213 protein-coding genes, 1 tRNA gene, 1 other RNA gene and 1 pseudogene (2 of these 216 only partly in view) are annotated in these 228,557 nt (G+C 66.7%); 96 read left to right on the top strand and 120 right to left on the bottom strand.

Annotation, left to right across the window (positions count from 1 at the left end; translation table 11 throughout):
• Positions 1–202, bottom strand: the 5' portion of a protein-coding gene (locus L2D01_08015) for a YerC/YecD family TrpR-related protein (GenBank protein WBQ08848.1). Its footprint begins 116 nt before the window's first position; only the first 202 of its 318 coding nucleotides appear in the window; the start codon lies at positions 200–202; its stop codon lies beyond the left edge, outside the window.
• Between the two features lie 140 nt (positions 203–342).
• Between L2D01_08015 and L2D01_08010 the strand changes: the two genes are divergently transcribed.
• Both L2D01_08010 and L2D01_08005 read left to right on the top strand, forming a co-directional pair.
• The gene (locus L2D01_08010) at positions 343–531 is read left to right on the top strand and encodes a hypothetical protein (GenBank protein WBQ08847.1); all 189 of its coding nucleotides are present in this window, start codon (positions 343–345) and stop codon (positions 529–531) included.
• Positions 532–609: 78 nt separating this feature from the next.
• Positions 610–1,116, top strand: coding sequence for an EAL domain-containing protein (locus L2D01_08005; protein WBQ11628.1), 507 nt, complete (start codon positions 610–612; stop codon positions 1,114–1,116).
• On the opposite strand, the gene L2D01_08000 is transcribed toward L2D01_08005, so the two are convergent.
• Genes L2D01_08000 through L2D01_07990 form a run of 3 tightly spaced genes read right to left on the bottom strand, consistent with a single transcriptional unit; the run spans position 1,113 to position 5,862 of the window.
• Positions 1,113–2,285, bottom strand: coding sequence for an osmoprotectant NAGGN system M42 family peptidase (locus L2D01_08000; GenBank protein WBQ08846.1), 1,173 nt, complete (start codon positions 2,283–2,285; stop codon positions 1,113–1,115). The two genes, L2D01_08005 and L2D01_08000, sit on opposite strands and share 4 nt — an antisense overlap.
• Positions 2,286–2,297: 12 nt before the next feature.
• Complete coding sequence (gene ngg / locus L2D01_07995) at positions 2,298–4,067, bottom strand: N-acetylglutaminylglutamine synthetase (protein ID WBQ08845.1); 1,770 nt, start codon at positions 4,065–4,067, stop codon at positions 2,298–2,300.
• A 19-nt stretch (positions 4,068–4,086) separates the two neighbouring features.
• The gene (locus L2D01_07990; protein WBQ08844.1) at positions 4,087–5,862 is read right to left on the bottom strand and encodes an N-acetylglutaminylglutamine amidotransferase; all 1,776 of its coding nucleotides are present in this window, start codon (positions 5,860–5,862) and stop codon (positions 4,087–4,089) included.
• Between the two features lie 266 nt (positions 5,863–6,128).
• Here L2D01_07990 and L2D01_07985 point away from each other — a divergent pair, with 266 nt between their 5' ends.
• Entirely contained in the window at positions 6,129–6,674 is a 546-nt protein-coding gene (locus L2D01_07985) for a DJ-1/PfpI family protein (GenBank protein ID WBQ08843.1), read from the top strand.
• A 98-nt stretch (positions 6,675–6,772) separates the two neighbouring features.
• Here the strand turns inward: L2D01_07985 and L2D01_07980 are convergent, their stop codons facing one another.
• Together L2D01_07980 and L2D01_07975 are read right to left on the bottom strand one after the other, a co-directional pair.
• Positions 6,773–8,605: an MFS transporter gene (locus tag L2D01_07980; GenBank protein WBQ08842.1), complete on the bottom strand. Its 1,833-nt coding sequence runs from the start codon at positions 8,603–8,605 to the stop codon at positions 6,773–6,775.
• 138 nt (positions 8,606–8,743) lie between these two features.
• Positions 8,744–11,029, bottom strand: a complete 2,286-nt coding sequence (locus tag L2D01_07975) for a TonB-dependent receptor (GenBank protein ID WBQ08841.1) — start codon at positions 11,027–11,029, stop codon at positions 8,744–8,746.
• A gap of 200 nt (positions 11,030–11,229) precedes the next feature.
• Here L2D01_07975 and L2D01_07970 point away from each other — a divergent pair, with 200 nt between their 5' ends.
• The 3 genes from L2D01_07970 to L2D01_07960 are packed head-to-tail and all read left to right on the top strand — an operon-like array spanning position 11,230 to position 13,769.
• Complete coding sequence (locus L2D01_07970) at positions 11,230–11,940, top strand: TetR family transcriptional regulator (protein WBQ08840.1); 711 nt, start codon at positions 11,230–11,232, stop codon at positions 11,938–11,940.
• Positions 11,937–12,800 (top strand): alpha/beta hydrolase, encoded by an 864-nt coding sequence (locus L2D01_07965; protein ID WBQ08839.1) that lies wholly within the window; start codon positions 11,937–11,939, stop codon positions 12,798–12,800. Before L2D01_07970 ends, L2D01_07965 begins: the two co-directional genes overlap by 4 nt.
• Before the next feature lie 24 nt (positions 12,801–12,824).
• Positions 12,825–13,769, top strand: a complete 945-nt coding sequence (locus L2D01_07960) for an alpha/beta fold hydrolase (GenBank protein ID WBQ08838.1) — start codon at positions 12,825–12,827, stop codon at positions 13,767–13,769.
• On the opposite strand, the gene L2D01_07955 is transcribed toward L2D01_07960, so the two are convergent.
• Positions 13,766–15,148: a mechanosensitive ion channel gene (locus L2D01_07955; protein WBQ08837.1), complete on the bottom strand. Its 1,383-nt coding sequence runs from the start codon at positions 15,146–15,148 to the stop codon at positions 13,766–13,768. The two genes, L2D01_07960 and L2D01_07955, sit on opposite strands and share 4 nt — an antisense overlap.
• Positions 15,149–15,329: 181 nt before the next feature.
• On the opposite strand from L2D01_07955, the gene metG reads away from it, so the two are divergent.
• Positions 15,330–17,066: a methionine--tRNA ligase gene (gene metG / locus L2D01_07950; GenBank protein ID WBQ08836.1), complete on the top strand. Its 1,737-nt coding sequence runs from the start codon at positions 15,330–15,332 to the stop codon at positions 17,064–17,066.
• On the opposite strand, the gene L2D01_07945 is transcribed toward metG, so the two are convergent.
• The 6 genes from L2D01_07945 to L2D01_07920 form a co-directional block, all read right to left on the bottom strand.
• Entirely contained in the window at positions 17,063–17,431 is a 369-nt protein-coding gene (locus L2D01_07945; GenBank protein ID WBQ08835.1) for an Mth938-like domain-containing protein, read from the bottom strand. The genes metG and L2D01_07945 overlap by 4 nt on opposite strands.
• Entirely contained in the window at positions 17,421–18,404 is a 984-nt protein-coding gene (gene secF / locus L2D01_07940) for a protein translocase subunit SecF (protein ID WBQ08834.1), read from the bottom strand. Before secF ends, L2D01_07945 begins: the two co-directional genes overlap by 11 nt.
• Positions 18,405–18,416: 12 nt before the next feature.
• The gene (gene secD / locus L2D01_07935; GenBank protein WBQ08833.1) at positions 18,417–20,048 is read right to left on the bottom strand and encodes a protein translocase subunit SecD; all 1,632 of its coding nucleotides are present in this window, start codon (positions 20,046–20,048) and stop codon (positions 18,417–18,419) included.
• A 54-nt stretch (positions 20,049–20,102) separates the two neighbouring features.
• Entirely contained in the window at positions 20,103–20,552 is a 450-nt protein-coding gene (yajC, locus tag L2D01_07930) for a preprotein translocase subunit YajC (protein ID WBQ08832.1), read from the bottom strand.
• 86 nt (positions 20,553–20,638) lie between these two features.
• Positions 20,639–21,556, bottom strand: coding sequence for a M23 family metallopeptidase (locus L2D01_07925; protein WBQ08831.1), 918 nt, complete (start codon positions 21,554–21,556; stop codon positions 20,639–20,641).
• A gap of 70 nt (positions 21,557–21,626) precedes the next feature.
• Complete coding sequence (locus tag L2D01_07920) at positions 21,627–22,043, bottom strand: DUF6491 family protein (protein ID WBQ08830.1); 417 nt, start codon at positions 22,041–22,043, stop codon at positions 21,627–21,629.
• 202 nt (positions 22,044–22,245) lie between these two features.
• Here L2D01_07920 and L2D01_07915 point away from each other — a divergent pair, with 202 nt between their 5' ends.
• Positions 22,246–22,758 (top strand): pentapeptide repeat-containing protein, encoded by a 513-nt coding sequence (locus tag L2D01_07915; GenBank protein ID WBQ08829.1) that lies wholly within the window; start codon positions 22,246–22,248, stop codon positions 22,756–22,758.
• Between the two features lie 36 nt (positions 22,759–22,794).
• The gene (locus tag L2D01_07910) at positions 22,795–23,973 is read left to right on the top strand and encodes a pentapeptide repeat-containing protein (protein WBQ08828.1); all 1,179 of its coding nucleotides are present in this window, start codon (positions 22,795–22,797) and stop codon (positions 23,971–23,973) included.
• A gap of 16 nt (positions 23,974–23,989) precedes the next feature.
• Here L2D01_07910 and aspS read toward each other — a convergent pair whose 3' ends face one another.
• Positions 23,990–25,909, bottom strand: coding sequence for an aspartate--tRNA ligase (aspS, locus tag L2D01_07905; protein ID WBQ08827.1), 1,920 nt, complete (start codon positions 25,907–25,909; stop codon positions 23,990–23,992).
• 138 nt (positions 25,910–26,047) lie between these two features.
• Between aspS and L2D01_07900 the strand changes: the two genes are divergently transcribed.
• The 6 genes from L2D01_07900 to L2D01_07875 all read left to right on the top strand — a co-directional run bounded on the left by L2D01_07900 (position 26,048) and on the right by L2D01_07875 (position 31,317).
• Positions 26,048–26,770 (top strand): 1-acyl-sn-glycerol-3-phosphate acyltransferase, encoded by a 723-nt coding sequence (locus L2D01_07900; GenBank protein WBQ08826.1) that lies wholly within the window; start codon positions 26,048–26,050, stop codon positions 26,768–26,770.
• Positions 26,771–26,861: 91 nt separating this feature from the next.
• On the top strand, positions 26,862–27,500 hold the full coding sequence (locus L2D01_07895; protein ID WBQ08825.1) for a TetR/AcrR family transcriptional regulator: 639 nt from the start codon (positions 26,862–26,864) through the stop codon (positions 27,498–27,500).
• A 60-nt stretch (positions 27,501–27,560) separates the two neighbouring features.
• Positions 27,561–28,274: a 1-acyl-sn-glycerol-3-phosphate acyltransferase gene (locus L2D01_07890; protein WBQ08824.1), complete on the top strand. Its 714-nt coding sequence runs from the start codon at positions 27,561–27,563 to the stop codon at positions 28,272–28,274.
• Positions 28,271–29,572 (top strand): MFS transporter, encoded by a 1,302-nt coding sequence (locus L2D01_07885; protein WBQ08823.1) that lies wholly within the window; start codon positions 28,271–28,273, stop codon positions 29,570–29,572. Before L2D01_07890 ends, L2D01_07885 begins: the two co-directional genes overlap by 4 nt.
• A gap of 45 nt (positions 29,573–29,617) precedes the next feature.
• A complete protein-coding gene (gene rnd, locus L2D01_07880) occupies positions 29,618–30,772 on the top strand; it encodes a ribonuclease D (protein ID WBQ08822.1) in 1,155 nt (384 codons plus the stop codon).
• Between the two features lie 32 nt (positions 30,773–30,804).
• Positions 30,805–31,317 carry a paraquat-inducible protein A gene (locus L2D01_07875; protein WBQ08821.1) on the top strand — a complete coding sequence of 171 codons (513 nt, stop codon included), beginning with the start codon at positions 30,805–30,807 and terminating at the stop codon, positions 31,315–31,317.
• 37 nt (positions 31,318–31,354) lie between these two features.
• Here L2D01_07875 and L2D01_07870 read toward each other — a convergent pair.
• From L2D01_07870 to L2D01_07845, 6 genes are all read right to left on the bottom strand, one after another.
• A tRNA-Pro gene (locus L2D01_07870) sits at positions 31,355–31,432 on the bottom strand.
• Positions 31,433–31,557: 125 nt separating this feature from the next.
• A complete protein-coding gene (locus tag L2D01_07865) occupies positions 31,558–32,106 on the bottom strand; it encodes a MerR family transcriptional regulator (GenBank protein ID WBQ08820.1) in 549 nt (182 codons plus the stop codon).
• A 9-nt stretch (positions 32,107–32,115) separates the two neighbouring features.
• Complete coding sequence (locus L2D01_07860; protein ID WBQ08819.1) at positions 32,116–32,418, bottom strand: integration host factor subunit alpha; 303 nt, start codon at positions 32,416–32,418, stop codon at positions 32,116–32,118.
• An 81-nt stretch (positions 32,419–32,499) separates the two neighbouring features.
• Positions 32,500–33,474 (bottom strand): ketoacyl-ACP synthase III, encoded by a 975-nt coding sequence (locus L2D01_07855; protein WBQ08818.1) that lies wholly within the window; start codon positions 33,472–33,474, stop codon positions 32,500–32,502.
• Entirely contained in the window at positions 33,471–34,544 is a 1,074-nt protein-coding gene (gene plsX / locus L2D01_07850; GenBank protein WBQ08817.1) for a phosphate acyltransferase PlsX, read from the bottom strand. Before plsX ends, L2D01_07855 begins: the two co-directional genes overlap by 4 nt.
• Positions 34,545–34,637: 93 nt before the next feature.
• On the bottom strand, positions 34,638–35,180 hold the full coding sequence (locus tag L2D01_07845) for a ubiquinol-cytochrome C chaperone family protein (protein WBQ08816.1): 543 nt from the start codon (positions 35,178–35,180) through the stop codon (positions 34,638–34,640).
• Between the two features lie 114 nt (positions 35,181–35,294).
• Here L2D01_07845 and bamE point away from each other — a divergent pair, with 114 nt between their 5' ends.
• The 4 genes from bamE to L2D01_07825 are packed head-to-tail and all read left to right on the top strand — an operon-like array spanning position 35,295 to position 38,790.
• Positions 35,295–35,789 carry an outer membrane protein assembly factor BamE gene (gene bamE, locus L2D01_07840; GenBank protein WBQ08815.1) on the top strand — a complete coding sequence of 165 codons (495 nt, stop codon included), beginning with the start codon at positions 35,295–35,297 and terminating at the stop codon, positions 35,787–35,789.
• A gap of 12 nt (positions 35,790–35,801) precedes the next feature.
• A complete protein-coding gene (locus L2D01_07835; GenBank protein WBQ08814.1) occupies positions 35,802–36,482 on the top strand; it encodes a fumarylacetoacetate hydrolase family protein in 681 nt (226 codons plus the stop codon).
• 59 nt (positions 36,483–36,541) lie between these two features.
• The gene (locus L2D01_07830; protein ID WBQ08813.1) at positions 36,542–37,390 is read left to right on the top strand and encodes a tryptophan 2,3-dioxygenase family protein; all 849 of its coding nucleotides are present in this window, start codon (positions 36,542–36,544) and stop codon (positions 37,388–37,390) included.
• 17 nt (positions 37,391–37,407) lie between these two features.
• Positions 37,408–38,790, top strand: coding sequence for an L-serine ammonia-lyase (locus L2D01_07825; protein WBQ08812.1), 1,383 nt, complete (start codon positions 37,408–37,410; stop codon positions 38,788–38,790).
• Positions 38,791–38,802: 12 nt separating this feature from the next.
• On the opposite strand, the gene L2D01_07820 is transcribed toward L2D01_07825, so the two are convergent.
• The 5 genes from L2D01_07820 to L2D01_07800 form a co-directional block, all read right to left on the bottom strand.
• A complete protein-coding gene (locus L2D01_07820; GenBank protein ID WBQ08811.1) occupies positions 38,803–39,735 on the bottom strand; it encodes a CPBP family intramembrane metalloprotease in 933 nt (310 codons plus the stop codon).
• Positions 39,732–40,715: a hypothetical protein gene (locus L2D01_07815; protein WBQ08810.1), complete on the bottom strand. Its 984-nt coding sequence runs from the start codon at positions 40,713–40,715 to the stop codon at positions 39,732–39,734. The genes L2D01_07820 and L2D01_07815 overlap by 4 nt, the downstream gene beginning before the upstream one ends.
• Before the next feature lie 75 nt (positions 40,716–40,790).
• The gene (locus L2D01_07810) at positions 40,791–41,636 is read right to left on the bottom strand and encodes a hypothetical protein (protein ID WBQ08809.1); all 846 of its coding nucleotides are present in this window, start codon (positions 41,634–41,636) and stop codon (positions 40,791–40,793) included.
• Between the two features lie 48 nt (positions 41,637–41,684).
• Positions 41,685–42,392, bottom strand: coding sequence for a hypothetical protein (locus L2D01_07805; protein WBQ08808.1), 708 nt, complete (start codon positions 42,390–42,392; stop codon positions 41,685–41,687).
• Positions 42,393–42,397: 5 nt separating this feature from the next.
• Positions 42,398–43,579: an energy transducer TonB gene (locus L2D01_07800; protein WBQ08807.1), complete on the bottom strand. Its 1,182-nt coding sequence runs from the start codon at positions 43,577–43,579 to the stop codon at positions 42,398–42,400.
• A 156-nt stretch (positions 43,580–43,735) separates the two neighbouring features.
• On the opposite strand from L2D01_07800, the gene trmFO reads away from it, so the two are divergent.
• Entirely contained in the window at positions 43,736–45,103 is a 1,368-nt protein-coding gene (gene trmFO, locus L2D01_07795) for a methylenetetrahydrofolate--tRNA-(uracil(54)-C(5))-methyltransferase (FADH(2)-oxidizing) TrmFO (protein WBQ08806.1), read from the top strand.
• 10 nt (positions 45,104–45,113) lie between these two features.
• Here the strand turns inward: trmFO and L2D01_07790 are convergent, their stop codons facing one another.
• Positions 45,114–45,548 (bottom strand): helix-turn-helix domain-containing protein, encoded by a 435-nt coding sequence (locus tag L2D01_07790; GenBank protein ID WBQ08805.1) that lies wholly within the window; start codon positions 45,546–45,548, stop codon positions 45,114–45,116.
• 96 nt (positions 45,549–45,644) lie between these two features.
• Between L2D01_07790 and L2D01_07785 the strand changes: the two genes are divergently transcribed.
• Complete coding sequence (locus tag L2D01_07785; protein ID WBQ08804.1) at positions 45,645–47,660, top strand: TonB-dependent receptor; 2,016 nt, start codon at positions 45,645–45,647, stop codon at positions 47,658–47,660.
• 25 nt (positions 47,661–47,685) lie between these two features.
• On the opposite strand, the gene L2D01_07780 is transcribed toward L2D01_07785, so the two are convergent.
• The 4 genes from L2D01_07780 to L2D01_07765 form a co-directional block, all read right to left on the bottom strand.
• Positions 47,686–48,333, bottom strand: a complete 648-nt coding sequence (locus tag L2D01_07780) for a CoA transferase subunit B (protein WBQ08803.1) — start codon at positions 48,331–48,333, stop codon at positions 47,686–47,688.
• Positions 48,334–48,401: 68 nt separating this feature from the next.
• Positions 48,402–48,884 carry a hypothetical protein gene (locus tag L2D01_07775; protein WBQ08802.1) on the bottom strand — a complete coding sequence of 161 codons (483 nt, stop codon included), beginning with the start codon at positions 48,882–48,884 and terminating at the stop codon, positions 48,402–48,404.
• Positions 48,885–48,999: 115 nt separating this feature from the next.
• On the bottom strand, positions 49,000–49,695 hold the full coding sequence (locus L2D01_07770) for a CoA transferase subunit A (GenBank protein ID WBQ08801.1): 696 nt from the start codon (positions 49,693–49,695) through the stop codon (positions 49,000–49,002).
• An 86-nt stretch (positions 49,696–49,781) separates the two neighbouring features.
• Positions 49,782–50,885, bottom strand: coding sequence for a CoA transferase (locus tag L2D01_07765; protein ID WBQ08800.1), 1,104 nt, complete (start codon positions 50,883–50,885; stop codon positions 49,782–49,784).
• Positions 50,886–51,021: 136 nt separating this feature from the next.
• On the opposite strand from L2D01_07765, the gene L2D01_07760 reads away from it, so the two are divergent.
• Positions 51,022–52,275 (top strand): hypothetical protein, encoded by a 1,254-nt coding sequence (locus L2D01_07760; protein ID WBQ08799.1) that lies wholly within the window; start codon positions 51,022–51,024, stop codon positions 52,273–52,275.
• Here L2D01_07760 and mfd read toward each other — a convergent pair.
• The 3 genes from mfd to L2D01_07745 all read right to left on the bottom strand — a co-directional run bounded on the left by mfd (position 52,272) and on the right by L2D01_07745 (position 56,755).
• Positions 52,272–55,757 (bottom strand): transcription-repair coupling factor, encoded by a 3,486-nt coding sequence (gene mfd / locus L2D01_07755; GenBank protein ID WBQ08798.1) that lies wholly within the window; start codon positions 55,755–55,757, stop codon positions 52,272–52,274. The two genes, L2D01_07760 and mfd, sit on opposite strands and share 4 nt — an antisense overlap.
• A gap of 110 nt (positions 55,758–55,867) precedes the next feature.
• Positions 55,868–56,110 (bottom strand): hypothetical protein, encoded by a 243-nt coding sequence (locus L2D01_07750; protein ID WBQ08797.1) that lies wholly within the window; start codon positions 56,108–56,110, stop codon positions 55,868–55,870.
• 132 nt (positions 56,111–56,242) lie between these two features.
• Entirely contained in the window at positions 56,243–56,755 is a 513-nt protein-coding gene (locus L2D01_07745) for a porin family protein (GenBank protein WBQ08796.1), read from the bottom strand.
• A 213-nt stretch (positions 56,756–56,968) separates the two neighbouring features.
• Here L2D01_07745 and nudC point away from each other — a divergent pair, with 213 nt between their 5' ends.
• The gene (gene nudC, locus L2D01_07740) at positions 56,969–57,922 is read left to right on the top strand and encodes an NAD(+) diphosphatase (protein WBQ08795.1); all 954 of its coding nucleotides are present in this window, start codon (positions 56,969–56,971) and stop codon (positions 57,920–57,922) included.
• Positions 57,923–58,039: 117 nt separating this feature from the next.
• On the top strand, positions 58,040–58,783 hold the full coding sequence (locus L2D01_07735; GenBank protein WBQ08794.1) for a cytochrome c family protein: 744 nt from the start codon (positions 58,040–58,042) through the stop codon (positions 58,781–58,783).
• 72 nt (positions 58,784–58,855) lie between these two features.
• Here the strand turns inward: L2D01_07735 and L2D01_07730 are convergent, their stop codons facing one another.
• The 3 genes from L2D01_07730 to L2D01_07720 form a co-directional block, all read right to left on the bottom strand.
• A complete protein-coding gene (locus L2D01_07730) occupies positions 58,856–59,689 on the bottom strand; it encodes a 50S ribosomal protein L11 methyltransferase (protein ID WBQ08793.1) in 834 nt (277 codons plus the stop codon).
• Between the two features lie 32 nt (positions 59,690–59,721).
• Positions 59,722–60,660 (bottom strand): alpha/beta hydrolase, encoded by a 939-nt coding sequence (locus L2D01_07725; protein WBQ08792.1) that lies wholly within the window; start codon positions 60,658–60,660, stop codon positions 59,722–59,724.
• A gap of 79 nt (positions 60,661–60,739) precedes the next feature.
• Entirely contained in the window at positions 60,740–61,072 is a 333-nt protein-coding gene (locus L2D01_07720) for a hypothetical protein (protein ID WBQ08791.1), read from the bottom strand.
• 300 nt (positions 61,073–61,372) lie between these two features.
• Between L2D01_07720 and ffs the strand changes: the two genes are divergently transcribed.
• From ffs to L2D01_07700, 4 genes are all read left to right on the top strand, one after another.
• Positions 61,373–61,471: signal recognition particle sRNA small type (gene ffs, locus L2D01_07715), an RNA gene on the top strand.
• Positions 61,472–61,532: 61 nt separating this feature from the next.
• A complete protein-coding gene (locus tag L2D01_07710) occupies positions 61,533–63,356 on the top strand; it encodes a DNA polymerase III subunit gamma/tau (protein WBQ08790.1) in 1,824 nt (607 codons plus the stop codon).
• Positions 63,353–63,688, top strand: a complete 336-nt coding sequence (locus L2D01_07705; GenBank protein ID WBQ08789.1) for a YbaB/EbfC family nucleoid-associated protein — start codon at positions 63,353–63,355, stop codon at positions 63,686–63,688. The genes L2D01_07710 and L2D01_07705 overlap by 4 nt, the downstream gene beginning before the upstream one ends.
• Positions 63,689–63,766: 78 nt before the next feature.
• Complete coding sequence (locus L2D01_07700) at positions 63,767–64,183, top strand: hypothetical protein (protein WBQ08788.1); 417 nt, start codon at positions 63,767–63,769, stop codon at positions 64,181–64,183.
• A gap of 3 nt (positions 64,184–64,186) precedes the next feature.
• Here the strand turns inward: L2D01_07700 and L2D01_07695 are convergent, their stop codons facing one another.
• From L2D01_07695 to L2D01_07670, 6 genes are all read right to left on the bottom strand, one after another.
• Positions 64,187–65,245 carry a phosphotransferase family protein gene (locus tag L2D01_07695; GenBank protein WBQ08787.1) on the bottom strand — a complete coding sequence of 353 codons (1,059 nt, stop codon included), beginning with the start codon at positions 65,243–65,245 and terminating at the stop codon, positions 64,187–64,189.
• Positions 65,246–65,332: 87 nt separating this feature from the next.
• Positions 65,333–67,021, bottom strand: a complete 1,689-nt coding sequence (locus L2D01_07690) for an amidohydrolase (GenBank protein WBQ08786.1) — start codon at positions 67,019–67,021, stop codon at positions 65,333–65,335.
• Positions 67,022–67,086: 65 nt separating this feature from the next.
• On the bottom strand, positions 67,087–69,132 hold the full coding sequence (locus tag L2D01_07685) for a hypothetical protein (protein WBQ08785.1): 2,046 nt from the start codon (positions 69,130–69,132) through the stop codon (positions 67,087–67,089).
• Positions 69,132–71,852, bottom strand: coding sequence for a DUF4159 domain-containing protein (locus tag L2D01_07680; GenBank protein ID WBQ08784.1), 2,721 nt, complete (start codon positions 71,850–71,852; stop codon positions 69,132–69,134). Before L2D01_07680 ends, L2D01_07685 begins: the two co-directional genes overlap by 1 nt.
• Positions 71,852–72,736: a DUF58 domain-containing protein gene (locus L2D01_07675; protein WBQ08783.1), complete on the bottom strand. Its 885-nt coding sequence runs from the start codon at positions 72,734–72,736 to the stop codon at positions 71,852–71,854. Before L2D01_07675 ends, L2D01_07680 begins: the two co-directional genes overlap by 1 nt.
• 26 nt (positions 72,737–72,762) lie before the next feature.
• Positions 72,763–73,761 (bottom strand): MoxR family ATPase, encoded by a 999-nt coding sequence (locus L2D01_07670; GenBank protein ID WBQ08782.1) that lies wholly within the window; start codon positions 73,759–73,761, stop codon positions 72,763–72,765.
• 94 nt (positions 73,762–73,855) lie between these two features.
• Between L2D01_07670 and L2D01_07665 the strand changes: the two genes are divergently transcribed.
• From L2D01_07665 to L2D01_07645, 5 genes are read left to right on the top strand one after another with little or no spacing between them, the layout of a single operon-like run.
• Entirely contained in the window at positions 73,856–74,410 is a 555-nt protein-coding gene (locus L2D01_07665; GenBank protein WBQ08781.1) for a DUF1285 domain-containing protein, read from the top strand.
• Positions 74,407–75,084 (top strand): CoA pyrophosphatase, encoded by a 678-nt coding sequence (locus tag L2D01_07660; GenBank protein WBQ08780.1) that lies wholly within the window; start codon positions 74,407–74,409, stop codon positions 75,082–75,084. Before L2D01_07665 ends, L2D01_07660 begins: the two co-directional genes overlap by 4 nt.
• A gap of 5 nt (positions 75,085–75,089) precedes the next feature.
• Positions 75,090–75,455 carry a hypothetical protein gene (locus tag L2D01_07655; GenBank protein ID WBQ08779.1) on the top strand — a complete coding sequence of 122 codons (366 nt, stop codon included), beginning with the start codon at positions 75,090–75,092 and terminating at the stop codon, positions 75,453–75,455.
• 8 nt (positions 75,456–75,463) lie between these two features.
• Positions 75,464–76,693, top strand: coding sequence for a CCA tRNA nucleotidyltransferase (locus tag L2D01_07650; GenBank protein ID WBQ08778.1), 1,230 nt, complete (start codon positions 75,464–75,466; stop codon positions 76,691–76,693).
• Positions 76,690–78,159 (top strand): hypothetical protein, encoded by a 1,470-nt coding sequence (locus tag L2D01_07645; protein WBQ08777.1) that lies wholly within the window; start codon positions 76,690–76,692, stop codon positions 78,157–78,159. The genes L2D01_07650 and L2D01_07645 overlap by 4 nt, the downstream gene beginning before the upstream one ends.
• A 3-nt stretch (positions 78,160–78,162) precedes the next feature.
• Here L2D01_07645 and L2D01_07640 read toward each other — a convergent pair whose 3' ends face one another.
• Entirely contained in the window at positions 78,163–78,939 is a 777-nt protein-coding gene (locus L2D01_07640; GenBank protein ID WBQ08776.1) for an enoyl-CoA hydratase, read from the bottom strand.
• 27 nt (positions 78,940–78,966) lie between these two features.
• Positions 78,967–80,019, bottom strand: a complete 1,053-nt coding sequence (locus L2D01_07635) for a hypothetical protein (GenBank protein ID WBQ08775.1) — start codon at positions 80,017–80,019, stop codon at positions 78,967–78,969.
• A gap of 218 nt (positions 80,020–80,237) precedes the next feature.
• On the opposite strand from L2D01_07635, the gene L2D01_07630 reads away from it, so the two are divergent.
• Positions 80,238–80,429, top strand: a complete 192-nt coding sequence (locus L2D01_07630; GenBank protein ID WBQ08774.1) for a (2Fe-2S)-binding protein — start codon at positions 80,238–80,240, stop codon at positions 80,427–80,429.
• Between the two features lie 2 nt (positions 80,430–80,431).
• On the opposite strand, the gene L2D01_07625 is transcribed toward L2D01_07630, so the two are convergent.
• The 3 genes from L2D01_07625 to L2D01_07615 all read right to left on the bottom strand — a co-directional run bounded on the left by L2D01_07625 (position 80,432) and on the right by L2D01_07615 (position 83,241).
• The gene (locus L2D01_07625) at positions 80,432–81,445 is read right to left on the bottom strand and encodes a fumarylacetoacetate hydrolase family protein (protein ID WBQ08773.1); all 1,014 of its coding nucleotides are present in this window, start codon (positions 81,443–81,445) and stop codon (positions 80,432–80,434) included.
• A complete protein-coding gene (locus L2D01_07620; protein WBQ08772.1) occupies positions 81,442–82,017 on the bottom strand; it encodes a carbonic anhydrase in 576 nt (191 codons plus the stop codon). Before L2D01_07620 ends, L2D01_07625 begins: the two co-directional genes overlap by 4 nt.
• 93 nt (positions 82,018–82,110) lie before the next feature.
• Positions 82,111–83,241 carry a homogentisate 1,2-dioxygenase gene (locus tag L2D01_07615; protein ID WBQ08771.1) on the bottom strand — a complete coding sequence of 377 codons (1,131 nt, stop codon included), beginning with the start codon at positions 83,239–83,241 and terminating at the stop codon, positions 82,111–82,113.
• Positions 83,242–83,372: 131 nt separating this feature from the next.
• Here L2D01_07615 and L2D01_07610 point away from each other — a divergent pair, with 131 nt between their 5' ends.
• The 6 genes from L2D01_07610 to L2D01_07585 all read left to right on the top strand — a co-directional run bounded on the left by L2D01_07610 (position 83,373) and on the right by L2D01_07585 (position 90,625).
• Complete coding sequence (locus L2D01_07610; GenBank protein WBQ08770.1) at positions 83,373–84,362, top strand: aspartate carbamoyltransferase catalytic subunit; 990 nt, start codon at positions 83,373–83,375, stop codon at positions 84,360–84,362.
• Positions 84,359–85,627 carry a dihydroorotase family protein gene (locus tag L2D01_07605; GenBank protein ID WBQ08769.1) on the top strand — a complete coding sequence of 423 codons (1,269 nt, stop codon included), beginning with the start codon at positions 84,359–84,361 and terminating at the stop codon, positions 85,625–85,627. The genes L2D01_07610 and L2D01_07605 overlap by 4 nt, the downstream gene beginning before the upstream one ends.
• Positions 85,628–85,630: 3 nt before the next feature.
• Positions 85,631–86,230, top strand: a complete 600-nt coding sequence (gene plsY / locus L2D01_07600; GenBank protein WBQ08768.1) for a glycerol-3-phosphate 1-O-acyltransferase PlsY — start codon at positions 85,631–85,633, stop codon at positions 86,228–86,230.
• Positions 86,227–87,357, top strand: a complete 1,131-nt coding sequence (gene dprA / locus L2D01_07595) for a DNA-processing protein DprA (GenBank protein WBQ08767.1) — start codon at positions 86,227–86,229, stop codon at positions 87,355–87,357. Before plsY ends, dprA begins: the two co-directional genes overlap by 4 nt.
• Positions 87,358–87,429: 72 nt before the next feature.
• Positions 87,430–87,978 carry a hypothetical protein gene (locus tag L2D01_07590; GenBank protein WBQ08766.1) on the top strand — a complete coding sequence of 183 codons (549 nt, stop codon included), beginning with the start codon at positions 87,430–87,432 and terminating at the stop codon, positions 87,976–87,978.
• A 133-nt stretch (positions 87,979–88,111) separates the two neighbouring features.
• Positions 88,112–90,625 carry an ATP-binding protein gene (locus tag L2D01_07585; protein ID WBQ08765.1) on the top strand — a complete coding sequence of 838 codons (2,514 nt, stop codon included), beginning with the start codon at positions 88,112–88,114 and terminating at the stop codon, positions 90,623–90,625.
• Here the strand turns inward: L2D01_07585 and hspQ are convergent.
• Positions 90,622–90,951, bottom strand: coding sequence for a heat shock protein HspQ (hspQ, locus tag L2D01_07580; GenBank protein WBQ11627.1), 330 nt, complete (start codon positions 90,949–90,951; stop codon positions 90,622–90,624). The two genes, L2D01_07585 and hspQ, sit on opposite strands and share 4 nt — an antisense overlap.
• Before the next feature lie 222 nt (positions 90,952–91,173).
• Here hspQ and L2D01_07575 point away from each other — a divergent pair, with 222 nt between their 5' ends.
• Together L2D01_07575 and L2D01_07570 are read left to right on the top strand one after the other, a co-directional pair.
• The gene (locus tag L2D01_07575) at positions 91,174–92,286 is read left to right on the top strand and encodes a Ppx/GppA family phosphatase (protein ID WBQ08764.1); all 1,113 of its coding nucleotides are present in this window, start codon (positions 91,174–91,176) and stop codon (positions 92,284–92,286) included.
• Positions 92,283–93,011 carry an RlmE family RNA methyltransferase gene (locus tag L2D01_07570; protein WBQ08763.1) on the top strand — a complete coding sequence of 243 codons (729 nt, stop codon included), beginning with the start codon at positions 92,283–92,285 and terminating at the stop codon, positions 93,009–93,011. Before L2D01_07575 ends, L2D01_07570 begins: the two co-directional genes overlap by 4 nt.
• On the opposite strand, the gene der is transcribed toward L2D01_07570, so the two are convergent.
• The 7 genes from der to tpiA all read right to left on the bottom strand — a co-directional run bounded on the left by der (position 93,008) and on the right by tpiA (position 99,989).
• A complete protein-coding gene (der, locus tag L2D01_07565; GenBank protein ID WBQ08762.1) occupies positions 93,008–94,426 on the bottom strand; it encodes a ribosome biogenesis GTPase Der in 1,419 nt (472 codons plus the stop codon). The genes L2D01_07570 and der overlap by 4 nt on opposite strands.
• Positions 94,427–94,461: 35 nt before the next feature.
• The gene (locus tag L2D01_07560; protein WBQ08761.1) at positions 94,462–95,865 is read right to left on the bottom strand and encodes a PQQ-like beta-propeller repeat protein; all 1,404 of its coding nucleotides are present in this window, start codon (positions 95,863–95,865) and stop codon (positions 94,462–94,464) included.
• Entirely contained in the window at positions 95,862–96,737 is an 876-nt protein-coding gene (locus L2D01_07555; GenBank protein WBQ08760.1) for a tetratricopeptide repeat protein, read from the bottom strand. Before L2D01_07555 ends, L2D01_07560 begins: the two co-directional genes overlap by 4 nt.
• 92 nt (positions 96,738–96,829) lie before the next feature.
• A complete protein-coding gene (gene panB / locus L2D01_07550) occupies positions 96,830–97,657 on the bottom strand; it encodes a 3-methyl-2-oxobutanoate hydroxymethyltransferase (GenBank protein WBQ08759.1) in 828 nt (275 codons plus the stop codon).
• Between the two features lie 45 nt (positions 97,658–97,702).
• Positions 97,703–98,128 (bottom strand): preprotein translocase subunit SecG, encoded by a 426-nt coding sequence (gene secG / locus L2D01_07545; protein ID WBQ08758.1) that lies wholly within the window; start codon positions 98,126–98,128, stop codon positions 97,703–97,705.
• Between the two features lie 48 nt (positions 98,129–98,176).
• Complete coding sequence (locus L2D01_07540; GenBank protein ID WBQ08757.1) at positions 98,177–99,181, bottom strand: hypothetical protein; 1,005 nt, start codon at positions 99,179–99,181, stop codon at positions 98,177–98,179.
• Between the two features lie 76 nt (positions 99,182–99,257).
• On the bottom strand, positions 99,258–99,989 hold the full coding sequence (tpiA, locus tag L2D01_07535; protein ID WBQ08756.1) for a triose-phosphate isomerase: 732 nt from the start codon (positions 99,987–99,989) through the stop codon (positions 99,258–99,260).
• Positions 99,990–100,166: 177 nt separating this feature from the next.
• On the opposite strand from tpiA, the gene L2D01_07530 reads away from it, so the two are divergent.
• From L2D01_07530 to L2D01_07495, 8 genes are all read left to right on the top strand, one after another.
• Positions 100,167–102,080: a SurA N-terminal domain-containing protein gene (locus tag L2D01_07530; GenBank protein WBQ08755.1), complete on the top strand. Its 1,914-nt coding sequence runs from the start codon at positions 100,167–100,169 to the stop codon at positions 102,078–102,080.
• A 10-nt stretch (positions 102,081–102,090) separates the two neighbouring features.
• Positions 102,091–103,599 carry an anthranilate synthase component I gene (gene trpE / locus L2D01_07525; GenBank protein ID WBQ08754.1) on the top strand — a complete coding sequence of 503 codons (1,509 nt, stop codon included), beginning with the start codon at positions 102,091–102,093 and terminating at the stop codon, positions 103,597–103,599.
• Positions 103,600–103,692: 93 nt separating this feature from the next.
• On the top strand, positions 103,693–105,498 hold the full coding sequence (locus L2D01_07520; protein ID WBQ08753.1) for an SLC13 family permease: 1,806 nt from the start codon (positions 103,693–103,695) through the stop codon (positions 105,496–105,498).
• Positions 105,499–105,580: 82 nt separating this feature from the next.
• Positions 105,581–106,345 (top strand): arginyltransferase, encoded by a 765-nt coding sequence (locus L2D01_07515; protein WBQ08752.1) that lies wholly within the window; start codon positions 105,581–105,583, stop codon positions 106,343–106,345.
• Between the two features lie 61 nt (positions 106,346–106,406).
• Complete coding sequence (locus tag L2D01_07510) at positions 106,407–107,528, top strand: TRAP transporter substrate-binding protein (protein WBQ08751.1); 1,122 nt, start codon at positions 106,407–106,409, stop codon at positions 107,526–107,528.
• 4 nt (positions 107,529–107,532) lie between these two features.
• On the top strand, positions 107,533–108,315 hold the full coding sequence (locus L2D01_07505; GenBank protein ID WBQ08750.1) for a TRAP transporter small permease subunit: 783 nt from the start codon (positions 107,533–107,535) through the stop codon (positions 108,313–108,315).
• Between the two features lie 3 nt (positions 108,316–108,318).
• Positions 108,319–109,896 (top strand): TRAP transporter large permease subunit, encoded by a 1,578-nt coding sequence (locus L2D01_07500; GenBank protein WBQ08749.1) that lies wholly within the window; start codon positions 108,319–108,321, stop codon positions 109,894–109,896.
• Complete coding sequence (locus tag L2D01_07495; protein ID WBQ08748.1) at positions 109,886–111,001, top strand: AI-2E family transporter; 1,116 nt, start codon at positions 109,886–109,888, stop codon at positions 110,999–111,001. Before L2D01_07500 ends, L2D01_07495 begins: the two co-directional genes overlap by 11 nt.
• Here the strand turns inward: L2D01_07495 and L2D01_07490 are convergent.
• A complete protein-coding gene (locus L2D01_07490) occupies positions 110,965–111,945 on the bottom strand; it encodes a M48 family metallopeptidase (GenBank protein ID WBQ08747.1) in 981 nt (326 codons plus the stop codon). The genes L2D01_07495 and L2D01_07490 overlap by 37 nt on opposite strands.
• Positions 111,946–112,161: 216 nt before the next feature.
• On the opposite strand from L2D01_07490, the gene L2D01_07485 reads away from it, so the two are divergent.
• From L2D01_07485 to L2D01_07475, 3 genes are read left to right on the top strand one after another with little or no spacing between them, the layout of a single operon-like run.
• The gene (locus tag L2D01_07485; GenBank protein ID WBQ08746.1) at positions 112,162–112,854 is read left to right on the top strand and encodes a hypothetical protein; all 693 of its coding nucleotides are present in this window, start codon (positions 112,162–112,164) and stop codon (positions 112,852–112,854) included.
• Between the two features lie 12 nt (positions 112,855–112,866).
• Positions 112,867–113,493, top strand: a complete 627-nt coding sequence (locus tag L2D01_07480) for a hypothetical protein (protein ID WBQ08745.1) — start codon at positions 112,867–112,869, stop codon at positions 113,491–113,493.
• Positions 113,483–114,181: a Fic family protein gene (locus L2D01_07475; protein WBQ08744.1), complete on the top strand. Its 699-nt coding sequence runs from the start codon at positions 113,483–113,485 to the stop codon at positions 114,179–114,181. Before L2D01_07480 ends, L2D01_07475 begins: the two co-directional genes overlap by 11 nt.
• Here the strand turns inward: L2D01_07475 and L2D01_07470 are convergent.
• Positions 114,178–114,726: a LemA family protein gene (locus L2D01_07470; protein WBQ08743.1), complete on the bottom strand. Its 549-nt coding sequence runs from the start codon at positions 114,724–114,726 to the stop codon at positions 114,178–114,180. The two genes, L2D01_07475 and L2D01_07470, sit on opposite strands and share 4 nt — an antisense overlap.
• A 738-nt stretch (positions 114,727–115,464) precedes the next feature.
• On the opposite strand from L2D01_07470, the gene L2D01_07465 reads away from it, so the two are divergent.
• Positions 115,465–115,896: a CRISPR-associated endonuclease Cas1 gene (locus tag L2D01_07465; protein ID WBQ08742.1), complete on the top strand. Its 432-nt coding sequence runs from the start codon at positions 115,465–115,467 to the stop codon at positions 115,894–115,896.
• A gap of 1 nt (position 115,897) precedes the next feature.
• Here L2D01_07465 and L2D01_07460 read toward each other — a convergent pair whose 3' ends face one another.
• From L2D01_07460 to L2D01_07425, 8 genes are all read right to left on the bottom strand, one after another.
• A complete protein-coding gene (locus L2D01_07460; protein ID WBQ08741.1) occupies positions 115,898–116,098 on the bottom strand; it encodes a hypothetical protein in 201 nt (66 codons plus the stop codon).
• Between the two features lie 777 nt (positions 116,099–116,875).
• A complete protein-coding gene (gene parC, locus L2D01_07455) occupies positions 116,876–119,119 on the bottom strand; it encodes a DNA topoisomerase IV subunit A (GenBank protein ID WBQ11612.1) in 2,244 nt (747 codons plus the stop codon).
• An 86-nt stretch (positions 119,120–119,205) separates the two neighbouring features.
• Positions 119,206–121,308, bottom strand: coding sequence for a ComEC family competence protein (locus tag L2D01_07450; protein WBQ11611.1), 2,103 nt, complete (start codon positions 121,306–121,308; stop codon positions 119,206–119,208).
• 64 nt (positions 121,309–121,372) lie between these two features.
• Positions 121,373–122,563, bottom strand: coding sequence for an LL-diaminopimelate aminotransferase (locus L2D01_07445; GenBank protein WBQ11610.1), 1,191 nt, complete (start codon positions 122,561–122,563; stop codon positions 121,373–121,375).
• 90 nt (positions 122,564–122,653) lie between these two features.
• Positions 122,654–122,965 (bottom strand): HigA family addiction module antitoxin, encoded by a 312-nt coding sequence (locus tag L2D01_07440; protein ID WBQ11609.1) that lies wholly within the window; start codon positions 122,963–122,965, stop codon positions 122,654–122,656.
• Entirely contained in the window at positions 122,949–123,236 is a 288-nt protein-coding gene (locus L2D01_07435; protein ID WBQ11608.1) for a type II toxin-antitoxin system RelE/ParE family toxin, read from the bottom strand. The genes L2D01_07440 and L2D01_07435 overlap by 17 nt, the downstream gene beginning before the upstream one ends.
• Positions 123,237–123,275: 39 nt before the next feature.
• Positions 123,276–124,046, bottom strand: a complete 771-nt coding sequence (locus L2D01_07430) for a C40 family peptidase (protein WBQ11607.1) — start codon at positions 124,044–124,046, stop codon at positions 123,276–123,278.
• Positions 124,047–124,049: 3 nt separating this feature from the next.
• A complete protein-coding gene (locus L2D01_07425; protein ID WBQ11606.1) occupies positions 124,050–125,426 on the bottom strand; it encodes a leucyl aminopeptidase family protein in 1,377 nt (458 codons plus the stop codon).
• Positions 125,427–125,527: 101 nt separating this feature from the next.
• Between L2D01_07425 and L2D01_07420 the strand changes: the two genes are divergently transcribed.
• Positions 125,528–126,349, top strand: coding sequence for a tetratricopeptide repeat protein (locus L2D01_07420; GenBank protein ID WBQ11605.1), 822 nt, complete (start codon positions 125,528–125,530; stop codon positions 126,347–126,349).
• Positions 126,350–126,526: 177 nt separating this feature from the next.
• Here the strand turns inward: L2D01_07420 and L2D01_07415 are convergent.
• Positions 126,527–126,742, bottom strand: a pseudogene (locus tag L2D01_07415) (hypothetical protein).
• A 26-nt stretch (positions 126,743–126,768) separates the two neighbouring features.
• Complete coding sequence (locus tag L2D01_07410) at positions 126,769–127,461, bottom strand: DUF502 domain-containing protein (GenBank protein WBQ11604.1); 693 nt, start codon at positions 127,459–127,461, stop codon at positions 126,769–126,771.
• A 112-nt stretch (positions 127,462–127,573) separates the two neighbouring features.
• Between L2D01_07410 and L2D01_07405 the strand changes: the two genes are divergently transcribed.
• On the top strand, positions 127,574–128,791 hold the full coding sequence (locus L2D01_07405; protein WBQ11603.1) for a DUF3089 domain-containing protein: 1,218 nt from the start codon (positions 127,574–127,576) through the stop codon (positions 128,789–128,791).
• Positions 128,792–128,850: 59 nt separating this feature from the next.
• Here the strand turns inward: L2D01_07405 and L2D01_07400 are convergent, their stop codons facing one another.
• The 4 genes from L2D01_07400 to lpdA form a co-directional block, all read right to left on the bottom strand.
• Positions 128,851–129,363: a type II toxin-antitoxin system RatA family toxin gene (locus L2D01_07400; protein WBQ11602.1), complete on the bottom strand. Its 513-nt coding sequence runs from the start codon at positions 129,361–129,363 to the stop codon at positions 128,851–128,853.
• A gap of 2 nt (positions 129,364–129,365) precedes the next feature.
• Positions 129,366–130,334 (bottom strand): lipoyl synthase, encoded by a 969-nt coding sequence (gene lipA, locus L2D01_07395; GenBank protein ID WBQ11601.1) that lies wholly within the window; start codon positions 130,332–130,334, stop codon positions 129,366–129,368.
• A gap of 103 nt (positions 130,335–130,437) precedes the next feature.
• Positions 130,438–131,673 (bottom strand): hypothetical protein, encoded by a 1,236-nt coding sequence (locus L2D01_07390; protein ID WBQ11600.1) that lies wholly within the window; start codon positions 131,671–131,673, stop codon positions 130,438–130,440.
• Between the two features lie 205 nt (positions 131,674–131,878).
• Positions 131,879–133,294 (bottom strand): dihydrolipoyl dehydrogenase, encoded by a 1,416-nt coding sequence (gene lpdA, locus L2D01_07385; GenBank protein ID WBQ11599.1) that lies wholly within the window; start codon positions 133,292–133,294, stop codon positions 131,879–131,881.
• A gap of 172 nt (positions 133,295–133,466) precedes the next feature.
• On the opposite strand from lpdA, the gene L2D01_07380 reads away from it, so the two are divergent.
• Genes L2D01_07380 through L2D01_07370 form a run of 3 tightly spaced genes read left to right on the top strand, consistent with a single transcriptional unit; the run spans position 133,467 to position 135,296 of the window.
• Complete coding sequence (locus tag L2D01_07380; GenBank protein ID WBQ11598.1) at positions 133,467–134,060, top strand: tail fiber protein; 594 nt, start codon at positions 133,467–133,469, stop codon at positions 134,058–134,060.
• 25 nt (positions 134,061–134,085) lie between these two features.
• Positions 134,086–134,691, top strand: a complete 606-nt coding sequence (locus L2D01_07375; protein WBQ11597.1) for a tail fiber protein — start codon at positions 134,086–134,088, stop codon at positions 134,689–134,691.
• A 17-nt stretch (positions 134,692–134,708) separates the two neighbouring features.
• Positions 134,709–135,296, top strand: a complete 588-nt coding sequence (locus tag L2D01_07370) for a tail fiber protein (protein ID WBQ11596.1) — start codon at positions 134,709–134,711, stop codon at positions 135,294–135,296.
• A gap of 90 nt (positions 135,297–135,386) precedes the next feature.
• Here the strand turns inward: L2D01_07370 and L2D01_07365 are convergent, their stop codons facing one another.
• Positions 135,387–137,654 (bottom strand): NADP-dependent malic enzyme, encoded by a 2,268-nt coding sequence (locus tag L2D01_07365; GenBank protein WBQ11595.1) that lies wholly within the window; start codon positions 137,652–137,654, stop codon positions 135,387–135,389.
• A 68-nt stretch (positions 137,655–137,722) separates the two neighbouring features.
• Positions 137,723–139,234 carry an NAD(P)H-hydrate dehydratase gene (locus L2D01_07360; protein WBQ11594.1) on the bottom strand — a complete coding sequence of 504 codons (1,512 nt, stop codon included), beginning with the start codon at positions 139,232–139,234 and terminating at the stop codon, positions 137,723–137,725.
• A 137-nt stretch (positions 139,235–139,371) separates the two neighbouring features.
• Between L2D01_07360 and L2D01_07355 the strand changes: the two genes are divergently transcribed.
• From L2D01_07355 to parE, 5 genes are all read left to right on the top strand, one after another.
• Complete coding sequence (locus L2D01_07355; GenBank protein WBQ11593.1) at positions 139,372–139,710, top strand: P-II family nitrogen regulator; 339 nt, start codon at positions 139,372–139,374, stop codon at positions 139,708–139,710.
• Positions 139,711–139,757: 47 nt separating this feature from the next.
• Positions 139,758–141,161, top strand: a complete 1,404-nt coding sequence (gene glnA / locus L2D01_07350) for a type I glutamate--ammonia ligase (protein WBQ11592.1) — start codon at positions 139,758–139,760, stop codon at positions 141,159–141,161.
• Positions 141,162–141,372: 211 nt separating this feature from the next.
• Positions 141,373–144,615, top strand: coding sequence for an autotransporter outer membrane beta-barrel domain-containing protein (locus tag L2D01_07345; GenBank protein WBQ11591.1), 3,243 nt, complete (start codon positions 141,373–141,375; stop codon positions 144,613–144,615).
• A gap of 212 nt (positions 144,616–144,827) precedes the next feature.
• Positions 144,828–145,430 (top strand): hypothetical protein, encoded by a 603-nt coding sequence (locus L2D01_07340; GenBank protein ID WBQ11590.1) that lies wholly within the window; start codon positions 144,828–144,830, stop codon positions 145,428–145,430.
• A gap of 66 nt (positions 145,431–145,496) precedes the next feature.
• Complete coding sequence (gene parE, locus L2D01_07335) at positions 145,497–147,581, top strand: DNA topoisomerase IV subunit B (GenBank protein WBQ11589.1); 2,085 nt, start codon at positions 145,497–145,499, stop codon at positions 147,579–147,581.
• A gap of 8 nt (positions 147,582–147,589) precedes the next feature.
• Here parE and L2D01_07330 read toward each other — a convergent pair whose 3' ends face one another.
• From L2D01_07330 to L2D01_07310, 5 genes are all read right to left on the bottom strand, one after another.
• Positions 147,590–148,252, bottom strand: a complete 663-nt coding sequence (locus tag L2D01_07330) for an RES family NAD+ phosphorylase (protein ID WBQ11588.1) — start codon at positions 148,250–148,252, stop codon at positions 147,590–147,592.
• Between the two features lie 26 nt (positions 148,253–148,278).
• Positions 148,279–148,668, bottom strand: a complete 390-nt coding sequence (locus L2D01_07325) for an MbcA/ParS/Xre antitoxin family protein (protein ID WBQ11587.1) — start codon at positions 148,666–148,668, stop codon at positions 148,279–148,281.
• Between the two features lie 54 nt (positions 148,669–148,722).
• Entirely contained in the window at positions 148,723–149,058 is a 336-nt protein-coding gene (locus L2D01_07320; protein ID WBQ11586.1) for a type II toxin-antitoxin system RelE/ParE family toxin, read from the bottom strand.
• Positions 149,058–149,321, bottom strand: a complete 264-nt coding sequence (locus tag L2D01_07315) for a type II toxin-antitoxin system ParD family antitoxin (GenBank protein WBQ11585.1) — start codon at positions 149,319–149,321, stop codon at positions 149,058–149,060. The genes L2D01_07320 and L2D01_07315 overlap by 1 nt, the downstream gene beginning before the upstream one ends.
• A 69-nt stretch (positions 149,322–149,390) precedes the next feature.
• Positions 149,391–151,415, bottom strand: a complete 2,025-nt coding sequence (locus L2D01_07310) for a TonB-dependent receptor (GenBank protein ID WBQ11584.1) — start codon at positions 151,413–151,415, stop codon at positions 149,391–149,393.
• A 171-nt stretch (positions 151,416–151,586) separates the two neighbouring features.
• On the opposite strand from L2D01_07310, the gene L2D01_07305 reads away from it, so the two are divergent.
• The 4 genes from L2D01_07305 (at position 151,587) to L2D01_07290 (ending at position 157,917) form a co-directional block, all read left to right on the top strand.
• Complete coding sequence (locus L2D01_07305; GenBank protein WBQ11583.1) at positions 151,587–154,217, top strand: M14 family metallopeptidase; 2,631 nt, start codon at positions 151,587–151,589, stop codon at positions 154,215–154,217.
• Positions 154,218–154,395: 178 nt separating this feature from the next.
• Complete coding sequence (locus L2D01_07300; GenBank protein ID WBQ11582.1) at positions 154,396–155,967, top strand: DEAD/DEAH box helicase; 1,572 nt, start codon at positions 154,396–154,398, stop codon at positions 155,965–155,967.
• A gap of 98 nt (positions 155,968–156,065) precedes the next feature.
• Positions 156,066–157,118, top strand: coding sequence for a GGDEF domain-containing protein (locus L2D01_07295; protein ID WBQ11581.1), 1,053 nt, complete (start codon positions 156,066–156,068; stop codon positions 157,116–157,118).
• A 73-nt stretch (positions 157,119–157,191) separates the two neighbouring features.
• Positions 157,192–157,917: a DUF1211 domain-containing protein gene (locus tag L2D01_07290; protein WBQ11580.1), complete on the top strand. Its 726-nt coding sequence runs from the start codon at positions 157,192–157,194 to the stop codon at positions 157,915–157,917.
• Here the strand turns inward: L2D01_07290 and L2D01_07285 are convergent.
• The 9 genes from L2D01_07285 to L2D01_07245 all read right to left on the bottom strand — a co-directional run bounded on the left by L2D01_07285 (position 157,914) and on the right by L2D01_07245 (position 165,816).
• Positions 157,914–158,519, bottom strand: a complete 606-nt coding sequence (locus L2D01_07285) for a glutathione S-transferase (protein WBQ11579.1) — start codon at positions 158,517–158,519, stop codon at positions 157,914–157,916. The two genes, L2D01_07290 and L2D01_07285, sit on opposite strands and share 4 nt — an antisense overlap.
• 73 nt (positions 158,520–158,592) lie before the next feature.
• Positions 158,593–158,952, bottom strand: a complete 360-nt coding sequence (locus L2D01_07280) for an iron-sulfur cluster assembly accessory protein (protein ID WBQ11578.1) — start codon at positions 158,950–158,952, stop codon at positions 158,593–158,595.
• Positions 158,953–158,966: 14 nt separating this feature from the next.
• Positions 158,967–159,404: a DUF59 domain-containing protein gene (locus L2D01_07275; protein ID WBQ11577.1), complete on the bottom strand. Its 438-nt coding sequence runs from the start codon at positions 159,402–159,404 to the stop codon at positions 158,967–158,969.
• 11 nt (positions 159,405–159,415) lie between these two features.
• Positions 159,416–160,657, bottom strand: coding sequence for a cysteine desulfurase (locus L2D01_07270; protein WBQ11576.1), 1,242 nt, complete (start codon positions 160,655–160,657; stop codon positions 159,416–159,418).
• Positions 160,654–161,751, bottom strand: coding sequence for a SufD family Fe-S cluster assembly protein (locus L2D01_07265; protein ID WBQ11575.1), 1,098 nt, complete (start codon positions 161,749–161,751; stop codon positions 160,654–160,656). Before L2D01_07265 ends, L2D01_07270 begins: the two co-directional genes overlap by 4 nt.
• Positions 161,751–162,521, bottom strand: coding sequence for a Fe-S cluster assembly ATPase SufC (gene sufC / locus L2D01_07260; GenBank protein WBQ11626.1), 771 nt, complete (start codon positions 162,519–162,521; stop codon positions 161,751–161,753). Before sufC ends, L2D01_07265 begins: the two co-directional genes overlap by 1 nt.
• A gap of 174 nt (positions 162,522–162,695) precedes the next feature.
• Complete coding sequence (sufB, locus tag L2D01_07255) at positions 162,696–164,201, bottom strand: Fe-S cluster assembly protein SufB (GenBank protein WBQ11574.1); 1,506 nt, start codon at positions 164,199–164,201, stop codon at positions 162,696–162,698.
• Positions 164,202–164,224: 23 nt separating this feature from the next.
• Positions 164,225–165,364 carry a cysteine desulfurase gene (locus L2D01_07250; protein ID WBQ11573.1) on the bottom strand — a complete coding sequence of 380 codons (1,140 nt, stop codon included), beginning with the start codon at positions 165,362–165,364 and terminating at the stop codon, positions 164,225–164,227.
• Positions 165,361–165,816 carry an Rrf2 family transcriptional regulator gene (locus L2D01_07245; protein ID WBQ11572.1) on the bottom strand — a complete coding sequence of 152 codons (456 nt, stop codon included), beginning with the start codon at positions 165,814–165,816 and terminating at the stop codon, positions 165,361–165,363. Before L2D01_07245 ends, L2D01_07250 begins: the two co-directional genes overlap by 4 nt.
• 232 nt (positions 165,817–166,048) lie before the next feature.
• On the opposite strand from L2D01_07245, the gene L2D01_07240 reads away from it, so the two are divergent.
• Positions 166,049–166,732 (top strand): alpha/beta hydrolase, encoded by a 684-nt coding sequence (locus L2D01_07240; GenBank protein ID WBQ11571.1) that lies wholly within the window; start codon positions 166,049–166,051, stop codon positions 166,730–166,732.
• Positions 166,733–166,755: 23 nt separating this feature from the next.
• Here L2D01_07240 and L2D01_07235 read toward each other — a convergent pair whose 3' ends face one another.
• On the bottom strand, positions 166,756–168,294 hold the full coding sequence (locus L2D01_07235; GenBank protein ID WBQ11570.1) for a LamG domain-containing protein: 1,539 nt from the start codon (positions 168,292–168,294) through the stop codon (positions 166,756–166,758).
• Positions 168,295–168,642: 348 nt separating this feature from the next.
• Here L2D01_07235 and L2D01_07230 point away from each other — a divergent pair, with 348 nt between their 5' ends.
• Complete coding sequence (locus L2D01_07230) at positions 168,643–170,040, top strand: hypothetical protein (GenBank protein ID WBQ11569.1); 1,398 nt, start codon at positions 168,643–168,645, stop codon at positions 170,038–170,040.
• A gap of 386 nt (positions 170,041–170,426) precedes the next feature.
• On the opposite strand, the gene L2D01_07225 is transcribed toward L2D01_07230, so the two are convergent.
• Positions 170,427–171,602 carry an anhydro-N-acetylmuramic acid kinase gene (locus L2D01_07225; protein ID WBQ11568.1) on the bottom strand — a complete coding sequence of 392 codons (1,176 nt, stop codon included), beginning with the start codon at positions 171,600–171,602 and terminating at the stop codon, positions 170,427–170,429.
• Positions 171,599–175,141: a hypothetical protein gene (locus tag L2D01_07220; GenBank protein ID WBQ11567.1), complete on the bottom strand. Its 3,543-nt coding sequence runs from the start codon at positions 175,139–175,141 to the stop codon at positions 171,599–171,601. Before L2D01_07220 ends, L2D01_07225 begins: the two co-directional genes overlap by 4 nt.
• A gap of 119 nt (positions 175,142–175,260) precedes the next feature.
• Here L2D01_07220 and bcp point away from each other — a divergent pair, with 119 nt between their 5' ends.
• Complete coding sequence (gene bcp / locus L2D01_07215; protein ID WBQ11566.1) at positions 175,261–175,728, top strand: thioredoxin-dependent thiol peroxidase; 468 nt, start codon at positions 175,261–175,263, stop codon at positions 175,726–175,728.
• Between the two features lie 12 nt (positions 175,729–175,740).
• Here bcp and xth read toward each other — a convergent pair whose 3' ends face one another.
• A complete protein-coding gene (gene xth / locus L2D01_07210; GenBank protein WBQ11565.1) occupies positions 175,741–176,532 on the bottom strand; it encodes an exodeoxyribonuclease III in 792 nt (263 codons plus the stop codon).
• A gap of 24 nt (positions 176,533–176,556) precedes the next feature.
• Between xth and L2D01_07205 the strand changes: the two genes are divergently transcribed.
• Positions 176,557–176,940, top strand: a complete 384-nt coding sequence (locus tag L2D01_07205) for a hypothetical protein (protein WBQ11564.1) — start codon at positions 176,557–176,559, stop codon at positions 176,938–176,940.
• Positions 176,941–176,949: 9 nt separating this feature from the next.
• Here the strand turns inward: L2D01_07205 and L2D01_07200 are convergent, their stop codons facing one another.
• Positions 176,950–177,930, bottom strand: a complete 981-nt coding sequence (locus L2D01_07200; protein WBQ11563.1) for a threonine/serine dehydratase — start codon at positions 177,928–177,930, stop codon at positions 176,950–176,952.
• 158 nt (positions 177,931–178,088) lie between these two features.
• On the opposite strand from L2D01_07200, the gene L2D01_07195 reads away from it, so the two are divergent.
• The 3 genes from L2D01_07195 to L2D01_07185 all read left to right on the top strand — a co-directional run bounded on the left by L2D01_07195 (position 178,089) and on the right by L2D01_07185 (position 180,691).
• Positions 178,089–179,723, top strand: a complete 1,635-nt coding sequence (locus L2D01_07195) for a long-chain-fatty-acid--CoA ligase (protein ID WBQ11562.1) — start codon at positions 178,089–178,091, stop codon at positions 179,721–179,723.
• Between the two features lie 107 nt (positions 179,724–179,830).
• Positions 179,831–180,445, top strand: a complete 615-nt coding sequence (locus L2D01_07190) for a helix-turn-helix domain-containing protein (protein WBQ11561.1) — start codon at positions 179,831–179,833, stop codon at positions 180,443–180,445.
• A gap of 63 nt (positions 180,446–180,508) precedes the next feature.
• Complete coding sequence (locus L2D01_07185) at positions 180,509–180,691, top strand: superinfection immunity protein (GenBank protein WBQ11560.1); 183 nt, start codon at positions 180,509–180,511, stop codon at positions 180,689–180,691.
• Here the strand turns inward: L2D01_07185 and L2D01_07180 are convergent.
• Genes L2D01_07180 through tdh form a run of 3 tightly spaced genes read right to left on the bottom strand, consistent with a single transcriptional unit; the run spans position 180,688 to position 182,853 of the window.
• On the bottom strand, positions 180,688–181,137 hold the full coding sequence (locus tag L2D01_07180; protein WBQ11559.1) for a hypothetical protein: 450 nt from the start codon (positions 181,135–181,137) through the stop codon (positions 180,688–180,690). The genes L2D01_07185 and L2D01_07180 overlap by 4 nt on opposite strands.
• Positions 181,134–181,805, bottom strand: a complete 672-nt coding sequence (locus tag L2D01_07175; protein WBQ11558.1) for a nitroreductase family protein — start codon at positions 181,803–181,805, stop codon at positions 181,134–181,136. Before L2D01_07175 ends, L2D01_07180 begins: the two co-directional genes overlap by 4 nt.
• A 1-nt stretch (position 181,806) precedes the next feature.
• A complete protein-coding gene (gene tdh / locus L2D01_07170) occupies positions 181,807–182,853 on the bottom strand; it encodes an L-threonine 3-dehydrogenase (GenBank protein ID WBQ11557.1) in 1,047 nt (348 codons plus the stop codon).
• 258 nt (positions 182,854–183,111) lie between these two features.
• Here tdh and L2D01_07165 point away from each other — a divergent pair, with 258 nt between their 5' ends.
• From L2D01_07165 to meaB, 6 genes are all read left to right on the top strand, one after another.
• Positions 183,112–183,567, top strand: coding sequence for a hypothetical protein (locus L2D01_07165; GenBank protein WBQ11556.1), 456 nt, complete (start codon positions 183,112–183,114; stop codon positions 183,565–183,567).
• Entirely contained in the window at positions 183,564–184,076 is a 513-nt protein-coding gene (locus L2D01_07160; protein WBQ11555.1) for a hypothetical protein, read from the top strand. Before L2D01_07165 ends, L2D01_07160 begins: the two co-directional genes overlap by 4 nt.
• A 62-nt stretch (positions 184,077–184,138) precedes the next feature.
• A complete protein-coding gene (locus L2D01_07155; GenBank protein WBQ11554.1) occupies positions 184,139–184,633 on the top strand; it encodes a hypothetical protein in 495 nt (164 codons plus the stop codon).
• Between the two features lie 56 nt (positions 184,634–184,689).
• Positions 184,690–185,187 carry a hypothetical protein gene (locus L2D01_07150; GenBank protein ID WBQ11553.1) on the top strand — a complete coding sequence of 166 codons (498 nt, stop codon included), beginning with the start codon at positions 184,690–184,692 and terminating at the stop codon, positions 185,185–185,187.
• A gap of 161 nt (positions 185,188–185,348) precedes the next feature.
• Positions 185,349–185,870 carry a hypothetical protein gene (locus L2D01_07145; GenBank protein WBQ11552.1) on the top strand — a complete coding sequence of 174 codons (522 nt, stop codon included), beginning with the start codon at positions 185,349–185,351 and terminating at the stop codon, positions 185,868–185,870.
• Between the two features lie 57 nt (positions 185,871–185,927).
• Complete coding sequence (gene meaB / locus L2D01_07140; GenBank protein ID WBQ11551.1) at positions 185,928–186,908, top strand: methylmalonyl Co-A mutase-associated GTPase MeaB; 981 nt, start codon at positions 185,928–185,930, stop codon at positions 186,906–186,908.
• 15 nt (positions 186,909–186,923) lie between these two features.
• Here meaB and L2D01_07135 read toward each other — a convergent pair whose 3' ends face one another.
• The 4 genes from L2D01_07135 to kdsA all read right to left on the bottom strand — a co-directional run bounded on the left by L2D01_07135 (position 186,924) and on the right by kdsA (position 191,790).
• Positions 186,924–188,144 carry a hypothetical protein gene (locus L2D01_07135; GenBank protein ID WBQ11550.1) on the bottom strand — a complete coding sequence of 407 codons (1,221 nt, stop codon included), beginning with the start codon at positions 188,142–188,144 and terminating at the stop codon, positions 186,924–186,926.
• A gap of 84 nt (positions 188,145–188,228) precedes the next feature.
• Positions 188,229–189,431 (bottom strand): glycine C-acetyltransferase, encoded by a 1,203-nt coding sequence (locus L2D01_07130; GenBank protein WBQ11549.1) that lies wholly within the window; start codon positions 189,429–189,431, stop codon positions 188,229–188,231.
• A complete protein-coding gene (gene rfaE2 / locus L2D01_07125) occupies positions 189,428–190,909 on the bottom strand; it encodes a D-glycero-beta-D-manno-heptose 1-phosphate adenylyltransferase (protein WBQ11548.1) in 1,482 nt (493 codons plus the stop codon). The genes L2D01_07130 and rfaE2 overlap by 4 nt, the downstream gene beginning before the upstream one ends.
• A 14-nt stretch (positions 190,910–190,923) precedes the next feature.
• On the bottom strand, positions 190,924–191,790 hold the full coding sequence (kdsA, locus tag L2D01_07120; GenBank protein WBQ11547.1) for a 3-deoxy-8-phosphooctulonate synthase: 867 nt from the start codon (positions 191,788–191,790) through the stop codon (positions 190,924–190,926).
• Between the two features lie 134 nt (positions 191,791–191,924).
• On the opposite strand from kdsA, the gene L2D01_07115 reads away from it, so the two are divergent.
• The 4 genes from L2D01_07115 to L2D01_07100 are packed head-to-tail and all read left to right on the top strand — an operon-like array spanning position 191,925 to position 196,849.
• Positions 191,925–193,367, top strand: a complete 1,443-nt coding sequence (locus tag L2D01_07115) for a DNA photolyase family protein (GenBank protein ID WBQ11546.1) — start codon at positions 191,925–191,927, stop codon at positions 193,365–193,367.
• Positions 193,364–194,740, top strand: a complete 1,377-nt coding sequence (locus tag L2D01_07110; GenBank protein ID WBQ11545.1) for an FAD-dependent oxidoreductase — start codon at positions 193,364–193,366, stop codon at positions 194,738–194,740. Before L2D01_07115 ends, L2D01_07110 begins: the two co-directional genes overlap by 4 nt.
• Complete coding sequence (locus tag L2D01_07105; GenBank protein ID WBQ11544.1) at positions 194,737–195,558, top strand: DUF1365 domain-containing protein; 822 nt, start codon at positions 194,737–194,739, stop codon at positions 195,556–195,558. The genes L2D01_07110 and L2D01_07105 overlap by 4 nt, the downstream gene beginning before the upstream one ends.
• 34 nt (positions 195,559–195,592) lie before the next feature.
• A complete protein-coding gene (locus L2D01_07100) occupies positions 195,593–196,849 on the top strand; it encodes a cyclopropane-fatty-acyl-phospholipid synthase family protein (protein ID WBQ11543.1) in 1,257 nt (418 codons plus the stop codon).
• A gap of 220 nt (positions 196,850–197,069) precedes the next feature.
• Here L2D01_07100 and L2D01_07095 read toward each other — a convergent pair whose 3' ends face one another.
• The 3 genes from L2D01_07095 to L2D01_07085 all read right to left on the bottom strand — a co-directional run bounded on the left by L2D01_07095 (position 197,070) and on the right by L2D01_07085 (position 199,370).
• Positions 197,070–197,378 carry a hypothetical protein gene (locus tag L2D01_07095; GenBank protein ID WBQ11542.1) on the bottom strand — a complete coding sequence of 103 codons (309 nt, stop codon included), beginning with the start codon at positions 197,376–197,378 and terminating at the stop codon, positions 197,070–197,072.
• The gene (locus tag L2D01_07090) at positions 197,375–197,824 is read right to left on the bottom strand and encodes a DNA polymerase III subunit chi (protein ID WBQ11541.1); all 450 of its coding nucleotides are present in this window, start codon (positions 197,822–197,824) and stop codon (positions 197,375–197,377) included. The genes L2D01_07095 and L2D01_07090 overlap by 4 nt, the downstream gene beginning before the upstream one ends.
• A gap of 70 nt (positions 197,825–197,894) precedes the next feature.
• Positions 197,895–199,370, bottom strand: a complete 1,476-nt coding sequence (locus L2D01_07085) for a leucyl aminopeptidase (GenBank protein WBQ11540.1) — start codon at positions 199,368–199,370, stop codon at positions 197,895–197,897.
• 156 nt (positions 199,371–199,526) lie between these two features.
• Between L2D01_07085 and L2D01_07080 the strand changes: the two genes are divergently transcribed.
• From L2D01_07080 to L2D01_07040, 9 genes are all read left to right on the top strand, one after another.
• Entirely contained in the window at positions 199,527–200,645 is a 1,119-nt protein-coding gene (locus L2D01_07080) for an LptF/LptG family permease (GenBank protein WBQ11539.1), read from the top strand.
• On the top strand, positions 200,642–201,742 hold the full coding sequence (locus tag L2D01_07075; protein ID WBQ11538.1) for an LptF/LptG family permease: 1,101 nt from the start codon (positions 200,642–200,644) through the stop codon (positions 201,740–201,742). Before L2D01_07080 ends, L2D01_07075 begins: the two co-directional genes overlap by 4 nt.
• A gap of 76 nt (positions 201,743–201,818) precedes the next feature.
• Entirely contained in the window at positions 201,819–203,072 is a 1,254-nt protein-coding gene (locus tag L2D01_07070) for a peptidylprolyl isomerase (GenBank protein WBQ11537.1), read from the top strand.
• On the top strand, positions 203,069–204,058 hold the full coding sequence (gene pdxA / locus L2D01_07065; protein WBQ11536.1) for a 4-hydroxythreonine-4-phosphate dehydrogenase PdxA: 990 nt from the start codon (positions 203,069–203,071) through the stop codon (positions 204,056–204,058). The genes L2D01_07070 and pdxA overlap by 4 nt, the downstream gene beginning before the upstream one ends.
• A complete protein-coding gene (gene rsmA / locus L2D01_07060) occupies positions 204,055–204,912 on the top strand; it encodes a 16S rRNA (adenine(1518)-N(6)/adenine(1519)-N(6))-dimethyltransferase RsmA (GenBank protein ID WBQ11535.1) in 858 nt (285 codons plus the stop codon). The genes pdxA and rsmA overlap by 4 nt, the downstream gene beginning before the upstream one ends.
• Before the next feature lie 65 nt (positions 204,913–204,977).
• Complete coding sequence (gene radA, locus L2D01_07055) at positions 204,978–206,351, top strand: DNA repair protein RadA (protein WBQ11534.1); 1,374 nt, start codon at positions 204,978–204,980, stop codon at positions 206,349–206,351.
• Positions 206,352–206,370: 19 nt separating this feature from the next.
• On the top strand, positions 206,371–206,955 hold the full coding sequence (locus L2D01_07050; protein ID WBQ11533.1) for a CvpA family protein: 585 nt from the start codon (positions 206,371–206,373) through the stop codon (positions 206,953–206,955).
• Between the two features lies 1 nt (position 206,956).
• A complete protein-coding gene (gene purF / locus L2D01_07045) occupies positions 206,957–208,423 on the top strand; it encodes an amidophosphoribosyltransferase (protein ID WBQ11532.1) in 1,467 nt (488 codons plus the stop codon).
• Positions 208,420–209,145 carry an SDR family NAD(P)-dependent oxidoreductase gene (locus L2D01_07040; protein WBQ11531.1) on the top strand — a complete coding sequence of 242 codons (726 nt, stop codon included), beginning with the start codon at positions 208,420–208,422 and terminating at the stop codon, positions 209,143–209,145. The genes purF and L2D01_07040 overlap by 4 nt, the downstream gene beginning before the upstream one ends.
• On the opposite strand, the gene L2D01_07035 is transcribed toward L2D01_07040, so the two are convergent.
• The 5 genes from L2D01_07035 to L2D01_07015 form a co-directional block, all read right to left on the bottom strand.
• On the bottom strand, positions 209,142–209,636 hold the full coding sequence (locus tag L2D01_07035) for a periplasmic heavy metal sensor (GenBank protein ID WBQ11530.1): 495 nt from the start codon (positions 209,634–209,636) through the stop codon (positions 209,142–209,144). The genes L2D01_07040 and L2D01_07035 overlap by 4 nt on opposite strands.
• Complete coding sequence (locus L2D01_07030) at positions 209,633–210,040, bottom strand: hypothetical protein (GenBank protein WBQ11529.1); 408 nt, start codon at positions 210,038–210,040, stop codon at positions 209,633–209,635. Before L2D01_07030 ends, L2D01_07035 begins: the two co-directional genes overlap by 4 nt.
• Positions 210,037–210,690, bottom strand: coding sequence for an RNA polymerase sigma factor (locus L2D01_07025; GenBank protein WBQ11528.1), 654 nt, complete (start codon positions 210,688–210,690; stop codon positions 210,037–210,039). The genes L2D01_07030 and L2D01_07025 overlap by 4 nt, the downstream gene beginning before the upstream one ends.
• Positions 210,691–210,707: 17 nt before the next feature.
• Positions 210,708–211,271, bottom strand: a complete 564-nt coding sequence (locus tag L2D01_07020; GenBank protein ID WBQ11527.1) for a hypothetical protein — start codon at positions 211,269–211,271, stop codon at positions 210,708–210,710.
• A 109-nt stretch (positions 211,272–211,380) separates the two neighbouring features.
• Entirely contained in the window at positions 211,381–214,251 is a 2,871-nt protein-coding gene (locus tag L2D01_07015) for a bifunctional [glutamine synthetase] adenylyltransferase/[glutamine synthetase]-adenylyl-L-tyrosine phosphorylase (protein ID WBQ11526.1), read from the bottom strand.
• A 266-nt stretch (positions 214,252–214,517) separates the two neighbouring features.
• Between L2D01_07015 and L2D01_07010 the strand changes: the two genes are divergently transcribed.
• Positions 214,518–214,868, top strand: coding sequence for a hypothetical protein (locus tag L2D01_07010; GenBank protein WBQ11525.1), 351 nt, complete (start codon positions 214,518–214,520; stop codon positions 214,866–214,868).
• A 60-nt stretch (positions 214,869–214,928) separates the two neighbouring features.
• On the opposite strand, the gene L2D01_07005 is transcribed toward L2D01_07010, so the two are convergent.
• Positions 214,929–215,540: a TetR/AcrR family transcriptional regulator gene (locus L2D01_07005; protein WBQ11524.1), complete on the bottom strand. Its 612-nt coding sequence runs from the start codon at positions 215,538–215,540 to the stop codon at positions 214,929–214,931.
• The gene (locus tag L2D01_07000) at positions 215,518–216,330 is read right to left on the bottom strand and encodes an SDR family NAD(P)-dependent oxidoreductase (protein WBQ11523.1); all 813 of its coding nucleotides are present in this window, start codon (positions 216,328–216,330) and stop codon (positions 215,518–215,520) included. The genes L2D01_07005 and L2D01_07000 overlap by 23 nt, the downstream gene beginning before the upstream one ends.
• Positions 216,331–216,409: 79 nt before the next feature.
• Between L2D01_07000 and L2D01_06995 the strand changes: the two genes are divergently transcribed.
• Positions 216,410–216,763 carry a hypothetical protein gene (locus L2D01_06995; protein ID WBQ11522.1) on the top strand — a complete coding sequence of 118 codons (354 nt, stop codon included), beginning with the start codon at positions 216,410–216,412 and terminating at the stop codon, positions 216,761–216,763.
• Between the two features lie 50 nt (positions 216,764–216,813).
• Here L2D01_06995 and L2D01_06990 read toward each other — a convergent pair whose 3' ends face one another.
• From L2D01_06990 to L2D01_06940, 11 genes are all read right to left on the bottom strand, one after another.
• Positions 216,814–218,250, bottom strand: coding sequence for an ATP-binding protein (locus tag L2D01_06990; protein WBQ11521.1), 1,437 nt, complete (start codon positions 218,248–218,250; stop codon positions 216,814–216,816).
• A 40-nt stretch (positions 218,251–218,290) separates the two neighbouring features.
• A complete protein-coding gene (locus L2D01_06985) occupies positions 218,291–218,962 on the bottom strand; it encodes a response regulator transcription factor (GenBank protein WBQ11520.1) in 672 nt (223 codons plus the stop codon).
• Between the two features lie 59 nt (positions 218,963–219,021).
• Entirely contained in the window at positions 219,022–220,503 is a 1,482-nt protein-coding gene (locus L2D01_06980; protein ID WBQ11519.1) for a Do family serine endopeptidase, read from the bottom strand.
• Between the two features lie 120 nt (positions 220,504–220,623).
• Positions 220,624–221,832: an alpha/beta fold hydrolase gene (locus L2D01_06975; protein WBQ11518.1), complete on the bottom strand. Its 1,209-nt coding sequence runs from the start codon at positions 221,830–221,832 to the stop codon at positions 220,624–220,626.
• A gap of 69 nt (positions 221,833–221,901) precedes the next feature.
• A complete protein-coding gene (locus L2D01_06970; GenBank protein WBQ11517.1) occupies positions 221,902–222,273 on the bottom strand; it encodes a cytochrome c-type biogenesis protein CcmH in 372 nt (123 codons plus the stop codon).
• The gene (locus tag L2D01_06965; protein WBQ11516.1) at positions 222,270–224,255 is read right to left on the bottom strand and encodes a heme lyase CcmF/NrfE family subunit; all 1,986 of its coding nucleotides are present in this window, start codon (positions 224,253–224,255) and stop codon (positions 222,270–222,272) included. The genes L2D01_06970 and L2D01_06965 overlap by 4 nt, the downstream gene beginning before the upstream one ends.
• A complete protein-coding gene (ccmE, locus tag L2D01_06960) occupies positions 224,252–224,734 on the bottom strand; it encodes a cytochrome c maturation protein CcmE (protein ID WBQ11515.1) in 483 nt (160 codons plus the stop codon). Before ccmE ends, L2D01_06965 begins: the two co-directional genes overlap by 4 nt.
• The gene (locus L2D01_06955) at positions 224,731–225,672 is read right to left on the bottom strand and encodes a hypothetical protein (GenBank protein WBQ11514.1); all 942 of its coding nucleotides are present in this window, start codon (positions 225,670–225,672) and stop codon (positions 224,731–224,733) included. Before L2D01_06955 ends, ccmE begins: the two co-directional genes overlap by 4 nt.
• Positions 225,669–226,313, bottom strand: a complete 645-nt coding sequence (locus L2D01_06950; GenBank protein WBQ11513.1) for a class I SAM-dependent methyltransferase — start codon at positions 226,311–226,313, stop codon at positions 225,669–225,671. Before L2D01_06950 ends, L2D01_06955 begins: the two co-directional genes overlap by 4 nt.
• Positions 226,314–226,354: 41 nt before the next feature.
• Entirely contained in the window at positions 226,355–227,686 is a 1,332-nt protein-coding gene (locus tag L2D01_06945; protein WBQ11512.1) for a hypothetical protein, read from the bottom strand.
• A gap of 56 nt (positions 227,687–227,742) precedes the next feature.
• Positions 227,743–228,557 carry the 3' portion of an ATP-binding protein gene (locus L2D01_06940; GenBank protein WBQ11511.1) on the bottom strand. It continues 604 nt past the right edge of the window, so only the last 815 of its 1,419 coding nucleotides appear in the window; the start codon falls outside the window, past its right edge — the gene reads right to left on this strand; its stop codon occupies positions 227,743–227,745.

Below are 228,557 nucleotides of genomic sequence, written 5' to 3'. Positions count from 1 at the left end.
TGATATCGCGGTAGGATTTGGCGCCCTCATCCAGCATGCGCGCGACGCGCCAGCGCTCGGCCAGGGCCTGCATCTCGCCCGGCGTTGTGAGATCGCGCAGAAAGCGGCGCATTTCGGCTTCAGTGCGCAGCGTCAGCAGCGCGCGGCACAGCGCGCCGGCGTCGTCGGCTGTGTCCGTTCTGACATCGTCTGGCCGGTTCATCACGCAAGGCTCCGCATCCGCTCGAGGGCGTTCTAGCGTGACATCGTGATAACACAAGCGCGCAGCGCAGCTTGATCAGTTGATTAATCCTAACTTTACGCGAAACGGCAATATTCTTCGCAACTTACAAGGATATCGTCATGAAATGCTCCGCTTGCCGCGACGGCGTGACGGCCCCGTTCGAGTTCACCATGGCGTTTCAGCCCATCGTGAGCGTGTCGCAACGCAAGGCCTGGGCCTATGAGGCGCTGGTGCGCGGGCCTGAAGGCCAGGGCGCGCTGTGGGTGCTCGACCAAGTCACCGATGACAACAAATACGCGTTTGACTAGGCCTGCCGGGTCAAAGCCATTGAACTAGCGGCTGAGCTGTTCAACGCTCCCGATGGCCCGATCCTGTCCATCAACTTCCTGCCCAACGCGGTCTATGTCCCTGCGGCTTGCATCCGCACGACCATGGAAGCGGCTGACCGCACTGGCTTCGCCGCCGACCGGATCATGCTGGAATTCACCGAAGGCGAGCGCATCACCGATGTGGCGCACGTCAAGGCCATCATCACTGAATACAAGGCGCGCAATCTGATCACCGCCATTGATGACTTTGGCGCGGGCTTCTCCGGCCTCGGCCTGCTGGCCGATTTCCGGCCGGATGTGATCAAGCTCGACATGGGGCTGATCCGCGGCATTGACCAGGATTCCGGACGCCAGGCGATAGTCAGCGGGATTGTTTCGACCTGCAAATTGCTGGGCGTCAATGTCATCGCCGAAGGCATTGAAACCGTGCAGGAGATGCAGACCCTCGAAGGCTTCGGCATTGACCTGATGCAGGGCTATCTGTTCGCCCGCCCGGCCGTGCAGTCCGTGCCCGCAATCAACTGGCCGGTGGCAGTCACGGCCCGGACTGCGCTGCGCGCCTAGGGCTTCCCCGACGGCGTTTCCGGCGCTTCATCGCGGCCATCCCATTCGGCTTCATCGGCCGGCTCCATGGGCAGCTTGGTGAAGCCCGACAGATCGGAGAGCTCAAAGCTGTCGCGGCCGATCTCGACGCGGCTCAGCGCATAGGCCCGGATCAGGCGCGCCACCGAATGCAGGGCGTGGATGTGGATGCGCTCATAGCCGTGAGATGCATCGATCCCGAAGGTGACGAGCGCTGTGCGCACATCGGCCCCCGCCTCGATGGCGCTGGCGCTGTCTGAGCGGTAATAGCGGAACACGTCGCGCTGGTGCTCGATCCCTTCGTCCCGGCACAGGCGCAGCAATTTCTGGGTCAGGTGATAGTCAAACGGCCCGGTCTGGTCGGCCATGGAGATGGTCACGCCAAACTCGCGGCTGTTCTGTCCCGGCGCCGTGGTGCCGTTATCGATGGTCACCATGGACGCGATGTCCTGTGACAGGATGGAACTGGCGCCGTGGCCGATCTCCTCGGTGATGGTGAACAGGAAATATGTGTCCACCGCCAGCTTCTCATCACCTTCCACGATCGACTTGAGCGCCGCCAGCATCGCGGCCACACCGGCCTTGTCGTCCAGATGGCGAGAGACGATGAAGCCGTTATCGAGAAATTCCGGCTGCGGATCGATGGCGATGATGTCGCCGATATTGAAGCCCAGGGCTTCGAGGTCGGCCCGGTTGCTTGCCACAACATCAGGCCGCAGCTCCACATGGGTCCAGGCCACGGGCTGGGAATCAATCTCCTTGTTGAACGTATGCCCTGAGGCTTTCAGTGGCAGGATCGACCCGCGGAACGCGCCATGCTCGGCGGTGAAGACCGTGCAGCGCGCGCCTTCGGCAAACCGCGATGACCAGTGACCGATGGGCACGACCTCCATACGGCCATTATCCTTGATGGATTTGATCTGGGCGCCGAGCGTGTCGATATGGCCGACAATGGCGCGCGCCGGCTTGCGCCGTCCGCCCTGGATGCGGGCCCGGATCGCGCCGCGCCGCGTGATCTCATACGGCACGCCCAGCGCGTTGAGCTCCTCGCAGCACACCCGTGTGACCGCATCGGTATAGCCTGACGGGCTCGGCGTATCGAGCAGGCGGGCGAGGCATTCCTTGAGATAGGCGTCGTCGATGACAGGCATGAACAGGCGTCCTCAGGTCTTGCGCGGGGCCGATAGCGGAAACAACAGATCGATGAAGCGTTCAGCTGTCGGCTGGGGTTCGTGATTGGCCAGGCCCGGGCGCTCATTGGCTTCAATGAAGACATGGTCGGGCGCATCGGGCGCGGTGACGATGAAGTCCACGCCGACCACCGGAATCTCGATGGCGCGCGCCGCGGCCAGGGCGCTGCGCTCGATGGCGGGATGGAGCTTGTCGGTGACGTCGTGAAGCGCGCCCCCTGTGTGCAGATTGGCGGTGCGCCGTACGCGGATGACCTCGCCAGCCTTGGGAATATCGTCCAGCTGATAGCCGGCGCGCGCGACATTGCGCTCGGTTTCGGCGTCCAGCGGCACGGTGGATTCGCCCCCTGTAGCGGCGGCGCGGCGGCGCGACAGGCCCTCGATCAGCTGGCGGGCGGTCTTTACCCCATCACCGCGGATTTGAGGCGGCTTGCGCAAGGCGGCCGCCACCACCGCGTCATTGATCACCAGAACGCGCAAATCATCCCCGGCCACGCATTGCTCCACCAGCACCGCGCCGCCATGGGCGCGGGCGTCCTCGAACGCGGCCTTCAGGTCTTCGCGCGTTTCAATGCCAACCGACACGCCCCGCCCCTGTTCGCCGCGCGCTGGTTTCACCACGATGGAGCCGTGCTTTTGCAGAAAGGCTTCGGCCTCTGACAGATCATCCGTCTTGGGCGACAGGCTGAGCTGTTCGGGCGTCGGCACGCCGGCCTCGATCATCAGGCGCCGGGTTACGGATTTATCGTCGCAGCGGCTCATGGCGACGGCGTGGGTCAGTTCGCTCAGCGACTCCCGGCAGACCACCGAGCGTCCGCCATGGGTCAGCTTGAAGAACCCGCCCTCGGCGTCCAGCACGTCCACGCCAATGCCGCGGCGGCGGGCTTCATCCACAATGATGCGCGCATAGGGGTTCAGCCCCTGCTCGGGCGCAGGCGCGATGAAGAGCTTCTCATTGATGGTGTTCTTGCGCTTCAGCGTGAAATACGGCGCGCGCCGGAAGCCGAGCTTTTCATAGAGCGCAATGGCAGACTCATTGTCGTGCAGGACCGACAAATCCATGAACGCGCAGCCGCGCGCAAGGAACAGCTCGGCCAGGCGGCGCACCAGCGCTTCGCCAATGCCGGCATGGGGCGCGCGCGAATCCACCGCCAGGCACCATAGCGAGCTGCCATGCTCGGGATCGGCGAAGGCGCGTCCGTGATCGATGCCTGTGACGGCGCCCAGCACCTCACCCGTTTCAGTGTCTTCGGCGACCAGATAGGTCTGGCTGCGGCTGTCGCGCTGGCGCCAGAAAAAGTCCGGGTCCACCGCCACCATGCCGCGTCCCGCATAGATGACGTTCACGGCGCGCGCGTCGGCTTCGGAGCATAGCCGCCGCACGAAAAAGCCCTTCAGCTGGCGGCGCGAGGCGCGATAGGTGGATAGATCCAGCCGGAAGGTATGGGACGGGTCCAGGAAGACCTCCTGGGGTGCGGCCGCCATCGCCACATGGGGGTCGCGTATATACACGGCGATGTCGCGCTTGCCGCTCTGCTCCTCGCGCAGCGCTTTGATGACCGGTTCGGCGCCGTCAAAGGTCTGGGCGAAGATCAGGCGGCCCCAGCCGGCATCCACCACGGCGTCCCGGTCGGGCTGGCCGCGGTCCTGACCGCTGATCGGCTGCTTCAGGCCATGTTCGCGCATCCGCTTCAGCCGGTGGCTGAGCGCGCTGCGCGGCGTGTCGGCATTGCGTCCGGCCATGCGCCCTCCTTTGAGAGAGTCAGCCAAGATCGTGAGCCTCCAGCCACATCGCCAGCAAGCCGATCTGGTAGAGCTTGGAGGCGCGCAGCGGCGTGATATGGGCTTCCGGGTCCGCCAGCAGGGTATCGACATAGCCGCGCTGCACAATGCCGGCGTCTGAAAAGCGCTGCGACGTCACCGCGTCGCGCACTCGCTCCAGATAGGGCCCGCGCAGATATTTGAGCGCCGGCACCGGGAAATAGCCCTTGGGCCGGTCAATGACCTCGTGGGGGATCACATCACGCCCGACATCTTTCAGGATGCCCTTGCCGCCCTCGGCCGTCTTGAACTCGCCCGGCACCCGCGCGGCAGCTTCAACCACCTCATAGTCCAGAAAGGGCGTACGCGCTTCCAGGCCCCAGGCCATGGTCATGTTGTCGACCCGCTTGACCGGGTCATCGGTCAGCATGATCTGGGTATCGATGCGCAGCGCCTTGTCGATGGGCCGGTCCGCACCGGGACGGGCGAAATGCTCAGCGACGAAATCGCGCGGCGTGTCGCCGTTCAGCCAGCGGTCCTGCAGAAGGTTGCCCATCTCGGCGCGGTCCCGGTCGAAGAAGGCCTTGGCGTAGGTGTCCAGCGGATCATTGGTATCCAGCATGGGCGGGTACCAGTGATAGCCGGCGAAAATCTCGTCAGCGCCCTGCCCCGACTGCACCACTTTGACATGGCGCGAAACTTCCTGGCTGAGCAGGTAGAAGCCCACGCAGTCATGGCTGGTCATCGGCTCGCTCATGGCGGCGATGGCCTCTTCCAGCGCCGGCAGCGCGCGGTCGGTGTCGATGCGGATCTGGTGGTGGTCGGTCTCAAAGCGTTTGGCGATGATGTCGGAATACTGGAACTCGTCGCCCTTCTCCTCGCCCACGCTCTCAAATCCGATGGAGAAAGTGGACAGGCCGGTCTGGCCCGCTTCCGCCAGCAGCCCCACGATCAGCGAGCTGTCGAGCCCGCCCGAGAGCAACACGCCCACCGGCACATCGGCCACCAGGCGGCGCTTGACGGCAACGCGCAAGGAATCGGCAACCACCTCTTTCCAGTCGGCGCGGGTATAGCCGCGCTCGTCATCGCGCGGACCGAAGCTGACATCCCAGTACTGGCGCGTCGTGCGCCGCCCGTCCGGTTCGATGCGCATCAGGGTCGCGGGCGGCAGTTTGCGCACGCCGCGCACCATGGTCCAGGGCGCGGGCACCACGGCGTGGAAGCTGAAATAGAAGTTCAACGCGTCCGAATCGAGCGACCGGTCCACATCCTTGTAGGCCAGCAGCGCCTGCAGGGTGGAGGCAAAGCGTATCGCGCCGGGTGTCTCGGCGTAATAGAGCGGCTTGATCCCCAGCCGGTCGCGCCCGATCAGGACGCGGCCCGTGTCGCGCTCGGCGATCGCGAAGGCGAACATGCCGTTCATGCGGTGGACGAAGTCCTCACCCCAGGCGTGATAGGCCTTGACGATCACTTCGGTGTCGCCCGTGGAGAAGAAGCGATAGCCCTTGTCTTCCAGCTCGGCGCGCAGTTCGCGGTGATTATAGATGCAGCCGTTGAACACCACGGTCAGGCCGAGCTGGGAATCCACCAGCGGCTGCTGGGCCGCGTCGGTGAGGTCAATGATTTTCAGGCGCCGGTGGCCGAACGCGACATGCCCCTGCGCGTGCAGACCGGAAGCGTCCGGCCCGCGCCGGTCCATGGACGCGGTCGCGCGCTCAAGCGCCGCCAGATCCGGCTGCTGGTCATCAAATCGCACTTCACCGGCGATACCGCACATGCACGTCTTCCTTTCCCGGATTTTCCTGCCACGGGCCATACAAATGGCTTGTGAATTTCCGCAGCCCCTCAGGGCTTTGCGCGGGCTCTATGTCGTGAAATTCGAGCGGGATTGCAAGTTTTGCACGGCAATTGCGGGCGTTAACGCCGATTTTCGCCTGATATTACACTGCGCGATGTTGACGTTGCTCAGCTTCTTCCTACGTTCACCCTGTCACGACATTTGTCAAAGTTTGTGGAGCGCCATCAGAGGCGCCAGGAGGAAATGTGGCTTTTACTCGACCGTCCAACCGTCCCGACCGTATCGACCTTGCCCAGATTGGCGAGGCCGGAGACATCGCCGTACTGCTGGCTGACGGATTTGATGCGTCAGACCTGACCGAAGTGGCGACCGCCGCCGAGCGCGGCAGCTACCGCACCGTCATCGTCAGCCCGAACAAGTCGCTGGTGAGCGGACGGTCTGCGGCCAATGAGGAAATGAATTTCGTGGTGGACAGCCATCCCGGCGAACAGCCCGCCAGCGCCTATGCCGGACTGCTGGTTCCCGGCGGCGAACGCGGCATTGCGCGCCTGATCGAGGATCAGGAATCGCGCCTGTTCATCCAGGCTTTCCTGTCGGCGGGCAAGCCTGTGCTGGCGATGGGCGAAGCGGCCGCCTGGGTCACCGAAGCGGCAGGCAAGACGCCCAATGACAGCGGCGACGCCGTGCTGGCGCTGCGTGGCGATCTGTTCGCGGCCAGCGGTGAAGACGGGCGCACCGACGCCATCTCCACCTTCGTCAAGACGCTGAGCATGGTGGAAGCGGCGGCCTGACGCCGGTTCGACGCATCCAGACAGGAAGGGCGGCTGTGCACCCACAGCCGCCCTTTTTGCGTTTGATGTGCCGGCGCGGACGCCGGGCGGTGGGACCGCTACTTTTCCCAGTCGCGCACAATGGTGCGCGAGGCCACCAGGAACAGCACGCCGGCCACCGCGTAGAGCGAGGCGCCGACCATGATCGAATAGCGCAGCGCTTCCTGCTGGAAGACCGGCGTGAGCAGGGTGGAGATCTCGCCCAGCACATAAACGCCGACGCCGATGCCGAGCAGATTGTTGATCAGCAGGAACACCGCCGAGGCCATGGAGCGCATATTCGAAGGCGCCAGATGTTGGAACGCAGACAATGTCGGGCCAAGCCAGGCGAGGCCGAGACCTGTGGGGATGATGAAGATCAAGGCGCCGATCAACGGCGTCGGCGCGAGGGTTCCAGCCACATACATCGGGAAGGCCAGGAAGAAGGCGACCGCAGGCACGATCGCATACATTTTCTTGGAGCCCTTCCCCATCAGGTCCCCGAGCACGCCGCCCAGCAAGATGCCTAGCGTGCCGCCGACGAACAATATGCCGCCAAACAGCCAGCCGGTGGAGATGATGTCGAGCTGGAAACTGCGGGCGAAGAAGCTGGGCACCCAGAAAAACACGCCATATCCCATCATGGACGAACAGGACGCGCCGAGCACCAGAAGCCAGAAGGACCGCTTGGGGATCAGCACCGCCAGAACATCAGGAATGCCCGGGTTAGCGAGCTTGTACAGCCGCTCGAGATAGTCGGCCGGGACCGGTGACGGCCCGTGCGCATTGTCCGGCGCTGACGGCGCGGCCAGGAAACCGACCAGCGTCATGAACCCGGCCAGGCCGAGAAGAACCCCCGCCGGGGCCATGCCGGTGACGAACAGATACTGCCCCGCAGCCTGGACCGCGATCGGCACAACCAGCCATAGCGGCGACCGGCCGCAATCGTTCATGCGGCGCACTGCTGTCGCCAGCAGCAGGGCCGGCAGGCAGGCCGAAACGAGCAGCAAGATGAAGGGGAGCTGCGTGAACAGGTGGACGGTCGTGACGACCAGCTGTGCGAAGAACACAAACAGATACGGCCACCAGAAGATTGACCGCCGGGCGCGTCCGGAGAACGCCGCGATGGATCCGAGGGCCTGGGTGATCGAGGCCATGACGCCTGGCCGCATCGGCGCGCCCACGATCCGCGCGCCCATTTCGCCCGGCACGCCAACGCTCGCCGCCTCACCCGGCTCGGGCTGGAGCTTGGCCGCAGCGGCGCCGGCCTTGACGTCCAGCCCGCCGCGCTTGGGTTCGCGCATGGTGAGTTTGAAAATGGGCGCGATCAGCACGCCGGCCAGACCCACAATGATGAAGGCGGCGCGCCAGTCGAGATCCTCGCCAATGGCTCCGCCCGCAATTTGCGCCCCGGCCACCACGCCGAAGGCGCTGCCGATGGGAATGCCCAGCGAGTATATCGCCAGCGCGCGCGCACGGGCGTCCGGCGGAAAATAGTCTGCGATCAGGGAATAGGACGGGGCGACGCCGCCGGCCTCGCCCACCCCGACGCCGACCCGGGCGGCGAACAGCTGCCAGAAATTCTGAGCAAAGCCGCACACAGCCGTGAAGCCGCTCCAGACAGTAAGCGAAATCGTGATGATCCAGGTTCGATTGGACCGGTCGGCCAACCACGCGATGGGCACGCCCAGCGTGGAATAGAGCGCGGCAAACGCGATGCCGCCCAAAAGGCCGAGCTGGCGGTCATCCAGCCCCAAATCCTCGCGGATCGGAATCGCCAGGATCGAGATGATCTGCCGGTCCAGGAAATTGAACGCGTAAACGATGAAGAGCATGAACAGGACCCACGCGCGATAGCGCGTCGTGGGCGGCGCGGGCTCGGCGGCCCCCGGAGACTGGCTGGCGGTGGTCATGTCGCTCCCCATGGTCTGTCTTTTTGGCGCTCCAGGGCGCAGGCGTCATGATGGAACCGAAGTATCCGTCACTGCAAAGAAAAAGCGCCGCTGGCCCGGTTCCGGGCGCAGCGGCGCTTGTCCCCCTCGCCTGCCCCCCTAGTAGCGGAATGCGATAGTGGCGGTGACGGTGCGCGGATCGCCGTAGAAGGCGGTCAGCGTGCCTTCGAGACCAAGGTTCGGCGTGCCGTTGGCGTTCATGAAGTTATAGCCCGACACCTTGTAGCGCTCGTCGGTCAGGTTGCGGCCATGAACGCCCGCCTGCCAGCGGCCGTCATTGGAGTTCCAGACCGCCGAGGCGTTCCACAGGGTGTAGCCGTCCTGATCCAGCGTCGCATTGGGGATCTCGAACTGGCTGTAGGCGCCGCGATAGGCCAGCGTGTTGATGATCGACAGGGCGCCGTTGGACACCGGCACGGTGTAGTTCAGCGTGCCCGCGGCCATCCATTCGGGGGTGTTCTGGATCACCGCCGTATCGGAAACGTCCACGCCGAAGGCGTTGATGAACTGATCATACTGGCCATTCAGGTAACCCACAGCCCAGTTGAAATCGAGCGTGTCTCCAGTTCTGAAGGCGTCTTCGGCCAGGCCCAGGGCGCCTTCATACTCGAAGCCCCAGATGGTCGCCGCACCGGCATTGGTGGTCACGCCCGAGAAGGTATCGAACACGCCGTCATTATCAGTGTCCACGCCGATGGAGCCGGGCACCTGAACGTCGGTGTAGTCATTGTAAAAGAAGGCCAGCGAGTGACGGTACGGGCCGTCGGCGAACTTCCAGCCCGCCTCGTAGGCGTTCACGGTTTCCGGCTCGAAGCGCATGAACTCGAACACGTCAATGCCGGCGCCGATCGCCACAGAGGTCTGGCCGCGCGGGTCGAAGCTGCCGCCTTTGAAGCCCTGGGAGAAGCTGGCGTAAAAATTGTTCGCGTCGTCAGGACGATAGGAGACCGACAGGCGCGGGCTGAAATCAGTCCAGCTTTCCGAGCCGTTGAAGTCCGAGGTGGTGGCGATCAGGGTCGGATTGCCGCCGAAGAACTCCGAGAAGCCGCCGATATAGGTGCGGCGCAGAACGATGGAGGAGCGCTCGTCATGGGTGTAGCGCGCGCCCAGCGACACCGACCATTCGGGGGTCAGATCGTAGGAGAAGTCGCCAAAGATCGACCAGGTTTCAGTGCTGACGTCGCCGAAGGTCTGGGCGTTCAGGCCCGGCAGGCCGATCAGCGCGCCGGTATTGGCCAGCACCACGTCGAACACCGTTGAGGCTTCCGCGTCGAGATAGTAAGCGCCGATGATGCCATTCAGGCGCTCGCCGGTGTAGACCAGCTGGAATTCCTGGCTGAACTGCTCGTTCTCATAGATCGCCGGCACATCGAGGTCAGCGGCGGGAAGCGAGTCAAAGTCAATCGGGGTGACGGAGCTGTCTTCGCGCCATGCGGTGATGGAGCGGAAGGTCCACTGGTCATTGATCTGGAAATCACCCGACAGCGACAGGCCCTGCGCTTCGATGTTCTGGTCGACGACGTTCAGGCCGGCCCGGGTGTCGAACTCGTTGTCGAGCACGGGCGCGCCGGTCAGGAGCGAGGTGATCAGACGGTGGCCGCCGCGCGGATTGGACGAGTCTTCGGTGCGGTCATAGACCGCGCGGATGAAGATGCGGTCGGTGGGCTCGAACTCGGCGGAGATCCGGCCGGCCCAGACATCCTTGTCGTAATTGTCTTCGCCATTGGTCAGGTTCGTGCCGAAACCGCCACGGTTCAGACGCGCAATTGCGCCGCCGACGCGGAACGTGTCGGTGAGCGGCGCCGAACCGGTCAGGATCAGATCGCGCTGCTCGTAGCTGCCGATATTCAGGCGCGCGGAGAAGGTCGGCGATTCGGCATCGAGACGGCGGGTCACATACTTCACCGCGCCGCCGACCGTGTTGCGGCCATAGAGCGTGCCTTGCGGGCCGCGCAGCACTTCGATGCGCTCGACGTCAAAAATGTCCAGAACGGCGCCCTGGGGACGGTTGAGATACACGTCGTCGATATAGATGCCCACGCCTGCTTCGAAGCCGGCGACCGGGTCCTGCTGGCCGACGCCGCGGATGAAGGCGGACAGCGTCGAGTTGGTGCCGCGCGACACTTCCAGCGTCACGTTCGGCGTGGTCTGGGCGATTCGGGTGATGTCCTGGGCGCCGATGGCTTCCAGCTGGGCGCCGGAATAGGCCGTCACCGAGACCGGGACGTCCTGCAGTGACTCTTCGCGGCGCCGGGCGGTGACCGTTATCACGTCACGGGCCGGAGCGTCGCTGGCGCTGGTTTCCTGAGCGACCGCCGCAGCAGCGAACGGCAGGCACGATGCGCTGGTCAACAGGACAGCAGCCGTCGTAATTTTCTTGAGCATGGTCATTGAGCATCCCTCCCTGGTATTGCCCGTGCGCCCAACTGACGGGGCGCTTCGGCGGCGATAATTTCAACGTTGAATGAAAAGTCAACGGCAATTAGACTTTCCTCAGACGTTGAGACAAATCTGTGAGGCGTGAGCGCCACACTGTCCGGACCCGGAGCGACCGTTCCAACTGCTCCCAAAACAAGCGAGGCCGCATGGCAGTCGCCCGCAAACTCGGCCGCGGTGAAGTCACCCGCGAGAAGCTGCTCGACGCAGCCGAGAAACTGTTCGCCCTCAAGGGCTTCCACGGCGTGACTGTCCGGGAGATCGCGCGCGAAGCCGAGAGTGACCCGGCTCTGGTGACGTATTATTTCGGCGGCAAGCGAGAGCTGTTCGACGACGTTTTGCTGCGCCGCGCCGAACAGCTCAATCAGGTCCGGTTGCAGGAGCTGGAAGCCTGTGAGCGCGAGGCCGGGCCAGGCGGGCCGACCGTCGAGCAGATCATCGCCGCCTTCACCCATCCGCTGCTGGACCGGTCGATCCACGGGGATCCGGGATGGAAAAGCTATTTCGCCCTGATCGGCCAGATCACCAACGCGCCGGACTGGGGCGGCGCTGTGATGTCAAAATATTATGACCCGATCGTGCGCCGCTTCCTTCAGTCCATCCGCAAGGCGTTGCCCGATTGCCCCGAGGAAGAGCTGTTCTGGAGCTATCACTTCCTGTCCGGCGCGCTGGTGCTTACTTTCGCCGAGACGGGCCGGATCGATACCTTGTCCGGTGGCATGTGCAAATCCACAGACATCAAGGCCGTCGCCGACCGGCTGCCAGACTTCATCGCAGCCGGGTTTCGCCGTCTGTGCGCGAAGGACGCCGAAGCGCGCGCCGAACGTGAGAACCAGACCGCAGGAAACCCGAACACATGACAGGCTACACTGCCCGCAACTACACAGCGCCCGATGGCGTGAAGACCTGGCACCGCCACTACGATGCGGGGTCTGACCACCTGCCGGTCCTGTGCATGCACGGGCTGACGCGCAACAGCCGGGACTTTGAAGCGGTGATACCGGCTATTACAGCAGCGGGCCGTTCGGTAATCGCGGTTGACGTGCGCGGACGTGGAAACTCGGACCATGATCCGGTCGCGGAAAACTACAATCCCGGCGTCTACGTTCAGGACATGTTCGGCGTCCTCGCCCAGGCCGGTTGGGACAGGGTGATCACGCTGGGCACCTCTATGGGCGGGCTGATAAGCATGATCATGGCCGCAAGCCGCCCCGGTCTGATCGCCGGCGCCATCATCAATGATATCGGGCCCGAGCTGGACCCAAGGGGGCTGACGCGCATTCAGGGCTATGTGGGCGGGGCTTCAGGGCCTTTCGCCGACTGGTCCGCCGCGGCGGACGCCGTTCGCGCGATCAATGGCGAGGCCTTTCCCAAAGAAACCGGCCAGGCGTTCTGGGAGGCGTTCGCCCGGCGCACCTGCCGCGAGCTGGAAACCGGCGAAGTGGTGTTCGACTATGATCCCGCCATTTCAAAGCTCGCGCGCTCCAGCGCGGTGGCCCCGCCGAATCTCTGGCCGCAATTCGAGGCGTTGGCCGCCTCCCCTCTGCTGCTGGTGCGCGGCGCGATCACGGATCTGCTGGCGGCCTCCTGCGTGGACGATATGCGCGCTCGCGCGCCGCATATGGCCTATGCCGAAGTCCCCGATGTGGGCCATGCTCCGCTGCTGACCGAGCCCGAAGCGGCCCGGGCCATAGATTCGTTTCTCGCCGGGCTCGCCTGAGCCTGCGTTTCAAGGATGAAGACCATGCTGCTGCGCATTCTGGGCGCCCTGATCCTGATTGCGATCCTGGTGATCGCCGTGTTCGTCTTCCTGACGCCCGGCTCGTTCCAGGCGTCCGCTCCGCGCGCTGACCTGCCAACCGGCACCGACCGGTTTGTCGAGGCCGCCGGCCAGACCTGGCGCGTGCGCGAGGAGGGCCCGGCGGGCGCCCCGGCGCTGGTGCTGATCCATGGCTTCAGCCATTCACTGGAGACGTGGGACGCATGGGCGCTGGATTTGTCGCGCGACTACCGCGTGATCCGCTTTGACCTGCCCGGCCATGGCCTCACCGGCGCGCGCGCCGATGGCGCCTACAGCGTGACGGACACGGTGGCGCAAGTCGCAGCCTTGCTCGATGAGGCCGCCCCGGAGCGCTTTGTGCTGGGCGGCTCGTCGCTGGGCGGGTTGGTGGCGTGGCGCTATGCCGCCGACAATCCGGACCGGGTCGAGGGCCTGGTGCTGGTCAGCCCCGGCGGCTACCCGATGCATGGCGTGGGCGATGAACCGGCGCCGATCCCTCTGCCCGTGCGCCTGTACCTGACCACCGCGCCTGAAGTGGCGGTGCGCAGCGCCACCCGGATGCTCTACGCGGATCCCGACAAGGTCACAGACGAACAGGTGACGCGCATCCGCGCCATGATGCAGAGCCCGGGCGTCGCTGAAGCGCTGATCGCGCGGCTTGATCTGTTCACCCTGCCAGACCCGGAGCCGGATCTGGCGCGGGTCGAGGCGCCGGCCCTCGTCCTGTGGGGGGCGACCGACGTGATGATCCCAGTGGAGAACGCCGCGCGCTTTGAAGCGGCGATGCCCAACGCGCGCGCCGTGGTGCTGGAGAATGTGGGGCATATGCCCATGGAGGAAGCGCCGCAGGACAGCGTGATGGTGGTGCGCAATTTCCTCGCCAGCCTTGGCGAAAATCAGCCCGATTAAGCCGGCTCCGGCGGCTCCGGGGCGGCGGCGGGCAGCGCTTTGACGTGCAGGTCCATTTGCGGGAACGGGATTTCGACCCCCGCCTCGTGCAGGGCGTCCCATACCGCCAGATAGACATCACTGCGCACGTTGGAGAGGCCCGCTTCGGGGTCCGCGATCCAGAAACGCAGATCGAAATTGACCGCGCTGTCGCCAAATTCCATGACGTTGCAGACAGGATCCTTGTCGGACACGACCCGGGGGACGGTGGCGGCGGCCTTCTGGGCCAGCTCCTGGACCGCGCGCAGATCGCGGGTCTTGTAGGACACCCCGAACGGCGCATGCAGGCGGACGACCCGGTCGGAGTGGGACCAGTTGATCACCCCGTTCATGATGAAATGCTCATTGGGGATCAGCATTTCGGTGCCGTCACGGGTGCGCACCGACACATAGCGCGACTGCATGCCGGTGACCCAGCCGAACGTGCCGTCCACCTCGATGGCGTCGCCAGGCTTGATGGATTTGTCCGCCAGCAGGGTGAAACCGGCGGCGAAGTTCGACACGGTCTTCTGCAGGCCCAGACCTACCCCGATGCCCACCGCGCCGGAGAAGATCGCCAAAGTGGCCAGGTTGAACCCGGTCATCTGCAACGCGATCAGCAGCGCGGTGACCGGCAGAACCACGCCCAGCACTTTGGAGATGATCGCCTTGAAAGCGGGCGACAGCTCCTCGGTTTTTTCCAGCTGGCCGTTGATCGTGCGCCCTGCCAGCGAGGCGAGCCAGAACAGCGCCGCGAAGTAGATCAGGGTGCGGAAAATATCCAGGAGCGAGAGCTGAACCGGCGAGCCGTCATCAGCCACGCCCAGCGGGACCGCCAGCGTCTGCATCTGCTGGATGACCGGCACCAGCAGGCCGAACACGTCCAGCACGGCGATGGGCCAGGCGATGTAGAAGGCCACTTTGGACCAGAATTTCGACTGGATCACCAGGGACACCGCCCGGATCACGATCCAGGCGGTCATCAGGCTGGTGGACGCATTGACGATGGCAAAGGGCCGGTCCAGCGCCGCCAGCAGGATCTGGATGAGGGTCAGCACCAGGAGGAGCGCCAGCGGCGTCATCAGCATGGATGCCGCGTTGATCAGGCGGCGCGGCAGACCGGTCTTGAGAAAGCCGGACGTGGCCTGCGCCACCAGGCGGCGCAGGCGCGGCCCGAAAATCAGGGCGGGCGCCAGCGCCGCGGCGATCAGCACGATCTGGATGCCGTTATCCAGGTTCAGCACGGTCTGCTCGAACCAGTCGAACGCCTCCATCACCCGCGCCTGGATGTCGCCCAGCGGGACGATGTCCTCCAGAGCAGAATCCGGCTCTGTCTGCGGCGGTTGCGTCGGCGTGGTCATGAGTTGAGGGCCCGGGTCCGGTTTCAGCTCCAGACCGTTACGCGATCAGGCCGATTTGTCGAGAGGCGGGGCGGTGTGCGCCACCGTCTGGCCGGGTAGGCGTGCGCGCACCCTGTTCCTATTTTGAAAGTGCGCCGCTATGCATGCGCGCTCACCCATCCGCCTTCAACGGACATCTGCCATGGCCCGCATTCTCGTCACCAGCGCCCTGCCCTATATCAATGGCGTCAAGCATCTGGGCAATCTGGCCGGCTCCATGCTGCCCGCTGACGTCTATGCGCGTTTCCAGCGTATGCGCGGCCATGAGGTGCTGGCCATCTGCGCCACCGACGAGCACGGCACGCCGGCCGAGCTGGCCGCGGCGGCTGCAGGCCAGGACGTCCGGACCTATTGCGACGAGCAGCACGAGATCCAAAAAGGCCTCGGCGAGAAATTCGCTCTGCAGTGGGACTGGTTCGGACGCACCTCGCGGCCCCAGAACGCGGTGCTGACACAACATTTTGCGGCCGTGCTGGAGGCCAAGGGCCTAATCAGCGAAGTGACCGAGCGCCAGGTGTATTCGGTGGATGATGCGCGCTTCCTGCCCGACCGCTACGTCGAAGGGACCTGTCCCAATTGCGGATATGAGAAGGCGCGCGGCGACCAGTGTGATAATTGCGGCAAGCTTCTCGATCCGATCGATCTGATCAATCCGTATTCGGTGATCTCCGGCTCGCGTAATATCGAGGTGCGCGCCACCCGCCATCTCCAGCTGCGCCAGAGCGTGATGGCCGACCGGCTGCGCGCCTGGGTCGACGCCGCGCAAGGCTGGCCGTCCCTGGCCAAGTCCATCGCCTATAAATGGCTTGATGAAGGCCTGCGCGACCGCACCATCACCCGGGATCTGGCCTGGGGCGTGCCGGTCACCAAGGACGGCGCGCCGCGCCCGGACTTTGAGAACAAGGTGTTCTATGTCTGGTTCGATGCGCCCATCGGCTATATCGCCGCGACGCGCGAATGGGCAGACGCCACGGGCGGCGACTGGGAAAGCTGGTGGCGCACGGACAAGGGCGCGGGCGATGTCAGCTATGTCCAGTTCATGGGCAAGGACAATGTCGCCTTCCACACGGTCAGCTTCCCGGCCACGATCCTGGGCTCTGAAGAGCCCTGGAAGACGGTGGACAAGCTCAAGGCTTTCAACTGGCTGACCTGGTATGGCGGCAAATTCTCCACCAGCTCAAAGCGCGGCGTGTTCATGGACCAGGCCCTCGACCTGCTCCCGGCCGATTACTGGCGCTGGTATCTCACCGCCTACGGACCGGAAGGCGCGGACGCGCAATTCACTTGGGAGCATTTCCAGAGCGTGATCAACACCGATCTGGCCAATGTACTGGGAAATTTCGTCAACCGGATCACAAAGTTCGGGGCGTCACGCTTTGACGCGAAAATCCCCGATGGCGGCGAGCCGGGCGAACACGAAGCCTGGCTGGAAGCCGAGCTTGATGCGCGGCTGAAAGCCATCGCCGCCCATTACGAGGCGATGGAGTTCCGCAAGGCCGGCGCAGAAACCCGCGCTCTGTGGGTGGCTGGCAATGAATATCTCACCCGCGCCGAACCGTGGGTGAAGTTCAAGAGCGACCCGGACGCCGCGGCCCTGGGCGTGCGCACCGGGATCAATCTGGCGGTCATCGCAGCCATCGTGGCGCAGCCGGTCATCCCGGAAGCGGCCGCGAAAATCCTCGATGCGCTGGGCGTTCCGGAAAAGAACCGCACCTGGCCCAGCGGCCCCGCCAAGGACCTGCTGGACGCCCTGCCCCGCGGTCTCCCCTTCACCCCGCCGCCGATTCTGTTTGCCAAGATCGAGGATGAGCAGGTCGCTGAGTGGACCGCCCGGTTCGCAGGCGCTGACGGCGAACCAAACGCCGCGCCGACAGCCTAGACCGGCAGCAGCGCGGCGTAGACGCGCCGCGCCTCTCCCGCCAGAAGGTTATAGGCGCGGCAGGCCGATCCGGTATCCATCACCTCAAGCCCGATTCCGGCATCGCGGAACGCCTTGCGCACAGCGGCGGGCGGATGGATCAGCCGCTCCCCGGCGCCCAGCACCACCATGTCAGGGCGCGCCTGCGCATTCAGCAAATCGGTGAAATGCCCAGGGGTGAGCCCGGCGGCGTCTTCCGGCGCATCGCGCCAGGCGCGGGCTGCACCGTCGAGGATCAGCGTCGCGCCATCCTTGCGCACGCCGCCAATGCGGAAGCCCCCATCGCCATAGGCGTCAATCGCCGGGGCTCGCACGTCAGGGGGCAAGCGCAGCGTCCTCTTCACGGCTCTCGCGCTTGACCCCGGTCAGGGTGAGCAAGGGCGCGGCGACGAAGATGGACGAGAACGTCCCGATGGTGACGCCCCAGATCAGCGCGAACGCAAAGACTTCCAGCGCCGGACCGCCGATCACCGCCATGGCCACGATCGCCACCAGCGTCGTGCCCGACGTCAGCATGGTGCGCGACAGGGTCGCATTGATCGCCATATCCAGCACGTCAGGTGTCGGCTTGCTCTTGAATTTGCGGAACATCTCACGGATGCGGTCATACACCACCACCGTGTCGTTCATCGAATAGCCAACGATGGTGAGGATCGCCGCGATGGTCGGCAGATTGAATTCAAGCTGGGTGACGGCGAAAAAGCCGATTGTCAGGATCACGTCATGGATCAGTGCAACCACCGCGCCGACCGAATACTGCCACTCGAACCGGAACCAGATGTAGAGCAGCATCAGCAAGAGCGCGACGATCACAGCGGTCGCGCCCGCGACGACCAGCTCGCCGGACACCTGGGGGCCCACCACCTCGACGCTGAGATATTCCACCGACGTCAGGCTTTCGTTGAGCGCGGCCTGAACCACACGGCGCACCGCTTGCTGGGCCGCCTCGAAGTCCTCTACCGGCGCGCCGGACACCCGTTCGGCTGTCTCAACATCGACCATGGCGATGCGCACCAGCACATCCGACGCGCTGCCAAATTCCTGCACCTGCACATCGCCCAGACCGAGGTCGGCCAGCGCGCCGCGGATCTGCGCCAGATCAGCCGGCTCCGGGGCGGTGGTCAGCGCGATGGACGTGCCGCCGCGAAAATCAATGCCAAGATTGAGCCCGAGGGTGAAGAAGGCGCCGACCGAGCCCAGCACCATCACCAGAGACAGAGCGAAGGCCGCAACCCGCATCCGGATGAACCGGAATTGCGTTTCCTCGGGAAGCAGGCGCACCAGGGGGAAGAAGTTCATGACTGGCAGCTCCTACATCGCCAATTTCTTGGGCCGCGCAACCCGCAGCCAGATCGAGATCAGCAGGCGCGACAGCACGAACGCGGTAAACACCGACGTGATGATCCCTATGCCCAGCGTCACGGCGAAGCCGCGCACCGGTCCCGCCCCCAGCATGTAGAGGACGGCGGCTGCGATGAAGGTGGTTATATTGGCGTCCAGAATGGCCGAGAGGGCGTGGTTGTAACCATTCTCGATGGAGCTCGCGAGCGTGCGCCCGGCCTGCCATTCCTCGCGTATGCGCTCGTAGATCAGCACGTTGGCGTCCACCGCCATGCCGATGGTCAGCACGATCCCGGCAATGCCCGGCAGGGTCAGCGTCGCCTGAAGGCCTGACAGGGCGCCCAGCAGCAAGAAGATATTGGTGATCAGCGCTGCGGTGGAGACCACGCCGAAATAACCATAGGCCAGCCACATGAACACGATCACCAGACCGAAGCCGATCAGGATCGCAATCTGGCCGCGTTCGATGGAGTCCTGCCCCTGACTGGCCCCAACCGTGCGTTCTTCGATCGGCGCCAGACGGGCCGGCAGCGCGCCCGCGCCGATCATGGTGGCCAGATCGGACGCCGACGCGACGGTGAAATTGCCCTGGATGATGCCCGATCCGCCCAGGATCGCCGAACGGATGACCGGGGCGGTGATGATCACATCATCCAGCACCACGGCGAAGCGCCGGCCGATATTGGTCTGGGTCACCTCGCCAAAGGCCCGCGCCCCGGACTGATTGAACGTGAAAGCCACAACAGGCTGGCCGTTCTCGTCAAAGCTCTGGCCCGTGCGCACGAGCTGCTCGCCGGTCACCAGGGCGCGGCGCTGCACCGCCAGACACGGCTCTGTGGGCTCGTCAGTGGGGTAGACCACCACACCCGGAGGCGTGCGGCCGCGGCAATCTGGACCGACATCAACGCCGGACTCCACCATGTGGAAGGTCATGCGGGCCGTGGTTCCGACCAGCTCGATAATGCGCTGGGGGTCGCTCTCGCCGGGCACCTGGACCAGCACCCGGTCGTCACCCTGCCGGGCGATGACCGGTTCAGTGGTGCCCATGCCGTCAATACGCCGCCGGATGATCTCGATGGATTGCTGCACCGTCCGCTGGCGGATGGAGTCAAGCTCCGCCTGGGTGATCTCCACTGCAATGGTGCGCCCGTCCCCGGCATCCTGAATATTCAGCGTGCGGGCCGTCCCGGCCTGACCGCCTGCGCCGGACACGCGCTCGTTGATCTCGTCCAGGCGCTCAATGGCGCGCTCCATGTCCGCCGGGTCCGACAGTCTGACCACCACCTGATTGTCGATCACCGCAGGCGGGGCCGACAGGATGGGCGGCGCACGGCGAAACAGCGCGCGCACATCTTCCTGCAGATTGCTCAGCCGGTCCTGACGCACCTCGTCAAGATCGACTTGGAAAACCAGATGCGACCCGCCCTGGAGATCAAGCCCCAGATTGATGGTCTGGTTGGGCAGAACAGTCCAGGGCGCATTAGCCCGCCCGTCCGAATCATACCGGACCGATTCCGGCACGAAATTGGGCAGGGTGAACACGAAGCCGATCAGAATGACGGCCAGGATCAGCACCGTCTTCCAGGGAGCGAAATAGAGCATGGGCGTTCCGGTCTGACTGGCGCTGGAACTGACGATCAGCCCCGCGCGGCGCGCTTATTCTGTCGGCGTATCGCCAGCGGGCTTGGCCGGCGCCTTGCGGGCGGCGGGTTTGCGCGCAGCGGGCTTCCTGGCGGCCGGCTTGACGGCCGGCGCAGGCTCACCGTCATCACCATCGCCGGAATCATTGGCCGGCTCGGTGCGGGTGCGCACCTGAGTGATCGTGGCCTTGATGACCTTGACGCGCACACCCTCGGACAATTCCAGCGTGGCCTCGTCATCGGTCAGACGCGCGACCTTGCCGATCAGGCCGCCGCCGCTGACCACTTCGTCGCCGCGGCGCAGATTGGCGATCATCTCGCGATGACGTTTCGCCTGCTGCTGCTGGGGGCGCATGATGAGGAAGTAGAAGATGGCGATGAACGCCACGATCATCAGGAGCGTGCTGAGAAACTGCGAACCGCCGGCGGCGGCGGCAATAAGGAAAGTGTCGGTCGCGACGGTCATAAGCGCTCCACGGTTGAGGGGGATTGAACTGCGCCGCGACTATATCGGGGTGCGCCCGCGTTGCAACAAGGCCTGACGGCTGATTTCTAGCGCCGCGGCAATTGGTCAATCGGATTGACCGGGGTCACGCCGCGGCGAATTTCAAAGTGCAGCACTGGCCCCTCGCCCGGGCCGGCGCCGCCCGCGTCGGCGATATGGTCGCCGGCGTTGACCTGCTGACCCTGCTGGACGCGCAAGACCGAGTTGAGGCCATAGGCCGTCACCCACCGGTCCTCATGGCGGATCAGCACCAGCTCGCCATAGCCCTGCAACTCATTACCCGCGTAGACCACCTCCCCTGCTGCGGCCGCGCGCACCGGTTCGCCGACCCGTGCGGAGATGCGGATGCCATCGAGGCGACGGCCCGACACATTGCCGAACTGAGCCACGACCTGACCTTGCAGCGGCCAGAGGAAAGCGGGCGCAGGCGCGCTGGGCGGCGGAGGTGGTGGTGGGGGGGGCGGGCTGGCCGTGACAGGGGGGCGCGTCGTCGCGCCGCCACCGGTGGTTTGACGCGGCGGCGCTTCGGCGACGATCTGGCGCGGCGATCCTGAGACGCGCAATTCCTGGCCGGGATGAATCGTCGTGTTTTCGCTTATGCCGTTGAGCCGGGCGAGCTCGCGCGTGCTCATGCCGTGATTGAGCGCAATGCGGTACAGATTATCGCCGCGCCGCACGGTATAGACCGATGGCCCGGGCATGCGCAGGCTTTGCCCGGCCCTCAAGGTGTAGGGAGACGACAGGCTGTTCTCGGACGCCAACGCTTCAATCGTGGTCCGGCACCGCAAAGCAATCGCGCTGAGCGTGTCGCCGCGCTGAACTGTAACTGTGCGGCCGCAGGCCGCCGCCGGGGTGCTGGCGGCGCTGCCATGGTCAATGGGCGCTGGCGCGCGCGGCGCAGTTCCGCACGCGCCCAGCGCCAACACCACACTTCCAAGCAACAGGCGCCGGGCGCTCTGACGCATGGCTGGAAACCCTCGCCAATGATCCTTAGTCACACTCGATCATGACGCGGGAGCGTTAACCGCGCGTTGACTAAGCGCCCGTATCGGCCGTCTCGGATGAAACAGGCTCAAGCCGCTGATACTCGCCGAGCCCGCAGGCGCCGCGCACTGTCTGGGCCGACTGATCGACCACGCGGATGATCTCGCCCCGGCACAGCTGGCCGCCGGGCACGCGGTACTCGATATAGCTGAACGGACTGGCGGCGCCGAAGCAGCCGCGGCTGACCTCGTTGAGATAGGTGTCGCCGCCCCGTGTGGTCACCAGCCAACGGCTGTCGTCCAGGGGGGTGATGTTGCGGATGCGGGTTGTCGACAGGCAGCTGCGCGTTTCGCCGGTCTCGGCGAATTGCGCGAGGCGTGCATCGGCCCGCGCCTCATCGGACTGGGCGTGAACAGCCCCGCTCAGGCCCAGAGCGATCACGGCGGCGCCCATGAATTGCTTGATCATGACGGTCTCCTTGTTTGCCCACGCCGATACAAAGGCATCGTCGCGCAAACCGCAGTATAGCATCGTTTCAGCGCTTTGCCCGAGGCGCAGTGTGTCCCCGGGATTAAATTGCGCTCATCGGGCGTTCATCCAGGTCAGCCCGGTCGGCGCGAATCTTGCGCAGGCTGGCGCATCAGCCTGACCAAATGCGGGAATGCGCACCATGATGAAACATCTCATTGGCCTGATCACGCTGACGGTCATCGTCAGTTCAGCCGCCGCCGCGCAAAACCCCGGCCAGATCGCGCGCGCCCAGAACGGCGCCGACTGCCCCGGCTGCAATCTGTTTCAGGCCGATTTGTCATACAGGGCGCTCGACCGGGCCGATTTCTCGCGCGCCCGGCTACGTCAGACGGACTTGAGCCTCTCGACCTTCAACCATGCGCGCTTTGACGGTGCAGACCTGGTCACGGCGAACCTGTTCGCGGCGCGCTTCACCGGCGCGAACTTCGCCCATGCCGATCTCAGCCGCGCCACGCTGGTCGGGGCGCATTTCGGCAGCGCCAATTTTACCGGCGCGCGTCTCGACGGGGCCAATCTGTCGGGCGCCGAAATGGCGGATGCGCGCGGCCTCACCCGGGCTCAACTCGCCAGCGCGTGCGGCGACGCCTCGACCACCCTGCCCCCGGGCCTGACCGCGCCGGCCTGCCGGCCTGCGGGCCTTACTGCGAATTAAGTCGCGTCCCACGCCTGTGCGCGCTAGCGTCGGGGCATGATCGTGCGTGCTTTCACTTTCACCGTATGCGCCCTTTTTCTCGCCTCGGCCCAGGCTGCGGCGCAGGAACCGCATCGCCGGCTGGTGATCAGCGGCGACTGCCTGCAATGCGACTTTGCGGGCAAGAATCTCGCCGGCATTCACATTCTGGGCGGGGATTTTTCCGGCACGCGGCTCAATGGCGCGGAGATGCTGGGCGCGCGCATTCTGGACGTGCGTCTCGACGGCGCCGACATGGGCGGCGTATCCCTCGCCGAAGCCCATCTGGCTGACACCTCGCTTCAAGGCGCCTCGCTGGGCGGCGCACGCTTGGACCGGGCGCGCCTGCACCGCGTCAATCTTCAGAACGCCCGCCTTGACGCGAGCCGTCTGGACGGCGCGGTGATGCTGCTGACCGACATGTCCGGCGCCCAGATGCGCCAGGTCAGCGCGGTTGGCGCCATTCTGCGCCAGAGCAGTCTGGAGCGCGCCGATCTGCGCGACGCCGATCTGACCGGCGCCCATATCGTTTCCGGGCGCCTGGGCGGCGTGGACCTGCGCAGCGCGGTCATGACCGGCATGATTATCGAGAACTCCGACCTCACGGGCGCCGATCTGCGCGGCGCGCATCTGACCGGCGCGCGCTTCATCGCGGCGAATCTGTCCGGCGCCGATTTCCGCGGTGCACAGGGCATAGACGCCGACACCTTCCGCCTGGCGTGCGGGGATGATCGAACCCGCCTGCCCGAAGCGCCGGCCCTGGCCGCGTGCAGCGAGCCCGTCCAGATCGCCCGGTTTGTCGCCGCGCAGCGTTCCGGCCGCATGTCCGCCGATCAGCGCGCCCGCATGAACGATGTTCGCACGGCCCTGGAACAATCGCTGGCTCATTCCGAGCGCGCCTTCATGTCGCGCCACCACGCGCCGTCCGAAGCGTTTGAAGCCGCCCGCCAGGGGCTGCGCGCCGCCGCCGAAGCCATGGCCGCTGCTGAACTGGACGCCGAACAGACCACCTGGCGCTTTGAGATGCGCCGGTCGGAAATCGGCGAGCCGCTGCGCGTGATGATCGAACAGTCAGCCACCCCCCCGCGCGCGCCCCGGCGCACCACGCTGAATGCGGAACCTGTGCGCCCCGCCCAGCCGCCCGAACCGCGCCGGGACAGGCCGAGCGAAAGGCCGCGCGACCGGCCGGACCGCTAGGGCCCAGCCTGTCCCGTCAGGCCTTTTTCGGCTCCGGGGCCACCGTGCGCAGGTGCAGTTCGCGCAGCTGGCGCAGTTCCGGCTCGCCGGGCGCATTCATCATCAGATCGCGCGCCTGCTGATCCTTCGGGAACATCACCACTTCGCGCAGATTCTCCACGCCCGCCAGCAGCATGACGATGCGGTCCACGCCCGGCGCGATGCCGCCGTGGGGCGGCGCGCCGCAACGGAAGGCGTTGAGCATGCCGCCAAACGCCGTCTCGACAGTTTCGGGGCCGTAGCCCGCGAACTCGAACGCTTTCAGCATCACGTCGGGGCGGTGGTTCCGGATGGCGCCGGAAGACAGCTCCACGCCGTTGCACACGATGTCGTACTGCCAGGCGTTCAGGCCCAGCAGGGTCTCGTGATCATCGGCGCTGAGCGCCATGAAGGCGTCGGCGTCCATTTGCGGCATGGAGAACGGGTTGTGAGAGAACTCCACCTTCTTGTTCTCCTCGTCCCACTCATACATTGGGAAATCGATGATCCAGCAGAATTTGAAGATGTTTTCTTCAAACAGGCCCAGCTCGCGCCCGACCACGTCGCGCGCCTTGCCGGCGAAGCTGCAGAACGCTTTGGGATCGCCGGCGGCGAAGAACACCGCATCGCCCGCTTCCAGGCCCAGCTGTGCAGCAATTGCCGCTGTCCGCTCTGGCCCGATGTTCTTGGCAATCGGACCAGAGCCCTCAATTTTCTCAAAGTGCTTCCGGTACGCTTCCAGAACCTCTTCTTCTTGGCCCGTTCCGATCGCATTTCCTAACATGCTGAGCATCAGCTTTTTGTCGATGTCAGTTCGGTTCTCAGACGCCTCACGCCAGAAGATATAGCCCAGACCTGGCTGGCCTTCTTTCTGCGCCCAGGCGTTCATCCGGTCGCAGAAGGCGCGGCTGCCGCCGGACTTGGCCGGGATCGCCCAGACTTCCACTTTAGGGTTCTTCTCGATCATGCCGGCGAACACCTTGAAGCCGGACCCGGCGAAGTGTTCGGTCACCGCCTGCATTTTGATCGGGTTGCGCAGATCGGGCTTGTCCGAGCCATAGGAGCGGATCGCCTCGGCATAGGGAATGCGCGCAAACGCCTCGTCGGGGACGTGGCGGTCACCGGCGAACTCCTTGAACACGCCGTGCAGCACCGGCTCGATGGCGTTGAACACGTCTTCCTGAGTGACGAAGCTCATTTCCATGTCGAGCTGGTAGAACTCGCCCGGCGCCCGGTCGGCGCGCGCGTCCTCGTCACGGAAGCACGGCGCGATCTGGAAATACCGGTCAAAGCCCGACACCATGATCAGCTGTTTGAACTGCTGGGGCGCTTGGGGCAGCGCGTAGAACTTGCCCGGATGCAGGCGCGACGGCACCAGGAAGTCGCGCGCGCCTTCAGGCGAGGACGCGGTCAGGATCGGGGTCTGGTATTCGGTAAAGCCCTGATCGGTCATGCGGCGGCGCAGGGAGTCGATGATCTTGCTACGCAGCACGATGCGCTTGTGCAGGCTCTCGCGGCGCAGATCCACATAGCGGTGCTTCAGGCGCACTTCTTCGGACCAGTCCGGCTCGCCGAACACCGGCAGCGGCAATTCCTCGGCAGCGGACAGGACCTGCACGTCGGTGACGCGCAGCTCGACCTCACCGGTGGGCAGACCGGCGTTCACCGTCTCGCCGGTGCGGGCAATCACCTCGCCCGTGACGCACACCACGCTCTCCACCCGCAGGCGCTCCAGCGTGGCGAAATGCGCATTGTCCGGCTCCAGCACGCACTGGGTCAGGCCGTAATGATCGCGCAAGTCCACGAACAGCAATCCGCCATGGTCGCGCTTGCGATGGATCCAGCCGGACAGGCGCGCGGTCTGGCCGACATCGGCCTTGCGCAGGGCGCCGCAAGTATGGGTGCGATAGGCGTGCATGGCGTGATGATCCGATCCGGAGTGGCGGGAGTGTCGTGCGGGCAGGCGAGCGCGGGTTTTGGCGGCGCCTGCGCGCGCTTGTCAAGGAAGGCGCCGCCGTCTTGTGAAGGAGTGAGAACCTCTCCAGCATGCGCGACCATGCGCGCACACCTCTTCAATGCCGGTTTCTGGGCCCTGTCGGCCCTTGCGGTGCTCCTCTTCTCGCCCGTCCTGCTGCTGCCTGGCCGGGGCGGCGTGGCGTTCGCCATTCATTGGCATGCGCGGGCCTTTCGGCTGTGGCTAAAGGTGTGCGGCGTCAGCGTGGAGTATCGCGGGCTGCACCATGTGCCCGCCATCCCTGCCCCGGTCTTCGCCGCAAAGCACCAGAGTTGGGGCGACGGCCTCCTGCAGGTCGCGCGCGATTCCGAGCTCGCCTATGTCATCGGCGACCACATGCTCGCCTTCCCTCTTGCGGGGCGGTATTTGCAGAAGGCGGGCGCCGTCGTGGTGGACGCCAGCGCCGGCGGGCGCCGTGCGCCGGGCGCGTTTGAAGCCGGCGTGGAGCGATTGGCCCGCGAGGGGCGCGCCGCGCTGATCTTTCCCGAAGGCGGCATCGCCGAGGTCGGGACGCGCCTGCGCTACCGCAAGGGCGTGCACAAGCTCGCGCGCGCCCTGGACCGCGAGGTGATCCCGGTGGCGACCAATCTGGGCTGCTTCTGGCCGCGCAAGGACTGGACGCTCACCCCCGGCAAGGCAGTGGTGGAGTTCATGGCCCCCATGACGCCGGGCTATGACGCCGTCGCCTTCGTCAAACAGCTTGAGGACGTGATCGAGACCCGCACCCGCGCGCTGGAGGCCGAGGCGCGCCGCTCCAGACCCTGAATGAGCGCTCACTCATTTTTCTGTTGACGGGCAGTTTTCGTCTCGGTATTGAATGAGTGAACGCTCACTCATGCGCCCAGCGAGGCTCGATATGTCAACGCCGTCCAAGCCTGCTCCCGAAGCCGACGCCATGCTCGACGCGGACAATCGCGGCGTCATCGCCGCAGACGGCACGCCCATGGCGCGCATCGAGCGCGCGGCGCTGGTCCTGTTCGCGGCCAGCGGGATCGATGCCGTGACCACCCGCGCCATCGCCGCCCGGGCCGGTGTCGCGGAAGGCTCTATCTACCGCCACTACCCGAGCAAGGAAGCCCTCGCCCGCGCGCTGTTCGACGCTATCCACGGACGGCTCTATGAGCTGGTGGAAGACGCCATCACCGGCGCAGGCGACGACTTTGAGGCGGCGGTGGCGCACGTCGTCGCGGTCTATTGCGAGGCAGCGGACCGCGACCGGACGCTGTTTGAATACCACCTCACTCACATGTTCCGCTTTGGCCGGATCGAAAGCCCCGGGCGGCCCGACCCGACGGCGCTGATCGTCAAGCGCATCCACCAGGCCATGGCCGACGGCGACTGCCCGCGCGGCGATCCCGAGCTCAAAGCGGCGGCTGCTTTAGGTGTGGTGCTGCAGCCGGCGGCCCACCGCATGGCGGGCCGGTTCTCCTTCGGCCTGTCGCAGCAGACCGATTCGCTGGCGCGGGCCTCGCTGGCCGCCCTGCGCGCCGCTTAAGGCGATTTTCCCTGACATTCGCCAGTCCTGGCTGGCCCTGATTCACCCTGGAGCGATCCCATGATCCGCAGTCTTGCCCATGTAATCGCCTACTGGCTGATCACCCTGGTGGCGGCCCTCGTGTGCACCCTGCTCGCCCTGTGGCCCTGGCGGGGCCCGCTGTCCTTCGCCATCCGCATCTATGGCGCCGCCCAGGTGCTGGCGCTGCGCTGGATCGCCGGGGTAAAGATCGACGTGCGCGGCCGCGAGCGCCTGCCGGCTGGCCCCAGCGTGATCGCCGCCAAGCACCAGAGCTGGGGCGACGGTTTCGTGATGGTGGCAGAGATTCACGGCCTCGCCTTCGTGGCCGGCGACCACCTTTTGAAATTCCCGCTGATCGGCTGGATCCTGCATCGCCTCGGCGCGATCGTCCTGTCCAATAATGGCGGCGAAGCCGAGCGCGAGCGCATGCAGGCTGGTCTTCTGGGCCTGAAGCGCGAGCGCCGGTCAGTGCTGATCTATCCCGAGGGCCATCTGGCGGCGCCTGGTGAAGCGCACCGCTACCGCAAGGGCGTGTTCCACCTCTATGACGCGCTCCAGCGCCCCTGCACGCCTGTGGCCACCAGCCTGGGACTGGGCTGGGACCGGCAGAGCTTCCGCAAACGGCCGGGGCGCGTCACTGTGGAGTTTCTGGACCCGATCGAGCCCGGTCTGGGCAAGGAGGAATTCATGTCGAGACTTGAGGCTATCATCGAAACGCGCACCAACGCCCTGCTGGCGGAGGCCCGCGCATGAGCCCGCTCGCGACGTTCTCGTTGCTGGGCCAGAAACGCTACTGGCCGATCTGGGCCGGGCAGGTTCTCGGCGCTTTCAATGACAATCTGTTCCGCTATGCGCTGGTGACCATGGCGGCCTTTCAGGGCCTCACGGTTCTGGGCCGGTCTCCCGAAGAGATGGCTCCCATCGCCGCCACGGCCTTCACCCTGCCGCTCTTCCTGTTCTCAGCCGTCGCCGGCCAGATCGCCGACAAGTTCGACCGCATGAAGATCATGAAAATTGCCAAGTTCTGCGAGATTTTCCTGATGGCGCTCGCGGGCGCCGGCTTCCTGCTGGGACAGGCCTGGATTCTGCTGTCGGTGCTGTTTCTCATGGGCGTGCAGACGGCGTTCTTTGTGCCGGCCCGGTCAGCGGCGATGCCCAATGTGCTCGAACGCCACGAGCTTGTGGGCGGCAATGCGCTCCTGTCCGGCGCGATCAATATCATGATCCTGGCCGGCGCCATTGGCGGCACGTTGCTGGTCGGCGAGGCCTGGGGACCCGGCGCGCTGGGCGCAATTCTCATCGGCATTGCGGTGCTGGGCTGGCTGGCCATGCGTGAAGGCGTGCCCGCGCCCGCCAGCAATCCTGCCCTGAAAGTCAGCTGGAATATCGTCTGGCAGACCTGGCGCATTCTCGTCTTCGGGTTGAAAGACCGCCTCGTCGTGGGGCCTCTGCTGGGCGTGGCCTGGTTCTGGCTGCTCGCCGCCGCCGTGATAACGGTTCTGCCGGTGCTGACGGCCAATGTGCTGGGCGGCGCCCCGTCCGTAGTTGCGCTGTTCCAGCTCATGTTCACCGTCGGCGCCGCCCTGGGCGCGGTCTTGTGCGCCGTGCTGGCGCGCGGCGGCGAGGCGCGCTGGCTGTCCATTGTGGGCGCGGTGGGTCTGGTCATCTTTCCCCTGGATCTCACCCTTCAGGCCATGGGCCGCACGCCGGGGCCGGAGCTGATAGGCGCCGCCGAATTTCTCAACGACCCCGGCAATCTGCGCTTCCTGATCGGCCTGACAATGGCGGCAGTCTCCGGCGGACTGTTCCTGGTTCCACGACAAGCCATGATCCAGGGCCGCGCCCTGCCCGAGCGGCGTGGCCGGGTTCTGGCCGCCAGCGGGGTTCTGAACGGCGCGTCGGCGACGCTGGGTCAGCTGGTGCTGCTGGCGCTGGCCTGGATGGGCGCGCCGCTGCCCACCGTGTTCATCCTGATCGCGGCCGGATCAGCCATCATCGTGCTGACTGATATCCTGCGCCCCGGCGGTGCACCGCCGCGCCAGAACGAGTGATCAGGCCTCTCGCCAAAACGCGGCGGCGGGGCTAAGCCGGACGCCATGGAGTGGATTTCCGACACAGCCCGTTTGGCCGACGCGTGCGCCGAGATGCGCAAGGCGGAATTTGTGGCGGTGGACACCGAGTTCATGCGCGAGACGACGTTCTGGCCGCAGCTCTGCCTGATCCAGGCGGCGGGCGGGACGCGTGAGGTGCTGATTGATCCGCTGGCTGAAGGGCTTGATCTCACGCCCTTCCATGAACTGCTCACCGATCCGAATGTGGTGAAGGTCTTTCACGCCTGCCGCCAGGACCTGGAGATTTTCTTCCACTCGGGCGGCGGGCTGATCCCCAAACCGCTGTTCGACACCCAGATCGCTGCCATGGCGGTGGGGCTGGGCGATTCGATTTCCTACGACAATCTGGTGCGCGCCTATCTGGGCCAGGGCGTGGACAAGGGATCACGCTTCACCGACTGGTCGCGCCGGCCGCTGTCGGATGCCCAGAAAATCTACGCGCTGGCGGATGTGACGCTGCTGCGCGACCTGTTTCCTCAATTGCGCGCCCAGCTGGCCGAGACCGGGCGCGAGGGCTGGCTGGCCGAAGAAATGAAGACGCTGACCGATCCGGCCACCTATCAGATGCGGCCTGAAGACGCCTGGAAGCGGCTGAAGCTGCGCAAGACCACGCCCAAATGGCTCGCCGCGCTCAAGGCCGCCGCCGAGTGGCGCGAGATCGAGGCCCAGACCCGCGATATTCCGCGCAGCCGGATCATGAAGGATGACGGGCTCTACGAGCTCGCCCAGGCCGCCCCGCAAAGCGTGGAGGAGCTGGGCGTGCTGCGCGCCGTGCCCAACGGGTTTGAACGCTCCAAGCCGGCCGAGCGCCTGATCGCGCGCATGCAAATGGCCCTGGCCGATCCAAAGGCCTATGCGCCCAAGCTGGACCCCGTCGCGGCGGTGCCCACCAATATCGGGCCGGTGATCGAGCTATTGAAAGTCCTGCTCAAGGCCGTGGCCGAGGACGCCGATGTGGCCCCGCGCCTGATCGCCACCATGCCGGATCTGGAACAGATCGCCGCGTTTGACGACGCCAAGGTCGCCGCCATGAGCGGGTGGCGGCGCAAGGTGTTCGGCGAGAAAGCCCTGCGCCTGAAACGCGGCGAGCTGGCGCTGGTGCTGGAAAACGGCAAGGTCGAAGTCGTCGAACTGGAATAGCGCCGCCGGCTTTGGTCTGGCAGACTGCGTCCATGCCGATCCAACCCTCCCCCGTCGCCGCTGACGCCGCCCGCCCCGCCGGCGGCGCCATGGCGCGCGCCCTGCTGGCGCTCGGCGTGATCTTCTTTCCGCTGGGCATCACCCTGCCGGTGATGGAGACGACGCGGCTGTGGGTGTTCAAGGACAGCTACTCGCTCCTCGGCGCCGTGGGCAAGCTGCTCGAAGCGGGCGAATGGCGGCTCGGACTACTGGTCGCCCTGTTCTCCATGGGCGCGCCGTTGGCCAAGATGGCCATGGTCGCGGCCTTGCACGCCCGTCCCGCCGGAGCGAACGGCGGATCGCTCGCGCGCTGGGTGGAGAGGCTGGGCAAATGGTCCCTCACCGATGTGCTGGTGGTCGCCTTGCTGATCGTGATCTGGTCGGGCGGGGCCATGGTGACCGTCGCCACCCAGCCCGGCCTGTGGTTCTTCACGCTCAGCGCGATTTGCCTGATGCTGGCGTCAGGCCTGATCGTACGCGATCTGACCCCGGCGGCGCGGCCCTAAGGCCTGTCCGCATCACAGCATCATTGCGAGCGGAAAATGGTCGGAGCGGCCGGATTCGAACCGGCGACCCCTGGTCCCCCAGACCAGTGCGCTAACCGGGCTGCGCCACGCTCCGATACCACGTCGTCCGGGCATAGCCCGGGTCCCGGCCCTCGGCGCCGGGAGGCGTCTTATAGGCGGGCCGCGCAGGTCCGGCAACCGGTCGCGGCGCCCGTCTTCAACCCGCGTCCAGGCGGCCCGTTACTGCGCCGGGCCGAGCACCTGATCCAGCCGCGCACGCGCCGCCCGCACCCGGTCCAGCGCCCGCTCTGCGGCAGCCCGCTGTCCGGGCGTCAGGCCGGCGGAAGGAACACCGGCGCGAGCGGCCTGGCGAACCGGCGTCACGTCAAGGGGCCATTCCTCGTCATCACGCACGTCCAGCGACGGGAGGTGCGGCGTCTGCGCAGTTTCAATGGTCGGGGTGACGTCCTCGGCAGGCGTTCTGCCGGGCGGCGCCGATTCTGCGCCGGGGCCCGCGCCTTCAGCCAGCGCGCAGACCCCGGCCACACCGTGGTCCTTGAGGTATTTCTGCGCACCCTTGATCGTATAGCCTTCTTCATAAAGAAGATGCTTCAAGCCTTTGATAAGGCTGATGTCATGGGGGCGATACAGCCGCCGCCCGCCGGCCTTCTTGACCGGCTTGATCTGGGTGAACTTGCTCTCCCAGAAGCGCAGCACATGGGCTGGCAGGCCGGCTTCCTCGCCCGCTTCGGAAATGGTCCGGTAGGCGTCCGCAGACTTGCCGCTCATGCGCGCTTCCTAGCGTGACAGAGCCGTATCGACCCTGTCTTTGAGAACCTGAGAGGGTTTGAACACCAGAACGCGCCGCGGCTCAATCGGCACTTCCTCACCCGTTTTCGGATTGCGTCCGACGCGCCCGTTCTTGTCGCGCAGCACAAACGAGCCGAACGACGAAAGCTTGACCGGCTCGCCTTCGACCAGCGTCTCGGCGACCATATCCAGCACGGCTTCTACCAGTTGCGCGCTTTCCTGCCGGGAGAGCCCAACCTCCCGGTTGACCGCATCGGCCAGATCCGCCCGCGTCAGTGTCTTGGAACCCATATGTCATCCCCTAACCTGTCCTGTACCGCACACGTTAGGGCCAGCACCGAGGCAAGGTCAATGTTAACCATAATCACAGGGTTAGTACCGCGCTAACGCCGCGCCCCAGGTGAAGCCGCCGCCCATGGCTTCCATCAGCACCAGATCGCCGCGCTTGATGCGTCCGTCGCGCACCGCCACGTCAAACGCGAGCGGGATCGAGGCGGCCGATGTGTTGCCGTGCAGGGCGACGGTGGAGATGACGCGCTCGTGCGGAATGTCCAGCCGGTTGGCGACCCCGGCCAGAATGCGCTGATTGGCCTGGTGGGGCACGAACCAGTCGATATCCGCAATCGCGACACCGGCCATCTGCGCCAGTTCGCTCATGGAGCCGGCGATCTTGTTGACCGCGTGGCGGAATACCTGATTGCCCTGCATGCGCAGATGCCCGACCGTCTTGGTGCGCGACGGCCCGCCGTCGACATAGAGCATGTCACAAAACTCGCCATCGGATCGCAAATGGGTGCGGATGACGCCCTTGTGCGCGTCGCGCGAGCCGGCCTCCGCGGTCAACACGGCTGCACCGGCCCCGTCGCCGAACAGGACGCAGGTGGTCCGGTCGGTCCAGTCGAGGATGCGCGAGAACGTCTCTGCGCCGATCACCAGCGCCGTCGTGGCCTGGCCGCAGCGGATGAAATTATCGGCGGTCGCCAGCGCATAGAGGAAACCTGAACACACCGCCTGAATGTCGAAGGCGCAGCCGCGTTTCACGCCGAGCTTTTCCTGAACGATGGTGGCCGTGGCTGGAAAGGTCAGATCGGGCGTGGCGGTGGCCACCACGATCAGATCCACATCACCGGCTGACAGGCCGGCGTGATCGAGCGCCCGGCGCGCCGCTTCCACGCCCAGATCGGACGTGTACTGCCCCTCCGCCACGATATGGCGCTGGGTGATGCCGGTACGCTCTCGAATCCACGCGTCCGTGGTTTCGACGATGGCTTCCATCCCGGCATTGGTCAGCACTTTTTCCGGAAGATAGGACCCGATGCCGGCGATGCGCGAATAGGTCTCTGTCACGCTGATTCCCTTTGCGCCTGATCCGCGCCGTCCTCACCGGGCGCCTCAAGAGCGGCCAGACGCGACAGATTGGTCTCGATCTCGCTCAGGAAAGCGCTGTCGGCCATCTCCAGCGCGATGCGCAGCGAGGTGCCGAAGCCGGCCGCGTCGGTTCCGCCATGGCTTTTGACCACCACGCCGTTGAGGCCCAGAAACACTCCGCCATTGACGTTGCGCGGGTCCATCCGGGCCCGCAACTGATTGAGCGCTCCCAAGGACAGCAACGCGGCGCCAGCCTTCGCCAGCAGCGAGCTGGTCATCGCCTCCCTCATCCAGCCGCCGACAAGCCGGGCGGTGCCTTCAGCGGTCTTCAGCGCGACATTGCCGGTAAATCCGTCGGTCACGACCACATTCGTGGTGCCCGCCGAGATATCGTCGCCTTCGATGAAACCGCGATAGTCCATGTCCAGTCCGGCCGCACGCACCAGCGCGTCGGCGTCGCGGATCACCTGGCTGCCCTTGAGTTCTTCCTGACCAACGTTGAGCAGGCCCACGGTCGGACGCGCCGCGCCGTGCATGGCGCGGTGGAAGGCTTCGCCGAGCACCGCAAACTCGACGAGCTGGGATGGCGTGCAGTCCACATTGGCGCCCACATCCAGCACGGTGGAGAAACCGGTGGGCGCGGGCCAGCTGGCGGCGATGGCCGGACGGTGAACGCCCGGCTTCATGCGCAGAATCACCTTGGAAATCGCCATCAGCGCGCCGGTATTGCCAGCCGACACAGCGACTTGCGCTTCGCCGTCCTTGATCGCGTGAACTGCATTCCACATCGACGACCCGCGCGAGCGGCGAACCGCTTCGGAGGGCTTGGCGGACATGTCCACCTCGGTCTCAGTGTGGCGAATCTCGCTGGCGCCTCCCAGGGCGTCATGGCGCGCGATCAACGGGGCCAGCACGCGTTCATCGCCGTGAAACAGCAGGCGCACCTTGCGGCGGCGCGCTTTGAGAAACAGCGCCGCACCGTCGACCACGCTTTGCGGCGCGTGATCGCCCCCCATGGCGTCAAGCGAGAGAACCAGTCCTGTTGTCATATCAATTCCGGACAAAATGAATGGACATCCCGCCTGCCTGCGGGCGGCGCGCGCACCTTACCTTGCGCCCTTCGTGATGCAAACCGCGCCCGCTCAGCCGATGAGGGTTCGCGCAAAGCGCGGCGCCTCGCCCTCGATCAGGGCGTCAGGCGACTGGTCTGCGAGCTGGCGCGCCGACTTCATGGCATAGCCCGCGAACGCCGCCGCCTTCGGACCGGCCTCTGGATCGGCGTCGAACATGTTGCGTGACATCGCCCCGGCCAATGCGTCCTCGTCCCCGGCGGAGAGGGCGGCCTCATAGGCTTTGGCGCGGCCATAGAACGCCTCGCCCATGGCTTTGATGCGTTTGCCGACAGACAAATCCCCGGTGCCCATCTCGCGCAGGGCCGCATCCATGTCGTCAAACATAATGTCGAACACCAGCTGCGCCAGACGCTTTCCCGGCTCGCCCCCGTCACGCAGCCGCCGCATCAGCAAAATGGCGTGCAGGACGATCAGGTCAAACCGGCCGTCCACCGTGTCCGGCGCCCCGTGCGGGCCATACAGAGCGGGACGGCGCGCCGCCTCCAGCACCGCGTCATAAAGCACGCGGGCGCGGAGCTTGAAGGGGTCTTTTGCGAACAACCGGCCGAACATGCGCGAACATCTCCCAATCAGGCCCGCTTGAAGCTATGGTCAAGGCAAGGTACGTCAATGCGACACGCCGCAAGCCAGCTTGCGGCCTTTTGACAGCGTTTGCAGGAGAGTTCCATGGCCTTTCGCCGCGCCCTTATCGCGTCCGCCATCATTCTGGCGGGCGGGCTCGCCACGGCCTGCAACCCGACCCTGCGCAGTCACGGCTTCCGCTTTCCCGATGGCGAAATGCCGGCGATCACCGCGGGCGAAGACACCCAGGCGACCATTCTGGCCACGCTGGGCAGCCCGTCCACGCGTGGCATGTTTGACGCTGACACCTGGTACTACATTTCCGATACGCGCGAATATCTGGCCTATCTTCGCCCTGAAACCCGCGAGCGCCGGGTCATAGCCGTGCGATTCGACGACGCCGGCGTGGTGAGCGCCGTGGACGAATACGGGATGGAAGACGGCCGCATCGTGGCCTTCGTGGGCCGCGAGACGCCGACGCGCGGACGCGAGCTGTCCGTGCTCGAGCAGCTTCTGGGCAATGTCGGCCGCCCGTCGGCTGATCAGTTCGGCGGCCAGCAGAACCTGCCCGGCGGCGCCGGCGGACCGCGCCGCGAGTAGGATTTAACCGTCATGGATCTGGTGATTCCCGCACCGGCGCTGATTACAGCGCCGGTCGAGGGCGGCGGCTCATTTCCGGTGCGCCGCATCTACTGCGTCGGGCGCAATTACGCCGACCATGCCCGCGAAATGGGCGCCGACCCCACGCGCGAAGCCCCGTTCTTCTTTTCCAAGCCGCGCGATGCGCTGTCGCCGGGCGGCGCCATCCCCTACCCGTCCGCCACCGACGATTTGCACCACGAAGTGGAGCTGGTTCTCGCCTTGGGCCACGGCGGCGTTGATCTGACGCCGGACGCCGCCGCCGCGTGTATCTGGGGCGCTGCGGTGGGGATCGACCTGACCCGGCGTGATTTACAGGCGCAGGCCAAGGCCAAGGGCCGCCCCTGGGACACCGCCAAAGGGTTCGACGCCTCAGCGCCCATGGGCCTGCTCCGCCCCGGCCCGGCGCCAGGGGCCGGCGCCATCACGCTGAGCGTCAATGGCGAGGTCCGTCAGAGCGGCGATCTGGCCGACATGATCTGGTCATCTGCGGAAATTCTCAGCCATCTGTCAGCGCTGTTCGAGCTGGCGCCGGGCGATCTGGTGTTCACCGGCACGCCTGCGGGTGTTGGTCCGGTCAGCATCGGCGACACGCTGGATGCGCGCGCGGGCGCGTTGCCGCCGCTTCAGGTGACCATCGCACGCCGCCCCTGACCTTGCCGCGCCGCTGGCGCAGGTCTAGACCGGCAGACCATCTGCGAGCGGAGCATGTCATGAGCGAGCGCATTCGCACGTCGGTCGATCTTGCGGGCGAGGACATACACTGGGACCCGCGCGACGGCCTGTCCTACAGCAAGTATCTCGGCATCGACGCGCTTCTGGCGGCCCAGACGCCGCTGACCGATGAACATGACGAGATGCTGTTCATCATCATTCACCAGGCCAGCGAGCTGTGGCTGAAGCTGTGCCTGCACGAGCTCAACGGCGCCATCGCCCATGTCCAGCGCGACGAAGTGGGCCCGGCGCTGAAAATGCTGGCGCGTTTCGCGCGCATCCAGGAACAGCTGTCCCAGTCCTGGGCCGTGCTGGCGACCATGACGCCGTCCGATTATCTGCGTTTTCGCGACAAGCTGGGACACTCTTCGGGCTTCCAGAGCTGGCAGTACCGCTGCATGGAATACCGCCTGGGCAACAAGAACCCGGCCATGGCGCGCGTGTTCGCCAACGAGCCTGACGCTCAGGCGCGGGTGAAAGCGGCGTTGGATGCGCCCAGCCTCTATGACGAGACGCTCGCCATGGCGGCCCGCCGCGGCCTGCCGGTCCCTGTCGAGGTTCTGGAGCGCAATTTCGCCACGGCCTATGAGCCCTCGTCCGGGGTCGAGGCGGTCTGGCGCACTGTCTATCACGACACGGCGCGCTGGTGGGAGCTGTACGAGTTCGCCGAGAAGCTGGTGGATGTGGAGCAGAAGTTCGCGCAATGGCGCTTCAATCACATGAAAACCGTTGAACGCATTATCGGTTTTCGCCGCGGCACAGGGGGCAGTTCGGGCGTGTCCTATCTGGTCAAAGCCCTCGATCTGCGCGTCTTCCCAGAACTCTGGACCGTGCGCACCGCTCTCTGACACGACAAGGATAGTCCATGCATTTCGGCGTGTTCGACCTGTTCAAGATCGGCGTCGGTCCGTCGAGCTCCCACACCGTGGGACCGATGAAGGCGGCGCGCAGCTTTCTCGAGCGCGTGGAGTCCGAGCACGGGCTGGAGGCGGTGACGCGAATTGAGGCCGAGGCCTACGGATCGCTCGCGTTGACCGGGTCTGGCCACGCCACCGACCGGGCGATCCTGTGGGGGCTGGAAGGCGTGCGGCCCGAAGAGGCGGACCCGGACGTTCTGCCCGGGATGATCGAGCGCATCCTGGAGCAGAAGGAACTGCGCCTGCTGGGCGGCCACACAATCGCTTTTGATCGCCAGCGCGATCTGCTGATGAAGGGGGATGTGCGCCTGCCCTTCCACTCAAACGCCATGAAATTCATGGCCTTCAACGATGAAGGCGATGTGGTGCGCGAGGAAATCTGGTACTCGATCGGCGGCGGTTTCGTCATCGATGAAGCCGAAGCCGGGCGCAATTCCGCCGGCGAGGCCCATACCGGCGAGCCCTATCCGTTCGACAATTGCAACCAGCTGCTGGCGATCTGTGATCGCGAGGGCCTGTCCATTCCTGACGTAATGATGGCCAATGAAACCGCCTTCCGGCCCGAGGCCGAGGTGCGCACCCATATCGCCGGGATCGCGGCGGCCATGGAAGCCTGTATCGAGCGGGGCACGCGAATCGACGGCGAACTGCCCGGCGGCCTGCGCGTACAGCGCCGCGCGCCCGGCATGCGCCGCAAGCTGATGGCCGCGGCGGCGCGCGCCGAGACTGATCCGCTGGCGTCCATGGAATGGGTCAATCTGTGGGCCATGGCGGTCAATGAAGAAAACGCCGCCGGCGGCAAGGTGGTCACCGCCCCGACGAACGGCGCGGCAGGGATCATCCCGGCGGTTGCGCGATATTACGACCGGCATCACCGGCGCAGCGGCGACCAGAACGCAATGGCGCGCTTCTTCCTGACGGCCGCGGCCATCGGCGCGCTGTACAAGAAGAACGCCTCCATCTCCGGCGCCGAGGCCGGCTGCCAGGGCGAGGTGGGGGTGGCCTGCTCCATGGCGGCGGGCGGGCTGGCCGCCGCGCTCGGTGGTTCAAACCGCCAGATCGAGAACGCCGCCGAGATCGCCATGGAGCATAATCTGGGCCTGACCTGCGATCCGGTAGGCGGGCTGGTGCAGATCCCCTGCATCGAGCGTAACGCCATCGGCGCGATCAAGGCGATCAACGCCGCGCGCCTGGCCCTGATCGGCGACGGCGCCTTCAAGGTGAGCCTCGATCAGGTGATCGAGACCATGCGCCAGACCGCGCTCGACATGTCGGACAAATACAAGGAAACGTCCACCGGCGGCCTGGCCGTCAATGTGCCGGTGTGTTGAGGGGCGCGAGGGTCAGTTAGCTCTCTGGCGGCGTCGCGCCGCCAACACGCCCAGAACGAGCGCCAGAACGGCCATCGCGGCCATCTGGCCGAAGACCTGAGGCGGCAACCCTGTCCCCTCGCCGCCCGTGCCGGTGACCGATGTCAGGACGCGGGCCAAAACGCCGCTGGCGTCCAGATGCGGGTTGGACAGGTAGAGCGCGAGCGCCGGGCCGATGACCGCCAGCGCGTTGAACGCGCCGTGGGCGGCGCAGGCCTCGATAATCGAACCCCGCCACAGACAGAGCATGGCGAACACCAGCCCGGTTAGGCCCAGCGTCACCAGCGCCGCGATGCCGAACACCAGCCCGGACACCAGCACATGGGCGTGCAGCAGCATGAAGGCGATGCTGGTCACGATGACGCCCGTGCGTACGCCCCAGCGCGCGGTCAACGCACTCATCAGCCAGCCGCGGAACACCATTTCTTCGACCGCGCCCTGAATCAGGAAGCCCAGTCCTACCAGCGCCAGGACGCCGATGAAGGCGGGCGGGATGGCGCGCGCCGCCATGGCCGCCATCTCGGGATCATCCGCCGATCCGGCTATCATCATCAAGGCGACGCCTGCTAGGCCAGTCAGCGCAACCATCAGGACGCCCAGACTGAGACCAAGCAAGAAGCGCCCGGCGAAGCCGCGCGCGGTGAAGCCAATGCTCGCGGCGCCACGCCGCTCAACAAGGCCGACCCAGAGGGCTGTCAGCACGCCCCACAGCACAAACTGTCCGAGCAGAAACGGCAGCAGATCAACCACGGACGGCGCACCCGTCTGCAGGGTGAGGATGACCGTTCCGATGATCACCGGCAGGCTGGACAGGGCGTAGGCCGCCACCAGAACCCCAAGGGACGCCAAACCCGGCAGACTGCGGGCGCGCTCAGGCCAGGGCGCGTACAGCGCGGCGCGGATCAAGCGGTTGTCACGGGCGATGCCTCCGGCGCGGGGGCTGGCGCTGCATCAGCCAAATCATGGCGGCGCGCGACATAGGCGCCGACGCCATGCCACAGACCCTCGAACGCGATCTGGAAGATGAACTGGCTGACAACCAGAATCGCGATCATCACAATCCCCATCGGCGAGGTCAGCGTCTCGCCCAGGATGGCGAAGATTTCAGCCGGGTCGGGCTCGCTCGCAGTGTCCAGCGCCATGAAGGCCGCCACAAGGTCGGAGGCCGCGAACAGAACCGCCACCTGCTGGATTATGGACAGGACAATCGCCCCGGCGATGCCCACCCCGACCAGGGTGAGGTAGGACAAGAACATCATTCCGGCGACGCCTTTGGACGCTGACACGGCGCTGAACAGGCGGAAACGCCGCTGAAGCACCGACAGCGCCGGAGCCGCGGCGAAGCGCAGACAGACAATAATTCCCAAGACGACGATGATCAGCACGGCCACCGTCCCGATCAGTGCGCCGACCGCTATGCCGCCCGCGCCGTCCATGAGACCCAGCAACGCGGCGCCGCCCACAAACGCGATCGCGCCGACCAGATAGGCCAACATGCCGGCAGCGATGAAGATGAAATTCACACCGAACAGACGCAGCTCGTCCAGCCCCAGACGGAACGGAATAACCGGACGAATCTCGTCTCGGGTGAGCAGGCGCAGCCACGCCCCCTGGGCGGCCAGCGACAGCAGCAATGCGCCAATGGTCAGCAGGGTGAACCATCCTGACATGCCCAGAACCGTCTCGATGATGAGCGCCTCATCGGTCATGTCCGTTTCGGCCGCCAGCATGAATAGCGGCCAGAAGGCGTAGAAAAACCCGGCGATCAGGGCGCAGATCAGGCCAAACTGCCAAACCCATATCCACAGCGCCGCCATGGGACGGCGGGCAAAGACCTGAAAAAAATGAAAGGTGGCGGCCAGGAAATCATACGGCGGCTTGGTCATCATCTCCCCCCCGGGTCAATCGGCGAAACATCTGGCGGCGAGACTAGCAAGCCCGCGGCGCCCCGTCTTGCCCAATCAGGCCTGTGCAGGGGAATCTGAGGGAAATTTCATGAACAGCGCCCCCATGGCCACAGCGCCTGGCGCAATCACCAGCGCCAACTTGACTGCGCCGTGTGCCGCGCCAAGGACGGTCGCCGCCAGCAGAGAGCCTCCCTCTGCGCCCAGATGGGCTGCGCCGGGCCAGACGCCGAAGGCAGCGTGCGCGGCGGCGTTGAAGACCAGAAGAATGACAAGCCCTGGCGCCGCAGCCAACAGCAGGGTGAGCGTGATCTCGATCCAGCGCCTGGACGACACCGGCCAGATCGAAAGGACCCGCACCCGCGCGCTGGCCAGCGTGGCGGGCAGGCTGACCGCGAGACGCGCCATCAGCCATAATGAGAAACCGGTAAAGGCGATGAGAAGGACCGCCGCGACGATCCATTCCCCCGCACCGAACAGCGCGTAGATGTCCACCATTCCGGCGGGCGGCTCTGCGCTCACATCCACATTGATGACCGCCAGCGCGGTGAGCATGAACATCAGCGCCAGCCCCGCTGTGCCCAGCACGGTGAACAGCAGCACCCAGATCAGCGCCATCACGCCCAGCACCCGGCGCTCATCATCGCCAGCCGCCAGGCGTCCCGGCTGTCCCAGACCGATGCGACCGAACGCGCAGAGCGCGGGAATGGTGGCGGCGAAGCCGATCACCATCGCGGCCACCCACTGCCATAGCGGCCCCGCGCCCGCCGCCAGCCGGAAGGCGGTCAGGGATTCCAGACCATAGGCGAGCGCGTAGATCGCCGCAGCGAGAAGCGCGATGCGGCCATGGCGCAAGACGCTGAAAATACCGGTTCGGGCGGAGGCGATATCAATGAGGGTCATGGCGCGGGAGGTAGACCGAAACGCCCGCCGCGCCAAGCGGGTGCGCGCTCAGGGCGCAGGCGCGCCGTCCAGGCAAATGTCCCGGGACTGCCTGTCCTGGTCATGCACGGTCAGGCAGGGGTCGAACACGAAATAGGTGAGGCCCCGGTAACTCGACGATTGAAGAAAATCGTATGTCCCGGTGATCTCCGGCGCCCACGCCCGGACACTGTCCGGATAGGCGTAAAAGACCTGCAGGGGCGTATAGGGCCCATTGGGATTGCGGGTCCAGGCGATCAGGATGCCGGCCTGCGGCGAGGCTGGGTCCGCGTCCAGAGCCGGCAGGATTTCCGGACAGCCGCGCGCCCGCCTCGGATTCGGCTCGGTGAGAAACGGTGATCTGGCGTACCGGCGATCCAAACGCGGCAATCGCCCCAACTCGATGCCGTACTCGCGCGTTAGCCTGCGTTCGGTCGAGGTCAGGCCCCTGGCGGCCAAGTCCAGCTGCCCGGCGGCCCAGAAGAAATAGGAATGCGGCTCCTCGATCTGGCCGGCCAGCCCCGCCACGCCCGCCATGAAAGCCAGGCGCGCGCCATCCCGGGTAATCAGACACCCCTCGGCCGCCAGCGTATCATAGGCCGCCGCCGCATGCGTCCCGGCTTCACCCAGACGCCCTTCATTCCAGGCATGCGCCGCCGCCTCGGCCAGTGTGCGCGCGTCAGCCTGTTCTTCGGTGGCGGACCCGGCAGCGAGCGCGAGAAACAACAGACCGATCATGAGCCCTAATCCATCATGCGGAAGTCCAGAGTGGTCTGAACGCCTTCATGCGCCGTGGGCACGCCGTCGACCAGCCTGGGTTCATAGCGCCAGCCACGCACTGCCCGCAGAGCGGCTTCGCCGAAGACGGGATGGGGCGCGGAGAACACGACTTCGGCATCCCTGGCGCGGCCATTTTCGTCCACTGTGAACGTGACCAGCGCCACGCCTTCAACGCCGGCAGCCGCCGCCTCAATCGGATAGTCCGGCTCCCGCCGACGGGTGGGCCGCGCAGGCCGGTTGTTGGGATCGGGAGCGGCCGTTTCCCTCTCCTCCTGCTCGGCCTCGGCCAGCTCGGTTTCTGCGGCCTCCTGGGCAAGGGCGCTGAAATAGCCAGCCTCGGCCAGCCGGCCGATCAGTTCGCGCCGCTGGCCTGCCGTAAGCCGCGACCGCGCATAGCGCGACCAGACGTCCGAGACCGTACTCAGATGCCCGCCCTGGCCCTGCTGGCGAAATAGATGGTCAGCCACGGCGAACCACCATGCTGCATCGTGATGGCGGCCTCTGAGCGTAGTGTCCAAGCCCATATAGAACGCCATCAGGCCGGACCAGGTGAAGGTCTCGTAGCCCTGGGGCTCCATGAGGATCAACGCCTCGCCGGCGGTGCGCCCGGCGTCGGACAGTGAATTCAGGCGCCATTGCGACCGGGCGCGCACCACGAGGGCCTCCGCGATCTCGCGGTCCCGGTCCGCATCCACCCCCGAGGGACCTGCCGCCGCCAGCGTCTGGTCCACCTGGTTGAGGGCCTCACGGTAGTTCTCCTCGCTATAATAGGCGTCGGCGACCAGCGCCATGACGCGCACACGGCTGTTGAGTTGGCTCTCATCCATTTGCCCGTACCGGGTGGCCGCGACGCCCAGCATGGCGCGCGCATCGGCAAATTCCCCGCGCACGAACGCATATTGCCCGGCATTGTCAGCCAGAATGGCGCGGGTCAAAGGATCAACGCCGCCCGCCTCGGCGGCGCGATGGGCGTCGCGGGCCGCCTCACCCGCCGCTTCAATGTCGCCCGCCTGCAACGCTTGCTGATCCCGCTCCCAGGCGATCGCCACGGCTTCGGGCAAGGGAGCAGGCTCATCCATGCGGGCGTGCGCGCCGGCAGTGAATGCGAAGGCAGCCGTCAGAACCACACCGATAAGCCAACGCACGATAGTTTCCCCTCATGAATTCTTCGCGCTTCAAGGGAAGCCTGAAACCGCCTAGATCGTCAACCGGCCATAAGCGCAGGCCGGGGCTTTAAGCCGGTCCCGGCGACGCGTATATCTCGCGCCATGACAAACCCGATACACATTATTGGCGGCGGTATGGCTGGCTGCGAGGCGGCATGGCAGGCGGCTGAGGCCGGCGCGCGCGTCGTGCTGCACGAGATGCGCCCGGTGCGGGGCACGGAAGCCCACCAGACCGACGGTCTGGCGGAGCTGGTGTGCTCGAACTCCTTCCGCTCCGATGATCACGAGACCAATGCGGTGGGCCTGCTGCACGAGGAAATGCGCCGCGCAGGTTCGCTGATCATGGCCAAGGCGGCGATTGCGCGCGTGCCCGCCGGCGGCGCGCTGGCGGTTGACCGCGATGTGTTCAGCAAGGCCGTGACGGGTACGCTCGAGGCCCATCCGCGCATCGAGATTGTCCGCGAGGAAGTCGCCGGCCTGCCCCCCGAAGACTGGGACAGCGTGATCATCGCCACCGGCCCCCTCACCTCGCCCGCGCTGGCCGAGGCCGTGCACGGACTGACCGGCGAAGGCGAACTCGCCTTCTTCGACGCCATCGCCCCGATCATCCATGCCGACTCCATCAATATGGACGTAGCCTGGAAGCAGTCGCGCTATGACAAGGGCGACACGGAAGAGGACAAGGCCGCCTATATCAACTGCCCCATGGACCGGGATCAGTACGAAGCCTTCATCGACGCGCTGATCGCGGCGCCCAAGACCGAGTTCAAGGACTGGGAGAAGGATACGCCCTATTTCGACGGCTGCCTGCCGGTCGAGGTGATGGCCGAGCGTGGGCGCGAGACGCTGCGCCATGGTCCCATGAAGCCGCGCGGCCTGACCAATGCTCACAACCCCGAAGAGAAGCCGTACGCCGTGGTCCAGTTGCGCCAGGACAATGCGCTGGGCACGCTGTTCAACATGGTCGGCTTCCAGACCAAGATGAAATACGGCGCGCAAGCCGATGTCTTCCGTATGATCCCGGGTCTGAAGACCGCCAGCTTCGCGCGCCTGGGCGGCATTCACCGCAACACATTCCTGAACTCGCCACGCCTGCTGGACGGCGTGATGCGCCTCAAGGCGCGCCCGTCCTTGCGCTTCGCCGGTCAGATCACCGGGGTAGAGGGCTATGTGGAGAGCGCAGCGATGGGCCTGCTGGCCGGCCGCTTCGCCGCCGCTGAACGCCTGGGCCAGCCGATGACGCCCCCGCCGCCCACCACAGCGCTGGGCGCGCTCCTGACCCACATCACCACCGGCCACGTGCCGGGCAAGAAGGGCGCGTTCCAGCCCATGAATGTGAATTTCGGCCTGTTCCCGGAGATGGATGGCCCCAGCCGCGGCCCCAACGGCGAACGCCTGCGCGGCGCCGCCAAGGCCCAGGCCAAAAAGCGCCTGATAAGCGCGCGCGCGCTGGTCGATCATGCCGCCTGGCTGTCGGGCGGGGTGGCCGAGGCGGCGGAGTAGCGCCGCCGCCTTACCCGGCCAGATGTGACGCCTGATCCGGCTCGCCCGCAGCGGCGAGGGTTTCGGCCACCGCGCATTGCGCTCTCGTCGTCTTGCCACAAATGCGAAGCGAGGCTTCCAGCTGCGCCTCGATCTGGCGCAGATCGGCGATCTTGGCCCGCACCGTCTCCAGATGGCTTGAAGCCAGCTCATCGATCGCGCCGCATTCAGCCTGCCGGTCTTCGAGCAGATCGAGCAGGTTCGACACGGCGGCCAGCGAAAAGCCGAGACTGCGCCCGCGGCAGATGAAGCGCAGCCGCTCCTCCTGAGCGCGGGTGTAGGTGCGGTGTCCGCCCTCAGTGCGCACGGGCGCGGGCAGCAGGCCCAGCCGTTCGTAATAGCGGATCGTCACCACCTTGCAGCCGGTGCGGCGGGAGAGGTCTCCGATGGTCAGGGTCTCGTGCATGACAGGCTTGAACCTATAGCGGCTGTAGAAATTACGCTGCGCAGCGACTCGGTCGGCTGATGGCCGCACTGCCGCCTCAAGACGGGGATTGATCGCATGACACCGCGCTTTTGCCTACCGGCCCGCCCACGCCGGGCGCTTATCCTGGCCGCAGGCGCCGCCAGCGTTGCGCTGTGCCCCCTCGCCGCTACGCCCGCCGTCGCCGCCAGCCCGCACGATGAGCACGGCGCCCATGAAGGAGACACCATCACGGTCAGCGCCACACGATCACGCCGCCGCGTGCAGGATGATCCCATCCGCGTCGAGGTGATCGGGCGCGAGGAGATTGAAGAAAAGATCATCATGTCGCCGGGCAATATCTCGGTGCTGCTGGCCGAGACCGGCGGGCTTTGGGTGCAGGCGAGCTCCGCCGCGCTGGGGTCGGCGGGCATCCGCGTTCAGGGCATGAGCGAGCGTTACACCCTTCTGCTCGCCGACGGGTTGCCGCTCTATGGCGGCCAGGCGGGCTCCATCGGCCTGTTGCAGATCCCGCCCACCGATCTGGCGCGGGTGGAGATCATCAAGGGCTCCGCCTCGGCGCTGTATGGCGGATCGGCGCTGGGCGGGGTGATCAATCTGATCACCCGGCGCCCGGGCGATGCGCGCGACGGCGAAATCCTGATCAATCTCACCAGCGAGCGGGGTGCGGACATCACCACCTATGCCGCCGCGCCTCTACCGGGCGGCTGGGGCTATTCGGTCACGGGCGGCGGCCACTGGCAGGATGTGCGCGATCTGGACGGGTCAGGCTGGGCGGATATTCCATCCTATGAGCGCTATACGCTGCGCCCGCGCCTGTTCTGGGATCGGGCCGCCGGCGGCGGCGCCCTGTTCACATTTGGCTACGCTCAGGAAACGCGCAGCGGCGGGACCCTGCCCGGCCGCACTGTACCCGATGGCGATCCGTTCGCGCTGGGCCTGGACACCCAGCGCCTCGACGCCGGGTTCAGCCTGGATCTGCCGATTGGCGAGGATCTGGACTTTGGCGTGCGGGCCTCCGCCATGGCGGCGGACCACCGTCACCAGTTCGGCGCTCGGATCGAACGCGACCGGCGCCGCACCCTGTTTGGCGAAGCGACCCTCGCCTGGTCCCATGACGGGCACAGCCTGGTGGGCGGGGTGGCGGTACAGGCCGATGCCCTGGACACTGACGATTTTCCAAGCCTGGACTACAGCTTCACCGTGCCCGGCGTGTTCATTCAATATGATCGCGAATTGACGCAAGACCTTACGGTGTCCGGCAGCCTGCGCGCGGATTCCCACAGCGAATATGGCGACTTCCTCAGCCCGCGCCTGTCAGTGCTGTGGCGCCCGGGCGTCTGGACGCTGCGGGCGTCAGCCGCACAAGGCTTCTTCGCGCCCAGCCCCTTCATTGGCGCGATCGAGGAAACCGGCCTGTCGCGCCTTGATCCCCTGACAGGTCTCGAGGCCGAAAGGGCAGAGAGCCTGTCCTTCGATATCGGGCGCCAGTTCGGGCCGGTTGAAGCCAATATCATTGGATTCCAGACACGCGTGACCGACGAGGCTTTGCTGATCCCCACCGGCGCGGTCATGCTCGATGGCACGAACCGGCTGCGCATCGTCAATTCACCGGGCGAGACCGAGACGCGTGGCGGCGAGTTCCTGCTGCGCTATCGCTATGAGCACTACGTGGTGACGGCGAGCTATATGTACACGCACTCGGACGCGCGCGATCCGGTCACCGGCCAGCGCCGCGAGACGCCGCTGACGCCGCGCCATTCGGCCGGCATGGTCGCCATGTGGGAAGATCATGATCGCGGCCGGATCGGGTTCGAGGCCTACTACACCGGCGGTCAGGCGCTGGAAGACAACCCCTACCGCGCCCGCTCGCGGCCCTTCGTCAACATGGGCGTCCTGGCCGAGTGGCGCGTGGGCCGGTTCAGCGTGTTCGGCAATGCCGAGAACATCCTCGACATCCGCCAGAGCCGCTACGACCCGCTGGTGCGCCCCGCGCGCGGATCAGACGGACGCTGGACCGTCGACGCCTGGGCACCCACGGACGGATTTGTCTTCAATGGCGGGGTCCGCGTGCGCTTCGGGGCGGCGCAGTGAGGCGGGCGTTGAGGCGGAGACGGCGCTAGGCCCTCACGCCTTCCTTCACCCGGAATTTCGCTTCGGTCTGGGCCTCGATCTGATCCAGCGTGACGCCGGGGGCCATTTCGATCAGCTCCAGCCCGCCCTCGACCACATCAAACACGCCCAGCGTGGTGATGATGCGGTCGACGCACGCCTTGCCGGTGAGCGGCAGGGAGCATTCCTTCAGGAGCTTGGGTTCGCCGGCCTTGTTGGCGTGATCCATGATGACCACGACGCGCTGCACGCCGGCCACCAGGTCCATGGCGCCGCCCATGCCCTTGACCATCTTGCCCGGGATCATCCAGTTGGCGATGTCGCCTTTTTCCGAAACCTCCATGGCCCCCAGGATGGACAGGTCGATATGGCCGCCGCGGATCATGCCGAAGCTTTCCGCCGAGCTGAAATAGCTGGTGTGGGCGAGCTCTGTGATGGTCTGCTTGCCGGCATTGATCAGGTCGGGGTCCACCTCGTTCTCACGCGGGAACGGCCCCATGCCCAGCATGCCGTTCTCCGACTGCAAGGTGACATCCATCCCGTCGGGAATGTGGTTGGCCACCAGCGTCGGAATGCCGATGCCCAGATTCACATAGAAGCCATCCTGCAGCTCCCTGGCGGCGCGTTCGGCGAGCTCGTCGCGGGTCCAGGCCATGGTCATCTCCTTATGCGGGCGGGCGGCCAATGGACCGCTCGGGTGAAACGTACAGTTCAGGCCGCGCGTTACTGCGACGCCCCGCGCAAAGCGGCAGCCGCCTCGCGGTTATCCTGCGGCAGGTCGCGCCCGCCGGCGCGGGCCCGGTCGAGCTGGATACGCAGCGCCAGATCGCGCGCCGCCTGCTCGTTCGGGACAATATAGAGGTTCTCAGTGCGGCACATGCGCGTGCCCGACCGCACCGTGCGCGGGGCGCACAGCGCCGCGCTGGCGGGCAGGACGCGGCGGCCCACATCGAGCATGCGGCAGGAGTTTTCAAATTCGATGAGCACGCTGCGCGCCTGACCGCTCACCTCCACCCAGTGGAAGCGCTGGTCATAGACATCGTCGGTCAGCCACGCTTCACGGCGGAAATCATTCGGCGCGTTGAGGCAGCGCTCCTCGACTTTCACGGATGCAGGATCGATTTCGAGGTAATCGGCGTCCAACGCGCTTGCGGGCGCGGACATCATGGCGGCGGCGAGAGCGGCCAGACAGGTCAGGGATCGCATGTGCGCATCACTCCTCATCAGCGTTGTCAGCCCCGTCATCATGATAGTGCAAAAACCCACGGATCGCTGCTTTTGAATTGTGACAACTGCGCCCGGGCGGGCGTCAGGCGCCCCCTCAGGTGCGCACTGTGCGCTGCTCGATGCGCTTCTCGTGGCTGCCCTTGATCAGGCGCTGCACGAAAATGCCCGGCGTGTGGATGGCGTCGGAATCGAGCTCGCCCGCCTCCACGATCTCCTCCACCTCCGCGACGGTCACCTTGCCGGCGGTGGCCATCATCGGATTGAAGTTCCGCGCAGTCTTGCGATAGATCAGATTGCCCGCCGTGTCGGCCTTCCAGGCTTTGACCAGGGAGACGTCGGCGACGAGGCCGGTCTCCATGATATAGGTCTCGCCGTGGAACTCCTTGTGTTCCTTGCCTTCAGCCACCAGCGTGCCGACGCCGGTCTTGGTGTAGAAGCCGGGAATGCCCGCACCGCCAGCGCGGATGCGTTCGGCCAGCGTGCCCTGGGGGTTGAATTCCAGATCCAGCTCGCCGGACAGGTATTGTTTTTCGAACGTCTTGTTCTCACCCACATAGGAGGAGATCATTTTCCTGATCTGGCGGGTGTGCAGCAAAAGCCCGAGCCCGAAATCATCTACCCCGGCATTGTTGGAGATGACGGTCAGATCGGTCACGCCGCTGTCGCGCAGGGCCGTGATCAGGTTCTCCGGGATGCCGCACAGGCCGAACCCGCCCGCCATCAGCGTCATGCCGTCAAACAGCAGGCCATCGAGCGCAGACGCCGCATCGGGATAGATCTTGTCAGCCACCGGGGAACTCCCTTGGATCAGAATTTCAACGCCCGTTTAAACGTGTGGGCGGGTTATAGCGCGTGCGCCGCAAAACGCCAGTAGGCTTAGCCCAGCGCACCCCCCGCTTTCAATGCGGCGATCTCACCGGCGCTGAACCCCCAGCTGTCCAGAACCGTTTCGGTATCCGCGCCGGGTTTGGGCGCAGGGCCCTGAATGGCGCCCGGCGTGCGCGAGAAGCGCGGCGCGGGCGCGGCCTGCATCACCCCGTCCACATCTTCGAACACGCCGCGCGCCTGCATGTGGGGATGGCCGCGGGCCTCATGGATGTCGAGCACCGGCGCAAAACACGCGTCCGCGCCTTCCAGAAGCGCCGTCCAGTGGTCGCGCGGCTGGCTGGCGAACGTATCGGTCAGAAGCTGGCGCATGGCCGGCCATTGCGCGGCGTCAAACTGAATGGCGACCGCCGGATGGTCTTTCAGCCCCAGCTTGCCGATCAGCAGGGCGTAGAACTCCGGCTCCAGCGGGGCGACGGACACGAACTTGCCGTCGGCGCAGCGATACGTGTCGTAGAACGGCGCCCCGCCATCAAGCAGGTTTTCTCCCCGCGGCGCACTCCACAGCCCCATGGCCGACAGCTGGTGGACAGCGGCCAACAGGTGCGTGGCTCCATCGACGATGGCGGCATCCACCACCTGCCCCTGCCCGCTGGCGCGCGCATGGTGCAGCGCCGCCAGGACACCAACGGCCAGATACATCGACCCGCCGCCGAAATCGCCCACCACATTGATCGGCGGCACGGGACGTTCCTTGGGTCCGATCGCGTCGAGCGCGCCGGTGATCGCAATGTAATTGAGGTCGTGGCCCGCAGCATGGGCCAGCGGGCCGTGTTGGCCCCAGCCGGTCATGCGGCCATAGACCAGCTTGGGGTTGGCCTTCAGGCAGACATCCGGACCCAGCCCCAGACGCTCCATCACGCCGGGGCGATATCCCTCCAGCAGGATATCGGCCGAGGTGAGAAGTTTTAGGCAAGCCTCGACAGCATCAGGCTTCTTCAGATTGAACGCGACGCTGCGCCGGCCCCGCGCCAGCACCTCGGCCGGACCGCCTCCACCGGCGCCGGGCCGGTCGATGCGCACCACCTCCGCGCCCAGATCCGACAGCAGCATGGCGCAGAAGGGTGCAGGGCCCAGGCCGACAAACTCGATCACTTTAACGCCGTACAAAGGCCCTTGTGCTTTGTTCTGTCGGGGCATTCTTTCGTCCGGGTCTGAGAAGTCAGGAAAACGGGTTGTGGCGCCGAAGCTGGACAGACACAATACACTCGGAACAATCCGTGGGGGGAGCATGGGCCGGGCGTATTCGATCCTGGTGATTGCCGAGGGCGACGCCGCCATTGAGGCGGCCGCCGGTCTGCGGTCCATGGGCTTCAATGTCACCATGGCCGGGCCGGACAACGCGGCGCAATCGCATGCGTTCGAGGCGGTCGTCTCTTTCAGCCCGGTGCGCGCCAGCGACATTGCCGACCGAATTCATCTGGCTGTGGGCGCCCATGCCGCCTCCGGCGCAGGCGCGCGATTGCAGGCGGGCGCCCACCCCATCCAGATCGCCGCACGTTTGCGCGCACTGATCCGTCTGAGCGTGCTGGAAGACGCCGCCCGCCTGCGCGCCGAGGATGCGCGCGCCGCCGGAGCCGCGCCCACCGCCATGCCGACCGCATCTGACGGCGGCGGCGTGTTATTCGTCGGCGCGCCCTGCCCCGGCTTCCTGCGACTGGAGCATGCGCTGCGCGGCGCCAATGTGGAGACGGTGGCGGCTTTCTCGACATTCACCGCGTTCGACTATCTCCATGAACGCCCGTTTGACGCCGTGGTGCTCAACGCCGAGCCCGATCCCGATCTGGCCCACACGGTCTGCTCGGCCATGCGCCGCAATACGCGGCTGTATCATACCCCGGCGGTCCTGCTGACGCGCAGCGATTCCTATGGCGGCGCGGACGAGGCGTTTGCGCGCGGGGCGTCGGACCTGGTGTCGGCGCGCGCGGACGATCAGGATATGCGCACTCGGATCACGGCGCTCGCCGCCGAGCGCCGCCGGCGCCGGCGGGCCAAGACTTTGCTGGAAGCCTGCCGCGCGCCCGCCTTCCTCGATACCCACAGCGATCTGTTCGAGTCGGCCTTTGGCGAACGTCATTTGAACTCCCTGCTGACGCGCGCCCATCATCGCGGCCAGGCGCTGGCGCTGGTGGGGCTGACCGCCGAGGCGCCGTCCGATTGCGGACCGGTTCACGCCACATCCGCACTCAACCAGTTTGCGGCCATGCTGCGCCATTGTGTGCGCGCCGAGGACCTGGCCGTCCGCCAGGGACCGGGACAATTCTGGCTGGCTTTGCCAAACACCCGCGCCGAAGACGCCCAGCTGGTCGCCGCGCGCGTGGCCGCCATCGCCGAATGCACCGCCTATGAGGGCCGCGACCCGTTGCGTCCTTTCCGCCTGGATGTACGCAGCCAGGTCTGTGAGCCGCCGGCCGGCGCAGACGCAGACGCCGCCCTCGCGCTGGCCTTCGCACCTGAACACGCCGCCCGAGCCGCCACAGGCTAGGCGGCGTCGCGCGCGCGCCTGGCCGCATCCGCGATGGGCGCCAGCAGGCGCTGCACGCCTTTCAGCCGGTCAATGATTTCCGGGAAATCGCCGCGCAGCACGATCGAATTATCCGGGCGCAGCTTGTAGTCCAGCGGCCGGCGCGTCATCAGATCCACCAGAGCGGCCGGGTCGGCGAAGGCATGCTCGCGGAAGGTCGCCACCGCGCCTTTGGGTCCGGCGTCGAGCTTGGCCACGCCCGCGCGCTTGCACAGGCCCTTGATGGCGACCACCTGCATCAGGCTCTCCACTTCTTCGGGCAGCGGGCCGAACCGGTCGATCAGCTCGGCGGCGAAGCCTTCGCGTTCGGCCTTGGTCTCCAGCCCGGACAGACGGCGGTAGAGCGCCATGCGCACGTCCAGATCGGGCACGTAATGGTCCGGGATCAGCACCGCCGCGCCGACATTGATCGCCGGCGACCAGTCGCGATTGTCTTCCGGGGTCTGGCCCTGCAGCGAGGCGACGGCCTCTTCAAGCATGGCCTGATAGAGCTCCACGCCCACATCGCGGATATGGCCCGACTGCTCCTCGCCCAGCAGATTGCCGCCGCCGCGCAGGTCCAGGTCATGGCTCGCCAGCGTGAAGCCCGCGCCCAGATTGTCCAGCGACTGCAATACCTTGAGCCTTTTATCTGCGCCCTCGGTCATGGACTGGTTGGCCGGGGTGGTGAGGTAGGCGTAGGCGCGCGCCTTGGACCGCCCCACCCGTCCGCGCAGCTGGTACAGCTGGGCCAGGCCGAACCGGTCGGAGCGGTGGACGATCAGCGTGTTGGCGGTGGGGATGTCGATGCCGGATTCCACGATGGAGGTGGACACCAGAACATCGTACCGGCCCTCATAGAAGGCCGTCATGATGTCTTCCAGCTGGCTGGCCGCCATCTGGCCGTGAGCGACCGTGAAGCTGACCTCCGGCACCTGCTCGCGCATGAAGGTGGCGATCTCGTCGAGATCGGCGATGCGCGGCGCCACGAAGAAGCTCTGCCCGCCCCGGTAGCGCTCACGCAGCAGCGCCTCGCGCACGGTCACCGGATCAAACGGTGTCACATAGGTGCGCACCGCCAGCCGATCGACGGGCGGCGTGGCGATGATGGTCAGATCGCGGATGCCCGACATGGCCAGCTGCAGCGTGCGCGGGATGGGCGTGGCGGTGAGCGTGAGCACGTGCACGTCGGTGCGCAGCTCTTTCAGGCGCTCCTTGTGCTTGACCCCGAAATGCTGCTCCTCATCGATGATCATCAGGCCCAGCGACTTGAAATCGATGGTCTTGGCCAGCAGGGCGTGGGTGCCCACAACGATGTCGCAGCGCCCTTCGGCGAGATCTTTGCGCGTCAGCGCGGCGTCCTTCGCGGGCACCAGACGCGAGAGCTGGCGCACCTGCACCGGCCAGCCGCGGAAGCGCTCGGCGAAAGTGGCGTAGTGCTGGCGCGCCAGGAGTGTGGTGGGCGTGACCACCGCCACCTGACGCCCGCTCATGGCGGTGATGAAGGCGGCGCGCAGCGCGACTTCTGTCTTGCCAAACCCCACATCGCCGCAGATCAGCCGGTCCATGGGACGGCCTTTCTTCAGGTCCTCGAATACATCTTCGATGGCGCTGAGCTGGTCGTCGGTTTCAGCAAACGGGAAGCGCGCGGCAAACTCGTCATACAGGCCGGACGGCGCCTCGATCACCTCGGCGTCGCGGGCATTGCGCGCCGCGGCGATGCGGATGAGCTGATCGGCCATGTCGCGCAGGCGCTTTTTGGCCTTGGCCTTGCGCGCCTGCCAGGCCGCGCCGCCCAGCCGGTCCAGCTGCGCGGTCTCGCTGTCCGCGCCATAGCGCGACAACAGCTCGATATTCTCCACCGGCAGGTAGAGCCGGGACTCCCCGGCATATTCCAGTTCCAGGCAGTCATGGGGCGCCCCGGTCACGCTCAGCGTCTTGAGGCCCATATAGCGCCCCAGGCCATGATCGGCGTGGATGACCAGATCGCCCGGCGTGAGCGCGCCGGCCTCGGCGATGACATCGCTGGCCTTGCGCCGCTTGCGCGGCCGGGCGAGCCGGTCGCCCAGAACGTCCTGCTCGGAAATGACCACGAAATCGGGCGTCTCAAACCCGTGCTCCAGCGGCATGATGATGCGCGCAATGGCCTTGCCGGACAGACGCAAGGCGTCGCCCCAGCTGCCCACGGCTTGAACCGGCGACAGTCCGTGCTCGCCCAGCACGCCACCCAGACGTTCCGACGCGCCCTCGCTCCAGCTGGCGAACAGGACGCGTTTACCGGTCTGACGCACACTGGCCGCATGGCGCGCGGCGGCCTCGAAGACGTTCTGATCGCCCTGACGCTCGGCGGCGAAGCTGCGGCCCTGCTTGCCGCCCGCGTCGATCACGTGCTCGCCGGGCTCCTGGAAACTGGTGAACCGGCGCACCGTGCGCGCGCCCAGCGCCGCCTCCCACTCGTCTTCATCCAGGAACATGGCTTTGGGCTCGATGGCGCGATAGGCCGGCGCGCCCATGGCCCCGGCCCCGGATTTCTGCGCCTCCTGGCGGGCCTCGTAATAGTCACGGACCAGTTCCAGCCGCTCTTCCAGCGCTGGCCGCGCCAGCGAATCGAGGCCGATCAGCGCGTCCTCGCCGGGATAGTCAAAGACCGTATCAAGATGCTCGTGGAACAGGGGCAGCCAGTGCTCGGCTCCGGCCGGTCGGGCGCCAGCGCTGACTGCGTCATAGACAATATCGCCCGACCCGGCCGCGCCGAAGCGCTTCAGGAAACCGGTGCGAAACCGCGAAATCGCCGCGGCGTCCAGCAGCACTTCGCTGACCGGCGTGAACCGCACGGCCTTGAGCTGACGGGTGGTGCGCTGGGTTTCGGGATCGAACGCCCGCACGCTTTCCAGACTGTCGCCAAAGAAATCCAGGCGCACCGGCTCGGACGCATCGGCGGGAAACACGTCTATCACGCCCCCGCGCACGGCGTAGTCGCCGCGCTCGGTCACGGTGGCGGCGCGCACATAGCCGTTCATGGTCAGGTGCGTTTTGAGCACCTCGCTGTCGAGTGTCTCGCCCGGACGGGCAGACAGGCCGCCGCCCGCCATTGCGTCGCGCGGCGCGCAGCGCTGGACCATGGCGTTGACTGTAGTGATCACCAGAAGCGGGCTGTCATCGGGGGAGCGCTGGGCCAGGCGGTGTAGCGCTCCTGCCCGGCGCGCGGCGGTGCGCGGGCTGGGGCTGATCCGGTCATAGGGCTGGCAGTCCCAGGCCGGCAGGCGCAGCCGGTCAAGATCAGGCGCAAAGAACCGCACCGCTGCATCGAACGCGCTGGCGCGCGCCTCGTCCGCCGCGATGTAAAGCCCCAGCCCTCCGCGGGCCCGCAGCGCATCACAAAAGATCAGCGCATCAAATCCGTCCGGCGCACCACAGACTGTCAGCGCACCCGGGGTGCGGGCAATACGGTCAAGATCATTCAAGGAGCGGCCCTTCCAGAACGCCAACGGGTCCGCGGGACGAATATTCGCCCCCGGGTCAAGGCAGGTTGTTCAAGCCCCAGCCTGCGCGCAGGTCAAGACGCGAGGCGCGTTTATAGCTCGCAAGCCTCACGCAGAAAGGCCGCGTGCTGATCAAGGATGACTACCATGCGCCAGTCTGCGCCCTCGGCGACCAGGCGCTCGCGCCAGTGGCCGATCACGGTCTCCTGGGTCATCAGCCAGTCACGCACAGAATCGGACAGGGGGCTCGGCCCGGGGCCGCGCGCCGGCCCTGCCCGCTGAGCCAGGCTGCGCGGGCCGGGAAAGGCGATGACCTGGGCGCTGGCATGAGGCATGGCGAGTCCTTCTGGCGTTCCGGGATCGCCATCTTGCGACTCACTCGCATTCGCGTCAAGCGCAGGGCCGCAAAAAGCCCCTACGCCGCAGCGCAGGGGCCTTCATGCCACGATCAGCCGGGCGGTTTCGACCTAGAAGCGGCGGACGTAGCCGATCGACCACACGTTCCCTTCGCCTTCGAAGTCGTAACGGGTGTAGTCAAAACGGACCGCATTCGGGCCGGAGAACGCCCATTCGGCGCCCGCGCCGTAGGCCAGGCCGTCAGCATCGTCCTGAATGGTCAGGCCGGCTGCGGACGCGTCAAACTCAGCCCAAGCATAGCCGGCGCGAGCAAATACGGAGAACTGCTCGGACACCGGGAACTGCAGCTTGCCGAAGCCGGCGACGCCGTAGTTCAGGCCCACGTCAGCGGTCAGACCGCCGCCGATGTTCACTTCATCATCCTGAACGCCGATCTGGCCTTCGGCCTCAACGCCGAAGAATTCGGTCACGTCGAACCCGCCACGCAGGTAGATGGCGTTGAAGTTCGCGCCGTCAGCGTCGTAATGGGCGACGCCGCCGCCGATGTGGGAGCGACCGTCTTGAGCCGAGGCGCCCGCCGCGAAAACCAGCGCTGCGACCGTGGAGAGGAGAATCGTTTTCATGAGTTGTTGTCCTTGTTGTTAGAGCCGGAACGCGTCTGGCTCGCCACAAGACAAACGCTTCAGCCCGAATTCCCGCAAGCGGCTCGGTGAGCAGATACCGTCAGTCGCACTCGAGCGTTGCGAACAAAATACGCACACCGGCGAAAGTGTGGCTGAAGATGGGTAAATGTGGCGCCACAACGACCAAAAAGGCCATTATATTTCAAACAGTTAATGAACCAGCGGCAAGGTGCGCCGCCCGACCTTGATCTGGCCGAATCTCCCCAACCGCGCTACATGGCCCGCATGCGCTTGACCTTCACTGATTCCCTCCTCGACCATGCCGGCTTGCAGCGGGCGAACCCCAACTGGATGGCGCAGCAGCATGTGCACGCCGAGGGCCGCGCGGTTCTGTTCGCCGGGGGCTCGATTGCTCTGGCGGATGACGGCGCGCCGCTGGTTCTGCCGGCGGGTATCGCCTCCGGCCTGGCGCTGAAATGGCCCGGCCTGATCTTCATCGGCCTGCAAAACGGCGCGCCCTGGTTTGCTGGCGCGCTGGAAAACGGCGTTGCCGAGCGCGGCCCGGATTTCCGCATGACGGCCATGCAGTTGGCGCCGGAGCTGGCTTGCGTCTTCGGGCGGGCCCGCTCCATCCTCATGTGGTCCGGGCGCAGGCGTTTTTGCTCCAATTGCGGTTCGAAGAACGAGTTCTTCGACGGCGGGCTTCGCCTGACCTGCCCGTCCTGCGGTATGGAGCATTATCCGCGCACCGATCCGTCGATTATCCTGCTGCCCTATTCGGGTGACCGGTGTGTAATGGGCCGCCAGCCCAGCTGGCCGCCAGGCATGTACGCAACACTCGCCGGCTTCGTGGAGCCGGGCGAAACGCTCGAGGCGGCCTGTGCGCGCGAAACGGCCGAAGAAGTGCACCTCAAAGTGCTCAGCACCGAATACGTCGCCAACCAGCCCTGGCCCTTCCCTTCCGCGCTAATGATCGGCTTTCTGGCCGAAGTCGAAGACGGCGAGGTGCAGCCGGACGATGACCTGGAAGACGCCCGGTGGTTCACCCGCGACGAGGTGCGCGAGCTCTATGACGGTGCGATGGCCAACTGGGCGCCGCGACACTTCTCCATCTCCAGATTGCTCATCGAGCGCTGGCTCGGCCGCGATGATGGCGCGACCCTGTGACGCGTCCGCGCCGGGGCTGCATGGGGTACATGGAACAGGCGTGTGTACCGGTTGCTTCGCCGGGCGGGGCGTGTCAAACACCCGGCCCGTAATCATTGAAATCTCTCGAGGGCGCTGATGGGCGATCTTTTCTTCAACAAGGTGGCGGGTGTGATCCTCGCCGTGGCCCTGTTCATGATGGCGCTGGGCGAATTGTCCAACATCGTATTTGGCGGTGGCGACAACGCTGAGCTCGCCTATCCGATCGATCTCTCGGCGCTCCAAACGTCTGCCCCCGCTGCAGAAGAGCCCAGCGGCCCGGTCGATTTCGGCGTGCTGCTGGCGAGCGCCGACCTGTCGGCCGGCGAGCGCGTAGCGCGCCGCTGCGCGGCCTGCCACACCTTCAATGAAGGCGGCGCGAACGGCACCGGCCCCAATCTGTGGGGCGTGATGGGCCGCGGCGTCGCGGAGGTGGCGGGCTTCAACTATTCGGGCGCCATGACTGAATACGGTTCGGGCGGCACGCGCTGGCTGTTCGAGAACATGTACGAGTATCTGGAAAACCCGCGCGGCTATGTCCCGGGCACGTCCATGAGCTTTGCGGGTCTTCGCAGCCAGGATGACCGCATCAACGTGATCGCCTACATGCGCAGCCAGGATAACGATCCTCTGGCCCTGCCCGACCCGCTTGCCGAGGCCGCGGCGGGCGAAGACGACGTGGCGGACGCCGAGGCTGAGGCTGCGGCAAATTCGCAAGAGGTCATGCCTGACCCGGCTGAGGACGCCGCGGAAGATGCTGGCGAAGCCCCCGCAGACGAAGAGGCGCCGTCCGAGGATGATGCTGAAGCAGAACCTGCGGACGAGGACGGCGGCGAGCTCTAGGCGTTGCTGATACAAAGACGACAAGGCGCGCGCTGTACAGCGCGCGCCTTTTTCGTGTCCGGCGGCCAGCGTTCAGGCGCGGAAAACCAGAATGGTCCAGCCATCCAGCGAGTGCGTGGTGGATGGGGTCAGACCGGCGGCCAGGTAGGCCTCAGACACGCGCTCTGCCTGCTCGTCCAGCAGTCCGGCGAGAATCAACCGCCCGCCGGGGGCCAGGTGTGCGGCGGTCTGCTGAGCCAGCGTGATCAGCGGACCGGCCAGGATATTGGCGAAGATCAGGTCGAACCGCCGCCCGTCGAACACCGGATGGTCATAGCCATCGGCCTCAATCGACTCGATCTGCGGCCCCACGCTGTTCTTCTGCGCATTGACCAGCGTTTCGGCGACAGATTCGGCATCAATGTCCGTGGCGATGATCTGCGCGCCGGGCCACAGCCTGGCCGCGGCGATGGCCAGCAGGCCGGAGCCCGCGCCCAGATCCAGAACACTCTCGGGTGTGAACCCCTCGCGCTCGATCACGTCCACGGCCTCAAGGCAGCCGCGCGTCGTGGCGTGATGTCCGGTCCCGAAGGCCGGACCGGCTTCGACCTCCAGACCGATGCAGCCCGGCGCCAGATCCGCCGCCGCGTGGGCGCCGTACACTGCGAACCGCCCCGCCCGCACCAGCGGCAGACCTTTCAGCGATAGCGCGACCCAGTCTTCTTCGGGCAGCGGCGCGATGTGGACGGTGATGGAAGCCGCATCCAGCCCCTGCGTCGCGGCCATGGCCTCGGCAGCCTTCACCGTCTCGCACAGAATATCGAGGCGCCCCGCTGTTTCCGATCCATCCTCGAACAGCGACCAGCTCAGCGCCAGCGGCTCGGGGACGGCGTCCAGCGCGGCCAGAACCGGACGCAACGCGGTCATGGACCCACGCGCTTCAACCCGCCACAAAACACTCATTCATCCACCTCATGCGTCAGCAGGCGCTCAATCTCGTCCACGATGACCATCCACGCCGGAGCGGCCGGATCGATCAGTTCAAAATGCCCGGCGCCCGGCAGGATGATTTCCCGCACCGGGTCGCCCGCAGCCTCTGCCGCCTGGGCATAACCGGCTCCAAAGGCCGGGGGAATGATGGCGTCAAGTTCGCCCGAGATGACCACCTGGGGAACGCCCAGCGGAAGCAGGCGCGCCGGGGATGAATCGGCATAGGCGTCAGCGCCGCGATCCGGTCCGACGAGCGACGTCACGGTCTCCGGCTCCCCGCAGCGTCCGGGACCGTCTGCCGCGAAAGCCTCCAGATCGAGAATGCCCACCAGCGACACGACACCGGCGACCGGCAATGGCGCCTGCGGCGCCAGCGGTCCGTCGGCGATTCGTGCGCGCCCCGCCGCCCAGACCGCCAGATGCCCGCCGGCGGAATGTCCTGCCAACACAACGCGATCCAGGTCGATGGCATGGTCATCGACCAGCGTGCGCGCATGATCTACGCCGGCCGCGACGTCGAGAAATGTGCCGGGCCAACCGCCCGTGTCGTGCCCGATGCGGGCATATTCCAGATTCCACACCGCCAGGCCGCGTGCACGCAGATCACCCGCTGTCAGATCCTGCAGCTCCAGCCCGGGAAGGCTAGCCAGCCAGCATCCGCCATGGATCATGATGACAAGGGGAAACGGCCCCGGCCCTTCCGGCAGCCAGAGCTCGCCAAACTGATGCTCGCCCGGTCCGTAGGCGATCCTGTGATCGGCCGACGGGCGCTCACGCTCCATCAATGCGGCAAACCGGATCGGACGCTCTGCCGCGTACGGATCAACGGGTGCAACGTCAGGCGCACTTTGCGGCCCGCAGGCCGTCAGCAGTGCAAACAGTAAGATGATTGGCAGACGGATGATCATGGCGCGCTCCCCCACACGGTCACGCGCCGCTTATGTCACCCCAGTCGGAATTGAGAAAGCCGTCAGGGTCAGCGCCGCGTCAGGCCGCGCGGGCGTCCGACAGCATTTCGGCGAAGAAATCTGTCTGGTCATCGACAACCTGGGCATAGTCAGGCTTGTTCGCCAGACGCAGCGCGTCGCGATAGATCGAATAGACCAGCTTGTCGGCCGGTTCCGGCTTGGCGTCCGGGCTGTTCATGCCGTCATGAACCCAGCGCCACAGCGCCAGCTTCGAGGTCAGATCATCCCAATCGGCGCTGGGCACGCTGGCCACAGCGGCCAAAAGGTGTGCGGGCAGTGTTGCGCCATCATTTTCCTTGACCTCGCGCCACATGCGGAAGGCCAGAGTGATGAAGCGGCTGTCCTGGTCCATGGTGCAACTCTTTCTGCCCCGCTGCGCTGTCACCGCGCGAAGCTCAATCCGGTACAAGGCGGCAAATCGGCGGCGCGCGCCTCAACGGGCCGCGCCGGCACACTTGCGATGAGGCTGCAGATCCGCGCCGGGCGCCCCTGCTGCTGAACGTGTCCTATAAGTGAAAAAGGGCACAATCGCGGCGAGTATGCGGCGGCGCACAAAAACCGTCATTAAAATGTTGGAATACCCGCTCGCCGACCACAAGGCGCAGCGCCGCCCGCTTGCATCTCCACCGGCCAGCCCCGATAATCATCGGCAGGAAGGTCGGCGGCGGACGAGCCCCTCGCCAACCCGGTCAGGTCCGGAAGGAAGCAGCCGTAACGAGTTTTGGTTCGGGTCGCCGTTCGGCCTTCCGCCACCTTCCGCCTCTTTCAAGGCCCGTACGTTCGGGTTCGCACGCGCGGGAGCCTGATATCCCATGATGGACGACGCCGAGCCCGGCCCTGACGCCGTTGACGATAGCGGCCCTGCCCTGCCCGGCTTCGAGCCTGCGCCGTCAGGCGGCGCGGGCTATCAGGTGCTCGCGCGCAAATACCGCCCCCAGACATTCCCGGACCTCATCGGCCAGGAGCCGATGGTGCGCACCCTCACCAACGCCTTCGCCGCCGGGCGCATCGCTCACGCCTACATGCTCACCGGCGTACGCGGCATCGGCAAGACAACCACGGCCCGCCTGATCGCGCGCGCCCTCAATTTCGAAACCGACACGGTCAAGGCGCCGTCGATCAATCTGGATCCGCCTGGCATTCATTGCGCCGCCATCACCAAATCCTCCCATGTGGACGTGATGGAGATGGATGCCGCCTCGCGCACCGGCGTCGGCGATATCCGCGAATTGCTGGACGGCTTGCGTTATTCGCCCGTCAGCGCGCGCTACAAGGTCTACATCATTGACGAGGTGCACATGCTGTCCACCTCGGCGTTCAATGCGCTCCTGAAAACGCTGGAAGAGCCGCCGCCGCATGTGAAATTCATCTTCGCCACCACCGAGATCCGCAAGGTGCCCGTGACGGTGCTCAGCCGCTGCCAGCGCTTTGACCTCAAGCGCGTGGACAGGGCGGTGCTGGCCGACCATCTGGCCAGGATCTGCGGAACCGAAGGCGCGCCGGTGGAGCCTGAAGGGCTGATGGCCATCGCCCGCGCCGCCGAAGGCTCGGTGCGCGATGCGCTCTCCCTGCTCGATCAGGCCATCGTGCAAGCTGAAGGCGGCGGCGCGGTGACCGCCGCCCAGGTGCGCGACATGCTGGGCCTGGCTGACCGGACGCGGGTGCTCGACCTTCTGGCCGCCGCGCTGGAGCACCGGGCCGCGGACGCGTTGTCCGAGTTGCGCCATCAATATGATTCGGGCGCCGACCCGGTCGTGCTGATGCGCGACCTGCTCGATTATCTGCACGCCATGACGCGGCTCAAAGCCGCCGGAGCCGACGCCGATCTGGGCGAGGCGAAAGAGACGATCGCGCGCCTTGCGGCGCTGTCAGACGCCCATTCGCTGGCCTCGCTGGGGCGGCTGTGGAAGACGGCGCTGACCGGGCTCGACGATGTGCGCACCGCGCCGGACCCGTCTTCGGCCGCCGAAATGGCGGTGATCCGGCTGATGAGCGCGGCCAGCCTGCCCTCGCCCGAGGACGCGGCGCGCCTGCTGGCGGGCGCCCCGCGCGTCGGGACACCGGCGGCGGCGCAGCCCGCCCCTTCCGCGCGCGCGCCGGAGCATCCGGAGGCGCGCGAAGCCGCCAGCGAAGGCCGGATCGTCCCGTTCAACCGCCCCGCCCCGGCGCCAGAGGCTGCACCGGGCTATGACGATGTTGAGGAGGACGACGAGCCCATCAGCGATGGACTGCCCGGGCCGGAAAGCCTGGAAGAGTTGATCGCGGACATTGAGGGCGCGCGCGAAATCGGGCTGAAGCTCGATGTGGAGCGCTATGTGAAACTGGTTTCGCTGCGTCCGGGCGCCCTCGCCTATGAGCCCGCCCCCGGCGCGCCGTCCGATCTCGGCGGGCGGCTGGCGCGCTTTCTTCAGGACCAGACCGGCGCGCGTTGGCTGGTCGACAGCTCGGCGAAGAACGGTCAGGAGACCATCCATGACCGCCGCCGCCGCGAGGCGGAGGCCGAACGCGACTCGGTGATGAAAGACCCCGCCATGGTCAGCGCGCTGGCCGCCTTTCCCGGCGCCGAGCTGATCGCCGTGGAACCGGCGCCCTCGCCCGCCAAACCCGCCCAAGACCGCCAGGAGACCAAGCGATGAAGGACCTTGCCGGCCTGATGAAGCAGGCCCAGGAGATGCAGCAGCGCATGCGCGAGGCGCAGGAACGGCTGGAAACGCTGGAAGTGACCGGCGAGGCGGGCGCTGGTCTGGTGCGCGTGACCCTCACCGCCAAGGGCGAGCTGCGCACGCTGTCGATTGATCCGTCCATCGTCACGCCGGACGAAAAAGAAGTGCTCGAAGACCTCATCAAGGCCGCCCACGCGGACGCGCGGCGCAAGGCCGAGACCGCACAGGCCAAAGTGCTGGGCGAGGCCACCAGCGGCATGTCCCTGCCGCCCGGTTTCAACATGCCTTTCGGCATCAAGCCCTGAGGCGCACGCCTGGTTGCTTTGCGATCCTGAAACGCGCTCTATCTTGTAAGACAGACGCCAATTCGGGGACACGGTTTCATGGACTTACCGGTAGAATGGATCATCGCGGCGGCCGCAGCCGTGATTGGCGCGTGCATGGGGCTGCTCAGCCTGATCGTGCCGCAATGGGGCGCGAGCGTGGTGCGTCTGGCGCCCGATCCGCGCTGGAAAGGCGGCTTCGCCGAATTTCGCGCCAGCTATGGCGGCGCGCTGGTGCTGGCCCATGGCGCGGTGCTGCTGACCCTCGCCATGAGCGCCCAGGCCGGCGCGGGCGCGGTGATGGGCGCCAGCTTCGCGGTCGCGCTGTACTGGGGCGGCATGGCGATAGGCCGCGCGGCGTCCATGGTGCTGGACCGGCAAAAGGAGACCGTCACCGGCTATAATGCGGGCGCGATAGGGTTCGAGACCGTGATGGCGCTGGCGCTGGCCGCGCCGTTCATCGCGCATCTGGGCTGAGGCTTACGCCCTCTCTGCAATGCTCCACGCATAGTCAGCCATCGGCGCCACCAGTGCGCCCAGCTCCTTGGCGCGTTCATTGGAGGCATTGCCCTGCAGCCCGCGCGCATACACGCCCTGGGCGATGCCGGCCAGGCGGAAGATGTTGTAGGCAATGTAGAAATCGAGTTTCGGGATGCCGTCACGCCCGGTGCGACGGCAATAGGCGGCCACGTATTCGTCTTCGGTGGGGATGCCCAGCGCCTTCAGATCCACACCCAGAAAACCGGAGCGGATTTCCTTGGGCGTGCGCCATTGCATGAGCTGATAGGTGAAGTCGGCCAGCGGATCGCCCAGCGTCGACAATTCCCAATCCAGCACCGCGATGACGCGCGGCTCGGTGGGGTGGAAGATCATGTTGTCGAGGCGATAGTCGCCATGGACCACGCTGATCCGGTCCTGCTGCGGCGCATTGGCCGGCAGCCAGTCGATCAGCCGGTCCATGGCCGCGATGGGCGCGGTTTCGGCGGCCTTGTACTGCTTGGTCCAGCGCGCGATCTGGCGCTCGAAATAATTACCCGGACGGCCATAATCGGACAAGCCCGCCGCCTCTACGTCGATGGCGTGCAATTGCGCCAGCGTGGCGTTGGACGCGTCATAGAGCGCGGCGCGCTGCGCGGGCGCGAGATCGGGCAGATAGGCGTCCCAGAATATCCGGCCCTCGACGAAATCCATCACGTAGAACGCCGTGCCGATAACGCTTTCATCCTCACACAGCGCATGCATGTGCGGAGCAGGGAAACCCTGCCCGCCCAAGGCCTTCATCACCTGATATTCGCGTTCCACCGCATGGGCCGAGGGCAGGAGCTTGCCCGGCGGCTTGCGGCGCAGGACATAGGCGTGGCGCGGCGTGGTCAGCTTGTAGGTCGGGTTCGATTGCCCGCCCTTGAACTGCTCCACGGTGAGCGGTCCGGCAAAGCCCCCCACATGCTGGTCCATCCACGTTTCCAGCGCGCGCTGATCGAATTTCAGCGCGTCGGCGACCGCCTTGGTGCCGGAAAACGCGTCATCAAGCTGGGACATGCGGGCAGTCTCCTGAGCAGGCGGCAAAACGGAGCGGCGTCCGGCGTGCAGTTCACCCGGTTCGGACGCCCGCCTCAAGGGCGATGGTCATTCGGCATCGGCGCGCCACGCCACAGCGCCATCGATGACCGTCATCACAGGGCGGGCATCGCGCAGATCGAGATCGGGCGCCGAAATCAGATCGGTGTCGAACACGCTGAAATCGGCGCGCTGGCCCATGGCGATCTCGCCCAGCTCTCCGTCAAGATGAACGGTCCATGCCGGCCAGAGTGTAAACAGCTTCAGCGCGTCATCGCGCTCCAGCGCCTGATCCAGATTCCAGCCTTCGCCCGCAAAGCCCTCCAGATCGCGGCGCACCGCGGCGGCGTAGAATTCGATACGCGCTTCGCCCCGCTCCACCGGCGCGTCGGATCCACCTGCGATTATGGCCCCGCTCTCCACCAGCGACCGCCAGGCATAGGCGCCCTCCAGGCGCTGCAACCCGATGCGCGCCGGCGCAAAATGCAGATCGCCAATGGCGTGGCTGGGCTGCATGGACGCCACGACGCCCAGATCGCCAAAACGCGGAATATCGTCCGGGTGCAGCACCTGGGCGTGTTCCACGCGCCAGCGCGGCTCGGGCCGCGCGCGCTCGCCCGCCGGCACGGCGTCCAGAGACGCCTCCATCCAGTCGAGCAAGCGGTGATTGCCGGCATCCCCGATGGCGTGGGCGGATATCTGCACGCCATCTTTCAGCGCCCGGCGCATCATCGCCTGGCTCGCTTCGTCACGCGCAATGAACAAGCCGGTCGAGCCCGGCGAGTCGTCATAGGGCGACAGGAGCGCTGCGCCGCGCGAGCCCAGCGCGCCATCCATGTAAAATTTGATCCCGTTGGCGGTCACCCGGCCATCGGCTTCCACCCGCGGCGCCCGCGCGGCCACGTCGCCATAATGCTCGGGATTGGCGAAGACATGCACGCGCAGGGGCAGACGGCCCTCTTGCGCCAGCTGCACGAGGATATCCACGTCGTCATAGCGCACCGACATGGAATGCGCGCCGGTCCAGCCTGACGCGGCCAGCACGCGCGCGCCCGCCTCATAGGCGCGCACCCGCGCCTCGCCCTCAGGCTCACGCAGGAAGATGGAGAAGGGCGCCATGGCGGTGTCGATGATCATCCCGGTCGCGGCGCCGGACGCGTCGCGCAGGATTTCACCGCCTTCGGGATCCGGCGTCTCCGCCGTCACGCCTGCTTCGGCGAGGGCCGCGGAGTTGGCGACCAGCGCATGCCCGTCCGCACGCACCAGCACCACGGGGCGGTCCGGCACGACGGCGTCGAGATCGGCAGCGGTGGGAAACCGGCCTTCGGGCCAATGCGTCTCGATCCAGCCGCGCCCGGCCACCACGTCCACGGCGCCGTCAGCGGCGGCCGCGACGCGCGCCTGCAGCTCGGCAATGGATCCCACGCCTTCCAGATTGAGGTTCAGCTCGCGCAGGCCCACGCCGAGGATATGCACATGGGCGTCGGTGAAGCCGGGAAACATCGCCGCGCCATTGAGATCAATGCGGTCAGTCGCGGGGCCGGCATGGGCCTCGCAGGCCCCGGCCGCGCCAGCGCACACGATCCGGCCGCCCGCGACCGCCACCATCTCCACCTGCCGGTTGTCATCGCCGCCGGTATAGATCACGCCGCCTTCAAAGAGGCGCTCTGCGGGGGCCGCTGCAGGCGCCGCAGGCGCAGCCGCGTCTTCGCAGCCGGCCAGCGCCAGAACCGCCAGTCCTATCAGAATGATGCGCATGTCATACCCTCCCGCGAGTCAGCCGCTGCGCACGCTAGCGTGCCGGGATGCGGACGCCAAATCGCTTAGCGTCCCTCGCGGCGCCAGGCGCCGCCCAGCAGGCCCATCAGGAGGATCGCCAGAAGCAGCCCCGGCGCCAGCGGCGTGCGCTCGGCGCTGGTGACCACATAGGCCTCGTTGCGCTGCAGCCCGGCCCAGTTGGGCCCGGCCTGACGCACACCGGCGCGGGTGCGGCGCAGGTCCGGCACGCTAACGTCCGATCCCAGCATGAACACCCCGCCGCCGCTGGCGTCGGCCAGCGCGGAGAGACCTTCGGGATCGGGGCGCAGATCAGTGAATTCGCGCGGATTGAGCGGGCCGGACGCCGTCACGGCTGTCAGATCGCCCGAGCGCAGGCGGACCAGTCCCTGTTCCGCCGCCTCTGTGGACGCCGTGAAGCGCCCGGGCTCCACCTCTTCCATGTCCAGCACCTGACCGGCGCCCGACGGCCATTCGATCTCCAGCGGCGGGGCGGAATCGGCGAGCGTGGTGCGCGTCACCGAGAGCTCACCGCCCGACACGCTGGCGGTCAGGCGCTCCTCATCCAGCTCCGGCTCGCCCATCAGCCAGTGGGCCACACGGCGGAACAGCTCGTCATGCGGCCCGCCGCCATCATAGCCGCGCGCCCATAGCCAGGCCTGATCGGACAGAAGGATCGCCGCGCGCCCTTCCCCGGCCCGCGCCAGCGTCAGCAGCGGCGCGCCGTCCGGGCTTTCCAGCACGGTCTCGCCCGCCACCGCCCGCGCGCCGATGCGCCGGTGCCAGTCGCCCCAGCCCGCCTCGCCGCCTGCCATAGGCGCAGTGACCGGATGGCGTGCGCCAGCTTCAGAAATGCGCGGCGTAAACCGCGTCTCGATCACCGTTCCGTCCGGAGAGGCCGGCAGCACGCCCGCCAGCGCCGTGCGCGCCAGGCTGTCAGGACCGGCAAACGGCGGCCCCGTGGTGACCAGCAGCGCGCCGCCCTCTTCCACGTAGCGGGCGATGTTTTCAAAATAGAGCGGACGCAGAATGCCCCGGCGCCGATAGCGGTCGAAAATCACCAGATCAAACTCGCCAAGGCGCATCTGGAACAGCTCGAACACCGGAAACGCAATCAGGGCGAGCTCGTCGGCGGGCACAGAGTCATCGCGATCCAACGGGCGAAGAATGGTGAAATGCACCAGATCCACGCTCGGGTCGGACTTTAAAAGGTTGCGCCAGGCCCTTGCGCCATTATGGGGTTCTCCGGTGATCAGCAGCACGCGCAGCCGGTCACGCACCCCGGTCACGCTCACCGCCGCGCGGTTGTTGACCAGGGTCAGCTCTTCAGAGCCGGCCTCCACCTCGATCTGAACCACATTGGTTCCGCGATTGCGGATTTCCGCCTGCACCTGCACCTCGCGGCCAATGGCCACGCGCGCCTCGATGGGCTCGCCGCCATCCACCGACAGGGTCACCAGAGCGGTCCCGCCTTCATCGGCCTCGTCCTCGACCCGCAAGGTGAAGCTGACCAGTTCGCCCACCAGGCCATAGCGCGGCGCTTCGGAAATGATCAGGCGGCGGTCGCGCGCCTGCGGGTCGCCGGTGACCCAATGATGCAAGGGCGCGGTCAGACCCAGCGCATCGCCCTCGGTCGGCGCGTCGTGGACCTGGCCGTCAGACGCGATGATCACCCCGGCCAGACGCTCACGCGGAATGCCGGCGAGCCCACGCTGGACTGTCTCCATCAGGCGTGTGCCGTCGGCGGCGCGCCCGCCGCGCACCTCCACCAGCTCCAGCGAGGCGTCGCGTTCGGCGAGCGCGCGCGCGGCCTCGGCGACGGCTTCCGCAGCCGCAGTGCGCCCGTCCACATCCATGGAGGCGCTGTCATCCACGACCAGAAGGGCGATATCAGTCAGCGGCTCGCGCGCCTCGCGCACCAAAGCCGGGTTCATCAGCGCGGCCGCGAGCCCCAACGCCGCCAGCGTCCGCCACAGCCAGCCCTTGAGACCGCGCGCCAAAGCCACCCCGGCGCCCGCCAGCGCCAGCGCCGCGAGCACAGCGATCACCGGCGCGGGGATCAGCGGCGCAAAGATGAGGCTGGTCGCATCCATCACTGGCGCCCCAGCCGCTGCAGGATGGCCGGCACATGCACCTGGTCTTCCTTGTAGTTTCCTGTGAGCGCGTACATGGCCAGATTGACGCCGAACCGGTTGGCCAGCTCGCGCTGGCGCTCTCCGCCCTCCACCGGCGCCAGCGCCCGGCCCGTCTCATCCGCCGCCCAGGCCGAAGCCCAGTCAGCCGACCCGATGATCAGGCCGGACACGCCGTCGCGCGCCGACCCGTCGCGGCTGGCCTCCACCCACACCTCGCCACCGGCATAGCGGCCGGGATAGTCCCTGAGCAGATAGAAGGTCTTGCCCAGAACATGATCGGGACCGATGCGCTGCAGGGGCGGCACATTGATGCGCTCCAGCGTGCGCATCAGGCCGGGATGGGGCTGCCCGGCGCCGGCGCTGTCTCGACCGTCGCGGGTGTCAAACACGATGAGCCCGCCGCCCTGAAGATACGCGCTGACTCGCGCGGCTGCCTCATCCGACAAAGCCGGCGCATCCAGCGTCAGCGGCCAATAGACCAGCGGGAAGAACAGAATGTCGTCGGTTTCGATATTCACCGGCGATGGGGCGCCCGGCTCCACAGCGCTGCGCCGCCGGGCTTCGCGCGACACGCCCTCCAGCCCGGCCCGGCTGATGGAATCGATTCGGCTGTCGCCGGTCAGCACATAGGCGAAGCGCACCTCCAGAGCGTTGGCGGCGTCGTCGGCCTCGGCCGGGGCGGACAACGCGATGCTCGCGCCGACCAGGACCGCAATCGCCGCCGCGCCGCGCGGCATCGCCACCCGCGGCATCCGCCCCGACAGGGTCAGCGCGATCAGGGCATCGAGGGCGAGGACAAGCAAGGCTAGCGCCAGCAGCGCGCCAGCAAAGCGTATCTCCCGCCCCTGCCCGCGTGCTTCATAGACGGCGCCTGGCAGATCGCGCGACAGCGGCTCAAGCGTCTCGCCCGGACGCATCACATTGAGCGGCGCGCTGGCCGCGCCGATGGCGTAAATGCCCGGCGGGGTGCGGGCGCCTGCCCGGGCCAGATGGAATTCTTCCGCCGGGATCGGGTCGGCGTCGGTGCGCGGATCGGTCAGCGCCCCCGCCCCGTCCAGCATGCGCTCCAGCCGCCAGGCGCCGCCCTGCACCTGCGCGGGCTGGGCCGCTGCACCGCCCGAAAGGGCCAGGACGCGCTCCAGCATAGCCGGGTACAGGCCCGACAACGGCAAGCTCGACCAGTCGGGACCCGCCGTGACGTGGAACAGCACCAGCCAGCCATTGCCGCGCCGGTCTGCTGTGACCAGCGGCGTGCCGTCCTCCAGCCGCGCCCAGACGCGCGCATCCAGCGCCGGTCCGGGTTCCGCGAGTACCTGCCGCGTCACGCGCGCCTCAGGCGATGGCGCGAGCCCGGCGAACGGGCTGTCATCGGCGAAAGCGGCAATGCCCTGGGGCGCGTCCCACGCCATGGCGCCGCCGAACAGACGACCGCCCTCGCGCAGGGGCGTCGGCACCAGCTCGCCGCTGCGCACCGCCAGGCGCGGGCCGGCGAAGCGCACGATCAGCCCACCGCCTTCCAGGAATTCGACAAGGCGCGGGTCCTGGGCGCTGGCGGCGTCCACAATCACCAGCGCGGCGGGCTCGGCCTCCAGCACCGTATCGAGATCATCCACCACGAGTTCGGAAATGCCCGCAAGCGCCTGCCGCGCATAATGAATATCAGACAGAAGCGGCTGGCCTTCGCCTCCGCCGCCTTCGGCTTCAAGCAGGCCTACGCGCGGCCGGCGCCAGCGATCCCCGGTGACCTGCACCGCGCCGGCGGAGGCTTCGCCGTCGATCTGGACCCGGGTGATCCGGTTGCGCAAATCCAGCGGCAGGCGGGCTTCCAGCCGCAGCGTCCGGTCGCCGTCCGCAAACTCGCCATCGGCCACCGCCAGCGCCCGTCCATCCGCGCCCAGTGCGGTCACGGCGACCGGCCTGATCCCACTGTCGCTGGTGCGGCTGACCACAGCCTCGAACCCATCCGGCTGGGCCTCCACGGCTGACAGGCCCAGCGGCCCGGCGCCCGGCTGCGGCATCAGCACCCGCAACGGTCCGCGCGCCTGCGCCGTCCGCGCCAGCGCCGCATCGCCCTCGCCCCCACTCACGCCGTCATTGATCCAGACCGTCTCGATGCGCGAAGGCGCGCCTTCGGCGCTTAGGGCAGCCGCCAGGCGTTCAGCGGCTTCGGCCCGGTCGGGCGCCCAGGCGCGCGGCTCGTGGGCTTCAAGACGCGACACGGCCTCGCGTGCATCCAGAAAGCGCAGCGTGTCGCCGCGCCGCGGGGCGGGCGCGGTGAACAGGATCGCCGCCGGGCGGCCATCGGCCCGCGCCGCATCCAGCCGGGCGCGCGCTTCAGCAGCGGCACCGGGCCAGGCTGCGGCGGCGGTCCAGCCGTCATCGACAATGACCAGCAGCGGATCGGTGGAGCCGGCGCCCGCATCGGGCTGCCAGACAGGACGGGCCAGCGCCAGAATGATCATCGCCGCCAGCAGCAGCCGCAACAGCACCAGCCACCAAGGGGTCGTCTGCGGCGTTTCGGGCGTGCGGGCGAGACGCTGCAGCAAACGGATCGGGGCGAACACCACCGTGCGCGGCGCCGGCGGGGTCGCGCGCAGCAGCATCCATAGCAGCGGCAGGACCACCAGGGCCGCCAGCGCCCAGGGCGCAGCAAAAGCGAGCGGGCCAAGGCTCAGCATCACACGCCCCCGTCCAGCGCCTGATACAGCGCCAGTACGGCGGCGCCCGCCGGGCGGTCGGTGCGATGGGTGATCAGCGTCCAGCCTGTGCGCCGGGCGAGATCGCTCAAGGCTGCGCCATGCTCGGCCCACAGGCGCGCATACCCCGCCCGCGCGGACTCCGCCCGACCGAACATCAGGGACTCGCCGCCGCCCGCCGGGTCAAAGCGTGTGCGGCCCTCAAACGGGAAATCTTCTTCCGACGGATCAATGATGCGCAGCATGACGCCGCGCGCGCCCGCCGCAGACAGCGCCGCCAGACGCCGCGCCCACGTCTCGGGCGGATCCAGAAAGTCGCTCGCCAGCACCAGGCGCGCGTGGCGCTGCAGGTCCGGCGCCTCGACACTCGCCACCGCGCCGGGACCATCAGCCAGAGCGCGGCCCGTCAGCTCCAGACCGGCTTGGCCGGAGCGCGCCCGGCCGGTTTCGCCCAGCGCGGCCACCCGCTCGCCGCCGCGCGCCAGCAGGCTGGCGCAGGCGATCAGGCACACCGCCGCCCGGTCTCGCTTGGTCGGCAGGCCGGCGCTCTGTGCGTCCATGCCCGCAGACCCGTCACGCCAGAGATAGACGGCGTTGGCCGCTTCCCATTCGGTTTCCCGGACAAACAATTGGTCGCCGCGCGCTGACCGGCGCCAGTCCACCGAGCGTGCGCCGTCCTCAACCCGGTGGCGGCGATATTCCCAGAAGGTCTCGCCCGAGCCGGCGCGCCGGCGGCCATGGGCGCCGAACGCCACAGTCGCGGCGATGCGCTCGGCCTCAGCCAGCAAGGCGGGAAAGCGCGATGCGGCCCGCGCCGCCTCTCGGCGCAGCCGGTCATGGGTGCGGGGCTTTTTGGATGCGGCCATGGACAGGTGTTCTGGCTCCTCGCGCGTCAGGCTGCTTCTGCAGCCAGGCGCCGTATCAGCGCCTCCACCGCCAGCCCGTCGGCGCGCGCGGCGAAGGTCAGCGCCATGCGGTGCTTGAGCACGGGCTCGGCCAGCGCGATCACATCCTCGGTCGACGGCGCCAGACGGCCCTGCAGCAGGGCGCGGGCGCGCACGGCCAGCATCAATGACTGACCCGCGCGGGGTCCCGGACCCCAGGCGACGCCCTCGCGCACCTCGGCGTCTTCAGATCGGTCTGGCCGCGCGCGCTCCAGCAGCGCCAGGATGGCGTTCAGCACCGCATCGCCCACCGGCATGGCGCGCACCAATTGCTGCAGCCCGGCGATCTCGTCCGGCGACAGGACGGCGACCGCCTCGCCCTCATCCGTTCCGGTCGTGGCCAGCAGGATCGCCCGCTCTTCTTCGCGTGACGGGTACGGCACGTCGATCTGCATCAGGAACCGGTCGAGCTGGGCTTCGGGCAGCGGATAGGTGCCCTCCTGCTCGATCGGGTTCTGGGTGGCCAGCACGTGGAAGGGTTTGGGCAGGTCGTGGCGCTGGCCGGCGATGGTGACGAACCCTTCCTGCATGGCCTGCAGCAGCGCGGCCTGGGTGCGCGGGCTCGCCCGGTTGATTTCGTCGGCCATGAGGAGGCGGCAGAAGATGGGACCGGGGATGAAGCGGAAAGCGCGCTTGCCGCCAGGCGCCTCTTCAAGCACTTCAGAGCCCAGAATATCCGCCGGCATCAGATCCGGCGTGAACTGCACCCGCTTGTCCTCCAGCCCGGTCACCACGGCCACAGCGTGGACCAGCCGCGTCTTGGCCAGACCGGGTGCGCCGACCAGCAATCCGTGACCGCCGGCCAGGATCACCGCGAGCGTGCGTTCGACCACTTCATCAAGCCCGATAATAGAGCGTGCGATGGACGCACGGGCCTCCGAAAGGCGCGCTGCGGCTGCGTCCGCCCGCGCTGCAATGTCGCCGGAGTCTTTCATCGCGCTGGTCATGGCCCTAAATCCTTTGGAGCAAGACGTCCTTGGCCAAACATGGCCGCAGCCTGCCGAGGTGTCCATGGCCGGGCCTGACCATGACCAAGATGCAATGCAGTCGCTCCTCAAGGCGGCAGAGGCCGCCAGCGGCGCCAATGGCTATCCGCCCGTGGAGCGCTGGGAGCCGGAGTATTGCGGCGAGATGGACCTGGTCATCCGCCGCGATGGCAGCTGGTGGCATGAGGGAACCCGCATCGGCCGCGAGCGCATGGTGCGACTTTTTGCGCGCATCCTGCGCAAGGACGCCGATGGCGAGACCTATCTGGTCACGCCGGTGGAGAAGATCCGCATCCAGGTCGAGGCCGCGCCGTTTCTGGCGGTGGCCGTCGAACGCTCCGGCGAGGGCGAGGATCAGAGGCTGGCCTTCCGCACCAATCTCGACGACGCGGTCATGGCCGGCACAGATCAGCCTATCCGCGTCGAGACCGGCCCTGATGGCGCCCCCGACCCCTATGTGCTGATCCGCGGACGTCTGGAGGCGCTTATCACGCGCGCGGCCTTCTATGACCTCGCCGCCCTGGCCGTACCGGGCCAGGACGAGGCCGGCAGGCCGGTGATGGGCGTGTGGAGCCGGGGCGTGTTCTTCCCGCTGGGTCCCGCCGCATGAGCGCCTCTGCCGCCAGGGTAAACTCTGAAGATATCCTCGCCCGTCTCGAGTCCGTTCTGGACCCGGTGGATGCGCGCATGCCTGCGCCCCGGCATGGCGATGGCGACCTCAATGGCGAACCGTCCCCCAGCGGACGGGTGCTGCGCCCTGCAGCGGTGCTGGCTTTGCTGGTGCAGGATGAGAACGCGCTGCGGATCCTGTTCACACGCCGCGCTGATCACCTTCAGGCTCATGCCGGTCAGGTGAGTTTTCCCGGCGGACGTCAGATGGCGGGGCGCGAAACGCTGGCTGAGTGCGCCTTGCGCGAAACTCAAGAAGAGATCGGCCTGACGCCGGACCGCATCACGCTTCTGGGCCGCTGGGAGAGCTATGAGACGGTCACCGGCTTCGAGGTCACGCCGTTCGTGGGCGTGACCCGGGTGGGCTTCACGCTGAACCCCGATCCCGGCGAAGTGGCCGAAGTGTTTGAAGCGCCCTTCGACTTCCTGATGAATCCGGCTAACCACCGGCTGGAAGAGCGCGAGTTTCGCGGCATGTTGCGGCGCTATTACGCCATGCCCTGGCAGGGGCGCTATATCTGGGGCGCGACGGCGGGCATGCTGCGCGCCCTCTCGCGGCGCTACGCCGAGGGCCGCCCAGGCGGCCCGCAATTCGCCGGAAAGGCCGCCCGATGATGCGCATGATCCTGATTTCCGCCCTCGCCTTCATCATCCCCTTCATCGTCTGGTACGCGGCTGCGCGCGTGCGCAGCCATCAGGGACATGCGCCTATCGGTCTGTTGTCGCTGGCGGGCGCGGCGTGCGTGATGGTGACGGTGACGACGCTGGCGCTGATCGCCTCTGACGATGGCGAGCCTGACGGGGACTTCGCACCGCCGCGTATCGAGCGCGAGCGGACCCCGCCGGGTCATCTGGGACCGCGTGGCGATTCGCCCGGTCAGCACCGTACCCCCAATGATCCCGGTCCCAGCGATCCGGATCTGGAGCCGGTTCCCGAACCGGCGCCAGACCCCGCCCCCGAGCCGGCCCCTGGCCCTGATCGCTGAGGCGCGCCATGGGGGAGGTTCGGCTCGATCCGCATGACCACCCCTGGCTGACCGCGCCGGCGGTGAGCGCGGTGATGGATGCCCTGAGCCCTGGCGCCAGCGACCGGGCGCGTTTTGTCGGGGGATGCGTTCGCAGCGCCCTGCGCGGCGAGCCGGTCAGCGATATCGATGTGGCCACCGTCCTGCGCCCGGAAACGGCTGTGCAGGCGCTGGAAGCGGCGGGCATTCGCGCTGAGCCCACCGGCATTGATCACGGCACAGTCACGGCCATCGTCGGCGGGCAGCCCATCGAAGTGACCAGCCTGCGCCGGGACGTCGAAACCGACGGGCGGCGGGCCGTGATCGCCTACACGCAGGACTGGGCCGTAGACGCCGCCCGGCGCGACTTCACCATGAACGCCGTCTATGCCCGGCGCGACGGAACCCTGTTTGATCCTTTCGGGGGCGTCGCCCATGCCCGCACCGGACAGGTGATCTTCATCGGCGACCCGCTGGCGCGCATCGCCGAGGACTATCTGCGCATCCTTCGCTTCTACCGCTTCGGCGCCTGGATGGGCGGAACGCTTGACCCGGAAGGGCGGCGCGCTTGTGAGGCGCAAGCGGCAACGCTCAGGCTATTGTCCGCCGAGCGGGTTTGGAAAGAGTTCAAGAAACTGCTCGCTGCGCCCGATCCCGGGCGTGTGGTAGAGGCGATGCACAAAGGCCACGTTCTGGGGGTGATCTGGCCCGGAACACTCGACTTCAAGCTTTTCTTAAGCTTAATTAACAGTGACCGAGGGAAGGTCCGGCCCGCTGATGCGCTTGTTCGCATGGCAGCCTTGGCCGGGCAGGATGGGGACGCCGTGGCTGGCTTGAGCGCACGCATGAAAGCCTCGCGGGCTGAGACCGCCCGGCTGGCCGCCATGAGCGGACCGGCGCCGGCGCGCGCCGGCGCGGTGCGGGCCGGTATGGGCGATCGTGAGCTTGGCCGCGCGCTTTACGTGCTGGGTCCGCAAACCGTCGCAGACCGCCTGCGCCTGGATGAAGCGCGCACCGGCGAGGACGCCTCACCCGCCCTCACCCATGCTGCCCGATGGACCCGTCCGCGCTTTCCGGTGACCGGCCATGATTTGATCGCGGCGGGCGCCATGTCTGGCCCGCATCTGGGCGCGAAGCTGGAGGCGCTGGAAGAGGCATGGATCGCCTCGGGCTTCACCCTGACGCGCGAAGCTCTGCTCGCCGGGATGGACCGGTCATGAGCGTCACCGAGCTTTTCAGCCAACGCTATCAGGCGCGGATCGGGTGCGGGGATCTGTTCCATGACGATCTGCATCTGCATGACTACCGCGCGCTCGAGGAAGAGGCGCGCGACCTGCTGCTCCAGCCCGGCGACGCCGCGCAGCGTCATCTGGACGCCGAGCACGCGCTGCGTGCTCAAGTTCAACGCGCCATCGACAACGCCAATGAGCAACGCACCGTCAAGGACCTGCCCCGGCGCGCCCAGAAGCGCATGGCGGACGCGTATCTGCAAGCGCGCCTGCCCGCCCACGCCGAAGCCGCGGAAGCGGGCGTCGGCTGGCTGTTCGAGCTCAGCGGTCCCGCGCCGGCTGGCACTGTTTTCGAGCATGGACCCTATGGGGTGCCCGCCAATCTCCTGCTGTTCGATTTCGTCGAGGTCTTCTTCGACCTGCTGCCGGCCGAAGAGCAGCTTGATTTCAGCCGCGACCTGAACACGCGCCTGCAGCGCGGCGCATCGCGCTGGTACTTCCAGCTCGGCCGTTGGCGGCGCGATGACTGGCCGCGCGATCGCGACGCCCAGTTCGATCTGATCCTGTTCTCCCTCAAGCGCCAGTCCGAAGCCGCGCTCACCCGGCGCGAAAATCTCGCCGACGCGGTCCCCGGCGCAAGCTTCGATGCGCAGACGGCGTCAGATTCGCTGGAAGCCGCCGCACGCAGCCTGTGGCAGGCCGACCGGCTGCTATCGTCCGATCTTTTGTCCGACAAGGTGCGCCACTCGGCCGCCGTGCGCGCGGCGCGCCAGGCTTTCGACGCCTGCCTGCGCAGCTTTGGCGGCGTGGTGCGCGGTCCGTTCGTCGCCGCCAAGCCGCCGCGCGACACCCGCACCCGCATGGGCCGCCTGTTCGGTCCGGCGCCGGAAAAGGTCTCGTCCGCCGCCCTGAAAGGCGTGGAGGAGCCGTTGGCCGCCGCCTATCGCATCAAGCGCCTGGGCGAGGCGCTGGCGCAGGGCCACGGCATTGAACGTGCCGAGCGGGTGAAGCTTCTGGAGCGGGCCAATCTCGCCGAGTTCGTGATGCGCCTGGTGCTGTTCGGCCTGCCTGCCGACAAGCCGGACGCCGAGGACGCCGAGTCAGACGAGGTGCGCCGCTATTCCAAGCTGACGCGGACCGAGGCGCCCACCATGATCGCCGGCAAACGACTCAGCCATGGCGAGGGCGCGCTGCATCTGCAGCTTCACGACAAGGCGACGGCGCGCCTGGCTGTCGATCTGATGGCGCGGCTCAGCCAGTTCGCCGCGGGCGCGGCCACCAGCCATCCCGGCGGCGACGCCCATGACTCCCTGCCCGATGCCGCCTTCGCCCGCCATCCCCGCCAGGCCGACCTCGCCCGCGCGATGTTCTGGCGGCGCGTTGGCTTTGGCGTGCTGATCGCGGCGGCGGCGGGCGCGCTGGTGACGCTGGGCGTGGCGGTGGGGATGCGGGTGTAGGCGCTAACCCGCCTTCGAAAAATCCGGGGGGCGGCGCTCCAGGAAGGCCGTGACCGCTTCTTTGAATTCCGCCGAGGCCAGCTGGTGAGCGAAGACTTCGCCCTCCGCGCGGACTACATCCATCAGCGCGGCCTGACCGGCCACAATGAGCGCCTTGGACTGGCGCATGGCGTCGGGCGCCTTGGCCGCCAGCGTGCGGGCGCGCGCTATCACCTCGCCCTCGAGAGCCTCGGGCGCAAACACCGCATTGACCAGTCCATGGCGCTCGGCCCGCGCCGCATCCCAGCTTTCGCCCAGCAGGAGCAATTCGCCGGCCACCGCGCGGCCTGTGAGGCCCGGCAGCAGCACGGACGACCCGAATTCCGGCACCAGCGCCAGATCGACAAAGGGCGTGCGGAAGACCGAACGTCCGGTGGCGTAGGCGAAATCGCAATGCAGCAGCAAAGTGACGCCGATGCCGATCGCCAGCCCGTCCACCGCCGCGATAACGGGTTTGGTGCAGCCCATCAGCGCGCGCATGAAATGCTCGACCGGCGGCGTCTCCGCCCCGCCGATATGCGGGGGCGCCTCCATGAAGTCCATGAGGTCATTGCCCGCGGTGAACACGCCGTCCGTGCCCGCGATCACCACCACGCGCACGCTTGCGTCCGCACTGGCGCCGTCGAGCGCCTCTGCCATCGCCGTGTACATAGCGCGGGTGATGGCGTTCTTCTTGGCGGCGCGGTTGAAGCGCACGAGGCGCACGCCGTCGTCATCCTCGACGCGGATATCATCAGTCATGGAAAAATCCTTCATGGGATTCGCAAGTCAGCCTGCATAGGGGCAGACGAGCACATGCCCGTCAAACACTGCACCAACCAGAAGCCGGCCATCGTGCACAGCGCCGACGCTGGCCGAATTGATCAGGGACCCGTCATTCATGAACGCGGTCCGGCGCTCGCCCGTTTCAGGATCGAGGCGCATGATGACAGACGGCGCAAGGGCCTCCGGGTCTGTCGAATGGGCCAGAAAGGCGAAGACATCCACATTGCCGCCGACATAAAGCGCCCCATCGGGACCGATCTCGATATTGTCCGCGCCCATGGGCATGCGGTGGCTGGCGAGGCGTCGCAATGATCCGTCAGCCGGATTACGCTCAAACACCCGCACCTCTCGGCCCAAAAACGCCGCCACGTAGAGCCGGTCGCCTGCGGCGTTCACATTGATGCCGTTGGTGTAGATGAAGCCGTCCGCAACGATGCGCGCGGCCTCGCCGTCGAAATACGCTACGCTGCCCAGCGGCAGGCCCAGAAAGGCTTCGAGATAGCCCATGGGCGTGTCGCCAAAATACGTATCGTTGGAGATGTAGAACTGGCGCGGCCCCACCCCGACCACATCATTGGGCGAGCGGATGTCGGGCGCGCTGACCGTTTCGAGATGCACCAGCGCGCCGCCCTCGCCCACATCGTAGATGAGCACGCGGCTGCCGCCGGCCGGGTGGCTGATCACGAACAGGCGGGCGATCTCCTCGCCATCCGGCCCCTCGCCGCGCCACAGGCTGATGCCGTGGGGTCGAAAATCGGCGGGCGAATCAATCGATGCCAGCGTCACAACAGACAAATCCGCCGGGTCGAGAACATAGACGCCATTGGTCTGGGCCATGGCGCCCGCGCGCCGGTCCTGGGCGGACACGAAGGCGACGCCCGTCACGGGATCGACGGTTACATCCTCGGTCCCTGGCGCGACCGGAACACGCTCGCAAGATTCAGTGCCGATCTCGGTCACCGGCGTCATTGCGCCGGACGCGGGAATGACGATGTAAGCCATTCTCGCGGAGATCAGCAGCACAATCAGGCCGGCAGCCCATAACCAGTAGCGCATTTCACCCTCCCCCAAGCCGCCCGGCCCGTCCAGGTTAACAACGTTCACACTAGCGGGTTTGGGGTCTTGTGAAAAACCGGAAATGAACGCGGCGCCGGATTTGCAAAGACGCAGTTGACAATCATTCGCAGTCGGGGCTTTATGCGGTTGCGAATGATTTGCGGGAGCGGTGCGCCGACCCCGCCATCGTCACAGACCGGATCAAGGACGCTGCCTCCATGTATGTCTGCCTTTGCAACGCCCTGCGCTGCCGCGACATCAAAGCCGCCGCTGAAAACGGCGCGCGCGACACGGCGTCGGCGTTCAAGGCGTGCGGCGCCAAGCCCCGCTGCGGGCGTTGCCTGGAAGAGGCTGGCCGCATGATCGCGGCGATTGGCGCAGCGCCCGCACATATGGTCCCGGCCGAATAGCCCTAGCGGGCGTACCGCACCACGGTCTGCTCAATCGCCCCGAAGATCGACTTGCCGGCCTGATCGTGCATGTCGATGCGCACCGTGTCGCCAGGGATCATGAAGCGTGTTTTGGGCGCGCCATCCTGAATGGTCTCGATCATCCGGATCTCGGCGATGCAGGAATAGCCCTTCCCGCCATCCTTCACCGGCTTGCCCGGCTCATCGCCCAGCTTGTTCGACACGGTGCCCGACCCGACGATGGTGCCAGCGGTCAGCGGACGGGTTTTGGCCGCATGGGCAACCAGCTGGGCGAAATCAAAGGTCATGTCCACCTGGCAGTCCGGCTCGCCGAATAATTCGCCATTGAGCCAGGAGCGCAGGGGCAGATGCACTTTGCGGCCGTCCCACGCTGCGCCGAGCTGGTCCGGCGTCACCGCGACCGGTGAAAACGCCGTGGGCGGCTTGGACTGGAAGAAGCCGAACCCCTTGGCCAGCTCTCCCGGGATCAGGCCGCGCAAGGACACGTCATTCAAAATCATGATCAGGCGGATGGCGCTGGCCGCCTCTTCCACCGAGCACCCCTGAGGCGCGTCACCGGTAACCACGGCCACTTCAGCCTCGAAATCGAGGCCCCAGCTGTCATCGCCCAGCGGGATGTCTTCGCGTGGCGCCAGGAAGGCGTCCGACCCGCCCTGATACATCAGCGGATCGGTCCAGAAGCTGTCGGGCAGCTCGGCGCCGCGCGCCTTGCGCACCAGCTCCACATGATTGACGTAGGCCGAGCCGTCCGCCCACTGAAACGCGCGCGGCAGCGGCGAGAGCGCCTGGCGTTCATGGAAACGCTCGCGCGGAATGGTTTCACGCTCCAGCTCGTCGGCCAGCGTGCGCAGGGCCGGTTCGATACGCGTCCAGTCATCCAGCGCCGCCTGCAAGGTGGGGGCGATGTGACGCGCATCGGCGCACCAGGCGAGATCATGTGACACCACGACCAGGCGGCCGTCGCGGCCCGTGGACTTCAGACTGGCGAGTTTCATGAATTCTCCTCCGCGCGGTTCGTGTCCGCGTCATCAAAGCTGACAGGGCGGAACACGCTGTCCTCGTCCATCCATTCCAGCACGCCGTCGGCGATCCCGAAACGGGCGCCGTGCAGGCAAAGCCGGCCCCGCTCCACGGCGTCGGCCACGAAAGGGAAGCCGATCAGGCGCGCTAGCGAGTGGCGCACCGAGCGCAGCTCCAGATCATCGCACAACGTTTCCTCGCTGGCCGTCTCCCCCAGCGCGTCGCGCGCTTCGGCGCAGGCCGGCTGCAGCGGATCGAGCCAGCGCTCGATGAATTGCGTGCCGCAGGCCGATCCGGTCGCCGCCGCTTTCACGCCGCTGCACAACCGGTGCCCCAGCACGACGATATGGTCCACCTGAAGCGACTTCACGGCGAATTCGAGCGCCGCCGAGACGCCGTGATGGGCCCCGTCGGGCTCATAGGGCGGGACCAGATTGGCCACGTTGCGCACAATGAACAGCTCGCCTGGGCCGGCATTGAAGATGGCTGCCGGATCGACCCGGCTATCGGCGCAGCCGATCACCAGCGCCTTCGGGGACTGACCCATGGAAAGCCGGCGCCAAAGGCGCTGCTTGTTTTCAAAGTGGTCAGCGCGAAACTGCGCGTAACCGTCCTTGAGCTGATCAGGTATCAAACGCCCCTACCCCTTCCACGAATTGACATAGTCGGGATTTTCCACCCGAGCCGCGTCGGCGCCGACATTGAGCGGATCGCGCGTGTCGATCATCACGGCGTATTCATTGGTCGCCGGTTTGGACTGGCTGAGCATGTTTTTCAATGCCTTGGGGTGCGGCCCGTGGGTGAAGCCCGACGGGTGGAAGGTCATCATGCCGGCATCGATATTGTCGCGGCTGAAGAAGTCCCCGGCATGATAGAACAGGACTTCATCATAGTCGTCGTTGTTGTGGAAGAACGGGACTTTCAGCGCGCCCGGATCGGTCTCGAACGGGCGCGGCGCAAAAGTGCACACCACGAACCGGTCCGAGAGGAAGGTCGTGTGGGCGCTGGGCGGCACGTGATAGCGGTGGCTCATGAGCGGCCGGATATGGCGCACATTGATGCGCACCGGATGCAGCTCGCCATGCCAGCCCACCGCGTCCAGCGGATTGTAGGGGTAGGTGATGACGCTCACCGCTCCTCGCTTCTTCACCTCAACACGCCATTCATGGTCGGCGTCCGCCTGCTGGGCGCGGAACGCCTCGTCCATGGCCGGCACGTCGAACATCGCCGGATCAAAGATCGCGTGTGGCCCGACCAGGCCCTTGTCGGGCAGGGTGTAATGGCTGTTGGTCGCCTCGATCATCAGCACCGCCACGGGCTGCGACGGCGCCAGGCGCCACATGGTCCCGCGCGGCAGGACGATGTAGTCGCCCGCCTCGAACTCCAGATGGCCGAAATCGCAAAACAGCGATCCCGTCCCTTCGTGGATGAACAGGATCTGGTCCCCGTCGCCATTGCGCGCCAGCGCAGGCATGGCCGCGTCCAGCTTCCAGAAGCGGATCTCGCATGACGCATTGTGCAACACCACTGGCGCCGCCCAGGGCGAGGCGTCGGGCGCCTCAAGGCGCGTCAGGTCGAAGGCACAGGGTTTCAGCGGTCCTTCAAAATTGCTCCAGCCAGTGGGCGGGCGTTTGTGGTGCAGGAAGGCGGCGGGGCCGAAAAACCCCTCCTTGCTCATCTCGCGCTCATACGTGCCTTCGGGCAGATCGGCGTGGGCCTGGCGAGAGGCCGTGCCTTCTGTGCGCGAGGCGTAAATCCATTTGCGGGCCATGGGCGGTCTCCGTTCAGTCAGCGCGTCAGAGGCAAATTTAGTTACAAATGAAACCAATTGGAAGCCGGGCGAACGCCTTGCCGCCAGGCTTTCACACGCTTATACCGCGCCGACGCAGTGCGCGAGGGCTCATGAACCGGACCGGTTTCAGCTACGATTTTCCCCACGCGAGCCTCGTTTCCATCGGCGATCTCAATCCGCTGGACGTGCGCATGATCTTCGAGCGCGCCCGCGTGCATTTCGACAGTAACCGTGCAGGCGTGCGGGCCGAGCGCACGCTGGACGGCGCGACGCTGATCAATCTGTTTTTCGAAAACTCCACCCGCACGCTGGCGAGCTTCGAGATTGCGGCCAAGCGGCTGGGCGCGCATGTGATCAATTTCTCGGCCGGCAGCGCGTCAATCTCCAAGGGCGAGAGCCTGGAAGACACGGCGCTGAACCTGGCGGCGATGCGCCCGGACATCCAGGTGGTGCGCCACAGTGCAGCCGGCGCTGCAGCCCATTTCGCGCGCGTGACCGGCGTCTCCACGGTCAATGCCGGCGACGGCGCCCATGAGCATCCGACCCAGGCGCTGCTGGACGCCTTTACTCTGACCCGGCGCTGGGGCGAGGTGGGCGGGCGGCGCATCCTGATCGTCGGCGATATCCTCCATTCGCGCGTGGCGCGATCCAATGTGGCGCTGCTGAACATGCTGCACGCCGATGTGCGCCTGTGCGGCCCGGCGACCCTCCTGCCCGAGGACGCCGACCGGTGGGGCGTTCAGGTGTTTCACGATCTGGAGGCGGCATTGGAGGGCTGCGACGCGGTGATGGCCCTGCGCGTCCAGCGTGAACGCATGAGCGGCGGGCTGATCCCGTCGGATCGCGAGTATCGCACCCTCTACGGCCTCGACCATGGCCGGATGGAGCACGCCAAGCCCGACTGCCTGGTGATGCACCCCGGGCCCATGAATCGCGGTGTGGAGATTGACGGCGCCCTGGCCGATGACCGCGAGCGCGCGGTGATCCTGGAGCAGGTGGAGGCAGGCGTCGCCGTGCGCATGGCGGTGCTGGAGCTGATCAGCGCCGCCTCGCCCAACCAGCGCTATGACGACCGCACGAAAGGCGGGGCTCAGTCATGAGCGCCATCCTGTTTCGCAATGCCCGGGTGATCGACCCGGCGGCGCGCCATGATGCGCCGGGCGATGTGCGCATTCGCGGCGGCGTGATCGCGGAGATCGCGCCGTCCCTGACCCCGGAAAGCGGTGAGCGGGTCATTGATCTCGATGGCGCGGTGCTGTCGCCGGCGCTGATCGACGCGCGCTGCTGGGTGAACCCCGCCAGCACCGGCAAGTCCGGGCTGGAGGCGGCGGCGCGGGCCGCAGCGGCGGGAGGGATCGGCACGCTCATCCTTGCGCCTGACAGCGGAACCGGGCTCAGCCGGCCCGAGCACTTTACCGCCATCGAGGCGGCCAGCCTGACCAGCCCGGTGCGCCTCATCGCCTCGGGACTCGCCATCGATCACAGCGGCGAGATGGGCGAGATCGGCCTGATGCTGCGCGCGGGCGCGGCCTATGTGGGCGACGGCGGACGGCCCGAGCCTGATACACGTCTGGTGCGCCGGGCGCTGGCCTATGCCGGCGGCTTTGACTCCTGGACGGCGCTGAGCTGCGAGGATGCGGCCCTGTCGCGCGGGACCTGCGCCACCGAAAGCGATCTGTCCATGCGCATGGGCCTGCCCGCCCGCCCCGCCGCCGGAGAACGTCTCGCGATTGAGCGCGCCGCCCTGCTGGCCGAACTGACTGGCGCGCGGATCCTTCTGGACCGGGTGACCACGGCAGGCGGACTGAAAGCGCTTGAGGCCGCCCTCGCCCGCGAGCTCGACATCGCCGCCACCGCGCCGATCACCCACCTCATCTTCAACGAGATGGATGCGGGCGGGTTTGATGCGCGCTTCCGCCTGGACCCGCCCTTGCGCCGCGAGGAAGACCGGCTGGCGCTGATCGAGGCGCTGGCGGGCGGAACCATCGCCGCCCTGGTGTCAGACCACCGCACTTGCACCGGCGAATCCAAGGCCCATCCCTTCCCCGAAGCGGCGCCGGGCTCGGCCAATCTCGAAGCCCTGCTGCCGGCCCTGTGCACCATCGCGGCCGAAGGACGCCTCAGCCTGCTGGACGCGCTCTGGCCGGTCACGGCGGGACCGGCGGACCTGTTCGGGCTGGAGCAAGGCCGTCTGGCCCCCGGCGCCCCGGCCGACATCGTCATCTTCGATCCCGATGCGCCGGTGGTCTATGGCCGCAGCGAGCGGGTCTGCACCGCCTCAAGCGCGTTCGAGAATCGCCGCCTCGCGGGAAAGGTCTTGATCACGCTCGTGGAAGGCGCGATCATCCATCAACCTGAAGGATAAGCCATGCCGTTTGATCCGGTTCTGATCCTCGCCCTGGGGGGCGGATACCTGTTCGGTTCCATTCCGTTCGGCCTGGTGCTGACACGGATGGCGGGGCTGGGCGATATCCGCACCATCGGGTCAGGCAATATCGGCGCGACCAATGTGCTGCGCACGGGCCGCAAGGATCTGGCGGCAGCCACGCTGGTGCTGGACAGCGCCAAGGCCGGGATCGCCTGCCTGCTCTTCACCTTTCTGGTGTCCACCCCGGCGGGCCTGATCGCGGGCGGCGCGGCCTTCTTTGGCCATTGCTTCCCCATCTGGCTGAAGTTCAAGGGCGGCAAGGGCGTGGCGACTTTTCTGGGCGTGCTGCTGGCGGCGGCCTGGCCCGTGGGCGTGCTGACCTGCCTCACCTGGCTTGGCATGGCCTTGCTGATGCGCATCTCCAGCTTGTCGGCTCTGGTCGCAGCAGCCGCCGCCCCGGCGCTGGCTCTGGCCTTTGACCGGCCGGATGTGGCCCTGCTCACGCTGGTGCTCGCGCTGCCGCTGTACCTGCGCCACAAGGACAATATCGCGCGCCTTCTCAATGGCAGCGAGCCGCGCATAGGGGCGGCCAAGACGTGACGCCAGCGCGCCTGTCCGATGCCGGCCGGCTCGACTGGCTCAGGCTCGCGCGCACCTCCGGGGTCGGACCGGTCACGTTTCACCAGCTCATCACCCGCTTCGGAACCGCCGACGCCGCCATCGACGAACTGCCAAGATTGGCCAAACGAGGCGGCCGCGCGGGCCGCCTGGATATCGTTACCCGCGATCAGGCCCGCGCTGAACTGGACCGGCTCGATGAGCTGGGCGCCCGGCTGATCTGCGCGTGCGAGCCGGACTTTCCTAAACTGCTCGGCGCCCTCGATCCGCCGCCGCCAGTGATCAGCGTCATCGGCCCGCTCGATTCGGATGCGCGGCCCACGTGCGCCATGGTCGGCGCGCGCAATGCGTCGGCGATTGGCTTGCGCTTCGCAGGCGACATCGCGCGCGAGCTGGGCCGGCGCGGCGTGACCATTGTTTCAGGCCTCGCACGCGGTATTGACGGCGCAGCCCACGCCGCCTCGCTGGAGACCGGCACGATTGCGGTGATCGGCGGCGGGCTGGCGCGCATCTATCCGCCCGAACACGCCGATCTGCACCACGCCATCGCCCGCGAGGGGCTGATCGTCAGCGAGACGCCGCCTGACTACACCGCGCAAGCCCGCGATTTTCCGCGCCGCAACCGGCTGATCGCGGGTCTCTCGCTCGGTGTTCTGGTCGTGGAAGCGGCGGAACGCTCCGGATCGCTGATCACCGCGCGGCTGGCGGGCGAGCAGGGCCGCGAGGTGATGGCGGTGCCGGGCTCTCCGCTGGACCCGCGCGCCCGCGGCGCCAACCGGCTGCTGCGCGAAGGCGCCGCCCTGATTGAAAGCGCTGATGATGTACTGGCCATTCTCCAGAACACCCGCCCGCCCCTCATGAAAGAGCCTGGCGGATACGATTATGAGGACGAGCCGGAGGATACGGCGAGCGCAGACGCGGCAGCGGACAAGGTACGCGAGCAGATCGCAGAGCTGCTCTCCCCGGCCCCGGTGTCCAAGGACGAGCTGGCCCGCCTGACCGGCGCGCCGGTGGGCGCGGTGCTGGCGGCGCTGGTGGAGCTGGAGCTGGCCGGGCGCTGCGAGATCCAGCCTGGAGGCTTGGTGCGCACGGCCTACCCTGAGCTTTAACCTCGCGTTCACCCTGCCGCTTAACTCCGATTTGAGTCCCATGCGTCATGATCGGCGGCGAAGGAGCACGTCATGGCCAAAGCTGTCTTTCACAAGCACCAGCGCGTTTTCGTGCGCCCCGTCGGGACCTGGGCGCTGATCGAGCGGGTCAAGCCGCAATGGGTGAAGGATGTCGAGGAGCCGGTGCGCATCTATTATGATTGCGGGCTGGGGCGCGATTTCACCACCGACGAATTGTCCGCCGAAGCCATCGACCAGGGCGATCCGGGCCAGTGGCGGCTGATGCGCGCCCACAATAAATGGCAAACCGCCGAGGAATGCGCCCACCACCCGCAACCGGGCACCTATCCGGTGGTGGTTACCGACGCCCAGAACTGGGGCGGCTGGCGGGTGCCGGGCGCCGAGTACGACCGCGACCCGAACCGCATCGAGCAACAGGCCCGCCTGATCGCGCAAGGCCCGCGCCTGCTGGCTGTCGCCGAGGCGCTCGCGCGTCTGGCGGCTGAGGACCCTGACGCCAGCCCGGACTGGGTAACGCTGGCCCGCCGGGCGAAGGACGTTGTTCGGGCGGTGAAGGCGCGACCCGATTCCATGCCTGCCATCGCCAGCGCGGCGGAATAGAATTTCGGATCGCCCCGCGATCCAGCCAGCGTTCAATCGACTGAGTCCGCAGGGCGACACCGCGCGCTCATTGGGTGTCGGCCCGTTTACCAAAGCTGGACGGCGATAGCGGCAGCGCTTTAGTTTCAAATCCATGATTCGCAAGCGCGACGCCCGACGCAAACGGACCGGCTCGGCCCAGGCAGGCCAGACCCTGCGCCGCGGCGCCTCGGCGCGCGTGGCGTTTGCGCTGGTTCTGGGCTTTGTGATCGCGTTTGGCGGCGTGATCGCCATCAAGCTCTGGCAGGACTGGCGCACGGCGGAAGCCGAAGTCGCCAGCACCCAGGCCCGGTCCGCCGCCTTCCTGGCCGAACGCGTGTCAGGGCGCCTCGCCGAAGTGCGCAGCGCGCTCGCCATGGCCGCGGTGCAGCTTGAGACCCTGGCGCCGGAACACGCCGCCCGCCCCGCCCTGGAAACCCTGACGCGCTCGCCCTGGGTGGAGAGCGCGGCCCTGCTGCTGCCCGACGGCCGGGTGATCGCCACGCAGGAAGCGTCCGGCGAAGCGCTGCGCGCCGTGGCGGACGCGGCGCTCGCGGCCGGGTCGGACGTGTATGTGCGGCCGGGCAGCGCCACCCATGTAGCCATTGCCTATCCGGCGCGGCTGTCTGATGGCGCGGTCGGCGCGATCCTGGCCCTTGTCGACCCGGCGGCGCTCTTGCCACGCCGCACCGAAGGCGAAATCGCGCTGCTGACGGACGCCTCAGGGCGATTGATCGCCGTGCAGCCCGCCGCGCCGTTCGAGGGCGCACCGCTGGCGGCGGAACGCTTTGGCCTTGATCCGGCGGCTGTGGCGCGCATGGCCGAGCGCGGCGGCGCCATCAGGGGCGCGAGCCTGGCCGGCGCCGACAGCGTGCTGGGCGCAGCGGTCATCGCGGGCGCGCCGCTCCATGCCCTGACGCTCGGACCAGGCGCAGTGGACAGCGCGGCCTGGCGCCAGACCCTGTTGTTCAACCTCCTCCTGTTCGCGGCGACGCTGGGCGCGTCAGTGGCGTTGTTTCTCGTCCTGCACCGGCGGATGGGCCAGCTCAGCGTGACGGAAGGGCGCCTGCGTGAATCCCAGAACCGTCTGCATCTGGCCATGGAAGGCGCACGCGTCGGCGTGTGGGACTGGGATCTGGATACCGACACGGTGCTGCTGACCGACTGGTTCGCGCAGATTCTGGGACGCACCCAGGCTGAGGAAATGTCGGGACCGGATTTTCTGCTGCTGCTGAGCGAAGAGGACCGCAACCGCGTGCGTGCTGCGCTTCGCAGCGCGGCCCAGTCCCATGATGTGGATGTGGAGGTGCGCGCCGCCCAGCTGCCGGTCTGGCTGCAGATGCGCGGACGCATCATGGCCGGATCGCGCCGGCTGGTGGGCGTGGCCATCGACATCACCGAACGCAAAGGCGCCCAGGCGCGCGTCCAGGCCGCCGAGACCCGCCTGCGCGCGGCGCTGGAATCCATGACCGAAAGCTTTGTTCTGTGGGATTCCCGGCGCCGGCTGGTGCTGTGGAACCGCAAATTCCGTGACTTTTTCGGCCTGTCCGACACCGCCCTCAAGCCGGGCATGGGCTATGGCGATGTGGAGGCGCTGGCCGCCAGTTCGATCCGTCATGTGCATGGCGCGTCCAGCGCCGAATCCTATGATCTGGAACTCGCCGACGGGCGCTGGCTGCACTATTCCGAGCGCCAGACCGCTGATGGCGGCCTCGTCAGCGTGGGCGCGGACATTACCGCGCTCAAAACCCAGGAAGCAGCCCTGCGCGACAATGACCGCGCCCTGCGCGGCACGGTGGAAAACCTCAAGCGCAGCCAGGCGCGCGTCGAGGAACTGGCCAGCGCGCACCAGCAGGAGCGCCTGCGCGCCGAGGAGGCCAACCGCTCCAAGTCGGAATTTCTGGCCAACATGTCCCACGAGCTGCGCACGCCGCTGAACGCCATTAACGGGTTTTCCGAGATCATGGCCGGGGAAATGTTCGGCCCGCTCGGCGACGACCGCTACAAGGGCTATGTCACCGACATTCTCAGCTCCGGCCAGCACCTCCTTCTGCTGATCAACGACATTCTGGACATGTCCAAGATCGAGGCTGGCAAAATGCAGCTGCAGCCCGAGGCGGTGCGTCCGGACGAGCTAATCGAGCAATGCATCCGCATCATGCGCGCGCGCGCCGAGGAGAAATCCATTTCACTGATCGTGGAGGCCGGCCCCCTGCCCGAGATCGAGGCGGACCCGCGCGCGCTCAAGCAGATCATGCTCAATCTGATGTCCAACGCCGTCAAATTCACGCCCGAAGGCGGCCAGGTGAAGGTGCGCGGCTTAGATGCGGCTGATGGCGTGGTGCTGCAGGTCGCCGACACCGGCATCGGCATCCCCGCCGAGCAGCTGCCACGGCTCGGCCGTCCGTTTGAGCAGATCGAAAGCCAGATCGCCAAAAGCCATCAGGGCTCGGGCCTGGGCCTCGCTCTGTCCAAATCGCTGATCGAACTGCACGGCGGCACGCTGCGCATCGATTCGGTGCTGGGCAAGGGCACGACCGTGTCCTTCACCCTGCCAGCGCGCGTCCAGCTGGCTCAGCCCGGTGACGACCGCGCCCTGGCCACGGTGCAGGCTGCCGGGTCAGCCTAGTTCGCCCAGCCCGGACGCGGCTTCACGGCGTAACGCTCGCCGTCAAAACCTGAAAACAGCTCCTGCGTCCCGGGATGCCCGACCGCGCCATTGTGGGCGTCGGGCAGCAGGTTCTGCTCCGACACATAGGCGGTGTAGTAGCTCTGATCGTTCTCGGCGAGCAGGTGATAGAAGGGCTGATCCTTGGACGGGCGGATCGCCTCGGGGATGGACAGCCACCACTCCTCGGAATTGGCGAACTCGGGGTCCACGTCGAACACGACGCCCCGGAACGGGAACAACCGGTGGCGCACCACATCGCCCGGCGCAAATTTCGCCTGTCTCATCGCCGGATCGTGTGTGGTCATCGCCAAGGCCTCCCGTCTTCACAAGGTAGGCGATCCGTCAGCCGGTTCCAGACCCGGGCGCCGCGCGCGGCTTACGCTGCGCGTGAAGCGTGTTATCCTTGCGGCCAATTGAAGTCAGCGTTGCGACGGAATGCTGAGGGCTGCGCCCCCGTGAATGGCGGCGCGCCACGATCCCGCCGCCCGCAACAGGGACGTGGAAACATGGCGAAGGATGCCGCCGGGGCCGATGCGCCCAAGCCGCGGCCGGAGGGGCCCACCCGCCGACGGTCCGCCGACCCGGTCTACGGGGCGATCGATCTGGGCACCACCAATTGCCGCATGCTGCTGGCGTGCAAGACCCAGCACGGCTTTCGCGTGGTGGACGCCTATTCGCGCATCGTGCGTCTGGGCGAAGGGCTTTTGTCCACCGGCGAACTGTCCGAACCGGCCATGACCCGCGCACTGGAAGCTCTGAGCGTGTGTGCGGACCGGGTCAAACGCCGCAATGTGACCCGCCTGCGCGCCATTGCGACCGAGGCCTGCCGCGTCGCGACCAACGGTCCCGAATTCCTGGCCCGCGCCAAGGAGTTGACCGGCCTTGATCTGGAAATCATCACCGCCGAGGAAGAGGCGCGCCTGGCCGTACAGGGCAGTCTCGATCTGCTCGATGCGGAGTATGACGCGGGTCTGGTGATCGATATCGGCGGCGGCTCGACAGAGCTGTGCTGGGTGGATCTGGCCGAGTGGCGCGCCCGCGGCGCTCTGAAATCGGGCGGACGCCCGCCCCTGCGCGGCTGGTCAACCATGCCGCTGGGCGTGGTGACGCTGTCCGACCGCTTCCCCGAGCCGGACGATCCGGACCTGCGCGCCGGCTGGTATCAGGCCATGAAAACCTGCGCCGCCGAGCATTTGCGTCCGCCCAAGGGTGCGCGCCGCCTGCGTCCCCTGTTCGAGGCGGGGCGCGCGCATATTGTCGGCACATCGGGCACAGTCACCTCGGTCGCCGGGGTGCATCTCAATCTGGACAAATATGTCCGCGACCGGGTCGACGGCATGTGGATGAGCACGGCTGACGCCCGCATCGCCTGCCACCGTCTGGCCACGCAGGGCCGCGCCGACCGGGCGCGCGAGGGCTGTATCGGCGATGACCGCGCCGATCTGGTGGTCGCCGGGTGCGCCATCTATGAAGCGGTGATGGATGCGTGGCCATGCGAACGCGTACGGGTCGGCGACCGCGGCCTGCGAGAAGGCATTCTGCTGGGCCTGATGCGCCCGCGCCGCCGCCGGGGCGCCAGAGGCCGGTCCGGGTCCCGCAAAGGAAGCACGCCCTCATGAGCGGTTCTGACGACGACACAGACGAACCGCGCCGCCGCCGCCAGTCCGGTCCCGTCACGGCGGGCGGCGACGCCCGCTCGGCCAAGCAGCTGCGCACACGGGTCAAAACCGCGCGCGGGCGCAAGCATTCGTCCCAGCGCTGGCTCGACCGGCAGCTCAATGACCCGTACGTGGCCAAGGCGCGTCAGGAAGGCTATCGCTCCCGCGCCGCCTACAAGCTGATCGAGCTGGACGACAAGTTCCACCTGCTGCGGCCCGGCATGCGCATCGCCGATCTCGGCGCAGCTCCGGGGGGCTGGACGCAGGTGGCGCTGAAACGCGGCGCCAGCCATGTGGCCGGCATCGACCTTCTGGAGATTCCCCAGATCCCCGGCGCGATCCTGCTGGAGTTGGATTTCACCGAGCCGGGCGCCGCCGAAGCCCTCAAACAGGCGCTGGGCGGACCGGCTGACCTGGTCCTGTCAGACCTGGCGCCCTGGACGACAGGTCACAAGTCGACAGACCATTTGCGCATCGTCGCGCTGGTGGAGGCCGCAGCCCTGTTCGCCATGGACGTGCTCAAACCCGGTGGCGCGTTCGTCGCCAAGGTCTTCCAGGGCGGCGCCTCGCAGGACGTGCTGGATGCCCTGAAGACCCGGTTCAAAAAAGTGCGCCACTACAAGCCGCCGGCCAGCCGCTCGGAAAGCGCGGAAACCTTCCTGATCGCCGAAGGCTTCAAGGGCTAGGTTTTCTTGGCATACGGGTTGTCGCCCGCCTTCACGATCAGGCGGATCGGCACGCCGGGCAGGCCGAACGCTTCGCGCAGGCCATTGACCAGATAGCGCTTGTAGCTCTCGGGCAGATAAGCCGCGCGCGACGCCATCAGTACGAAAGTGGGCGGGCGCGCCTTGGTCTGGGCCATGTATTTGGCTTTGACCCGGCGCCCGTCCACCGCAGGGGGTGGATGGCGCTGGGTCATTTCACCCAGCCAATCATTGAGATCGCGGGTCTTCACCCGGGCGTTCCAGTTGCGGTGCAGGGCTTTGACCTCGGGCATGATGCGGTCGAGGCCGCGCCCGGTCACCGCCGAGATCGGGATCAGCGGGGCGCCCTTGATCTGGGGCAGCAGCCGCTCGAACATCTCGCGCAGCTCGGCCAGGCGCGCCTGCTTGTCAGGCACCAGATCCCATTTCGATAACAGGACGATCAGGCCACGCCCTTCCGCCTCGACGCGTGAGGCGATATTGAGGTCCTGGCGTTCGAACGGCTGTTCGGCGTCGACCAGCAACAGCACGATCTCGGCAAACTTCACCGCGCGCAGCGTGTCGGCCGCGCTCATGCGCTCGATGCGGTCATCCACCTTGCCCCGCTTGCGCAGGCCCGCCGTGTCGTGCAGGCGCACGCGCCGGCCTTCCCATTCCCACTCCACCGCGATGGCGTCACGCGTCAGTCCGGCTTCGGGCCCCGTGATCACGCGTTCCTCGCCGATCAGGGCGTTGACCAGCGTCGACTTGCCCACATTGGGCCGCCCCACCACGGCGATGCGCAGCGGCGCACCTTCGTCCACTTCGACGTCTGCGTCAGGATCGAAATCGGCGTCTTCATGATCTGACTGCACCGGCGCTTCCGGCGCGCCCGGCTCCGGCGGTATCTCAAGATCAATCTCGTCGATCACGGCGGCCAGGCGCACGAACAGATCGCTCATCCCCTCGCCATGGGCGGCGGACACCGGCACCGGCTCGCCCAACCCCATGGCCCAGGCCTCGTCCAACCCGCGATCGCCGCGCGCGCCTTCGCACTTGTTGACCGCCAGAACCACCGGGCGCCCGGATCGGCGCAGCAGTTCGGCGAAGCGGGTGTCGAGCGCCGTCACACCCTCACGGCCATCAATAAGAAAGACGCACAGATCGGCGTCCTTCATGGCGCGTTCGGTCTGGGCGCGCATGCGCACCTCGATGCCGGTGGACGCGTCCTCATACCCGGCCGTGTCGATCAGGCGCAGATCCAGATCGCCCAGACGGCCACGCGCCTCGCGCCGGTCGCGGGTAATGCCCGGACGGTCATCAACAATGGCCAGCGGCTTGCCGGCAAGCCGGTTGAACAGGGTGGACTTGCCCACATTGGGGCGGCCGACAATGGCCAGGGCGGGCAGGCGTTTCACCGGATGCTCCGTTCGCCGCTTGGCCCGCCGCGCACCTAGCGCAGCGCGATCAGGCGGCCGCTATTGGTCACGACCACAACGGTCTCGGCAGCGATCACCGGCGCCACGAACACCGGATCACCCAGATCGCGGGTCGCGTTGACTGCGCCTGTAGCCGCATCGACGATCACCAGCTCACCGCGCGACGACGCCAGCACCAACCGGTCCCCGGCCAGCACAGGTCCGGCCCAGGCGACGCGATTGCGGCGGCGGCGCTCGTTCTCGAACTGGCCCAGCTGCGTCAGCCAGCGCACTTCGCCGGTATTGCGGTCAATCGCGGTCAGCTGGGCGTCGACGGTGACCAGGAACAGGAAATCGCCCGCCAGCGCGGGGGTGTGCACGCCGCCCGCAGGCAGCGTCCACAGGCGCTGGCCTGTGCGCAGATCGAGCGCCGCCATGACGCCCGAATGGCTCATCGCATACACCCGGTCGCCAATCACCACCGGGCTGGCGGCGATGTCATTGATGGTCGACATCGGCGTCAGGCCGCCCGCGCGCGTCAGCGCCTCGGTCCACAGCTCGCGCCCGTTGGGCACGCTCAGCGCGGCCACTTCACCCGAGCTGTAGGGCGCAATCAACGTCGCGCCGAGAACCGCAGGGCTTGGCGTGGCCAGAACCCGGGCCGTTTCGGCGATCGACCGGTGGGACCAGACGACTTCGCCGTTCGCGGCGTCGAGGGCCAGAAGCTCGTTGTCATCGGTGGTGACGAACACGCGCCCGTCCGCGATGGTCGGGGCGGAATGATAGGGCGTCAGCGCCGTGCGGCGCCACAGTTCCGCGCCGGAGCGGGCGTCCAGGGCCACGAAGAATCGGCCACCAGTGTGGGCGAACAGACGGCCGGAATCATACCCGATCGAGCCGCCAAATGTCGGGGCGCTGCTTCCGCGGCCTGCAAACGGAACCCAGGAGCTGCGCGGCCCGGCGCCCTCTTCATTCTGGAGGCGGGTGCTCCAGCTTTCTGCACCCGTATCCAGCGAGCGCGCTGAAATGCGGCCGTCAGCATCCATGGCGTAGACCACGCCGTCAGAAATCACAGGACGGGCGCGCACGCGCCGGTCGCGCGACGAGCCCGACCCGATATCCACACGCCACAGACGGTTCAGCGCGCCCGACGCGCGCGTGTGCTGCATGGCGTGGGTCGGAAATCCGTCGGACTGGGGCCAGGCATTGTTCACATAGGACCGGGGCAGCGTGACCGGTTCGGCAGTCTCGGGCGCGGCCATACGGTCATCAAGCTCGAGCACGGGAATGCGCTGATCGCGCGGCGGCGCATTGGGGTCCTCGCCCTCCGTGCCCGAAAACGGGTTGATGCGGCTGAGCTGCTCGCCTGCGCCGCAACCGGCCAGAGCAAGGCCCGCGCACAGGGTGAGCGTCAGGGGAAGCAATCTGGCAAGGCTCATCGCCCGTCCTCCTCATTGTCGGCGCCGGGTTCGCCGGCCTGCTCGCGCAGGCGCCGCAAAGCCTCGATCGGGTCGTCTTCGTCCGGTGATGGCGTACCTTCGTCCAGCACCCGGCGCAGCGCGTCAGGCAGTTCGGCGGGCGCATCGCCGTCCGCAGCCGGTTCTCCGCCCTCAGACCCGGCGTCCGGCGCATCGGCCCCGGCCGGTTCGGCGGGCGCTTCAGCCGGGGCGTTCTGGTCGATATAGGCCAAGGCCTCTTGGGCGCGGCGCTGCACGCCAGCGGGTGCATCGACAGCGATGGTCAGAAGTTCATAGCGCCGGCGCGCATCATCCCAGCGCTGGTCACGCAAGGCGGCGGCCGCCATCAGCTCGCGGGCCAGCGGACCGACCGCGGATCCGGCGCGCGTCAGCGGCTCGAGGCGCAGATTGAGATCATCCAGCGACAGATCATCGAACACCGCCAGCACCGCGCGATAGCGCGCCACATCGCGGGTCAGCGGGTCGGGTGAACGTTCGCCGGCAGCCTCGAACAGGCGCGCCGCTTCCTGCGCGTCGCCGCCGGCCTGCGCGATGGCCGCACGGCGCATCAGCGCCAGCGCCGCATAGCCGCGCGGTCCGGTTTCGGCCAGGCTGGCGAACGCGGCGTCGGCCTCGTTCAACGCGCCCGCTTCAAACAGGGTGGCCGCGGCCTGATAGGCGTCGGACGCAGAGTCTGCGGCCGATTTCGTGGTCGCGGACCAGTACTGATATCCTGCCGCGCCCAGCACGATCGCCGCCGCAATGCCGGCCACCCAGGGCCCCCATTTGCGCAGCATCGCCTGATAGCGCTCGCGGCGCAGTTCTTCTTCGACTTCGTCGAACGCGTCAGCCAAGACAGGGCTCCGGATTTAACCTCAAAACAGTGCGCGCGACCCTAGCCGCGCCGTCTCTCACGGGCAACAACGCCGTGCCGCTCGGCGCAGGGTCAACTCGGCCTGGGTTTGTAGACCTGATCGGGACCGGGAAAGGCGCGTGAGCGCACATCATCGGCATAGGCCTTCACGCCGTCTTCGACCTGGCTCTTGATGTCGGCGTAGCGCCTCACGAAGCGCGGCGTCCAGTCGAACAGGCCCAGCATGTCCGGCGTCACGAGAATCTGTCCGTCGCACGCCGCCGAAGCGCCAATCCCGATCGTGGGCGCTTTCACCTTGCTGGTGATTTCCTCGGCGAGATCCTCGGCGACGCCTTCAATGACGATGGCGAACGCGCCCGCCTCATCCGCCGCTATGGCTTCTTCCAGCACTTTTGCGCGGCTGGCCGCATCGCGTCCCTTGGCCTTGAACCCGCCATCGGCCAGCGAGGCCTGGGGCCGCAGCCCGACATGGCCGATCACCGGAATGGCGCGCTCAGCCATGAATCGGATGGTCTCGGCGATATAGACGCCGCTTTCCACCTTCACGGCATGGCATCCGGTTTCGCGCAGGATGCGCGAGGCATTGTCGAACGCCTGCTCCTTGGAGCGCTCATAGGTGGAGAACGGCATGTCGACGGCCACCAGCGCCCGCTTCGAGCCGCGCATCACCGCCTGGCCATGCAGGATCATCATCTCAAGCGTGACGGGCAGCGTGTTGGGCAGGCCGTGCACCACCATGCCCACCGAATCGCCCACCAGAAGCAAGTCGCAATGGGGGTCGAGCAGAGCGGCCATGGGCGCGTCATAAGCGGTCAGGCACACCAAGGGCTCGCCGCCCTTGCGGGCGCGAATATCCGGCGGCGTTATGCGCCGCACATCGGTCTTGGACTGGGCAGACATGGCTCGCCTCGCACGCTGCGCCGGGCTGTCAAAGAATTTGCGCCCCTAGCGGCCCGGAATCTCGGGCTCGTCTTCAACCGCCGGCGGCGGAGGCGGCGCGTCGTCGGCCTCGGCGTCCGGCTGGACCTCGCCTTCAGCGTCCGGAACGGTGTCATCGGCCGCATCATCCGGCAGGGTCGTGAAATCAAACGGCAGCTGGTCTGACTGTTCCGCGCCCATGCGTTCAATCACCGAGCGTCCGCTGTCATCCACGCTCGCCAGCACCGCCAGCAGGATCGAGTTGCCGACAAACAGCGCGCCCAGAATCATCGTGGAGCGGGTCAGGAGATTGGCTGCGCCGCGCCCGCTCATCATGCCGCCCGGCCCGCCGCCGCCAATGCCCAGCGCGCCGCCTTCGGAGCGCTGCATGAGAATGATGGTCACCATCGCGGCGATGATCAGAAGATGGATAATCAGGAGAACAGCAATCATGTCGGCGCGGCCCTGTCGTGCAAATGACGCGCCGGGGCTCCGGCGCGCTCAACTTGCCGCGCGTTTTAGCTCAGGCGCAGCCGCAACGCCACTATCGGGCTGCGCCTTGCGCACAGACGCCTGGGCCATGCGCTGGCGCAGCAGCTGGACGGCCCCTTCAATCTCGTCGCGCGACCGCTCGATGCCGTCATCTCCGGCGAACGCCACATAGGCCGCCATCGCTAGCTCGCGCGCCAGCGACAGATTGGCCACGGTGAATCCGCCCGGCTCGCGCAGTTCGGACGTGACCTCGCACAGCGCATGCGCCACACGCTTGGCCTCGGCCGAGCGGGTGCGGGCGAGCCTGGCGCGCACTTCCCGGGCGCCGCGCTCCAGATCGGACAAATCCATGACCGGCTCGCGCCCCGCCTGCAGCTCGGCCGCCGCCGCTTCGGCGCCGATCACCACGCGCATGCACAACCGGCGCAGACGCTCGCCATCCACCGTGCGGCGGGCCTCGTCGATCCAGACGCGGGCGCGCGCCAGCGCATCGCTGTCATTTTCCACCACCGCACGCAGCACGTTGGGCGCGTCGATCGGCTGGGCGGCGCCCCCGCCCCTGGCCTTGTCGCGCCGCCGGTCCGGGCCGATGTAATCGCTGGTGACGATGAAGGGCTTGCGCGCGCGCACCAGCGTGCGCACCCGCTCTTCGGCAAACGATGTCGAGAACGGCCGGATGATCACATCGTCGGCGCCGGACCCGATGGCCTCGCGCACCAGGCTCGTGTCACGCCGCCAGGTGGTCAGCAGAATCGCGGCGAACGGGTTGGTCGATGCTTCACCGGCCCTGATGGCGCGCACCAGGCGGAACACCTCAGCCTCGTGATTGGATGTCTCCGCGACCAGCAGGTGCGGCGCCTCATCGACCAGGCGGCGCTTGAGCTCGCCCAGCGAGTTCAGCGACATGATCTCCCGGAATCCGATTTCATGCAGCGCATACCGCGTAATGCGCAGGTTTACATGCACAGGATCAAAGAGCGCCACGGTTGCGCGGCGATAATCCAGCTCTGCCATCCGCCACTCCAGCGCCCGCTGACCGGGTCTCGTGAGTTATCGCGAATGAATCTAGTCACGAAATCTGAAGAACGCCTTACCCGGCGGCGCGGATGATGGCGGCGAAACGGGCCGGATCAAGACTGGCGCCGCCGACCAGGGCCCCGTCAATATGGGGCTGGGCCAGGAGGCCTGCGGCATTGTCCGGATTGACCGAGCCGCCATAGAGAATGCGCAGCTGATCGCCATGGCCGTCACGCAAGGCGCTGCGGATGGCGCGGTGCATCTCGTCAGCGTCCTCAGGGCGGGCATGAGCGCCGGTGCCGATGGCCCAGACCGGCTCATAGGCGATGATCACGCGGCCTGCGGCCGCCTCCGGCACGCTGGCCAGAACCTGTTGCAGGACGACCGCTTGCGCCTCGCCCGCCTGGCGCTGCTCCAGCGTCTCGCCAACGCAGATCAGGGGCGTGAGTCCGGCGTCCAGCGCCGCTTGCGACTTGGCGCGCACCTGCGCATCGCTCTCGCCATGCAGCCGCCGGCGCTCACTGTGCCCGGTGATGACAAAGCGCGCGCCGAGATCGGCCAGCATGGCCGCCGACACATCCCCGGTCTGTGCGCCGCCAGAGTCTGCGGCGCAGTCCTGAGCGCCGACCGCCACCCAACCAGGGGCGCGCGCAGCCATGCCCGAGAGCAAGGTGGCGGGCGGACACACCAGGACTTCACTGCGCGGCGGCACCGCCAGCAGGCCGGACAGCCGGTCCGCCCAGGCCAGATCGGCGCTGAGCCCGTGCATTTTCCAGTTTCCCGCAATCAGCTTGCGCCGCGTCATGGGCTTCTCCCCCGCTGGTCCGGACGTCCCGTGCGCCCCGCCGCAACTTCGGCGCGGAGCGATACCAGCCGGACGCCTGCGCCGCAATGCAGGGCGCGGCGCGTACGCGGCTTGCCGCTGCGCCGACGCCCGGCTAGGTTCGCGCTCCCCGCAAACGGCCCCGGACCCGTTCACCGCATGCTTACGCTCATCCGTCAAATGGCCAAGAACCCGCTTATCGGCGGGATCATCATTGCACTGCTCGTCGCCGCCTTCGCGCTTTGGGGCGTGACCGACATCATCACCGGCGGCGGCACCTCCGCCGTTGTGGTGGGGCCGGAACGGGTCAGCGCGCAGGAATTGCTGCGCACCTACAACCGCCAGGTCGCCCAGGTGCAGCGCGAAAATCCGCGCCTGACGCGCGAGGAGATTGATGCGGCCGGCTTTGGCGACCAGGTGCTCCAGCAGATGACCTTGCAGGCCGCTCTCGCCGCCAAGGCGAACGAGCTGGGCCTGTCCATCTCGGACCGGATGGTGTTCGACGCCATCCAGGAAATCCCTGCCTTCCAGAACCCGTTCACCGGCCGGTTCGACCAGGCGACCTTCCTCGAAGTCCTGAGCCAAAACGGATACACAGGCGGATCCATCGACCGCCAGTTCGAGCGGGACATTGCGCGCGAGCTGCGTCAGGGACAATTCGTCGACGCGCTTCTGGGATCAGTGCAGCCGCCATCGCTTTTCGTGACGGCGCGTCAGGCCTGGACCGGCGAGCGGCGCGCCATGCGCGCCCTGCTGATCCCGCCAAGCCTCGCGGGCGATGTGGGCGACCCGGACGACGCCACACTGGAAACCTTCATCGCCGAAAACGCCGGCGTCTTCGAACGTCCCGAGCAGCGCCGCTTCACGCTCATCCGCTTTGCTCCGGCGCTGTTCGAACGCGATGCGCAGGTCAGCGACACCGATATCGAGGACCTGTACGCTTTCCGCCTGGACCGCGGCGAGTTGGCCGACCCTCAGGAGCGGTCGTATGAGCAATGGGCCGCGCCTGACCAGGCCAGCGCCGAAGCCGGCGCCGAGCGCCTCGCGGCGGGAGAAGCCATTGCCGACCTGCGCACGGCGCTGAATCTGGGCGAGCGCGTGGCGTTCACCGATCTGCAGGAAAGCCAGGTGCCTGACCGCGCCATCGCAGCGGCTGTGTTCGAAATGGGCGCAGGCGATGTGCGTGCAGTCGACAGCCGCCTGGGCTGGCGGGTGGTGCGCGTGACCGGCGCGGTGGACCCCGAGGCGCCGTCGCTGGATGCTCTGCGCGATGAATTGCGCGCCGAACTCGCCGGCGACCAGGCCGAAGAAGACATGTTCACTGCCATGAGCGCGTTTGAAGATGCGCGCCGGCAGGGTTTTGATCTGGCCGAGGCCGCCAACGAGGCCGGCGTGCCGGTGGAGCGCTTTGATTACATCACCGCTGACGGGTTCACGCTGGAAGGCGCGCCAGCCTCCACCCTGCTGGAAGAAGGCGGCGACGCCATCCTGCAGCTGGTGTTCTCCCTGACCCCCGGTCTCGACAGCGAGCTGGAGCCCTTTGGCGAGGGCAGTTATGTGGTCGCCCGTGTCGAATCCGTCGAAGCGCCGCGCCTGCCGCTGGTGGACGAAGTGCGCGAGGACGCGGAGGCGTTCTGGCGTCTGCGCACGGTGGACGAGCGCCTTCAGGTCATGGTCGATGATGCACTGGAGCGCACCCAGGCCGGTGAAAGCCTCGAAGGGATCGCCGCCCTCATCGGCGGCGGCGCCACCGTGGAGATCGCCACGTTGGGGCGCGAGGAGACCGCCGGCCCGTTCAACCGCAATCTGGTTTCGCAAGCCTTCGGCGTTGCGCCGGGAACCCGCTTTGCCGCCCGCGCCGGCGATCAGCGCACGCGGGCTATTGTGGTGGTGGATGAGATTATCGCCCCCGCCCCGGCCGTCGCTGGTGAAGAGCTCCAGACGGCGATGCGCCAGGAGATCGAAAGCGATATCGCCATTTCGCTCCAGGCCGCTCTGCTCGACGCGTACGAGGTGCGCACCGATCAGCGCCTGATCGATCAGGCGCTCGGCCGCATCGAGCTTGACCGATAGCGGCGCGGCGATGTCCCAGCCGGAATTTGCGCCTGATCTCGACGCTGCACGCGCCGAGCTGACTGCCGGGCGCGCGGTTCTGCTCACGGCGCGCCGGGTCGATGATCTTGAAACCCCGGTCTCGGCCTATCTCAAGCTTGCCGCGTCGCATGTGAACACCTTCCTGCTGGAAAGCGTGGAAGGCGGCGCATACCGCGGCCGGTATTCGGCCATCGGGCTCGATCCCGATCTGGTCTGGCGTTGCTCGGGCGACACGGCCGAACAGGCCCGCGCTCCCGGTCCCGGCATGGCGCCGGGCCGGTTCGAGCCTTGCGCCGAACCGCCATTGCAATCGCTCAAACGCCTGATCGCCGACAGCGCGATGGACATGCCATCTGGCGTCGCGCCGCTGGCGGCGGGCCTGTTCGGCTATCTTGGCTATGACATGGCCCGCCAGGCTGAACGCCTGCCGTCACAGGCTGCGCCCGATCCGCTGGGCACGCCGGATGGCTATCTCTTGCGCCCGCGCGTGATGGTGATCTTTGACGCCCTGCGCCAGGAAATTCTCGCCGCCGCGCCAGTCCGGCCCGAGCCCGGCGCCGACCCGGCTTTGCAAATTGACGCCGCGCGCCGGCGCATTGAAGCGGTGTTCAACCGGCTCGATTCTCCGGCCCCGCTCCCCTCAGGCGCCAGTCCGGCCGCCCTGCCCGAGCCCCAGGCAAACATGAGCGAGGCCGATTATCGCGCCAAGGTGCAGACCGCGCGCGCCTATATCAAAGCTGGCGACGTGTTCCAGGTCGTGCCCAGCCAGCGCTTCTCCACGCCCTTCACCGCGCCGCCCTTCGCGCTCTATCGCTCGCTGCGCCGGACCAATCCGTCACCCTTCCTGTTCTTCTTCAACCTGCCCGGCTTCGCCATTGCCGGGTCCAGCCCGGAAATTCTGGTGCGCCTGCGCGGCTCGACGGTCACGGTGCGCCCCATCGCCGGCACCCGCCCGCGCGGCGCGACGCCAGAGGCCGACGCCGCGTTCGAAGCCGACCTCAAGGCCGACCCCAAAGAGCGGTCGGAACATCTGATGTTGCTGGACTTGGGCCGCAACGACGTAGGCCGGGTGGCGCGCCCGGGCAGCGTACGCGTCACCGAGCGCGAGAGTGTCGAGCGCTACAGCCATGTCATGCATCTGGTCTCCAATGTCGAGGGCGATCTGGCCGCCGGCGAAGACGCTGTCTCGGCCTTGATGGCCGGCTTCCCCGCGGGCACAGTGTCGGGCGCGCCCAAGGTGCGCGCCATGGAGATCATTGACGAGATGGAGCCGCACCGGCGCGGCGTTTACGCCGGCGCGGTGGGCTATTTCGGCGCCCAGGGCGATATGGACGTGTGCATCGCCCTGCGCACCGCGGTGATCAAGGACGGGCGCATGCACGTGCAGGCCGGGGCCGGCGTGGTGCTTGATTCCGATCCTGAAGCCGAGCGCCAGGAAACCGTGAACAAGGCCCGCGCCCTGTTCCGGGCCGCCGCCGAAGCCTGGCGGTTCGTTTGAGCTCACGATCTTTGATGTAAAAGTGCTCGCGCCCGGGCCTGCCGCTCGTATAGCGTTGGGCTCTTGCGAACCAGACTGATCCCGGGGACAGGCATGCCAGATTGGTTCACCCTAGACACGTTGCAAATGGTGTTTGTGCTGGCCCTGGTCGGCGCGGTGTTCTTCGGATTCGCGCGCGAGGTCCTGTCGCCCGACATCATCGCGCTTGTGGCCATGGGCCTGTTGCTGCTCACCGGCATCCTGAGCGCCAGCGAGACATTGTCGGTGTTCTCCAACGCTGCGCCAATAACAGTCGCAGCGCTTTTCGTGCTGTCGGCAGCGCTGGAGCGAACCGGCGTCATTGATGCCGCGGCCAAGCTGGTGTCGCGCCTGTCGAAAGGCGCCCACCCGGCCACAGCCCTGATTGCGCTGATGGCCGGCGTGATCGGGATGAGCGCCTTCATCAACAACACCCCCATCGTCGTAGTGGTGATCCCGGTAGCCATCGGGCTCGCGCGATCGCTGGGCGTCGCCCCGTCACGCTTCCTGATACCGGTCTCTTTCGCGGCGATTTTCGGCGGCACCACCACGCTGATCGGCACCTCGACCAATCTTCTGGTGGACGGCGTGGCCCAGACCGGCGGCATGGCCGCCTTCGGCATGTTCGAGATCACCGCCGCGGGCGTGATCATGGCGGTGGTGGGTTGCTTCTATCTGGCCATCGCCGGGCCCTTCCTCCTGCCGGACCGCGACACGCTGGCCGGGCTCCTGCCCGACCCCAAGGAGCGCCGCTTCCTCGCCCATGTGGCGGTGCCGTTCGATTCCGAACTGATCGGCAAGACCCTCAACGAAGCGGGCCTGACCGCGCGCAAGGGCTTCTCCATCGTGGATGTGGTGCGCAAACGTCATTCCCTGCGCCACGCCTTGTCGGACGTGGTGATCGAGGGCGGCGACCGGATCGTGGTCAAGTCGCGCATGTCCGAGATGCTGTCGCTTCGTCAGCAAGGCGATGTGGCGCTGGGCATATCGGGGGGGCGCCACGCCTTCGAACCCATCGAGACCAGCGAAACCGTGATGCGCGAAGGCGTGATCGGACCCAATTCCGGTCTGATCGGCCGGCCTCTGGGACGCCTGGGTCTGGCGCGGCTCTATGGCGTCTATGTGCTGGCGGTGCACCGTCGCGGCGAGAATGTCTCGCGCAAGGGAGAGGCCCTGCGCCTGGAAGTGGGCGACACCCTGCTGGTGGAAGGCTCGCCGGCGGATCTGCGCACCATGTTCGACGACGGGCTGCTCAATAACCTCGCCGAGCCCCAGGACCACCCCTGGCGCCGGGAGAAGGCGCCCATCGCCATCGCGGCGATCCTGGCCGTCATCGCCCTGTCCGCGTTCGAAGTCCTTCCCATCGTGGCGCTGGCGCTGATCGCGGCGGGCGCGGTGATCGCGCTTGGCTGCCTTGACCCCAAGGACGCCTACGATTCCATCCAGTGGAATATCCTGATCCTGATTTTCGGCATGCTCGCTGTCGGCATGGCGCTTGAGAAAACCGGCGCAGCCGCGATGCTGGTCGGCCTGCTGGCGCAGTACGCGGCGGGACTGGGACCCATCGCCGTGCTGGCGCTGATCTATGTCGTCACATCCGCGCTGACGGAAACCATCTCCAACAACGCGGCCGCGATCCTGATCACACCCATCGCCATGGGTCTGGGCGTGGAACTGGGCGTCGATCCACGCGCTTTCGTGGTGGCGGTGATGTTCGCGGCCAGCGCCAGCTTCGCCACGCCGATCGGATACCAGACCAACACGCTGGTCTATAATGCCGGTGGATACAAATTCATGGACTTCGTGCGAATCGGTTTGCCGCTTAACATCATCCTCGCCGTGGTGGCGGTGATCGTGATTCCGATCTTCTGGCCGATGTGAATGGCGCGTTCAGGACCCGTTACATGGGCCCCGATCGCGCGCTAGGATGAGCCGACAGGACCATGAATAGCCAGGGACGCCCGTGACCCGACCGTTCAACACCCGCCAGCTGCCGTTCTTTCTCACGGCGCCCTCGCCCTGCCCCTATTTGCCCGGGCGGCTGGAGCGCAAGGTGTTCACCCGCGTCGATCCGCACGAAGGCCCGGGCCTGAACGACACGCTGACCCATGCCGGCTTCCGCCGATCCCAGGCAATCCTCTACCGCCCGGCCTGCGAACGCTGCGCGGCCTGCAAGTCGGCGCGCATCCCGGTGGACGACTTCACGCCCAGCCGCAGCCAGCGCCGCATCATGCGCCGCAACGAATCCCTGCTGCGCCTGCCACGCCATCCCGAGGCGACGCCCGAGCAATACGCCCTCCTGAGCCGCTATCTCGACGGGCGTCACGGCGATGGCGACATGGCGGGCATGGACTTCTTCGACTTCGCCACCATGGTGGAGGAAGGCGCCGCGCGCACTGAACTGGTGGAATATCGCGACGCGTCGGGCGCGCTCGCCGCCGCCGTTCTGGTGGACCGGCTGCAGGACGGCTATTCGCTGGTCTATTCCTTCTTCGACACCGAGCGCGAGCGCGACAGCCTGGGCGCCTTCATCATCCTCGATCACATCGCCCGCGCCAAAGAGGCCGGTCTGGCCTACGTCTATCTCGGATACTGGGTGCAAGGCAGCCGGAAGATGGACTACAAGGCGCTCTACCACCCGCTGGAGGTGCTGGAGCCGTCAGGCTGGCGCCTGCTCGCCGAAAGCGACCGCCTGGCCGCGCCCGAACCGCTCAAGCAGGTGGGCTGAACGGCGCACGGCAGCAGCCGGCGCGGAAAAACAGAACAAAAAACTCTGGGGGAGAGACATCATGGATCGCCGCACATTCATTTCCGGCGCTGCAATCGCGGCGGCAGGCGCGGCCAGCGCGTGTTCGCAGGACGCCGGAACCCAGAACGGGCCAGCAGCCCCGGCTGTGGCGCGCGGGCGCACGCGGCGTTTGCGCATGGTCACCACCTGGCCGGCGGGGTTTCCGGGGCTGGGCACGGCGGCCGAGCGCACGGCCGAGTTCATCCGAGACATGTCGGGCGGCGAGCTGGATATCCGCGTCCATGGCGCCGGCGAGATTGTCGGGGCGTTTGAAGTGTTTGACGCCGTCTCGAATGGCGTCGCCGACATGTATCACGGCGCAGAGTATTACTGGCAGGGCCGCTCGCCCGCGTACAATTTCTTCTGCTCGGTGCCCATGGGCCTGACCGCCACCGAGATCATGGGCTGGGTGGAATATGGCGGCGGCCAGCAGCTCTGGGACGAGCTGGCCGGCCAGTTCAATCTGATCGCTTTCCAGGCCGGCAATACCGGCCATCAGATGGGCGGCTGGTTCAAGCGCGAGATCAATGCCCTGTCCGATTTTCGGGGCTTGCGCATGCGCATTCCGGGCATCGCCGGCAATGTGATCCGCGAGCTGGGCGGCGCGGCGGTGGCGCTGTCAGGCGGGGAAATCTACCAGGCGCTCCAGTCCGGCGCCATCGACGCGACCGAGTGGGTGGGCCCATGGAACGACATGGCGTTCGGCTTCTATCGCGAGGCTCCGTATTATTACGGCCCGGGCTTCCATGAGCCGGGTGCAGCCCTGGCGGTCGGCATCAACCGGGGCGTCTGGGAGTCCTTGTCCTCGGATCACCAGGCCATAGTGCGCGCCGCCTGCCGGGCGGCCAACAACCAGAGTCTGGCCGAGTTCACTTATCAGAACGGCCTGGCGCTGGAGACCCTGCGCACCCGCCATGGCGTGCAGCTGCGCGACTTCTCCGACGATATCTGGCGCGAGATCGGGCGGGTGTCCGAACAGGTGGTCGCCGACAGCGCCCAGAGCGATCCTCTGACCCGCCGGGTCTATGACAGCTATATCGAAGCGCGCCGGGTCATGCGGTCGTGGAGCTCGATTTCCGAAGCGCCCTATCTGCAGCGCCGCGACATGATTCTGGGGGGCTGACCGCATGCGCGCCGGCGACGCCCTGCTGCTGGTTCTGCTGGGCGCGACCCTGGCCGGACTGGCGGCGGACGCCGCCACGGGCGGAGCGATGGGCGCGTGGCTACAGGCGAACCTGCCCGCGCTGGGGCAGAGCACAGGTGCGGCGCTGGGCTTGATCGGGCTCATCCTTTCCCCGCTGCTGGCCATCCCCCTGATCGCCGGGCTCTGGGGCCGCTTCGCGGGACTGCCCGCCCCTGTCGAAACTCTCCTGCGCCGCAGCGCGCTGGCCATTGATGCGGTGAACATCGCCATCGCCGACATGGTGCGCTGGGCGGCGCTGGCGCTTGTGGTGGTCACCGCCGTGATCGTGGTCCAGCGCTATGTGTTCGGCCTGTCGCTCTCGCGCCTGCAAGAGAGCGTGATCTATCTGCATTCGGCGCTGTTTCTTCTGACCAGCGCGGCGGCGCTCCTCAATGGCGGTCATGTGCGCGTGGATATCATCTATTCCAAACTGTCGGCCCGCGCACGCGCCTGGACGGATCTCGCGGGGACCTATCTCGCTCTGATGCCGATGTGCTGGCTGATCCTCTACACCTCCACCGGCTATGTCGGCGGGGCGTGGCGCATTCTGGAGCGCTCGCGCGAGGGCGACGGCCTGCCGCTGATCTTCCTGCTCAAGACCCTGATCCCGGTCTTCGCGGTCCTGATGATCCTTCAGGGCGCGTCCATGGCCGCACGCGCCGCGCTGACGCTGGCCGGGCGCGCCGCACCGCCCGCGCCGGGCGATCTGGCCGGACAGGAGCTCTAGGTCATGGCACTGGTGATCGATCTTCTGCCGTTTGTAATGTTCGCCGCCGCGTTTGCAGCCTTGCTGCGGGGCTACCCGGTGGCGTTCACGCTGGCGGGCGTAGCGATTGCGTTTGCGCTGATCGGGCTGGCGCTGGACCTGTTTGATCCGCTGCATCTGCGCGCCTTCCCGCAGCGCATCTATGGCAACATCATGGAGATGGACAAGGCGATCCTGGTGGCTGTGCCGCTGTTCGTCTTCATGGGCGTGATGCTGGAAAAATCACGCATCGCCGAGGAATTGCTCGAGGCCATGGGCGCGCTGTTCGGCGCCATGCGCGGAGGCCTCGGCATTTCAGTCGTGATTGTCGGGGCATTGCTGGCCGCCTCCACCGGCATTGTGGGCGCCACAGTGGTGACCATGGGCCTCTTATCCCTGCCCACCATGCTCAAGCGTGGATACGATCCGGGGCTGGCCTCAGGCACCATCGCGGCCTCGGGCACGCTGGGCCAGATCATCCCGCCCTCCATCGTTCTGGTCCTGCTGGGCGATCAGCTGTCATCGGCCTATGCCGACGCGCAGCGCCGCCAGGGCATTTTCTCGCCCGACATCATCTCGGTGGGCGATCTGTTCGCCGGCGCGTTGATCCCCGGCCTGATGCTGGTGGGCGCCTATATCCTCTATCAGGTGTTCGTCGCCGTCACCCGGCCCAGCGCCGCGCCGGCGGCGGCGCGTTCCGAAGTGAAGGCTGACTGGAGCAAAATCCTGGCCGCCCTCCTGCCCCCACTGGTGCTGATGGTCGCCGTGCTCGGTTCGATCCTCAGCGGTCTCGCCACGCCTACGGAAGCGGCGGGCGTTGGCGCCATCGGCGCGACCTTGCTGGCGGGCTTTCGTAATGCGGGGGGCGCAACCAACCCGCTGGCCGGCCGCGCGATCGTGGCTATTGGCGCGCTGGCGCTGGCCGCGCTCATCGGATCGGTGCTGGTGATTGATCTGCGGTCGGGCGCGCCGGGCGCCGCCTTGACCGCCGGCTACGCCCTGGCCGCCATCGCCGCCGCGGGCGGCGCGTTTGCGCTGTGGCGGCTTCACCGCACCGGCGTGCTGGACCAGGTGATGCGCTCCACGGCGCAAATCTCCGCCATGGTGTTCGTGATCCTGATCGGCGCCAGCCTGTTCGCGCTGGTGTTCCGCGAGCTGGGCGGAGACGAGACCGTGCGCGCCGCCCTGGAGGCTGTGCCCGGCGGCATTTACGGCGCGCTGGCCGTGGTCATGATCATCATGTTCCTTCTGGGCTTCTTCCTCGACTTCATCGAAATCACCTTCGTGGTGGTTCCCATCGTGGCGCCAGTGCTGCTGTTCATGGGCGTGGACCCGATCTGGCTCGGCGTATTGATGGCGCTGAATCTGCAGACAAGTTTCCTGACGCCGCCCTTCGGTTTTGCGCTATTCTACCTGCGCGGCGTAGCTCCGCCGCAGGTCACCACCGCCGCGATCTATCGCGGCGCCATGCCCTTTGTCGGCATCCAGATCGCGGCGATCACCGCAGTGATCGCCCTGCCCTGGCTGGCGACTGCCTTGCCAAGGATGCTCTATGGTTCATGACGCGCGCCGGCTTCAGCTTCAACGGGTCTTCATTGTCGCGCTCGCGCTGGGCCTGACCGCCGTTTTCCTCTGGATGATCCGCGATTTTCTCGGCGCGCTGTTTCTGGCGGCTGTGATGGCCATTTTCCTGATGCCGGTGCAGCGCAGGCTGTCATCACTCATGGGCGGGCGTCCCAAGATTACCGCGTCCCTGCTGCTGGTTCTGGCCGTCTTCCTGATCCTCCTGCCCCTGCTGGCAATTCTGGGGGTTGTCGCCCAGCAGGCAGTGGAGGTGGGCCAGACCGTGCTGCCCTGGCTGCAGGGCGAGATCCGCAATTTCCGCGAAGAAGGCCTGGCCGGTCTGCCCGACTGGGTGCCGTTCAAGGACGCCCTCGCCCCCTATCAGGGCGAAATGGCCCGCCGGCTCAATGAGCTGGCCTCCGGTCTGGGCGGCGCGATGATCAATGGCCTGACCCGCGCTACGGGCGGCGCGCTGGGTTTTGCGCTGGGCGCCATCGTCTTCCTGTTCGCCCTGTTCTATCTGCTCACATCCGGCGAGAGCTCGCTCAAGGGCGCCATGAACCTCTTGCCGATGCGCGACCGCGATCGCGAAGTGCTGGCGGAACGCACGCTCTCGACGATCCGGGCCACCGTGAAAGGCACCTTCATCATCGCCCTGATCCAGGGCTCGCTGACCGGCGGCGCCATGGCCATTGCGGGCGTGCCGGGCTCGGTGTTCTGGGGCGCAGTGGCGGGCCTTATCTCTATCATTCCGGCCGTCGGCACGCCGCTGGTCTGGGGGCCGGCGGTCATCTGGCTGTTCGCCACGGGCTCGCCCGTCGCGGCGGTCGTGCTGGCCATATTCGGCTTTGTCGTCATCATGCATGTCGACAACGTGCTGCGCCCGATGCTGGTGGGCAAGGACGCCAAAATGAGCGATCTGATGGTGCTGTTGTCGACGCTGGGCGGCCTGACCCTGTTCGGCTTTATCGGCCTGGTGATCGGCCCGGTCGTCGCCGCCCTGTTCACCTCGGTCTGGTTCATATACGCGCGCACCTATCGCGACCTCCTGGACGAGGACGACGCGCCTCAGGCCCCGGCCCGGACCGACGATCCCCCCGCATAGGCCTCCAGCGCCGCGATCCGCTTGGGGATGGGCGGGTGGGTGGTGAACAGGCCCGCGAACGAGGCTGAATCATCGTGCAGGAACATCTGGCGCACTTCCTCGGGCGCTTTGTCGATGGTGGTGCGCCCTGAAATCTTGTTCAGCGCCCCGATCATCGCATCGGGATTGCGCGTCAGTTCCACCGCGCCCGCATCGGCCATGTATTCGCGTTTTCGCGACATGGCGAAGCGGATCATGATCGCCAAAACATAGCTCAGCGCCACAATGGCCAGCGCCACGATGATCAGCACGCCCGCATTGCCGCCTCCGCCCCGGCGCGCCCCGCCCGCACGCGCGACCGAGCCGCGCAACATGCCACGCGCGAAGATCTGGCCGACGAAGGAAATAATCCCCACGAAGATCACCGAAATCACCAGAAGGCGCACATCGCGGTTTCGAATATGCGTCAGCTCATGGGCCAGCACCGCTTCGAGCTCGTCATCATCAAGGCTGTCCATCAGCCCGCGCGTCACCGTCACCGCCGCCTGGCGCTCGCTGAGCCCGGTGGCGTAGGCATTCAGGGACGGCGTTTCGATGATGCGCAAGGCCGGCATGGTCAGCCCGCGCGAGATGCACAGGTTTTCGAGCAGATTATAGAGCTTGGGCTCATCAGTCCGGCGCACGGTATGGGCGCCAGTGGCCGCGTCAATCATCCGCTGATAGCCGAGCCAGGCGATGATGAACCAGACCCCGGCGGCCACCAGCACGAAGGGGATGGCCGACAGCGTCCAGTCCAGCGCCAGCGCGAATTCCTGCTGGCCCGGCGCATCGGCCGAGTAGGCAACGAAGAACAGCGCCCCGGCATAGGTCAGCGCCAGCAGGAGCACCGGAAACCCCGCCATCAGGACAATGGATTTCAGGTTATTGTTCCAGATATGCGTGCGCAGACCCGCCGCAGCGATCATGGGCGGCTCCTCCGTTGTTTGAACCGGCGCTGGTCCGGCTTCGCGCTCCCAGTGGCACTGTTGGGGAGGCCGGGAGGGCCGGTCAATATCGCAGCCGCACTTGAGGGATTGACCACGGTCGCCTCGCTTCCTGCCCACAAACCGGAACGCAGCCCGGTCACATTTTTGACGCTATTTTTATGCTATCTTGAAGTGCATAATAGTGTGGAGAAGATCATGACCACCGATGTCATTGTCATCACAGGCACGAGACTGACGCCGCCCTACGATCCAGGCCCGAGTGGCCCGGGTATGCACCTTCATCCCGATACAGATCAGGGCGGAGGCGGTGGCGATTGGGGCGATCCTGATCCCGTTCAGGGCGAGGACCCATGCCAGGGGCAGTCTGAGGCGTCATCAGCGCACCTGCCGGATGATATTCAGAACGTCAGGACTGTGGCGCAGACAGCGGCGACGACACTCATAAGCCGGGTGTCCGGCACTCAGTTTATTGAACATGGCGTATTTATTGTGCGAGACCAAAGCGGAGCATTGAGAGCGACGGATACTTTTACGTCGAACAGCTCAGACACCATCAGCTTTCGCGTGGAAAATGGAGTTCCATCCGGACCGCTGCAGGCCCTGCGCAACATCCCGGGTACAGATACAATCGTAGGGTTCGCTCACCTTCACCGCAACGATCCGAGACCCAGCGAAGACGATGCACGATTTGCTCAGCACCTGAGAAGTAACGGGTTTCTTATGGGTGCAACGGCAATGATTGATCCTAATTTCATGGACTATATTGTCTGGTTCCCTCCAGAACAGCATAATGTGCCCGGGACGCCCTCATTACGTGAATTCTCGGAACATGAAATGGCCCAAATTAGAGGCGGCAATACAAACGCTTGTGGTTTGCGACTGGATTGAGAGGGTCGTGTTATGAAGTGGGTCCTTGGGCTCCTGACCGCGTGGGCCATTTGGTCGGCGGGAGCAATATCGGCGGATGCGCAGACGTTCTGCATCGACCCCGGCCCGGATCACGCGGATGAATCTTGCCGATATGTTCCCTACAACACAAACGTGGAGACGGCATTCGAAGCATCTTGCCGTCTGGGAGCGATCCGGCTGACCTCAAACCGGACTATCGGCAATATTTCAGAGGAAATAGGACACTATACATATCGCTTATTCCTCGATGGAGAAACATATAGTGATCAGGTAAATGAGTTCGTAAATCGCGCCATGGCTCAATATTACACGGTCGCGCGGCTGGATCGCATCGCTTGCATGTATGGTGATGAATTCGACTTGCGCCTCAAGCTTCATCTGACCCGTCAATATGGCCATTTTGGCACCGTTCGACCGGTGACGCGGCCTGTTTCATTCAGCTTCCTGATTTACACCATCACCATCAAGGATGGAGAGGTGCTTTACGACGAGGTGCGCGAGTGGATCAGCGATGATATCGGCTGGCCGGGCCAGCTTGTGATCGCGAGCGAGTTCACCCGTGAGTACGGGATAGACGACCTGCCCCTGCGTCCTCGTGCAGCGGACGATGCGCCGTGACGCCATGCGGGTGAACCTGTTGGACGTGAGGCCCAGATTCGCCTACCCCGACCTTGATCATCACCATCTGGAAGCGCTTCTGACCGGGCTGAAGGCGCTGCGGGCGCTGCCTGATGACATCGCGCTGGCCCGAGACCTGGCCAGGACGAGCGCCCGCCATCAATCGAGCCTGCTCCGGCATGCCGATCATCTTGCCGGGCGGACACGTCCTTCACTGGACGACCTGCAAGACGCCCCGGCCGATCTAAACATGATCGCGAAACGCGTGCTGGGCGCCTGCGCCGAATTTCGCACCCGAACAGCCCGATCAGGCGTCTGCGGCAACTACCGGATGCTGTATCCCGACCCGGAACACCTGCCGGAACTGATGGACCAGTGGCGCGCCCTGACTCTTGCAGCGGCGCCTCACCCTTTAGCCTGGGCCATGATGCGGTATCTCGCGCTGGTTTTGATTCACCCATATCGCGATGGCAATGGACGCATGGCGCGCGCCGTTCTGGAGATCGACCTGAGCCAGATAACAGGTGGCGCCATCGCGCCGCTCACTCTGTCGCCCTTCATTCACAACGATATTCACGGGCTGGCTGAAGCCGTCGTTAATGCGCACAGACTAAACACCAACCAGCCGCTTTTCAGCTGGCTGGCGCGCCTGTTTCAAAGCCGTCTGGCGTATCGGCCCCGCCCCTAGAAAGACACAGACGGCGTCGCGCGTTCCGTACCGCCGATCTCGAAGAATTCCTTCTCCTTGAAGCCGAACATGCCCGCCAGCACGACCGCCGGGAATTGTTCGATGGCGGTGTTGTATTCCGACACGGCATTGTTGAAGAAGCGGCGCGCGGCGGCGATCTTGTTTTCCAGATCCGCCAGCTCGTTCTGGAGTTTGAGGAAATTCTGGTTCGCCTTCAGGTCCGGATAGGCTTCCGACAGAGCGAACAGCTGGCGCAGCGCGCCGGTCAGCATGTTCTCGGCCTGGGCCAGGTCTTTCACCGAGCTGGCGTCCACCGCCTGCTGGCGGGCTTTGACCACGTTTTCCAGCGTCTGGCTCTCGTGGGCGGCGTAGCCTTTCACGGTCTCCACCAGATTGGGGACCAGATCGTGGCGCTGCTTGAGCTGGACGTCGATATCGCCCCAGGCCTGACGCGTCGTCTGACGCAGCGCGACCAGCCGGTTGTAGATCAGGACGATGACCAGGCCGATCACCACGATGATGGCCAAAAACACCATGAATTCCATGTCGCACTCCTAAAGCCCGGCGCGAGTCAGCACCGCTTGCCCATGGTTTAACGCGCACGCGCGCCAACGCCAACTGACAACGCAGACAGGGTCAACGGCCGGTCAAGCGCCAAGGCCATCGCATTTGGAGCGGATTTGGTTGAAGACGGCGCTGTCCGCTGTCCCTCCCCTTGAGGGGAGGGGTATAGATAAGTCCAGCGGAAAATATGATGGCGTTTCCGGATACTCGCTCGAGCGCATCCGGGCTCCACTCCCGGCGCGCTGGCCACACCTCAAACCATCCAATATGAAAGGGTCAGACTCTCAAAATAACTGAGGGAGCAGAGGGTCTCAGGTCACCCGCCGCGTATCGTGATCGTGGACGGCTCCGGCGAAATCACGCTGGACGCGCTTGATTGGCTGGGCTCTCAGGACACGCCGCTCATCCGCCTGCGTTGGGATGGCCGCATTCAGTCGGTTGTCGGTAAGCCCAGCTAAGCCAGCGATCCCGAGAAAGCCGCATGGCAGAGACAGAGGCGGACCAAAGAGGCGGCTCGCGCCGCGTTCGGCGCGAACCTTATTCGCCAGAAGATCGAAGGCACGCTCGACAATCTTCAAGCCTGTTTTCCGCCCTCTGACATTCGCGCGCGCGATGGCGTGCGCAGAAGAAGTACTAGCCATTCTGGAGCGCAGCCCGCCTCAAACCGTATCTGAATTGCTCGGCCTGGAGGGCCAGGTCTCGCGGGCATACTTTCGGACATGGCGCACAACGCCGATCCGTCGAAAGCGCGCGATCAGAACGCCATCCCGCAAGATTGGCTGACCTATCAATCACGCTCATCGCTCAGGGCGAAGAAGGTTCCGAGCAACCGGCGGGCAACGCACCCGGTCAACGCCATGCTCAATTACGCCTACGGCATGCTCGAAATTCGCACCCGCATCGCGATCATCGCAGACGGATATGACCCGACAATCGGGATTGTTCATGGTGACACGCGCCCAGACCGCGATACATTCGTATTCGACCGGATGGAGTCGGCTAGGCCGGAAGCTGAGCGCAAGGTGCTGGAGATGCTCCGGGAGCATGAGTTCAGCGCAAAGGATTTTGGCGTGAGTGAGAATGGGACGTGTCGGGTGGGTGCATTAATACCAAGGCTTCTTGCTAGCCGCATCACGCCTCAAATAATTTAGCTTATGGCGGGCATAAAATGAGGCAACGGCGGAATAGGTTTTTCCCTTTTATAAAAACACTTTCTTCGCAGTTTGCGATATTTATTGCTTCGCTAAGCCTATCCGGCCTTTTAATAAGGATATTTTTTGCGGAATCTCCACCATTTCTATTTATTGTTTCCGAGTTGGCCGGAGAAATATCAAGGATAATATTTAATTTCACGATAGGGCTCCCTATAACCGTTTTTCAAGTGGATATATTCCCGCAATTTGTGAAAGACCTATCTTTTAGCTATTTTTTGCTTGGATCTGCTTTGTTAAATGCTGTAGGACCAACGTTCAATGAGGTTACAAATAACAGTGGCGGAACCTTTCAATCTTCGAGTGTTCGTCTTCTATCATTACAGAAATTAATAAATAAAATTAAAGATAAATTACGGAAGACTCCGCGATTACTACACTTTATACATAGAGGTTACTTTTATTTTAACATGTATGTCCTCTGGCCGATTTACATTATTGATATGGTTCATGATCCATGGGTGGTGCGCTGGAGAAGAGATGACGGGTGGAAATACCGTCTAATTATACCGCGCAAAACGGAATATGATCACGCGTTTGATCGTGTTTCTTTACTTAATTCTATCAGGGGTCCATTCGTCACACGGTTAATTTCTATTTTTGGTATCGCAGCAATATTACTTGCTGTTTATGTTGGAATCTATTTATCCTATCGAAACCCGGAATTTCTGCAGTCCATCGTCCAGTATCTCCAAAAATTTTGACATTTTGGCTCAGCCCTCTGATGCGGGCTGGAAATTAGTAGAGACTGTTGGCTAGGTAAAACGCTCCGATCCAAAATCGAAGGCGTAATTGAATCCGCTCCCCGCCGTTCGATTACGATCCGCTACAGCACGCGTGGCTGATATTAAATTCCAGATTTATCTATACCCCCTCCCCTTGAGGGGAGGGAGAGCGTGCTGAGCCGGCTGCACCAGCCCTACCGCCCGTCAAACCGCTTGGACGTGAAGCCTTTGGGCGCCAGCTTGCCGGCCTGGGCGCGCCGGCCTTCGAACAGGCGCCAATCTTCAACCAGATGGCGCCGGCCTGCCGGATCAATGCGCACCAGACCCTCTTCGCTGGCGAACACTGTGATGTCGGCGAGCCCGGCCTGCTTGGAGCCGCCGATCAGGCGCACGCCCTTGCCGCGCACCATTTCGGGCATGTCGTCGAGCGGGAAGACCAGCAGCTTGCGGTTCTCGCCCAGCACAGCCACCCGGTCACCCGTGACCGGCACAGCGGCCATGGCGCGCGCGCCGGCAGACAGCGTCAGCACCTGGCGCCCGGCCCGCTTGGCGGCGGGCAGTTCCTTTTCCTCCGCGATGAAGCCATGGCCCGATGTGGAGGCGAGCAGGAGCTTGCGCGCCGGATCGTGGCGCATAAGCGATACCGGGTCGGCATCGTCGGCGGCGTCCACCATCAGGCGCACCGGCTCGCCAAAGCCGCGCCCGCCGGGCAGTTTCGCCGCATCCAGGGTGAACCAGCGCCCGTCCGTGGTGAACAGGAGGAGCTTGTCTGTGGTCTCGGCCTTGACCGCGAACAGGGTCTCGTCCCCGTCCTTGTGCTTCAGCGTCGACAGATCATCCACATGGCCCTTCAGAGCGCGGATCCAGCCCATGCGCGACAGGACGACCGTGATCGGCTCGCGCGCGATGAGGGCCTCGTCCACCGCGTCGGACAGATCGGCCGAAGGCGCATCGGCGAACTCGGTGCGGCGCTTGCCCAGAGGCGTGGCGGGGCCGAAGCGCTTCTTCACCTCGGCGATTTCGGTGTCCACGGCCTTCCACTGCACGGCCTCGTCGGCGATCAGTTCCTGCAGCGCCGAGCGCTCCCCGCCCAGCGTGTCCGCCTCGGCGCGCAGGGTCATTTCTTCCAGTTTGCGCAAAGAGCGCAGGCGCATGTTCAGGATGGCCTCGGCCTGACGCTCGGTCAGGCTGAACGCCGCCATCAGGACGGGGCGCGGCTCATCCTCCTCGCGGATGATGCGGATCACCTCGTCCAGATTGAGGAAGGCGATGATATAGCCGGCCAGAACCTCCAGCCGGTCCTCCACCTTTTCCAGCCGGGCGCGGGCGCGGCGCACCACCACCACCTGCCGGTGATCCAGCCAGATGCGCAGCGCCTCTTTCAGCCCCACCACGCGCGGCGCGCCGGTGGCGTCCAGCACGTTCATGTTCATGGCGAAGCGCACTTCCAGATCGGTGACCCGGAACAGCGATTCCATTAGCAAGGCCGGATCGACGCTGCGGCTTTTGGGCTCGAACACGACGCGGATATCCTCCGCGCTCTCGTCCATCACATCGGCCAGAAGCGGCAGCTTCTTTAGCTCCATCAGCGACGCGATGCGTTCGATCAGGCGGGATTTCTGGACCAGGTAGGGAATCTCGGTGACCACCACGCGCCACTGGCCGCGCGCCGCCTCCTCCACCTCCCAGCGCGCGCGCAGGCGGAAGCCCCCGCGCCCGGTCACATAGGCCTCCAACATGGAGCCGGCCGGTTCGACGCACACGCCGCCCGTGGGGAAGTCGGGCCCCTTGACGTAGTTCATCAGGGTCTCGGTGGCTGCATTGGGCGTCTTGATCAGATGGCGCGCCGCATCGCACAGCTCGGCGGCGTTATGGGGCGGGATATTGGTGGCCATGCCCACCGCAATACCCGCCGAGCCATTGGCCAGAAGGTTCGGGAAGGCGGCGGGAAGCACCAGCGGCTCCTCATCCTCGCCGTCATACGTGGTGCGAAAATCGACCGTGCCGGCATCGTAATCCTGCAGGATCAGACGTGCGGCTTCGGTCAGGCGCGCTTCGGTATAGCGCATGGCCGCAGCGCCATCGCCGTCCACATTGCCGAAATTGCCCTGGCCCTCGACCAGCGGATAGCGGCTGGCGAAATCCTGGGCCAGGCGCACCAGCGCTTCATACACCGCCTGGTCGCCATGGGGGTGGAAGCGGCCGATCACATCGCCCACCACGCGCGCACACTTCTTGAACGCCGAGTCCGGGTCCAGCTTGAGCAGCCGCATGGCGTAGAGCAGGCGCCGGTGAACCGGTTTCAGCCCGTCGCGCGCATCAGGCAACGCCCGCTGGGTGATGGTGGACAGCGCATAGGCGAGATAGCGCGAGGACAGCGCATCCTCAAAGCTCTCCTCGAATATCCGCCCGCCGTCTCCGGGAAACTGCTCGCCCATATCGTCCTCGCGATTCGATCAGGTTCGACTATACGCGCTGGAGGCCGGGCGCGAGGGGTATGGGGTGCAGCCCCGTCAACACCTGATCACGTCTCCCACGGCCTCCCCCGCCGCGCGTCATTGGCGGTGCGCAGGCGGATGACGCGGCCATCGCGGATCCAGACCTCCGCGCCGCCCAACTCCTCTCGCGCCGGATTGTCCAGCAGGATGGCGGCGCAGCGCCGCTTGCGCCAGGCGCTGGCGCGGCCCTGAAACAGGATCAGATCGGCGCGCTCGCAATCCTCCACCAGGGCTTCCGGATGGCTGGTGACCGCCACCAGCACGCCCTCCACCGTGCGGCCCGCACAGCCCAGCGTGTCACAGGCAAGCCCGGCGCGTTCAGGGCGCGCTCCGCCCTCCCCGGCGCGCTGCAGCAAAACCGTTGAGGCGAAGCGCGCGCGGCGCGTGTTGGTCGCTTGAAAACCTGCGCCCTCCTCAAACCGCGCCAGCACGACGCCGCCATCGGCGATCATGAGACTGGGCGGGCTCTGCGCGGTCCATAGCGCCAGCGCTAGAAGCGTCACGGCGCCGCCTGTCAGACGCGCCAGCCCCAGGCCCAGGGTCAGCATCGAGAACCCGGCTGCGTACAGCGCCACCACCCGCCCATCGGCGGCCGTGACCTGCACCGCAGCGCCCTCAAAGCCGGCCGTCCAGTGGGCGATGGCGAGCACCACGCGCAGGCCGTAATCCATGGCAAAGAGAAAAACGCCCTCCAGCCCGAAAGGTGCAGCGGCCAGCGCCATCACGCCCGCCGGCATCACCCAGAAGGTGAAGACCGGCATGGCCAGCAGGTTGGCGACCATGCCGTAGGCGGCCATGCGCTGGAAATGAAAGGCGGCAAACGCGCCGGTGGCCGCGCCCGCCACCAAAGACGTCACGGTGAGGCCCGCAAAGCTGCCCACGGCGCGCCCGATCAGGCCGGGGCGTCCCTCCGGCGCGGGCCGCACCCGCATCCACGCCTCATACACCGCGATCAGCGCGGCAACCGCAGCAAAGCTCATCTGGAAGCCGGCATGGATCACGCTTTCGGGTGCGATCAGCAGCACAGCCAGCGCCGCCAGCGCCAGCGAGCGCAGCGAGAAGGCGCGCCGGTCGATGAGCACGCCTATGAGCACCACGCAGGCCATGATCCAGGCGCGCTGGGTCGACACGGCGGCGCCGGACAGGATGAGGTAGGCGGTCGCGGCCAGAATGGCGATCAGGGCGGCGGGCTTGCGCGGATCATGGGCGCGCGCCAACGGCTCGATGCTCGCCAGCATGAAACGCACCGCGAAGAACACGCCGCCGGCGAACAGCGCCATGTGCAGGCCCGATATCGCCAGAATATGCCCCAGCCCTGACAGGCGCAGCGCCTCGGCGTCGTCTTCGCTGACCCCGGCGCGCTCCCCGGTGAGCAGGGCTGCGGCCACAGCGCCCGTGCGCTCTCCGGCGACCGTCTCGACCCTCTGGGCGAGGCGCCATCGCAGCCCCGCCAGCCAGCGGTTGAACCCGCCGCCCTGAATCGAAGCCGGTTCCAGCGCCGCAATGGCATAGCCGGTCAGTGCGACGGAACTAAACCAGGCCGCGCGCCCGCCATCATAACCGCCCGGCGCGGCGGGACCTGAGGGGCGGCTCAGCACAGCGCGCACCCGTACACCGTCCCCCGGCGCAAAGTCCGCCAGCCCGGCCCGCACCCTTATGCGCCTTGGCGGCTCTTCCGCGCCGTCCATGGCGGTGACCCGGATGCGCAGGCGCGGCCGCGTCCCGCCCCGCTCCACCGCCTCGATCCAGCCTTCCACGGCGACCGCGCGCCCTGAAATCTCCAGCGGCGGCGGGGCGGTGCGCTCGGTGCGCAATTGTGCGTGACCGAGTCCGAACACGAACATGGCGGCGAGAATGAGGACGTAGAGGATCACCGCCCGGCTACGCGCCAGCACCCCGCCCGCCAGCAGAACCGCCGCCAGCGCCATCAGCGCCCGCGCCGCCCAGGCGGGCGGTTCTTCGGGGAGGGCGAAATACGCTGCTGCCCCCGCCGCCAGCGCGCAGGGCAGCCACAGGATCAGGCGCGAGGGATCAGGCGCGCTGAAGCCTGCAGGGCCGCCCAGCACGGCCACAGCGCTGCGCTCCCAGAAACCGGGCGTGCGCCGGGAGGGATCAAAAACCGCGTCCACACGGGCAAGTTTTGCGCCTGTAGCGCGTTTCAGGCAAGGCGCATTCGCGTCAGGCGTGAGCGGCTCATCCCTTTGCGAAGAAGCCCTTCATGGCCCGCGCCGCCTGACGGATGCGCTGCTCGTTCTCAACCAGCGCCAGGCGCACATGGGTATCGCCGCGCTCGCCAAAGCCCAGACCCGGCGCCACGGCCACATCGGTCTCTTCCAGCAGGCGCTTGGCGAACTCCACCGAGCCCATATGGGCAAAGGGTTCCGGGATCGGCGTCCACGCGAACATGGTGGCCGGAGGGCTGGGGATATTGAACCCGATGCGTCCGAAGCTTTCCACCATGACGTCGCGGCGCTTGCGATAGGTCACGCGCGCCGCCTCCACCCCGTCCTGAGGGCCGTCCAGCGCCGCCACCGCCGCGATCTGGATCGGCGTGAAGGCGCCGTAATCGAGATAGGATTTTACGCGCTTGAGCGCCTCCACGAGGCGCGCGGACCCGGCCGCGAACCCGATACGCCAGCCCGGCATGGAATAGGTCTTGGACATGGAAGTGAACTCCACCGCCACATCGCGCGCGCCCTTCACCTCAAGGATGGAGGGCGGCGGCCCGCCGTCAAACCAGATATCGGCATAGGCGAGATCGGAAATGATCACCAGGTTGTTGTCCCGCGCCAGCTTGACCGCCTCCTCATAGAAATCGAGGCCCACCACGCGCGCTGTGGGGTTGGAGGGGAAATTCAGCACCAGGGCCGATGGCGCGGGTATGGAGCGTTTGCACGCCAAAGCCACATCGCGCAGGAAAGTCTCGGGGTTATCAAACCCCACCGGACGCACGGCGGCGCCCGCGATGATGAAGCCGAACATGTGGATGGGATAGGACGGGTCCGGCACCAGGATGACATCGCCCGGCGCGGTGATCGCCTGCGCCAGATTGGCCAGCCCCTCCTTGGAGCCCAGCGTGACGCACACTTCGGTATCGGGGTTGAGCGCGACATTGAACCGGCGCTCGTAATAGCGCGCCAGCGCCCGGCGCAGCGAGGGCAGGCCCTGGCTCGCTGAATAACGGTGCGCGCGCGGATCGGCGGCGACTTCTTTCAGCTTGTCGATGACGTGCTGGGCCGGCGGCAGGTCCGGATTGCCCATGCCGAAATCAATGACATCGCGCCCCGCCTTGCGGCTGGCGGCCTTCATCCGGTTCACTTCCGCGAACACATAAGGCGGCAGGCGCCGCTCCCGGTAAAACACTTCAGTCGGGGACGCGGTCATGGAAGGGTCCGGTTGCTGCGCTGCCACATGGAGGTCCAGCATTCAGCGTCAACGCCGCACCCGTCAATGGTTGAGCGCGGCGAGCGCGCCTCAGGCCGCGTTCAGGGGCTGGACATGGCGGTTGATGGCCTCGCCCACCGACGCCTGAGCCGCAGCCAGATCATGGGCGCTTTGCAGGTTCAGCCAGAACTGGGCGCTGGTCCCGAAATAGCGCGCCAGCCGCAAGGCCGTCTCCGCCGTCACCGCCCGCCGGCCCGCCGCAATGGCCGAGACCGCAGACAAAGGCAGGCCCGCCTCGCGCGACAGCCGGTTACGCGACACGCCCAGCGGCGCCATGAACTCCTCGCGCAGCACCTCGCCGGGATGGGTGCGCAGGCGCACCGGATCAGTGATAGTCGACAACCTCCACCTCCTCGGCCTTGCCATTGCGCCAGACGAAACAGATGCGCCATTGCGCATTGATCCGTATCGAATACTGCCCAGCCCGGTTTCCCTTAAGCGCTTCCAGACGATTGCCCGGCTGCGCTTTCAGATCGTCCAGGCGCTCGGCGGCGTCCAGCATATCGAGCTTGCGCGCTTCGACCGCCGCAGACTGCGCCCACCCGGCCCGAGCTGGAACACGCCCGGACCGGAAGAAATGCTCAAGAGCCGGATCTCGCCACGAAATGATCATACCACGTCGGCCATTCCCCTTAAAGGAATACGTTTCGCATTACCCCCTCGCCCGGAACACCCCGCTCACCGGGGCATGGCGGTAGGCGATGCGCATGACGGCGCGCGAGACCGGCTCGGCGACGGTCAGCATGTGGAAGGCGTTGGCGTGGATGATCGTGTCCGGCGAGGTGAGAATGCCCACATGACCGGGCCAGAACATCAGATCGCCGCGCTGCAGTCCGCCGAGCTCCTCATCAATATCTACCTCGTCCCAGTAGGCGCCGGCCCAGGCTTCCTGATCGCCGCTATCGCGCGGGACCAGCACGCCGCAGCGCTCCAGCGCGGTCTGGACGAGTCCCGAACAATCCAGTCCCAGGCTTTCCTTGCCGCCCCATTGATACGGCGTGCCGACAAAGCGTTCGGCGACGGCGGCGTGATCGTCTTCATGGGCTCCTAATGGCGCCAGGTGACTTTCAAAAACCCAGCCAAGGCGTTGCGCTTCAACGAATTTTCCGCTGCGGGCGCCCGCTGAGACCTTGGCATTCATCGAGATCAGAAAGCGCGGCGCGGACTTCAGATCGGGCTCTGAGAAGACATAGGTGCGCAGCACGGAGACGGTGTGGGTGGGGATCAGCACCGGCGCGGACAGGGCCTCCATCGCCACCCAGCCACGATAGCCGTCATGGCGCGAGACACCCTCGCCCCAGCCATTCTGTTCGCGCTCGACATGAAACACTTCGCCGGCCAGAAGCTGGCTGACCTGCATGGCGTCGTCTTCGGGCTCGCTGCGGATCGCGGCGACGCCGGCGGTGACCTGGTAATCCGTCATCGCCTAGCCCCCGTAACGTTTTTGCAGATAATGCCACAGCGCACGCCCGCCCAGCAATTCGCCGCCCTGCGGGCGTCCGGGACGGGCTGACGGGTTCCAGCCATAAATGTCGAAATGCGCCCAGGCGCGCGCGTCTCGGGCGAAGCGGCGCAGGAAGAGCGCCGCCGTCACCGACCCGGCCAGCTTGCCGCCGGTATTGCACAGATCGGCGATGGGGCTGTCGATCAGGGTGTCATACCCATCCCACAATGGCATCGGCCAAACCGGATCGTCTACCGCCTGCCCGCCCGCCGTCACGCCATCGCGTACGCTTTGATCATCGGTGTAGAGCGGCGCCAGTTCAGGGCCCAGCGCGATGCGCGCCGCGCCGGTGAGCGTGGCCATGTCCACCACCAGATCGGGATCAAACTCGATGGCGCGGGTCAGCGCGTCGGCCAGCACCAGACGCCCCTCCGCGTCAGTATTGCCGATCTCCACCGTCAGGCCCTTGCGCGAGCTCAAAATGTCGCCCGGGCGGAAGGCGTTGCCGGATATGGCGTTCTCCACCGCCGGGATCAGCACGTGCAGGCGCACCGGCAGGCGGGCATCCATGATCATGGACGCCACGCCCATCACGCTGGCCGCGCCGCCCATGTCCTTCTTCATCAAAAGCATGCCGTCGCCGGGCTTGATGTTCAGCCCGCCGGAATCAAAGCACACGCCCTTGCCCACCAGCGCCAGGCGCGGATGGCTGTCCTCGCCCCAGTGCAGCTCGATCAGGCGCGGCGCATCGGTGGAAGCCCGGCCCACCGCATGGATGAGCGGGTAGTTTTCCTCAAGCAGATCATCGCCGGTGATCACAGACACGTGCGCGCCGAACCGGGCGGCGAGCCCGCGTACAGCCGCTTCCAGATGACTGGGCAACATGTCGCCGGCCGGGGTGTTGATGAGGTCGCGCGTCAGCATGGCGCCGTGCGCCACGCGCGAGGCTTCCGCCCGGTCCGCGCCCGCAGGCGGGATCAACCGCGCCGCCGCGCGCCGGGGCGCCTTGTATCGGGTGAACTGATAGCCGCCGAGCGCGAAGGCCGACGCGAACAACGTCGGATCCCAGCCTTCAGGCAGATTCTCGAACCGCCAGTCGCCTTCGGGCAAGGTCAGCGCCGCCCCGGCGGCGTCAAACGGGCTTGAGCCCGGACCGGCGCCCACCAGCGCATCGGCGCCGGACCCTGCAGGCAGCATCAAGACCTGGCTCGGACCCGCCTCAAACCCGCAATCAACGGCATGGGCGCGCGCCGGGTCCGGCAGGCCGGCCAGCACATCGGCCAGCGTATGCGTCGTCACCACCCGCGCCAGCCGTCCTGAGGCGGACGAATCGGCGAACAGGTCTTGGGTCTGCGTCATGTCAGGCAATCCATATCGGCTGGGGCGCGTCAGTCGTTAACGGCTTCTTGACCGGCGCGCGTGAGTAGTGGGCGCTTAAAGCGCTGATAAAGAGGTAGAGCATGCGCGCGACCGTATCCGCAATCGCCCTTGTGAGCCTTGTCCTGACCGGCTGCGGCGCCACGACCGGCGGCACGCGGCTAACGCCCGAGGAAGAATCCCTCGCTCAGGACATGCAGGCCCGCTCGCTGGCGCCGGCCACCGCCGATGAACGCGCGGCGATCCGCAATCAGGACCTGCTGACCCAGTCGGCTTTCTGGGCCGAGGCCTATCAGATGAACCCGGCAGACCGCGAAGCGGCGCTGGAGCTGGCCACCGTGCTGCGCCAGCTTGGCGGAGCGGCGCGCGCGGCCGAAGTCGCGCGTCAGGCGCTCGCCCTCTATCCCGACGACATGGCGCTGCTCACCCAGTATGCGCTCGCCCAGACGGCGTCAGGCCAGGGCGTGCAGGCGGTGGAATCGTTCAACCGGGTCCTGCAATCGCGCCCTGATGACTGGCGGCTCTACAACGCCTATGGCGTGGCGCTGGAGCAGGCCGGACGCAGCGAGCGGGCGCGCGCCCTGTTCATGGACGCTCTGGCGTTGAGCCCGGGCGAGCCGGCGATCCTGACCAATCTGGCCATGAGCCACATGCTCGGCGGCGATCCTGAAGAAGCCGAGCGCCTGTTGCGCCAGGCGGTCGACCATGACCGCGCCGCGCCTGAGTCGCGCCAGAATCTCGCCCTCGCTCTGGCCCTTCAGGGCCGGTTCGCCGAAGCTGAAAACATCGCCCGCAGCGATCTGCCCGAGGACATGGTGGCGGCGAACATGGAGTTCGTGCGCGATCTGATGAGCTCGCCGCGCAGCTGGGACCGGCTACGTGAAGCCGATCTGCGCGGGCGCTGAGGCCAGTCGGAGGTCAGACCAGCACCCGGTCGGCTGTCAAAGCGGCGACATGCAGCGCAACAGGCTCCCGTTCTCGTCAACGACCGCAAACATGCGATGGCCGGAGGGGTCATTCCACGGTTCGGTCAGGCGCGGAATGCCGTGTCCCGGGAGCCCGGCGCCGGACCATTCGCGGCGCAGCGCGTCCGCGTCCGCGACGCGCACGCAGGCGCTGAACGAGGACTCCCAAGGGTTCAGATCGGGGTAGGGAAAGAACTCGATCTCGAGCGCGCCTCTTGAGAGGATCATCCAGCCCTTGTCTTTGAAATCCACTTCAAAGCCAAGTTTCATGTAGAAGGCCGCCGTCGCATCGAAATCGATCGCCGGCAGATTGGCTGTCACCCGTTCAGACATCGCCTCGCTCCGTCACGCTGAGAAACCTAGACCTTGTCGACTGGCCGCCTGTCTGCTGGCGCCGCTTGCGCACTGGCCGGATGATCGGCGGGTATCACGCCCGCCGGCAGGCGGTCCGGCTGCACAATCCCGAACGAGATGATGAGCTTGGCCGCCTCCTCGATGGTCAGATCCAACGGCACGGCCTTCGAGCGCGGCACGAACAGCAGGAAGCCGGAGGTCGGATTGGGTGTTGTCGGGATGAACACTCCGATCACCTGCTCGCCCTGCCCCACCACCTGGCGGATGACGCCCCGCCCTTCCGAGGCCACAAACGCCACCGCATAGCTGCCCTTCATGGGATATTCGACCAGCACCACCTCCTTGAAGGAGTGCTGCTGGCCCTGAAACACGGTCTCGATGATCTGTTTGAGCGCGCCATAAACATTGCGGATGAAGGGCAGGCCGTTCACCAAGCGCTCGCCGATGGCGATGAGGGTGCGGCCCAGAATGTTCGCGGCCAGCGCGCCCAGCAAGGTCAGCGCCAGGATGGCGATCAGCACGCCCATGCCCGGAATGGCGAAGGGCAGATAGCTTTCCGGATTGTACTGAGCAGGGATCAGCGGCTTGATCGTGCGGTCAATGAAGCTGACCACGGTGACGATCAGCCAGACGGTAATCGCCAATGGCGCCGCCACGGCGACGCCGGTCAGAAATCTTGTGCGAAGCCAGCGCAGCACGGGTCGGAAGCCTCCATGAAGGTTGCGAGCGGCCATGATGCGGTGTTTTGAGGCGTTGGCCAAATCATGGCTGCACTTGCTCACAGCAGCCTTCAGGGCTTAGCTGTCGGCCATGACCTCAGCCTCCCCCATCCCGCTTCTGCGCCGCTGGTTCTGGCGCCTGGTGCTGGCCGGCGCCGCCGTGTTCATCGGGCTGACCATCGCTGCGGCCTGGATCATGCGCGAGCAGATTTTCCAGACCTTTCTCGATCCCGGCATCCCCTTCCAGACCTATGAGCGCCCGCCCGCGCCGGACTATGCGCTGGCCGACGCCTGGGCGGTGCGTCCGGACAGCGCGCCGGACAATCCGGAGACGCCCGCAGTCTTCTTCGTCCATCCCACCACCTATGAAGGCGGCGCGCACTGGAATGCGCCCTTTGACCGGCCCCAGGAGGCCGAGGTCATCGCGCGCTCGGCGCTGCCGAACTTCGCCGCCCCCTTCCTGGTCCACGATGCGGTCCTCTACGCCCCGCACTATCGTCAGGCCGCGCTCTACACCTTTCTTAACAATCGCGAGGACTCCGTGCAGGCGCGCCAGCTGGCGTTCGAGGATGTGCGCGCGGCGTTCGAGGTCTTCGCGCGCGAGATCGGTCCCGACCGGCCCTTCATCATTGCGGGCGCAGGCCAGGGCGCCAATCAGGCGCTGGGCGTGCTGATCCATCAGGTGGCGCCCGATCCGGAGCTGCGCACGCGTCTGGCTGCGGCCTATCTCATGGAAACCTCAGTCCCGCTGGACCTTTTTGCCGGGCCGCTGGCGGATATCCCGCCCTGTCACCGGCCCGAAGATGTGCGTTGCGTCATCGCCTGGGCGGCGGCGCGGTCGGACGAGCGCGGGCGCATCGAGGCGATCACCCAGCGCGCGCGCGCCTGGGACGCCGCTGGCGATCTGGCGCCGGTGACCGGACGCGCCTTGCTGTGCGTCAATCCTGTGCTCTGGACCACGGCGGAGGATTACGCCCCGGCCCGCCTGCATCGCGGCGGCGCCGCGGCTGACGGGCTCGACCTCACCGACACGCCCTCGCCCATGGCTGGCCAGACCGGCGCCCAGTGCCAGGCCGGCGTGCTGATGATTGACCAGCCGCGCACCCGGGCCCTGCGCCGGGCGGCGCGGGTCGGCGAGGACCGGCGCACGCCCACCTCCAACCTGTTCTACATGGATATCCGCATCGACGCCGAGCGAAGGCTGGACGGGCTCGCCGGCTTCCTGGCCGAGGAACGTCTCTGGGCGCCGCCGCTGGAGGATGTGGAGGAAATCGACGTGGCGCCGGTGGTGCCGATGCGCGGCGGCTAGGTCTTGGATTGCCGCCTTTTCGAACCGCAAAACCGGTTCCCACTTTTGCTGAATAGGCTTCAGCTGCCCGCAGCGCGAAAATCATTGAGCGCGCCGGACAACGCGTAGTCGCGCGCGCCGACGGTTTCGAAGCGGGTCTCGGCCTCGGTGCGGAAGGCGTTGATCAGATAGCGGATCGCGCGCGAGCGATTGGTGTCCACCAGGACCTGCAGGATCGGATTGCGGAAGTGGTAGCGGATCCAGAAATCCACCAGCGTTGACCCGTCATCAAGCTGGTGAAACCGCCACTGATTGGCCAGGTCGTCGAACGGGCCGGACAGGTATTCCACATCGATGCGGCGCTCGGGCCGGTTCAGCGACACCCGGGTGGTGAAGCTCTCGCGCACAAAGCGGAATCGCACGCGTGCCTCGGCGTCGAGCTCGCCCACGCCCGCGGTCACGTCTTCACGCATGACCCGCATGGCGCTTATCAGGGGAATGAAGCGCGGATAGGCGCGCACATCGGTGACCAGATCGAAGAGATCATCGGGCCGGTGGCGCAGCCGCAAGCGTTCGACGTGCTCAGAGGACACGGCTAGACCGTTCGCCCCGAGGCCAGCGCCGCCGCGCGCGCGGCGCGCAGGCGCTGGAAATCCTCTCCGGCGTGATAGCTGGACCGGGTCAGCGGCGAGGCTGACACCATCAGGAAGCCCTTGGCCCGCGCAATGGTCTCATAACCCTTGAACTCGTCGGGCGTGACATAGCGCTCCACCGCGGCGTGCTTGCGGGTCGGCTGCAGGTATTGGCCGATGGTCAGGAAATCGATGCCCGCCGAGCGCATGTCGTCCATCACCTGCATGACCTCCTCACGGGTTTCGCCCAGGCCCACCATCAGGCCGGACTTGGTGAACTGGGAGGGGTCACGCTCCTTCACCCGCTCCAGAAGGCGCAGGGAGTGATAGTACCGGGCGCCCGGACGGATGGAGAGATAGAGCCGCGGCACGGTTTCCAGATTGTGGTTGAACACGTCCGGGCGCGCGTCGATCACCTGTTCGGCGGCGCCTGCCTTGCGCAGGAAGTCCGGGGTCAGGATCTCGATCGTGGTCTTCGGCGTTGCGGCGCGGATCGCGGCGATGACGTCGGCGAAGTGCTGCGCCCCGCCATCGGCCAGATCATCACGGTCCACCGAGGTGATCACCACATGCTCGAGGCCCATGGTGGCGGTGGCTTCAGCGACGCGGCGCGGCTCGTCGGCGTCCAGCGCGGCCGGCAGGCCGGTCTTCACATTGCAGAAGCTGCACGCGCGCGTGCAGGTATCGCCCATGATCATGAAGGTGGCGTGCTTCTGCGACCAGCACTCGCCAATGTTGGGGCAGCCGGCCTCCTCGCATACGGTGACGAGATTATTGTCCTTCACCAGCTTGCGGGTCTCGGCGAAGACACCGCCGGCGGGCGCGCGCACGCGAATCCAGTCCGGCTTGCGCAGGACCGGCGTGTCTTCACGCTTCTGCTTTTCCGGATGGCGCTGGGCGCGGGCGGTGCGGGCGTCGATGATCGTCGTCATGGCGCGCAAGATGGACCTCGCGCGCGGTGCGTTCAAGCGCGCCTTGCTGAAAAGGCGCGCCGCTGCGCCGGTATGGCGCAGCGGCGCTTCGGCAAACGTCTGATCAGACCGCGTCGGGCGCGCCGGCCTCCAGCCCCTTGAGCGACTCGCGCCCGAAGATCGCCAGCGTCCAGGCGCCCAGGCCGATGCACAGCACCAGCGGCAGCACCACAAAGCCCAGCCACGGGATCGCGCTCAGGGCGATGATCGCGATGATGGCCAGGAAGAGCGAGGTGATGCGCAGGCCCAGCCCGGCCCGTCCGCCCGAGCGATTGAGGACCGCATCCCCGATCACCACTCCGCCAAAGGCGAAGGCCAGAAAATACAGGATCGGCGCCGCCAGGACGAGCAGCACAGCCAGCGGAATGCCGATGATTGTGATCAGCAGGAGCACCATCAGCGTGGCGATCAGCACCGGCGACATGGCCAGCACCACGAGGCCCAGAAAGCCCGACACCCAGGGACGGCGGCGGAAAGCCAGCGCCACACCCGCGACACCGCGCGGCGCGATGACCGAGGCCAGGAAGCCCAGCATGAAAGCGCTGGCGCCGAGCACGCCGCCGACCGCCCAGGGCGAGGGCATGAAGCTGAGCGACACATCGCTTCGCGAGTGATTGTCTTCGATGAAGGGCGCTTCGACATAGGTCAGCTCGCCCATGACCGCGCCTTCGGCCACGCGCGGCGGGTTGGGGGAGCGCACCGTCACCGGGCCCTCGATCCGCGCGCTGGCGGCGAAGCTGATGTCGCGCCCGGCAATATCCAGCGGTCCGTCGACTGTGCCCGAGATGCTGACATCGCGCGCGGCCAGCTTGCCGCCCTGGCCCAAAACGCCGTCGATGATGATTTCACGGGCGGCGAAATCCGCTTCGCCCGAGACCCGCGCCTCACGCCCTATGGTGATGACCGCGCCGCGCGCGCTCATCTCGCCGCCGACCACGCTCAGCAGCGTAACATTGGCGCCCGCCGCGTCGAAATCGCCGCCCACAGGCGCATCCAGCGTGATGTTGGCGGCAATGCCGGTGACATCGCCATGGACAGGGCCGGCGACCGTGACGTTCGCTGCGGCCATTTCCAGATCGCCGCCGATATCGGCGCTGGTGAAGAAATCGGCAGACGCCACCGACACCGTGCCGCCGACCCGGCCCGTCAGGCGCACATTGGCGCCGGCGATGCCGATATCGCCGCTTTCATCCAGATCCAGCTGCAGATTGCCGCCGACGTATTGCGCGGACGCCGGACCCGCCAGAACAGCGGCTGCGGCCAGGGCGGCGAGCGTGATCGACTTGAACATCTTGAACATGGGCGTCTCTCCTCGTCCGGTTCCGCCCCCCGGTCCGGCGCCGGCCTTTTGGCCTGGCGTCCGGTCGGGCATGGCGGCAGTCTCTCATATGGGACCAACCATATCGAAACTCGATAACATATCGAAACTCGATATCAAAGAGAAATTTTCCGAATAACGATAAATTTATCTGGCGGCGGACGGCGGATTTGAACCTGCCCGGCCGCTAGATATGGAGCGCGCGCCCATAGGCGTCCAGCACGCTCTCATGCATCATCTCGCTGAGCGTGGGATGCGGGAAAATCGTGTGCATCAGCTCGGCCTCGGTGGTCTCGAGCGTGCGGCCCACGGCGAAGCCCTGGATCAGTTCGGTGACCTCGGCGCCGATCATATGGGCGCCCAGCAACTCGCCGGTTTTGGCGTCAAAGATCGTCTTGACCAGACCCTGATCCTCGCCCAGCGCAATCGCCTTGCCGTTCCCGACAAAGGGGAAACGGCCGATTTTGAGTTCATGCCCGGCTTCCCTGGCGCGCGCCTCGGTCAGGCCCACTGATGCGATCTGCGGATGGCAATAGGTGCAGCCGGGGATATTGGTCTTGTCGATGGGATGGGATTTCAGCCCGGCGATGGCCTCGACACAGATCACGCCCTCATGGGAGGCCTTGTGCGCCAGCCAGGGCGCGCCGGCCACATCGCCGATGGCATAGAGCCCCTTCACATTCGTGCGGCCATAGCCGTCGGCGGCAACGTGGCCGCGGTCCAGCTCCACGCCCAGCGCTTCCAGTCCGATCCCCTCGACATTGCCGGTGATGCCGATGGCCAGAATCACCCGCTCCGCCTCGATAGCCTGCGCCTTGCCGTCCTTGCCGGTGACCTGAGCCGCAACGGTTTTCTCGCCCTTCCTGAGCTCGCCAACCTGGGCTGAGGTCAGAATGGTCATGCCCTTCTTGCGGAAGGTCTTTTCGGCGATGGCGGAAATCTCCGCGTCCTCAGCCGGCAGGATGCGGTCGACCATCTCCACCACGGTCACCTGCGCCCCCATGGTGTGGTAGAAGCTCGCGAACTCCATGCCGATGGCGCCCGACCCGATGACCAGCACCGATTTGGGCATGGTTTCGGGGACCATGGCTTCCTTATAGGTCCAAATCAGCTTGCCGTCCGGCTCCAGCCCCGCCTTGGGCAGGGTGCGGGCGCGTGCGCCGGTGGCCAGGATCACGTGATCGGATGACAGGGTCTGGACCTTGCCGTCCTTGCCCTTCACGGCGACGTCGGGCGCGGTTTTGCCGGGCTTCAGGCTCGCTTCGCCGTCAAACACGGTCACCTTGTGCTTCTTCATCAGGCCGGCGACACCCGACGACAGGCGCTTGGCCACCTGGCGCGAGCGCTTCACCACAGCGCCGAGGTCAAAACGCACATTGTCCGCTGCCAGACCGAACTCTCCGGCGCGCTGGAACAGTTCATACACATCGGCGCTGCGCAGCAGCGCCTTGGTGGGGATGCACCCCCAGTTCAGGCAGATGCCGCCCATGTGCTCGCGCTCGACCAGGGCCGTCTTCAAGCCCAGCTGGGAGGCGCGGATCGCGGCAACATAGCCGCCCGGTCCGCCGCCAATCACAATGAGGTCAAAGCGCGTTTGCGACATGGGGGTCTGGCTCCACTGACACCTGAGCCGTGGTCATCCCCCGGCTGGCCGCGAAAATCAACCACGCCCCGCCTCCGGACCGCCAACCCGGCGCACGGACCAAGATTTGCCTTCGCGAAAGCGGCGACTCGCGTCAGGGTTTATAGGCCAAAATGTCAAAGGGGAGTTTTTCATGAATGCTCAACGAATGATTATTGCAGCTGCGAGCGCCGCGATGGCGCTTGGAGCGCTGCCAGCGTCCGCATCGGCAGGCGATCTGCCTTTCATCGGCCAGGTGTCCATTGTGGGCGAGCCGTTCTGTCCAAGAGGCTGGGCGGCGGCCAATGGCCAACCCATGGCGATCAACCAGTACCAGGCGCTGTATTCGCTTTTGGGAACCCGGTTCGGCGGCAATGGAACCACGACGTTCAACCTGCCTGACCTTCGCGGGCGCGCGGTCCTGGGCGTGGGCGGCGGCTATGCGCTCGGCCAGGCCGGCGGCTCACAGGCCCACACCATGACGGCCAGCGAAATGCCGCAGCACACCCACGCACTGCTGGCGTCAGACCGTCCGGGCACCACCAACACGCCGGCGAATGCGGACCTCGCCGAACAATCGGGCACCGGTGTGAATTCCTACGCGTCCGGCAATCCGGAGCCGGGGGTCGTTTTGGCCCAGGGCACGATCGGTCCGGCTGGCGGATCCCAGCCTTTCTCGATCATCCAGCCCTCGCTCGGCATCACGCACTGCATCGCGCTTCAGGGTATGTACCCGAGCCGCAGCTGACGCGAACTCTTCAGGAGAGACAGACATGAAACATGTTAAATCGGCCTTGTTCGCCTTGGCTGGCGCATCGTTGACGGCGCTTGGCGCAGCCACGCCCGCATACAGCCAGGCTGACCCTTATATCGGCCAGATCACCAGCTTCGCCTTCGACTTCTGCCCCCGGTATTGGGCGCCGGCGAGCGGGCAGTTGATGGCGATCTCGTCCAACTCAGCACTCTTCTCGCTGTACGGCGTGACCTATGGCGGGGATGGGCGGACGAATTTCGCGCTGCCCAACCTGAACGGCCGTCACGCCGCCGGCCAGGGCATGGGACCAGGCCTGCCCCCGCTGCAGCAAGGGGCGGTCGTCGGTGCTGAAAGCGTGACGCTGACGACCGACCAGATGCCGGCCCATTCGCACAGCTTCCACGCCTCATCCCAAGGGCCGGACAGCCCCTCGCCGGCCGGCGGCGGATTCGCCACCTACCCGCCCGCTTCGGTCGCCTACGCGGCGGCGGGCACATCCGATGTGGAGATGAACCCGGCTGTCGTTCAACCCGCTGGCGGCAACACGCCGTTTTCGGTGCACCAGCCCTATCTCGCCCTGACCTGGTGTGTCGCCACCTCCGGCGTTTTCCCCTCCCGGCCGTGAAACAAGGAAACCAAGCCATGAAACGCATGACAATGCTTGCTGCCGGCGCGGCAGCAGCAACCGCGATGATGCCGGCCGCCGCCTCCGCCCAGATCGAACAATACATGGGGGACGTGATCCTGGTCGGTTACAACTTTTGCCCGATCGGTTGGGCTGAAGCCAACGGCCAGCTTCTGGCGGTCGCCGAGTATGACGCTCTGTACTCGCTCATCGGCACGACCTATGGCGGCGACGGTCGGACTACGTTCGCCGTCCCCGACCTTCGGGGCCGTATCCCGGTCGGCGTAGGACAGGGACCGGGGTTGAGCCCGATCGTCATCGGCGAAAAATTCGGTACGCCCTCGGTTACGCTCTTCCAGCCCAATCTGGCGGCCCACACCCACGCTGTGCATGGCACGTCCCAGATCGCCGACACGGTCAGTCCGGAGAACGCCACCCCGGCGACCTTCAATCAGCCGCGCTACCGCCAGAATGGCGTGGACGTGACGATGGATCACGACATGGTGTCACCGGCGGGCGGCGCCACGCCGGTGGACGTTCACGCCCCGACCCTGGCTCTGCGCTATTGCATCGCCACGGAAGGCATTTACCCGCCACGCAACTGACGTCCCACGTCGGATTGCTTCAGACGCCTCCGGCTGTATCGGCCGGGGGCGTTTTGCGTTTGGGGTTGCGCCATCAATGGCGCGCTGGCGTCAGTCGCGCCGTGTCAGATCAAAGCTCGCCATGCCGGCCAGATTGACGATGTCGGATACGGGCGAACCCACCCGCGCGATCTGGACCGATTTCTCCAGCCCGATCAGCAAGCCTTCGATCACCGTGGCCCCGCCCGCCGCCTTGAGCAGGCGCGTGGCGATGGAGGCCGAGTGCACCGCCGGCATGATCAGCACATTCGCGGCGTCTGACAGGCGCGAGAACGGATAGACCTCGTGATGGTCGGGATCGAGGGCGATATCGGCGGCCAGCTCTCCCTCATACTCGAATGCGACGCCGCGTTCTTCCAGCATCTCCACCGCGCGCTGGACCTTGGCCGTGCGTTCGCCGGGCGGGTTGCCGAAGGTGGAATACGACAGGAAAGCCACCCGCGGCGACAGGCCGAGACGCCCCGCCGCATGGGCTGCGCCTTCCGCGATTTCGGCCAGATCCCCGGCGTCGGGAAACTCGGTCACATTGGTGTCGGCGATGACCAGCGTGCGGCCTTTGGCCAGCGCGATGGACAGGCCGATGATCCGCCCGCCCGGCGCCGGATCGAGCACCAGGCGAATGTCCGACATCGTGTTGGTGTAGTGGCGCGTCACGCCGGTCACCATGCCGTCCGCATCGCCAAACTTGAGCATGCAGGCGGAAAACACGTTGCGGTCATTATTGACAAGGCGTTGCACGTCCCGGCGCAGATAGCCGCGCCGCTGCAGGCGCTCGTACAGCCAGTCAGCATAGTCGGTGTTGCGGTCTGACAGCCGCGCATTGCGGATCTCCAGATCGTCTTCGGGCAGACCCAGCTCACGCATATTGCGGCGGGCGATATCGTCGCGCGCCACCAGAACCGCCCGCCCCAGCCCCTGGGACTGGAAGGCGTGGGCGGCGCGGATGACGCTCGGCTCTTCGCCCTCGGCGAAGACGATGCGCTTGTCCGTGCCCTTGATCGCCGCGGTGACGCGCTGCTGCAGGGCGGCGGTGGGATCCAGGCGCCGGGCCAGGCGGCGGCCATAGTCCAGCGGGTCTTTGAGCGCGATGCGCGCCACGCCGGACTCCACCGCCGCGCGCGCCACATAGGGCGGCACGAAGCTCAAAAGGCGCGGATCGAACGGCGACGGGATGATGTAGTCGCGCCCGAATTTCAGCGCGCCGGACTTGTTGGCCGCTGCGACCTCATCAGGCACATCCTGGCGCGCCAGATCGGCCAGCGCATGGGCGGCGGCGAGCTTCATCTCTTCATTGATCGTCCTGGCGCGCACGTCCAGCGCGCCGCGGAAGATGTAAGGAAATCCCAGGACGTTATTGACCTGATTGGGGAAATCGGACCGGCCTGTAGCCACGATCGCATCGGGACGCACCGCGCGCACCTGGTCGGGCATGATTTCCGGGGTGGGATTGGCCATAGCGAAAACCACCGGATCGGGCGCCATGGATTTGACCATGGCCGGGGTCACGATCCCGCCCGCCGACAGGCCCAGCATCACATGGGCGTCCACCATCGCCTCTTCCAGCGTGCGCAGCGGTGTGCGGCGCGCATGGCGGCGCAGCCGCTCGTGCAGGTCATTACGGTCGGAATGCACCACGCCCTTGAGGTCAATGATCGTGACGTTCTCGTCGCGCACGCCCAGCGATTTGAGCAATTCCAGCACCGACAGGCCCGCCGCGCCGGCGCCGATCAGTACAAGGCGGACCTCCTCCAGCGTGCGCCCCGTCAGGCGGCAGGCATTCATCAGACCCGCCGCCGCAATAATCGCGGTACCGTGCTGGTCGTCGTGGAAGACCGGGATGTCGAGCATCTCGCGCAGGCGCGCCTCGATCTCGAAGCATTCGGGACTCTTGATGTCTTCCAGATTGATGCCGCCAAACGTGTCGCCGAAGCCGGCCACACAGTCCACGAACCGGTCAGGATCGGTGTATGCAATCTCCAGATCGAAGGCGTCGATATCAGCAAAGCGCTTGAACAAGACCGCCTTGCCTTCCATCACCGGCTTGGACGCCGCCGGGCCAAGATCGCCGAGGCCCAGGATCGCCGTGCCATTGGACACTACGGCAACCATATTGCCCTTGGACGTGTAGTCGTAGACCGCGTCGGGATCAGCGGCGATGGCGCGCACCGGCGCGGCCACGCCGGGCGAATAGGCCAGAGCCAGATCACGTTGCGTCGCCATGGGCTTGGTGGGCTGAAGCGCGATCTTGCCCGCCGGTTCGGCGCGGTGAAACGCCAGCGCATCTTCATCAGTCTGGGACAGGCGTTCGATTTCAGACATGGCGCATTCCGGTCAGCGAGGGAAAATTCAGGTGGCGGCGCAGCTATACGCTGGCCCTGCGCGCGCGGCTACCGGGTGGAGGCGAGGCGCTGCAGGGCCCATGCCCGCAGCCGCCGGTCACGTTCAGCGCCGAGCGCATCGGGCAGGCGCGCCAGCAGATCGCCCGCGCTCGCGCCCGGTCCCAGCCGGCGCCCTGCATCGCCGTGCAGCCAGACGGCGGCGCACGCCGCATCGAACGGCGCCTGGCCCTGCGCCAGCAGCGCGCCGATCAGCCCGGCCAGCACATCGCCCGTCCCCGCCGTGGCGAGGCGCGCACTGGCGTGGACATTGACCCGCACCGCCCCGCCGGGCGCGGCAATGACGGTGTCGGGTCCCTTGAAGACGATCACCGCATGAGCCATCCGCGCCGCCTCACGCGCAGCCTCGATCTTGTTGATCGCGCCGGACGCGAGCCCGGGAAACAGGCGCTCGAACTCGCCGGCATGGGGTGTGAGCACGCAGCGCGGATGCAGCTGGCTGAAAAGCATTTCCGGCGCGTCGGCGAAGACGCTCAGCGCATCGGCGTCCAGCACCAGCGGAATGCGCGCCGAGCACGCCGCCGCGACGCGCGCCTTGAGCTGATCATTCAGCCCCGCGCCCGGCCCCAGCACGGCGGCGCTGGCGCGGGCTGAAGACAGCGCCGCGCCAAAATCCCCCTCCCCCAGAGCGCGCATGACCAGCAGCGGATCCACCGCCGCCTCCGCAACAGCGCCGGGCGGGCAGGCCAGCGTTGCAAAGCCTGCGCCGCCGATCAGCCCGGCTTTCGCCGACAGCCTTGCGGCGCCGCTGGCGCCGGCAGGTCCCGACAGCACCAGCAGGCGGCCACGGGCATGCTTGTGTGCGCCCGCCTCGAGCTCCAGCCCCGCGACGGGCCAGAGGCCGGGATGGTTCAGCTCGCCGCAAGGCACGGCCTCTTGCTCCCAGCCCGCCGCGATGCCGATATCGGCGCAGACGATCTCTCCACACTGGGCGCGGCCCGGCTGCAGCACATGGGCGGGTTTCAGCCGGTGAAACGTGACGGTCAGGTCCGCCTGAAACACCGGCCCGTCCGCTCGCGCCGTCAATCCGTCGAGCCCGCTGGGCACGTCCGCGCTCACCACGACCGGGCCGCTCGCGCAGCTGTTGGCCAGCCGCGCCGCCTGGCCATCCAGCGGACGGGACAGGCCGGCGCCAAACAGCGCATCGATGACCAGTTCGAATTGCGCGGGATCGCAGGCGTCCAGCGCCTCCACCGGTCCGGTCCAGCCCTTCGCCGCGCCCGCCGCTTCGCCTTTCAACGCCCCGACCGCGCAGGCGGAGAACACCCGCACCGGCCAGCCGTGTTGCACCAAATGGCGCGCCGCCACCCATCCATCGCCGCCATTATTGCCCGGGCCGCACAGCACCACTGTGGGCCGGGGCGCCCAGCGCGCCATGATCGCGTCTGAAATCGCCCGTCCGGCAGCCTCCATAAGCGCCGCGCCGGCCACGCCTTGCGCCATCGAGAACTGATCGGCGCGCGCCATGGCCTCGGGCGTCAGCAGGGCGTGGTCGAGGTTCATCAGCGTCTCCTGCGCTTCACCGGCGTGCACGGGCGCCTCATGAGCGGGCGCCGTTTCGGCATTGGCGCCGCGCCGCGCCGGCAGTCGTTGTGTGCGCGCCCCGTCCCGCTAGCGTGCCCCACGATGCGGAGGCCGACATGAAGAAAATCGAAGCGATCATCAAACCGTTCAAACTCGATGACGTGAAGGAAGCCCTCCAGGAGATCGGCCTGCAGGGCCTGACCGTGACCGAGGCCAAGGGCTTCGGACGCCAGAAGGGCCATACCGAACTCTATCGCGGCGCCGAGTACGTCGTCGACTTCCTTCCCAAGATCAAGATTGAGCTGGTGCTGCCCGACGCAAGGGTGGACGCCGCCATCGAGGCCATTGTCAACGCCGCCCAGACCGGGCGCATTGGCGACGGCAAGATCTTTGTCATGCCGGTGGAAGCGGCGATCCGCATCCGCACCGGCGAAACCGGCGATGACGCGCTTTAGCGCCCGCCCCACCCTTTCTAACCCCCTTGTACCGGAGCCAGAACTCTATGTCTGACAAGATCATGAAACTGATGGAAGAGCAGGATGTCGAGTATGTCGACCTGCGCTTCTCCGATCCGCGCGGCAAGCTGCACCACGTCACCTTCCACAAGGACATGGTCGACGAGGACTTCTTCGAAGACGGACAGATGTTCGACGGCTCCTCGATCAATGGCTGGAAGGCCATCAACGAGTCCGACATGAATCTGAAGCCGGACGTGGAGACGGCCCATATCGACCCGTTCTTCCAGCAGACGACGCTCAACATTATCTGCGACGTGCTCGATCCGTCCACGGGCGAGGCGTATAACCGCGATCCGCGCACCACGGCGAAAAAGGCTGAGAAGTTTCTCGCCGCGTCGGGCATTGGCGACACCGCCTTCTTCGGTCCGGAAGCGGAATTCTTCGTCTTTGACGATGTGCGCTGGAGCGTGAAACAGAACGATACCGGCTACATCCTCGATTCCGAGGAAGGCCCGTACAACTCGTCCAAGAAATATGACGGCGGCAATCTGGGTCACCGTCCGGGGCCGAAGGGCGGCTATTTCCCCGTCCCGCCCATCGATTCGCTCCAGGACATGCGCTCGGAAATGCTCACCGTCATGTCCGATCTGGGCATGCAGCCAGAAAAGCATCACCACGAGGTGGCGCCGTCGCAGCACGAGCTGGGCATGAAATTCGCCACGCTGACCACGATGGCCGACCGGATGCAGCTGTATAAATACGTCATCCACAATGTCGCCGCCGCCTATGGCAAGACGGCGACCTTCATGCCCAAGCCCATGTATGCCGATAACGGGTCGGGCATGCACGTTCACCAGTCGATCTGGAAGGGCGGCCAGCCTCTGTTCGCCGGCGACAAATACGCCGACCTGTCGGACATGTGCCTGTATTATATCGGCGGCATCATCAAGCACGCCCGCGCGATCAACGCCTTCGCCAACGCCTCGACCAATTCCTACAAGCGTCTGGTGCCAGGCTTCGAAGCGCCGGTTCTGCTCGCCTACTCGGCGCGCAACCGCTCGGCCTCGATCCGCATCCCCCACGTGTCCTCACCCAAGGCCAAGCGTATCGAGACGCGCTTCCCCGACCCGTCGGGCAACCCCTACCTCACCTTCGCCGCCCTGCTGATGGCCGGCCTCGACGGCATCGAGAACCAGATCCATCCCGGCGAGGCGATGGACAAGGACCTCTACGACCTGCCGCCCGAGGAGCTCAAGGACATCCCCACTGTCTGCCGCTCCCTGCGCGAGGCCATGGAATCGCTCGACGCCGACCGTGACTTCCTGAAAAAGGGCGGGGTGTTCGATGACGACCAGATCGACGCCTATATCGAGCTGAAGATGGAAGAGGTAACGCGCATCGAGCATCACCCCCACCCGGTCGAGTTCGAGCTCTACTACAAAGTCTGACGCGAAAGCCTGGCGCGCCCTCGCGCGCCAGCACATCGACCCGAAGGCCGGTCCGGATCATCCGGGCCGGCCTTTTGCGTGAGTGACGGTCCGGGCGGGCCGGCGGCCCGCTCCGGTTACGGTGTCGACGCCGGGGCGATCATGGTCTAGACACTTGATCTGACGCTCTGTGTCTGCACGAATGCAGGCGACCAGTCCGGAGACCAGCCGCATGCGCCGCAGCCTTTTCGCCGCCGTTTCGATCCTCGCGATCGCCGCCACGCCGGCCCTCGCCCAGGAAACCCGTATCGAGGACGAGCGCACGACGCCGATCGATACCGCCACCGCAGGCAATATCGTGATTGCGCAGACCGGTCGTGTGGTGCTGACCGGGCAGCCCGGTCCGGCGGTGCGGCTCAACTCCGACAACTCCGTCACCACCAATGTCGGCGCGAACATCGAGGTCACCGATGAGGACGGCGCCATCGGCATTCAGGCTGATCCGGGCGTGACTGGCGGCATCAGCCATGGCGGGGCGATTACGCTCGGCGACAGCTACGAAGCGGAAGATGAGGATGAAGACGGCATTCCGGACGGTCCGTTCGCCGAGGACCGCGACAAGACCGGCATCCTGATAGGCGCCGTCGACGAAAACTTCGACCCCTTGGCCGGCCAGGACGCGTTCACCGGTTCCATCACAGCCCTGCCGTCGAGCCGAATAGAAGTGATCGGCCAGGACAGTTTCGGCGTGCGGACCGTGACCGATGTGGTTGGCGATGTGCTGCTGCAGGGACAGATCACCATCCGCGGCGAGCGATCGGTGGCGGTATCGCTGGAAGGCGATGTAAGCGGCGACCTTGAAGTCTTCGGGGCCCGCGTTCAGTCGCCCGAAGGCAATGGCGTGGTTTTGCAAGGCGATGTGGGCGGCTCCTTCCGGATGCTTGGCCTGATCGAAGTCAGCGGATTCCGGATCCAGGGCCGGGTTGCCCAGGACTTCTTTGAGCTCCTTGAAGAGGGCGATGACGATCTTGATTCCGGCGCGGCTGTGCTGATCGCCGGTTCAATCGAAGGCGGCGTTTTCATCGGCGAAACCGGTTCTGTCGTGAGCTCCAGCGGCACGGGGGCGGGCGTCGAAATCCGCCCGGGCGAATCAGCTGAGTCTGATCAGATAATCGGAGAGGTCATTCTTCCTCCCAATTTCGGCGTGGCCGAGCCGGACGAGGACGAGGAGGCCGAACCTGAATCGCTTGGCTATGCGGTGGTCAACCGGGGCGCCATTGCGGCGCGCGGTGTGTTTGACGGCAATAACGCCACCGCCTTCCTCATCGGCGGGCGAGACGTGAACGGCGAGATTCGCGCGGTCATCCTGACAGCGGACGGGTTCCTGAGCACCGGGGCGATCGACGCTCAGGCGTTTGATGGGGATGCGACCGGCGTCCATATTCAGAACGGCGCGCAGATGGATACATTCCATAACCGCGGCGAACTTCGCGCGACAACCAATCTCGGCTTTGAGGACGATGGTTTCGCCGATGACAACCATGGTCAGGGCCGCGCATTCGCGCTGGTCCTGGACGAGGGATCCGAAATCCGCCGAATCCTGAACGAGCGCGGCACGCTGTTCGCGCAGGTTGAGCGCGGCGGGCTGGCGGCGACGGCCATTACCGTCAACACCCAATCTCTGGAGATGATCGAGAATTCCGGCGTGATTTCCGCAATCGCGACGAATCTCGCCGAAGACGCCGATCCGGTCGACCTTGTTGCCATTGACGCCCGCAATCATCATTCGGGCCTGCTCATTCGCCAGACCGAAGCGCTCGACGACGAAGGCAATCCGTTCGAGAACCAGCTCACCGTCATTAATGGCGATGTCCTGCTGGGTGATGGCGACGACACGATCGAGCTTCTCCACGGCGAATTGCGCGGGGACGTCGAATTTGGCGGCGGCAATGACAGGCTGGTGATCAATGGCGCGGAAATGATCGGCGCCATCGCCAATAGCGGTGGCGAGCTGAATGTCGAAGTGACCGACGGGCGAATTACCCTGACCGGCGATAATGCGGTCGAGCTGACCAACGCCGTGTTCAATTCCGGCGCGGTCCTCAATCTGCGCATCGATTCGGACGGGCGCACGGACGCCTTCATCAACGCCAGCGGTGAAGTGTCTTTCCTGGAAGGGTCAGACCTGTCCATCAGCCTCGAGCAACTGGTCGGCGCGGGACGTGAATTCCAGCTGATCACAGCGCAGACCCTGTCGATCAGCGATGAGGCGGACCTGCTGGCTGTTACCGAGGCGCCCTATCTGTACAACGCGTCCATCCGGCGCGACGAGAATGATCCCAACTCCCTGATCCTGAGCCTGGAGCGCCGGACCGCCGAAGAGCTTGGCTTCAACGGCAACCGCGCCGCTGCCTACAGCGAGGCGCTGGCGGCGTTCGACGCTGTAGAAGGCCTTGGAGTCGCGATCGCGGCGCTTCGCACGCAGGGCGAGTTCTTCGGCGCCTATGACCAGCTTCTGCCCGATTACGCCGGCAGCGCCATCCAGTTTGCGCTGGCGTCCAATGACGCCTCCGCCGGCGCCCTGGCCGCCCGCCTGGAGAATGCGCGCCGCGCGCCTGACGAGCTGGCCGGTGTCTGGATCCAGGAATTCGCCTATTTCGTCGACCGCGCAGGCGGGATGGTCACAGATCCCGGTTATCGCGGACAGGGGGTCGGCATTGCCGCCGGCATCGACATCCCTTGGGGTCCGTTCTACGCGGTCGGCGTCAATGTGTCGGGCGCCAGCAGCGACATGCGCCGCCACGAAGGCTTCAATGATCCGATGGTGGCCTTTACCGGCCAGGTCAGCGCCTATTTCGGCATGGACCTGAGCGGGTTTGACGTTTCGGGCTCGGCCGGTGTGGGTTTTGACCGGTTCGAGACCGAGCGCACCATCCGGATCCAGGAATTCAACGCTCTCACCCTGGCTGACTGGAGCGGCTGGCACTTCACCGCCTCCGGACGGGTCGGGCGCGACTTCACCCAGGGCCGCTGGATAATCCGTCCGGAAGCCACGCTGACCTATCTCGCCCTGTTCGAAAGCGCCTTTAACGAGACGTCCCAGGGGCTTAACGCTGACACCAATTCCCCGCTGGCGCTCTATATCGATGATCGCGAATCCTCCACTCTGCTCGGTGCGGCGACGCTGACGGCGGCGCGCCGGTTCGGCAGCGACACCTCCTGGTGGTTGCCGTCCTTGCGGATCGGCTATCGCGGCGAGTTCTCGAACCGCTCGGCCGAGACAATCGCCCGCTTTGGCCCTGACGGCTCGCCCTTCACGCTCAATCCGCGCGCGGTCCCCGGTTCGGGCGTCCTTCTGGGCTTCGGCCTGTCGGCTGGCTCGAACTACTCCACCTTCACGTTCGGCTATGACGCCGATGTGCGCGACGACTTCGTGCGCCACACCGCGCGCATCCTGATCCGGCTCGCCTTCTAGGCGATTTATATTGCACCAAAGCGCGAGAGCGCCTAGTCTGATCTGGTCCGGACGCAACGGTCCCCCATGCGCGTTGCACGGACAGCCGGCGCGGCCCCCCCCTTGAGGCCGGCCCGCTCCCCCGACACGGTCCCCGGTCCCTCACTCAGGAACCGGGGACCGCACCGGCGGTTTTGAGTCCTTGTTAACCCTGCCGATGCAATCTCCAGCGCATGATACGCTGGACCCATATCGTGCTGCTGGCGGCTGTGCTGGCGTTGACCGGATGCGCCTCTCGCGGCCCGGAGCCGGCGCATGACGCCTGCCTTCTGCTGGAAGACAACCGGTCCTGGTGGCGCGCCCTGCAGCGCACAGAGCGCCGCTGGGGCATCACGCCGGGCGTCCAGCTGGCCATCCTGAAGCGCGAATCCAGTTTCAACGCCCGCGCCCGCCCGGCCCGTCAGCGCCTGCTCGGCATCATCCCGAGAGCCCGCCCGTCCAGCGCCTATGGCTACGCCCAGGCGCTCGACACGACATGGGAATGGTATCAGCGCGATTCCGGCAACCGGCGCGCCCGGCGCACCGATTTCGCCGACGCGGTGGATTTCGTGGGCTGGTACTCGCAAAAGAGCCACCAGCTGTCGCGCATCGCGCTGGACGACCCATACAATCTCTACCTTGCCTACCACGAGGGCCATACCGGCTATAACCGGGCAACCTTTCGCGGCAAGGACTGGCTTCAACGCGCCGCGCGCGAGGTGGAGCGCGACGCCCGCCAGTATGACCAGCAGATCTCCGGCTGCCGGCGGCTGCAGCGGCGCTCGCGCTTCTTCTGAAGCGCTGACAACGCCTGTCAGAAGCCTTTTCAATCTCGCGCGCGCCCGTCCATTCTGGCCGGTGACATGGCTCACGATTCGCAAAACGATCTGTTCAACGCCGGGACCCCGAACCCGCGCCCCAAGCCGCAGCCGGAGGCCCCGGCCGCGCCGGTGAAACCGGCTGCGCGCGCGGCGGCGGCCAAGGCGGCGGCGTCCGCTCCGGCCGCGAGCGGCGGCGATTATGACGCCTCCTCCATCGAGGTGCTTGAAGGGCTCGAACCGGTGCGCAAGCGCCCGGGCATGTATATCGGCGGCACGGACGAGCGCGCGCTCCATCACCTGTTCGCCGAAGTGCTCGACAATGCCATGGACGAGGCGGTCGCCGGCCATGCCGACCGCATTGAGGTGAGCCTGGATGACGAGGGCTTCGTCACGGTCGTGGATAACGGCCGGGGCATTCCGGTGGACCCGCACCCCAAATTCCCCGGCAAGTCCGCGCTGGAAGTGGTGATGTGCACGCTCCATTCGGGCGGCAAATTCTCCAACAAGGCCTATGAGACTTCGGGCGGCCTGCACGGCGTCGGCATCAGCGTGGTCAACGCCCTGTCCGAGCGGCTGGAGGTGGAAGTCGCCCGCGACCGCACACTGTGGCGCCAGGTGTTTGAGCGCGGCGCCCCGCAAGGTCCGCTGGAAAACGCCGGCGCGGTGTCCAACCGGCGCGGCACATCGGTGCGATTCAAACCTGACAGTGAAATCTTCGGCCCCCGCGCCGCGTTCAAGGCGCCGCGCCTGTTCGCCATGGCGCGCGCCAAGGCCTTCCTGCGCCGGGGCATCCAGATCCGCTGGCGCTGCCCGGCGCATCTGGTCGAAGGCACGGACATTCCGTCCGAGATCACCCTGGCCTTCCCGGGCGGTCTGGCTGATCGCCTGACCGAGCTGTGCGGCGAGTCCGGTCTGGTGCTCGACATTTTCGCCGGCCGCGTGGAACGCGACGGGCGTATGGGCGCGGTGGAATGGGCGGTGGCGTTTGCCGAGAACGGCTTCGCCGAAGCCGACGCCTTCTGTCAGAGCTTTTGCAATACCGTGCCCACCCCCATGGGCGGCACCCATGAACAGGGCCTGCGCGCGGCGCTGTCGCGCTCCATCCGCGGCTATGGCGAGCTGGCCGGCCAGAAGAAGGCCGCCCAGATCACCGCCGACGACGTCATGGGCGGCGCCGGGGCGCTGGTGTCGGTCTTCGTGCGCGATCCCGAGTTTCAGGGCCAGACCAAGGACCGCCTGTCGACTGCCGAGGTCCAGCGCCTGGTGGACGCGGCCATCCGCGACCAGTTTGACCACTGGCTCGCCGCCCGCCCCAAGGACGCCGCGCGTCTGGTGGACTGGGCGATCGAGCGGGCCGAGGACCGCCTCAAGCGCAAGCGCGACAAGGAGGTCAAGCGCCAGTCCGCCACGCGCAAGCTGCGCCTGCCCGGCAAGCTAGCCGACTGTTCCCAGAACCATGCCGACGGCGCGGAGATTTTCCTGGTCGAGGGCGATTCGGCCGGCGGCTCGGCCAAGCAGGCGCGCGACCGCAAGACGCAAGCCATATTGCCCCTGCGCGGCAAGATACTGAACGTCGCCTCGGCCACGCCTGACAAGATCGCCGCCAATCAGGAGATAGGCGATCTCCTGCTGGCGCTGGGCGTGCAGCCCGGCAAGAAATTCGATCTGGACGATCTGCGTTATGAGCGCGTCATCATCATGTGCGACGCCGACGTGGACGGCGCCCATATCGCGGCCCTGCTGGCGACGTTCTTCTACAAATTCCTGCCCGGCCTCATCGAATCGGGCCGGCTTTTCATGGCCCAGCCGCCGCTCTACCGCATGACGCAGGGCGGGCGCACGCTCTACGCCGCCGACGACGCGGAAAAAGACAAGCTGATCGCCACCGAATTCAAGTCCGGCAAGGTGGAAGTCGGCCGCTTCAAGGGCCTGGGCGAAATGACCCCGCCCCAGCTCAAATCCACCACCATGAACCCGCAGACGCGCTCTCTGGCCCGCGTCATCGTCACGCCCGACATGCGCGAAAGCGCCGACGCGCTGGTGGAGACCCTGATGGGCAAGAAACCCGAACTGCGCTTCCAGTACATCCAGGATCACGCGCCGTTTGTGGAGGCGGTGGATGTGTGAGGGGCGGGTCAGACCGCTTTCAGCGTAAACTCCGGCGCGCCGGTCCAGACCAGCGTCCAGCTGGCGCCGGGGCGGACATTCTGGATGATGCCGGGATCGAATGCGACGAAGCAGCGGCCGCCCGGATGGCGCACTGAGGGATATAGCAGGCCGCGATGGCCTTCCCGCCGCAGCGCACCGGCCAGCGTCTGGCCCGCGCGATAGCCGGTCTCCGGGTCCGGGTGCAGCGCCGGATGGCCGGGCTCGCCGTCAAGATCGGGGAAATCCCCGATGAAGTCGGCCAGCAGCTCCACATATCGCGCTTCGCTCTCGAAAACGCCGATATAGCCAAGCTCGCGCGTGCGGTGATAGCCGACCTCGGCCGCCGAGGTCAGGATGGAATAGCTGCAATACCAGGCGCCGCGATCACCCGCGTTGAAACGATTGCCGGAGGCGCGGGTATAGGCGAACGCCGCATTGATATGGCTCTGGCCATAGACCCTGAGATCATGGGCGCGGCGCGCAAACGCCAACTCGCGCCGGTCCAGCGCCGGGCCGCCTTCGCGCTCGGCGACAAGGCGCGCGCTGGTCTCGCCTTCAAGGCTGGCGAGAATTTCGGCTTCTTCGTCGCTATCGACCAGACCGCGCAGCACGGGCGGCTTGTGGCGGGTTTCCGGAATCAGCCGGATCAAGCCCCGATCATTAACCAGCGTGATCTTCAAACGCCGCCCCGCAAAGCGTCCACATAACCGCGCACGCGCAGGATTTTCGGCAAGCCGCCCCGGATCATCGCGTCCACTGGGCGCTGGCCGTCAAACTCCGGTCCGAGATTGGGCAGCTTCACCCATTCCCGCGACAGCGGCGGGTCAAAATAGAGCTCCAGCGATTTGTACAGCCCGGTCAGGGCGCTCAGCCGCAGCATCTGATCACGCGTCAGCTCGCCAGCATAGCCGGGCTTGCGGGCGCGCTTCCACGTGGACTCAGACATGTCCGCGAGCCCGGACGCCTCCCGCCCGGTCAGCGACCAGGCGTCGGCAATCCGGCCAAAGGCCTTGAGCGCAATCGCTTGAACCTCAGCCGGGACCCGCTCTCTGACAGCGCCATCCATGATTAGGCCTCCATATGGCCTTCAGAATAGGGCCATATGGAGGAAATCGCAAGGTCAAGTGGGTATGGATTTGGCCAAACTGGCCAACCGTGCGGGCAAATCTGTTCGTACGTGAATGAAATCCAGGATGATGACCTGCTCAGGACTTGAAACGAAAACGATGTAGTGCTCGCCGCAGCGGGAGAATTTCAGATCTTCGGGCAAGTCGGGATCAATCAAACTACGGCAGTCGCGCGCCTGCGCCTCCCCTTCGGCGATCGCCTGGCAGGCTTCCAGCAGATCGGCTTGATAGGCATCGGCTTGCTTCAGGCCGAACGTCTGGATGGTCCATAGCGCGATATTAATCAGCGATGTCTGCGCGGCCCGCGTCAGCCGCAATGTGAGAGACATCAGGCGCGCGCAATGGCGCGGGCCTGCGCGAACGCCTGGCGTATGGCGTCTGCACCACTGCCCTCGGCCAGTTCGCCTTTGCGCGCTTGGTCCAGAGAGGCAGAGAGCCGGGCACGCAGAGCGCTGAACTCCGCTTCCTCGCGCTCCAGCAGGCGCAATCCCGCGCGCAGCGCCTCTGACGCGTTTTGATAACGGCCAGAGGCTACCAGCTGGTCTACCAGCTCGGACTGCGTCTTGGTCAGAACCACGTTACGCGTCGCCATCATTGCCTCCTCAATTCGACTGGCAATATATGCCAATGCTGCCCGCCTGTCGACTGACGCTGCGCCCCCCTACCCCCGCACCCTCACCCCCACGCTCACCTGTCTCGGTTCGCCGGGGAAGTAGCGGAAGTCGCCGAAGGCGAAGTCGGCGCGTTCGGCGTAGCGGGTATCGAGGGCGTTGCGCAGGGCGGTGAAGAGTTCGACGCCATCGCGCACCTGCCAGCGTGCGCGCAGGTGGAGGAGGTCGTGGCCGCCATAGCGCGCGGTATTGCCGGCGTCGGCGAAATAGCCGCCCACATGCACCCATTCAGCCTCGGCCTCGAAGGCGGCGGACGGCGCCCAGAGCAGGCGCAGATTGCCCAGCCAGTCCGGCGCAGAATCCACGCGCGCGCCGTCGGCGATCACTTCAGACAGATTGGTCAGCGGCCGGTCGAAGGCATAGGTGTGGCGCGCCCAGGTCAGCGCGCCCGACAGGGTGAGTTGATCGGTCAGGTCGAAGCTGGCGTCCAGCTCCACGCCCTGGTGGCGGGTGGCGCCGTCAGTGACGTTGAAGCCGTCGGCGTCGCGAAAGAACACATTGCGCTTCTCCATGGCAAAGCCGGTGAGCTCCACCCGCCCGCGCGCCCAGGTGCGGCGCAGGCCCGCCTCCAGGCTGTCGAGGACTTCAGGCTCGATTCCATCGATCTCCTGACCCGGCTGCAGGCGGTAGAGCTCGTCGGTTTGAGGCGCGCGCACGCCCCGGGCGGCGCGGGCGAACACCTGCCAGCCTTCAGCCGCCTCCCAGACCAGCCCGGCGCTGGGCGCAAACGTGGTGTAGCTGTCGCTGCGATCTGAAGGGCGGAAATAGCGCCCGGTCACGCCGTCGGGCGCGTCGTTGGCGTAATCGTACCGGGTGGTCTCCACCCGCGCGCCCGCCTCCATTCGCAAGTCTTCGGTCAGCGCGTGGCGGGCATGGACAAAGCCGGCCAGCACCGCCGCGTCCACGACGTAATCATAGTGCAGGCCCTGCACGAACGGCCCGACCGTGGGGCGCGACTGGAATTCATAGAGAAAGCCGCGTGACAGCTCGGCGTCGATCCCGGCGGAGAACCGGGTGGCCCCTGTGTCCGCGATGATCTGCGTCTGGGCGCCGAGACTGTGATGCCCGGTGCGCTCCAGCGCCCGCGAAGGCAGGAAGTGCAGCAGAAACTCCATCGTATTGGCGCGCGCATAGATCACGCCCTGCCCCATTACCCCGCCGCCAAACTCATGCTCGCCATGGAGCGCTGCGCGCGCGGCGGTGGCGCGGCGGAAGGCTTCCGGGTTGGGATTGCGCCGGGCGAGCGAGCGGTCACGGAATGACCCCTCGCCCTGCACGAAGGTCGCCGTGTCCTGATCGAGATGGATCAGCGCCGCGCGCAGCGACCAGGCGCTCATCCCCGCATCGCCATCCAGCCGGCCTTGAAGCGCGGCGCGCGCCAGGCCCGCATTGTCGCGCCAGCCCTGTTCGGTGCGCACGGACAATCCGACCACGCCCGCGCCGATTTCATTGGGACCGCCCGCCTGCACGCGCAGGCGCGCCCGGCCATACTGGCCGACTTCAACCTCGGCCAGGCGCGCATCCCGGCGCGGATCGGCGCCGATGACGTTCACAAGGCCGTGAAGGGCGTTGGAGCCGTACTGAGCAGGACCGGGGCCCCGGATCACCTCGATCCGCCCGGCCAGATCATCGGCCGCCTCGAACAATCCGTTCACATTGGCAAAGCCCGCCGCGCGCAGCGGCACACCGTCTTCCAGATAGAGAAAGCTGCCCGCCCCGGCGCCGCCGGTGAGCACAGGCGAGCGGATGGCGGTGAGATGCTCGGCGCCATTGCCGCGGTGAATCATCACGCCGGGCAAGCGGTTGAGCGCTTCGCTGACATGCTGGGCGCCCAGCCGCTCGATCTCGCCCGCCTCCATCACCGCCACGGGCGCGGGGCTGGCCGAGCGCAATTCGCCCGCCCGGCTGGCTGTCACCACGATGACGTCGGAGGGGCGCGGCTCTTGCGTCTCGCCAGCCGCTCCGGCTGCGCCGAGCGCCAGGGCGGCGGCCTTCGCCAGCATCATGACTGCCATATCGATCCCGCTTCTTCGCCGCCCGCCACCCCTCCACACATAGCGCAGCGGCGGCCAAACAAAACCCGCGCCCGGCGCCAGCGTCTTGACCGTTTGCGTTCAGCGCTTACCGTCCGCACCCACATGCTGTGACGCCCGGCCCGGCCGGAGGAATTGGGGAAGTTTCTGATCATGCTGCGCCTGCTCGCCAATGGTATCGCCGTGCGTCTCGCCGTCAGCCTTGTAACTGCGCTCGCCGCCAGCCTCGCGCTGAGCTGCGCCAGCGCCGTGGCGCAGGAGTACGAACCCAAGCCCGTCGAGGCGCTGCTCAATCAGGACATCACCTACGATCCCGGCACGCCGCGCCCGGAACAAATCACCGGCTTCGCCATTGGCGACATCATCTGGACCCCGGCGATGCACAGCGAGTATGCGCGCGCCATAGTGGCCAGTTCAGACCGCATGACCATCGAGACAGTGGGACGCAGCGGGTTCGGGCGTCCGATCCAGCGGGTCATCATCACCTCGCCGCAAAACCATGCGCGCCTCGATGATATCCGCGAGACCCAGCTGGGCCTGATGCGCGCCGGCGCGGACGCCGCGCCGGAGAACCATCCCACGATCATCCAGACCACGTTCGGCGTGCACGGCTCGGAGCCGTCGAGCTACGATTCAGCCGCCCTGCTGCTCTATCACTTCGCCGCCGGCCGGGGCGAGGCAATGGACCGGATGCTGGACGAGACCGTGATCATCCTCGTGATCATGATCAATCCCGACGGCGCGGACCGCTTCGCCAACTGGACCAACATGCACCGCGCCCAAGCGCCGGTCGCTGACCCGCAAAGCCGCGAGCATTATCATGAATGGCCCTGGGGCCGGACCAATCACTACTGGTTCGACCTGAACCGGCAGTGGCTGCCGGTCATGCAGCCTGAAGCGCGGCTTCTGGTGCGCGTGACCCATGAATGGCTGCCCAATATCGCCGCCGACATGCACGAGATGGGATCGAACACGACCTATTTCTTTTCGCCCGGCCCGCTGGACGGCCTGCACCCGCTGCTCAGCCAGGATTCGCTTGAGCTGAACCTCGCCATGAACCGCTTCCTGCGCGACCAGCTGGACGGCGAAGGCCAGCTCTATGTCAGCGAGGAATTGTTCGACGATTTCTATCTGGGCTACGGATCGAGCTATCCCGGCCTGATCGGCTCGGTGCCCTATCTGTTCGAGCAGAGCTCCACGCGCGGCATCCTCATGGACACCGATTTCGGCGTTCAGCGCTACGACGACAAGGTCGGCCAGCAGGCGCGCGCTTTGCTCGCCCTGTACCGCGCCGGCCAGCATCACCGCGCCGATCTGCACGCCCATATGCGCCAGTTCTTCAATGAGAGCCGGCGCCGGGCCGCAGCTGATCCCGTCAGCGCCTGGGTGTTCACCTCCCATGACCGCGCGCGCCTGGCCGATTTCTTCGAAGTGCTTGATACCCACCAGATCGAGGTGCGCGAACTGTCCCAGACCCTGCGCCAGAACGGACGCGTCTATAGCCCCGGCGAGGCCTTCATCATCCCCGTGCGCCAGGACCAGTACCGCATTGTCCAGGGCCTGTTTGAAACCCAGATCGTCGACGACAAGACCGAGTTCTATGATGTGTCCGGCTGGACCCAGCCTCTGGCCTGGGGGCTGGAATATTCCGCCGTGCGCACCGGCCTGTTCGCGCCCACCCTGACGGGCGAGCGGGTCACCCGCATCGAGCGCGCCGCGCCTGAACCTGCCCGCGCGCGCGTCGCCTATGTGATGAGCTGGGACAGCTATTACGCCCCGCGCGCGCTCTACCGCCTGCAGGCCGCCGGCGTGCGCGCCCAGATGGTCCCCGATCCGATCACGGTGGTCACCGATAATGGCGAGGTGGAGGTCGCCCGCGGCGCCATCGTCGTTCCGGTCACACGCCAGCCGATTGATGCTGACGCGTTGCATGCCCTCATGGTGCGCGCCGCACGCGAGGACTACGTCGCGGTCCATGCCGCGCGCACCTCGCACACCACGCGCGGATCGGATCTGGGGGGGTTCGCCCTGTCCGCGCTGACCCGGCCCGACATCCTCCTGGTCACCGGACGCGGCGTGAACGTGAATGACGCGGGCGAGCTGTGGCACCTTATGGACGCCGAAATGCGCATGGCGGTCTCTCAGATCGACGTCACCGAGCTCTCGCGCGCCGATCTCAGCCGCTATAACCGCATCATCCTGCCCCACGGCAGCTATGGCGCCCTGCCCGACAGCATGACGGCGCAGCTGGACGCCTGGGTGCGGGCGGGCGGCGTGCTGATCGCTACGCGCGGCGGCGCGCGCTGGGTGATGGACCGCGAGCTGTCCTCGGCCCGCTTCGCCGAACGCGAGGCTGGCGGCGGCGCGCCGGAGCCGCGCGCCTATGAGGACATGAGCGTCTGGGACACCGAAGAAGACATTGCCGGCGCGATCTTCGGCGCAGAAGTGGATCTGAGCCACCCGCTGGGCTTCGGCCTGCGCGAGCCCGCCCTGGCGGTCCAGCGCATTGGCGAGGACGCGTTTGCGGCGGGCGGCAACCCGTTCGCCCTGCCCCTGCGCTATGCCGGGCCGGACCCGCTGCTCGCCGGCTATGCGTCACAGGCCAATCGCGATGCGCTCGCCGGGCTGGGGGCCGTGCATGCGGAACGGCGCGGATCGGGCGCGGTGATCCTGTTCGCCGACAACCCGGCCTTCCGCGCCTATTTCCGCGGCACTTCACGGGTGTTCATGAACGCGGTCCAGTTCGGCGGCGCCTTCCGCAACCCGAGCCGGCAGGGCGAATAAGTCCCGCTCCATGGCGCCGGAGCCACAGCCGCCCGCGCGCGGCTGTGGCGGGCGGGCGGACACATTGACTCACAATGGCCAGAGCGTATGTTGCGCCGCACGAAATGAGCGCCCTGAAGCGGCGCTGTGAACTGCCCGCCGGACGCCGGCTGGCCAGAGAAAGCGACCCCAGAGGCGTATGACCTTCGAAGAACTCGGGCTCAGCCCCAAGCTGTTGTCGGCTATCGCCGACGCCGGATACACCACGCCGACCCCGATCCAGGCCGGCGCCATTCCCTTTGCCCTGCAAGGGCGTGACGTGCTGGGCATCGCCCAGACCGGGACCGGCAAGACCGCCTCCTTCACCCTGCCGATGATCGAGCGCTTGTCGCGCGGACGCGCGCGCGCGCGCATGCCGCGCTCGCTGATCCTGTGTCCGACGCGCGAGCTCGCCGACCAGGTGGCCGAGAACGTCAAGACCTACGCCAAGAACCACAAGCTCACGATGGCGCTGCTGATCGGGGGCGTCGCCTTCGGCCCGCAGAAGGACATTCTGGACCGCGGCGCCGACATTGTGATCGCGACGCCGGGCCGGATGCTCGACCATGTCGAGCGCGGCGGACTGTTGCTGATGGGCGTGGAAATCCTCGTCATCGACGAGGCCGACCGCATGCTCGACATGGGCTTCATTCCCGATATCGAACGCATCGTCGCCCTGCTGCCGGCGCGGCGCCAGACCCTGTTCTTCTCGGCGACCATGCCCAACGAGATCCAGCGCCTCGTGGCCTCCTTCCTGAACAATCCCGAGCGGGTCGAAGTCTCCCGCCCGGCCCACGCCGCCGACACCATCAAGCAATACGTGGTGCGCGTGGCCGATGATCAGCCCAAGACCAAGCGTGAAGCCCTGCGCAAGGCGATCAACCGGGACGGCGTGAAGAACGGCATCATCTTCTGCAATCGCAAGCGCGATGTGGACACGGTGGCCCGCTCGCTCCAGCGCCACGGCTTCTCGGCCGCGCCGATCCACGGCGATCTCGACCAGTCGCTGCGCACCAAGACGCTGGCCCAGTTCAAATCCGGCGAGTTGCGCCTGCTCGTGGCCTCCGACGTGGCGGCCCGCGGTCTCGACATTCCGGCGGTGAGCCATGTGTTCAACATGGATATTCCGCGCAACGCCGATGACTATGTCCACCGGATCGGCCGTACGGGCCGCGCGGGTTTGCTGGGCGAATCCATCACCATCGTGACGCCCGCCGACCGCAAGGCGCTGGCCGCCGTGACCAAGCTGGTCGGCAGCGAGCCCGAGACGCTGATGCTCGATGGCTCGGACGCGCCGGTGCGCGCCGCCTCGCCGGGTCAGCCGTCTGCAGAGCCGTCCGCCGATGCACCGGCTGCGCATGCGCCGTCCGAAGCGCCCGCTGACCGTCCCGCCGCCCAAGCCGAACACAGCGAAAGCGAAGGCCGGTCCTCGCGCCGCCGCCGCGGCGGACGCCGCTCGGGCGGTGAACGCGGCGGCCGCGACCGGGCTGCCGGCGAACGGGGTGGCAGCGATCGCTCAGAGTCGGACGCTGGCCGCTCCGGCGAAGCCCGCCCTGCGCCCGCCCCTGAGGCCGCTGCACCGGTTATGGCCAAGCCAGAAACCGTGCGCCCTGACAGCGCCCCGCGTCAGCCGCGCCAGGATCGCGGCGCCTATTCCGGCAACGATTCAGACGACGCCCCGGTCGGCTTTGGCGACCACGTGCCCGATTTTCTTTTGCGCAAGGCCATCTGAAAACCGGCGCCGTTTACCCGATATTTCCTTTCCTGCGCATATTCTCCCGTCAAGCAGGCTGCAGAAAGCGGCCAGGCATTCAGTTCGGGGGACGCGGCGTGAGCGGCAGGCTACAAACATCCGAAGGCATTGAGATCGCACGCCGGGCGCTCGACCTTATGGCCGAAAAGAGCGTCGCGCCGACGCCTCAGAACTACGCGCTCTTCACCCATTTCACCGCGGATTCGAACGCCGAGCTGTGCGCCGAAGTGCGCACCGCGCTCGATGCGGGCGGGCCGTTCGAGCCGGCCTTCCTGGAGGAGCTCTACGATCGCCACTTCACCTACAAGCGCATTCAGGATGCGGTGCTAGAGGTCGGCGGCGCGATGAGCCGCGAACTGGGCGCGGTTGTGAAGTCACTGGAAGCAGCCGAGCGCGACACCGCCGCGTATGGCCAGGTGCTGGCCGGCGCCACGGGCGAGCTCGACACGGCCACGGACGCCGCCTCCATGAAGCGCATGATCGAAGGCCTGGTTTCGGCCACCGCCCGCATGCAGCGCCGCTCGCGCGATCTGGAAAAGCGCCTTCTCGAGACCCACCAGGAGGTCAACCTTCTCAAGACCAATCTTGAGAAAGTGCGCGAAGAGTCCATGACCGACGCCCTCACCGGCATCGCCAACCGCAAACGCTTTGACGAATCCATGCGCGCCGCCCGGCGCGAGGCCGACCTCAAGAGCACGCCCATGACGCTGATCATGTGCGATATCGACCATTTCAAGCGCTTCAACGACACCTGGGGCCACCAGACCGGCGACCAGATCATCCGATTCGTGGCGGCCTGCCTGGCGCGCTTCTCCAAGGACTACCATGTGGTGGCGCGCTATGGCGGCGAGGAGTTCGCCATCGTCATGCCGCGCACCGGCATGGACGAGGCCCGCATACTGGCCGAGAAAGTCCGCGCCACGGTGGAAAGCAAGCGCCTGCTGCGCAAATCCACCAATGAGGATCTGGGCAATATCACCATCTCTCTAGGCGTCTCGCAGTACCGCGACGGCGAATCCATCGAAGCCCTGATTGAGCGCTGCGACACCAATCTCTACAAGTCCAAGCAGACAGGCCGCAATCGCTGGACCGCTGACGGCGATGCCTCTAAAGGCGCTGTCGCCGCCTGACCGGAGCGCTCCCAGGCTTTTCAAAGCGCCGCGTTCCGACCATTCTGAGCTCCTGTTGTAATCGGGGCGGGGTATGGCGCGGCGCTATGATCTGACGGGGGATTCCCAGTTCACCTGGCGCGGCGGCGATGTATCGCGCACCGAAAACCTCTCCGACATCGTCTTTGCGCTGGTCCTCGCCCTGGCGGCGGTCGAAATCGTGCCGCGCAGCTTTGACGAGCTCGTCGGGCTGTGGCGCGAGGCGCTGGCGCTGGCGGTCTGCTTCGCGCTGATCATTCTGATCTGGTACACACACCACCATTATTTCCGCCGCTTCGGCTTGCAGGACCGCACGGTCACCGCGCTCAACAGCGTCCTGCTCCTGCTGGTGCTGGCCTATATATTCCCGCTGAAATTCATGGCGGTGTTCGTCATCACCCTGTTCACGGGCGGCTATGAATCCGCGTCAGAGATCGAGGCCGTGCTCAGCCTCGACCAGGTCAAATGGCTGTACCTGATCTATGGGGGGTTCCTGGCGGGCGTGTATCTGGTCTTCGCGGCGCTGCATGCGCATGCCCTGTCACGCGCCATACCCTTGCAACTGAGCCCGCGCGAACGCGCTTTCACGCGCAGCGAGATCGAGTTTGCAGCGGGCGTGGTCCTGCTGACAGCGCTTGTGGTGGCGATGGCCTTCGCCCTGCCCGAGCGCATTGCGCCGTTTTCAGGCGCGCTGTTCGGTCTGACCGGGCTTGTGGGATGGCTGGCCGGCATGCGCGCCGAGGCCAAAGCCCGCAACCTCGAAGACCCAGCGAAACGCTAGGCGCCCGCCGGCGGCGCGGTCTGGATGAAGCTGTCGCGCTCGGCCCAGCGGGCGGCGAACTCAACGAGCTCAGGATGGCGGTCGCGCCAGCCATACTCGGCATAGCGCAAATCCATATAGCCCAGCGCTGCGGCCACAGAGAGCGCGCCGAGATCCACCGAGCGCTCGAACTGGGCCCGTTCCTCGGTCAACGCCGTCATTGTGCGCGCGATGGCGCGCTCCCAGCGTTCGGCCCAGAATGGGTATTGCAGGGCGGCCTCGCGGCCGGTCTCGATGCGCCGGCCCATGATCAGATCCACCAGCCCGTCAGCCAGCGCCTGCTGGCGCAGCACGGAGAAGCGGCTGGCGCCGCGCTGCGGGATCCAGTTTTCGTCTGTGAGCGTGTCGATGAACTCGCAGATCAGCGGGGAATCCATCAACGCCGGGGCGCGGTCGCGCTCCAGCACCGGCACCTTGCCCAGCGGATTGGCCGCCAGCAGGTCCGCCGGATCGTCCAGCGGGGCGCAATGAACCACCTCAATCCGGCTTTCCAGGCTCTTCTCGATGATCAGAGCCCGGCATTTGCGCGCATATGGCGATGTCGGCGAGACATAGAGCTTCACGAGTCACCCCCCAAGGATCAGCGCCGCCACAAAGCCTGCTCAGACCCTTGAGTTCAAGTGCGCGGCGCAGACCTCAGCTGATGGCGCTCGCTGCGGTCAGGGTGACGCTCTCGCCGCAGCCGCAGGCATCGGTCTGGTTGGGATTGCGGAACACGAATTTGGCGTGCAGCGGCGTGATTTCGTAGTCGAGCTGGCACCCCAGAAGGAAGAGCAGCGAGCTGGAATCGACCACGATCTCCACGCCCTTGTCCTCGACCCGCTCGTCCAGCGGCGCGGGCTCGGCGACATAGTCCATGACGTATTCCATGCCCGCGCACCCGCCATTCTTCACGCCGACGCGCAGGAAGCCCTTGCCCTGGCGCGCCATCAGCGATTTGACGCGCTCGGCGGCGGCGTCAGACAGGGTGACAGCTTTGGGGCGGGGGCGGGTCATGGGTCGGTCTCCGGTCACAGCATGTTCAGCGTCAGGCGCGCTTCGTCGGACATCCGCGCCGGCGTCCAGGCCGGATCAAAGGTCAGACTGACATCGGCGCGCGAGACGCCGTCCACGCGCTCGCACGCATCTTTCACCCAGCCGGGCATCTCACCGGCCACCGGGCAGCCCGGCGCGGTCAGGGTCATCTCCACCTTCAGCACGCCGTCGGCCTCAAGATCGACCTGATAGATCAGGCCGAGCTCATAGATATCGGAGGGAATTTCCGGATCATGCACCGATTTGAGCGCCGCGATCACATCGTCTGTGATGCGCGCAATCTCTTCAGGGGGCAGATCGGACTCGGCCGCATTGGTGCGCGCCTGGGCGGGCGCAGCCTCGTCCTGTCCGGCCGCAGCGGCCGGAGCATTGAGATCGATGATATCGCGAGGGGCCGAAACGCCGGTGTCCATGGTCATGATCCCTAGATGAGGAATGTGATCGACTTGCGCAACGCCTCGAGGAAGGCGTCTGCATCTTCTGTCGTGTTGTAAGCAGCAAAACTGGCGCGCACCGTGCCAGTGACGCCATAGCGCTGCATCAGCGGATGGGCGCAATGATGGCCCGCGCGCACCGCCACGCCATACTTGTCCATGATCTGCGCCAGATCATGGGGATGGGCGCCCTCAATGGTGAAGGAGGCGATGGCGCCCTTGTCCTGTGTGCGCCCGAACAGGCGCAGACCCCTGATATCGCTCAGGCCCGCCTCGATCCGGTCCAGCAGGGCGCGCTCGTGCGCCATCACGCCCGCCCGGTCCAGCGCCTGCACCCATTCAATGGCGACGCCAAGCCCGATGACCTCGGCGATCACCGGCGTGCCGGCTTCAAACTTGTGCGGCGGGTCGGCATAGACCACGCCGGTCTCGCTGACCTCGGCGATCATCTCGCCGCCGCCCTGCCAGGGCGCCATCCGCTCCAGCCAGTCGCCCGCTGCATAGAGCACACCCACGCCATTGGGGCCGTACAGCTTGTGGCCGGTGAAGACGTAGAAATCACAGCCGATCTCGCGCACATCCAGCGCCAGGTGAACCGCCGCCTGGGTGCCGTCAAACAGGATCGGCACGCCATGGGCGTGGGCGATGTCCGTCAGGCGCTTGGCCGGGTTTACCGTGCCCAGCACGTTGGACATGTGCACCAAGCTGACAAAGCGCGTGCGCGGCGTGAACAGCGCCTCATAGGCGTCCAGGTCCAGCGCGCCGTCCTCGGTCACCGGAACCCATTTGATCACCACGCCCTTGCGCTCGCGCAGGAAGTGCCACGGCACGATGTTGGAGTGATGCTCCATCTGGGACAGGATGATTTCGTCACCCTCGACCAGCGTCTCGCCGATGGAGGCCGCCACCAGATTGATCGCCTCGGTCGCGCCCTTGGTGAAGACGATCTCCTGCGCCCGCGCCGCGCCCAGGAAGCGCGCGACTTTGGCGCGCGACGCCTCGAACGCCTCGGTGGCCTCATTGGCCAGGGTATGCAGGCCGCGATGCACATTGGCGTAGGAATGGCGCCACACATCGGCCACCGCCTCGATCACCGCTTCGGGCTTTTGGGCCGAGGCCGCATTGTCCAGATACACCAGCGGCTTGCCATTCACCTGACGCGTCAGGATAGGAAATTGCGCCCGCACCGAATGGGGTTCGAACATTGTTTCAATATAGGCGGGCGCCGTCATGACACCGCCTCCAGCGCCGTCTGCAGCTTGCCCAGCAGCGCCTCGCGCACCGCCTCGTCGCTCAGCCGCTCCAGCGGTTCAGCCAGGAAGCTTTGGGTCAGCAGCGCCCGCGCGCGCGGTTCGGACAGGCCCCTCTGGCGCATATAGAACAGCGCCGCCGCATCCATGGCGCCCAGCGCATTGCCGTGGGCGCACACCACGTCGTCGGCGTAAATCTCCAGCTCCGGCTTGGCGTCAATCTCGCTGCGCCCATCGAGCAACAGGCCGCGATGGTTCATCTTCGCGTCGGTCTTCTGGGCCGCGCGCTCCACATGGATCTTGCCTTGGAACACGCCCCGCCCGCCATGGGCCACGGCGCCCTTGAACAATTCGCGCGTGGTCCCGCCCGGGCCGGTATGGCGCACGATGCCGGTCTGATCGAGATGCAGCCCCTCGCCCACCAGATAGGCGCCATTCATCTCCAGCGTGGCGCCCTGCCCGCCATGGCTGATGTTTGTTTCTAGCCGGGCGAGTTTCGCGCCAAAGCCCAGCGTGGTCTGGGCGGCGTGGGCGCGCTGGGACAGATCCATCGTGGTGGTGACCACGATCACGGCGTCCGGCGACGCATCCTGCTCGATGATGCGGGTGAGATGCGCGCGCGGCGAGACGGCATAGTGGATGTAGAGATTGAGCGTGGCGCCCGGCGCCGCGGAGTAGCGTTCGCGCACCACCGCATGCACGCCGTCGCGCGCGCGCACCACGATGGCGCCGTGTCCGGCGCCCGCCGCCACCGAGGCGTCCAGGGTCAGCGTCTCGCCATTGTGCAGGTCAAACACCTGCGCCTGACCGCCCAGCGCCGCGGCCAGGCGCGCCATGATCTGGTCTGGCGCATCCATCAGGGGCCGGCGCGCATCGGGCGCGCGCGAGGCGTCAAGGACCAGCTCGCCTGAATCCGCCGGCAGGCGCGCCAGCGCGGTGCGCAGATCGCTCCACTTCCAGTCCTCCACCCGCCGGTGCGGCAGGCCGCGTCCCTCAAGCTCGGCGCGCAGATCGCCCTCAGGCAGCTGCTGGGCCAGCGCCGCTTCAAAGGCGGAGAGTTTCACAGGGATCGTCATCAGGCGGCGGCTCCGGCGTATTTCTCATAGCCTTCGGCTTCCAGTGCGAGGGCGAGCTCCGCTCCCCCCGTCTCCACGATCCGGCCGGCGGCCATCACATGGACCACGTCGGGTTTGAGGTAATCGAGCAGGCGCTGATAGTGCGTGATCACCAGCATGCCCCGCTCAGGGCTGCGCAGGGCGTTGACGCCCTCGGCCACGACTTTGAGGGCGTCGATATCGAGCCCTGAGTCTGTCTCGTCCAGGATCAGGAATTTGGGCGCCAGCATCAGCGCCTGGAAAATTTCCATGCGCTTCTTCTCGCCGCCGGAAAAACCGACATTCACAGGGCGCTTGAGCATATCGTTGTAAATGCCCAGTTTTGCTGCGTTTTCACGCGCCAACTTGATGAAGTCCGGCGCCTTGATCTCCTCCTCGCCGCGCGCGCGCCGCTGGGCGTTGGCGGCTTCTTTCAGGAAGGTCAGGGTCGGCACGCCGGGGATTTCCACCGGGTATTGAAACGACAGGAACAGGCCGCGCGCGGCGCGCTCTTCGGGCGCCAGCTCGCCAATATCCTCGCCCTCGAACGCCATGGCGCCGTCGGTGATCTCATACCCGTCATGGCCGGCGAGCACATAGGACAGGGTCGATTTCCCGCACCCGTTCGGCCCCATGATCGCGTGCACTTCGCCCGCCGGCACCATCAGGTCCACGCCCTTGAGAATAGCCAGCGCCTCACCCTCTTCCGGGTTGACGCGCGCGTGGAGGTTTTTGATTTCAAGCATGATGATAAGCTTTCAACAGTCTGTTTTTATTGATTTCTGAGGCACTGCGCCGCCACTCTTCCGGCCCTCGAGAGACAGCCAAGCCGCCCCAAAGCGTTTTCCCGGCGAAAGCCGGGACCCAGTCGGACCGGCATTGCTGGGCCCCGGCTTTCGCCGGGGAAACGCGAGAAGAGGCACCCATCACCCCACACTCCCTTCCAGCGATACTTTCAGGAGCGCCTGGGCCTCTACGGCGAATTCCATGGGCAGTTCCTGGAGCACCTCGCGGCAGAAGCCGTTGACCAGAAGCGCCACCGCCGTCTCCTCGTCGAGGCCGCGCTGGCGGGCGTAGAAGAGCTGGTCTTCAGACAGTTTCGACGTGGTCGCCTCGTGCTCCAAAGTGGCGTGGGGGGTCTTGGCTTCGATATAGGGCACGGTGTGGGCGCCGCACTGATCACCGATCAGCAGGCTGTCGCACTGGGTGAAATTGCGCGCGCCCTCGGCTTTGGCGTGCACCGAGACGAGGCCGCGATAGGTCTGGTCGGACCGCCCCGCCGAGATGCCCTTGGCGATCACGCGCGAGCGCGTGTTCTTGCCCAGATGGATCATCTTGGTGCCGGTATCGGCCTGCTGGCGGCCATTGGTCACGGCGATGGAGTAGAACTCGCCCTGGCTGTTATCGCCGCGCAGCACGCAGCTTGGATATTTCCAGGTGATCGCCGAGCCGGTCTCGACTTGAGTCCAGCTGACCTTGGAATTCCTGCCCCGGCAATCGGCCCGCTTGGTGACGAAGTTATACACCCCGCCCTTGCCCTCGGCATCGCCCGGCCACCAGTTCTGCACGGTGGAGTATTTGATCTCGGCGTCATCGAGCAGCACCAGTTCCACCACGGCCGCATGCAGCTGGTTCTCATCGCGCATGGGCGCGGTGCAGCCTTCGAGATAGGACACGTACGCGCCCTTGTCGGCGATGATCAGCGTGCGTTCAAACTGGCCCGTGCCTTGCGCGTTCATCCGGAAGTAGGTGGACAGCTCCATCGGGCAGCGCACGCCCGGCGGCACGTAGACAAAGGAACCGTCCGAAAACACCGCGCTGTTGAGCGTCGCAAAGTAATTGTCCGTAGGCGGAACGACGCTGCCGAGATACTGGCGCACCAGCTCAGGATATTCCTGCAGCGCGTCGGAGATGGACATGAAGATTACGCCGGCCTTGGTCAGCTCGGCCTTGAAGGTGGTCGCCACGGAGACCGAGTCGAACACGGCGTCCACCGCCACGCGCGGACGCTCGCGCGCCTCGGCCGCCGTCGTGTCCAGCGCCCCTTCGACGCCCAGCAGAACCTCGGCCTCGCGCAGGGGAATGCCGAGCTTTTTATAGGTCTCCAGGATTTCTGGCGGCACCTCGTCCAGGCTCTTGTATTTGGCCGCATCCTTGGGCGCGGCGTAGTAATACGCGTCCTGATAGTCGATCCTGGGGTAGTTCACATTGGCCCAGACCGGCTCGTCCATCTTCAGCCAGCGCGCGAACGCCTCCAGGCGCCAGTCCAGCATCCATTGCGGCTCGTTCTTCTTGGCCGAGATGAAGCGCACAATGTCCTCGTTGAGGCCCTTGGGCGCGTATTCCTGCTCGATTTCGGTGGTGAAGCCGTACTTGTACTTGTCAGCTTCCAGCTGACGCACGTCCTCGATGGTTTCTTTCACCGCAGCCATGTTACGCTACTTTCTTCATCGCTTCAGACCGCCACAGCCGCGCGCGGCAATGCGCGTGACCTGGCGTTCACATAGGCCGCGGCGAACGCCTCGGCCTCTTCCATCGTGCTCGACCAGCCAAAACTGACCCTCAGCGCGCTCTGCGCGTGCTCATCGCCCGCGCCGATGGCGTCGAGAACCTTCGAACGCCGCACCTTGCCCGACGAACACGCCGCGCCAGCGCTCACCGCAAAGCCCGCCAGATCCATGGCGATCACCTGGATCTCGCTCGCCCAGCCCGGCGCCGACAGGCAGCTCGTGCCCGGCAGGCGCGACGCGCCGGCGCCCCAGATGGTGATGTCCGCGCGCGCGTCACTCAGGCGCGCTTCCAGACGGTCGCGGATGGCGGCGATGCGCGCCGCCTCGCCTGTATCGGCCAGCGCCGCGTCCAGTGCCGCGGCGAACCCGGCAATACCGGGCAGATTTTCCGTGCCTGCGCGCCGGTAACTTTCCTGACCGCCGCCGCGAATCTGCGCACTCACGCCCGCATCGCATGCGGCAATCAAAGCGCCCACGCCCATGGGCCCGCCGCACTTGTGCGCCGACAGCGCCGCGAAATGGGCGAGCGACCCGGCAAAATCAAAGTCCGCCTTGCCCGCGATCTGCACCGCGTCGACATGGAACAGATGACCCGCCTCGCGCACCAGACGCCCGGCCTCGGCCACCGGCTGGATCACGCCGGTCTCGTTATTGGCCGCCATCAGCGCCACCAGCAGCCGCTCGTCGCCGGCCCCCGCCAGCCGCGCCTCCAGCCAGGCCATATCCACAACGCCCGTGCTTAAGACCGGCCAGATCTCCACCGGCAGGCCGCTGGCCGCCGCCGGCGCCGTCACCGCGTCATGCTCGAACGCCGCGTGGATGATGCGCTGGGCGCCCGCCGCCTTCGCCGCCGCGATCGCCAGATTATTCGCTTCGGTGCCGCCGGAGGTGAAGATCACATCCTCCGCCCGCGCCGTCATCAGCGAGGCGATTGTGCGCCGCGCCGTCTCCAGCCGCGCACGCGCCGCCCGGCCCGGTCCGTGGACCGAGGAGGGATTGCCGCACGCGCTCAGCGCCTCGCCCATGGCGGCAAGCGCCTCGGGGCGCAGGGGCGCGCTGGCGTTATGATCAAGATAGACCGTCACTCGGCCGCCTCGAGCATGAGCGGATTGAGCGCCGCACGCCCGGCCACGCGCTGGCGGATGACGTCATCCAGGCTGACGCCGGTGAGAAACAGCTGGATCTGACGGCCCAGCTCGTCCCACAAATCATGGGTGATGCAGCGCGCGCCCGCCGTCATGCAGCCGCGCACCGCGTGGCGGCAGCGCGTCACGTCCACCGGCTCTTCCACCGCCAGCATGATATCGGCCACCCGCGTCTCGGCCGGCGTGCGCGCCAGGCGGTAGCCGCCGCCCGGACCGCGCACAGACTTGACCAGACCCGCCCGGCGCAGCTTGGCGAACAGCTGTTCGAGATAGGACAGGGAAATCTCCTGGCGCGAGGCTATATCACTCAGCGTGACGGGGCCTTCGGCGCCCATGCGGGCCAGATCAGCCATGGCCATCACGGCATAGCGGCCTTTGGTGCTCAGCTTCATGGTCGATCGTCCCTTGCTGGGGCGGCCACAGCACGCCCGGCTCGCACTTTGCGCCCGGCCTGTGGTAAGAGGCCGCTCCGATATCCAACCCGATGGCGCTATCGGAGATGTAAGTCTCCCAGCGCCGGAGTCAAGAATTGACGGCCAGCTTCGCCAGAAGCCCTGTTACGCCCCCGCGCGGACACCTGACTGGAAAGCTTGGTTATCTCACAACAGGACGCGTGACCCGCCCATGCCCGACGTGATCATTCCTGGCCCAGCCGGCCGCCTTGAAGGCAAGTACAGCCCCGCCAAGGAGGCCGGCGCGCCGCTGGCCCTCGTGCTCCACGCCCACCCGCGCGGCGGCGGCCATATGGAGACCCCGGTCTCCCTGATGCTGTACGACCAGTTCAAGGCGCGCGGCTTTTCCGTGCTGCGCTTCAATTTCCGCGGCATTGGCCGCAGCCAGGGCAGCTATGACCAGGGGCTGGGCGAGCTGTCGGACGCCGCCACGGCGCTCGACTGGGCCCAGGCGCATAATCCCGGCGCCAGCTATTGCTGGGTGGCCGGCCACTCCTTCGGCGCCTGGATCGCGATGCAGCTTTTGATGCGCCGGCCGGAAATCGCCGGCTTCATCTCGGTATCGCCGCCCACCAACATGTATGATTTCACCTTCCTGGCGCCCTGCCCGGCCTCAGGGCTCATCGCCCACGGCGAAAACGACGCCATCGTGCCGCCCGACGACATGGTGCGCGCCATGGCCAAGGTGCGCAGCCAGAAGGGCATCACCATCTCCACCGAGATCATCCCCGGCGCCGGCCACCTCTTCCGCGACCATCTCGAGCCGCTGCAAGCCACCATCACCACCTATCTCGACAAACGCCTGCCCGAAGTGGCGCGCGAGAAGGCGGAACCGGGGCCTGTGGGGAAGAGGTAGGGGGGGTGGCCGGTATGCGGTCGCTACAACGACAATCGTCCCGGCGTGAACCCGCCGATATTGATGGAGTCGAAAAGAGCCAGGCTGTTTGACAGGAGGCCGATCTGGGCATTCATGATGCCGGTCTGCGTCTGCATCATCGCCTGCGCCAGCTGGGTGCGCACCTGGGCCGCCACATCAAGCGCCCCCACCCGCTCGATATCGCGATTGACCAGGCGTGATGCGCCCGCATCGATGATGTCGGTCATGCGCTGCTGCATACTCATTTGGGCCGCGATGGAGCGCGATGCGCTGGCATATTGCTGCGCCACCTGCCGGACATTGCCCAGCGACTGGTCAAGGGCTGCCATCTTTGAGGCCCAATCCGCCGTGGTGATCTCGGGGCGCCAGTTATGCACGCCCCGCTTCATGGCGCTCGTCGCCTGCGCCAGGCCCTGCCCATCTAGAACGCGGTCCCAGAGAGCCAGATCACTGAACTGACCATAAAGGAGGTTCATGTTGCCAAGGCCAATCATCGGGATGGCTGTATTGACGCTGGCTATGAGTTTACCATCAAGGTACAGCCTGGTGTCTCCAAAAGAGCTTCCCTCGCCACTCTGGGTCAGGGTCAGATTGTGCCACTGGCCAACATTCAAAGAGGCATTCGTCTGAACGTCGGGGCTCCCGAACACTTGAAGCCGCAGTGCGCCCGTTCCCGCTTCCATCCATATGCGGGACATCCTGTCGCCATCCAGATCTGCCGACCCGTTCTTGCCGTAACTGAAGACGCGCTGTTCTGAACCAGGGATGGATTCGACTCTTAAATTAAATGAAACAGATTTATTCAGGTAGGCGGGTATTGCCTGGCCGGATAGCTGCGTTCTGTGCCTTGCACTTACGGCATCAACGTGAAGCGCCTTATCTCTGTGAGCTCCAGTATCAACCAAATTCGTGACGCCAGCGACCGGTGCAAAGAATGCACCGCCAAATCCGTTCGTCCAGGCCACCGGGTTAAGGCTGCCCTCAAAGTCAAAGGCAGCGCGCAGGTTCTCCAGCGCAGGCGGGACCAGAACATCGATATCGCTGATCGCGCCGGTGATGCCGGGCCGCAAATCGGCTGCGTTGATGCTCATCCCGCCCGGCAGGGCCACATCACCCGACAATCCGCCAGATTGCGGGTTGATGAGATTACGCCCGCCAAACTCCGCCATGGCGGCCGTCTGGCCGATGCGCTCGACCAGCGCGCCGTATACCAGCGTCAATCTGTCGCGCTGATCGCCTGACAGCCTTTCCTCCTGCAGGTTCGCCGAAAGCGTCCTCATCTCCATGAGCGTGTCCTCGATGGCCTCCACGGCGGCAAGGGTCACATTGACGAGCCCATCGGCCCGTTCCAGCGCACGGATCTGGTTGAGATGGTTGAGGCGCTGGCTGAGCGCATTGGTCACCTGGATGGCCGAGACGGCATCCATGGACCTGGCCGGGCGCTGGCCATAGGACGTTGCGCTCGCAACCGCCGACGATTGCGAGGCTTGTGCACTCGACACGGCATTGAGGGGTGCGGCGAAGCCTGACACCGATGTCATGACCGCTCCCTTCTAGAGTTGGCCCAGGCTGTCTGATTCGAAGCCATGCTTCTTCAAGGATGAAGATCGGGTTAAGCCCCTGCCGCCGCGCGCGCTGGCGGGAGAGGCGGCGCGCCCTGCAGGAGGCCCGCTGCAGCGCGGCTCGCCATGTCGATCAAGTCACTGTTTTTTCGTCGATTTAACCAAAGCTTAAGGCGTCTGGCGTTGAGTGGCGCTTGATGACATCGCGCGCTCCGTGCGATCACCTTTTGTGGCAGAATGCCTTTGGTCGCATCCGTCTCCAGCCTGGCGCCATTCAACGCCCCGGGAAGCGCCCTGCCGCTGGCGCGGGCAGCGGTGGACAGGGCCGTGGCCGCTACTGCAGGGTATGGCGAACGGCCTGCCTTCAGGGCCGATTCCGTCGCGGCCACCCAGGCCAGCAACGCCATGAGCCAGCCGCTCCGGCATCTCAACCAGATGGGCGCCCTGGACCGCGCCGAGGCGCTGGTCACCGTCACCCTCGCTGGTCTGGAGGCGGCGGGTCATACGCTGGAGGAGATGAAGACCCTCTCGCTGCGCCTGCAGGACGAAAGCCTGTCCACACAGGAGCGCGACCGGCTGTCGGAGGATTTCCTGGCGCTCAGCGCCAGCCTTGACGGCATCACGCAGACGGCGAGCTTTGGCGGCCGCAATCTGATCAATCCCGATGCCGCCACCCAGACCGGCGATATCGCCCTGCCCTCGGGTAACACCATCACCGCTCATGACCTGCGAAAGGGCCAGGGCACGATCCTGTCGGTCGACCCGCCGATCAAGGCGCCGCTTCTGGATGACCTGCTGGCGGCGTTCGCGTTCGAGGGAAACATGAACCCGGCCGCGCTCGGGACGCCGGCGCTGAAAAACGTCAAAAATTTTGGGACCTTGAGCTATTCGGACGGAGAAAGCAGCAATTCTTCGGTCTCGGCTTCATACTACCAGATGAGCTTCATCGAGACGCCGGGCTTGACAGTCCATGCATCCATACGGCCGAACCAGGCCGGGAACATTCTGCAGCATATCATATCAGGGCACGGCCGGGATTCCGTTACTCTTTCCATGGATGCGAATAATAACTTGGTAGTAAAGGGCTTCGATAAGACTGTCATTGGTCCGAAGTTAAATGTTGGAAATTGGCAAACAGTCACCATTTCTTCTTTCCAACGCGACTCTCAAGTTTATCTCGATGGAAATCTGATTGCCAGTGTGAAATATCAGAACACAATGCCCACATCGAGAAGCTCAGTTCTATTCTATGGTGGAACCAATGCGCAGGTTGACAATCTTGCGGTCTATTCCAAGGCGCTGTCCGGCTCGGAAATCAACACGGTCACAAATGCCGCACAGGCGGGCGTCCAGACCTGGCGCAGGGAGCAGCCGGTTGCAAGCAACTGGGCCCAGGTGACCTCTGACGTAAGCCAGTCGCTGGCGAACCTTCGCGCCATCGAAGCCTATTATGGCGGCGCGGCGCGCAGCCTGGACAGGGACATGGCCCTGCAGCAGCGCATGAGCGACATTCTCGACGCCGGCGTGTCCCGGCTGGTCAATCGCGATATCGAGCGGTCCAGCATCCTGCTGGCCGCAGCAGAGGTGCGCGTGCAGCTCGCCCAGGCGATGATGGACACCCAGCGCAGCATCATGAGCGAGGCCACCACGCTGTTCGCCAATGCGGCGGACGTGTTCGACCGGATCAATGTCAGCGGCTTCAGGCCGTCGGGGCTGAAACTGTGATCCCAGCCACAGGCGCCGGTCACAAGCGCGTGCCGCCGCAAGGTTCAGGGCTGCCCCTCTGACGCACCACCCAATCGGCAAACCCCCATGGGACGCCACGGGAAACCGGGGACACACACCCATTTCCCGCCCCCGGCGTCGACGACCCGGTGCTCAGTCCTCCCCCTCGTTCCATGCTGGAGGAAACCGCAAGGCGATCGCAGTCTGTCAAGGACGGCCGGGCTTTGCCCGGTCGCCGCACGGCGGCGGCCCGCAGGGCCGTCCTTGACAGGCTGCGACGTTTGCGAAAATGGCCCGGCAAGGAGCGATGGCGAGATAAGGTCGCATTCAGGGGTGTTCCTGCGCCCCTGCTGACTTGGTGGGCCATCGCATCTTGAGCAGGTTTGTCAGATTTGGGTGATGCCGGTTCGGTCAGCACACCCTCCCCAAGGGGCGTAAACCAGGGACACACCCCTACCCCCCCCCACAATACGCCCCCCGCTCATCGCCTGCTTCACCCCCGTCGTCCCCGGCCAGCTGATGGGCAATCCCCGCGCGGTGCGGGCGGCCAGCACCGCGAAGGCTTCGGCTTCGATGAGGTCGCCGCGCCAGCCGACGGCTTCGGCCGGGATTGCGGGCACGCCGCAGGCGGCGGCGATGCGGGCGATGAGGTCGGTGTTCTTGCGCCCGCCGCCGCACACGATGAGGCGTTTGGGGCGTTCGGGCAGGCGGGCGAGCCCCAGGCCCACCGAGGCGGCGGTGAACTGGGCGAGCGTCGCCGCGCCGTCCTCCACGGTGAGATTGCGCGCCGCATCGATGGAGAAATCCCAGCGGTCGAGCGATTTGGGACCGTCCAGCGCGAAATGAGGGTGGGCGAGAAGCTCGGCGAGGCCCGCCTCCAGCACGCGGCCCTGGGCGGCCAGCGCGCCGCCCGCATCCATGGGGGCGCCGGTGCGTTCCTCCACGAAAGCGTCAATGAGGCCATTGCCCGGCCCGGTGTCGAAGGCGGTGAGCGAGCCGTCCGATCCGATCAGCGTTATATTGGCCACGCCCCCGATATTGAGCACGCCCAGCGGGCGTTCGAGCCCGGACCAGTCGGCCAGCAGGCGATGATAGACGGGCGCCAGCGGCGCGCCCTGCCCGCCCGCCGCCATGTCGATGGAGCGAAAATCAAACGCCACGGGGGCGCCCACGCGCGCAGCGAGGCCCGCCCCGTCGCCCAGCTGCAGCGTGCGGCCAGGGCGTCCGCTGGCGGGCGGTTCGTGCACGACGGTCTGGCCGTGAAACCCGATGAGATCGAGCGCGGACGGCGCAATCCCGGCGGCGGCGCACACCGCCTCCACCGCGCGCGCATGGGCGTTGGTGAGCACGGCTTCGGCCTCAGCGAAGATCGCGGGCGCGGGACCTGAGAACCGCCAGGCGAGCGCCGCGTCCACGGCGGCTTTGAGCACCGCGCGCTCAGCCGCCGCAAAGGGCGTCTCGAAGCCCGGGCCGAAACGCGTGATGGTCTCGCCATCGGTCTCCAGGATCGCCGCGTCCACCCCGTCCAGCGAGGTGCCGCTCATCAGCCCGGCGATGATCATGGCTCCTCCCCCTGCGGCGGCGCCGGCTCGCCGGCCTCGTCTTCCGGTTCGCTGTCGTCAGCGGCGTCATCGTCCGCGGCGTCATCGCCTTCAATGTCTTCAGGCGCCGGCGTCTCGCCGGGCTCATCGCTCCCCGGCACTTGCGGGCCCTCATCGCCGCCTGGCGCTTCGCCCTCGCCCTGCGCGGCGCCGGTGCGCGCCAGGCGCGCAGCCTCCAGCGCATCGAGCTCGCGCTCCGCCGACGTGCCCTCGAAAATCCGGCGCAGCACCCCCGGCGCCAGCGCCGACAGCGGATTGGCGGTGACGCGGGTGGAGTTGAACGGGCCGTTGACCGAGAAGGTGACGCCGATCACCCCCTCGCCGGCGCGCGAGGTGAGCAGCCCGCCAATCACCGGAAGTCCGCCCAGCACCGAATTGATCCCGTAGGAGGGCAGCAATGTGCCATCAATGTCCATGCGTGACCCCTCAAGGTTCACCACCCCGCTCCACGTGACGCCCAGAGACGGCCCGGCGGCGCGCGCCTCGCGCAGCTCCAGCACGCCATCTTCCCAGACGAAATCGGCGCGAAGGCGTTCAAAAACAATCCCCTGCCCGCCGCCCATCAGGCTCGCCAAACCCTCCAGCGACCCCGCCGCCAGCACCCGCGTCAACAGCGGCATCCGCTCCAGCGTAAACGCCTGAGCCTCCACTTCCCCGGCAAATCCGCCCGGCTGTCCACGCGGCGGCGCAGTCGCGCTCAGGCGCAGCGCCCCGCCGGTGACGTTGTCATAGCCGCCATAGGCGGTCAGCAGCTGGCCGGCGTCCGGGCCCGAAGCGGTCAGGGTGCGCGCGCCCGCCGCATCAGACGACAGCTCCACACCCACCGGCCCGCCCGCCATGTCGGCGTCCAGGCGGAAGCGCTCCAGATGCTCGTCGCCCGTCTCCAGCGACAGATCGACATTGGTGAACTGCACGCCGCGCACACGCACATCATCCACCGCCGCCTCCAGGATCACCGCCCCGCCCAGCCCGCCGCCGGGACCGTCCAGCGTCAACAGATCCCGGCTGTCGAGGAACGCGCCAGTCAGCACCAGGCGCAACGGGCCATCATCTCCGCGCGGCCGGTCTGCCCGCGCGGCCAGATCAAAGCGTCCGTCGAGCCGGATAGTGGCGGCGTCCGCTGAGAGAAGTCGGCCATCGGGCGCGAGACGCGCCGACGCCTGAACATCCACGCCTTCTGCGGCGAGGACGAAATCGTCCAGCACCACCGCATCGGGCTGCAGGTCCAGCGTGAAGCGGGCCGCCGCCGGCGACCCCGGCGCCTTTTCCCACACGTCCGCCGGCAGGGCGACGGCGGTGCGTTCGAGATCCAGTTCCACATTAATCTGCTCGAACGCCAGTCCGCGCCCGGTGACCGACGCCGCCACCCCGACAGCGCCGTCCAGAAACTGGCGCACCGGCAGGCCCAGCGCATCCAGATCGCGCCCCGTCATCACCGAAGACAGGCGCATCAGGCTGGACGCCTCGCCCGGCTCCAGCCCGAAGGTCTCGATCCATTCAATGTCAGCCCGCGCCCCCGCAATCCGGGCCGCGCCATTGGCGTTGAGCCCCGCCTCGCTGGCGCGAATCTCCACTTCGCCGTCTTCAAATGTCAGCCCGTCCGCCCCCAGCTGCGCCGACACGCCGGTAAAGCGCCCGCGCGCTGTAAAGCGTAAATCTTCCGCTGGCACGTCGCGCAGCATCGGCCGGCGGATTTCAAACTCGAACGCGCCCTCGCCCGCAAAGGCGTCTGGCGAAATGCCGTAGGAGTCGGTCAGGCTGATCGGAGGCTCCGCCAGCAGGGTCAGCAGATCGGGCGCGCCGCCGCGGCCCGTGCCGCCGAACATCGCCTGCCCGCCGCGCGGATTGAGCCGCTCGATCTCGACAAAGATCGTATCGGCCGCCAGATCGCCGATCCGGCCGCCGCGCCCCTCCAGCGACAGGGAATTGCCCCGCAGCTCGCCCGTCCCGGACAGGCCGCGCAGCGGCGTCATGGTCGACACATAGCGCACGGCGGCATCGGCGAAATCAAAGCGCAGCGAGAGCTGGTCATCATCCAGCTGGCGGCGCTCCAGCGCCGCGCCGGTCATGTCGATGTCCAGCTCCACCCCGCCCAGCGTCCCGCCCAGCACGGCGTCGCGGATCCAGTCGCGCGCGCCCAGGGCGAAATCCACCGGCCAGTGACGCAGGATGTCGTCCCGCGTGAACCGTCCCTCCACCGGCCCGGTGAGCGCGATCGCCGGGAACCAGCCGCTCTCGGTCTCGTCGGCGCCGACATGTCCGGTGAACTGCGCCGTAACACCGGGGATGGCCACATCGAGCTGTTCGAATGTCGCGCGCACCTGAGACCGGTCGATCCGCCCGCGCGCCGACACATTGTCCCAGCGCACGGCTTCGGGAAACACGCCCGGCGGATCGACATGACCCGGCCCGATCTCCAGCTGGTAGTCGGCGAAAGTGGGCAGCGCGTCTTCAAACCCCGACAGATCGGTGATGGCGCCCCTGAGCTCGAACGACACGAGGTCCGAGGCGATGCGCCCGGTCTCGATCTCGATGGCGCCGGCCTCGGCGTCGAACGCCGCGCGCAAGTCCGCGCCCTCCAGCGCAAACGCCACGCCGCCGGCGCGCACTTCCCCTGCCGCTGCGGCCAGATTTATGTAGGCAGTGTTAAGCCCTTCACCGGCGGATGCATCCAGCACCAGCTCCAGATCTACTGGCGCATCCAGCCCGGCCAGTCCGGCGAACGCTCCGCGTTGGGGCGCCACGGCGGCAGGCACCAAGCCGGTCAGGCGCAAATCCATATACACCCGGTCCAGATCGGCGCCGGTGCGCAGGTCCAGCGCGGCCTGCGCGCGGCCCGCCGAAGTGACCAGAGCGCCTGTGATAGCTGCGTCTACTGCGCCGCCGTCCAGACGCACGCGCGCGCGGGCGTCCTGGACGATCAGCGCCGCGCCGGTGACATCATCGCGCACCTGCAGAGACACGCCTGTGAGATCAATCTCGGTGAGGCGCGACAGGAGGTCGGAGCCCATGCGGCTGGCCAGCAGACCTGACGGCCCGACGCCGGACAGGCTGCGCGCCTCCACCACGTCCGGTGAGCCGAGGCCCGCGGCGACCACGCCGGACGCGGTGCGCACAATGGCGAAGGCGCCGCCTTCGGCCGCGATGCGCACCGGGGCTGCGCGCCCCGTCAGCAACAGATCCAGCGCCAGCGCCGTCTCGATCCGGCGCGCATTGACGAGGGTGAGGCCGTCCGCATCCCGCACGGACACTTCGCGCGCGGTCACAACAATGGCCGCCAGCGCCGGATCAAAGCGCACGTCCAGCGATCCGATGGCGGCGTCATCGCCCTCCACCGCCTCCATCAGGACCTGTGTCGCCATCGGGCGCAGCAGATCGGCGTCCACCGGCCCGGCGGCCAGACGCCACAGCACCGCCGCGCCCAGCAGAATGAGCAGCGCCAGCAGCGCGGAGACTACCTCCAGCAGATAGAGCACGGCCAATCGCAAAGTGCGGCGCATGGGTTTTCCGAGCTGCGCTGTCAATTCCAGTTCCGCCCCTTTACGGGACAGGTCTGGCGGACAATCTTCGCCGCCAGTTACGGCGGGATCGGCCCGCCGGCCGAGGACAGGAGCAAGTGATGGGCGATATCAAGGCCGGGGACAAGGCCCCGGGCTTCACCGCGCCGGCCGATGGCGGGCGCGAGGTGTCTCTGGCGCAGTTCGCTGGCAAGCCGATTGTCCTGTATTTCTACCCCAAGGATGATACGCCGGGCTGCACGAAACAGGCCATCGGCTTCTCAGAGCTGGCCGATGACTTCGCCGCAGCCGGCGCGGTCGTTGTCGGCGTGTCCAAGGACACCGCCGCCAAGCACGACAAATTCCGCGACAAACATGGCCTCAAAGTGATCCTCGCCTCGGACGCCGAGGGCGATATGTGCGAGCGCTATGGCGTTTGGGTGGAAAAGTCCATGTACGGCAAGACCTATCTGGGCATCGAGCGCGCCACCTTCCTGATCGGCGCGGACGGCAAGGTCGCCCGGGTCTGGCGCAAAGTGAAAGTGCCCGGCCATGTGGAAGAGGTGCTGGAGGCGGCGCGGGCGCTTTAGGCGCGTCGCTGTCTACAAGTCGAACACGCCCATGATCGGCACGTGATCGGACGCCTTCTCGCGGCCGCGCACAGACGAATCGATCTGCACCGATTTCAGCCTGTCGCCGGCCTGCGGGCTCAGGAGCAGGTGGTCGATGCGGATGCCATTGTTTTTATTCCAGGCGCCGGCCTGATAGTCCCAGAATGTGTACTGGTGCGCGCGCCCGTCCACTTGCTCGAACGCGTCGGCGTATCCCAGCCATTTGATGGCGGCGAAGGCGTCGCGCGATTCGGGACGCGTCAGGGCGTCGCCCTCCCAGACAGCCGGATCATGCACATCGGCGTCGCGCGGGATGACATTGTAGTCGCCGGCGAGAATCACCGGCTCCTCGAAGGCGCGCAGCGCAGCGGCGCGCGCATGCAGACGCTTCATCCAGGCGATCTTGTAGTCAAATTTTGATCCCGGCGCCGGATTGCCGTTGGGCAGATAGATCGACGAGACGCGCACGGGGCCTCGCTCCGCGCTGATCACCGCCTCGATATAGCGCGCCTGGTCATCGCTCTCATCGCCCGGCAGGGCGTTCAGCGTGACCTCGTCAATGGGCAGGCGGGACAGGATCGCGACGCCGTTATAGCTCTTCTGCCCCACCGTCTTCACATTATAGCCTAGGTCTTCAAGCTCTATGCCGGGGAAGGCCTCGTCCACGGTCTTGATTTCCTGAAGGCAGGCGACATCCGGGCGCGCCTCCCTCAGCCAGTCGAGCACGTTGGGCAGGCGCGCCTTGATCGAATTGACGTTCCAGCTGGCGACGGACAGGGTCATGGGCAGAGGTCCTGGGAGGGGCGAATGAGAGACGGTCTCGACATGGCGGTTACACCGCGCATCACGGTCATAGCAGTTGTCGCCATGATGGTGGCAAGTCTTGTCGCCCTCATCATCGGCTGGGTGGGCTTCCAGCTGTGGCTGCCCAACTTCATCACCTTCTCCAATCTCCAGGCCATCAGCACCAACCCCAACGCAGAGCACGCAGTGTATATGTTCCTGTCCGCCGGCCCGCTGATGGCTGGCGCCGGGCTCGCGTTGGGCTGGATCGCATTCCTGATCTTCCGCCGCCCCGGGGCCGGCTGGCGCCTGACCTTGTTTTTGCCGCTGATCTGGGCGGTGGCTGTGATCGCCTATCTCGCCGTGGTGGCCACCCTATGCGACGGCCGGTTCGCCTGCGGGCTGTAGGGTCCGGCCTCAAGCCAGCGCCCGCGTGAACAGGTCCGGCTCCACATTGCCGCCTGACAACACCACAACGCTCAGGCCCTGCGATACGTCCACCCGCCCTGCCAGCACCGCGGCGAGCGCCGCTGCGCCGCCTGGCTCCAGCACGATCTTCATGTGTTCGAAGGCGAAGCGCATGGCGCTGAGCGCCTCCTCATCACTGATCACGGCAACGCCGGTCAGGCGCGGCTGATTGATCGCAAACGTCAGCACGCCCGGCGTTTCAGATAGCAGCGCATCGCACAGCGAGCCGCTGCGCCGCGCATTGCTCTCGCGCCGGCCCGAGGCCAGCGAGCGGGCGGTGTCGTCAAAGCCTTCCGGCTCCGCGCCCCAGATTTGCGTGTCCGGCGACAGCGCCGCCGCCGCCAGATTGATCCCGCCGATCAGCCCGCCCCCGCCCACGCAGCAGATCAGCCGGTCTGCACTCAGGCCCTCCTCGCTCAGCGTCTCGAAAATCTCCAGCCCCGCTGTGCCCTGGCCGGCGATGATGTCGGGATGGTCAAAAGCCGGAATGATCACCGCGCCGGTGGACGCGCTAATCTCTTCGGCGATCGCCTCGCGGCTTTCAGTGTCGCGATCGTACAGCCGCAGCTGCGCACCCCGCGCGATCACGCCGCGCTGCTTGATGCCCGGCGCATCGGACGGCATGACGATGGTGGCGCTCATGCTCAGCAGGCGCGCCGCCTCGGCCACGCCCTGGGCATGATTGCCCGAGGAAAACGCCACCACGCCGCGCGCGCGCTCACCGGCGTCCAGTTTCGACAGCGCATTCCAGGCGCCGCGAAACTTGAACGACCCGGTGCGCTGCAAGGGCTCGGCCTTGAGCCGCACCCGCCCCCCGGTCAGCGCATCCAGCGCCGGGCAGGTCAGCAAGGGCGTACGCACCGCATGCCCCGAAAGCCGGCCAGCGGCGGCGCGCACATCATTGAAATCGGGGAGAGGCGGATGGGTCATGGCCCTCTTCCACCCTATCTGCCCCCTCCCCGCAAGCGGAATTCTGCGTGCAAGGGATTGCGCTCACGCCCCTGTGCGCCTTTCATGTCGCCGAGCTCAAACATGAGATGCGGCGCGCCGCCAAAGGCGCGCCCGGGACACCCGGGGAGGAGACGATAATGCTGCGCGGTCAGATGATGGACCGTCCGCTCATGATAGCGGACATTCTCAAACATGCGGCCCAGAACCACGGCAAGCGCGAGATCGTCTCGCGCATGCCTGACACCGGCGAGGTGCACCGCTACGGCTATGCCGACTGCCATGCGCGCTCCCAGCGCCTGGCCAATGCGCTGACCGGCCCGCTGAAGGTGAAGCCGGGCGACCGCGTCACCACCATCGCTTGGAACACCTATCGCCATCTGGAGCTCTATTATGCGGTTTCAGGCGTGGGCGCGGTGGTGCACACCGCCAATCCGCGCATGGGGCCGGAACAGCTGGCCTGGGTGATCAATCACGCCAAGGCCAAGCACGTGTTCTTCGACGTCACGTTCGCGCCACTGGTGGACGCCATCGCGGCCCACTGCAAGAGCGTCAAGAGCTGGGTGGTGATGACCGGCACGGCCACGAAGCCGGACATGAAGACCAAGGCGCAGGTCTATGAGACGCTGCTGGCCAACGCCGATCCGGTCTATGACTGGCCGAGCTTTGACGAGAACGCCGCCGCCGGGCTGTGCTACACCTCGGGCACCACGGGCGAGCCCAAGGGCGCGCTGTATTCGCACCGCTCCACCGTGCTGCACGCCATGGCGTGCCTGGCCGAGGATGTGATCGGGGTGGGGTCGCGCGGCGTCATCATGCCGGTGGTGCCCATGTTCCACGTCAACGCCTGGGGCGTGCCCTATGCGGCGGCCATGGGCGGCGCCAAGCTGGTCATGCCCGGCGCGCAGCTTGACGGCGCCAGCCTTCAGGGCCTGATCGAAGCCGAGAGCGTCAGCCAGGTGCTGGGCGTGCCCACGGTGTGGCTCGGCCTGCTGCAATACCTGCGCGACAGCGGCAAGCGCATTGATTCGGTGCAGAACGTGCTGATGGGCGGCTCGGCCATGCCTGAAGCGCTGCTGCGCGCCTATGAAGGCGAGTATGGCGTGGACATGCAGCAAGGCTGGGGCATGACCGAGATGAGCCCGCTGGGCACGGTCGGCAAGCTGCTGCCCAAGCATGATGACCTGTCAGATGACGAGAAGGTCCGCATCAAGCTCAAGCAGGGCCGGCTGATCTTCGGGGTGGAGATGCGCACCGTGGACGATGACGGCGCCGTGCTGCCGCGCGACGGTCAGTCCTCGGGCCATATCCAGGTGCGCGGGCCGTGGATCATCGAGAGCTATTTCCGCGGCGCGGGGCCCGAAGCCTTCACCGATGACGGCTGGTTCCGCACCGGCGATGTCGGCTATCTCGACGAAGACGGCTACATGACCATAACCGACCGGTCGAAAGACGTGATCAAGTCCGGGGGCGAGTGGATCAGCTCCATCGATCTGGAAAACGCCGCCATGGGCCATCCCGACGTGCTGATGGCCGCCGCCATCGGCATGCCGCACCCCAAATGGCAGGAGCGCCCGCTGCTGATCATCCAGCCGCGCCCCAACACCACGCCGACGGCGGATTCCATCCGGGAATATCTCGCCGAGCGGGTGCCCAAATGGTGGCTGCCTGAAGGCATCGAGTTCATCGCCGAAATGCCGCTGGGCGCCACCGGCAAAATCCTCAAGACCAAGCTGCGCGAGATGTTCAAGGATTATCAGTTCCCTGAAGGATAGCGCCCGGTTTGCCGGCCCGAAGAAGGCTCGCAGCGCGCGCGGGGTTGGCCCCGCGCGCGCTTGCGTTCTATGGTTATATCCTATGCAGCCAAGACCGGGGAGACGTGATGCCGGCCAGTGAATGGGGCGCGCGCCTGAGGACCTTTCGCCAGCGCACCGGCTTGAAACAGCTGGCGCTGGCCGACGAGCTGGGAGTCAGCCAGGCCTTCCTGTCGCGTCTTGAAACAGGCACGGCCAATCCGTCCGACGCGCTGGCCGCACGCATCGCCGCGCTCTTGGAACGGCCCTGCAACCGGCTGATCTTTGATGACTGGCGCGCCACCGTGGCGCTGTCTCCGGGCCTTTCGAGCCTGCTGGGCCGGTACGAGGGCGCCGTGCGCCTGTGCGAGTTCTCCGGCGGCTTTCGCGCCATGGGCGGCGCATTCGAAACCTCGCGCGATGGCGACGGGCTGGAAGGCCTGCTGGGCGAAGATGCCGACCGCCAGTTCGCCGTGCTCACCGAGGCCGGCGCGTTCGACGGCGAGGTGTCGGTCAGCGAAAGCACCTGGAGCACGCAGACCGCGAACGGCGAACAGGCCTATTTTCACTCGGTCAATGTGCCCGTGCGCGATGATTACGGCCGCTGGCGCCTGCACTCCACCCACGCCCCGATCAGTGCGGTCCAATACCGCAGCCGCGTGGACGCCGGGCTGGCGACAGTGATCCGCGCGCGCAATCCATAAAGCCCTTGCCAGCCGGGATCTGCTCTCCTATCCTTATCGAAAATCGATAAAGGAGGCCTCCCCATGGAATTCATCCTCGCCGTCGTCCTGGTGCACTTTCTGCCGACGATCATCGCCCTGGCGCGCGGCCACCATAACGGCTTCGCGATCTTCCTGACCAACCTGCTGCTCGGCTGGACGGTGATCGGCTGGATCATCGCCCTGATCTGGTCGGTGACGGCCGTGGCGCGCCGCGTCAGCGCCTAAACCGCGCCTCGGAGTCCTAGACGGTCGACGTGGCGGCGGGCATACATGCGCCGCGCCATTCCCGCGTACAGACCCGTCAGCCAACCGGCGTCGATCTCAAGCGCATCGCGATGGACGGACCCGCCCTCCTCGCGCGGCGTCACGGTGATGGTGTGGCGCCAGCTCTTCACCGCACCGCCGGACTCAAAGCTGCGCAGAACCCGGCGACCATCGTCGCGCTCCAGCACTTCGATGCGCCAGTTCCCGATGGGCAGCCAGCCCATGAGCTTGATCTTCACCTCGAAGACCTGCCCCGGCTGCGCCTCGCCCTCCGGCAAGCCCGCATACGAGGCCTGCCCCTCCATCGCCTCGCTCAGCTCGTCATAGCGCACGATTGCGGCGAAGTGCCGGTCCGCGTCCCAGGCATAGGCCTGCTCGATGGTGAATGTCGCCGGCTCGCCCATCATCGGAAATCGCAGATCCGGTCGAGCGGCTTTTTGTCCGCGGCGTGAGCGGGATAGGTCGCGCCGTCGGCCGGGTAGCCGGTGACGATCAGCATGACCGGCTTCTCATCGGAGGGCCGCTCGCAGATCTCCGTCAGGAAGCTCATCGGGTTGGGCGTGTGGGTCAGCGTGGCCAGGCCGGCCTGGTGCAGGCTGGCGATCAGCAGGCCGCAGGCGATGCCGACGCTTTCTGACACATAGTAATTCTTCTTCCGATCTCCCGGGTTCGGCCCGCCGCGGCGCTGGGCGAACACCGCGATGATCCAAGGCGCGGCCTCCAGGAACGGCTTGTTGGCGTCCGTGCCCAGCGGGGCGAGCGCACCCAGCCACTCCTCGCCCGCCTTGCCAGCGTAGAAAGCGCGTTCTTCAGCTTCAGCCGCTTCGCGCAGGCGCGTGCGCAAAGGGCCCTGCCCCAGCACGGAAAACCACCAGGGCTGATGGTTTGCGCCATTGGGCGCGGTTCCCGCCGTCAGGATCGCCGTCTCGATGATCTCGCGCGGCACGGACCGATCAGAGAAATCCCGGATGGTGCGCCGCGCCTTCATCGTCTTGTAGAAGGCGAGCGCCCGGGCGCGCATTTCAGGCTCGGAGAGTTTGGTGAAGTCGAGCGGGAGCGCGTCGTGCCCGCTCACCTCACACCCCCTGCCAGTCCAGGATCACCTTGCCCGACTTGCCTGACAGCATGGCGTCAAAACCGGTCTGGAACTCTTTGGCCGGCAGGCGGTGGGTGATCAGCTTCGACACATCGAGGCCCGACTGCAGCATGGCCAGCATCTTGTGCCAGGTCTCGAACATCTCGCGCCCATAGACGCCCTTGAAGGTGATGGCGCGCATGATCAGCGCGCCCATGTCCAGGGTGAAGGGCTTGGCCGGCAGGCCCAGCATGGCGATCTTGCCGCCCATCACCATGTGCTCGACCATCTGGTGGAAGGCGGGCTCGGCGCCGCTCATCTCCAGTCCCACATCAAAGCCTTCGGTCATTTTCAGGCGCGTCATGACATCGCGCAGCTCTTCGCGTGTCGTATTAACTGGCGTGGCGGTGGGGCAGACCGCTTCCAGCAGGCGCAGACGGTCGGGATTGATGTCGGTCACCACCACATGGCGCGCGCCGCAATGGCGCGCGACGGCGGCGGCCATGATGCCGATGGGGCCGGCGCCGGTGACCAGCACGTCCTCGCCCACCAGATCAAACGCCGTGGCGGTGTGCACCGCATTGCCCAGCGGATCGAGGAAGGCGGCCTGCTCCATGGAAACATCGTCTGGCAGCGGCACCACGTTGAACGCCGGCAGGCTCAGATACTGCGCAAACGCGCCGGGCATGTTGACGCCCACGCCCTTGGTTTCAGGATCAAGATGGAAGCGCCCGGCGCGCACGGCGCGGCTCTTCTCGCCCACCACATGCCCCTCGCCCGACACGCGCATGCCGGGCGTCACCCGGGTCACGTCGCGCCCGACCGCCTCGATCACGCCGCCAAACTCATGACCGACCACCATGGGCACCGGCACGTTCTTCTGCGCCCAGTCATCGTATTTGTAGATGTGCACATCCGTACCGCAAATCGCCGTCATGTGGACCCGGATCAGCACATCGTCCGGACCGATCTGCGGCCGCTCCACCTCCTGCATCCACAGGCCCGCTTCCGGTTTCGCCTTCACAAGGGCTTTCATTGTCTGCGTCATGGCGGCGACCCTCCGGGTTCTGCAGGTTCGAATTTCGCGAGCGTTCTAGCGCAAACAGGTCAGCCGCGCGACGGGGGCCATGTGTAACAATTGCGTTGCCGGGGCGCTCAAATGGCGCTGGCCCGGGCTGAATGCGGCATCCGCGTTCCGCCCCACCAGGCCGCGTCACGCCGTCACGCTTGGCGCACCCGGCCCGGCGCAGTTATATAGAAACTCTGGACAGGCCGGAGGGGGCTCCATGACACAGGAATTGCGGCGATGAGCCGGGCGGCGCCGGCAGGCGTGATCGCACTGTCGCCCGCTTTCGGCGCGCTGGTCGCGGTGGCGGGGATGATGACGCTGTCAGCCATGGAGGGCGCAGCTGCGGCCAGCCTGCCGCTGGCGCAGCTTGCCCCGCTGGCCGGTGAAATCTGGCTCTACGCTCTGGCCTTCGCCTATCCGGCGGCGGCGGTGTTTCTGATCCTCTGGCTGGTCCTGCGCGGGCTGGGCGGGCTGGGCCTGGCGCTGGCCGGCGCGCTGGCGGGGCTGGGCGCCATGGCCGCCTACCTGCGCCGCATTCATGACGGCGACTGGCTCTGGGCGCTGGCCGATGGCCGCGATATCGCCACCCTCACCCTGCCTGAAGCCCCCGGCGCCTTCGCCCTGCCCCTGACCGGCCTGATCGCCGGTCTGGCCGCCGCCTGGCTGTTCGGGGCGCTGGCGGGACGAAAGTGAGCGGCGCGGCCGACGCCCGCACCGCCTATCAACTCAGGCGAAAGGGTGTCACCCTGATCGCCCTTCTCATCCCCATGGTGGCGGCTGTTATGGCGACGGCCATGGTGGCCGGGCTTACGCTCGCCCATCTACTCATTTCCATGGCTGGGGATCAGAGCTTCGGGGTCACGCACTGGAGCGGGTTTGCAGCGAGCTTTGCTCTGTTCAGCGGCATCGCGCTGATTTGGACCGTTGCGGTCACCTATGTAACAGCCAGCCCCCTGATGGCTGCCGCCTGGATGCTCGCCCATGGCCTCGGCTGGCGGGCGCCACGCCCGATGGCCCTGACCATGGCCGCCGCGGGCCTGATCTATGGGACCATCGTATCCAGCCTGGTCTGGGGGAACGACCCCGCAACAGCAATCGGCGGCGGCGCAGGGCTCGTGTCCGGCTTCGTCACCGGTCTCTTCATCAGCACACGGGCTTATGAGCGGGTCTCACCCGATGACCCTGAAAGTCAGCCGGCATGAGCGGCGGCGTTGAGCCAGGGCCATCAAGGGACGGTGCGATCTATCGCGCCAAGCGGAGGGGTGTGATTTACGCAGCCTTGGTCAGCCCGCTTGTGGCCGCAACGGTCGGCGCTGCGGTATCGCTTGGTCTAGTCACACTCGCCGCACTGCTCACAGGACAGTCGACCGAAAGCTTGCAGGAGTGGGACTGGCGCGAGCGTGTCACGTATCTCATAACCTTCAGCGTCTTTGCCGTGCTTTACGCCAGCGTGTTCACCTATGTGACAGCCAGCCCCTTTATGGCTGTGGCGTGGCTGCTGGCCCATCGCCTCGGCTGGCGGGCGCCGCGCCCGATGGCGCTGACCATGGCCGCTGGTGGGCTGATCTATGGCTTGGCCCTGTTTGCTCTGTTCAGCTGGTCATCCTTCCAGAATGCCCCTGTTACAGCCGTGCTCTGGACCGGTGTGGGCGGCGCGGCCGGGCTCGTGGCCGGGCTGGCCACCGGTCTCTTCATCAGCACACAGGCCTATGAGCGCGTGGCGCCCCCTGAACCGGGGGTGGACGCTGCGCACGGCTGAGCGTCCTATCCAATACCTGTCACGCCTCCATCCGGGGTCAGGAAGGATATCGGATCATGGACGACGCCACCCCCCAGGGTGCCCCCCTTCTCCCCGGCGCCAGTCCGATCCGCCACGCCAGCCGGCCCGGCGTTATCATCGCCGCCTTCACCGCCCCCTTGCTGGCGGCGCTCCTGGGCGCCGTGTTCGTGTTTGGACTGGCGGCAATCCTGGGCGCCGATGCTGCGTATGACTGGTCCGAAGTGACCGGGGTTTTGCCCGGCGTGCTGATCTTCAGCCTCGTCTCGCTGATCTTCGCCATACCGATCACCTATCTCGCCGCCGGGCCGCTGATGGCGGCAGGCTGGTATCTGGCGCACCGTGCGGGCTGGCGCGGACCCGGGGCGATGGCTTTGGTCATCGCGGTGACAGGCCTGATCTTCGGCGCAGGCTTTTTCGGGCTGATCTGGGGCAAGGGCTTCATGCTGCTGGCCGGCGCGGCGGGCGGGTTCCTGGCCGGCCTGCCGAGCGGCGTCCTGATCAGCGTCCTGGCCTACCGGCGGGCGGCCCATTGACCGGACCGTGGATAGATCGGTCTGCGACGCCAACGTGAGGGGCGCCGTTTGACCACATTGTGATGTAGTCTCACCGGGATCGGACGCCGGATACATCGAAACGGCGGTTTGAACACCAAACAGGCGGTTTTGAACTCCTCAGCCGCGTTCTGGAGCACGTCATGACACACGTTTTGCGCTTCGTCGCCGCAGCCGCAATAGGGGGATTTCTGGCCGCCTGCGCCAGCAATGCGGCGCCCTATTACGGGCCGTCATCCATGTCGCGCGACGGAACCGGCTTCTCTGAATTGCGCATCGAAGACCGCCGCTGGCGCGTCAGCTATCAGGGCGCGCCGGGCATGAGCGCAGGCGAGGCCGAGCGTCTGGCCATCCGCCGCGCCGCCGACATTGTGGTCAATAACGGCCTGGAATGGTTCACGATTGTCGACAGCCGCACCCTGCAGGCGCCCCAGGCGCGCGGCGGCGGATCGCCAGTTCGTGTTGGCGGATCGGTGGGCCGTGGCTGGGGTTCGGGCGGGTTTAGCAGCTCGAGCGTGGGCGTCGGGATATCCATGGGCGTGGGCAGCGGCTCGCAATCGGGCCAGCGCGCTGAAGCCGTGATCGAAATCATTGCCGGCGCAGGCGAACCGCGCCCCGACGGCGCCTATGACGCGGCCATAATCGCCGCCGAACCGCTGAGCTGAGCCAGGGCTTGTCCCTCGCAATTTGAGGCTTGCCAAGCCGGGCTGACACCCTAGACCATGCCCCGCATGGATGCGCTCGCCGAACGCCTGATCGCCGGAAACCGCACTGCGCTGGCGCAGGCGATTACCCTCGTGGAATCAACGCGATCCGACCATCAGGCGCGCGCCCGCGCCCTGCTCACTGACATCATGGACCACACGGGGACCGCATGGCGCATCGGCCTGACCGGGGTGCCGGGGGTCGGCAAATCCACCCTTATTGAAGCGCTGGGAACCCATGTGACCGGGCTTGGCCGCACGGTGGCTGTGCTGGCCGTGGACCCCTCTTCCAGCCGTACGGGCGGGTCGATTCTGGGGGACAAGACGCGGATGGGCGCGCTGGCCACCAACCCCGCCGCCTTCATCCGCCCGTCCCCCAGCGCCGGCACGCTGGGCGGGGTGGCGCGCAAGACGCGCGAGACCATGCTGCTATGCGAAGCGGCGGGCTATGATGTTGTCATTGTTGAAACTGTCGGCGTCGGGCAGTCCGAAACCGTTGTCGCCGAGATGGTCGATGTGTTCGTCGCACTGATGCTGCCCGGCGCTGGCGACGAGCTTCAGGGCATCAAGAAGGGGCTTCTGGAGCTCGCTGAGATCCTGTTCGTCAACAAGGCGGACGGGGATAACGCCACGCGCGCCCGGCGCGCCGCGCGCGACCTCGAAGCCGCCCTGCACTTGCTGGCGCCCGCCTCGCCCCACTGGACCCCGCACGTGCTGACAGGATCGGCCCTCACCGGTGACGGAATCGCCGGTTTATGGGACGTCATCGCCACCCATCGGGACATGATGGAGCGCGCAGGGGTCATGGCGGAGCGCCGTTCGGGTCAACAGGTGCGCTGGCTGTGGTCCATGGTCGAGTCGCGCGTACTGGACGCGTTCCGCTCCGACCCGTCCGTTAAATCCGCCGCCGCAGAACTCGAACGCGCCGTCGCCTCGGGGCGCCTGCCCGCGAGCGAGGCGGCCGAGCGGTTGCTGACGGCGGGGCGCGTCGCAGACTGAGGGATAGCCGGCCGTCTATCCCTCGGACAGATCGCCGGCCGGCGGGATGATCCGGGCCATGAACCCGGTCTTCGGGAAAGGCGCTGTCAGGATCCGGCGCACCGGCGTCCACGCGGCGCCGAGAAGCACCACCACGCCGCCCAGCGCGAGCAAGGTCACAGCAATGACGGCAGCCTGGCCGAAACCGCTCTGGCTGACCAGAACCGCGATCGCCACGCCCGCCGTGACCAGACCCGCCACGATCAGCGCGCGCCGGTTGATGAGGAGCGAAATGATGGCGAAGACGCCGATCACGGCCAGCGTCACCGCAGCATTGCGCACCGCAGCGTCTGAATCGCCAGCCAGCAAACGCCCGAGGCCGAAGCCGGCGTTTGAGCCGAACTCGTCCAGGTCCACCCTCAGTCCGGAATTGGCGATGGTCACCGCTGCGCCGAGCAGGGCCGGCGCCGCGAAGACATGAAGCCAGAAGCCGGCGCCCGAGAACCGGGTCTGGCGCAGCGGATCGCGCGCGTCGAACGCGATGCCGGCCACGAACAGAGCCAGCCCGCCCGCGAGGCTGATCAGCGGGTTCCAGACCAGCAGCGAATACGGGTCGATTATGCCGACCAGAACGGTCGCCGTGGTGACGGCCGCCAGACCCAGCAGCCCCATGGCGAACGGCAGGCGGAAGGAGATGTAGTAAAACCAGATCAGCGCGCTGACGATCAGCCCGACCCCGACAGGGAAGGCGCGCACGGCCAATGGCAGGTCATTCATGGCCGCGCCCATGGCGGCGCGGCTCGGCTCGTCCATGTCCACAAGCCGCTCGAACACGGCTCCGATGGTTTCCGGATCGGCAATGCCGAAGGTCAGGCGCGCATACGCCCAGATGAGCGCGGTTGCGGCACAGCCCACAAAGATGAGGCAGAGAATGATCCCCGGCAGTATGCGCCGCTGGCGGCCCACCAGGAGGGCTGACAGGGCGAAAGCCGCGGCGGCGATAACCACCAGCAAACCAACAACCACAAGCTCCGACGCCAGGGTTTCCGGAGCAGCGCCAATGGCTTGAGCGATCTGCCCGGATGCCACCGCCAGTCCGACAAACAGGATGACGACCCCGATCGTGGTGAAAATGTCGTGGAAGCTGCTCAGGAAGGGCAGATGCTCGTCATCCCGGCGCACGGGGCGCGAGGCCGGGATGGCGGCGGCGTCAGCGGCGAAGACGCCAGCGTGGCGCGAGTGAGCGGATTCGATCATGACGCAGCCCTCCTGTGCATCTACTCACAGGAGTGTGGCACAACCAGTTTGCGCTTGCATCCGCCATTGCGACGCAGGGCGCGCTCACACCACCCCCAGCTCTTTCCCCACCTTCGTGAACGCCGCCACGGCGCGGTCGATCATGTCGGGGGTGTGGGCCGCGCTCATCTGGGTGCGGATGCGGGCCTGGCCCTTGGGCACCACCGGGAAGAAGAAGCCGATCACGTAGACGCCTTCATGCATGAGGGCGTTGGCCATGCGCTGGCTCAGCGCCGCGTCGCCGAGCATGACCGGGATGATCGGGTGTTCGCCGGGAAGCAGGGTGAATCCGGCCTCGCTCATCCCGGCGCGGAAGCGTTTGGCGTTGTCGAACAGGCGCTTGCGCAGATCATCGCCGCGCTCCACCAGCTCCAGCGCGGTCAGGCTGGCGCCTGCAATGGCAGGGGCCAGCGAGTTGGAGAACAGATAGGGGCGCGAGCGCTGGCGCAGCATGTCAATCACGCTCTGGCGCGCGCAGGTGAAGCCGCCCATGGCGCCGCCCAGCGCCTTGCCCAGCGTGCCGGTGACGATGTCGATCCGGCCCAAGACGCCGCAATGTTCCGGCGTGCCGCGGCCCTTGGCGCCCATGAAGCCGTGGGCGTGGCAATCATCCACCATGGTCAGCGCGTCATAGCGCTCGGCCAGATCACAAATCCCCGACAGATTGGCGATATAGCCATCCATGGAGAACACGCCGTCAGTGACGATCAGAATGGTGCGCGCACCGTCCGCCCGGGCCTGTTTGAGCTTGGCTTCCAGATCGTCCATGTCCGAATTGGCGTAGCGGTAGCGCTTGGCCTTGCACAGGCGCACGCCGTCAATGATGGAGGCGTGGTTGAGGGCGTCCGACACAATGGCGTCGTGCTCGTCCAGCAAGGGCTCGAACAGCCCGCCATTGGCGTCGAAGGCGGCGGCGTAGAGGATGGCGTCCTCATGGCCGGTGAAGGCGGCGAGGCGCCGTTCCAGCTCGCGGTGGACATCCTGCGCCCCGCAGATGAAGCGCACTGACGCCACGCCATAGCCATAGCGGTCCAGCGCCGTCTTGGCCGCCTCGATCAGGCGCGGATCATTGGCCAGGCCCAGATAATTGTTGGCGCAGAAATTCAGGACGTCCTGACTGCCGCCTTCAGACTGAACGGAAATCTGCGAGAACTGCTGCGAGGTGATCACCCGCTCGCGCTTGTACAGCCCGTCCGCCTCGATTTCCTTGAGAGTGTCGGACAGACGCTCATAGAAACTCGCGCTCATAGATTTCCTCCAGGGGATTTGCCCCTCAATCGGTTCACAATCGCCGTGGTGGACAGGCCGGCCGCCAGCGGCGCCAGCACCACCTCGCCGCCTCGCGATTTCACATAGGCCGCGCCGGGCAGATCATCGGCGATATAGTCGGCGCCCTTGACCATGACATGGGGATCCACCGCGCGGATCAGAGCTTCTGGCGTGTCGTCCTCGAACACCACCACCCGGTCGACCATCTCCAGCGAGGCCAGCATCAGGGCGCGCGCCGCCGCGTCATTGACGGGCCGGTCCGGACCCTTGAGGCGCGCGACAGAGGCATCGGAATTAAGCCCCACCACCAGCCGGTCACAGACCGAGGCAGCGTGGCGCAGCACCGACAGATGGCCCGGATGCAGCAGGTCAAAACACCCATTGGTGAAGCCGACGCGCAAACCATCGGCCCGCCAGCGCGCGCTCAGGCGCGCCGCGCTCTCCCGGTCGAGGATGCGCCAATCCGGCGCGGCGGACCCGCCCGAGGCGTCCTCAATCAGTTCGTCTGGCGTCACGACGGCGGTGCCCGCCTTGCCAACCGCGACGCCGGCGGCGAGATCGGCCAGCGCCATGGCTTCGGTCAGGTCCACGCCCGCCGCCAGCGCCAGCGACAGGGCGGCGAGCGCGGTGTCGCCGGCGCCTGAAACGTCAAACACGCTGCGTTGCCGCGAGCGCTGATGATGGAGCATTCCGTCATCGCTCAGCAGGGTCATCCCCGCCGCGCCGCGCGTGACCAGCAGGGCGCGTGTCTGCGGAAGGCGAGCCTGCAGCGCGCGTAGCGCGGCTTCGGCCTCGCTGTCATCGCGCACCGGCAGGCCGGTTTCGGCGGCCAGTTCATCGGCGTTGGGCTTGATTACCGTTGCGCCCTCATAGCGCTCATAGCCCTTGCCCCGTGGATCCACGCTGACCGGCACCCCGGCCTTGCGCGCTGCGGTGATCAGCCTCGCCGTCAGCTGCGGCGTCAAAAGGCCCCGGCCATAGTCTGACAAGATCAGCACGCCGGCTTCGCCAAGGCGGCTGACCGCGGCTTCGAACACTGCCTCGGCGCTCGGCCCGTCCACAGGCGTTCCCGGATCGCGGTCCACGCAGAACATTTGCTGGTTCTGCGCCACATAGCGGATTTTGGCCGGCGTTGCTCGCGATGCTTCAGTGACCAGCAAGGCAGCCTCGCCACACGCTTCGCGGGCCAATGTGGCGGCTTCTGCGCCCTCGGCGTCATCGCCCACCACCGAGACCAGGATGGCGCCGCCGCCCAGGCTGACAATGTTGCGCGCCAGATTACCGGCGCCGCCCAGCATCACGCTGCGGCGCGTCTCCGACAGAATCGGCACCGGCGCCTCACGCGAGATGCGCTCGGTGCGCCCATAGACGAACCGGTCAAGGATCAGATCGCCGACCACCAGGGCGCGCTGGCCCGAAATAAGCGACAATAATCGGGCGGCGCGCTCGCGCTGCATGGGCGGTCTCCCGGCTAAAGCGCTGTGACCGGACTGGATTTGGCCATGGCGTCAAAGGCCTTGAGGTCGCGCATGATCGCTTCGAACTTATTGATCGGGATCATGTTGGGTCCGTCAGACGGCGCATTGTCCGGGTCCGGGTGGGTCTCCATGAACACGGCGGCGAGACCCAGCGACACCGCCGCACGCGCCAGATAGGGCGCAAATTCGCGCTGGCCGCCGCTGGAGCCGCCCTGCCCGCCGGGCTGCTGGACCGAGTGTGTGGCGTCGAACACCACCGGACAGCCGATCCGCCCCAGAATCGGGATGGCCCGCATGTCGGTGACCAGCGTGTTATAGCCGAAGCTCACCCCGCGCTCGCATGCCATCACGTTGGGATTGCCCGCGCTGGTGATCTTTTCGACGACGTTTTTCATGTCCCAGGGCGCCAGAAACTGGCCCTTTTTCACATTGATCGCCTTGCCGGTCTCGGCCGCCGCGATCAGCAGATCGGTCTGGCGGCACAGGAAGGCCGGGATTTGCAGAACGTCCACGGCCTGGGCCGCGATGGCGCATTGCTCGGCGGTGTGCACGTCGGTCAGGACGGGAAGACCCGTGGTCTCGCGAATCTCGGCGAAGATCGGCAGCGACGCTTCAAGGCCAAGCCCGCGCTGGCCTTTCAGGCTGGTCCGATTGGCCTTGTCGAACGAGGTTTTGTAGATCAGCCCGATCCCCACACGGTCGGCCATTTCTTTGAGCGCGGCGGACACTTCCAGCCCGTGGGCGCGGCTTTCGAGCTGGCAGGGACCGGCGATCAGAACCAGCGGCAAGGCATTGCCGATTTCCAGATCACTGGCGCGCGGGCGGGCAAGACGGATGACGGCGTTGGGTTCGACAGACACGGGCAGCGGCTCCAGGCGGCAAGCGAGGCGCGCAACTGCACACGCTCGCAGCGGCGGATTGATCCGCCACAACATGCCATGCGTATTACGATACAAACGCTTTTTCGTCACCCGCCGCGCGCTGCTGAGACCGAATGACCTCCCCTGCCGCCCCTGTCCTTATCTGGTTTCGACAAGACCTGCGCCTTGCGGACAATCCGGCCCTGCTGGCGGCGGCAGCCACCGGCGCCCCCATTGTGGCCGTCTATGTACTGGACGATGTGTCACCCGGAGACTGGAAGCGCGGCGCCGCGAGCCGCTGGTGGCTGCATCATTCGCTGGCTTCGCTGGCGCGCGATATCGAGGCGCTGGGCGGCGCCCTGACCCTCAAACGCGGCGATGCGCGTGAGGTGATCCCGGCGCTGGTGCGTGAAACCGGCGCGCAGGCTGTGTACTGGAACCGCCGCTACGAAGCCTGGGCGCGCACCCGCGACGAGGCGATCAAGACCACCCTGAAGCAGGTCCGTGTCGAGGCGCGCTCCTTCAACGGGTCGCTGATCGTCGAGCCCTGGACCATCGCGACCAAGACCGGCGCGCCATACAAGGTGTTCACTCCATTCTGGAAATCGCTGCTGGCGGGCCACGAACCGTCCGAACCTGCGGGGCGGCCCAAGGCGCTGAACTGGGCGGCGGCGCCTCAGGGCGATACGCTGGATTCGCTGGCGCTGCTTCCCACCAAACCTGACTGGGCCGGGGGCTTGCGCGACGCCTGGACGCCGGGCGAAGTCAGCGCGCACTCAAGGCTCTCCGCGTTTGTCGCATCGCGCGTCAAAGCCTATGCCGACACGCGAAACCTGCCCGCTCAGCACGGCACCTCGCGCCTGTCGCCGCATCTGCATTTTGGTGAAATCTCGCCGCGTCAGGTCTGGCATGCGGTGCGCGAGGCCGGGCTGGCGCAAACCGATGGCGGGCGCACTTACCTGAGTGAAATCGGCTGGCGCGAGTTCAGCTATAATCTTCTGTATCACTTTCCTGAGTTGCCCGACGCCAACTTCCAGCCCCGCTTTGACAGGTTTCAGTGGACCGGGACCCGGGATCAGCTTGGCGCCTGGACCCGGGGAGAGACCGGCTATCCGATCGTGGACGCAGGCATGAAAGAGCTCTGGCACACAGGCTGGATGCACAACCGGGTGCGCATGATCGTGGCGAGCTTCCTGATCAAGGATTTGTTCGTTCACTGGCGCGAGGGCGAGGCCTGGTTCTGGGACACGCTGGTGGACGCCGATCTGGCGAGCAATGCGGCCAGCTGGCAGTGGACCGCCGGCTCGGGCGCGGACGCGGCGCCGTATTTTCGCATCTTCAATCCTGTGTCCCAGGGAGAAAAGTTCGATCCGGACGGGACTTATGTGCGTAAATGGATTCCGCAGCTGGGACGATTGCGCGGGAAAGCGATTCACGCGCCATGGACAGTTGACCGCGCTACACTGGCGCGTGCAGGGGTGAGTTTGGGGACCGATTATCCTCTTCCGATCGTAGATCATGCCGAAGCGCGCAAGGCCGCGCTGGCGGCTTTTGAGACAATCAAGGACGCAGCATGACTTCTATCGAGCCGGTTCTGGCCCGCCGTTCGCGGATCGCCGTCATTGGCGCCGGCGTATCCGGCCTGGGCGCCGCCTGGGCGCTTCGCAACGTGCACGACGTGACCCTGTTCGAGAAGGATTCCCGGCTGGGCGGCCACGCCAACACCGTGACCATCGACTATGACGGGACGCCCATCGACGTGGACACCGGCTTCATCGTCTATAACGAGCTCAACTACCCCAACATGACCGCCCTGTTCGCCGAGCTCGGCGTGGGCACGTTTCACACCGATATGAGTTTCGGCTTCAGCCTGGATCAGGCGCTGGAATGGTCCTCCAACGGCTTGCCCGGCCTGTTCGCCGATCCGGCCAATCTGTTCCGCCCCTCATTCCTGCGCATGCTGCGCGACATCCTGCACTTCAACGCCTGCGCCCAGCGCGATCTGGCGGCCGGCAAGCTGGATGGGCTGTCGCTCGGCCAGTATCTCGACCAGATCGGCGCCGCGCAGCAGTTCCGGGTCTGCTATCTTCTGCCCATGGGCGCGGCGATCTGGTCCTCGACCGAGAGCGCCATGGCGGACTATCCGGCTGAAGCCTTCGTCAAATTCTTCAACAATCACAGGCTGATGCACGCCAGCCGGCCGAAATGGCAAACGGTCAAGGGCGGCAGCCGGCAATATGTGACGCGCATCGTCGCCGATCTGGAAACGGCGGGCTGCAGCTTCGCGGGCGCCGCCGCCTCAGTGCGCCGGGACTCCCGTGGTGTCGAGGTGTCCGACGCTGCCGGCGCTTCGCACCGATTCGACGAAGTGATCCTGGCCTGTCACTCTGATCAGGCGCTCGCCCTGCTGGCCGATGCGGATACGGACGAGCGCGAGCTGCTGGGCGCCATTCCCTATGCGGCCAACACGGCGGTGCTGCACCGTGACACAACGCTGCTGCCCCGGCGCAAGGGCGCCCATGCCGCCTGGTGCTATCTGCGTGAAGCGGGCCATGAGGGCGCGTCCGTGACCTATGACATGAACCGGTTGCAGGGGATCGACGCGGACAAGCCGCTGCTGGTCACGCTCAATCCGGCGCGCGAGCCGGATCCGGCCAAGGTGTTTGGCCGGTTTGAGTATGATCACCCGCAATTCACCTCGCCGGGCCTGGCCGCCCAGCGCATCTTCAACCGCATTCAGGGCGTGAAGCACACCTGGTTCGCCGGCGCCTGGCTGGGATATGGTTTCCACGAAGACGGCCTGCGCGCGGGGCTGCGCGCCGCGCTGCGTCTGGGCGGTCAGATTCCGTGGACGTTCGCCGACGGCGACATCACCGGCGGCGCATGGGGTCAGCGCTCGTCGGCAGGCATGACGCAGCGCCGCTCCGCCGGTGTGACGGCGGCAGAATGACCGCGCTCTCCGCTCCGGTCGAGCTCTATATCGGCCACACCATCCATGAGCGGCGCGCGCCCTTCCTGCATCGCTTCCGCTACCGGATATCCTCGATCCTGATTGATCTGGACCGCCTTGATGAGGCGGGCCGGATGAGCCGTCTGTTCTCGGTGGAACGCTTCAATCTGTTCGCCTTTCGCCAGCGAGATCACGGCGCGCGGGACGGATCATCATTGGCGGCCTGGGCGCGCGCCCGGTTCGAAGAGGCCGGGATCGCCATTGGCGAGGCCCGCCTGAGCCTGCTCTGCTCGCCGCGCGTCCTTGGGTATGTGTTCAATCCGCTCTCAGTCTATTTCGCCGAAGGGCGGGACGGCGCGCTCAAGGGCGTGATCTATCAGGTGCACAACACGTTCGGCGACCGCCACGCCTATGTCGCGCCCTGCGCCGGGACGACGCCCGAGCGTCAGGAAGCCGACAAGGTGTTCTACGTCTCGCCCTTTTTTGATGTGAGCGGGCGGTATGAATTCACCCTGCGCGCGCCCGGCGAGCGCTTCCAGCTGACCATCCTGAAACAACGCGAAGACGGGCCGGATCTGCTGGCCACCATGGCCATGAAACGCAAAGCTCTGAGCAGCGCCTCGCTTGCCGGACTGTTCGCCAGCCAGCCTTTCTCCACCCTCAAAACCATCGCCGCCATCCATTTTGAAGCCCTCAAACTCTGGCTGCGCGGGGCGCGCTATGTACGCCACCCCGAACCGCCTGACGCGCCTACCCTCGCCCGCCTGTCCGACGCACGCCGTCCGGCTTCGCTTGGCCACAATCGGAAAAACCAGTAAAATCAGTCTCGAGCCGAGACGCGACGGAGCCTCCATGAACAAGCCCGCCGACATGACTGCTCACCAGGGCGCCCTGCGCGCCGACAGCGCCGCCATCGACAGCCTGAAGGGCGTGCCGCGCATGGCGCGCTTTGCCCTGCGCATGCTGTTGAAACTGAAAAGCGGATCTTTGACTGTCGTCCTTCCCGACGGGACCGCCCTGCGCTTTGAGGGCGCCGCGCCCGGCCATCAGGCGCGCATGGACCTGGCCAGCTACGCCATCGTGCGCAAGGTCTTGTCCGGCGGCGATGTCGGTTTCGCCGAGAGCTTCATGGACGGGGATTGGGGCACGCCCGACCTGCCGGCCGTTCTGACAGTCTTTTCTGACAATCTCGACCAGATGCCCAGCATCGCCACGGGCGGGCCGGTGACGCGCTTCATGCACTGGATTTACCACCGCCTGCGCGCCAACACGAAAAGCGGCGCCCGCAAGAATATCGAGGCCCACTACGATCTGGGCAATGAATTCTACGAGCGCTGGCTCGACCCTTCCATGACCTATTCCTCGGCCCGTTTTCCGACGGCGCAGACCAGCCTGGAAGACGCCCAGCGGGAGAAATACGCCGCGCTGGCCCGGTCCATCGACCTGAAATCCGGCCACAGCGTTCTGGAGATCGGCTGCGGCTGGGGCGGGTTTGCCGAATATGCGGCCAAGGAGATCGGCGCCCAGGTGACCTGCCTCACCCTGTCGCCGTCCCAGCGCGATTATGCGCTCGAGCGCATGCAGCGCCACCAGCTGTCGGACCGGGTCGACATCAAGCTGCAGGATTATCGCGACGAAACCGGACGCTATGACCGGGTCGCGTCCATCGAGATGTTCGAGGCAGTGGGCGAGGAATACTGGCCGAGCTTCTTTTCCAAGGTGGCCGAGGTGCTCGAGCCCGGCGGCCGCGCCGGCCTGCAGATCATCACCATCCGGGACGATCTGTTCGACAGCTACGCCCGGCGCACTGATTTCATCCAGCGCTATATCTTCCCCGGCGGCGTCCTGCCCAGCGTCACCAAGCTGCGCGAGCAGTTCGACCGGGCGGGCCTGGGCTTCGACGCCATGGAGCAGTTCGGCGAGGACTATGCCCGCACGCTGAATGCCTGGCTGCAATCCTTCCGCCATGCCTGGCGCGACCTGCAGCCGCTGGGCTTTGACGAACGCTTCCGCCGCATGTGGGAGTTCTATCTGGCTTATTGCGAAGCCGGCTTCCGCACCGGCCGCGTCAATGTCGCCCAGTTCGCGTTGAGCAAGGGCGCCGCGTAGGCGTTCGCACCACCTCATAGCCCGGCGCTATCGCGATCCAAGCTATAATCGATTTCTCTTTCGCGGGGCGGGGCGCCAATGTGGCAGGGCAGCTGCGGCCATGCTGCGTCCCCAAACCTCGGGCCGCGCTGTCAGGCCAAAGCCTGTGAACCCTGACTGCCTGACGCCCCCGGAGCTCGCCCAGCTCCGGGGGTTGTCGTTTCAGCCGCTCAATTCAATGTCAGCCGCAGCGGACGTCGATAACGACGCCGCGCGCGTCGGTGACGATGTTCAGGCGATCGGGGCGGTAATCCATCGTGACCGGATCACCGTGCGCGTACACGCGGTGCGGCGCCGGCAGGCTGTCGGTGTGCACTTCAGCGACCCGTTGACCAACCAGAACCTGATACTGCTCGGCGGCGCACGCACGCTCCTGGTCCGGTTCACCGGTGACGGGATTGTCCGGAGACGTCCCTGGCGGCGGCGCGGGCATCGTCTGGCACGCGGTGACAAACAGTGCGGCAAGACACATGGCGGCAAGGCGTTTCATGCTGACTTCTCCCAGCGGCCCGAGGTGGTTTGTTTCCAGTAGGATACAGGCGTTTGAGACTTTTTCCGGGCGCTCCAGAGATCGCGCGCCCAAGCCATCGCGCTCGCGTCATCCGCCTCGAACATGATCACCACCCTCTCCCAGCCATCTCCGGGTCCGGGATCGGCGCCGTCGAGACAGAACATCATCGTGGCGCCGTTCAGGTTTTCCGGCGTCCGCGACAGCACCACAGGGTGCTGGTCGGCCCGCGGCCGGTCCGCGCGCCCATGGGGCAGGAAGCTGTCATCGGCGAACGTCCACAAATGCTGGTCCAGACTGTCGATACGGGCTTCATCCGGGCTCACGACGGCCGCACGCCCGCCTCTGGCGAGCAGTTTTTGCAGCAGCTCGGGCAGGGTGTCGGCGATCCGGGCGCGCTCGTGATGATAGAACCAGAACTCGCTCACCGCGCCATCCTTGTGGCCGGGCAGACCCGCGCTCCGCGCCGCGAACCGGCGCCGGAACGCGGGCGCAGCCTCATGCCTCGTAGTTGTCGCGCACCAGGCGGTCGAGCAGGCGCACGCCGTAGCCGGTGCCGAAGGTTGGCAGGCGCGGATCCTTGGCGCCTGAATGCATCCCCGTGCCCGCGATATCGATGTGGCACCAGGGGACATCATTGGTGTAGCGCTTGAGGAATTGCGCCGCGGTGATGGAGCCGGCCATGCGGCCCATGCCGATATTCTTCATGTCCGCTATATCGCTATCGATCTGGCGGTCGTATTCCGGTCCCAGCGGCAGGCGCCACACGCCTTCATCGGACGCCTTGCCGGCCTTGAACAGCTGATCGGCCAGCTTGTCGTCGCTGGCGAATATGCCCGCATGTTCTTGACCCAGGGCGATCAGAATGGCCCCTGTGAGCGTGGCCAGATCGATCATGAATCTCGGCTTGAACTCTTTCTGCGTGTACCACAGCGCATCGGCAAGGACGAGCCGCCCCTCGGCGTCGGTATTGAGGATCTCGATGGTCTGGCCCGACATGGACGTAACGATATCGCCCGGACGCTGCGCCTTGCCGTCGGGCATGTTTTCCACAAGACCGATGACGCCGACGACATTGACCTTCGCCTTGCGGCCGGCCAGCGCCGCCATCAGGCCGACAACAGCAGCCGACCCGCCCATGTCGCCCTTCATCTCGTCCATCTTCTCGCCCGGCTTCAGCGAGATGCCGCCCGTATCGAATGTCACGCCCTTGCCGACGAAAGCGATAGGCTGATCGCCTTCCTTGCCGCCCATCCACTTCATCACGACGAGCTGGGATTCCTGCGCCGAGCCCTGGCCGACGCCGAGCAGGGCGCCCATGCCCAGCTTCTTCATCGCCGATTCGCCCAGCACTTCGATTTCAAGCCCGAGCTTGTCGAGCTTCTTGACGCGGCGGGCATACTCTTCCGGACCCAGCACGTTGGGAACTTCGTTGACCAGATCGCGCGCCAGTTCGACGCCTTCGCAGACCGGCTCCCAATCCTTCCAGACCTTCTTGGCCGCTTTCGCATCCGTCACCACGATCTCAAGCGTGTCGAGGGACGGCTTCTTGTCGTCTGAAAGCCGCGTGCGGTACTTGTCGAAGCGATAGGCGGCCAGGCGCGCGCCCAGGCCGGCGCGCGCTGCGCCCTCCAGATCCGCCACGCCATCAAGACGCAGAGACAGGACTTTCGCGCCGGTGGTCAGCAAGCTCTTGGCGACCCCGGCCGCCGCCTGCTCGAGCGCGTTGCCATTGAGCGCCTTCTTGTCGCCCAGTCCGAACAACACAAGGCGCGCAGCGTCCATGTCAGCGGGCGCCGAAACCGTGAGCACCTGGCCCGGAGCGCCGGTAAAGCGCGAGGTTTTGAGCGCGCGGGTGATCGCGCCGCCCGATTCGGCGTCCAGCGCCCGGGCGGCGTCTGACAGGGCTGCCCCCGTGTACGCCGGCGCGGCGATCGCATCACCTGTGGCGGTTTCGTTGAACTTGATTTTCATGGGCTTCCTTTCGGCATTCGGGCGGGGCGCGCTGGGCCTGGGCCCGGCAGCGCATGAACGTAGCACGCGTTCGCCAGTGGTATCGCATCGCGGGCCGGGTTAGAAGACGGGGTCTTCACACCGTCCCTCCCGCCCCTCCACCCTCGAGCCGGCTTTATGACCCTGTTCCAGCGCTATGCTTTCCGACAGGCGCTCTGGCCGTTCCTGGGCGCGCTCGCCGCGCTTGGCGGGCTGGCCGTGCTCACCCAGTCGCTGTCCAATCTCGACCTGGTCGCTGACCAGCGTGACGCGACATGGCGCCTGGTCTGGATCACGCTCCTGGCCATGCCCCAGGTCATCGCCCTGCTGATACCCGTGGCGGTGTTCATCGCCTGCGCGATGGCGTTCAACAGGCTCAACAGTGATTCCGAACTGATCATCGGCGCCGCGGCGGGGATGAGCCGCCGCCAGCGCCTCACGCCGTTCCTGCGGCTGGCGGCCTATGCGATCCTGCTCAATCTGGTGATCAATCTGTTCGTCCAGCCCGCAAGTTTCCGCCAGATGCGCGAGCAGGTATTCGAAATCCGCACCGATATCGCCGCCAGTCTGATGCGCCCGGGCGAATTCATCTCCATGGGCGACGGTGTCAGTTTCTATGCGCGCGAGATCGGCGAGGACCAGGTTTTGCGCGGGGTGTTTATCGAGGACGGGCGCGGCGCCTACGCCACCGCCTATGCGGCGCGCCGCGCCATCATTGCGCGCAGCGACCGCGGTCCGGTCATGCTGCTGGAGGACGGCGTCCTCACCCAGCTGGACGAGGCCGACACGCTGTCGAGCCTGACGTTTGACCGCTACGAGTTTGATCTGGGCGCCTTTATCGACACCTCGTCAGCCTTCTTCTTCAAGGAGAGCGACCGGTTTCTTCCAGAGCTGCTGCGTCCCAGCGCAGCGGATATCGCCCGCGCCAGACAGGCCGCGGATCTGGCCGCAGAAGGTCACTACCGCCTATCGTCGCCCCTTTACAGCCTGGCGTTTGCGCTGATCGCCGCCGCCGCCTTCCTGTCCGTCGAGCATCGGCGCACCGGCTATATGCGCTTCATCCTGATCGCTGGCGCGTCGGCGCTCCTGCTTCGCCTGATCGGCTTCGCTGTTCAGGCCGCCGCATCCGGCAATACCGATCTCAACGCCTTGCAATATGCCACGCCGCTGTTCGGCGCCGCGGCGGCGCTCTGGCTGATCGCCCGGCCGAACCGCGGGGCGCGCCAGAGCCGGCGGCGATTTGCGGAGGCCGCATGATCACCACGCGCCTGTCCCGCTATATTTTCTGGCAGACGCTGATCGGCGTGATCGGGGCGGCCTGCGTCATTGTCGCCGTGATCGTTCTCATCGATTTTGTGGAGACGTCCAGGGACATTTCCCGGCGCGCCGATGTCGGCGCCTTGCAGGCGCTTGAGCTGACTTTGCTCAAGACCCCGCTTCTGGTTCAGGACACGCTGGCATTCATCGTGCTGTTCGGGGTCCTCTTCACCTTTTTCCGACTCAACCGGCGCAGCGAGCTGATCGTCATGCGCGCATCGGGATATTCGGCCTGGCGCATTCTCGCCCCGGCGGGTCTGCTGACTGTGATGGCCGGATTGCTGGGCGCCGCCGTCTTGAACCCGCTGAGCGCGGCGGCCAATGCAAGGTTCGAGACTCTGCGCGATTCCTATATCGACGCCCGCGCCGGACAGACGGCGCCCGGCGCGCGCATCTGGCTGCGCGAGGCGACGCCGGGCGGGTTCATCGTCATCGGCGCGGCCGCGATCGATCCGGACGCCTCGACATTGCGCGATCCGGTGTTCCGCTACTACGGGGAGGCCGAAGCGGGGATTCCGCGGCTTGAGCGCACCGTGATGGCGGACAGCGCCGAGCTTCGCAGCGGATTCTGGCTCCTCGAAGACGCCACAGAAGCACAGCCGGGCGACACGTTGCAGGTCCTGGGCGAGGTGTCTTTACCGACCCTGATTGGCGGACAGGCCCTGTTTGAACGGGTGCGCTCGCCGGGCGGGGTGTCATTCTGGCGCTTGCCGTCGGTGATCGAATCCGCACGACAGGCCGGCCTCTCGAGCCGTCCCTACGAGCTGCGCTGGCAGAACCTGCTCGCCCAACCGCTCCTGTTGTTTGCAGCGGCGTTGCTGGCGATCACGGCGACGTTGCGCCTGCACCGGCTCGGCGGGGCTGCGGGCTTTGCAGCGGCCGGCGCCGGGGTTGGCTTTCTTCTTTATTTCTTCCAGGAACTCTTGCTGGGTCTGGGTTCAGCGGGCACGCTCGATCCGGTGACAGCGTCTTGGACAGCGCCGGCGCTCTTCACGCTGGCGGGACTGTTTTTCCTCGCCGCAACCGAGGACGGCTGACCTGCAGCGTCCCGCGATTGCACCTGCGCGCGCAATGGGTATCTTGCGCCAGAGACCAAACAGGGTGGTTGACCGCATGCTTTTGAGCCGATTTCTGCGTCTCGCCGTATTGATCGTGGCGCTCGTGATGGCCGCGCCCGTTGCGCGTGCGCAAATCGTTGAGGGCATTGCGGCCGTCGTAAACGACGAGCCGATCACCACGCTGGACGTGCGTGACCGCATGCGTCTCATCCTTTTTTCGGCCGGCATCGAGCCGACTGAGGAAATTCTGGCGCAGGTGCTCGATCAGGCCATGCGCGGGCTGATCGAGGAAAGCATCCAGCTCCAGACCGCCGCCGAGTTCGAGCTGGTGGTGGAAGAGGAAGAGATCGACAACGCGCTGTCCAACCTTGCCCAGTCGAGCGGTGAATCGCTTGAAGCGCTGCAGCGCGACCTGGATGCCGCCGGCGTGCCGGTCGAGACGCTGCGCCGTCAGGTTCGCGCCGAGATCGCCTGGCAGATCCTGACCAGCGGACGGTTCCGCCCGCGCATCCGCGTTTCCGATCAGCAGATCGAAGTCGCCATGGAGCGTCTGGTCGCATCCGCCCAGCAGCAGCAGTTCCGCATGCTGGAAATCCTGGTCGAGGCGCCCTCCGGCGCCGGCGGTGAGGAACAGGCGATTGAAACAGTGCGCACCATTTACGGGCTGATCGAAAGCGACGAAGTGCCCCTGCAGGCGGTCGCTCAGCAGTATTCGGCCGCGCCGAGTGCGGCTGTCGGTGGCGATACCGGCTATGTCACCGCCGCGTCCATGCGTCCGCAAGTGCTCGAAGTCGCACAGCAAATGCCGCCAGGCTCGATCTCCAATCCGATCCGCGTGCCGGGCGGCTACATGATCATCGCGCTGATCGACCGGCGCGAAGGCCGGGTGGTGGAGCAGCTCACCCTGTTCCAGGCCACCGTGCCGAACTCGCGAATCACAGACGCGTCGCGCACCGCGATGACAAGCGCGGCGGCCAATTTGCGCGGATGCGATGACGTGGCCGGCGCAATGTCGGGTGTCGAAGGCGTGATCGTGTCGAACCTTGGTGCGGTCGCCGTCAACGCACTCGTGCCCCAGATTCGCGACGCGGTGGACGGGCTTGAGGCCGGACAGGCGACCGGCGTGCTTGAAACCGGCGCCGGCCTGCAGGTGTTCGTGCTGTGCGGCCGCGAACTGACCGGCCCCGGCGTGCCGACCACCCAGGAAATCGAACGCCAGCTCATCGACCAGCAGCTGGGTCTTCTGGGCCGGCGCTGGCTGCGCGACCTGCGCCGCGAAGCGACGGTCGATATCCGCGACATTCAGTGAACGCCGCACCGCTCGCGCTGACCCTCGGCGACCCGGACGGGATCGGGCCGGAGATCGCGCTTAAGGCCTGGCGGGCGCTGCGCGATTGCGGTCCGCGATTTGTGCTGATCGCAGACCCCGCTCATGCTTTTGAGGCCGCGCGCCTGCTGGAGCTGCCGCGTCCCGAACCGGTGGCCAGCTGGGCCGAAGCGGCGGCCCTGTTTGCTGACACTCTGCCGGTCATGCCCCTGCCCGCCGCAGACGGCGCGCGAGCGGCGCTGGCCTCCATCGACGCCGGTGTAGCGGCGGTGCTGTCGGGGGACGCCTCAGCGCTGGTCACCAATCCGGTGTCGAAGGCGCGCCTCTATGAGGCCGGGTTCGCCTTTGCGGGCCATACCGAATACCTCGCCCACCTCACGGCGCATACGCCTGTCACCGGACCACGCGGCCCGGTCATGATGCTGGCCGGCGGCGGGCTGCGCTGTGCGCTGGTGACCATCCACAGGCCGCTGCGCGAGGCGATCGACGCCCTCACGTCCGAAGCAATTGTTCAGACGGCCCGCATCGTCGCGCATTCGCTCACGCAGGATTTCGCCATCGCCCGCCCGCGGCTGGCGCTGGCGGGCCTGAACCCTCATGCCGGTGAAGGCGGCGCGCTGGGCCGCGAGGAGATCGACATTCTGGCGCCCGCCCTCGAGACGCTGCGCGCCAAGGGGATCGATATCGCAGGCCCCTTGCCGCCCGACACCATGTTCCATGCCGAGGCGCGCGCGCTCTATGACGCGGCGATATGCCTGTATCATGATCAGGGGCTGATCCCGGTGAAGACGCTGGACTTCCATGGCGGTGTGAATGTCACGCTGGGCCTGCCCATTGTGCGCACCAGCCCGGATCATGGCACGGCGTTCGATATCGCCGGTCAGGGCATTGCCCGCGCCGACAGCCTGATCGCCGCCTTGCGGCTGGCTGCAGACATGGCCGCCTGCCGGTCCGGGACCCCGTCATGAGCCTCGACGCCCTGCCGCCGCTGCGCGATGTCATCGCGCGCCATGGTCTGGGCGCGGACAAACGGTTTGGCCAGCACTATCTGCTCGACCTCAATCTGACTGCCAAGATCGCCCGGCTGTGCGGCGACATGACAGATCTGGACGTCATCGAGGTCGGCCCCGGGCCCGGCGGGCTGACCCGCGCCCTGCTGGCAGCCGGCGCGCCGCGCCTGACCGTCATCGAACGCGACGCCCGCTTCCTGCCCGCGCTGGAAGAGATCGGCGCCGCCGAGCCCGGACGCCTGCACATCGTCAAGGCGGACGCCCTCCTGGCCGATGAGCCCAGTCTGATCACCGGCCCCGGCCTGCTGGCGTCCAATCTGCCCTATAATGTCGGCACCGCCCTGCTGATCAAATGGCTCGAAGCGTCGCCGCCCTGGTGGCGCCGGCTGGTGCTGATGTTTCAGAAGGAGGTGGCTGAACGCGTCGTGGCCGCCCCGGGCGAGGAGGCTTACGGGCGCCTCGCCATTCTGGTCTCGTCCGTCGCCCGCGCACGCTACGCCTTTACCGTGCCGGCGCGCGCCTTCACGCCGCCGCCCAAGGTGGATAGCGCCGTGGTGGTGCTCGAGCCCCTGCCCGACGCTGAGCGCTTTGGCGATCTCGAAGCCCTTCGCATCGTGACCGAGAGCGCGTTCGGTCAGCGCCGCAAAACCTTGCGCCGGTCACTGGCCCAGGCGGCTGCGCGGGCCAACGTGTCCACAGAATTATTGCTCGAGGCCGCCGGGATTGATCCCGGCGTCCGGGCCGAAACCATTGCCCCGGACGGCTTCATGCGGCTGGCTGCGGCCTGGCGCGCCGCGCGCGCCGGTGGCTAGCCAAGATCAGAAACCGGCGAATCGCGTCAGTTATCGCTATACTGCTGCGACAAGCCGGGGAATGAATGGCGCGCGCTGAAACCGTTTATGTCTGCCAGTCCTGCGGTTCGGTCCACGCCAAGTGGGCCGGCCGGTGCGATGCGTGCGGCGCGTGGAACTCGCTGGCCGAAGAAGCCGCGACCAGCGCGCCCATGGGCAGCGGCGCCAAGGCGGCCCCTGCCCGCTCCAGCCGGCGCCCTCAGCTGGAGCTGGTGGATCTGGGCAGCGAGACGCCTGACCCGCCCCGCCTTGTCACCGGCATTGACGAGCTGGACCGGGTGGCTGGCGGCGGGCTTGTGCCCGGCTCGGCCATTCTGGTGGGCGGCGATCCGGGGATCGGCAAATCCACACTGCTCTTGCAAGCGGCTGCGCGCCTGGCGTCTTCGGGCGCCTCCACCGTCTATATTTCCGGCGAGGAAGCGGCCGGTCAGGTCCGCCGGCGCGCGCGCCGGCTGGGCCTGGCTGATTCGCCGGTGCGTCTGGCGGCGGAGACCTCGCTTGAGGTGATCCTGGATGGTCTGCGCAAGGAAAGCCCCGACGTTGCGGTGCTCGATTCGATCCAGACGCTCTGGTCCGATCAGCTGGCCGCCGCTCCGGGCACGGTGGCGCAGGTGCGCGCCTGCGCCCAGGAGCTCGTGCGCTTCGCCAAGAAGCGCAACACGGTGGTGGTGCTGGTCGGCCACGTCACCAAGGACGGCCAGATCGCCGGTCCGCGCGTGGTCGAGCACATGGTCGACGCGGTGCTCTATTTTGAAGGCGAGCGCACCCACCAGTTCCGCATCCTGCGCGCAGTGAAGAATCGCTTCGGCCCGGCTGACGAGATCGGCGTCTTCGAGATGGCCGAATCCGGTCTGCAGGAAGTGTCCAACCCGTCCGCCCTGTTTCTCGATGGCCGCGGCGCCAACACATCCGGCGCCGCCGTCTTTGCCGGCATGGAGGGCACGCGGCCCGTGCTCACCGAAATTCAGGCGCTGGTGGCGCCCGCCGCCTTCGGCACGCCGCGGCGGGCAGTGGTGGGCTGGGACTCAGGACGCCTCGCCATGGTGCTGGCCGTGCTGGAGGCGCGATGCGGCCTTGGCTTTGGCGGCCGCGACGTTTATCTCAACGTCGCGGGCGGACTGAAAATCGCCGAGCCTGCGGCGGATCTGGCGGTGGCGGCAGCCTTGATCTCATCCTTCCTTGACACCCCCCTGCCCGGTGATGGCGTCGTCTTCGGCGAGATTGCACTGTCAGGCGATGTGCGCCCGGTCGGCCGCACCGAAGCCCGCCTGAAGGAAGCCGCCAAGCTGGGCTTCAATCGCGCCCTCGCCCCGCAGGGCGCAGACGGCGCAGGGCTCAGGATCGACAGTGTGGATACCGTGCAGGCGCTGGTGCGCCGGCTCGGCCAGGACCCGGCTTGAGATCAGGGCCAGGAGGATCATGATGGACGCCAGCCTGACCGGATTTGACCTCTTCGCCCTTGTGATCCTGTTTGTATCCGGCGTGATGGCCCTGATGCGCGGCTTTGTCCGCGAGGCGCTGACTGTCACAGCCTTCGTCGCCGCGGCGCTGGCGGCGCTCTGGACGCGGCCTGTTTTCGCCAGCCTTTTGCGCGGCGTGATCAGCTCGGACATTCTGGCCAATCTGATCGTCATGGCGGCGGTGTTTCTGCTGGTCTATCTGGCGGTCAGCTTCGTCACCAGCTCCCTGCAGAAGGGTGTGAAGAGCGGCGAGGACGTCACCGTGATCGACCGCACCGCCGGCTTTATCTTCGGTCTTGCACGCGGTCTCGTGCTTCTGGGGCTGCTGGTGCTGGTGTTCAAAAACACGTTACCCGGCGCCGAACCGGCTTGGCTGGTCCGGTCGCAGGCCTATCCCTTGGCCAACGCCACCGCCCAGCTTCTTCAATCGCTGGCGCCCGAAGGCAGCTGGGCTCGGGACGGCGCTGCTGACGGACCGCGCGACGATGTTGACGAGGACGAGTTGGGGCGTCTTATCGAGCGCACACTCGACGGGAGCCGATGACATGAGCTTTCCCAGTCTGACCTACGACGCCGCCACGGATCGTCCGCGCGAGGAATGCGGCGTGTTCGGGGTGCGCGGCGCAGCGGAAGCGGCGGTCCTGACGGCCTTCGGGCTTCACGCGCTCCAGCATCGCGGCCAGGAGGCCTGCGGCATCACCAGCTATAATGCCGGACGCTTCCACTCAGAGCGCCATCTGGGCCTTGTGGGCGACCATTTCACCGACCCGGCGCGCCTGAAGGCGCTGGCGGGCGACATGGCGATCGGCCATGTGCGCTATTCCACGTCAGGCGGCGCGGTGATGCGCAATGTCCAGCCGCTTTACGCCGATGTGCGCGGCGGCGGCGTGGCGCTGGCCCATAACGGCAATCTGACGAATGCCCGCGCCATCCGTGAAGAACTGGTGGCCGGCGGCGCGATTTTTCAGTCCACCTCGGACACCGAGGTCATCCTTCAGCTTTCCGCCCGGTCCAAGAAGACCAAGGCGGTGGACCGGCTGATCCAGGCGTTGACCCAGATCGAGGGCGCGTTTGCGCTGGTCGGCCTGACCAATGACACTCTGATCGGCGCACGCGACCCGCTGGGCATCCGCCCGCTGGTCATGGGCGAGCTGGACGACGCGGTGATTTTCGCCAGCGAGACCTGCGCGCTGGACATGATCGGCGCGCGCCTGCTGCGCGAGGTGGAGCCCGGCGAAGTGGTCATCGTATCGGACAAGGGCATCGAGTCGCGCCGCTACGCCCCGCGAACGTCCGCGCGGCCCTGCGCGTTCGAATACATTTACTTCGCACGGCCCGATTCGATCATTGACGGGGTGTCGGTTTACGAGGCGCGCAAGCGGATGGGCCGCCGGCTCGCCGAAGAATCGCCTGCGGATATCGATGTGGTGGTGCCGGTGCCGGACTCCGGCATGGCCGCCGCGCTCGGCTTTGCCGAAGCCATCGGCCGCCCGTTTGATCTTGGCATCATCCGCTCTCACTTCGTCGGGAGGACCTTCATCCAGCCCACCCAGGCCAAGCGCGATCTCGGCGTCCGGCGCAAGCACGCCGCCAATCCGTCGGTCCTGAAAGGCAAGCGCGTGCTGCTGATCGACGATTCCATCGTGCGCGGGACGACATCGAAAAAGATCGTGCGCATGGTGCGCGAGGCCGGCGCCACGGAAGTCCATTTCCGCTCGGCCTGCCCGCCGATCACCCATCCCGATTTCTACGGCATCGACATGCCCATGCGTGAGGAGCTGATGGCCGCGAGCCACAATCCCGAACGCATGCGCGCCATGCTCGAATGCGACTCGCTGGGCTTTCTCTCGGTGGAAGGGCTGTACTGGGCGGTGCGCGGCGAAGCGCGCAACCCGGACCGGCCGCAACTGGCCGATCACTATTTCACCGGGGAATACCCGACCCGGCTTGTGGACCGCGACATGGCGCGATCCAACAAGGATGAACAACTCTCGCTTCTGGTGGATGCATGACCCAATCGCGCCCGTTTGAGGGCCGCGTGGCGCTGGTGACCGGCGCATCGCGCGGCATAGGCTATTCTGTGGCTCTGGCGCTGGCGGGCGCAGGCGCGCACGTCATCGCGACGGCGCGCACCCAGGGCGGTCTGGAAGACCTGGACGACGCCATCCGCAAGCAGGGCGGCTCGGCGACGCTGGTCCCGATGGACATGGCCTCGGCGGACGGCATCGAAAAGCTTGCCCAGGCCGTGGAGCAGCGCTGGGGCAAGCTGGATATTCTGGTGGTCAATGCCGGCGTGCTGGGCATGCTCACCCCCACGGCGCAGATCCCGGCCAAGGTCTGGAACGAAGTGCTGGCGGTGAACCTTCTGGCCCCGGCCCGCCTGATTCGCGCGTTCGAAGCGCTGCTGAAAGCCTCTGACGCGGGCCGTGCGGTCTTCACCACTTCGGGCATCGGCAGCCAGCGCTCGCGCGCTTACTGGGCCGCCTATGGCGCGTCCAAGGCCGGGCTGGATGCGCTGGTCAGGAGCTGGGCCATGGAGCTGTCCGGCTCCAGCGTGCGCGCTAATCTCCTCGACCCGGGCAGTGTGCGCACGCGCATGCGCGCCAAGGCCGTGCCGGGCGAAGACCCGCAGAGCCTGCCCCATCCTGACGACATCGCCCCGGCTTTTCTGGCGCTGTGCTCGGTGGATGAAACGCGCACGGGCGAGATTATTCAGGCCAGTCAGGCCGCTTAGCGCGTCCCGTCCCCGCGCCGCTCGCGCCACGGGCGGTCGCGGCGCGCCACGGTCTCTTCAATGACGCGCGCGCGCGTCTCCGGCTCCATCTCCGCCAGCGTCTCCAGAATCACCGCCTCGGAGCGCGCCTCAAACCGGGCGCGCGCATCGCGCGCCTGCGCCGTGGCGGCACGGGCGGCGTCGGGGTCGAACGGCTCGGTCCGCAATGCGGCATAGGCCGCCTCCTGCGCCCGCCAGGCGTCACGTCCGAGCTGTCTTAACTCCGGTCCGGCCGCCTCGAAGCGGGCGCGCACCTGGGCCCGGCTATCATCGGGAAGGGCGCGCATGAAGGCGCGCATGCTAAAGGCGCTGCGCGGGCCGGAGGACCGGTCCTGATGCGTTGCTTCAGGCGCCGGCGCCGCGAACCAGGTGCGCGCGCCGGCGCCGATCAGCACGCCATTGATCAGCACCGAAGCAATCAGCAGCATGATCCAGATATTGAGCCTGCTCATCGCGCGGCCTCCTCCAGCCAGTCGGCCTCATCTTCGGCCAGCACCGCGAACGCGCGCTCAAACAGGACTTCGTCATCGGTTTGGGGCGCCCCGGTGGTCAGCCAGCCGGCGCTGACGCCGACCACCAGCGCCGCAGCCGCCGCCATCGCCGACCAGCGTGGCGCGGCGGCCTGCGAGGCCGGAGCGCTGGCGATCACGGATGCGTACAAGGCCGCGTTTGGCGCCGCGTCGCGGGCCGATTCCAGAAGATCATTCAAAGCCCTGGCTTGCGCCAGCGCTGTGCGGGCCGCCTCGGGATGTGCAGCCATGAAGGCCTGACCCTCGCCGCGTTCGGCGTCCGGCCAGGAGGTCACGTCCGGACCATACAGTCCGGCGAGGTCTTCAAAACGGTCTAGCGTCATCATGCGTCGCCTCCTCGCCCATCGCTGAGCGTGCCGATCATAGCGGCGGCCTCGTTAAAAAGCGCTGTTTTCAAAGTCCGCCGCGCGCGCGCCAGCAGGGATTCCAGCGCCTCTTCGCTCACCTCAAGGATCTGTGCGGCCTCAGCCTGGCTCATATCCTGAAAGTGACGCAATTCCAGTGCGATGCGCTGGCGCTCGGGCAGCGCCGCCACGGCTGCGCGCACCTGGCTGGCGGCCTGATGGGCGCCCAGTGTCTGTTCGGCGTCGGGCGCGGTATCCGGCAAGTCCGGCGCGTCATCGCCCGCCAGCGGCGCTTCGCGGCGTTTGCGCAGGCGGTCATGGCAGGCATTGATGGTGATGCGTCCAATCCAGGTTTCGATCTTGGCCCGCTCGGGATCGTAGCTTGATATCTTGCGCCAGACCTTGACGAACACCTCCTGGGCGGCGTCCTCGGCTTCGCCGGGATCGCGCAGGAGCCGTTGCGCCAAGCCAAAAACCATTGGCAGGCAACGCTTTGTAAGCGCTGCAATCGCCTCGCGATCACCGCGCGCCACGCCGTCGGCCAGCGCCCGGTCGGCAGCCATCTGCGTCCCGCCTGCCCCGGCTTGGGAGCCGGAGCGTCCTGTGATCAGGCGCAGGGCGGGACGCGTCATGACGGCTCCTGGAGGCGTCAGCCTCCGCGGCGATGGCCACGGCCGCGGCGTTCGCCATTGCCGCGGCGCTCGCGCATACGTTCGCGCATCTGTTCGGCGGCGGCGGTGCGTTCTTCAGCCGTCACAACACCATCGCTGTTCGAATCGACCCGGTCAAACAGGGACAGGCTGCGTTCGATGAAGGCGTCGCGGGTCATTTCGCGCGGGCCGGCGGCGTCTTCGCCCTGACGTTCACGCCAGGCCTGGGCGCGGGGGCTGTTGCGCATGCGCTCGATCCGCGCCCGCTCGGCCGGAGAGGCGTCCTCGATGGTCAGGACACCGTCGCCATTGCGGTCGCGGAAATCGAACTCGGAGCCGATAAACGCAATGAAATCAGTGCGTGAAACGTCTGCCTCGGCATCTTCAGCAGCCAGGCCCAGCATGCCGGGGCCGCGGGCGCCGCGGCGGCCTGGTCCCCAGTTTCCGGCCGGGCGTTCGGTGGCGGAGTGGTCGTCAGCGGTGAAGACCGCCGCTTCAACGGCGCCAGCGGCGCCGGCGGCCAAAGCAAAGGCGGCCAACGTGGTCAGGAGCTTGATTTTCATCAGATTTGCCTTTCATGGCGAGGGTCCCAGCCCCCTCATGACAGGTGATACGCAGCGCGCGCGCCCTATCCGTCGCCGCCCGCCGCTATCCACGCGCCTGTGCTGCAGCCTATCCCCCGATGAGGGTACGAAAATGGTCCCGCACGGTACATGAATGGGCCTCCATGAGACGAACCAGCGCCTCCATGGTGTCACACCCCGCCGCGCGCGCCAGACGCCGGGCAAACGGCGCGCTGGCGCCCGCCGGATCGAACCCGCCGCCATGGGCGGCGCGAATGAGCTGGGTCACCGCTGCATAGTCGCCATGGGCGGCGATCAGCGCCTCGGCCTCGGCTTGCGGCAGGGCGCCGGAGGCGGCAAGCGCGGCGAGCGCGGGCGCGGTGCCAGGGTCGGCGCGGCGCCCGGCGATGAGCTGGGCGGTCTGGGCAATGAACTCGATCTCGATCAGGCCGCCCTCGCGCATTTTGAGGTCCCAGGCCGAGCGGGCCGGCTTCTCGCGCAAAAGCCTCGCGCGCATGTCGGCGGCGTCAGCGCGGATCATCTCTGCGGGTACGCTTCGGGCGATGGCGGCCGCCACGGCCTCGTCGAGCTCCGCGCCCAGCCCGCCATCGGCGACGATGCGGGCGCGGGTCAGGGCCATGCGTTCAAACGTCCAGGATTCCTCGCTGGCGTAATAGGCGGCAAAGCGCGACAGGCGCACGGCCAGCGGGCCCTGACTGCCCGACGGGCGCAAGGCCATGTCCACGGGATAGAGATCGCCCTCTTCAGTGGGCGCCGACAGGGCCGAGACCAGGCGCTGGGTGAAGCGGATGAACCAGGTCTCCACCCCCAGCGGCTTGGGGCCGTCAGAGGCCTCCGCGTCGGCTTCGTAGACCAGCATGAGGTCGAGATCGGAATCGGCAGACAATTCGCGCCCGCCGAGCTTGCCGAGGCCCAGCACCGCCCAGCGCCCCGGCGCCGGGCCGTGGCGGCGGGTCATTTCCTGCTGCGCGGCGAGCGCCATGGCGGCGATGGCGGCGTCGGCGAGTGCGGCGAAGGCGGCGCCGGCCTCGGTCGCGCCGGCGCGTTCCAGCAGGAGCTGGGCGCCGATGCGCAGGCGTTCCTCGCGGGCAATCCGCCGCGCGGTGTTGAGCGCGTCTTCAAACGGCAGATCGGCCAGCGTCGCGAAGCGTTTGGCGATCAGGTCTGGCGGATCCTCTCGCAAGGGCCGCACAAAGGTCGGCTCCAGCATCACGTCCAGCAAGGCGGGCCGGCGGGCCAGCAATTCGGCCAGGCGCGGCGCCAGACCCAGAATGACGATCAGCTCGCGCGCCAGATCAGGCTGATTGACCAGCAAGGAGAGGACCTGCACCCCACTGGGCAAGCCTTCAAAGAAAGCCGCGAAGCGCGTCAGTGCGGCGTCGGGATCACCGGTGGCGCCGATGGCGGTCACCAGCCTGGGCGCAAAGCGCGAGAACAGCCGCCGCGCCCGCTCGGTGCGCGCGGCGCGCGCCCGGCCGGCCGCCCAGCCGGACAGGCGCGCCCAGACCTGGTCGGGGTCTTCAAACCCCAGCCTGGTCAGCGTGGCGAGTGTGTCCGGCGTCGGCTCGACGCCGGTGAGCACCAGGCTGCCGGCATCCGTGGCGAGGCTTTCGCCATCCTCGAACTGCGCCGAAAACAGGGCGTGGACCTCCTGCAAGGTGGCGCGGATGCGCGCGTCGAAGGCGGCGAGGTCCGCTTCGCCTGACAGCGCCGCCACGGCGCGCCGCGCCTCGTCAGCCTCGGGCAGGGTCTGGCTCTGGGCGTCCTCGATCATCTGGATGCGGTGCTCGGCGTCGCGCAAAACTGTGTAGGCGCGCGTCAGCGCGTCGGCTTCATCGGCGTCGATCAGCCCCTCGCCCGCCAGCGCCCGCAGCGCATCCAGCGTTCCGGGCGGGCGCAGGACGGGCTTGCGGCCGCCGAACACCAGCTGCAGCACCTGGGCGTAGAACTCGATCTCCCGGATGCCGCCGCGCCCGAGCTTCAGATCATGACCCGCCGCGCGCACTCTGGAGCGCTCGCCCACCGCCTGGATCTGCTTGGCCAGAGAGCGGATATCCTCCACCGCGGCAAAATCCAGCGCCCGGCGCCAGATGAAGGGCTTGAGATCGGTGAGGAACGCATCGGCGCAGGCCCGGTCGCCCGCGCACCAGCGCGCCTTGGCGTAGGCCGCCCGCTCCCAGTTCTGGCCCACCGCCTCAAAGTAGCGCCGCGCCATGTCGGCGCTCACCGCCGGCGGGGTCGATCCCGGATCGGGGCGCAGGCGCAGATCGACGCGGAAGACATAGCCCTGGGCCGTCACCTCCTGCATCAGGAAGGCGAGCTTCTGGGCCAGGCGATTGAAGCTCTTGGGCCGGTCCTTGCCCTCGGGGCCTTGCGCGATCTCCGGCTCCCACGCGATCACAAGGTCCACGTCGGAGGAGAAATTGAGGCTGCGCTGGCCGTGCTTGCCCAGCGTCAGCACGAAATAGCCGGGCACAGGGTTAGCGTCGTCGGCCACGTCAAACCCGGTCAGGCGCGCAGCGGCGGCCAGCGAGGCCTGAACGCTGACATCCGCGAAGTCCGACAGCGCCCGCGTCACCGTCTCCAATGGCCACGCGCCCGCCAGATCGGCCAGCGCCACGGTCAGATGCATGTCCGCCTTGGCCTCGCGAAGCGCGCGGAGCACGTCGGCCTCATCCTCCAGCGCGCCGGCGGCCCGCGCCGCGTCGAGCGCCCGCTCCAGCACGGTTTCCAGCGAGACTTCGCCCAGCGCCTGCAGCGTGGCGGGCCGGCGCGCGGCAGTGCGGGCCAGATAGGGCGCCGCGGCGAACGCGGCGTCCAGAAACGCGCCGCCCCCTTCTCCTTCAGCCTCCCACGCCACAAACGCCTCCGGCGCAATCCGCTCACGCCAGCGCGCCGCGCGCGCGGGATCGATCATGGGCAGGGTGCGGGCGAGCCGGTGCGGCAAAGGGGCGGTCATGGCGCTCAAACTGGCCCGCTCCGGAGGGAACGGCAAGGCAGCAGACGGCACGTCCAAGGGCATTCGTTTGTTCGCCTGACAGGCCAAGGACAGTCATCTCCAAAGGCGCGGCTGGGTTCAGCGCCGGTTCATAGTCCAAACTCAATCTGGTTTACCGCCCTCGGTCCGATGGTCTTTGCAAAGAGGCGCATCGCCATGAATAGCCGCCTATGCCACAGGTTCAGCGCGGGGCTAGATTGACGGGCTGATATTCATTGGGGGGCATTATGATCCTGGGCTCAATCGTGCTGGCGATGAACCTGACGACGGCGCAGCCCGCCATCTCATGCTTCAGCGTGGCGCATCGCTTCTACACGGCAACGCGGGCCGCCGAAATTTGCCGGGATGTCGGAAGTCAATTCTGCTTCAGGCAGGCGTACAATACCTATACGCTCGAACGGTCAGCAGACATATGCCGGAATGTTTATAACGATGTCTGTATGCGCGACAGCTATCGCTACAACACTCTGGAATATTCGGCGCGGATGTGCGCGCACGTCAGCGCGAATGAATGCTATCAGACCCAGCGGCGCTATCATGGCATCCAGAGATCAGCCGAGCTTTGCCGCACGCCATGACGGGCGTCCGGTGATGGTGTTGAGGCGGCGGCCTGGATTTGGAGCCCGTCCTGCGCCCGCCTAACACCCCGGATCGAGCGCCGCGCCCAGCCGGGCCATGAGGCGGCTGACCAGCACCTCGCGGTCGGCGGCGTCGAGCGGCAGGGTGTGCAGCACGTCCGACTGCATCAGGCTGGCCAGGCCATGCAGGCAGGACCAGGTGAACAGGGCGTCGTGGCGGGCCGGATGATCCGCCGACACCGGGACTTCGCGCACATTCAGGGAGGTCAGGCGGGTCTGGAGGATCATGAAGGCGTGGCGGGCCTGCTCCATCATGTCAGGGTGGTCGGCCGGCGCCGGCAGGGGCGCATTGAACATCAGCCGGTATTTCAGCGGGAACTCACGGGCGTAGCTGAGATAGGCCAGACCCATCTCGCCCAGATCCTTCCAGCCGTCGTCATGGCGGGGGCGGGCCTCCAGAAAGGCGGCGAACTCGGCGTAGCAGCGCGCCACCACGGCGGCGAGGATATGGTCGCGGGTGGGAAAATGCTTGTAGGGCGCCTGGTGCGAGACGCCCAGGCGCCGGGCGACCTCGCGCAGGCTCAGCTGCTCGACGCCATCGGCCTCGATGATCTCCAGCGCCGTGTCGACGCACGACTCCTTGATGGTGTCAGGCTTTGCTCGCGTCGCCATTCCTGTGCCGGGTCATGCCTTTCATGATCGTGCTCATGATCCGCCGGCGGGCGAATCGCGGGAGCATCGCCAGACTGTAACCCAGCAGCTTGGCCAGCGCGCCCGGGCGCACCAATCCGGTCCGCCCCAGCGCCGCGAACGCGCCGCATGCGACGGTGACGGGCCGTGCGGCGCCGCCCATCTGCATGCCAGCGCGCGCCGCAAAGCCGGAGTTGACGGGACCGGGCGCCACGGCCAACACGTCGATCCCGCGCGGGCCCAGCTCCAGGCGCAGGCCTTCGGCGAAGACCTGCGCCCAGGCCTTGGTGGCGGCGTAATTGGCAGAGCGCGCCACGCCCTGGAATGCCACGATGGAGCTCATCAGGATGATGCCGCCCTTGCCGCGTTCAATAAAGCGCTTTGAAAACACATGGGTCAGCGCGGCCGAGGCGCGGCAATTGACGTTGATCATGTCCAGCTCGTCTTCGGCGGGGATATCGACGAAATCGCCCGAGGTGCCGTACCCGGCGCAATTGGCCAGAAGGCCGATATCAAGCTCCGCCGTCTGGCCTGTCACGGCGTCCACGGCGTCAGGCCTGGCCAGGTCCGCCACGATCACGCGCGTCTCTACGCCGTAGGTTTGTTTGAGCTGAACGCTGATATCGGCCAGCCGGGCCTCGCTGCGCGCCACAAGCACCACATTGAGGCGCCGGCGCGCGGCCTCGAACGCCATGGCCTCGCCAATGCCCGATGACGCGCCGGTGATCAGGACCCAGGGGCCGTATTTTTTCTGAAAGGCCTTCGCGCCCATGGCGGCATCTCCGAACAGGTTGACAGCGTCAACCCAATATGGGAGCAGGTAGACGCTGTCAACCGATGAGGCGCCCGCGATGACCGAAACCCCAGAAAGTCTTGTTTATGTGTCGATTACGGGCCTGCGCGTGCGCCATCCGCGCCATGACACGCAGTTCTGGGAGCATGCCGTGGCCTCCATGCTCCAGGCCCAGAGTGCGCCGGGCAATCTGCGCGCAGAGGCGCGCACGGTGGATGATGTGCACCATACGCTCAGCGTCTGGGTGAATCGGGAGGCGATGCTGGCCTATCTGCGCAGCGGGCCGCACCTGGAGGCCCTGCGCCTGTTCCGCGAGATCGCGACGGGCAAGGTGCTGGGCCTGCTCACAGAGACCGTCCCCGGCTGGGCCGATGTGCCCCGGCTGTGGCGCGAGCAGGGCCGAGACGTCTGAGCCGGTTCGAGAGGCGCGCTATGGTTAGACAGCGAGCCTAGCCCGGAGCCCTAACCCTCCCCCGGGGGGAAGGTCAGCGCGATGCGCAGGCCGGGGCCCTGGCCGTCTTCGCCGCCCGGGCCGGGGCCGTCATCCAGGGTGAGCTGCGCGCCGTGGACCTCGGCGATGGCCTGGACCAGTGACAGGCCGAGGCCGACGCCCGGCAGGGAGCGGGATTTTTCCAGCCGCACAAAGCGCTCCAGCACCCGCGCGCGATGCTCCATGGGAATGCCCGGGCCGGTGTCCGTGACGGAGATTTCCAGCGCGCCGGCCGCCGTGCGCCGTCCGCGCAGCACCACCGCGCCGCCGCCGGGCGTATATTTGACGGCGTTGTCGAGGATATTGGCGACGGCCTGGGCGATCAGCTCGCGGTCGCCCAGAAGCGTGAGGCCGGGCGGGCAGTCGCAGGCGAACTCCAGCCCCGTCTCCTCGCACACCGGCTCGTAGAGCTCGGCGACGTCGCTGAGCAGGGCGGTGATGTCGAGGGTCTCGAACGCGCGGCGGCGCTCGCCGGCTTGCAGCCGGGCCAGCGACATGACGGCGTTGAAGGTGCGCAACAGCTCGTCCACATCGCTGATGGCGCGCTGGAGCGCGGCCTCGCGCGCTTCCGCGTCATCGGAATCGATCAGCGCGCCTTCGAGGCGCCCGCGCAGGCGCGTCAGCGGCAGGCGCAGATCGTGGGCGATGGAATCGCCCGCCGTGCGCATGCGCTGCATGAGATGCTCCACCCGGTCGAGCATGGCGTTGAAATTGGACGAAAGCTCGTCGAGATCATCGCCAGTGTGATTGCGCGGGGCGCGGGTCTCCAGCCGGCCGGCCTTGATGGCGCGGGCCGCCGCGTTGATGGCGTCCAGGCGCCGGGAGAAGCGGCGGCTGACCACGGCGCCGGAAATGATCCCGAGCCCCAGCGCCAGGGCCGAAGCGAACAGCACGGCGTTGAGGGTGTTGGAGACAAAGCGCGCCTCCTCCTCCACATCCATGCCGACAAAGACGCGGTGGCCGCCGGCCAGCTCGGTGATCTGGCCGCGGGCATTGCGTCCCGCCCCGCCATCGGCTCCGTCGGCGGGTGCGCGGTCATAGACAAAGCGCACGCGCCCTTGCGCATCGGCAGGCGCGGCGGGCAGGCCGGAGATATTGCCCGACAGGCGGCGCTGGTCGGCGTCCAGGAAAAGATAGAGAAACTCCCCGCCGCCCACCGAGCGCTGAACGATATAGCGATTGGCGCCGGCCGCACCCCCGGCGGCGTAGCGCGCCTCGATCTGGGCGACCTCAGCGGTGATCGCGGCATCGGCCCGGTTCATCGAGGCCCCGACGGTGGCGGCATAGACCAGCGCCAGAATCACAAAGCTCGACAAGGCAAACAGCCCCGCTGACAGCAGCGTCAGGCGGAAGGCGGTGGTCCGCAGGAAGGGCGGCAGACGCCAGATGTGTCCTGCAGGCTGGGTCACGCCGCCTCTCTGGCTGGTCTGGGGGCCGGTCAGGGCTGTCTCACGGCTGGAGACGATAGCCTGCCCCGCGCACCGTGTGCAGCATCGCCGTGCCATAGGGCTTGTCGATCTTGGCGCGCAGGCGCGAGATGTGCACGTCGATCACATTGGTCTGGGGGTCGAAATGATAATCCCAGACCTTTTCCAGCAGCATGGTGCGGGTGACCACCTGTCCGGCGTTGCGCATGAGGAATTCCAAGAGGCGGAATTCGCGCGGCTGCAACAAGATCGCCTCGCCGCCCCGCTTCACGGTGCGCGCCAGCAGATCCATTTCCAGATCGCCGACTTCCAGGCGGGTTTTCACCGCGTCGGGATTGCGCCGGCGGGCCAGCGCGTCGACGCGCGCGATCAGCTCGGACGGGGCGTAGGGCTTGACCAGATAATCATCGCCGCCGGCTTTCAGGCCCTCGACCCGGTCATCGACCTCGCCCAGCGCCGACAGGATCAGCACCGGGGTCTTGTCGCCCTCTTCGCGCAGGGCCGAGATCATGGAGAGACCGTCGCGCCGGGGCATCATCCGGTCGACGATAAGCACGTCGAACGTGCCTTCGCGCGCCAGCGCCAGCCCGTCCTCGCCATCATGGGCGGCGTCAGCGACGTGCCCGCACTCGCGCAACATTTTCGCGATATTGCGCGCGACCTCCCGGTCATCTTCAACAATCAGAACCCGCATGGCGGTCTCACATCCCGTGTTAATGCGCCAGCGCGCCCTGACGGGCCGGCGCGGCGGCCCTAGTCCATCGCGTCCAGATCCAGCGCGGCGTAGCGCTGCTGACCGCCCTGCATGGCGACGAACACCAGAAGCGCGGCGCGTCCCCGCGAGCGGGCCTCTTCAGCCGCGGCGCGGAAATCGGCGACGGTGCGCACATCGCGCCCGCCCGCTTCCAGGATCGCATCGCCCGGGCGCAGGCCCTTGCGGGCCGCTTCGGAATCCGCATCCAGATCGGCGACCAGAAGGCCGCGCTGACCCAGCTCCAGCCGGGCGCGGTCCTGTTCGGACGGCGTTTCCAGCGTCATGCCGAAGAAGCGCGGCGCGTCTTCGGGCTGTTCAGGCTGGGCCGGCGTCACGGGACCGCCCGCATCGGCGGGACGCTCGGCCAGACGCACGCGCAATGTGCGCTCGCGGCCGTCACGCAGCACGCCCAGCGTGATCTGCGCGCCTGGTGCAAACGCGCCCACGCGCTGGGTCAGGACGCGTGCGCCCGACACGGCTGCGCCATTGATGGTGGTGACGATGTCGCCGTTCTGCAGCCCGCCTTCTGCGGCCGGGGTTCCGGCCAGCACCTGATTGATCAGCACGCCTTCGAGATCCTCATCGAGGCCCATGGCGTCGCGCAGATCATCGGTGAGGTCAGCCGGCGAGATGCCCAGATAGCCCCGGCGCACTTCGCCGCCCTCGATCAGCTGTTCGATGATGGAGGCGGCGACGTCGGAGGGAATGGCGAAGCCGATGCCCACATTGCCGCCCGTGGGCGAGATGATGGCGGAGTTCACGCCGACCACGCGCCCGTTGAGATCAAAGGCCGGGCCGCCCGAATTGCCGCGATTGATCGGCGCGTCGATCTGCAAAAAGTCGATATAGGCCTGGGCCGGGCTCATCTCGCGTCCGATCGCCGAGACGATACCGGCGGTCGCCGTGCCGCCCAGACCGAAGGGATTGCCCACCGCCACAACCCAGTCGCCGACGCGCACCTCCAGCTCACGCGCCAGCTCAACATGCTGGAAGGGGCGCGAGCCCGGCTCGACGCGCAAGAGCGCCAGATCGGTCAGCTCGTCGCGCCCGACCACTTCGGCGTCGAAGCTGCGGCCGTCGCTCAGGGAGACGCGGATGGAATCGGCGCCTGCGATGACGTGGTTATTGGTGACCAGCAGGCCATCGCCGCTGATAAAGAAGCCTGACCCTTGCGAGCGGCGCGGACGCGGCGCCGCCTGCTGGCCCGGCATGCCGCCAAAGCGCTCGAAGAACTCACGCAGCTGCGGCGGCATTTCGCTCAGGTCCGGCATTTCTTCGCGGCTCACCGCACCTTCGGCCTCGATGGAGACCACGGCCGGGCTGACCCGCTCGATCAGGTCGGCAAAGCTCATGGGCGCGCCATTGGGCGCCGCATAGGTCTGGGCGTGGGCCGGAGCGGCGGTCAGGGAAAGGCCGGGCATGGCGGCGGTCAGGGCGAGACCGGCGGCGGCGGAGACGAGCAAGCGCTGGGTAAAGGTCATTCGGTTGGCGATCCTGTCACTGAGGGCGCGCGGGCGGACCTGCGCGCCGTGTCGGTCATCTAGGCATGATGGAATATGGGTCACCATATTGTTACGGCAACATTACGAATGGGCAATTCGTCAGCTGTATTCCGCCGCCTCGGTTTCGATATGGCTGGTGCGCTCCAGCGTGCGGTGCACCGGGCATTTGCCCGCGATTTCCACCAGCTTGTCGGTCAGATCGCCCGCCCCGCCGTCCACAGAGATGACGCGCCTGAACAGATCGCGCGGCGCGCCCGAGGCGTCTTCCCCGCGCTCATGGCTGACCACAGTGCGGATACGGCCCAGATCATGGCCCTTGCGCTGGGCGTACATGCGCAGCGTCATGGTGGTGCAGGCCGCCAGCGAGGCGCACAGCAGCTGAAACGGATGCGGGCCGCCCTCGAGCCCGCCCATGGCCTCCGGCTCGTCCACGATGAAGGCGTGGGGGCCTGTCGCCGCCCAGCTGTGATAGCCGCCAAGTCCGGTCTCCTCCACCAGCGCTGTCGGCCCCTTGCCCTGCGGCGCCCGGGGCGGCTCGGGCCAAGCGCCCTGCCCTGCATAGCGCAGCGCCCACGCCGCGATGACATCGGCGGCGTGGTGGGCGTCGGCCTCTTTTGAAAGCAGGTGGTCGGCGTGATCGAGGCTGAGGAAGGTCTTGGGATGCCTGGCCGCCAGGAACAGGCGGGTGGCGTTGTCGATGCTCACCGTCTCATCCACCGGCGAATGAGCGATCAGCAAGGCGGCCTTCAGGCCCGCGACGATGCCGTCGAGCTTGTGACCTTCTATATCGTCCAGAAACTGCTGGCGAATCCGGAACGGGCGCCCGGCGAGCGTCACTTCCGCCTCGCCCTCGCGCTCGATCTCGGCGACATGGTCCATGAACTGCTTGCGCACATGAGCGGCGTCAGCGGGCGCGCCGATGGTGGCGACCGCCTTCACGTCGGCCAGGCGCGCCGCCGCCGCGATCACCGCCGCCCCGCCCAGGGAATGTCCGATAAGCAGGCCGGGCGCACCATGCTCTTTCGCCAGCCATTCGGCCGCCTTCACCAGATCGTCGATATTGGAGCTGAAATTGGTGTTGGCGAAATCGCCCTCGGACTGGCCGAGCCCGGTGAAATCAAACCGCAAAACCGCAATGCCGTGACGCGTCAGACGCCTGGAAATGCGCTGGGCGGCGTGAATGTCCTTGGAGCACGAGAAGCAATGGGCGAACAGCGCCCAGGCGCGCGGCGGCCCGGCGGGCCGCTCCAGACGCGCCGCCAGCGTCTCGCCGAGCGCGCCTTCAAAAGTGACCTTGTCCGTGCGCATGCATTGTTTCCCGAGCCGCTACCCCTCAAGGGTGGGGGTGGCGAGGCGCCGGGGCAAGCCCGGCTATGGTCACGGACGCGTGCGGGGCTTGCGCATGGCCGTGAAGAACAGTGCCCCGCCCAGCAAGAGCAGGATCAGCGGCGCAATCCAGAGCGGCGCGGTGCGCGAATCGAATGTGGGGCGCATGAGCACTTCATGACCGAAGCGCTCCACCATCGCCTGACGCAGGTCAGCGTCGGTCTGCCCCACCGCGACCTGTTCGCGGATGAAGCGGCGCATGTCCTGGGCCATGGGCGCGTTGGAATCCATCACCGACTCGCCCGCGCACACCATGCAGCGGACCTCGCGCATCAGCGCCTGGGCCCGCGCCTCCTCTTCGGGCGGCAATCCGCCGGGCGCGGCCTGCAGCGCCAGGGCGAGCATGAGCGCCTTGACGATCATGCCCCCGCCTCCGCCGCGTCCACGGGCGCAGCCGCCGCTGAGGGCTCAGGCGTCTCCCGGCGCACACGCGCCGGAGCGCCGGACATCAGCCGTCCGCTCAGCGCCAGCCCGCCGCCGCTCACCACCAGAAAGGCGCCAAAGCCCAGCATCCAGACCAGCGGGTGATAGGCGGCGCGCAGCTCATAGACCATCGCGCCGTCCTCGCGCAGGCGGGCCTCGCCCACCGACACATAGAGATCGCCGCGCCAGTCGGACCGCAGCCCGACCTCGCGGGTGGTCTGGTCGGCGGCGGGGTAGAAGCGCCGCTCCGGGCTGACGGTGTAGCGGCCATCCACGCGGATGGTGGCGCGGTCGGCCATGTAATTGCGGCCATCGGCCCGGCGCACGCCTTCCAGCGTCAGGGTGCGGCCGGCAATCGACAGGCTTTCGCCCGGCGCCAGCGAGCGATGCAGGTCCGCCGGACGCGAGGCGTCAGCGGCGGCGCCCAGGGCGATAAACCCGACCCCGGCATGGGCCAGCGCCCGGCCCGCTACAGACAGGCGCGCGGCGCGCGCCTTGGCCGCTTTCCAGTGCACGCCCACATCCATGGCTGCGCCGCACAGCGCCCAGGCGCCCACCCCGCCTGCGACCACGGCCAGAACCGGCGCGCCGAACGCGATGAAGGCGATGATTACGCCCGCCACCGGTACCAGCAGCAGGGCGGCACGCATCTGCTTCAGGCCCGGCTTCGCGCCGCCATTGGCCCAGGGCATGAACGCCGCCATCGGCATCAGGGCTGCGGCCATAATGAGCAGGGGCGTGGCCGAGGCGTTGAAGTATGGCGGGCCGACGGAGATCATCGGCCAGCCCATGAGGTCGACAAACAGTGGGTATAGCGTGCCGATCAGCACCACGCCGGCCGTCACCGCAAGCAGGAGATTATTCACGCCGATGAAGGCTTCGCGGCTGGTGGGTTCAAAACCGTCCCCCTCGCCCAGAGAGCCTGCGCGCAGGGCGAACAGCGCGAATCCGGCCACGGCGGAGATGCCCAGCATGCCCAGAATCCAGGCGCCGCGTTCGGGATCGAGGGCAAAGGCGTGCACCGAGGTGAGCACGCCGGAGCGCACCAGGAAGGCGCCCAGAATGGATAGAATGTAGGCGATGAGTGCTAGGAAGACCGTCCAGCCGGGGAACGCGCCGCGCTTTTCCGTGGCGATGGCCGAATGGACCAGCGCAGCGCCCAGCAGCCAGGGCATGAAGCTGGCGTTCTCCACCGGGTCCCAGAACCACCAGCCGCCCCAGCCGAGCTCGTAATACGCCCACCAGGCGCCCAAGGCGATGCCCCCGGTGAGGCTGACCCAGGCGCCCAGCGCCCAGGGGCGCAGCGCGCTGGCGAGCTCACGCCCGCCCGATTTCTGCATCAGTCCGGCGGCGGCAATCGCGAACGCCGCCGACAGCCCGACATAGCCCACATAGAGCATGGGCGGATGGATCGCGAGGAGCGGGTCCTGGAGGATAGGGTTCAGGTCCGCGCCCTGGATCGGCGCCGGCAAAACCCGCTCAAACGGGTTGGACGCAAAGGCCAGGAAGGCGAAGAACAGGGACGACAACAGGCCCTGAAAGCTCACCGAACGCGCGCGCAGGGCCGGATCCTTCGGGCCAATGCGCGCCAGTCCCAGTCCGAACAGAACCAGGATCCAGCACCACAAGAGCATCGAGCCTTCATGTCCGCCCCAGGCGCCGGAAATCTTGTACAGGAGCGGTTTGTCCACATGGGAGTTGGACGCGACATAGGCGATGGAGAAATCCGAGCGCACAAAGCTGATGATCAGGAGCAGGAAGGCGAGCCCCGCGGCGATCACCGCGATCTCGGCGGCCGCCGTGCCCGCCCGCGCCGCGCCCGAGCGTCCGCCCTGGTCGGCGCCGCGCCAGGCCAGCAGCGTCTGGGCCACGCACGCCAGAAACGCCAGCGCGATGAGGAAGCGGCCGATCTCTGCAATCATCGGCCGGTCTCCTGCGCGCTGTCGCCATAGCTGGACGCGGGCGCGTCTTCATCCTGCCAATATCCCGAATCGCGCAAGGCCCGCGCGACTTCGGGCGGCATATAGGTCTCGTCATGCTTGGCCAGCACGCTGGCGGCAGTAAAGCGGGCATCGTCGCCGAACACGCCCTCGGCGACAATCCCCTGCCCTTCGCGGAACAGGTCCGGCAGGGCTCCGGCGAACAGGATGCGGATCTCTGCATTGCCGTCGGTGACGGTGAAATTGGCGCCGCCCGAGGACGGGCGCTCCACCGATCCGGTCACCACCAGACCGCCCACGCGCACGCGCTGGCCGGGCTCGGGCGGATTTTCCGCCACCATGGTCGGCGAGTAGAAGAACACCATCGCATCGCGCATGGCCGTAAAGGCGAGTGTGGCGGCGAGGATGAGCACCGCGCCGGCGGCGGCGGTGATCCAGAGGCGTCTGCGGGCTTTGGTCACGCGTCGGTCTCCTCAAGTCCAAAAGCGGCGCCGAGCGCGCTGATCAGCGCGCGCGCGCCCGGGTCATCGGCGAAGGCGGCCCGGCCACGGGCCAGTGCACTGGCCGCAGCCTGCGGGTCTTCCTGCATCATGCGCGCGCGCGCCAGCGTCATCCAGCCCGACACATCCGCCGGTTCGGATTCAAGCCGGGTTTCGAGGCGGGCGATCATGCTCTCGATCATCGCCTCCACGTCCGGGCGTTCAGCGCCTTCGGTTAGGGCGCCCGGATCGGCGCCGCCCATAGAGGGGCGCGACAACAGATCGGCGGCGCGCGAGGCGATGGCGGCGCGGTACGGGTCGTCCTCGTCCAGCCGCGTGATGATCCCGCCCCAGTAGGACGCGGCTGTGGCGCGGTCATCGGCCTCATAGGCGGCGGCGCCCAGGAAGAAGGCCGGCTCGGGCATGGCGGGGTCATCGGCGTTGGCGGCGGTGAAGGCGCGCACGGCCTCGGGCGTCACATTGCCCTCATTGAGGGTCACGATGGTCTGGCCCAGATCATTGAACAGGCGCGCTTCGGGGCTGACGCGGATGGCTTGTTCAATATGAGCGATGGCTTCCAGCTCGCGCTCGGTCGCCGCCAGAAACCGGCCCAGCAGGCGGCGCGCCTCGATATCGCGCCCGTCGCGACGAACCGCGTCGCGCAGCCATTCTTCCTGCTCAACCGGGCTCAGGGTCTCGGGAGCTGAGGCGCGCAGCGCTTCCATGCGCGGCTGATAGGGCGCGCCCGGCGCCTCGGGCATGCCATTGACCCAGTAAGCGCCAAGCGCGCCCAGCGCCAGGAACGCCCCGGCGCCCACGCCGATCAGGCGCGCGGCGCCGGCTTCCTGCAGGAGGGGCCGGGCGAGCCAGATCGCCGCCGCAGCGCCGATGCCCATGCACACCAGGGTGAAGGCGATCATGTGGCGCTCCATTGATAGCTTACGAGCCGGTTATTCGCCGGCAATTCCTGACGGCTGACGCGCGCAAACCCGCAGCGCCCCGCCAGTGCGTCCACAGCGGCCAGTGCGCGCACGCCCCAGCCGGGATGACGCGCGCGCAGGCTCACATCAAACTCCAGATTGGACGGCGCGGTGGCCTCGCCTTCAAGGAAGGGGCCATAAAGGTGCAGCATCGCGCCGGGCTGAAGGATCGCGGACGCGCCCGCGAACAGGCCTTCGGCTGCCGCCCAGGGAGCGATATGGATCATGTTGGCGCAGAATACAGCATCGGCAATGAGCCCGCTTTGCCAGCCCTCTTGCGTCACGTCGAGATCGAGGGCCGGTCTGATCGCGCCGCCCGCTTCCACGGCCCACCCATCAATGCTGGCGCGCGAGTGCGGGTCGGGGTCGCTGGGCGTCCAGACCAGGTCGGGGCGCGCCTCGACGCAGGCCAGCGCATGCTCGCCCGTGCCGCTGGCGATTTCCAGAACGCGGGCGCCGTCGGGCAACAGGCCAGCCAAAGCCTGCGCAATGACGTCGCGATTGCGCGCCGCGCTGGGCGATGACAGGCGCGCGCCAGCGGCGCCGCGCGCTTCAAGAGCGGTAGGAAGCGATGAGTTCATAACCGACTAGATAGAGCGGACCGGCCCCGCTTTGAAGGAATTTACGCCGCCAGGGCTGCGGCGCCTCGGCGCAGGAGGACGGCGCCCGCCTCGCCCTGCCCCAGCGCCTGCATCAGCCCGGCGATCTGGTGCAGGCGCGCCGCGCCCGCCTCGCGATGGGATTCATCGGGGCTGCGCAGGGCGTCCAGCGCGCCCTGACCGGCATGTTCGAAGGCGTTGGCCAGTTCGGCGATGACTCCATTGTGCGCGCTGCCCACGGCGGCCCGGCCAGCGTCATCACGCGTCAGCGCCAGAAACATGCAGAGCGCCTGCGCCTGCTCCATATCCTCCTCGCGCGGCAGGGCGTAGCGGCGTCGTGTCTTGTCGGCTTCGGGCAGGACGCGGCCCACCGCGCGGCGCGAAGCGTCGTGAATGGCGGTCATCTGCTCGCTGGCGCGGGTGCGCAGATCCATGATGCGCTTGCCCCAGGGCCCGTCCTTGCGGATGCCGATCTCCCGGCTCATGCCCACGGTGATGGCGGCAAACGCGGTGAGCGCCGCAGCGGCGGCGCGCGCTTCGGTCTCGCTGCGCGGCGCAGCGCGGAAGCCCGCCAGATGGTGGGCGGCGTCGCGCAGCAGCACATCGCCGATCAGCGCCATGTCCGTGCGGCCCACCAGAAGATCATCATCGCGATGGGTCAGGCGTTCGAACACGCGCAATATCCGCCAGGGCCGGCTGAAGCGCGCCATGATCAGCAACAGCACCCACGGCCCGGCGTCCGGGTCCGCCGCGGCGGCGGCTTCGTAGCGGTCGCGGATCAGCACGCACTGGGCGTCATCGGGATCATGGATCACCGGGGCCAGTCCGTTCAGCGCCGTGCGCAGCACCGGCGCCAGGCGCAACATGGCGGCGATGTCGCGCGCTTCATCGAAGCGCTCCACACCCAGCCTTGTCTTCAGCCGCTTGAGCGCGCGCGGGTCCTGTTCGGCGTGCTTGAAGGCGTCGAGCATCAGGCGGGCAAACGCGGCGCGGTCGGGGTCGAGCTGTCCGGGCCTGTCAGGCGCCGCCGGGTCGAGGGCAGCGGCCCTTGCGCGCACGGCGATGTCCGGCGCCAGGTCCTCGCCCATCCAGGTCCACAGCGTGCGCAACAGGCCAACCGGCGCCGCCGATACGGCAGGACGATCCGACCCGGGCTCGCCGGACAGGGGCGCGATGGGCGCAAAGAAGCGCTCGCGCGCCAGGTCGTCGGGATCGAACAGGCAATTGCCCAGGAGCCGGCCCAGCGCCGGATCGGCCTGGGCCGCCATGTCGCACAGCCGCCGAGCCATGTCGCCAGGCAGGCTGGCGAGCAGGCCACGCAACTGATCCAATTTCGCCGGCGCCAGCGGCCCCATGCGACACTCCTGTCGATACAACTGAATACGTTTAGCCGCAGAAGGGTTAACAGGTCTTAACCCGCGCTTCCGGCCCCGCCGGGCAGGTCCAACCGGGCGCGCAAGCCGCCCAGTTGCGAGCGGTCCAGCGACAGCGTTCCGCCATAGGCGGCGGCCAGGTCGGTGACGATGGCCAGCCCCAGCCCGGTGCCCGGCGCCTGTTCATCGAGACGCACGCCGCGCGCCAGCGCCTGCTGGCGCTGGTCCTGCGTCAGGCCCGGCCCGTCATCCTCAACAATGATCTCAAGGCGGCCCGCGGGGGCAGGCGCCAGGGTGACGCGCACCTGCCGCTCCGCCCATTTGCAGGCATTGTCCATCAGATTGCCGGCCAGATCCTCAAGGTCCTGGCGCTCGCCGCGAAACACGGCGCCCGGCGCGGCGTCCCAATCAATCTGGACGCCCCGGCGCTCGTAAATGCGCCGCAGCGTGCGGCCCAGATCATTGATCACCGCGTCCGCGGGCGTGCGCGCCCCGATGGCGCGGGCGTTCGCCGCGGCGCGGGCGCGGCGCAGATGATGCTCGACCTGATCGGTCATGGCGCTCGTCTGGCGCGTCACGAGCTCGGCGAGCGGTCCGGACTGGCCGCGCGCCTCATTGCCCAGCACGGTCAGCGGCGTTTTGAGGGCGTGGGCAAGATTGCCCACATGGGTGCGCGCGCGTTCAACTACCTCACGCGAATGATCAAGAAGCCCGTTCAGTTCTTCGGCCAGAGGTTTGATTTCGCGCGGAAAACTCCCGCTGACCCATTCGGTCTGACCATCGCGTACGGCGGCCACGGCGGCGCCCATGCGCAGGATTGGCCCCAGCGCCCAGCGCACCAGCACCACCACGC

It is taken from the genome of Hyphomonadaceae bacterium ML37 (genome assembly GCA_027627685.1).
In the GTDB taxonomy this organism is placed as follows: domain Bacteria; phylum Pseudomonadota; class Alphaproteobacteria; order Caulobacterales; family Maricaulaceae; genus Oceanicaulis.
This window is presented reverse-complemented; position numbering and strand designations above follow the sequence as displayed.

Coding starts and splice junctions, on each gene's coding strand:
- L2D01_08010 (WBQ08847.1), top strand. CDS start 343: ATGAAATGCTCCGCTTGCCGCGACGGCGTGACGGCCCCGTTCGAGTTC.
- L2D01_08000 (WBQ08846.1), bottom strand. CDS start 2,285: ATGCCTGTCATCGACGACGCCTATCTCAAGGAATGCCTCGCCCGCCTG.
- ngg (WBQ08845.1), bottom strand. CDS start 4,067: ATGGCCGGACGCAATGCCGACACGCCGCGCAGCGCGCTCAGCCACCGG.
- L2D01_07990 (WBQ08844.1), bottom strand. CDS start 5,862: ATGTGCGGTATCGCCGGTGAAGTGCGATTTGATGACCAGCAGCCGGAT.
- L2D01_07980 (WBQ08842.1), bottom strand. CDS start 8,605: ATGACCACCGCCAGCCAGTCTCCGGGGGCCGCCGAGCCCGCGCCGCCC.
- L2D01_07975 (WBQ08841.1), bottom strand. CDS start 11,029: ATGCTCAAGAAAATTACGACGGCTGCTGTCCTGTTGACCAGCGCATCG.
- L2D01_07970 (WBQ08840.1), top strand. CDS start 11,230: ATGGCAGTCGCCCGCAAACTCGGCCGCGGTGAAGTCACCCGCGAGAAG.
- L2D01_07965 (WBQ08839.1), top strand. CDS start 11,937: ATGACAGGCTACACTGCCCGCAACTACACAGCGCCCGATGGCGTGAAG.
- L2D01_07960 (WBQ08838.1), top strand. CDS start 12,825: ATGCTGCTGCGCATTCTGGGCGCCCTGATCCTGATTGCGATCCTGGTG.
- L2D01_07955 (WBQ08837.1), bottom strand. CDS start 15,148: ATGACCACGCCGACGCAACCGCCGCAGACAGAGCCGGATTCTGCTCTG.
- metG (WBQ08836.1), top strand. CDS start 15,330: ATGGCCCGCATTCTCGTCACCAGCGCCCTGCCCTATATCAATGGCGTC.
- secF (WBQ08834.1), bottom strand. CDS start 18,404: ATGAACTTCTTCCCCCTGGTGCGCCTGCTTCCCGAGGAAACGCAATTC.
- secD (WBQ08833.1), bottom strand. CDS start 20,048: ATGCTCTATTTCGCTCCCTGGAAGACGGTGCTGATCCTGGCCGTCATT.
- yajC (WBQ08832.1), bottom strand. CDS start 20,552: ATGACCGTCGCGACCGACACTTTCCTTATTGCCGCCGCCGCCGGCGGT.
- L2D01_07925 (WBQ08831.1), bottom strand. CDS start 21,556: ATGCGTCAGAGCGCCCGGCGCCTGTTGCTTGGAAGTGTGGTGTTGGCG.
- L2D01_07920 (WBQ08830.1), bottom strand. CDS start 22,043: ATGATCAAGCAATTCATGGGCGCCGCCGTGATCGCTCTGGGCCTGAGC.
- L2D01_07915 (WBQ08829.1), top strand. CDS start 22,246: ATGATGAAACATCTCATTGGCCTGATCACGCTGACGGTCATCGTCAGT.
- L2D01_07910 (WBQ08828.1), top strand. CDS start 22,795: ATGATCGTGCGTGCTTTCACTTTCACCGTATGCGCCCTTTTTCTCGCC.
- aspS (WBQ08827.1), bottom strand. CDS start 25,909: ATGCACGCCTATCGCACCCATACTTGCGGCGCCCTGCGCAAGGCCGAT.
- L2D01_07900 (WBQ08826.1), top strand. CDS start 26,048: ATGCGCGCACACCTCTTCAATGCCGGTTTCTGGGCCCTGTCGGCCCTT.
- L2D01_07895 (WBQ08825.1), top strand. CDS start 26,862: ATGTCAACGCCGTCCAAGCCTGCTCCCGAAGCCGACGCCATGCTCGAC.
- L2D01_07890 (WBQ08824.1), top strand. CDS start 27,561: ATGATCCGCAGTCTTGCCCATGTAATCGCCTACTGGCTGATCACCCTG.
- L2D01_07885 (WBQ08823.1), top strand. CDS start 28,271: ATGAGCCCGCTCGCGACGTTCTCGTTGCTGGGCCAGAAACGCTACTGG.
- rnd (WBQ08822.1), top strand. CDS start 29,618: ATGGAGTGGATTTCCGACACAGCCCGTTTGGCCGACGCGTGCGCCGAG.
- L2D01_07875 (WBQ08821.1), top strand. CDS start 30,805: ATGCCGATCCAACCCTCCCCCGTCGCCGCTGACGCCGCCCGCCCCGCC.
- L2D01_07865 (WBQ08820.1), bottom strand. CDS start 32,106: ATGAGCGGCAAGTCTGCGGACGCCTACCGGACCATTTCCGAAGCGGGC.
- L2D01_07860 (WBQ08819.1), bottom strand. CDS start 32,418: ATGGGTTCCAAGACACTGACGCGGGCGGATCTGGCCGATGCGGTCAAC.
- plsX (WBQ08817.1), bottom strand. CDS start 34,544: ATGACAACAGGACTGGTTCTCTCGCTTGACGCCATGGGGGGCGATCAC.
- L2D01_07845 (WBQ08816.1), bottom strand. CDS start 35,180: ATGTTCGGCCGGTTGTTCGCAAAAGACCCCTTCAAGCTCCGCGCCCGC.
- bamE (WBQ08815.1), top strand. CDS start 35,295: ATGGCCTTTCGCCGCGCCCTTATCGCGTCCGCCATCATTCTGGCGGGC.
- L2D01_07835 (WBQ08814.1), top strand. CDS start 35,802: ATGGATCTGGTGATTCCCGCACCGGCGCTGATTACAGCGCCGGTCGAG.
- L2D01_07830 (WBQ08813.1), top strand. CDS start 36,542: ATGAGCGAGCGCATTCGCACGTCGGTCGATCTTGCGGGCGAGGACATA.
- L2D01_07825 (WBQ08812.1), top strand. CDS start 37,408: ATGCATTTCGGCGTGTTCGACCTGTTCAAGATCGGCGTCGGTCCGTCG.
- L2D01_07815 (WBQ08810.1), bottom strand. CDS start 40,715: ATGACCAAGCCGCCGTATGATTTCCTGGCCGCCACCTTTCATTTTTTT.
- L2D01_07810 (WBQ08809.1), bottom strand. CDS start 41,636: ATGACCCTCATTGATATCGCCTCCGCCCGAACCGGTATTTTCAGCGTC.
- L2D01_07805 (WBQ08808.1), bottom strand. CDS start 42,392: ATGATCGGTCTGTTGTTTCTCGCGCTCGCTGCCGGGTCCGCCACCGAA.
- trmFO (WBQ08806.1), top strand. CDS start 43,736: ATGGCTGGCTGCGAGGCGGCATGGCAGGCGGCTGAGGCCGGCGCGCGC.
- L2D01_07790 (WBQ08805.1), bottom strand. CDS start 45,548: ATGCACGAGACCCTGACCATCGGAGACCTCTCCCGCCGCACCGGCTGC.
- L2D01_07785 (WBQ08804.1), top strand. CDS start 45,645: ATGACACCGCGCTTTTGCCTACCGGCCCGCCCACGCCGGGCGCTTATC.
- L2D01_07780 (WBQ08803.1), bottom strand. CDS start 48,333: ATGGCCTGGACCCGCGACGAGCTCGCCGAACGCGCCGCCAGGGAGCTG.
- L2D01_07775 (WBQ08802.1), bottom strand. CDS start 48,884: ATGCGATCCCTGACCTGTCTGGCCGCTCTCGCCGCCGCCATGATGTCC.
- L2D01_07760 (WBQ08799.1), top strand. CDS start 51,022: ATGGGCCGGGCGTATTCGATCCTGGTGATTGCCGAGGGCGACGCCGCC.
- L2D01_07750 (WBQ08797.1), bottom strand. CDS start 56,110: ATGCCTCATGCCAGCGCCCAGGTCATCGCCTTTCCCGGCCCGCGCAGC.
- L2D01_07745 (WBQ08796.1), bottom strand. CDS start 56,755: ATGAAAACGATTCTCCTCTCCACGGTCGCAGCGCTGGTTTTCGCGGCG.
- nudC (WBQ08795.1), top strand. CDS start 56,969: ATGAACCAGCGGCAAGGTGCGCCGCCCGACCTTGATCTGGCCGAATCT.
- L2D01_07735 (WBQ08794.1), top strand. CDS start 58,040: ATGGGCGATCTTTTCTTCAACAAGGTGGCGGGTGTGATCCTCGCCGTG.
- L2D01_07730 (WBQ08793.1), bottom strand. CDS start 59,689: ATGACCGCGTTGCGTCCGGTTCTGGCCGCGCTGGACGCCGTCCCCGAG.
- L2D01_07725 (WBQ08792.1), bottom strand. CDS start 60,660: ATGATCATCCGTCTGCCAATCATCTTACTGTTTGCACTGCTGACGGCC.
- L2D01_07720 (WBQ08791.1), bottom strand. CDS start 61,072: ATGGACCAGGACAGCCGCTTCATCACTCTGGCCTTCCGCATGTGGCGC.
- L2D01_07710 (WBQ08790.1), top strand. CDS start 61,533: ATGATGGACGACGCCGAGCCCGGCCCTGACGCCGTTGACGATAGCGGC.
- L2D01_07705 (WBQ08789.1), top strand. CDS start 63,353: ATGAAGGACCTTGCCGGCCTGATGAAGCAGGCCCAGGAGATGCAGCAG.
- L2D01_07700 (WBQ08788.1), top strand. CDS start 63,767: ATGGACTTACCGGTAGAATGGATCATCGCGGCGGCCGCAGCCGTGATT.
- L2D01_07695 (WBQ08787.1), bottom strand. CDS start 65,245: ATGTCCCAGCTTGATGACGCGTTTTCCGGCACCAAGGCGGTCGCCGAC.
- L2D01_07690 (WBQ08786.1), bottom strand. CDS start 67,021: ATGCGCATCATTCTGATAGGACTGGCGGTTCTGGCGCTGGCCGGCTGC.
- L2D01_07685 (WBQ08785.1), bottom strand. CDS start 69,132: ATGGATGCGACCAGCCTCATCTTTGCGCCGCTGATCCCCGCGCCGGTG.
- L2D01_07680 (WBQ08784.1), bottom strand. CDS start 71,852: ATGCTGAGCCTTGGCCCGCTCGCTTTTGCTGCGCCCTGGGCGCTGGCG.
- L2D01_07675 (WBQ08783.1), bottom strand. CDS start 72,736: ATGGCCGCATCCAAAAAGCCCCGCACCCATGACCGGCTGCGCCGAGAG.
- L2D01_07670 (WBQ08782.1), bottom strand. CDS start 73,761: ATGACCAGCGCGATGAAAGACTCCGGCGACATTGCAGCGCGGGCGGAC.
- L2D01_07665 (WBQ08781.1), top strand. CDS start 73,856: ATGCAGTCGCTCCTCAAGGCGGCAGAGGCCGCCAGCGGCGCCAATGGC.
- L2D01_07660 (WBQ08780.1), top strand. CDS start 74,407: ATGAGCGCCTCTGCCGCCAGGGTAAACTCTGAAGATATCCTCGCCCGT.
- L2D01_07655 (WBQ08779.1), top strand. CDS start 75,090: ATGATCCTGATTTCCGCCCTCGCCTTCATCATCCCCTTCATCGTCTGG.
- L2D01_07650 (WBQ08778.1), top strand. CDS start 75,464: ATGGGGGAGGTTCGGCTCGATCCGCATGACCACCCCTGGCTGACCGCG.
- L2D01_07645 (WBQ08777.1), top strand. CDS start 76,690: ATGAGCGTCACCGAGCTTTTCAGCCAACGCTATCAGGCGCGGATCGGG.
- L2D01_07640 (WBQ08776.1), bottom strand. CDS start 78,939: ATGACTGATGATATCCGCGTCGAGGATGACGACGGCGTGCGCCTCGTG.
- L2D01_07635 (WBQ08775.1), bottom strand. CDS start 80,019: ATGCGCTACTGGTTATGGGCTGCCGGCCTGATTGTGCTGCTGATCTCC.
- L2D01_07630 (WBQ08774.1), top strand. CDS start 80,238: ATGTATGTCTGCCTTTGCAACGCCCTGCGCTGCCGCGACATCAAAGCC.
- L2D01_07625 (WBQ08773.1), bottom strand. CDS start 81,445: ATGAAACTCGCCAGTCTGAAGTCCACGGGCCGCGACGGCCGCCTGGTC.
- L2D01_07620 (WBQ08772.1), bottom strand. CDS start 82,017: ATGGGTCAGTCCCCGAAGGCGCTGGTGATCGGCTGCGCCGATAGCCGG.
- L2D01_07615 (WBQ08771.1), bottom strand. CDS start 83,241: ATGGCCCGCAAATGGATTTACGCCTCGCGCACAGAAGGCACGGCCTCT.
- L2D01_07610 (WBQ08770.1), top strand. CDS start 83,373: ATGAACCGGACCGGTTTCAGCTACGATTTTCCCCACGCGAGCCTCGTT.
- L2D01_07605 (WBQ08769.1), top strand. CDS start 84,359: ATGAGCGCCATCCTGTTTCGCAATGCCCGGGTGATCGACCCGGCGGCG.
- plsY (WBQ08768.1), top strand. CDS start 85,631: ATGCCGTTTGATCCGGTTCTGATCCTCGCCCTGGGGGGCGGATACCTG.
- L2D01_07590 (WBQ08766.1), top strand. CDS start 87,430: ATGGCCAAAGCTGTCTTTCACAAGCACCAGCGCGTTTTCGTGCGCCCC.
- L2D01_07585 (WBQ08765.1), top strand. CDS start 88,112: ATGATTCGCAAGCGCGACGCCCGACGCAAACGGACCGGCTCGGCCCAG.
- hspQ (WBQ11627.1), bottom strand. CDS start 90,951: ATGAGACAGGCGAAATTTGCGCCGGGCGATGTGGTGCGCCACCGGTTG.
- L2D01_07575 (WBQ08764.1), top strand. CDS start 91,174: ATGGCGAAGGATGCCGCCGGGGCCGATGCGCCCAAGCCGCGGCCGGAG.
- L2D01_07570 (WBQ08763.1), top strand. CDS start 92,283: ATGAGCGGTTCTGACGACGACACAGACGAACCGCGCCGCCGCCGCCAG.
- L2D01_07560 (WBQ08761.1), bottom strand. CDS start 95,865: ATGAGCCTTGCCAGATTGCTTCCCCTGACGCTCACCCTGTGCGCGGGC.
- panB (WBQ08759.1), bottom strand. CDS start 97,657: ATGTCTGCCCAGTCCAAGACCGATGTGCGGCGCATAACGCCGCCGGAT.
- secG (WBQ08758.1), bottom strand. CDS start 98,128: ATGATTGCTGTTCTCCTGATTATCCATCTTCTGATCATCGCCGCGATG.
- L2D01_07540 (WBQ08757.1), bottom strand. CDS start 99,181: ATGGCAGAGCTGGATTATCGCCGCGCAACCGTGGCGCTCTTTGATCCT.
- tpiA (WBQ08756.1), bottom strand. CDS start 99,989: ATGACGCGGCGCAAGCTGATTGCGGGAAACTGGAAAATGCACGGGCTC.
- L2D01_07530 (WBQ08755.1), top strand. CDS start 100,167: ATGCTTACGCTCATCCGTCAAATGGCCAAGAACCCGCTTATCGGCGGG.
- trpE (WBQ08754.1), top strand. CDS start 102,091: ATGTCCCAGCCGGAATTTGCGCCTGATCTCGACGCTGCACGCGCCGAG.
- L2D01_07520 (WBQ08753.1), top strand. CDS start 103,693: ATGCCAGATTGGTTCACCCTAGACACGTTGCAAATGGTGTTTGTGCTG.
- L2D01_07510 (WBQ08751.1), top strand. CDS start 106,407: ATGGATCGCCGCACATTCATTTCCGGCGCTGCAATCGCGGCGGCAGGC.
- L2D01_07505 (WBQ08750.1), top strand. CDS start 107,533: ATGCGCGCCGGCGACGCCCTGCTGCTGGTTCTGCTGGGCGCGACCCTG.
- L2D01_07500 (WBQ08749.1), top strand. CDS start 108,319: ATGGCACTGGTGATCGATCTTCTGCCGTTTGTAATGTTCGCCGCCGCG.
- L2D01_07495 (WBQ08748.1), top strand. CDS start 109,886: ATGGTTCATGACGCGCGCCGGCTTCAGCTTCAACGGGTCTTCATTGTC.
- L2D01_07490 (WBQ08747.1), bottom strand. CDS start 111,945: ATGATCGCTGCGGCGGGTCTGCGCACGCATATCTGGAACAATAACCTG.
- L2D01_07485 (WBQ08746.1), top strand. CDS start 112,162: ATGACCACCGATGTCATTGTCATCACAGGCACGAGACTGACGCCGCCC.
- L2D01_07480 (WBQ08745.1), top strand. CDS start 112,867: ATGAAGTGGGTCCTTGGGCTCCTGACCGCGTGGGCCATTTGGTCGGCG.
- L2D01_07475 (WBQ08744.1), top strand. CDS start 113,483: ATGCGCCGTGACGCCATGCGGGTGAACCTGTTGGACGTGAGGCCCAGA.
- L2D01_07470 (WBQ08743.1), bottom strand. CDS start 114,726: ATGGAATTCATGGTGTTTTTGGCCATCATCGTGGTGATCGGCCTGGTC.
- L2D01_07465 (WBQ08742.1), top strand. CDS start 115,465: ATGGCGCACAACGCCGATCCGTCGAAAGCGCGCGATCAGAACGCCATC.
- parC (WBQ11612.1), bottom strand. CDS start 119,119: ATGGGCGAGCAGTTTCCCGGAGACGGCGGGCGGATATTCGAGGAGAGC.
- L2D01_07445 (WBQ11610.1), bottom strand. CDS start 122,563: ATGACCGCGTCCCCGACTGAAGTGTTTTACCGGGAGCGGCGCCTGCCG.
- L2D01_07435 (WBQ11608.1), bottom strand. CDS start 123,236: ATGATCATTTCGTGGCGAGATCCGGCTCTTGAGCATTTCTTCCGGTCC.
- L2D01_07430 (WBQ11607.1), bottom strand. CDS start 124,046: ATGACGGATTACCAGGTCACCGCCGGCGTCGCCGCGATCCGCAGCGAG.
- L2D01_07425 (WBQ11606.1), bottom strand. CDS start 125,426: ATGACGCAGACCCAAGACCTGTTCGCCGATTCGTCCGCCTCAGGACGG.
- L2D01_07420 (WBQ11605.1), top strand. CDS start 125,528: ATGCGCGCGACCGTATCCGCAATCGCCCTTGTGAGCCTTGTCCTGACC.
- L2D01_07405 (WBQ11603.1), top strand. CDS start 127,574: ATGACCTCAGCCTCCCCCATCCCGCTTCTGCGCCGCTGGTTCTGGCGC.
- lipA (WBQ11601.1), bottom strand. CDS start 130,334: ATGACGACGATCATCGACGCCCGCACCGCCCGCGCCCAGCGCCATCCG.
- L2D01_07390 (WBQ11600.1), bottom strand. CDS start 131,673: ATGTTCAAGATGTTCAAGTCGATCACGCTCGCCGCCCTGGCCGCAGCC.
- lpdA (WBQ11599.1), bottom strand. CDS start 133,294: ATGTCGCAAACGCGCTTTGACCTCATTGTGATTGGCGGCGGACCGGGC.
- L2D01_07380 (WBQ11598.1), top strand. CDS start 133,467: ATGAATGCTCAACGAATGATTATTGCAGCTGCGAGCGCCGCGATGGCG.
- L2D01_07375 (WBQ11597.1), top strand. CDS start 134,086: ATGAAACATGTTAAATCGGCCTTGTTCGCCTTGGCTGGCGCATCGTTG.
- L2D01_07370 (WBQ11596.1), top strand. CDS start 134,709: ATGAAACGCATGACAATGCTTGCTGCCGGCGCGGCAGCAGCAACCGCG.
- L2D01_07365 (WBQ11595.1), bottom strand. CDS start 137,654: ATGTCTGAAATCGAACGCCTGTCCCAGACTGATGAAGATGCGCTGGCG.
- L2D01_07360 (WBQ11594.1), bottom strand. CDS start 139,234: ATGAACCTCGACCACGCCCTGCTGACGCCCGAGGCCATGGCGCGCGCC.
- L2D01_07355 (WBQ11593.1), top strand. CDS start 139,372: ATGAAGAAAATCGAAGCGATCATCAAACCGTTCAAACTCGATGACGTG.
- glnA (WBQ11592.1), top strand. CDS start 139,758: ATGTCTGACAAGATCATGAAACTGATGGAAGAGCAGGATGTCGAGTAT.
- L2D01_07345 (WBQ11591.1), top strand. CDS start 141,373: ATGCGCCGCAGCCTTTTCGCCGCCGTTTCGATCCTCGCGATCGCCGCC.
- L2D01_07340 (WBQ11590.1), top strand. CDS start 144,828: ATGATACGCTGGACCCATATCGTGCTGCTGGCGGCTGTGCTGGCGTTG.
- parE (WBQ11589.1), top strand. CDS start 145,497: ATGGCTCACGATTCGCAAAACGATCTGTTCAACGCCGGGACCCCGAAC.
- L2D01_07325 (WBQ11587.1), bottom strand. CDS start 148,668: ATGGATGGCGCTGTCAGAGAGCGGGTCCCGGCTGAGGTTCAAGCGATT.
- L2D01_07320 (WBQ11586.1), bottom strand. CDS start 149,058: ATGTCTCTCACATTGCGGCTGACGCGGGCCGCGCAGACATCGCTGATT.
- L2D01_07315 (WBQ11585.1), bottom strand. CDS start 149,321: ATGGCGACGCGTAACGTGGTTCTGACCAAGACGCAGTCCGAGCTGGTA.
- L2D01_07310 (WBQ11584.1), bottom strand. CDS start 151,415: ATGGCAGTCATGATGCTGGCGAAGGCCGCCGCCCTGGCGCTCGGCGCA.
- L2D01_07305 (WBQ11583.1), top strand. CDS start 151,587: ATGCTGCGCCTGCTCGCCAATGGTATCGCCGTGCGTCTCGCCGTCAGC.
- L2D01_07300 (WBQ11582.1), top strand. CDS start 154,396: ATGACCTTCGAAGAACTCGGGCTCAGCCCCAAGCTGTTGTCGGCTATC.
- L2D01_07290 (WBQ11580.1), top strand. CDS start 157,192: ATGGCGCGGCGCTATGATCTGACGGGGGATTCCCAGTTCACCTGGCGC.
- L2D01_07280 (WBQ11578.1), bottom strand. CDS start 158,952: ATGACCCGCCCCCGCCCCAAAGCTGTCACCCTGTCTGACGCCGCCGCC.
- L2D01_07275 (WBQ11577.1), bottom strand. CDS start 159,404: ATGGACACCGGCGTTTCGGCCCCTCGCGATATCATCGATCTCAATGCT.
- L2D01_07270 (WBQ11576.1), bottom strand. CDS start 160,657: ATGACGGCGCCCGCCTATATTGAAACAATGTTCGAACCCCATTCGGTG.
- L2D01_07265 (WBQ11575.1), bottom strand. CDS start 161,751: ATGACGATCCCTGTGAAACTCTCCGCCTTTGAAGCGGCGCTGGCCCAG.
- sufB (WBQ11574.1), bottom strand. CDS start 164,201: ATGGCTGCGGTGAAAGAAACCATCGAGGACGTGCGTCAGCTGGAAGCT.
- L2D01_07245 (WBQ11572.1), bottom strand. CDS start 165,816: ATGAAGCTGAGCACCAAAGGCCGCTATGCCGTGATGGCCATGGCTGAT.
- L2D01_07240 (WBQ11571.1), top strand. CDS start 166,049: ATGCCCGACGTGATCATTCCTGGCCCAGCCGGCCGCCTTGAAGGCAAG.
- L2D01_07235 (WBQ11570.1), bottom strand. CDS start 168,294: ATGACATCGGTGTCAGGCTTCGCCGCACCCCTCAATGCCGTGTCGAGT.
- L2D01_07225 (WBQ11568.1), bottom strand. CDS start 171,602: ATGATCATCGCCGGGCTGATGAGCGGCACCTCGCTGGACGGGGTGGAC.
- L2D01_07220 (WBQ11567.1), bottom strand. CDS start 175,141: ATGCGCCGCACTTTGCGATTGGCCGTGCTCTATCTGCTGGAGGTAGTC.
- bcp (WBQ11566.1), top strand. CDS start 175,261: ATGGGCGATATCAAGGCCGGGGACAAGGCCCCGGGCTTCACCGCGCCG.
- xth (WBQ11565.1), bottom strand. CDS start 176,532: ATGACCCTGTCCGTCGCCAGCTGGAACGTCAATTCGATCAAGGCGCGC.
- L2D01_07205 (WBQ11564.1), top strand. CDS start 176,557: ATGAGAGACGGTCTCGACATGGCGGTTACACCGCGCATCACGGTCATA.
- L2D01_07200 (WBQ11563.1), bottom strand. CDS start 177,930: ATGACCCATCCGCCTCTCCCCGATTTCAATGATGTGCGCGCCGCCGCT.
- L2D01_07195 (WBQ11562.1), top strand. CDS start 178,089: ATGCTGCGCGGTCAGATGATGGACCGTCCGCTCATGATAGCGGACATT.
- L2D01_07190 (WBQ11561.1), top strand. CDS start 179,831: ATGCCGGCCAGTGAATGGGGCGCGCGCCTGAGGACCTTTCGCCAGCGC.
- L2D01_07185 (WBQ11560.1), top strand. CDS start 180,509: ATGGAATTCATCCTCGCCGTCGTCCTGGTGCACTTTCTGCCGACGATC.
- L2D01_07180 (WBQ11559.1), bottom strand. CDS start 181,137: ATGATGGGCGAGCCGGCGACATTCACCATCGAGCAGGCCTATGCCTGG.
- tdh (WBQ11557.1), bottom strand. CDS start 182,853: ATGACGCAGACAATGAAAGCCCTTGTGAAGGCGAAACCGGAAGCGGGC.
- L2D01_07165 (WBQ11556.1), top strand. CDS start 183,112: ATGAGCCGGGCGGCGCCGGCAGGCGTGATCGCACTGTCGCCCGCTTTC.
- L2D01_07150 (WBQ11553.1), top strand. CDS start 184,690: ATGGACGACGCCACCCCCCAGGGTGCCCCCCTTCTCCCCGGCGCCAGT.
- L2D01_07145 (WBQ11552.1), top strand. CDS start 185,349: ATGACACACGTTTTGCGCTTCGTCGCCGCAGCCGCAATAGGGGGATTT.
- meaB (WBQ11551.1), top strand. CDS start 185,928: ATGCCCCGCATGGATGCGCTCGCCGAACGCCTGATCGCCGGAAACCGC.
- L2D01_07135 (WBQ11550.1), bottom strand. CDS start 188,144: ATGATCGAATCCGCTCACTCGCGCCACGCTGGCGTCTTCGCCGCTGAC.
- L2D01_07130 (WBQ11549.1), bottom strand. CDS start 189,431: ATGAGCGCGAGTTTCTATGAGCGTCTGTCCGACACTCTCAAGGAAATC.
- rfaE2 (WBQ11548.1), bottom strand. CDS start 190,909: ATGCAGCGCGAGCGCGCCGCCCGATTATTGTCGCTTATTTCGGGCCAG.
- L2D01_07115 (WBQ11546.1), top strand. CDS start 191,925: ATGACCTCCCCTGCCGCCCCTGTCCTTATCTGGTTTCGACAAGACCTG.
- L2D01_07110 (WBQ11545.1), top strand. CDS start 193,364: ATGACTTCTATCGAGCCGGTTCTGGCCCGCCGTTCGCGGATCGCCGTC.
- L2D01_07105 (WBQ11544.1), top strand. CDS start 194,737: ATGACCGCGCTCTCCGCTCCGGTCGAGCTCTATATCGGCCACACCATC.
- L2D01_07100 (WBQ11543.1), top strand. CDS start 195,593: ATGAACAAGCCCGCCGACATGACTGCTCACCAGGGCGCCCTGCGCGCC.
- L2D01_07095 (WBQ11542.1), bottom strand. CDS start 197,378: ATGAAACGCCTTGCCGCCATGTGTCTTGCCGCACTGTTTGTCACCGCG.
- L2D01_07085 (WBQ11540.1), bottom strand. CDS start 199,370: ATGAAAATCAAGTTCAACGAAACCGCCACAGGTGATGCGATCGCCGCG.
- L2D01_07080 (WBQ11539.1), top strand. CDS start 199,527: ATGACCCTGTTCCAGCGCTATGCTTTCCGACAGGCGCTCTGGCCGTTC.
- L2D01_07075 (WBQ11538.1), top strand. CDS start 200,642: ATGATCACCACGCGCCTGTCCCGCTATATTTTCTGGCAGACGCTGATC.
- L2D01_07070 (WBQ11537.1), top strand. CDS start 201,819: ATGCTTTTGAGCCGATTTCTGCGTCTCGCCGTATTGATCGTGGCGCTC.
- rsmA (WBQ11535.1), top strand. CDS start 204,055: ATGAGCCTCGACGCCCTGCCGCCGCTGCGCGATGTCATCGCGCGCCAT.
- radA (WBQ11534.1), top strand. CDS start 204,978: ATGGCGCGCGCTGAAACCGTTTATGTCTGCCAGTCCTGCGGTTCGGTC.
- L2D01_07050 (WBQ11533.1), top strand. CDS start 206,371: ATGATGGACGCCAGCCTGACCGGATTTGACCTCTTCGCCCTTGTGATC.
- purF (WBQ11532.1), top strand. CDS start 206,957: ATGAGCTTTCCCAGTCTGACCTACGACGCCGCCACGGATCGTCCGCGC.
- L2D01_07040 (WBQ11531.1), top strand. CDS start 208,420: ATGACCCAATCGCGCCCGTTTGAGGGCCGCGTGGCGCTGGTGACCGGC.
- L2D01_07035 (WBQ11530.1), bottom strand. CDS start 209,636: ATGAGCAGGCTCAATATCTGGATCATGCTGCTGATTGCTTCGGTGCTG.
- L2D01_07030 (WBQ11529.1), bottom strand. CDS start 210,040: ATGATGACGCTAGACCGTTTTGAAGACCTCGCCGGACTGTATGGTCCG.
- L2D01_07025 (WBQ11528.1), bottom strand. CDS start 210,690: ATGACGCGTCCCGCCCTGCGCCTGATCACAGGACGCTCCGGCTCCCAA.
- L2D01_07020 (WBQ11527.1), bottom strand. CDS start 211,271: ATGAAAATCAAGCTCCTGACCACGTTGGCCGCCTTTGCTTTGGCCGCC.
- L2D01_07015 (WBQ11526.1), bottom strand. CDS start 214,251: ATGACCGCCCCTTTGCCGCACCGGCTCGCCCGCACCCTGCCCATGATC.
- L2D01_07010 (WBQ11525.1), top strand. CDS start 214,518: ATGATCCTGGGCTCAATCGTGCTGGCGATGAACCTGACGACGGCGCAG.
- L2D01_07005 (WBQ11524.1), bottom strand. CDS start 215,540: ATGGCGACGCGAGCAAAGCCTGACACCATCAAGGAGTCGTGCGTCGAC.
- L2D01_07000 (WBQ11523.1), bottom strand. CDS start 216,330: ATGGGCGCGAAGGCCTTTCAGAAAAAATACGGCCCCTGGGTCCTGATC.
- L2D01_06995 (WBQ11522.1), top strand. CDS start 216,410: ATGACCGAAACCCCAGAAAGTCTTGTTTATGTGTCGATTACGGGCCTG.
- L2D01_06985 (WBQ11520.1), bottom strand. CDS start 218,962: ATGCGGGTTCTGATTGTTGAAGATGACCGGGAGGTCGCGCGCAATATC.
- L2D01_06980 (WBQ11519.1), bottom strand. CDS start 220,503: ATGACCTTTACCCAGCGCTTGCTCGTCTCCGCCGCCGCCGGTCTCGCC.
- L2D01_06975 (WBQ11518.1), bottom strand. CDS start 221,832: ATGCGCACGGACAAGGTCACTTTTGAAGGCGCGCTCGGCGAGACGCTG.
- L2D01_06970 (WBQ11517.1), bottom strand. CDS start 222,273: ATGATCGTCAAGGCGCTCATGCTCGCCCTGGCGCTGCAGGCCGCGCCC.
- L2D01_06965 (WBQ11516.1), bottom strand. CDS start 224,255: ATGATTGCAGAGATCGGCCGCTTCCTCATCGCGCTGGCGTTTCTGGCG.
- L2D01_06955 (WBQ11514.1), bottom strand. CDS start 225,672: ATGATCGCCTTCACCCTGGTGTGCATGGGCATCGGCGCTGCGGCGGCG.
- L2D01_06950 (WBQ11513.1), bottom strand. CDS start 226,313: ATGAACTCATCGCTTCCTACCGCTCTTGAAGCGCGCGGCGCCGCTGGC.
- L2D01_06945 (WBQ11512.1), bottom strand. CDS start 227,686: ATGGGGCCGCTGGCGCCGGCGAAATTGGATCAGTTGCGTGGCCTGCTC.